Below are 230,686 nucleotides of genomic sequence, written 5' to 3'. Positions count from 1 at the left end.
AACCTCAAATCCGTTCAGCGCGAGCGGGGCCCGGTTGGCCACGCGCGTGGCGACGTGCCCTGCGACGTGCCCGCACGAAGTGGAGCTGATGTATGCGTGTCGCGTCCGTGCCGGGTTCGCACGTCTATGTCCGTCACCTGTCGCATCCGGCGGGTGCCGACACAGTGTCACGCCTCCCGGATCCGATTCCAGCCGACGGACACACGGTCCCGGGCGGCTGGTGGCCGCCGCTGATGCTGGATCCGTCCTGGATTGAGCAGCATCACCACGAATTCGACGTTTTCCACGTCCATTTCGGCTTCGACGCCATCAGCGGCGCGGTGCTTGCCGACGTGGTCCAGGCGTTGAAGAACCACGACAAACCCCTCGTCTACACGGTTCACGACCTTCGCAACCCGCACCACCACGATCCGGGTGCCCACGCCGAACAGCTGGACATTCTGATTCCCGCCGCGCAGGAGCTGATCACCTTGACCGCAGGTGCGGCCGGGGTCATCGAGCGCCGGTGGGGACGGCGACCGGCGGTCGCTCCCCATCCCCACGTCGTGGATCGCGCGCGCATCGAAGCGTCCCGCCCCCGGTCTGACCAGTTCGTGGTGGGGGTTCACGTCAAGAGCCTGCGCGCCAACATGGACCCCCTGCCCGTGCTCGACACCCTGGCGTCGACCATCGCGCAGTTGCCCGGAGCAAGGCTGCAGATCAATGTCCACGACGAGATCTTCGATGTCACGAATCACTGGTACGCGCCGCAGGCGGGCGCAGCCCTGCTGGCCTTCGACGCCTCCGAGCACATCGGCGTGCGCGTGCACCCCTACTTCTCCGAAGAGGAACTCTGGGAGTATCTCTCAGCGATCGACGTGTCGGTCCTGCCGTATCGGTTCGGCACACACTCCGGCTGGCTGGAGGCGTGCTTCGATCTGGGAACCGCGGTCGTGGCGCCCAGCTGTGGGTTCTACGACCAGCAGCATTCCTGTGGAGTTTTCGCCTTCACCGAAGACGACTTCGACGACGCCTCGCTGGACGCCGCGGTTCGTGCCGAGCATGCTCGCTGGTCAGGCGGTACTCCGCCGCCGCGCGCCGAGTGGAAAACCCGACACACTGAGCGGATCGGGCTTTCACAGGTTCATCGTGACATCTACCGGCGGGTGTCCTCGTGACACCACCGATGCGGATAGCGCTGATCGCTTCCAACCAGTTCCCGATCCGCCAGCCTTTCGCTGGTGGACTGGAAGCTCACGTGTGGCACCTCGCCCGCGACCTCACTGCCGCCGGGCACCGGGTGTCGCTGTTTGCGGCACCCGACTCTGACCCCGGCCTCGATTGTTCCCACCTGCAGGTGCGCACCCTTGAACTGAGCACTGCGGCCCTGGCGGATTCATCCACGCCAAGCGCGTCGTTCATGGCCGATCATCATGCGTACCTGACCTTGATGCTGCGGTTGGCGCGTAATGGGGGCGACGAGTTCGACGTGATCCACAACCACAGCCTTCATCACCTCCCCGTAGCCATGGCGCCCGCATTGAGCACACCAATGCTGTGCAGCCTGCACACCCCGCCCACTCCCTGGTTGGAATCGGCGATCTGTGCCACCGCTGGTTCGGGCGCCCGATTCGCTGCGGTCAGCGCCTACACCGCTTGCTCATGGCGGCATCTGTTGTCTGACATCACGGTCGTCCGCAACGGTGTCGACGGTCAGCGCTGGCCCTTGGGCCCCGGAGGAAGCGATCTTGTGTGGTTCGGTCGGATCACCCCCGAAAAGGCACCGCATCTGGCAATCGCGGCGGCCCGTCGCGCAGGTATGTCCCTCGTGATCGCAGGCCCCATCTCCGACGTCGACTACTTCGTCCGAGACGTGCAACCGTTCCTGGGGGCCGCCGTCCGCTACGCCGGGCATCTACCCCACCGTGAGCTGGCCGAGCTTGTGGGAAAGTCCGCCGCAGCGTTGGTCACCCCGACGTGGGACGAACCGTATGGACTTGTGGTCGCCGAGGCGATGATGTGCGGCACCCCCGTGGTGGCATTCGCCCGGGGCGGCATCCCCGAGATCGTTGATTCCCTTGGTGGCCGGCTGGTCCCGCCCGACGACGTCACCTCGCTGGCCGAGGCGATTCCTGAGGTATTGGCGCTGTCCCGTGCTGCGGTACGCACACAGGCAATACGACGGTGCTCGGCAGCCTCGATGGTGACCGACTATCTCGACATCTACCGCGACGTGATCGACGACCGAGGACGGATTGACGCAGATGATCGGCTACTACATCCATCACCATGGCACCGGACATCTCAGCCGGGCTCAGAGCATCTGCACACACCTCGATACCCCGGTCACCGCATTGACGTCGCTGAAGCTGGATGAGCCGCATCCGTTCCACGCCGTCGTCACGCTGCCCCGCGACGACAGCGCGGTACGAGCCGAAGATTCGACGGCACATGGGGTCCTGCATTGGGCTCCCCTCCACGACAGCGGATTTCGACGACGGATGGCTCTCATCACACAGTGGGTCGCCGACGCGTCTCCCGCCGCAGCGGTCGTCGATGTCTCGGTGGAGGTCACGACTCTGTTGCGGCTACTCGGTGTTCCGGTGATCGTCGTCGCGATGCCCGGTGACAGGGTTGATCCCCCGCACCGGATGGCCTACCAACTCGCTGACCACATCTTGGCGGCCTGGTCGCGGGACCTGTACGAACCGCCCTGGCTGAGCCCGCATTCGAACAAGGTTTCCTACGTCGGCGGCATCAGCCGATTCGACGGACGCCCGCAGGAATCGGCCGAGCGAGTCGAAGCCCCCACCGTGCTGGTCCTACAGGGCTCGGGCGGTTCGGACATCCGACTGGAGATGATCGACGTTTGCGCAGAAGCGCATCCGCAGTATCGCTGGCGCACCCTTGGCGTAGCGGGAGCACCGTGGGTCAATGACCCGTGGCCGGCGATCTGTGCCGCTGACGTCATCGTTGCCCATGCCGGACAGAACTGTATTGCCGACATCGCCGCCGCCGGGAAACCCGCGATCATCATCGGGCAGCCACGCCCTTTCGACGAACAACTAGCCACAGCGCGCGCTCTCTCGCGGGCGGGACTGGCTATCGTCCTCGAGGACTGGCCGGATCTCGGCGCCTGGCCGAGCCTCTTTGCGGCCGCCGGCGCGCTCGAAGCCGACGGATGGCGTCGTTGGCAGACGGCGGGTGCTGCGGCCCGCGCCGCAGACACCGTGGCAGCCATCGCCCAGGGCCACAGCTTGGGCGGTGGCGCGTGAACACCGCCGTGATCACGGTGGTGCACGGCCGCGCCAGCCACCTGGAGAACCAACTGAGAGGGCTTCAGCGAAGCCACCGGGTGCCTGACCAGCACGTCATCGTCGCGATCGAAGACCCCACGGTGCCCGAGACCGTCGCCGACTGCGGTGCGGTCGCCTCCGTAGTCCGGTGTGAGGCGACCGGCGCCCACCTCCCCGTCGCGAATGCCCGAAACATCGGCGCCCGCAACGCAATCAGCCGGGGCGCCGAACTGCTGGTGTTCCTCGACGTGGACTGCATCCCGGGAGCTGACCTCATCGGCCGATACCGAGAGGTCGCTGCTCAGCACGAGCATCGCAGGGCGGTGCTCTGCGGAACGGTCACCTACCTACCGCCGGCAGGCAGGGGCGGGTACGACATCGCGAGCCTCGACCGTCACCGCAGTCCTCATCCAGCACGGCCGGCACCTCCGGACGGAGCTGTTCTCAACAGCACTACCTACGAGCTGTTCTGGTCACTCTCATTCGCAGTCACGACATCGACGTGGCAACGCATCGGCGGATTCTGGTCCGGCTACCGCGGGTACGGAGCCGAGGACACCGACTTCGGCCAGCGCGCAGCAGCATTGGGCATTCCGATGCGCTGGATCGGCGGTGCACATGCCTTTCACCAACACCATCCAGTGTCCGATCCGCCGGTAGAGCATCTCGTCGATATCGTGCGCAACGCCACACTGTTCCATCAGCGCTGGGGGTGGTGGCCGATGACCGGATGGTTGGACCAATTCGAGAACCTCGCGCTGATCTACCGCGATCAACAGGGGCGGCCACACCTACGGTCCGATCCCACGCTTTCAGCCCCATGCACATCGCTCTCCACCACGCACGCCTGCTGCACATCGGGAGGTCACCCGGCATCACGTGGAAATCATTGCGATTCAGGATGTTCGGAGAGATTCCACGGAGGCAGAGAAGCACATGTCGAAATACCGGAAGGAACACTGATGCGGGAGATCAGCCGAGGAATGGGCCCGTTGTCCATCGATGACGACGTCGCCAAGGCACGGATGTTTCACCTGGCGCAAGGCGTCCTCGTCGGACTACGCCGATGCGCACCCGAAGTGGTCATCGGCGAACTCATCGACGCTGCGCAGGAGTTCGGTGTGTCGCCGTTTGTGTTGGCCCGAGCGCTGGTCACGGCCGCCGCCGGCGGAGCGACCACGGGCATCGACGCCGAAGCCGCGATGGCTGTGCGTCGACGGTGGGGTGACATGTTGAACTACGACGAGTCCAGGTGATCAGTAATCGTGACTCGGACCCGCGTTTGCCCACTGCGTACCGGAGGTATACGACTTCCGATGCATTGTGCAACGGGATCACCGGATGAGCGACTCCCCTCGGATTAACAGAGCTCCCGATGGGCAGTCTCTGAACGTGCCGGCGTCCGAACGTCGCATGACAGTTGGCGATGAGTTGTTCTCGGGCGTCGGAAGAATCTGCGACACCGCGGTCCGGCTGACGGGGGTGGACGGCGCCGCGGCAGCGGTCCTTTCCGGATCAGGGGGTATCCGCGAGCTGGTCTACGCCAGCGACGCGCTTGCGCAACAGATCGACGAAATGCAGTTCACGTTAGGCGAGGGGCCGTGCCTGGACGCTTATCGCAACGACGGCCCGGAACTGTGTGCACATCTGGACACCGCAACGTTCTTTCGCCGCTGGCCTGCGTTCACAGCAGAACTCGGCGTGTTGGGCGTGGGAGCGGTCTTCGCCTATCCGATTCCCGGACCGCTTCATCCCATGGGAACGCTGGAGCTTTACCGACGGAACGGCGGCGCCCTCGCCGAACGTGAGCAGGAGACCACCCGGAGGTGCGCGGCGGCTCTTCAGCGCACTCTGGAATCCAACTGGTGGAGCCAGGTGGGGAGCTCAGCCGAACAGACCCTCCTCGAGCAGGTGGCGATCGACCTCGAAGCCGACTCGGCGGCGGACCCACTCTCCCGCACCCACGTGCATGTGGCTGCTGGGATGGTCGCTGTGCAACTGAGCATCTCCATCAGCGATGCTCTCGGCCGGCTTCGGGCTCACGCATACGCCCACCAGCAGTCCGTCGTGGCGGTGGCGGCCGAGGTGATGGCCCGGCGGCTGGCCTTCAGCGATCTCGACGATCAGTCGCGCGACTAGGGCCAGTGCCCGACGGTGGCACCCCTCCAGGTGAGACGATGTGCTGATGGCGGACAAGTCCGAGCAGGTCGATATCCGATCGGCGATGGCCGAATTGGCGGCCAACTTCGGCTCGCCTGCCGACGTGGACGTCATCTTGGGCACAGTCACGTCGCAGGCCGTCTCACTGATGAGCGAAGTCCATATCGCTGACGTGTTGCTGATCGACGGGAAACGACACCAGTCGATGGCGGCCACCTCCGACATCGCCAACGAACTCGACACGCTGCAGATCGAGTTCGGCGAGGGGCCCTGTCTGGCCGCCGCGACCGCTGATGGCACTGTGTCGTGCACTGACCTCAGCGTTGACCCGCGGTGGCCGCGCTTCGCCAAGGCCGCAGTCGAGGCCGGCGTTCGAAGCGTGTTGTCGTTCCAGCTGTACTTTTATCCGGCGACTGCACTGAGCGCCGGCGGTCGAGGCGCGCTGAACTTGTTCAGCCACGACGCCTACGAATTCACCCTCGAACAGCAGGCGCTCGGAGCCATGCTCGCCACCCACGCAGCCAGCGCCTTGATCGCCGCCGACCGGCAGACGCAGTTCGAGTCCGCGTTGGGCAGCCGCGATCTGATCGGGCAGGCCAAAGGAATCTTGATGGAGCGGTTCAAAGTCGACGCGACCCGCGCCTTCGAACTCATGGTGCAGCTTTCCCAGGACACCAACAAACCGGTCCGCGTCCTGGCTCAACAGATCGTTGACACCGCGCAGGCCGAATAGGCCGCATGGGGTCGAAACGCACCCTGGTTGCTCAGCCGACCTGGGCGTAGTCGGGTTCCACTACTTGTTCGCGGATGCGGCGCAGCGCGCCGCTGAGCAGCCGCGATACGTGCATCTGGGAACAGCCGATTCGCTCCGCGATCTGCGTCTGAGTCAGATTGTCGAAGAAGCGCAGTCGGATCACCTCGCGCTCTCGATCCGGTAGCGCGGCGACCACCGGGCGAACCGTTTCGATGTCGAGCACCCGGTCCAGCCCCGGATCGAAGTGTCCCAGAGTGTCAGCCACGGCGACTTCGTCATCGCCGTGAGTCAGAGGCACGTCGAGCGATACCGTCGAATAGTTACCGGCGGCAATCGTCGCTTCTACGACAGTCTTTCGGTCAATCCCGAGATATTCGGCCGTCTCGGTGGCATTAGGTGCCCGTCCATATCGCTGAGAGAGTTCGGCGCGCGCTCTGTTCAGCTGTGGCTGAAGTTCTTTGATGCCGCGTGGGACTTTGACAGCCCACCCGCAATCACGGAAATGGCGACGGACTTCACCCATCATGGTGGGCACCGCGAAGGACAGAAAATCCGCACCGCGGTCGACGTCGTAGCGATTGATCGCATTGACCAGACCGACCCGCGCTGCCTGGACCAGATCGTCGTGACTTTCACCGCGGCCGCGGAATCGCTGAGCAACGTTGTCAGCAAGAGGTAGGCACAGTGCGGCAATCGCGTCCCGCTGGCGGCAGAACGCGGCCGACTCCGCATCAAGCGACTTCAAGCGCCGAAACATCTCATTCACCTCGGCGAATCCTGTATTCGGTTCAGACATGAGCGCACCACCCCGCTGCCGCCTCTGATGGGTTACCCGGCTCGGGTCTGAACCACCGAGTCGATACCCGCGGGAGACACACCCAAAACGTCTGAACTGCATCCGTTCACGGCGCCAATGTTCGCGCTCCCGGCCCTCGAAGCAGCGCCTTCACCGGCGAAGCGTTCCGTCCAGAACCACGGTGACCCGGAAACCGCACAGCACCAGGATGTGGACTAGGTAGAGCCACAGCGCCAGTGCGGACACCGCCCCGATGATGGGCAGATTTCCGAACGGAGCAGACCACTCGATGGGAATCGCGAGGAACAGAACGAACCCCTGCAGAAAGCCGGCGAGTATCGCACCGGTACCGAAAGCGCCCAGCACCAGTGCTTTCGGACGATACCGACCGGGCGCGATGAGTCCGTACACACCGAGCAGCGCAGTCGAGACCGCGATCCAGACGACGTGGAAACCGACGACGACGCCCCACACCAACGACCAGCCCTCACCCGCGTAGAGCGGTGCCACATAGGGCGCGGACCCGAGCACCGCCAGCACCAGGACCGGGGCAACGGCAGCGACGCCGAGGAGACCGGCCCGTCCCCGCCACCCGGTGAGCTTGTCTGGCTCCGAGGAGAATTGAACGAACGCCCGGCGCAGACCCTCGCCGTACAGACTCGCCGGGAACAACACCACCAGGGCCTGCCACCAGGACATCGACAACGCCACCGACGTCAGCGTGCGCAACGCCTCCGGGGTGCCGTGCCCGCTGGGCAACCCCCCGATCGCCGCCTCCATCGAGGAGGTCACCGCGGTGTGCCCGATGAGCAGACCGGCCGCCCACAGCGACACCAGTGCGAGCGGCACGAGCCCGATCACTCCGAAGTACGTCGCGCCGGCCGCCCAGAGAGCGAGATCCGTGCGCGGGAAGGTCGTGCTCAGCTGCGAGGCCAGCTTGCGTGCCCGGCTCACCGTGTTGCTCCCCTGCGTGACGCCAGGCCCTGGCAGGCTGGCGTGATGGCAGCGGAGCGACCAGTCGGCGACGACGCGGACGATGCGGGATGGTCGGCGTTGCACGGTGGCGTGCAGCCGTCGCGGGTCGTGCGGGGTTGGTTGACGATGGTGCGGATCCTCGCCTCCGGTCCGATCGCGAGGGTCCCGCCCGACGTGCTGTCGGCGTTCGGGGTGCTGGCGCTGGTCGGCGCGTGGGCCGCTGTAGCGGGACCGGGATGGCCCGCGCTGACCGTGCTGTTGGTGCTCGCCTCCGGGCTGCTGGACGGACTCGACGGTGCGGTCGCGCTACGGACCGGGAAAGCCCGCCCGCTCGGTGCGGTGATCGACTCGGTCGCAGATCGGCTCGGCGATCTCCTGCTAGGCGCCGTTCTGCTGGCGCTGGGCGCCCCGCCCGCGTGGGTGGTGGCAGCGCTGGCGCTCGTCCTGCTACTGGAGTACGTCCGCGCCCGCGCGCAAGCGGTCGGCATGCCGGGGGTCGGCGCGATCACGGTCGCCGAACGCCCGACGCGGCTGATCGTGGTCGGTGCGGCCGCCGCCGGCGCGGCGGTATCCCGAACCGGCGTCCCACTCGTGGGATGGAACTGGGGCACCACGCTGGCCGTCACGTGGACCGTCGTCGGGATCGTCGGAATGGCGCAGTTGCTGCACGGGGTGCGGCGCTCGATCCCGCCGGAGTTCCCGCCGGACCGATGAGTTCGGCGACGATCTCAGCCGACATCAGGACCAGCGGGATGCCGCCACCGGGGTGCGCGGAGCCGCCGACCAGATAGAGACCCGACAGCGGGCTGCGGTTCGCGGGTCGGCGGAGCGCGGCGCGCGGGCCGTGCGAGGCCGTGCCGTAGATGGCTCCACCCGGTGCGCCGGCACGCCGCTCCAGGTCCGCGGGGGTCACCGTCTCGGTGAACCGGATACGGTCGCGAACGTCGACGCCGCGGTCGGCCAGCACGTCGAGGATGTGCCGGGTGTAGCGCTCGCGCAGACCGGGTTCGTCCCAGTCGACGCCGTGCGCGGGGTCGTGCGCGGGCGCATTGACCAGCACGAACAGGCCCTCCGATTCGTCGTTGGGACGCAGCGCCGGATCGTCGGGTGCGTGTATGTACACGGTGGGATCGGCGACGGGCACTGGGCGGCGTCCGAAGATGGCGTCGAACTCGGCGTCGTAGTCGCGCGGGAAGTACACCCTGTGGGCCGGGCCCGGCTCTCGCCCGTCAAGCCCCAGCAGCACGACGAACCCCGCCATGGAACGCGGGCGCTTCCGCGCTCTGCGCTGTGCGATGCGCGCCGCACCGCGCGGCAGCAGCCGCCCGTAGAGGACTTCGGCGTCGGCGGCGCTCACCACGATGTCGGCGACGACGTCCCGGTCGTCGACCCGAACACCGGCAGCGCGGCCATCGGACACCAGGACCGACTCCACCGGCGAACTGGTGCGCACCTCGACACCGAGGTCACCGCATCGCTCGGCGAGCGCGTCCACGATGCGGCGCAGTCCGCCCGGCACGTACCAGGCGCCGAACTCCTGTTCCACGAACGACGTCACCGACAGGACCGCGGGGGTGCGCCGCGGATCCGATCCGGAGTAGGTCGCATAGCGGTTGAGCCACTTCCGCAGCCGGGCATCGGGCAGCATCCGCCGTCCGAGCCCGTCGAGGGTCAGCCACGGCGCCACCGCACGCAGATCCTTTGGCCGCGTGCTCATTCGGGCCAGCGCGGCGATCGAGACCGGTCGACGCAGCACGGGCTCACCGACCAGTTCCCACAATCGTCGCGAACGGGCGTGCAGCCTCTGCCACGAGGCGCCGGCACCCGCCCCGAGTGCGGCGTCGAGTGCCGCCGGCACCTTGGCCGCGTCGTGGGGAAGCACCAGCGTCGTGCCGTCACCGAAGACGTACGAGCACGCCGGATCGACTGCTGTCACGGACAGTTCAGTCGGGCCGCCGGTATCGGCGAACAACTGCTCCAGCACGGCGGGCAGGGTCAACAGCGACGGGCCGGTGTCGAACGTGAAACCGTCGCGCTCGAGGACGCCGAGCTTGCCACCGACGGTGGCGGCGCTCTCGAAGACGGTGACCTCGTGACCAGCGGCGGCCAGTCGGGCGGCGGCCGCCAGCCCGCCCAGACCCGCGCCGATCACCACCACCCGACTCATACGGCCCTGCCCTTCCACTGCAGCGAGCCCGTGGCCCGGCCGACCCATGAGGAGGCCAGCAGTCCCAGGAGTGCCAGCACCGAAAAGGGATGTGCCACAGCATCCGTCACCGCGCCCCGTCCGGACGGCGTGGCACACCAGCGCGCGGCCGATATCCGCCCGAGGACGGCTGCAGCGTAGCCGACGGCGCCGATCCGGGAGCCCGTCATTGCAGCGGCCGCGGGCAGGACGTACACGACGGCCAGGGCCACCCCGACCGCCACCGCGCCGAGTGGCGAGCCGAACGCCGCCCACAGCGACTTGCGGTAGCCGTCGCGCAACTCGCGCCCGTTCGTGTACATCCGGCAGGTGGCGATGCCGGAGCCGTCGGCGACGCCGGTGCGACCACCGGCGGTGCGGATCGCCCGCGCCAGTGCGATGTCGTCGAGCACGGCACCCGAGACCGACTCCCACCCGCCCGCTCGAGCGAGGGCGTCAGCCTCGACAACGAGGAACTGGCCGTTGGCCACGGCCATCGACGGTCGCGCGGACCTCTCGGCGACGCGCAGTGGCAGCGTGGTCAACCACGACCATGCGAGCAGCGGCTGGATGAGGCGACCGAACAACCCGGTGGTCACCTGCCGCGGCCACGGGCTGAGCAGGTCCAGCGGGGCGGGACCGCGCAGCACCGCGACCGCTGCGGCGACGGCGTCTGGCGAGAGCACCACATCGGCGTCGACGAACACCAGGATGGAGCCGCGCGCCGCATCGGCGAGTTGCGCGCATGCGTGCGGCTTGCCCAGGACTCCCGCCGGTGGAGCGGCACCGGTCAGCACCCGCAGTCGAGGATCGCCGGCGGCCACCGTGGTGACGACCTCGGCGGTGCCGTCGGTCGAACCGTCGTCGAGCACCAGGATGTCGGCCTCGGCCAGCCCCCGCTGTGCGAGCAACGAACGAATCGTCGGCTCGATCCGGTGGGCTTCGTCGCGGGCGGGCACCAGAAGAGACACCGCAGCGGTCACCGGCGGCGGGTTCGCCGGCGGGCGTCGCAGGAGCCGCAGGTTGACCAGCTGATGCGCCGCGCCGAGACACGCCAGTGACGAACCCGTGACGACTAGCGCAGAGAGCGGTTGGGCGAGTCGCGCTGAGGGCACCTGAAAACTCTACGGGCCGCGCAACGACTGCCACAGCGCGGCGACCCACGGCAAGAGGTTAGGCTGGCTGCTCTGACGGAGGTAGTACGCGTGGCGTTGGCCCTGCCCGTCCGGTCTATTCGGACGATTCAACCAGTCTGGGTCCTGGTGGCCGCAGCGATCGCAGTCCAGATCGTCTATCCACTGATTCCCGACGGCTCCCGCAACGGGATCACGATGGCCAGCGTGGTGGTCTTCTTCCTGGCCTCGGTAGCCGACGTCATCCGGGTGCACGGTGCGCGGGGAGCGGTCCTGCTGATTGCAGTTGCCGGCGGAGGCGGCCTGCTCGCCGAGTCGATCGGCGTGGCCACCGGGTGGCCGTTCGGTCCGTACACCTACGCGGACACCCTCGGCCCACAGATCCTCGGCGTGCCGGCGGTGATTCCGTTGGCCTGGGTGATGATGGCCTGGCCGGCGCTGGTCGTCGCCCGCACCCTCGCCACCCGCGGACCTGCGGTGATCGCGATCGGCGCCATCGCGCTGACCGCGTGGGATGTGTTCCTGGACCCGCAGATGGTCGCCGCCGGGCACTGGACTTGGGCGAACCCTTCCCCCAGCCTCCCGCTGGTGCCGGGCATTCCGCTGACCAACTACTTCGGGTGGCTGTTGTTCACCACTCTGATCATGGCGGCCCTCCACGCCGCACTGCCACGGCAAGTCAGTCCGTCGGCGCCGGCAGCGGCGCTGTACCTGTGGGTGTACTTCTCGTCGGTGATGGCGCACTTCGTCTTCTTCGGCCTGCCCGGCTCGGCAGTTGTCGGTGGATTGATCATGGGAACTGTCGCGATACCGTTCGCGATCACACTGCTGCGTCGGCGAACGGCCACGCCCCGTCAGGAGCGCACATGACCGACTCCCTCACCAGCCGGGCCGCACCGTTTCGGATGCACCCCCGCCGCCTGGTGACGCCCGACCCGCTGCTGCCGCGCGACGTCGCCCCCGGAACCGAAGCCGTCGTGGTCGGCGGCGGCATCGCCGGGGTCTCGGCTGCCATCGTGTTGGCCGAGCGTGGCGCCCGGGTCACCCTGCTCGAAGCGAACAATCACCTCGGCGGGCGGCTGGGCGCGTGGCCCGAGCGGCTACCCGACGGCAGCGAGCAGTACGTCGAACACGGATTTCACGCCTTCTTCCGGCACTACTACACGTGGCGCTCGATCCTGCGCCGTGCCGATCCCGCCCTGTCATTCCTCGAGCCGGTCGACAGCTACCCGGTGATCTCGGCGACCTGGCCGGCCGAGGACCTGTCGGGGCTACCCGCCGCACCGCCGCTGAACCTGTTGGCTCTGGTCCTGCGGTCGAAGAGCCTCAGTCGCCGCGAAATGACCAACGCAAACCCCGACACGGGTCGAGCGTTGCTGGCCTACGACCGTGCCACCACGGTCGCCGAACTCGACAACGTCGATGCCGCAACGTTCCTCGACGGCCTCGGCATGACCGAGCGCACCCGCAGCATGCTCTTCGAGGCCTTCGCCCGGTCCTTCTTCTGCAACCAGGGTGAACTCTCCGCCGCGGAACTCGTGGCGATGTTCCACTACTACTTCCTCGGCAACCCCGAGGGCATCGGCTTCGACGTGCCGAACACCGACCACGCAACAGCGATCTGGCATCCCCTGCAGCGGTACCTGGAGCAGCGCGGCGGCAGCATTCGCCTCGGCACCGCAGTCTCGGGCATCGCTCCGGACGGGCAGGGTTGGCAGGTCGACACCGGAGACGGCGCACTAACGACCCGGCACCTGGTCCTCGCCCTGGACCCGGGGGCGCTGCGTGCGCTCGTCATCGGTTCTTCGGCGACCGCCGCCTCCGCCCCTCTGCTCGCCGCTCAGTGCGAAAGTCTGCGCGTGGCGCCGCCGTTCGCCGTCAGCCGGATCTGGCTGGACCGGGACGTCACGCCCGAACGGGCGCCATTCAGTGCCGTGAGCGGACAACCGAACCTCGACTCGATCGCCGTGTACTCCCGACTGGAAGATCCCAGCATCCAGTGGGCCCGAGCCACGGGCGGATCGGTGATCGAACTGCACTCCTACTCCTGTCGCTTGGACAACGCCGCCGATGCCGCCCACGCCATGCGCGACGAGCTTGCCGTGCTCTGGCCCGAGACCGCCGATGCGGTTGTCCTGCACAGGCACGACAGGCTGGAAGCCACCGCGCCGGCGTTCCCGCCCGGGTCGTCAGGAACCCGCCCGGGCGTGCGCACCGATGCGCGCGGACTGCGACTTGCCGGGGATTACGTGGAACTGCCCTACCTTGCCGGGCTGATGGAGCGTTCGGCGATGTCGGGTGTGCTGGCCGCCAACGACATCCTCGCCGAACTCGGCGCCGCCGCCGAGCCGATCATGGGGGTGCCGCAGCGCGGTCTCCTCGCCGGTGTGCCCCAGATACCGCGACGCGGCCGCAAGAAGAACCAACACATCGCTCAGGCGTAACCGACCCAGCCGCGGAAGGTGAACGCCGAGTAGAACTCGGTGACGTCGGAGAATCCGGCCTCGGCCAGGATCGCCATGTCTTCATCGGGGGTCAGGAAGGGAACGTCGGAATTGACTGTGTTGCGCATCCTTTCGGCGTCCTCGCGGCTGATCCCCGAGTCGACTGCGTAGTCCGCGTAGCGGGACAACCACATAGCGCGCTGAGCCGTATCACGTTGCGGGAAACTCATGTGCGCGACCACGAAGGGCGCGCCCGGCGCCAGTCGCCGCCGCACCTCGGCGGCGGTGCGACGCCTCTCGTCCGGCGGCAGGAAGTGCAGTGTCAGCAGGGCGGTGGCCGCGTCGAAAGGTCCGGCCGGCGCGTCGTCGATGTAGCCCTCGTGCAGTCGGGCGCGCGCGATCAACGGTCCAAGGGTCTTGCTGGCCACAGCGAGCATGGGCGCCGCAGGGTCGACGCCGTCGAACGTCCACTCGGGCCGAGCCTCGGCGAGTGCTTTCATTTCCAGGCCGCCGCCTGCGCCGAGCACAAGCACGCCGGCGTTCGCCGGCGCGCGCTCGCTGATGAGTACGGCTGCCAGCCGGTGCATTTCACGATATCCCGGCATGAACCGCGGCGGATGATCGATGTAGTCGCTGGCGAACTGCGCGTCGTGGAACAGCTGGGTGTTTTGACTCATGGGGACAGTGTCGGCGCGGTGGTTCCTGAGCGGCAAGGCGATTTGCCTTTTAGGCAAATTGCCTTCTACGTCATCGTCATCGGTGCGGTCGCGCATCGATTCGGCCGACACGCCGGCCTGGCCCCGGGGGTGATCGATCGGGGGCTAGCAGGCGGTCGGTCCTCCTGCTGGCTGCAATGTCATCAACCTCGTCCGCAAATAGGCTCTGAATACGAGGGAACGGGCATCCGAGGGAAATCCGGCTCTTGTGGGACAACTTTCGCAACCAAGGAGATCGCTGATGACCCTGATTGGCATGGTGGGCGTAGGAGACATGGGCTCGGAGATGGTTCCCCATCTGGTTGCCGACGGACATCAGGTGTGGGCATTCGACCCCGACCCCGCGCGATTGAAGGCCGCCGTGGCGCATGGGGCGAGGGCCGCCGTATCGCCGGCTGATGCGGCCCGGCGTTCGGATGTGTTGTTGAGCATGGTCATGTCCGAAGACATCCCCGCCGCCCACTTCGGCGCGGACGGCGTCTTGGCGGGTCTGCGCCCCGACTCCGTTCTCGTCGTCTGTTCGACGACGACCCCGACTGTGCTGGATCAGGTCCGATCTCAGGCTGGCTCGACTAGACACGTGGTCGACGCACCGATCGTCGGCGGTGTGCGATACGCCAGGGAGAAGTCGGTGACGTTTCTCGTCGGGGGCGAGCCTGCGGCGGTAGCGCAGGCAGAGCGGGTGCTCGTCTCGCTGGGCAACGTGGAGCGAGTGGGTCCGGCCGGTGCGGGCGTGAAGTACAAGCTGATCACCAACGCCTTCGTCATGGCCGCCGAAGTAGGGCTGCGCGAAGCCCTCGACCTGACGGACATCCTCGGCGGAGACTACGACACTGCGCTGCGCCTATTCGGTGTAGGTCCAATGGCCGCAGTTGTGAAACGCGCCCTAGACGAATCCAACCCAAGGCCTTTGCGCGCCTCCGCGCAAGACTTTGATGCCCTGCTATCGGTGGTTGATAGCCCTGCGCTACTTCCCATTTCAGCCGCTGGTCGGGATCGCCTATGGGCGGCCGTCGATGCCGAGCCCGGCCACGAACCGATGTTCGTCGAACTCACCCGTAGGACTACCGCGCGCGAAAGGTACCGTTCAAGAGGCCAGCTACCACCCGTCGATGTAGGCCCCGGTCCATCGTGAAGAGCGTTTGCCAATCGCAGCGGCCCGACGATGGTGGTCGTCGATTTCGATGGCAAGTTCGTGGCGGTACTCGAAACTACCCGGTGACGGGTTGATGGAGCCGACGATGGCGCGTTTGTGAACTGCAAGATCACCTTGGCGCGCAGCTTGAGACGTTGAGTTGGTGAAGCTTGAACATTACGTCATCGAACGTCCGCAAGACGCCGACTCCCTCCAGCAGCTGACTGACTTTGGGGTGGTGCGAACAGGTCGTTGCCTGCGTGAAATCGTGGCGAATTCCGGGCATCGACAACGGAAGACAGCAATCCTCGTCGGCCGAGGACCAAAGTAGGCCAGTCTGATATTCAACCCCGCGGGGTTAACGAATGGAGTAACGAATGCGACGCTGTCGAAATGCCCTTCTCGGCGCGGTAGGCGTGACCATCACGCTGATCGTCGCGTCCACCGGCGTCGCCAACGCCTCCCCGGACCCTCATGACATGACGATGGTCAACGTGGTCAAGGTCGAGGGCATCCCCTGGTTCAACCGGATGGCCGTGGGTGTCGAGAATTTCGCGACACGCACCGGTGTTCAGACCAGCCAAGAGGGTGGAGATGACACCAGCCCGCAGAAGCAGGTTCAGCTCATCGCGGACCTGATCCCGCGCCACCCGACCGCCATCACCGTGGTGCCCAACTCGGTCGACGCCTTGGAGGACGTTCTCGGCCAAGCCAGGGCTCAAGGCATCACCGTCGTCTCCCACGAAGCAACCGGAATTCAGAACGCCGACATCGACATCGAGGCCTTCGACAACGCCGCATTCGGCAGGCAGACCATGCAAAGCCTCGCCCAGTGCATGGGCGGGCAGGGCGACTACGTCCAGTTCGTCGGTAGCGTGACCATGACGACGCACATGCAATGGGTGGACGCCGCACATGACGCGCAGCTGGCCGAGTTCCCCGGCATGACCCGCGTCGAACGCCCGGTCGAAACTGCCAACGACTTGCAGACCGCATTCGCGAGGGCCACCGAGCTACTGGCGAAGTACCCGAACCTCAAGGGCTTTCAGGGCGCGTCGAGCACCGATGTACCGGGAATCGCGCGTGCCGTACGAGAGGCGGGCTTACAGGACCGGACATGCGTGATGGGAACGGCGGTTCCCTCCGTGGCGGCGCCGTACTTCGCCGATGGCTCGATCGACACGATCTTCTTCTGGGATCCGGCGATGGCCGCGGAAGCGCAGCTGCAGATCGCACTGATGCTTACCCAAGGCGAGAACATCGAGAGTGGCACCAATCTCAACGTCCCCGGCTACAACTCGCTGACCAAACTCGACGGCTACCACAACGTCTTCGTCGGGAACTCCGCGCTGGAAGCCGACGCCAACACCGTCTCGCAGTACCACTTCTGATCCAGCGACCCGTACAGAAGCCGAATCGAGACCCTTCCCCGACGGAGATCACCCATTCAATCTGGTTGGGCGGTCTACTTTTTCACCCGTGGCGACTGCCCGGAACCGTGTCCGCTCCGTCCCCGACACGCGTCCCAGGGCTTCTCCTAAGAGTTGAAGTCTGGAAGCGGCGGCTGCTCAGACGGATTGCTCGCAGGTGCCGCTTCAGTGGCAGTTCCCGGAACATCGAGGGCCTCCTGCACCTCTACGGGGTGCGATCCTTCCGCACCAGGAGTGCCCGGAGCTAGCACTTCTTCGTCGCGTTCCCCGTCATCGGCGAGCTCGGCAGCGACTCCCTCATTCGGCCCTAACGCTCCCATGGTGCAACCTTCCCTGGCGTTGATTCCGCCGTTTGAATTTTCAGACGACCCACAACTACTGCACCGGTGTGCCCCCAAGGCTGCTCCTCCCACCCAACGGGAGGCATACGAAGAGACAGGAGGTGATTGGCCTCAAATGTCGACAGGATGAGGCAGCACTCCCGGGAGAGCTGTCGGGTGATCCGCAGGGCGTTAGTCAGTCGAGTCGAGTTCCGCCGCCCAGCCTGACGTTCACAACTCGCTCACACGCCACCCATGAAAACGGCCCCCGGAGTAATCTCCGGGGGCCGTTCTACCTAGTAGCGGGGACAGGATTCGAACCTGCGACCTCTGGGTTATGAGCCGGCCGGTTGCGGTCTCGCGCTTCTACCTACGTCGCTAACGTGCAGGTCGGCTGCGATTTGGCATCTCGCATGTCACACCGTGTCGATGCGGTCGCCTCTGTTGCGCAGGGTTTCGTTCACAAATCCGTTCACATCGACGGCGCGTCAGCCCGCCTGCAACCCGCTTTGTCGCTTGCCAGGGTGATGGGACCACCTGATTGCCAGGGGGATGGGACCACCGTGGCGCGTTATTGAGGATGCTCGTCGGGTTCGGCTGGGTCAAGCTGTCCGGGTCGGGTGCGTTGGCGGTAGGACGGTCCTTCGATGACCAGGGTGTGGGCTGCAGCGGTGAGTCGGTCGATGGCTGATTGGGCGAGCAGGGTGTCGGCGGTCATGGTCAACCATTCGGCGGGTTCGCGGTTGGATGTGACGATGGTGGTCTTGTTCTGGTGGCGTTCGACGACGATTTCGTAGAAGTCGCTGGTTTCGGTGGCACCGAGGGGCCGCAGCGCGAAGTCGTCGATGATGAGGACGTCGACGGCCGCCAGCCGGCGGATTTCAGCGTCGACGGTGTGGTCGAGTCGGGCGGCGCGTAGCCGGGTGAACAGTTTGTCGGATCGGGCAAACAGGACGCTGTGGCGGCGGCGAATGGCTATGTGCCCCAGTGCATTCGCTAGATGTGTTTTGCCTACGCCGACGGGTCCGAGGATGATTGCGGACTGTCCGGCGTCGAGGAATCGTAGCGAGGTCAGGTCGCCGAGCAGGGTGCGGTCGTAGCGCAGGTCCTGTTGCGCGGTCCAGGTGTCGAAACGCATCGTGGGGTCGAGGCCGGCCTTATTCGCCCGTAGGGCGGCTGATCGGGATTCGCGTCGAGATACCTCGTCGGCGAGCAGTGTTTCCAGGAATCCGATGTGGCTGAGTTTGTGCTGGCGGGCCAGGGCGGCCCGTTCGGGCAGGGTGTCGGCCAGGGCGCCGAGTTTGAGCGCCTTGAGCAGTCGGGTGAGGTCGGCGCCGACCGGGTCGGCAGGTGCGCGGTTGGTAGAGCTCATGTCAGCAGGCCCCCTCGGAGTCAGCGTTGGCGATGACGGTCAATGATGTTGAGGTGGTGTTGAATTCAGATGGATCACGCGAGAACCGGGTAGCGTTGTGGCCGACGGCCAGCGGCAGTACCGGGATCGTGTTCTCCGTGGCACGTTCGAGCATCGAGGCGATCTTGTTGACCGAGACGACCTCGAGGTCCAGCGAGAGCGAACATGCCTGCTCGACGCGACCGGCGCCGTAGCGGCGCACCAGGCCTTGGAGTCGGTAGACGGTGCGCATCCGGGTCCAGGGCAATGGATCATCGAGGATGCGTTCAGCGTAGATCCCGATGTTGGGGCCGTGTGCCGAGCAGGTGGCGATCAACGTCGTCAGGTCCCGCAATGCGTAGACGGCCTTGTGTTCGGGCAGATCGGCGCGGTCGGTGCTGCGGCCACCCGGAGGCTGGCGGGGATGGACTTTGACCAGCGTGCCGCGGTGATAGAACTTCACCAGCTCACTATCGGCGCGCACGTCCAACGCGGTGCCGATCCATTGCTCGGGCAGCGAGTACAGCGCTTTGGCGACTTCGGCGTGGAAGTCGCGGTGCACCTTTACGGTCTTGAACATCGGCACGTCGTAAGCGCCCGGCACCGGAAGCAGTAGGGCCTGTTCTTCGGTGGTGAACACCTCCACTGGCCGTGCACACGTGCTGCCGTGGATACGGGTTCCGGCAGTACGAAGACACCACGCGGTGACAGCCTGCTGTGCCTGCTCAATACTGGTGAATGTTTCACCGTCCCAGAAGCTTCGGCGGACGTACTGCACCGCGCGTTCCACCCGCGGTTTGTCTTTCGGGGAGCGCACCCGGGCCGGGTCGGTGAGGAACCCGACATGGCCGGCGTAGTCGAGCCAGCCCTGGGTGAATCGGGGATTGACCGCATCAGCGGCAGCGATCACCGGTTTGAGATTGTCTGGGATCAGCACCGTGAACACGCCGCCGAAGAACTCCCACGCCGCCTGGCATCCGGCGATCACCGCCGCCAGGGTCTGCGAGTAGGTCAGCCACACGAACATGTGTCGGGAGTAGACGGCGGTGAAGATCAACGCGTACACCTTGCGACGCCGCCCATCGTCGGCGTCGGTGAGCATCCCGAGGTAGCCGAAATCGATCTGGCATTCCACCCCGGGATCCCCGTCGGCGACCCGCACCGTGGTGTCCTTGCGCCCGAAACCGCAACGCTCACCGGCGAATCGGTTCAACGTTCGATACGGCACCACGCACCCCTGACGGGCCAGCAGGGTCTCGATCTTGGTGATCGTCAACGGACGCCGCTCACCATCACCGGCCACCCACGCGGTGATCTGGTCCTCAAACCCCAGCAGCTGTTCCCACGCTGCGCCGTGGCCATCGGGGCGTACCGGGCGCACCGCGTCGGCGACCGCCCCGATCAACCCGTCATCGACGGCCTCAACGCCGTCGCTGCGGTGCAGACCAGCCGCTTGCGCGGCCTCGACGTAGCGGCGCACCGTTTTGCGGTCCACGCCGCAATGCGCGGCGATCGTGCGGTAGCCCGGTGCCGGTAGCCCAGCGACCCCCAGCCACACCCGCAGCACTTCCCTGATCTCGTTCACACTGACCTCCCGAAAAGCCATGCCCGCCGCCTCCGTGACTTGGACCGTCACGGCGATCAAACGAACAGATGAAGGGACCACCGACGCGACGCGCCGGTGGTCCCATAACTGGCAATCCAGGTGGTCCCATCACCCTGGCAAAATCAGCTCACACTGGTCCCATCCTCCTGGCAGACGACACGCTTGACCCCAGGGAGGCAGGCGGCGTCAACGGGTGATGTCGGTGCTGCCGCACAACGAATGCTTTCTATGCCCACTCGCCCGGCGAGCGCCGTGGCCAGATGATCATGGGCTCCGTGGCCACGCGAAACCTGGTTAAAGGATCGCCTTGAATCCGGCTCTGACATTTGTCGGGGATGCTTATCGTCGATATCTACACTCGCTGCGGTCGTGCTGGTGTGCAATGTGCCTTACCCACTCAGGGTGGGTATTTGTCATAGCGCTCGGAGTCTTGTGTCGGGAGGCAGGAACACCGCCTCATTCTCGGCGCCGCGACGGCCGGTCAGCTTGGCTACCTCGTCTCGGCTCAGTCCGCCGTTGGTGATCAACGTCCCTCCGATGGTCTTCGCCAGTTCAGGCACTTCGTCGACGAGCTCGTCGGACCCAGGTTCAACTCGGCGCCAGCCCCGCGAGTTGAGCATCCGGTAGAACTTGGCACGGTCGGCGGGCGTGGCTTTTCCGATGCGGTACGCATGCTCGAATATCGCGGCCATCGATACTCCCCAAACCCTCTTCAAAGCAATCAACCTCGCCGGCGCCAGATCACGGAGATCCGATTCAATGACGTGACGCGGCATCAGGAACTCAGCCGCGAATTCATTCGCTTGATCCTCGACGTCGGGATCGATGTAGTTCGAATGCAGCACCAGGTGTCCGAGCTCATGGGCAAGAGTCCAACGTTTCCGGTCGGTTGGCAGGTCAGCATTCAGCATCACGACCGGGTAGTCGCTGGCCCACTGGGAAAGCCCGTCGATGCGCCTCGTACCGAGGTGTTCCTCAATGACCATCACGCCCGCAGATTCGATCCACCGAGTGAGGTTTCGGACCGGCCCAATGGGCATCCGCCATTGGGCTCGGACCATCCGTGCCGCATCACCGGGGCTGGTGTCGTCTGGATCGAACGTGGGGATGTGGTTCGTCGGGTTCATGGGCACCCGGCGCAGTAGAAAAGCCGTCCGCATCCGGTACAGATTGAGTTTCGACTCGGCCGTTTTCCAATCGGTGACCTTCGTCGTCTTTTGTCGACGCATGTGTGCGTCGGCCGCGATGGCGCCGGTCAGTTGGAAAGGATGAGTGAGGAACTCCGGTGATACGTCGAGAATTTGGCTGAGCCGCTCCACGATCTCATCGTCGGGCTCCCGCAGGTCGTTCTCGTAACGGGACAGAGCGGCTTGGGTGATCCCAAGCCGCGCTGCGAGCTCTTCCTGCGTGAGTCCGGCGGCGCGTCGGGCGGTGAGAATGACGTCGCCGATTCTTGTCATGAGTCGTCCGTTGTCCCTTCGTCGCCCTCTTCCTCAACGACATCGCTGAGGTCGAGCTGCGGCAGGTCCGGATCCATCGGCTCCCAGGTGATGCCGGTCGCCGCGTCACCATCGTCGTTGAGAGTCACCGACCAGATCGGATTGTCCTTGCCCTGACGGAACGACAGAATGGTGTCGCCGATCTCACCGAGCTCGGCGTCCCAGATGTAACCCAAGGCCAGCGAATACAACTCGAGGCCGGGAAGGGTGGCGTCATTCGTCCAGAACGCCGTGGCCCCGACGGTCGGAAAACTCTGAATCCTTAGTTTGCTGGAGTGCCGCTTGAACCGCAGCACGTAGTTGGCGCCGAAGTGAACCTGCCGAGTCGGCTCTTGATCGACGATGACCACCCCAGAATGGTCTGAGACCTGAGCCACCATGCTGGCCCACATGCGTTCGTGAATGAAGTTCGCGACGAATCGCTTGGAGAAATCGACGAACCACTGCGGCTTAAACTCCTGGAAATCGCCAAGATCGCCCCGAGCGGCATCGATGGCCTTGACGAAAGCCGACAGAAACTTGTCACCGAGGTCGTCGACGACCTGTTGCGGATCGAGGTATGGGGACATACCAGAAAATATACCGGCCGCCACCGACATACCCGTCATTTTGCGCCCAACGGCGCGGGCCGTGTCCAACCGATGGCGGACGTTGCAGGCGGCGCATCGTTGCTGTATGGCCGGGGAGCAAGTCAACGTGGCACCGCCGTCGTCGGACACAGCGGTGGGCGTCGTCGGAACTCTCCTCCGGCAGGCAGGCCCTCCTGGTGGTCCCCCGATCGCGGTGTTCTCCGGTGACGCATGGCTACTCTCGGCTGCGCCAAAGTCCCAGCTGAGCCCGTAGCTGACTCCACCCGAGCCGCCCGCGTGACCGTCAAGTCCTCACGGACTACATCCTGCCCGGACAGTGGGGGCAGGGGCGCTGCATGTCAGCGCACATCGGGCAGTTCTCCATCGGCATCATCATCATTGAGCCGTCGCAACACCAAATCAATTGCGTAGCAGTGCCATTGTCGTAAATCACAGCCATGGGCTCCAGGCCGACTGCATCGAAGTAGATCGCACCGCTGGAGGCCTGCCCCTGGCCGAGGGTGGCAGCCGGAAGTCCTTGCGGGCTGGCGATCTGCCACAACACGGGGTAACGCTGCCCATCTGCGGTGACCGCGTAAAGATTCGGAATTATCGGAGTCACCGCGCCGGTTACGGCTCTAACGGTGGCCGAAGCTTCCCACAGTTGCCCGGGAGCAGTAAATCCAGGCAGATCGGCCGAAGACTTCCGCAGATCCGAGATCACCCATTCTTGGATGACTGCGCCCCCCGCATCAGTGAGCTGTTGAGGCGAGCCGAACTGGTGTCCGCACGGCATCGCCGCTACAGCGGGCGGCGCGAAAGTAGAAGCGGCACCGAAAAGAATCACAGAGGCGAGTACCGCCATGACAACGCGAAGACGCATATCGAGTGTCCTTCCGTGCGACGTGAATGGACGGTCGCGAGCACGTGCGCAGCATAGCAACCATCTACGTAGCCAGACAGTAGATGAGTCCAGTGCACGGCGAATAACTACACGCGTAAGCGTCGTTCAAAAGGGGCTCCGAACAGGTGTCGAAACGCCTCCAGCAGGGCTCGACCAAGCGCGGAATAGGAGTGGTTGAGACTCAGCGGACTACAGGGCGGCACCGACGTAATCTACGTAGGAAGGCAGTAGTTGATGACGAATGAATCTCGGTCGGGTTGAGATGTGGCGTCATGCAACCGCTGTCGCGGATGGCGCTGTCATCCTGGTTGGGTGGCGCCGAGGACAGCGAAGAAAACCGACAGCCGGTTGGCGGCTCGGCTTGCCGCGCTCGCCTCGCTGGGCGCTGCGGTCATCCACTTCGCCGTCGTACCCACCCATTGGCAGGAGTGGATGCCCGCTGGCGTGTTCTTCGCATCGATCGCCCTCTTCCAACTGCTCTGGGCGCGGCTGGTTCTCGCTCGATCCACGACTCCTGTGCTTGCTGCGGGCATCATGCTCAACCTTGGAGCCATTGCTCTGTGGGCCCTGTCCAGGACCGCGGGAGCCCCATTCGGCCCCCACGCGGGAGAAGCAGAATTGGTCCAAGCCGCGGACCTTTGCGCACTGCTGCTTCAAATCTACGTCGTGATGGGCGCCAGCTGGGTGTGGTACCGCGGCTTGCAAGGAGAGCCGGTACCGGTGTTTGGCAGCGCATTGGTGCTCATGGGCGCAGTCGGTGTCGTGGCGCTGGCGTCCACGGTGGGCGTTGCTTCAGGTCTGCAGCACGGCCATGCGCCAGCGAGCGCAGACGGCGGTCACCACGGGACGACCCCCGAGGATGGGCATGGCGAGCACCATGGGACAACGCCCGAGGATGCGCAGAGCGATCACCACGGCGCTGGCACCGAGCCCGAGGAGGGCAATGACCATGGGACTACCGGCGAGCATGCCCACAGCCCTGAGAGCAACCACGAGCCGGCCGCCCCGCCGCCGGTGAACGAGCCTGCCGACGAGTCAGCGGCACCGGCGCCAGCCGAAGTTCCGGCGACAGCCGAAGTTCCGGCCCCACCCGCGGTGCCGCTGCATGACGACCACAGCGATCATGATCACGGCGAGTAGACAGCTGACCTCGGCGCCGGTGTGGGATTCGTAACGCTACGCAGGCGCCTCGTCGCTGTCGCCCGATCCACCAATCCTCGAAGTGCCGTGGCCGGATAGGGCGGCGCGTGCAAACGAACGCCGCCGGCCGTGTCAGCGATCGAGGACTGCGCGTGTGCTGACTTCAGGGCTCAGGTCGAGGCGGCGCAACACTCTCGCGTTGAGCGCCACGACGATCGTCGACAACGACATCAGGATCGCTCCGACTGACATCGGCAGCACAAACCCGATCGGTGCGAGCACACCGGCAGCCAACGGCACTGCAATGAGGTTGTATCCGGCGCCCCACCACAGGTTCTGCTTCATCTTTCGGTAACTGGCACGGGACAGTTCGATCACCGACAGCACAGAGCGCGGGTCGGAACTGGCCAGGATGACACCGGCAGAGGCGATAGCGACGTCGGTGCCGGCCCCGATCGCGATGCCAACGTCAGCCTGCGCCAACGCGGGGGCATCGTTGACCCCATCGCCAACCATCGCGACCTTCTTGCCCTCACGCTGCAGGGCAGCAACTTTCGACGCCTTGTCTTCCGGGCGCACTCCGGCGAACACCCGATCGATGCCGAGTTCGTGACCTACCGCCTGCGCGACCGCTTCGGCGTCACCGGTGATCATGACCACCTCGATGCCGAGCTTGTGCAAGGCATCGACGGCTTCGCGGGACTCGGGGCGGATCTCGTCGGCCAGGCGCAGCCCGCCGACCACAGCGCCGTCGCGGATGACGTGCAAGATGATCGCGCCCTCCTCACGCCACGAGGTCGCCGCATGAACTTCCTGTCCCCCGATCTCGTCGAGCAGGCGGGGGCCGCCCACTCGGATCTCCTGCCCCTCAACCGTCGCAGTCACACCGACGGCGGGAGAGGACGCGAAACCGCTGGCGCGCGGCACAGCGAGTCCGCGCTCCTCGGCGGCTTTCACGATTGCCCGCGCCAAAGGGTGTTCACTGTCGGCCTCGGCGGCGGCCGCCAGGGCGAGTACGGTGCCCTCGTCGAGGTCACCGCGGACCTCGATCGCGGTAGCAGTCGGTTCCCCCTTGGTCAGGGTGCCAGTCTTGTCGAACAACACAGCGTCGACGGTGCGCATGCCTTCCAAGGCGAGGCGATCCTTGATCAGCACGCCACCCCGCGCGGCGCGTTCGGTGGCGATCGACACGACCAGCGGTATCGCCAATCCCAGCGCATGGGGGCAGGCGATGACGAGCACTGTGATGGCTCGGACGACGGAGGCGTCAGGGTCTCCGACAATCGACCACGCCACGGCGGTGATGGCGGCGGTCCCTAGGGCAAACCAGAACAGCCAACCGGCTGCTCTATCGGCAAGGCGCTGGGCTCGGGAGGACGAGTTTTGCGCTTCGATAACCAGGCGCTGAATTCCCGCCAGGGCGGTGTCGTCACCGGTGGCGGTGACTTCCACCCGCAATCCGGAATCGGTGGCGACCGTTCCGGCTGTCACCGCTTCTCCGACGCCGCGGGCCACCGGCCGCGATTCACCGGTCACCATCGACTCGTCCATGTCGGCGCGCCCGTCGACGATCCTGCCGTCGGCGGGGACGCTGCCACCGGGTCGCACGACCACCAGATCTCCCACCTGCAGGTCGGCGGGCGAGACGGTGATGATGCGGTCGCCGTCGACCTTTTCGGCTTCGTCGGGAAGCAGGGCGGCCAGTGAGTCCAATGCGGAGGTGGTCTGAGCCAGCGAGCGCATTTCGACCCAGTGGCCGAGCAGCATGATGACGATCAGCAGCGCCAGTTCCCACCAGAATTCCAGTTCGTGGTGGAGCAGGCCCAGGCTCGCGCCCCAGGAGGCCAGGAAGGCGACGGTGATCGCCAGTCCGATCAGCAGCATCATTCCTGGTTTGCGGGAACGGATTTCGCTGACGGCGCCGGTAAGGAAGGGGCGACCGCCGACGACGTACATGACCGTGCCCAGCAGTGGCGCGATCCAACGGGCGCCGGGGAAGTCGGGGACGTCGTAGCCGAGCAGCATGGCGAACATGGTCGAGAACACGATGACCGGGATGGCGATGATCAGGTTGATCCAGAAGAGCTTCCGGAACTGAGCCACGTGATCGGCGCCGTGACCGGCATGACCGTCGTGACCGTCGTGGGCGGCGTTGGTTTGGCGATCGGGGTGTCCGCCATGTTCGCCCTGGTCGGCGTGCGGTGTCGCTTCTGCGTACTAGTCGTGGTTCGTCATGGTGCGCTCTCCTTGGGGAGTCTCACGTGTTCGTTCGCGCGGGTGTGCAACAGCGGGGATCGAGGCGACGGCGTCGGTGCACCGCCGTTGCGTCATGACCGCACGAGTCGGGCGATGGCTTCGGATGCTTCGGTGAGCTTGGCGTCGGCGGCCGGTCCCCCGGCGGCAGCAGCGTCTCGAACGCAGTGTCGGATATGGTCGTCGAGCAGCGCCAGCGAGACGCTTTGCAGGGCTTTGGTCAGTGCGTCAGCTTGGGTGAGGATGTCGATGCAATAGCGTTCCTCCTCGATCATCCGGCTGATGCCGCGGGCTTGGCCCTCAATGCGTTTCAAGCGTTTGAGGTATTTGTCCTTATCGGTGATGTAGCCGTGTTGGACCGAACCCGATGCCTGGCAATGGTCGGCGTCGTCGACGGGAGTCATGGCAGATCCTTCGTTCTCGGGTCCGGGAGGACGGTCACGCCGCGCTGGCGAACTTGTCGGGGTCACGGTCGAACCGTGGTCCACATCCATTGCAGCAGAACCAATACCGTCGACCGCGGTAGTCTCGGAACAGGCCCGCGGCTTCAGCGGCTGTCCTGTTTACCGGCGTGCCGGGCATTACCGGGCAGGTCGTCTCGTCCGTTGCGGGGTCCAGGAGGTTCGTGGCCCCAGGTTTGATGACCGTCGCGTCGAGGTCTTGTGTTGAGCCGCTGCAGCAGCAGCTCGACGTCAGGTTCGTGCTGTCGGACATGGGTTCTCCTTAGTGCAGTAGAGATTGGATGCAGCAGGGGTTTAGTGCGTAGGGGCAGAAGATGTGGATGTGAAGCCACGCAATCGGAGGCTGTTGCCCACGACGAAGACACTGGAGAACGCCATGGCCGCCCCGGCGAGCATCGGGTTGAGCATGCCTAGTGCCGCAACCGGTATGGCGGCGACGTTGTAGGCGAACGCCCAGAACAGGTTCGTCTTGATCGTCGACAGTGTTCTGCGGGACAGCCGGATCGCATCGACGGCGCTACGCAGGTCACCGCGCACCAGGGTGATGTCGGAGGCCTCGATAGCGACGTCAGTGCCGGTGCCCATGGCCAGACCGAGGTCTGCTTGGGCGAGGGCAGGCGCGTCGTTGACTCCGTCGCCGACCATGGCGACCGTTTTGCCCTCGGATTGCAGCCGGGCGATGACGTCGACTTTGTCCTTGGGCATCACCTCGGCGATCACCGTGTCGATGCCCACTTCGGCGGCGATCTGTCGAGCGACGGCTTCGTTGTCTCCGGTGAGCAGCACGGGCGTGAGGCCGAGGTCGCGCATCTGCGAAATTGCCTGCGCACTGGTCGGTTTTACCGTGTCGGCGACGACGAGTACGCCGCGAACCTGGCCGTCCCACCCGACCGCGACCACCGTCTTGCCCTGGGCTTCAGCGCTGGCCTTGGCGCGGGACAGGTCCGGGCTGAGGTGTTGCGCCCAGTCGGCCAGCAGTGATTCGCGCCCGACAACGACGGCGTGTCCGTCCACGACGCCCTGGACGCCTTTACCTTCGACATTCGCGAACTCCTCGGGGGTGGGCAGGGTTTGGACTTCCTCGACGGCCGCAGTGGCGATGGCGTGGGCGATGGGATGCTCGGAAGCGTTCTCCAGGGCGCCGGCCAGCCGAAGCAGCTCAGCACGTTCGGTTCCCGGCGCCGCAATGACGTCGATCAGTGCCATCTTGCCGGTGGTGACAGTGCCGGTCTTGTCCAGCACCACGGTGTCGACCTTGCGGGTCGATTCCAGCACCTCGGGGCCCTTGATCAACACGCCCATCTGTGCGCCGCGACCGGTGCCCACCAGAAGTGCCGTGGGCGTGGCCAACCCGAGGGCGCAGGGGCAGGCGATGACGAGGACCGCTACCGCTGCGGTGAACGCGGCGGTGACTGAGAACCCCGCGCCCAACCAGGCGCCGAGGGTGATCACCGCGATCGCGATGACGATGGGCACGAAGACACCGGAGATCCGATCGGCCAGGCGTTGAACCTCGGCCTTGCCGGTCTGGGCCCGTTCGACCAGCTCAGCCATCTGCGCCAGCTGGGTGTCCGAGCCGACACGACTGGCCCGCACCACCAGCCGGCCGCCGGCGTTGACGGTGGCACCGACCACAGTGTCACCGGCAGCCACTTCCACGGGTACCGATTCGCCGGTCAGCATCGACGCATCGACCGCCGAGCTGCCCGATGCCACCACTCCGTCGGTGGCGATCTTCTCCCCCGGGCGCACGACGAACTCGTCGCCGACCATCAGTTCTTCGATGGCGATCTTGGTTTCCACGCCGTCGCGCAGCACGGATACGTCTTTGGCGCCCAGATCGAGTAGGGCGCGCAGCGCGGCCCCGGCCTGCCGCTTCGACCGTTTCTCGAAGTACCGGCCAGCAAGAATGAATGTCGTTACCCCAGCGGCAACTTCGAGGTAGATGTTCGCGGCGCCGTGCGTCGGCGCCAGTGTCAGTTCGAACGGGTGCTTCATTCCTGGGGTACCAGCAGTCCCGAAGAACAGCGCATACAGCGACCACAGGAACGCTGAGACGGTGCCCAGGGAAATGAGGGTGTCCATCGTGGCGGTGCCGTGTCGCAGGTTGGCCCAGGCAGCCCGGTGGAACGGCCACGCCGCCCACACGATGACGGGGGCGGCCAGCGTGAGCGACGCCCACTGCCAGTAGGTGAACTGCAGCGCCGGGATCATCGCCATCGCGATGACCGGCACCGTCAGGACAGTCGAGGCCCTCAGGCGGTGCCGCAGCGACTCGAGTTCGGGGTCGTCGATACCGTCGGCGTTCGGGGTGTCGCCGGATGCGTCCGAAGGCGCCGGTGCGCGGGGTGTCGGAAGCGCGGCGGTGTAGCCCGTCTTTTCCACCTCGGCGATCAGCAGAGCCGGATCGTATCCGTCGGGCACCGTGACGGTGGCCTTCTCCGTCGCGTAGTTGACCGTCGCGGCCACGCCGTCGAGCTTGTTGAGCTTGCGCTCGATGCGGTTGGCGCAGGAGGCACACGTCATCCCCCCGATGCGCAGTTCAACGTTCGCACCGGACACCGGTGTTGATGTCGATGTCGTCATGAGTGCCATTGCCTTTCAGTTTCTGAGTCGGGCCCGAAGTCGTTCAGTGCCCGCCGGCATGGCCGGCGTCGCGCGGAGTTTCTGGCGCGGGCTGATTGCCGCCGCCGGGTGCAGCGTCGACGACGAAGCTGGCGGTGTGCACGGTGTCATCGACTTTGAAGTCGAGGTAAAGCAGGTAGCGGCCGGCGGTGGGTGCGGTCGCCGCGAACGACACCGCCGGGCCGCCGGTGCGGCCCGGTGCCGGCTCAGCACCCTCGGGGTGCACGTGCAGATATGCCAGGTCACCTTCACGCAGCGCGACGAGGTGCCCGTATGCCCCGAGGTAGGGCTGCAGTGTCGTCACCGGCTTGCCGTCGCGGGTGACCTTCGCTGCGACCTGCTTCGAGACGCCCGCGGTGAGCGAACCGTCGAGATCCACGGTGTACCCGGCAATCTCATCCGAGGTGCGTGTGGTCAATGGGGGCGACGGGGCCAACTCGCCGGCCACGTCGACCGTGCGGGTGAGTGTGAGTTTGGCGCTCCCTTCCTGGGCAGGCTGGAAATCCGCGAACACCCGGTAGGTCCCGGCGGCCTTCCACATCCAGGGCATCGACCATATGCCGGTTGCTTGATCCAGGACCGGGTGTACGTGCGCAAAATGCTGACCATCGGAGCGGACGAGGATGAGATGCAGCTGCTTGTCGTGCACCGTCGCGTAATCCAGCAGCGGCGTGCCGCTGGGACCCGCAATGGTGAAGCTCAACGTGGCCCGATCGTTGGGGGCGACGGGTGCCCGTACCGCGCTGAGCGCGTATCCGCCCTGGGCGAGCGACAACCCCGGCGGATCAGCGGACAGCGGTGATACCGGCACCGCCTGCTCGGTCGGCATGCTGTGGTCAGCGGCCGGCTCAGCGCCAACGTGCTGAGAAGGGGTCACCGCGACGTCGGGGACCACCGCGGCGCCAGTGACGTACGCAGCCGTGAACGCCACCGCCAGTCCCGCACCGAACGCGGCCAACCGTCCCGCGGCGTTCATACGACCCGCACCGCCGAATAGCCGGCCTCGTCGACCGCATGCAGGATCTGGGAGTCATCGACGAGACCGCTGGAGGTCACGATCAAAGTGCCGGTCGTGGCGCTGACCTCGACGTCTTCAACACCGGCGACCTCGCTGACTTCTTCCCGCACCGACAGCTCGCAGTGCCCGCAGGTCATTCCCGTGACGGCGTACGTGATCGTGCTCATGCCGAACTCCCATCTTCACCGTGAGCGATACCCCTACCGGGTATGCGTACGCCAATGTATACCCCCAGAGGGTATGTTGCAAGGATGGCTCGTCGGGGTCGAGGTATCCCCGACAAGGCAGACATAGGGAGAGGCAGTTGGTGATGCGAACGTTGCACGTCGGGGATGACGGCTGGCCGCTCATGGGCGAGGTCGTCGGCCGCGGCGAGCTGATCATCATGTTGCACGGCGGTGGGCCCGATCACCACAGCATGCGGCCGCTTGCCGACCGACTTGCCGGTCGTTATCGCGTTGCGCTGCCGGATATTCGAGGATATGGAGCATCGCGTTGTCCCGACCCGACGTTGCACCGCTGGGATCAGTACGTCACCGACACCCTCGCGGTCACCCACGCGCTCGACGCCACGTCCGCCCACCTTGTCGGCGCGGGCCTGGGCGGCACGATCGCCCTGCGGACATGCCTCCAACATCCCCAGATCGCCCGGTCAGCTGTCATCATCAGCGCTGAAGCTATCGAAGACGACGCCGACAAGGCCGCAGATGTAGAGCTGATGGACCGCTTCGCCGAGCGCGCCCGCTCCCGCGGCTTACAGGCCGCCTGGGAGCTGTTCATTCCTCACCTTGCGCCGCTCATAGCGAGCCTCGTCACCGAGGCCATTCCGCGCGCTGACGCCTACAGCGCCGCTGCCGCGGCGGCAATCGGTCACGACCGCGCCTTCGCGACAGTCGAGCAACTCCGGCGCATCGACACCCCGACGCTCATCATCGCCGGCGATGACGCACGTCACCCCACGCACCTCGCGCGAACCCTTGCCGACGTCCTTCCGCGCGGCACACTGGCCAAGGCCACCATGTCCAACCTGCTGGTCAACGCTGATGACATGGCGCGCGCCTTCGCCCCAGTGATCGGAGAGTTCTTCGCCACCGTGTCGGACCGCGATGCGCAGGACGATCTGCACTAGTGGCGCAGCTCCTCCGGGATTACCGGGGTGGAGCCAGAGGTCCGCGGCTATCAGCCGCAGCAGGATTTTCCCTTGTCGGCCTTGGCAGGTCGGTGCCCGCCGGCGATTTGGGCCATCACGCACAGGGCGAGGCACTTGGCGATCGCCCGGGTGGTTGAGCTCTCCACGAGCTGGCGGAATTTCTCTGATGCCGTCACGAGCGTTAAGCCTTCCCAAACAACGAGATGCCCCCGGGGTACCCCCGCAAGGTACCCCGCACAACGTTGGCCTCATCCGTTGTTACGCGCCAACGAGTGCTTTCAGCGTCTCGATCATCGAGAGCACGATCGGCGGGGCGAGTGCGCTGAAGACAGTGCGGGACGGGAACTGGTCAATCCATGACACGGGCCCATCGCCGCCGCTGGCAGGCCATGCCCGCCCGCGTCTGACCCATCGCCCTGTCATTGCTGGTAACCCGGCAAATACACCTATGGACGATCGTTAGCATCGTTTGGTGGCAATGAATCGGGCGGGCGGTGATACCACGGGCGCACCGCGCTGGGGCGGGGCCGCGCTGCTGCGCCCAGGGGTGTTGGCGTTCACCGGATCGATCGGTACCACTGATGTACACGCCCATCACGCCGTCCAAATCATGACGGCCACTACACCTTTCACGGTGCGCGACGAGCACGGCAACGGGCATCGCGGCACGAAGGTGATCGTGCCCGCCGATGCGCCGCACCGGATCGAGTTCGGCGCGCAGGAGGGCACGGTGGTGTTCTTGGAACCGGAGTCCGTGCCGGGGCAGTCGGCACATCTGCGCGCGGCCCGTTCCGGCTGGACTGTTGCTCCCGTGTTGACGCCGACGCGTCGACGCGCGCTGGCCGCCGTGGTGGACGAGCTGGTCGAGCACCTCGCACCCGTCTTGACCGGAGACGAAGCGAGCCCGCGCCATCCCGCCGTTGATGACGCGCTGCGCCGCCTGCCCAGTCTTGTGGCCGCAGGCCCTGTCAGCGGTACCGATCTCGCTGCCCAAGTAGGCCTGTCGGTGAGCCGACTAACGCATCTGTTCACTGATCAGGTCGGCATCCCGCTACGCCGCTACGTGCTGTGGTCGCGGTTGCGGCTCGCGGTCATGCGGGTGCAGGCCGGCGATGATCTGACCGGCGCCGCGCACGGTGCGGGGTTCGCCGATAGTGCTCATCTGACCCGCACAACCCGGGAGATGTTCGGCCTGCCGCCCTCGGTGCTGAGCCGGCACGTGTCCTGGGACCTCGAAGCCGTCCTTTAGCCGGATCATTCAAGCGCCGCCGCATCGGTAACCGCGACGATTCAATGCATGAGCGCGACCTCTCCGACATCGACCTCGGCTACCGCAGCACAGGCGGTGGCCCGCTACGGCTACGTGCCGTTCATGCTGATCGGCCTCAACGGCGCCGGCATCGCCATCACCGCCGGCGGCGCCCCAAAGTACTGGCTGCTGGTCATCCTGGCGGTCGCGATCGCGACGACGTTCCTGGTGGAGCGGATCATTCCGTATGACGCCGCGTGGAACCGTGACCGGGCCGACAGCACGCGCGACCGCATCCACGTCGCGGTCAACGAAACTCTCATCCTGGCCAGCGTGGCCGCCATCCCGCTGCTGGCCGAGATGGTGCCCACACCCCAGCTGTGGCCACACAGCTGGCCATTCATCGCACAGGTCCTCGCCGCGATCCTGGTCGCGGACCTCGGCATCACCGTCGTACATCTGGCCAGCCACAAGATCGGCGTGCTATGGCGTTTTCACGCAGTGCACCACAGCATCACCCGGTTCTACGGGCTCAACGGCTTAATGAAACACCCCCTGCACCAAACCGTTGAGATGGCCGCCGGTGTCGCACCGCTGATCCTGATCGGACTGCTCGTCGACGTGGCCTCCGTACTGGCGCTGGCGGTGGCAATCCAGCTGCTGCTGCAGCACTCCAACGCCGACTACCGCATCGGCCCCGCCAAGTACGTCTTGGCCCTCAACGAAGGCCACCGCTTCCACCACCTCAAATGGGCCGGCATCGGCGACGTCAACTTCGGCCTGTTCACCCTGGTATGGGACCACCTGATGCGCACCTACAACTACGACTCCACCCGGCGGTTCGACTCCACCCAGCTCGGCATGGCCGCCAAACCCGACTACCCCACCAGCTATCTGCGGCAGATGATCTACCCGTTCACCCACGCCGGAGGCTGCGCCCCCAAGACCGCGACCACGACGGCCGACGGCAACGCGCCGATACCGCCATCCGACCAAGTCTCAAACTGTCTGTAGCCGTCGGGCCCCACGCATTCAACGGTGCAGCGTCGCTCGACCTGGCGGCCGCCGTCCTCGCCGCGGTCCACCGCAACGACAGCCGGCCCCACCACTTCAGCTGGGACGCGCCCCCGAATCTCGCGGTTCCGCAAACGCTCGGAGCCAGCTCTTAGCGCCGCCTTTATCGAATCTTCATCGAAGGACTAACAAAGCCAAACGACTCATGACCACACTCGAAGGCATACCCGTGAACGGTGCACCGTCGCCCGCGACCGGCCCTCGCGACGCACCAGGCGGTGCCCCGCCCCGTCAGCCGATGACGACAACCCGATACGGAGAGCCCCACTCATGCCGCAGACAGGCTGCCCCCCAGCGTTTCGAGCGACGACGCACTGGCTGCGCACGACCGTCCTCGCGGTGGCGGTGCTGCTGATCGCGACCGCCTGCACCTCGTCCCCGACAGCGGCGCCCACTCCCGACGTCATCACCGACAAGGGCACGCCCTACGCAGACTTGCTCGTACCAAAACTCGAAGCGTCCGTAACTGATGGTGCCATCGGCGTCGCCGTCGATGCCCCCGTGACGGTCACCGCCGGCGACGGTGTCCTCGGCCAAGTGTCGCTTACCAACGAGGCGGGCAAACTTGTCGACGGGCAACTGAGCCCCGACGGCGTTACCTGGTCATCGGCGGAACCGCTGGGCTACAACAAGCAGTACACCCTGCAGGCCCACGCACAAGGGCTTGGCGGAACGACAAGCACCAGCGCAACATTCGAAACCCATTCCCCCGAAAACCTGACGATGCCCTACGTCTTGCCCAATGACGGCGAAACGGTGGGCGTGGGTCAACCCATTGCGATTCGCTTTGACGAGAACATCACGAACCGGGCTGCGGCGCAGCAGGCGATCACCGTGACCACGAAACCCCCGGTTGAGGGCGCCTTCTACTGGCTCAGCAACCGTGAAGTCCGCTGGCGCCCCGCCGAATACTGGGAGCCCGGCACCAGCGTGGAAGTTGCGGTCAAGGCTTACGGGGTCGACTTCGGCGACGGGCTCTTCGGCCAAGATGACGTCACCACGCGCTTCACCATCGGCGATCAAATCATCGCCACCGCCGACGACGCCACCAAGACGATGACCGTGCGGCGCAACGGCGACGTCGTCAAAACCATGCCCATCTCCATGGGCAAAGCCAAGACACCCACCGACAACGGCGCTTACATCATCGGCGACCGCTACTCATTCCTGGTGATGGATTCGTCCACCTACGGAGTCCCCGTCAACTCTCCCGACGGGTACCGCACCGAAGTCGAGTGGGCCACGCAAATGTCCTACAGCGGCATCTACGTGCACTCTGCCCCATGGTCGGTAGGTAGCCAAGGCATCGCCAACGTCAGCCACGGATGCCTCAACGTCAATCCAGCAAATGCCCGCTGGTTCTACGACAACACCCGACGCGGCGACATCGTAGAAGTTATCAACACGACCGGCCCCACCCTGTCAGGAACCGACGGCCTTGGCGACTGGAACATCCCCTGGGAGCAGTGGAAGGCCGGAAACGCCAACCTCTAAGCAGCGGAGGAGCTCGACATTCGAGCCGACATGGCGCCGGTGCCGGGTATCAGTGAAACCCCTTTCTCTGCAGCGCATCGGGGTCACTTGTTAGACGCTGCTGCCGTCCGGGCAGTTGCTGGCGTGGCTGGAGCCCATCGATCCCCGATGAATCATCGCGGCGCTACGCCGACGAGGGTTCATATGACCGCTCCAGGGCAGTTGCTGCTCGACGACGGCCCATAGAACTCTTTCTCCGAGACACGCGCATTTGCGCCAATCCGCACACCATTCACGCACGTCTTCCAGGCCGCGAAACGGTTTCCTGTCCAGCGCCTTCCGCGTTCAATGTGAACGGCCGCAGCGAATTTCACCGTTGTAATTATGTGGCTGCTGTTACTGGTGGGGCTTTTGTGAGTTACGCTTTCCTACGTAGGAGCTACGTATTTTGGTGCTGCGCCGTACGTATGCGTTTCAGCCCGCTATTGGTGCGCGTAGTAGGACACCGCGCGGCGCACCGAGGAGAAGACATGGAATCGAACATCCGGAGCAGGAGTGCGGCAATTGCCGGCGCTGACCGCTCTACTCGGGCAAACGGCGTAGCGGGACGCGTTCGACGCCTCCCCGGTGTCATCAGCATCGTCGTCTTGCTCTTTTTCGCGTGTGCACCGGTCGCGTCGGCCCAACCTGCTGCCGGTCCGTGGGACCCGCTGCTTCCCAAGGTGGCGAGCGCAGGCGCGCCCGGTGATCCGGTTGCCATCGCGAACGCCTCTCTTCAGGCAACGGCCATGGCGACGCAGACGGCCATGAGTATGGGTCGCAAATTTCTCAGCAGCCTGGGAATCGTCAGTCCCGCCGCGGATCCGTCGACGAGCGTGCGCGGAAACCGGGTCAATGGTGCGCAAGCGATCGAGTACGTAATTCGCAGGGCAGGAACACAAATCGGCGTTCCCTACTCATGGGGTGGCGGAAGCCTCACCGGTCCCAGCCGCGGCGTCGACCAGGGGGCAGGCACTGTGGGCTTTGACTGTTCGGGCCTGACACGGTTCGCGTTCGCCGGCGTCGGAGTGCTGCTCCCGCGATGGTCCGGTGACCAGTACAACGCCGGCCGCAAGGTGCCACCCTCCCAAGCGAAGCGGGGCGATCTCCTATTTTGGGGCCCGGGTGGGAGCCAGCACGAAGCTATCTATCTGGGCGGCGGGCAGATGCTCGAGGCGCAGCAGACCGGCGTGCCAATCAAGATCTCCCCAGTGCGCACGTCAGGGATGACGCCCTACGTCGTTCGCATCATCGAAAGCTAAGCCCTCGCCGGAATCTGTCACCAGCTGCATCACTGCGGCGCACCAGGCACTCGCTGCCCCCACTTAGCCGGTGAGACAGTAACCGGTCCCGCGCACCGTACGCAGATACCGCGGTGAGTGTGGGTCCTCACCCAGCTTGCGCCGAAGATTGCCCACGTGCACCCCCAGCGTGGACCGGCTACCGTCGGAGGCATCCCCCCACAGGCTCAGCTGCAGTTGACGACACGTCACCGGTTCACCCGGACTCTCTGCCAGCGTGCACAAGATCTCGAACTCCGTGCGGGTAAGTGGCAGCGCCTCGCCGCGCAGAGACACCCGGCGTGCGACCACATCGATAAGGAGATCTCCGAATTCCCAGCGATGCATCACGTCGCCGTAGTCGCCGCCGACACCGCAGCGCCTCAGCGCCAGCCGAATTCGCACGTTCAGCGCCGCGATGTCGCCCACACAGACGCCCCCGGTACTCGCGAGCAGCGGCGCAATATCGCCGTCGCTGAGAGCGACCACGCCGACCTGCGTTTCCTGACGAATGCGGTCAAGCAGGGCCGTGCCTCGGCCCTGCGCGCCCACGCACACCACAACCACATCGGGATCACCCTCGTACAGACCTATGCTCGCGGCACGCGGCGAGTAGGCCACCTCCACCGCGAAATCGTCGGCACGAAGGTGTCGCGCCACGGTGGCCGCATAGACGCGTCGCGGCTCAACGAGGAGCACACGGATGCGGCCGGCGGCCGCCACTGGCGGTACGGAACCAGCGACAACACGGTGCGACTCGATCGTCGTGGCATTCTCCTAGCCGTTCAAGAAAACAAACGTGCGCTCACGCATCCCTCACCGCGGCGCCCACCAGACAGCCTACCGCCATCTACGTAGTTACTACGTAGATGACGCGCCGAGTAGTAAGTTCAGCGCCGGGTCGCGTCATCAACGGCCTTCGGCGTTGATCCCAGTCGTCCTCGCTGATCCAGGCGGTACAGCGCAGCCGCCGACAGCAATCCGATGACTGTCAACAACACCCACAGGAGTTCGGGCTGCCCAAGCTCTCTGGCGAGCTGCATCAACGACCCTGTTGCCAGGTTGCCGACCAGGATGCCGACGCCGACGATCGTGTTGTAAAAGCCGTAATGCGTTCCGACGAGCCGATTATCGGCCAGGGACACGACGGTATCCATTTCGAACGGGAACACCGCAGCCGAGCCGACCGCCAGCACGGCCGTCGCGATCAGCAGCGCCGTGGCCGCAGCGACACGGCCGGCTCGCTCGTCATCGGGCAACACGATCAGCGGCAGGAACGACAACGCCAGGATCAGCATACCGATAGCCAGCGAGCGCCCCGAACCCCAACGCCGCCCGAACCAGCGTGTGATGCGCATCTGTCCAAGCACCGCCACCACTCCGGAGACCACGAAAATCATCGCTGTGACCACCGAGTCGTTCTGCGGAAACAGGTACCGCGCCTGCAGCGGCATCGCGAGGTATACCTGAAACGACAGCACATAGGACCCGATCATCGCCACGGCGAACAGCAGGAACGAACGATTGGCCGCAACCGCCCGCCAATCCTGCAGCACCGAAGTCTTTTCCGGTGTCGGCGCCACTGCGCGCTGCGGCAGTGCGAACAGCTGCGCCACCGTCAGCACCGCGAAGACCAGGGCCGCGGCAGCCGCAGTCATCTTGAAGTCGACAAACATCAACGCCAAGCCCACCAGCGGCCCGGCGAGGATGCCGGCCTGATAGAACACGTTGAACAGCGCGAACGCTTCCAGCCGTCGTGGACCCGCGTCGGCGGCCAAGTACGCACGCACAGCAGGGTTGAAGAGGGCACCGGCGAAACCCGTTGCCGCCGAGGCGACCAACACCGCCGGTAGCGAGTCGGCGAACACCAGAAGCCCGAATCCTGCCGTGCGCAGCACGCATCCACTCACGATGAGGGGCTTGAAGCCCAGGCGATCGGCCAACGTGCCGCCAATGATGAACATGCCCTGCTGGGAGAAGTTGCGCACCCCGAGAACGAGCCCGATAGCCCATGCCGCCAAACCCAGGGGCCCAGCCAGGTAGCCGGCCAGATACGGCATGAGCATGTAGAACCCGAGGTTGATCCCAAACTGGTTGATCATCAGCATGCGGCTCGGCCAGCCGAAACTGCCGAACCCGGACAGCAGTGTCATCGTGGCACCACCTGCGTGGGGTCGACGACTACGGGGCACCGCGTCCAGGCCGTAACCGCGTGTCGCAGCGGGTGGTCGATGGTGGCCGGTTCGTTCGGCGGCGCCTTATCCAAAAGACCGTGGGTGCGGCAGTAATCGTCGTTATAGATGGTGTCGAAATAGCGCTGTGGACCGTCGGGGAAGATCGCGGCGACCGTGGTGCCCGGGTCGCCGCAACGCGCAGCCCACCCCGCCACCACCGCGACCGCGCCGACGCTCCACCCTCCACTGGCATAGTGGGTGGCCGCCAAAGTTCGACAGGCCCATACCGCATCCGCCGGCGCGACCCAGTGCACCTCGTTGAAGGCCGCGTAGTCGACGTTGCCGGGGTAGATGCTTGAGCCGAGGCCGCGCATCAGCCGGGTCGTCGCGGGTTGCCCGAAGATGGTAGAGCCCACCGTGTCGACGCCGATCAACCGCAGGCCGGGATTATATTCCCGCAGGACCCGTGCCACCCCTGCCGAGTGTCCCCCGGTACCGACCGAACACACCAACACATCGACAGACCCGAGCTGCTCAATCAGTTCCATCGCCAACCCGCGGTAGGCCTCCACATTGTCCGGATTGTTGTACTGGTCGGGATGCCACGCCTGCGGATCAGTGCACACAATCTCATGAACGCGTTCGGTACGGGCCTGTTGCCAGCCGCCGCGCGGGTGAGGCTCAGTGACCAATTCGATCTGCGCGCCGAACGCGGCGAGCATGTGCTGGATGATCGGCTCCATGCCGGGGTCGGTGACCAAGGTGACGGGGTGACCGTACACAGTTCCAGCGAGCGCAAGTCCCAATCCTAGAGTGCCGCTGGTCGACTCGACGATACGGGCGCCCGGCACGAGCTTCCCTCGAGAGCGTGCACGTTCGACCATGTGCAGTGCGGGCCGGTCTTTCATGCCGCCAGGATTGAAGCCTTCGAGTTTGGCCCAGAAGCCGTGCTCTGCGGCGGTGAACGGCGCGCCGATCCTCAAGACGGGCGTCTGCCCGACCATCGTGGCCGGCCGCTCATAGCGGCCCAGCCGCAGTTGCTCGAATCGGTCTGTGTCCTGGGCATGGTGGATCGAAAGGGCGTAATTCATATCGTGGATGTCGCTTCTGTTTGACGGCGCGACTGGTCGCGCAGCTGCTAATCATGGGCAGCGGTCACCGGCCTCGGTTCACGACACGAGGCCTGACGCTGGCCTGTCAGCGACGCGCGATGCAGAGCCGGACGAGCACGTCTCGGCCGGTCTGTACGACGGGTGAGCGCGGTGGGCCGCGGATAGGTGTCAGCGGCGCGTAACGCCATAACGCCGGCAGCACAGCCAAGGCGCTGACTAAGGCCAAGGCGATCAGCGTGACCGTTCCTCGCGGCAGGACAGCCTCGGCGAAAGATTCCGGCGACGGCGCGATGCCACCCTGGGAGATGTGCGGATGATCAAGCTGGACGGCCACCGGCGCGCCCACCGCACTCGCAAGGGGGTGGGGTCCATGGGCCGGCGCAGCCTCGATTCCCGGCAGCGCCCATTCCGCAGCCACGATGACGATCCAGAACGCGAGCAATGCAGCGACGACTGCGCGTCGGCGCTGCGGGGAATTCGCGTCGATGTACCTCACGATGTTGCCGACTGTAGCAGCGGATCGCTGACCCTAGGGCCGTCGGTTGACTTGACGTCGTGTCGTGACCTGCCCGCGACCGCCATCTCCGGCGACCCGTGCGAAACGGCCAACGCACTCACCGCATTCGCCCGATAGCATTGCTGTACGGCTCATTTCGACGCCGTGCGTGCGATCAATCCATCTCGGCGAGCCATCTTTTGCACTGGTCATCTACGGTTTGACTCCGTAGATAATTTCCGCTCTGGACGTAGGCGCCAGGTAGTCAGACGAGCCTTTGCTGGATAGGCCAACAGCCGACACCGAAACGTCCCTCGTCCTGTGGAATGCGCCTCGGCGGCGACGGCCCGGAAGCTGGGTAGCGCCTAGTGGTGGCAGAGCACCTGGATGAATGCCGGAGTGGCGAGCATGGTGGCGATGGCGACAGAAAGGAGAGCGCGGTGACGCCACCGCACGTGCCGACGCGTCGGGGTGACCAGCCGCTCGGCTCGGGTGATGACCGCCGTTGCCGCCGCGGCCAAACCTTCGGCGACAGGAGGTCGGTGACCGGCGAGTGCAAGCAACCCGGTGAGTAAAGGACGAGTGCCGACGCGACGAGCAGCGGTGTCGTCAGCGCACATCTCTAGTAGTTCCGCCACAGCCTGATGCGCGCCCGCGAACAGGGGAAGGTGGGGCAAGGTGGCTGCGAGGGCACGCAACACCATCAGAATGTGGTGATGATGCCCCGATAGGTGCGCATGCTCATGCGCCAGAACCGCTTTCAATTGCGCTCGGTCCAACGATTTCACGGCCGCCGAGGTGACGACGATGGCGTGGGGGCGGCCGATGACACAGTAGGCGGCGGGAAGGTCCGCCTCGACGACAACGACGTGGGGATGGTCAGTAGGCCGACCAACGATCCGCGCGGCGTGTGCGTGCTCATGACTTCGCGTGCGCAGTCTGGCCAAGCAGCGTCCCAGTCGCAGCGCCACCACCGCCGAGGTCAGTAACCCCCCGCCGATGAGAGCGATAGACCCGAGGCGTCCCGCCAGCGGCGTGTGATCAGAGAACCCGAACAATTCCAGACAGAGGGTCACAACCGAGCCATTAAGGACGCTGCTCGACGTCGCGTCGACCACCAGCACCACTGCCGCCAGCCACGCCACAAGCACGGCGGCCACCGTGGCCAACCACGCGGCCACACCCATGGACGGGCTCACCCCACCACCAGTAAGGCGCCGCAGTACCGGCGGAGCAAGCCAGGCCAACACCGCGCCGTAGAGGACCAGCCACAACGCAGTCGTCATGATCGCCGACCCTTTCGCAACGCCGCCTTCAGCTGCGCCGACTGCTCTGTACTCATCTGCTCGACAAAAAAAGCCAGCACAGTATTGGTGTCGCCGCCGGAGTCGAATGCAGCTTTCATCAGACGCGCTGACCGCTCCTCACGACTCATCGCCGCCCGGTACACATAGGCTTTGCCGTTGCGCTGCCGTGTGAGCCACCGCTTGCGATACAGGTTGTCCATGGTCGACAACACGGTGGTGTACGCGATGGGTCGCTGCTGGGACAAGTCCTCGAATACGTCACGCACGGTGATCGGCTCCTGGTGATCCCACACCCAGTCCATGATCACCGCTTCGAGATCGCCGAATCCTCGCTGTTCCATCCGCCGCAACTCCTGCTCGCTCTGACGAGGTGGCCGGTGCGCACAGCGCGGCACCCTGCAGCCTCCCAATGTAGCCGCCAACAGCCCAAATGCAGGGGACCTCACCGCGGCTGCGCCACCGATGTTGATTCGCGAAGGCGCGCGCCCATGAAATCCGGTCCAAGGCAGCGGCCCCTCGGGCCCACGAGCACATGCTGCCGTCCGGTCAGGTGTTACCGAGTTGAGACTGTGACAGGCGTTTCTCCTGATGCTGCAGTGATGTACGTTCCAACTACGTACTAAGCGACTACGTAGTTACAGCGCTCATAGGCCGTTGCACATGACACCTCGGCGCACTGCCCCCGACCGACTCGCGGTCACCGGCAGCCACCCCACAGGAGAATTGATGCGGCGCCTCACTTCACTTCTCACCATCGGGGTGATTTTTGCGGTGCTGGTGCTTCACACCTCGGGCATCGCAACGGCCGGTCACGGAAGCGAACCTGACGGTGAGAGCGAAACGGTCGCAGGACTTGTCGCTGCCGTTGCCGAAGCCAACCAGCAGGTCGCCGATATCGGCGCGGACATCCAACACAAGCAGGAGAGCGTCAATCGGGCCCTGGTTGAGCTTGCCACCGCCCGCGAGGCGGTCGCCGAGGCGCACCGCACACTCGGCGACAGCGAGAAAGCGCTGGCCGACAGCCAGACCGCCATCGACGCCACGCAGCAGCGGTTCGACGATTTCGCCGCCTCGACCTACATGAACGGTCCCTCTCGCGCGCTGCCGCTGGCAAGCAGCCCTGAAGACATCCTCTCGGCAGCCTCGACGCAGCAGACCTATCTCCTTGCCTTCGGCAGGGTCAAAGACGATCTCCGCCGAAGCCAGACTGAACGCGCCAACCGACTCTCGGCCGCCAAGCAGGCCCGCCTGGACGCCGACGCAGCAGCGGCCGAGGCGCAACGTCGCCAGGACTCCGCAGTCACCGAACTCGTTGGCGCGCAACGCGCATTCGCCGATCAACAGTCCGACCTGACCCGGTTGGCCACCGAACGCGACTCCGCACAAACCCGACTCACTGCTGCCCGACCGGTTACAGCTACCACGCACCAGCCCACGGCCGCGCAACCCGGCGCCGCAGTGCCGCCGAGCGGCCAATGGGACCGCTCCAGCACGGCACCGGCAGACAGCTCGGGCGCCGGCCAGTGGGACACCACACTGCCGATGGTGCCCAGCGCCAATGTGGCCGGCGACCCGATAGCCATCATCAACGCCGTCCTCAAAATCATGGCGACCTCGCTGCAACTCACCGCCGACATGGGCCGAAACTTCCTCGTCAAACTGGGCATCCTCTCCCCGGCGACCGCCGCCGCAGATCCCGGCATCACCAACGGACGCATCCCCCGCCTGTACGGTCGCCAGGCCTCTGAATTCGTGATCCGACGAGCCATGTCGCAACTCGGTGTTCCTTACTCGTGGGGCGGTGGCAACGCCAACGGGCCCGCTCGGGGAATCGATCAGGGAGCCAACACCGTCGGCTTCGACTGTTCCGGCCTCATGCTCTACGCCTTCGCCGGCGTGGGCATCAAACTCGACCACTATTCCGGCTCTCAGTACAACGCCGGCCGCAAAGTTCCGTCATCGCAGATGCAGCGCGGTGATCTCATCTTCTACGGCCCCAACGCCAGCCAGCACGAAGCCATGTACCTCGGCGACGGCATGATGCTCGAAGCCCCCTACACCGGGTCAGTGGTCAAAATCTCCCCCGTACGCAGCTCCGGCATGACGCCCTACGTCACGCGCTTGATCGAATACTGACACCTCGCGGCGAGCGCTACCTCGGCCGCATCGCAGACCAGTCAGTCCGCTCCGGTGTGGCCGCTGCGCATAGGCTCCTGCAGTGCCTCCCGCCGCCCGCTGCGGCACGGCCGCCCAGAAGCGTGAAACAGGGCCGTCGCGCCCGCGATGGCGGCGGCCCACAGCACGACGATGACGGCGCACAAGATCAGCCACGTTTGCCACCCGAGACTGTTCGGGCAGACGTCCATCAGCAAGCGCATGTCAGGCCCTCCTTCGTACTGAGCGTCTCCCGGCCGCAGGACGCAATCGGTATGAGTCTCGTAAAGATCTGCTGAAGATCGCGCCGCTCCGGCAGTCGCGCGCCGCCGCGGCCGCATCAACGGGCACCATGTGGGATATGGATAACCACCCGGGTACACCGCCTGAGCAGGCGAAGGGATACCGCGCGCTGGTCGTCGACGACGAGCTGCCCCTGGCTGAAGTGGTGGCCAGCTACCTGGAACGCGAGCAGTTCGAGGTGGTCGTGGCCGGTAACGGTGTCGACGCGATTGCCGTCGCGCGCGACCTCGATCCCGATGTCGTCATCCTGGACATCGGTCTGCCCGGCATCGATGGATTGGAAGTCTGCAGGCAGTTGCGCACGTTCTCCGACGCCTACGTCGTCATGCTCACCGCTCGCGATACCGAGATCGACACAGTCCTGGGTCTCACTGTCGGCGCCGACGACTACATCACCAAACCTTTCAGTCCGCGCGAGCTGGTGGCCCGCATTCGGGCCATGTTGCGTCGGCCCCGCGTCTTGCAATCAGCTACCGCACCCGCCGAAATCGCCGCGGCCCCACCGCGTCGCTTCGGCGCGTTGAGCATTGACGTCGCCGCCCGTGAGGTACGCATCGACGGCGAAAAGATTCTGTTGACCCGCACGGAGTTCGACATTCTCGAAGCTCTCTCTGGCCGGCCAGGCAATGTGCTGAGCCGCCGTCAACTACTTGAAATCGTGCGCGACGGACCCTGGGTCGGCAACGAGCATCTCGTCGACGTCCACATCGGCCATCTGCGGCGCAAACTGGGCGACGACGCAGCCTCTCCGCGCTACATCGCCACGGTGCGAGGTGTCGGATACCGAATGGGATCAGGACAGTGACTCCCGTGCCGGCTGCCACAGCTCGTCGACGTCGACGGCGGGGTCGCCCCGGTATCGGCATGCGGCTGCTGGCAGCCCAAGCCATTGTGTTGATCGCTGGGGCCGCGACCACCGCGGTGGTGGCCGCCGTCGTCGGCCCTCCCCTGTTCCGTGAGCATCTGCACCTCGCAGGGGTGCCGATGGACTCACCAGAGGAAGTGCATGCCGAAGAGGCCTACGGCTACGCGACAGTGATGTCCATCGGAGGCGCCCTGGCAGTGTCGGCGCTTGCCGCGCTTGCCGTCAGCTTCTACGTCAGTCGGCGGCTCCAACGGTCCATCACCGAGGTTGCCTCCGCTGCCACCGATGTCGCCCAAGGGAACTACGAGATACGGGTGTCACCGCCGGGCCTCGGCGACGACTTCGATGCGCTCTCCACCGCCTTCAATCAGATGGCTTCCCGGCTCCAAGCCGTCGACTCGACACGGCAGCGACTATTCGGAGACTTGGCGCATGAGATCCGCACACCGGTCGCGGTGCTGGAGGCCTATATCGAGGCACTCGAGGACGGGGTGCGCACTTTGACGCCGCAGACGGCGGCGATGCTGCGCGACCAAACCCGGCGGCTGGTGCGGTTCTCCGATGATGTCGCCGCCCTCGCCAAAGCCGAGGAAAGCTCAGTGTCCATGTCCTACACCACCATTGACGTCGACCGCTTGACGCGCCAATGCGTCGTCGCCACGCAGGAACGCTACGACATCAAAGGTGTTGCACTACGGTTACGCCTCCAGAAGGCGCTGCCGCCGCTATGGGCCGACGAGCAACGACTCTCCCAAGTCCTGGGCAATCTGCTACAAAATGCGCTGCGGCACACACCTTCCGGCGGCTCGGTGGAAGTCAGCTGTATCCGCGACGGCGACCGGTTGAGGATCACCGTCGCCGACACCGGTGAAGGGATCGCCCCGGAGCACCTCACCCGGGTGTTCGAGCGATTCTATCGGGCCGACAGCGCCCGCGATCGCGAGCACGGCGGCGCCGGTTTAGGGCTCGCCATCGCCAAAGCACTGGTCGAGGCCCACAGCGGAACCATTTCCGTAGCGAGTTCAGGACCCGGTGCCGGCGCAACATTCACCATCGACTTACCCACCGCTCCGATACGCGCCGACGAGTTCCCTCTTACGGCTGCCTCAACGCGGACCTAACCATCGCGCCTCCGACCTGTTACTTGTCCAGCATTCCCTGCATCGTGTCGATCTCCGCTTGCTGAGAGGACACAATGGCTCGCGCCATCTCCACCGCCGCCGGGAACTGGCCAATCTCAATCTCCTCCTGCGCCATCATGATTGCACCCTTGTGATGGGCAATCATCTGCGTCAAGAAAAGTCGGCTCGCCTCCGCGCCCTGCGCGTTCTGCAGCGCAGCCATGTCGGCTTCCGACATCATGCCGTGGCCGCCGCCCATGCCAGGCATGTCGCCCATGTCACCGCTGGGCATCTGGTGGCCGGGCATGTTGTGACCAGGCATTGCGGTGCTGGTCGGCGCAGGTGCAGGCGAGGACGACGCTCCCCACTCCTGGAGCCAGCCCTGCATCTTCTCTATCTCAGGGCCTTGTGCGTTCTTGATTTCGTTCGCTAGTGAGATGACCTCGGGATCGATGCCTTGCTTGCCGAGAAGCATGTCGCTCATCTCGATCGCCTGCTGGTGATGAGGAATCATGCCTTGAGCGAACTTCACATCTGCGTCGTTGTGGGTAGCGTCGCTGCTGGCAGCACTCGGCGACGCCGATGCTGCCGCCGAGGTGCTGCTGGTCGATGACTGAGAGTCCGACGCATTCGAACAGGCACTGATGAACAGGGCCGACGCCGCTAACGCCGCAAGACCAATTCCGTATCGCTTGTGCTGCATCGCACATCCTTTCTCATACATCCTCGTGACACCACGCGTCCACGCGGCGAGCGTTCTCGCCGCCTCGGTCCAGCCTCACGAATCCGCGTATGGGGCGGTTCGTGTTCCGATGAAGATTTGATGAAGACGCCTCACGGACCCGTCGGTACGCGCCGCGCCACGCTGGCGACACCAGCGTCGCGCCGTTGCCCTGTGCCGCCCATCTACTATTGCACTACGTAGATTGTCCGAGACCGGAAGGCGCCAGTGTGCAGCTCCGTAGATTCATCGCCGCAATTCTGATCGGAGCCCTGGCCGCGGCGTGTTCGTCGAACGCCCCCGACAGCGCTCCGCCCGCGATTGTGCCGGGCATGGTGCACATCCACGGTCTGGGCATCAATCCGTCCGATGAAACTCTCTATGTGGCAACTCATTACGGCCTCTACACGGTAGATCCCGATCAGGCGCCACAGCGAGTCGGCGATCTCGTCCAGGACTTCATGGGCTTCACCGTCACCGGCCCCGACGAATTCTTGGCCAGCGGCCACCCCGATCCGGCCGACCGTCAACAACCCCCACATCTGGGCCTTATCAAGAGCAGCGACGCCGGCCAATCCTGGGAATCCCTGTCACTGCACGGCAGCGCCGATTTCCATGCGCTCGAGTACCGCCACGGACGGGTCTACGGTCACGACAGCCAGTCGGGCACTGTGATGGTCAGCCTCGATGAGAAGTCCTGGCAGCGGCGAGCCGAAATCCCTGCCTCTGACCTCGCAGTATCACCAGTGGATGCCGATGAGATCCTCGCGACCACACGCCAAGGACTCCTCCGAAGCACCGACGGGGCGATGACGTTCAGCGCAGCCAGCGGCGCACCGGCACTGGTACTCGTCAGCTGGCCCGAGCGCGGTCCCCTGCTCGGAGCCGACCTCGAAGGACGCCTCTACACGAGCATGGACAATGGTCGAACTTGGCAGCCGCGACACACCCTGGATGACAGACCTCAGGCCCTTCTCGCCGCTGGCGACGGTCAGCTCTACATCGCCACCGATACCGCGATCTATATATCCACCGACGACGGCGCCACCGTCGATGTGCTGACCGCTGTCGAATAGGCGGCCGGTACCGAGGAACAGACGGCACCGTGAAAACGCCTTGTCCCGCTGAAACATCCGCAATGCCGGATGATAACCATGGGACCACTGACGGCGCGCCACCATCGCCTACCAGCGCAGTAGTCCGCCCACCAGTGTGCCGGTCGGTATGGGCACGGCATGGTGATGAGCCCACAGACCGGTACGCGGCCTGGGCATCTGCGACATCGACAGCTATCCCCGACGGCCCATTACTGCCGATCTTCGCGACTACCCGCAAGCTTCGCTGACTAGATCCCCGACTCGACCCTGCCCCTCGCTCACACTATCGACGAGATCCGCGGGTGGACGGCCCTCACCGCCAGGTTTTCCGCAGTTCACGCAGCGCCACCTAGTACCGCCGCACGTTATGAATCGGTGCGGAGGAGATCGGCGCGACCTTCACTGGCGTTCCAAACGTCGACGCGTGAACCATCATCCCATCACCAATGTAGATACCCGCATGAGAGACATCGGCATAAAACGTCACGATGTCGCCGGGCTGCAGGTCAGTGACGGCGACCGGTTGGCCCCCTTCTGCCAACGCCTGGCTTGAACGCGGCAAGGACTTGCCATTCTGCAGAAACGCCCATTTGATGAGTCCCGAGCAGTCGAAGGCATTCGGGCCCGTCGCGCCCCACGAGTACGGCGCCCCCACCCGCGTCAACGCTGCCTGCACCACCGTGGCGCCCTCGCCGCTGGATGGATACGGCGCCTCACCCGCCGCCGGCAGATCGGGCATCGCGACGATCGCGGGGTCGTCGGGATTCGGCGCGCCAGGAACGGGTGGTGGCGGCCCGGGGTCAGCGAGTATCGCGCGCTGATCCGGTGTTAACACCGCGAACTGGGCCTGGACTGCCGTTATCTGGACGCGCAAATCGCTTCGCTTGGCTTGCAACTCAGCGCGGACCTTCGTTGCCTGATCAGCGGCTAGGCGAGCCTGGGCGGCGGAATCTGCGGATCTCTCCGCGGCTTGGGCAGCCCGTTGGCTAGCCGACTTGAAGGCCGCCATGTCTGCGGCCATTTGCGTTGACATCGTTTTCTGGATCGACAATTGGTCGATCAAGTCCTGGGGTGAGGACGCAATGAGAGCCGCCGTGAGCTCGTCAGTGGTGCCCCCCATGTATGCGGCCACCGCCACCTTGTCTACCGCTGCCTGGTACTTCACCAGTTCGGCATTGGCCACCTCAACGGCCGACCTGTCGATGGCGTTCTTTTTTTCCGCATCCGCCAGCAAGGCGAGTTTGGCGTCCAAGTCGATCTGTGCGGTGTGCATCGCCTCGGTCGTCTGCTCCGCCTGGCGGGACAGTTCGCTCATGCGGGCCAGCGCGTCCGATGCCGGGTCGGCGTTGACGTCGCTGACGACCGCGACACACAGCAAGGTCGCAACAGCGACGGCGCCGACAAGCGACCGTACCAGTGAACGGAAGATCCGCCGGATCGGCTCAGGGACCACGACGTCGGATCTCCTTATCGTTGCGCAGGAACCAAGTACGGTCTCGGTACGTAGATAACGGTTAGGTTACGGACGCACGCGGCCGTTGTCCACACGGAGCGATTGTCGCGCCGCAGGTACGCCGAATCGATCGATCTACGGCCTACGTACGTAGATAGTAGATTGAACGTACTCGTCGTGATTCTCAGGTTGCGCGGCGGAAGGATTTAGGTCAGGAGACGGTTATGGATCGGCGGCAACTGCGCAAACTGGGAGCGATGCTGGCCGCGACTGGCCTTGCCGGCGCACTGCTGAGCATGGGCCCCGCCACGGCGGAGCCGATCCCCGGACCGCCAGCGCCGATCGATCCGATGTCGATGCCAGAGCCGCCGCCAGAACCGTTCGCCCTCCCCCCCGGCCCGATCCAGGTTCCGCTAGGCGATCCTGCACAGCCCGCGCCGTCCTCCGGGCCCACACCGCCTGGGCAGAACGCTGCACCCTACGTGGGTCAACCGGTGTTCGCGCCCCCGACGTTCAATCCCATCAATGGCTCGATGGTTGGGGTGGCCAAGCCGATCATCATCAACTTCCGACGGCCGATCGCCGACCGCGCCATGGCGGAGCAAGCGGTTCACATCTCCTCCAACCCGCCGGTACCCGGCAAGTTCTACTGGATGGGTGACACCCAGCTTCGGTGGCGACCCATCGACTTCTGGCCTGCCAACGCAACGGTGAACATTGATGCCGGCGGGACCAAGTCGAGCTTCCGGACCGGCGATGCGCTCGTCGCAACCATCGATGACAGCACCCACCAGATGGAGATCATGCGTAACGGCAAGCTGGAGAAGACCTTTCCCGTCTCTCTCGGCAAGGAGGGTTACGAAACCCCCAACGGTACCTATTACGTGTTGGAGAAGTTCGCAGATATCGTCATGGACTCCTCAACGTACGGTGTCCCCATCGATTCGGCGGAAGGCTACAAGCTGAAGGTGCAGGACGCAGTTCGTATCGACAACAGCGGCATATTCGTTCACAGCGCACCCTGGTCGGTCAGTGATCAAGGCAAGCGCAACGTCAGCCATGGGTGTCCAAATCTGAGTCCGGCCAACGCGCAATGGTTCTATGACAACTTCGGCAGTGGAGATCCCGTGGTCGTCAAGAACTCGGTCGGCACCTACAACCAGAACGACGGGGCCCAAGACTGGCAGATCTGACGAAGGCACCCCCGTAGGTGGTTGCAACATCTAGCGAGCCGCTCCCACCCGCCCGAGCGGGTTTGGGCCCGCCATAGAGCCTTTGGTCGAATCAAACGGGGCCTTTTGTTCTACGTAGCAAGTACGTAGTTCCATGGACATCGCCAGCGCGGAAGCGCAAGCTTGAGGGCAGCCCGAACGGAAGGACTCGCGATGAAAACTCAGTACCTACCCTGGTACGCCTTAGCCTTGGCCGCCGTTGCCGTAGCTGCGCTCGCCATCGGTGTTCCGCTGTCGACGCTGGCGCTGTTGCTCTTTGCGCTGGCGTGCCCACTGATGATGATGTTTATGATGCGCGGAATGGGAGGCGGGGGCGGTAACGACACTAACCATGACTCGACCGATACGCCGGAGCATCGCGATGCTGCGGGACGGTCATAGGACTCCGCATTACCGATCAGGAGGAGCAGGGCTTGGCCGAGCAAGCCTGCTTATGGCTACTGGAGGAGCGGGCATGAATCACACCGCCGGCGCCGAAAGTGCCGCTGGTCGAGCCCGCCGCGGCGGCAATGTTAACGGCGGAGGGTATCGAGAAGTCATCTCGCCCGCAGCATCTGGGCGCTCTCGCCCCTGGGTTCACCTGCTGGGTGGGCCGTTGGTGGTGGAATCACTCGTCCTCGCCCGCGGCAAGTCAGCCTGATGATCGCCGCGGCATGGATGTTCGGCGTCGGTGGCGCGATCCTGGTCGGGATTGGGGGGTTCTTTCTGTTGGCCCGGCCCGCCCTACTGCCCGAGGACTTGCGCTATCTCCGCCACACCGCCGGCGAGATCGACGCTGCCGTACCGAACCTGCGTGGGTGGCTACGTCTGGTGTTCATCGTCCTGGGCGGATACGCAGTGGCTACCGGGACACTCACCGTCTACCTGGCAGCCACCGACATTGCCAACGCCGAGTCGTCGGCAGTGGCGGTGCTGGCGGTCGCCGGCGCATCGTCAATTGGGGTCATGGCCGTAGTGAACTTCTTGCTGCACTCCACATTTCGGTGGCCCCTCTCCGCCGCGGCGGCATTATGGATCGCGGCTACCTTGGTGGCGGTGGTGTCTTGACCTGTGTTCGGGGGCGGTCCTGGCAGGTGCCTGCTCCGTGTACGCACCCCGGCGTCCACGCCGTAGGCCCGTTCCAACGGTTCCCGAAACACATGTGTCGGACGGCGCACATTCACGCTGAGCTTCGTCGGCCACCGAGCCGCCCGACGTCATCATGAACGACCGCCCCGTGACTTTCGAGCTGGTTCTCGACCATCTACGGAAGCAAACGTTTGCGGTGCTTTCGACGACCGACGAAGAGGGCAAACCTTACTCAGCGGGAGTCAACTACGGCGTATCCGAGCGGGGTAGCGCCATCTCTATCTTCGTCATGACCCGCCGGCACCTAAAGAAGGCGCGCAATGTCGCGCAGAATTCGCGGGTCTCGCTCGTGGTTCCGCTGACGAGGCGGCTCCTGTGGTTCCTCCCACCAGCAACCCTCCAGCTAAGCGGGCAAGCGACGATCCTGGACTGGAGTGACGATGAAGGGCGGAATACCTTCCGCAAGTTCTGGATCGGCCGCCGAATCCTCAAGGCCTACGAAGAGTCTTACGGTAACGGCGAAACGCGAATCTGCTTCCTGAAGATCACACCGGATCCTGTAATCAACACCTACATGGTCGACTCCAACATTTGGCAGCTCCGGAACCACATGGAATCAGGCGCGGCTCAAGTGATCCGCCCACGCGGGAACCCATGAGCAACGGGGCGGATCGGCTTGATGATCCTGCGCCAGGCTGAATGCGCCGCACACGGAAGCAAGTCGACGCTCCGAATTGCGCACCGTCGACGCCACATCGGGCCGACCCGATTATGCAGCTGAGGTATCCGACGCACTTCTCGTGACTTTGGTCCCTTGACAGCAAGATACCCCTTGGGGGTATATTAGGCCTGTACCCCCCGGGGGTATTGCGGAGGAGGAGTCATGGATACGACAACACCGGGGTATGCAGACTCGAAGGACGCACATCTCAAACGACTGCGCAGAATCGAGGGGCAGGTCCGCGGTCTTGCGCGCATGGTCGACGAGGACGCCTACTGCATCGATGTGCTCACCCAGATCTCTGCGGCGACCAAAGCGCTGGAGTCGGTGGCGTTGATGCTTCTCGATGAACATCTGTCCCATTGCGTCCGCGACGCAGTCCACCAGGGCGGCGACATGGCCGAGCAGAAGATCGATGAGGCCTCGGCGGCAATCGCGCGTCTCGTCCGCTCCTGAGCACAATCCGAAACCACCCATCCCGCAAGCGAAAGTAGCCAAACATGACCCGACAGCTCACCAACCTGCCCCTGATTCCATCCACCTCCTCGGGCTGCAGTTGCTGCGCACCGAGACCCTCCGACACACACCCACCGGCAACGCTCAAGGAGAACGCCATGAGCACGACCACCAACTCCTACGCCGTCACCGGCATGACCTGCAGCCACTGCGTCGCCGCGGTGAGCGCAGAATTCGGCGCCCTCGCCGGTGTCACCGACGTTCATGTCGACCTGGTTGCCGGAGGCATATCCACCGTGACGGTTTTCAGCGACACACCACTGACCACGGAGCAGGTCACCACCGCACTCGATGAGGCCGGCGACTACCGCCTATCCACCGATCAACCTCGCTAGCGCCTCGACTTTGCGATAACCCTTACCCAAAGGAACAAACATGAGCCTGCCGAATCAGGTCGTCGGTGTCGATCAACCCCACAGCATCGAGTTGTCGATCGGTGGGATGACCTGCGCATCGTGTGCCGCCCGGATCGAAAAGAAACTGAACAAGATCGATGGGGTCGAGGCCAGCGTCAACTACGCGACCGAAAAAGCCAAGGTGGCCTACCCGAACTCCGTTGATCCGGCGGTGTTGATCGCCGCGGTGGAAGCGACCGGCTACACCGCAACCGCCCCCGCGGCGCTGAACGACGCCGCCCAAGCCGCGGATTCCGGCCCGGTAGCGGGCGAGGCCGACGCCTTGCGGAGCCGATTGCTGATCTCCCTGGTTCTGACGGTGCCCGTGATCGCGATGTCGATGATCCCCGCAGTGCAATTCACCAACTGGCAATGGCTTGCGTTGACCTTGGCGTCTCCCGTCGTGGTGTGGGGTGCGCTGCCGTTTCACCGTGCAGCCTGGGCCAACGCCCGCCACCGCGCAGCCACGATGGACACCTTGATCTCGCTGGGCGTCAGCGCTGCATACCTGTGGTCATTGTGGGCGTTGTTCATCGGGCACGCCGGCATGCCGGGGATGCGGATGTCCTTCAGTCTGCTGCCCGACGCGGAATCCGCGACTGAGCACATCTACCTGGAAGTCGCCGCCGCAGTCACGGTGTTCATCCTGGCCGGCCGATACTTCGAGGCGCGGGCCAAGACACGATCCGGCGCCGCCCTGCGAGCCCTGCTCGACATGGGCGCCAAAGATGTCGCCGTCGTTCGCGACGGGACCGAAATTCGCATCCCAACAGTCGAACTCAGCGTTGGAGACGTATTTGTAGTGCGCCCGGGTGAGAAGATCGCCACCGACGGGGTCGTGACCGAGGGCGCATCGGCGGTCGACGCGTCGATGCTCACCGGGGAGTCGGTGCCCGTCGAGGTCCGCCCGGGAGACCGCGTCACCGGTGCCACCATCAACGCCGGTGGGCGATTACTGGTCCGCGCCAACCGAATCGGGGCCGACACCCAGCTCGCGCAGATGGCGCGCCTGGTGGAAGAAGCCCAGAACGGCAAGGCATCGGTACAGCGCCTGGCCGACCGGGTCTCGGCGGTCTTCGTACCCATCGTTCTGGCGCTGTCGGTGGCCACGCTGGCTGTCTGGCTGCTCACTGGACATTCGGCGACGGTCGCGTTCACCGCAGCAGTCGCCGTGCTGATCATCGCCTGCCCCTGCGCGCTCGGGTTGGCCACCCCCACAGCCCTTATGGTGGGCACCGGCCGCGGCGCCCAACTGGGCATCCTGATCAAAGGGCCGCAGGTGCTCGAGTCCACCCGCCGGGTCGACACCATCGTGCTCGACAAAACCGGCACCGTCACCACCGGCCGGATGAGCCTGATCGGGGTGCACCCCGGCGCAGGCCAGAACTCCGATGAGGTCCTCAAGTTCGCGGGGGCCTTGGAGAGCGCATCTCAACACCCAATCGCGGAGGCGATCGCCGCTTCGGCCTCCGCCGCAGGCGCCTTGCCGTCAGTCGAAGACTTCTCGAACCACAACGGCTACGGCGTCAGCGGCGTCGTCGCCGGCCATGCGGTCCTGGTTGGACGGGTCAGCTGGCTAGCCGACGACTGGTCGCTGACAGCCCCCCACGACCTCACCTCCGCCGCCGACCACGCTGAGTCTCAGGGCCACACTCCGGTATGGGTGGCCTGGGACGGGGCGGTGCGCGGCGTGATCGTCGTGGCCGACACGGTGAAGGGCACCTCCGCGGACGCCATCGGCCAGTTCCGCCGACTTGGGCTACGTCCCTTTCTGCTGACCGGCGATAATCGGCGCGCCGCACTCGCCGTCGCCGCAGAGGTCGGCATCGACCCCGACGACGTCATCGCCGAGGTCCTACCCGCCGACAAGGTCGCCACCATCAAGACCTTGCAAGCGCAGGGGCAGACCGTCGCCATGGTCGGTGACGGCGTCAACGATGCCGCCGCACTGGTACAGGCCGATCTGGGCCTGGCGATGGGCACCGGCTCCGACGTCGCCATCGAAGCATCTGACCTGACGCTGGTACGCGGTGATTTGCGCGCGGCTGCAGACGCCATTCGATTGGCCCGGTCAACGCTGAAAACCATCAAGGGAAACCTGTTCTGGGCCTTCGCCTACAACGTCGCCGCACTTCCCTTGGCGGCACTGGGCCTGCTCAATCCGCTCATCGCCGGTGCCGCAATGGCATTCAGCTCGGTCTTCGTGGTAAGCAACAGCTTGCGCCTACGCCGGTTCGAAGGCAGCGTCTCTCACGGGCAGACAGAAGACGTCCACGGTGCGATAGTGCCGCCAGCCGGCGACAAGTACCGCAGCGCCCACACCGCACCCTGACCTCAGGCTGGGCACCTCACGCTTTGCGGGTATGCCCGCGGTGCAGACTTCTCCGCCGCGGGTTTGGTGCTGGTGTCGGTTAGCGGCGAATAGCCTCACCCAGTACCGCCAACCGTTAACGGTACTGCGTTTCGTCGATCTCGCCACCTGCAAATCTCGCTGAGAGCAGCTGTTCGGCTGCGGGCCCGTCACCGCGTGACGCTTGTGGGCTGCCCGTGGTGAATCTGATCAGGGCGACGATGCCGACGATGATCAAAGCCCAGAACAACACCATCCCGACGCCCATCCCCGCGTATCCCCACCAACCCATGTCCTGGTCGTACCAAAACATCATCACCGCTCCTCCTAACACACCCGTGGCCGATTGGCCACAGTCTTGCGGTCTGCGAATCGTCCCGACAGTGAGTCGAGAGCACTGCGCTTCCAAGGCTTTTGGGCTCGCTGTGGAAATCACGCCGCCTTTCCGTTGACCATGGGATGGCGCGGCGACGCACTAGGGCGCGTAGGTCAAGGTTGTCATCATGCCGGCTTCCTGGTGATAGGTGTTGTGGCAGTGCATCATCCAGACGCCGGGGTTGTCGGCGATGAGCGCCACAGTAAGCTTTTGCATCGGCAGGACGATGATGGTGTCCTTGCGCGGGCCCGGAGTCCCGTCCGGCTTGATCACCTGAAAGGTGTGGCCATGCAGGTGCATGGGGTGCCACATCATCGTGGTGTTGCTGAACGTCAACGTCGCCTTCTGGCCCTGCCTGACAGTCAGTGGAACCGTGTCGTCGAACGGTCTGCCATTGATCATCCAGGCGTAGGACGCCATGGAACCGGAAAGCCGGGCCGACAACGCGGCCTCGGCCGTGGTGACATCCAAGACCGCCTCGGGCGCGGCAGTGAACACGTCGACGGTGCCTACCCGGCGCTGCAGCTCGGCTGGCATGAATGCCGAATCGGGTGCGGCACCCACACCGGTGGACAGTAGTGCCCGCGCGAGCGCGTTCTTTCCTTCGGCCGAGGCGACCAAAGGGAACACGCCATCACCGGCGGTGATGAGCACGTCATAGCGCTCCCCCATGCCCAGCAGCAGCGCGTCCACATCGGTTGGCGTTACAGGGAAGCCATCAGTGTGGGTGACGGTCATCCGATGCCCGGCCAGCGCGACCCGGAATGCTGTATCGGATGCGGCGTTGATGATTCTCATCCGTATCCGCTGTCCAGGGCGTGCGGTGAAGGTGGTTGGCGCCGCCGGAATACGACCGTTCGCCAAGTAGTAGGGGTAGCTGACGTCACCCGCGTCACCTCCGAGAAGTGCGCTCGTTCCCACACCTCCGACACCTGGAACTCCTGGCATTCCAGGTGTTCCGCTCATGCCCGGCATCCCTGGCATCCCGCCCGAGTGACCACCGGCCCCCCGCAGCCCTTCATAGAGCTGCTGCGGACTGGAGCTGATTCCGTCGGTCCAGTCATCGAGCACCACGATCCACTCGGCATCGTAGCGTCCCGGCTCGTCCGGATCGTCGATGATGACCGGCACATAAAGCCCGCAATCGGCGTCGAGGCCGGTGTGCGGATGGGCCCAGTAGGTACCGGGATGAGGCGCAGAGAACCGGTAGGTAAAAGTCGATGACGGGTCGATGTTCGGGGTCGCCGGCGCTGCGCCATCCATGTCGTTGCGCAGCGCGAGGCCGTGCCAGTGCACCGAAGACGGGTGGGCCAGACCGTTGGTGACGCTGATCGCCAGTTCGTCGCCGACGTTGGCGCGGATCAACGGTCCGGGAACGCTGTTGTTGTACGCAAGCGTGCGGGCGACGGGTCCGCCCAGGTCAATGTCCGCCAGCCCAGGCCTCAACACTGCGGCGACGGTGCGCCCAGTGTGGGGCCGCGCGGCTTCTGCGGCGCCGATCGGATCCGTAGCCGGGCTGGCGCTCATCGGCTTCCCGCACGCGGCCATGGCAGCGGTACCGGCAGCGAGGGTCGCCGCAAGGAAGGTGCGTCGCGTCAAAGTCGTCGAGCCAACGCTTTGACCGTTCATGGGCGTCGCCTGGATTTCGTCGTTGAGGCGCAATCTGCGGCGCTGAGGCCGCGCACCTGAGCGTCGCATTGGGCTTCGACGTCCCGGCGGCGCTGCGGTCTTTTCGACCCGACCAGTGCCGCCAGCGCGGCGATCACGGCTCCCCAGAACGCGAGCAGCATGATGATGGCCAGCAGGCAACTAGACCACCCCCAGTAGGTGCCGGCTTCGTTCCACCACGTCATCGGGGTCGCCTCCTTCACGTTCCACACTCGCGCGGTCGAGTAGCGAATAGACGGTGGTTCTATGAAGATTCGCTCAAGACCCGGGTCGCGGGCTCCTGAACCCCCTCGGGCGACACGATGAAAGCATGGACAATCCTGCGCCCACCCCCTCTGCGGGCTATCGAGCGTTGGTGGTCGCCCAGACAGGACAAGAACGCGAGACGCGGAGCCTCACAACTTGGCGACCGTCTCCGCTGACACCGGTACGGGGAGTTTCAATCTCTTCAGCATCAACGCATTGACGGCCACGATGAAGCTGGAGCCAGACATCGACAGAGCAGCAATCTCGGGGCGCAGCACCAAGCCGAGCGACGGTACGAAAACCCCCGCCGCAATGGGCAACGCGATCACGTTGTAACCGACCGCCCACGCAAGGTTCTGCCGCATCTTTCTTAGCGTGCCCCGTCCGATCCGCAGCGCGATCGCGACGTCGAGCGGGTCTGATCGCATCAACACCAGATCAGCGGTTTCGATGGCGACGTCGGTGCCTGCACCAATCGCCACGCCGAGATCAGCTTGGGCCAGCGCCGGTGCGTCGTTGACGCCGTCACCGACCATGGCGACTGTTTTGCGCTGTCGCTGTAATTCAGCGATCTTGGCTGCCTTGTCACCGGGCAGCACCTCGGCGATGACCGTGTCGATTCCGAGTTGCGCGGCGATCCGATCGGCGGTGGCTTGGTTGTCGCCGCTGAGCATGACCACCTCGACACCGAGGTCGTGCAGCGCGGACACCGCTTCGGCGGAGGTCTCGCGCACGGCGTCCGCCAGGGCGATGACACCGACTCCCCGTCCATCGACGCCCACCAAGACCGCCGTGCGTCCGCTTGCGGCCAGTTCGTCGCGACGTTGCATCAACGCACCGAACTCGACGTCCTCCTCGACCATCAGCTTGCGATTACCGACCGCAACGCGACGCCCCGCAGCCGTCGCGACCGCACCGTGCCCAGGCACGCTCCGGAAACCAGTCAGTGACGCCGCTGCGATGCCACGCGCGGCCGCGTAACGCACGATCGCACCCGCCAGCGGGTGCTCGGACTCGATTTCGACCGCTGCCACCATCGCGAGCAGTTGATCCTCTGCGATGCCGTCAACAACGACGTCGGTCACTTCCGGCTCGCCTTTGGTCAACGTGCCGGTCTTGTCCATGACAACGGTGTCGATGCGTGCCGACGTCTCCAACGCGGTCGCATTCTTGAACAACACTCCCCGTTTGGCACCCAACCCGGTGCCGACCATGATGGCGGTCGGAGTTGCGAGCCCCAACGCATCGGGACAGGTGATGACCACGACGGTGATCGCGAACAACAACGCGGCCTGAACACCGGCACCGACCGCCCACCACACCAGGAAGGTGGCAGTGCCGCCAATTAGCGCCACCAGCACCAACCAGAACGCTGCCCGGTCAGCGAAGCGCTGCCCGGGAGCTTTGGAATTCTGCGCTTCCTGAACCATCGCGACGATCTGTGCCAGCGCCGTGTCGGAGCCGACCTTCGTTGCCACGACCCGCAACGTGCCGGTGGTGTTGATCGAGGCGCCAATCACCTTCGCGTCCGGCGCCTTTGCCACCGGCAGGCTTTCCCCGGTGACCATCGACTCGTCGACGTCTGACGTCCCCTCGGCCACCGTGCCGTCGACGGGAATCTTGGCCCCTGGGCGGATGAGTAGGAGGTCACCCACCACCACCTCGGCGGTGGGAATCTCCACCGGCTCACCGTCGCGCAGCACAACTGCCGTCGGGGGCGCCAGCTCGAGCAGGGTGCGAATTGCATCGTTCGCGCCCCCGCGAGCTCGCATCTCAAACCAGTGGCCCAACAGAACAAACGCCGTCAGCACCGAAGCGGCCTCGTAGAACACCTCACCGCCGCCGGTCAACGTCACCCCGAGGCTGTAAAGCCACCCGGCGCCGACTGCGACGGCAACAAGCACCATCATGTCCAGGGTCCGGGCCCGTAGCGCTCGCCAGGCACCGTCGAAGAAGATCCACGCCGAGTAGAAGACCACCGGCAGGCTCAGCAACAGTGTGAACACGTCATCGCGAAGCCCGAACGGCGCTGGCACGGTGAACCCGAACATATCGCGGCCCATCGGCGACCACAGCATGATCGGGATCGACAATGCCAGCGCTACTAAAAATCGGTTGCGCATATCGCGGACCATTTGATCCATCGACATGCCGGCATGTCCGCCGCCGTGACCCATCGTTTCTTGCGGGGTTCGTGCTGGCGCCGCCTCGTGCGCATGCACCTCCCCGGCAGTCGGCGAGGGAGCCGACGCTGGCCGCCTGTGCAGGGTGGCCGCTGGTTCGGTATGGGGCTCGGACATCGGATCGCAGACGTGATCTGGCACCGACCGTCCCGCGCAGTGGAAGCCGCAATCACGTATCCACCCGGCCAGTTCAGTGACCGAAGTGGACGACGGGTCGTAAACGACTGTCGCCGTTTGATTTACCGCATTCGCTTCGACCGACTTCACGCCCGGACGCCTAAGCAGAGCGGCTTCCACCACCGCCGTCGAACTTGCCCAGTTCAATCCGTGCACGTCGAGAATCGTCGACTCAGTCATGGTGTCTTTCGTTCAGAGTTGCCGGAGCGGCTCCCTGCAGGGTGCGGCGTACTCTCGATCTCGCATCCGTCAGGCTAGGCGCCTCAACCGCCCACCCTTCCAATGATCGATATGCCTGCAGTGCTGGTTCGACAAAGATTCGATGAAGATTGCGCATATCACGCCCGCAGTGCGGTGATGACGGCCACGGGCAAAGTTGCCGTCCTCGTGGGCGGCGAAATTTGTTGTGGTCTAGACGAAAGCCGGCCCCTACACGGTCGTCGCTGCCGACGCGCTGGTGCTCAAAGTCCGTGAAGCCAGGCGTGTGGTCAACGTGCACGCCCTGATCGCGGTCGGAGTCAACGCCGAGGGCTACCGGAAGATCCTCGGCGTCGACGTCAGCACCGCCGAAGACGGAGCGGGCTGGCTCACCTTCTGGGTTCGCTGACCGGCCGCGGGATCTCCGGGGTACGACTGGTCACCTCCGACGCCGACGCCGGTTTGGTGGCCGCGATCGGCGCCACCCCGCCCGGCGCGGCCTGGCAGCACTGCCGCACCCACTGCACAACCAATTCGATGGCGATCACCCGAAGGCGTCGTGGCCGTGGGTACGCACCCTGTTGCATTCGGTGTTCAATCAGCCCGACAAGGAATCGGTTGCCGCGCAATACGGTCGGATCATCGACGCGCTGCTGACAAGCTCCCCACGGTTGCCGACCACCTCGAAGCCGCCGTGCGGATCTGCTGACGTTCACCGCGTTTCCCAAGCAGATCTGGCGCCAGATCTGCTCGAACAATCCCCAGGAGCGGCTCAATAAGGAGATCCGGCGTCGCACCGACGTGCACTGACCGCCTGAACCATCAACTCCAAGCATCACAGGGACGACGTCGTACACCACGTCCCTGGACTTGACTCGCTATCTTTGCGCGTCGGGTCCAAACGACCGGAACCGAGAGTGTCTAGGGTACGCACCGCGACAGTCCATAGCGAGGTTAATGGTCGTGGTCGAACACGACGAGGGTGTCGACCAGATCGCCGTCGACAAAATACGCACGGCACGTGAAAGGGTCATGCAGCGTGGCGCCCATTTCGTTCGGCGCCACGACAACGCCCTCTACGCTCTGCACGCTGATGCGGGAGTGGTCGACGCCGTTGAGGGGCCCGCCGCTTAACAACGAGAACAAGTCCATTACTTCCGTGTCCAGTTGCGCGCTCGTCACTGTGACGTCGGTGAGTTTCGCTGTCGACGGCGCCACCAGCCGCGCTACGACGTCACGTTCACACCGCTGCTGGGCCGCACGCTCGCGCGGGTCTACGGATCCCGAGTCGATGAGCCCGAAACCACGCGTAATTATGGCGATGGCAGCTAACAGCGCACCGCACATCGCCGCGGCTGCCAGAAGCAGCGCACGTTTCCCCTTTCGAGCTCCCATGTACGCCCGCTCCGTCTATCGCGAGGACAGGTTCGACTTCCCGCGTCGATTCTGCCTTCACGGCATCCACTCCGGCCTCGGACATCATGCCCGTCCCAGGCGTCCGCTCATTCCTGACATCCACCACCCGCTGCGCATCATAGAGTTGCTTGGCAAGCTGGCGGGAGCTGGCACATGCCGTGACGGCGCAACCACGACTTGAGCGATGGTCGTAGTTGCATCCGGCCACTCGAGTGCCCGACGTTATGGTCGCCGGAGTGAGTTTCGCAGGGTAGCGATAGACCGTGGCCCGAGACACGCCCATCATCTTGGCGATGTCGGCGGAGGCGATGCCCTTGCCTCTCAAGCTGCGCGCCTTGGCGGCGGCAGCGTCGTCGACCTTCCGTGGCCGACCCCGCTTGCGCCCGTTGGCGGCCACGCCGCGACGCATCCATCCGCTCCATGTTGTCGCCCGGGGAGCCAGAAACGGCGTGTTGTTGAACGTGTATCTCGGCCGCGATCGTCACGCACGTCGGGTTGTCGCACTCATGCAAACCCGACACCCCCGCTTCCGCCGCGTCGCCAACGCGTAGCAATGCGGACGCACACAGGAACCCCGCCGTCGCGCGTGAGGCTAGACCGGAGCCATCGGCGGCGATCGCCCGGTCCAGACGTTGCAGTCCGAAGCAGTTGGCCCGCAGACGACGTGACAATCGAAGCGCGCGATTTTCCGCGCATGCCGACGCCGATCAACGATCAACTGTCCCGCCCTTCTCATGTCGGCAAACCCTAAAGCCGAACACCGAGAGTCAGCGCGGCCACCCCGACTCGAGGTGACACCACTGGCCGAACCGTAACGCCTACGAGGCGACGACGGCTACGTCCGCGCCGTCGCCGCACCAGGAACGCCGGCGGCCCCGTCGCCGGGACTCACTGCTGGATCGGCGCTGCCATCGCCGTCTAGTGAATGCGAACCGTTTCTCGCCGCGCGCTCCTCGATCTTCGGTGCGTGCCGCAGCATAGCCCTGACTTCGCCGATGCCGTCGCCGGTCAGCTCGGCAATCGTCGTCAGCGTCTCACCACTTTTCTGCAGCAGCCTGATTGCCGCGCCGGCCTCGGCCCGAGTGCCGGCACGCCGCTTGTTGGCGTCGGCGCGCACCTGTTCGCTCACCGCGGCCAACCGCTCGGTCTCCCAGGCGTCGATGTCGGCCAGTCTGGCCTTGGCCACGATGTAGTTCGCCGCGTTCTCGATGTTCGCCTTCTCCCGCGCGGCGCGGGCCTCGTTGGCCCGCCTGGTCGCTTCGCGCGCCCGCCGCCGGGCCTCCACCTTTGACGTACCTGCAGCTGTCATGATCCGCACATTAGAAGCGACCGGGCGGTACAGGCCACCACCACAGCCACATTCGCTGTCCACCAATTTTTGCCGACGCGCCTACCGCACCAACGCCCACCACTCACCGGACCTCAACCCTCCGCCTCACCACCACCCCGCTGCCGCACCCCAGGTGCCCCGCCGTCACCCCTGCTTCTGGGCCCCCTTAAAGCCAGCACACCTCTTGCATACAGGTCACGGTTTGGTAACGGCGGTTGGGAATGTTGGCTCTGGTGGTGGTTTTTTCCGCGCTCCGCTCCGTACCTTTCGGCGCATGCGGGCCAAGGGGTGCATGCGGCGGTGATGTCCATGCACAAGCTGACCGCCGGGGACGGATACCTGTACCTGGTGCGGCAAGTCGCGGCCGCCGATAGCACCGAGCGTGGCCGCTCGCCCCTGGCCGACTACTACTCCGCCAAGGGGGAATCGCCGGGCCGCTGGATGGGCCGCGGCCTGGCCGCCCTGGCCGACACCGGAGCCCGTGAGGTCAGCGACGCTGTGCACCAACAGGTGTGGAGCGTCGAAGAGGGTTCGACGGTCACCGAAGCTCAGATGAAGGCACTGTTCGGGCTAGGTTTGCACCCCAACGCCGACAAGATTTCGGAGCACGTTTCCGGGCATCTGGGCGTTCAGCCTTCAATCGCGGCAGCCCAGTTGGGCCGCCAGTTCGCCGTGCGCGAGGAGTCTTCGGAGTTCGTGCGTCGGGTCGGAAAGGCGTTCCGGGCTCACAACATCGCCGCCGGGCTGCCGGGCACTGCGACCATCGATGACGATGTGCGCGCGGGCATCCGGACGCGGGTGGCCATCGAGCTGTTTGGCGAGCAATTTGGCCGCGATCCTGCCGATGAGCGGGAGCTGTCGGGGTTCATCGCGCGGGCCACGCGGGCGCGCACCACGGCGGTGGCCGGCTATGACTTGACGTTCTCTCCGGTGAAGTCGATTTCAGCGCTGTGGGCGATTGCCCCACCAGAGATTGCCGAGCAGATCGAGGCCGCGCATTACGAGGCGGTGGCCGACGTGCTGGAGTGGCTGCAAGACAACGCCGCCCTCACCCGAACCGGCACCAACGGTGTCGCCCAAGTCGACACCGAAGGGCTCATCGCCCCGGCGTTCACCCACCGCGATTCCCGCGCCGGAGATCCTGACCTGCACACCCACCTGCCGGTCTCTAACAAGGTGTCCCATGTCGATGCCAACGGCGTGCGCCGCTGGCTCGCACTGGACGGCCAACCGCTGCATCGGAACGCCGTGACGCTTTCGGAGATGTACAACACCCGCATGGAAGTCCGCTTGATTCCACGCGTGAGTGTGGACTTCGCCGAGATGCCCGCCGAACGCGGGAAACGACCCGTGCGCGAGATCGTCGGCATGGCACCAGAGTTGATGACCCGCTGGTCGAGCCGCGCCATCGCGATCAAGGCCCGCACCGCCGAGCTGGCCAAGCAGTTTCAGCACGATCACGGCCGCGAACCCACCACCGTCGAGACCCACGCGCTGGCCGATCAAGCGACCCTGGAAACGCGCGAAGCTAAGCACGAACCGCGCTCGTTCGCAGAGCAGCGCGCCACCTGGCGCAACCAAGCTACCGAGGTCCTCGGCCACGAGGGATTGAACCGCATGCTGGCCACAGTTCTGTCCCCGCGTCGCGCCCAGAAGACACCGGAAATCACCGCGGAATGGGTGGCGTCGCGTGCTGTCGCAATCGTCGCCACCGTCGCCGAAACACGCGCGACGTGGCAGGCCCACCACGTGCGCGCCGAAGCCCTCCGGGTCGTGCGGAACGAGGGTGTCGCACACGTGTCGGGGCTTGTCGAACGGCTCACCGACACCGCACTTTCCGAAGCGTTCTCGGTGCCCCACGCACGCGTCGCCGATGGCGAGTTGGGTGAGCCTGTCGCATTGCGTCGCCGCGACGGTTCCAGCGTCTACAGCCGCCACGGTGTCGCGAAATTCACCAGCCGCGACGTGCTCGCTGCCGAGGCCCGAATTTTGGCCGCGGCGCACCAACTCGATGGACGTGTCGCGGCCACCGAGGACGTGCGTTTGGCACTCGACGAGGCCGACGCACGCGGCAAACCGCTCAACGAGGGCCAAGCCGCCCTTGTGGCCCAGATGGCACTCGGCGGACGCCGCGTAGGACTTGCCTTGGCGCCGGCCGGGGCGGGCAAGACCACGGCCATGGCCGCACTGGCGCATGCGTGGCGCAGCTCGGGCGGACATGTCCTCGGGTTGGCCCCGACCGCGGCCGCGGCGATCGTGCTCGGGGAGGACCTGGGCGCGACCACCGACACCCTCGACAAGTACGTCCACTGCACCAGTCCGGACAACGCCGCGACGTTCGGAACACCACAGTGGTTCGCCGACATCGGACCCGACACGTTGATCATCGTCGATGAGGCCGGCATGGCATCGACCGCGGGTCTGGACGCGATGATCGCTGACGCGCAGCGCAAGGGCGCGAGTGTGCGGCTGGTTGCTGATGACTGCCAGTTGGCGTCGATTTCGGCTGGCGGGGTGTTGCGCGACATCGCCACCGACACCGAGGCGCTGACGCTTTCGGAAGTCGTGCGGTTTCACTCCCGCGCCGAGGCCGCGGCGTCGCTGGCGCTGCGCGGCGGCGATCCGGCCGGGATCGGTTTCTACATCGACTCCGGGCGCATTCACGTCGGCGCCGAACAGACCGCGGCGGATGCCGCGTTTTCGGCGTGGCTGGCCGACCGCAACGCCGGGCGTGACAGCCTGCTGTTGGGACCCACCAACGCGATCGTCGACGACCTCAACGCCCGCGCCCGCACTGCCCGTCTGGCCGCTCTCGTCGAGGCTGATCCGAACTGGCGGCCGGGTCGTGAAATCGTGCTTGCCGATCAACTCCGGGCCAGTGTCGGTGATGTCATCCGCACCCGCCGCAACGCCCGCTGGCTGCCCCTGTCGGGCACTGACTACGTCCGCAATGGCTACACCTTCGACGTCCTCGATGTCGCTCGCGACGGGGCGCTGCGGGCTCGCCATCGCGGCACGGGCCGTGAGATCACCCTGCCGGCCGATTACGTCACCGAACACGTCACCCTCGGCTATGCCGCCACCATCAACGGTGCCCAGGGCTCCACCGCCGGGCACAGCTGCCATGTGGTGGGTGCTGAGCACCTGACCCGCCAACAGCTCTACGTCGCCTTAACTCGCGGCCGCGCGGAAAACCACCTGTACCTCTCGACCGCCGAAACCGACCCGCACCGCGTCCTGGCCCCCAAGGCCACCCACCCCGACACCGCCGTGGACGTCCTGTCCCGGATCGTGGCTCGCGACGGCGGCCAGGTCTCGGCCACCACCGCCGCCCGCCAGGCCGCCGACCCGACCCGCAGACTGTCCGCGGCCGCCGACATGTTCACCGACGCCGTCGGCGCTGCAGCCGAGCACAAGCTCGGCGCGGGCGCCCGCGACCGTCTCGACGCCCTCGCTGAATCAGTACATACCGATCTCAGTACCTGCCCGGCGTGGCCGCTGCTGCGTCGTCGCCTGGCCATCCGGGCGCTCTCCGGTGCCGATCCCGGCGAGCTGTTAGCCGCCGCCCACGCTCGAGGCGGCCTCGACGATGCCGCCGATGCGGCCGCGGTGCTGGACCACCGCATCGACCTCACCGGTTCCGCCGGCCGCGACTGCGGGCCGCTGCGCTGGCTGCCCGCCATCCCCGACCCTCTGGCCGGCGACCCGCAATGGGGCGACTACCTGCGCCGCCGCGAGGAACTGGTCGCCGAGCTCGCCGCGCAGATCCGCGAACAGGCCCACGCTTGGACCCCCGACACCGCGCCGAGCTGGGCGCAGCCCCTGGTCGCGGCCAACCCTGTCCTGGCCGCAGAAATCGCCGTGTTCCGGGCCGCCACCGGGGTCGAGGACGCCGACACCCGCCTCACCGGCCCGCCCCAGTACCCGGTGGCCACCCGCGCAATCCAAGACCGGCTGCAACGCCACGGCACCGACGCCATCGAACGCGACAGCGCCGACCCCACCCGTTTCAACGACCTCCTCGACCAGATCGACCCCCGCATTCGTACCGATGCCTACTGGCCCACACTGGCCGCCCACCTCACAGAAGCCGCCCGCGGCAACGACATTCGCGATGCGATCACCGCGGCGGCCCAGCGAGGACCGCTGCCCGATGAGATGCCCGCCGCGGCGCTGTGGTGGCGGCTGGCCGACACGCTGTCCCGCACCGCGGCCCTCCCCGATCGGCACGTCGTCGACCGCGCCACCACCCAGGACAAAGGCGTGCACGCAAGCGCGAATGCCACTGAGCGTGCGCTCGTCGAGGTCCTGGCCGCCGCCTGGCGCAACGCCGACCCGCTGACCCTCCCGCGGCCACGCACCGACCCCGCCGCGGCCGCGCTCTTGGTGCCCTACGTCGTGGCCACCGTGGCGGCCGAGCGCTACACCCCCGACCTCGCCGAAGCGATCCACACAGCGGCCACCAACGCCCACCGCCACCACGTCCGCGTCACCGCGACACCACAGCCCGACCGGCTCAGCCTCAACCACCTCGCCGAGCAGATCACCAACCACCCACCAGATCAGCGCGGACCCATCATCGTCGTCGAGGACGCCGCGGCCGCCGACCCCGACGCCCTCGCAGCGGTGGCCACCGCCCTGGTCCCCGCCCACGGCCGCCTCCTACTCATCGACAACGGACAGCCCGGCAGCGCCCGACAACTCCTCGACGGACTCACCCTCCCCTGGGCTGAAAACACCCGCCCCGCAACGGACATCGACGATCCCAGACACGCCGCCGAAGCCGACGAACACCGCGCCATCGCCGCACGCAGCTGGCGAACCCTCACCACCGGACCCACATGCGACCGAGGCAGAGAACGAGACCGCGGACACGGCCTCGACATCGACTGACGGGCACACCCACCGCACCTGGTATTTATATCGTTGACGGTATATACCGGAATCGATATAGTAGGGGTGTGGGTGATGAGTGGCGGATCATGCTCAGCGGCGAAGTGGAACGCTGGTATGCCGGTCTGTCTGAAAGCGAACTCGCCCAGGCCGATCAGGCCCTCGACCGGCTCACCGCCGAGGGCATCGCACTCGGCATGCCGCACAACCGCTACCTCTCAGAGAAACTGTGGGAGTTGCGGTTTCGCTGCGGACAGGTCAACCAACGCATCACCTACACCGCCGACCCCGACCGCCAGCTGGTCACCCTGACCACCTTCCGCAAACAACGCCAAAACGAACGCAACGAAATCATCCGCGCGCGCAAAGCGCTACGACGCCACCAGACCAAGAAGGGATAACCCGCCATGACCGTCAAAACCGCCAAGAAGACTGCTGCCCCGAAGAAGGCCGCTAAGAAAGCCCCCGCCGCTGCGAAGAAGGTCGCCACCTCCAGCGGTGGGGTCGATTACCGAACCGCCCGCGCCCAGCGCCAGGCCGCCCTCACCGACGCCCAACGCCAGACCTACGAACAGGCCTACCAGGATGCCGGCCGAGCGATGGACCTCGCCGAGCTGGTCTACGCCGCCCGCACCGAGGCCGGTCTCACCCAAACCCAGCTCGCCGCCGCCATGGGCACCAGCCAATCCGCCGTCGCCGCCTGGGAGAACGGTGCACGCACCCCCGGTATCGACGCCCTGGAACGGCTCGCCGCAGCGTGCGGGAAACGCCTCCACATTGCCATCACTGCCGCATAACCCCAGCGGTCAGGCTGTCTCCCGCAGCCAGGTTGTAAGAGTCGCGCGGCAAATGACGACGGCCTGAGAATCGATCACCTCGATATCGCGGAGCACGGCTTCGCACTCCTCGGCCGAACAGCCGAACTGAATAAGCTCTGTCATCCACATCATCAGAGGTCGGGCACTTTCACCGGTTGTGGGCCACGTGGCCCATATCCGGCCGTAGGTGGCGGCCACGCTGTTACGGAAGGCAGCACGCACCGTGTCATGGGCGATGTCGAACAGCCCTTGAGCCTGCTCCGCGTAGGTAGCGAGCTGCGGTATCCCGAACTCGCGTTCCAGCACCGACGGAGCGGCGAACGCGAGTGCAGTGCGCCAATGCTGTTGCGCAGTAACGCTATCGGAATCAGGGGCGCTTGGCCTGATGTGCAGGAGATACTGGCCGCCCTCGATGCAGTGGGCCTCTCTCCAATCGGGGTCGCGCCCAGGTATCCCGTTCTTCGGCGGTGCTTGAAGCGTGGTGCGATCCCAACTCAAGACCGGCGGGTCAAGAGAGGCGTTCGCGCACACCATCTTCAGCGTCGCACCGATCTGTTCCAGCCGGTGGGCGTACCCGAGCAGCGGATAGCTCGGCGGTGCCGAGGTATCACCCCAGCGACCGTCCCCGGTGGACACATGAAACTCCCGTGCCCACAGAGATGCTTGGTCGATGGTATTGGCCAGCTCGGCATGCCAGCGCTCCAGCTCGACTCTCCAGGCCGCGCCGTCCGCACCCTCTGGAGTCGTCATCGAGGAGCCTCGTATTGGAGGTCCTCTTCAACGCTGACAAGGGCCTTGACGATCATGTCGCGCAGGTCAGGATCGCCGGTAGCGGCTGCGGCGTAGCACATGTCGGGTAGCGGCAGCGGGCGCCTGGACCACCCGCCGATGTGCTCGGCAGTACGCGCAACCATCCAGTGCGCCCGGTAGTCGGCCAGCTCTTCGGTGGTGTCGCTGGGATCGGCGACCGCACCGGTATTGGTGGCGAAAGCCGGTCGGCGCATCGCGGTCATGACGTTGAGGGCTTTGGCCGCCTTGTCGTAGTCCGCCCACTGCTGCACGGTTGGCTCGCGGTCACTACCGCGGATCGCCCAGACCAGGCGTAACGCTTCGTCAATACCGCCATCGATGACTTGGGCCTGGGTCGTTGCTGCGTTGATCATCGCCGCGGTCACCGCCGAGACGATCCGGTCTTGAAAAATTGGGTCGGCGTCCATGATGCGTAGCAACCGCGGATACACCTCGGGCCATAGCACCGCCAGCCGGTGCACGTGCATGTCGTCGAGCACTGGGGCGGGCACCTCGACGCCCTGTTGTAGCAGCGGGTTGGTGTCTCCCGAGCACGACGGCGGATGCTCCACCCCGGCATCGCGCAAGACGTTGACTCCCGCCGTGGTGGCTGCTGCGACCAGCTTCCAGCCCCACTGTGCGCGCAGTTGGGCGTACTCGACGAGGACCCGTGCGGGATCGCCCCAGCCGAACCACCTCTGCCGAAAAGAACCGTTCAGCAACGGATCTGTGGCCAACACCCGCACGGAGCGCGGAACGAACACCCCCGCCGGGATGTAGCTGGACCCGTCATTGGAGGTGATGACCGTCTCGGTGCCGCTCGGAGACCGGAACACCCCGACGGCCCACCCCGCCGCGGGATTGCGCGCCATGTACGCGGCGTGCTGCAGCTTCCAGACCAACTCCTTGGCCGCCGCTGCGTCTGCGGACTCGCGGCGCTCCCGGGCGGCTGCGGTCTGGCCCGCAGCGACCACACTGGCCGGAATCAGAGTCGGGCCCGCAGCCGCACTCGCTGCGGACGGGGCGGGCGCTGCCGGGGCATTGGTTGAGCTGAGGGAGCCCGCCGGCACGGTTGGTGCCGGGGGTGGCGCACCTGCTGGGGGACCCATCGAACCCGGTGGCAGCATCATCGGCGCACCACCGCCGCCGGTCCCCGCGCCGGTAGGCGCGGCAGCCGCCGGGGCGGCTGGAGACACCATGCCCGGCTGCGCCGCGGCCGGCGAGACGCCCCCGCCGGGTGCCGCCGACACGGGGGATGCCGCATGCCCACCACCGGCCGATAGGGCCGGTGACGGATTCGCTGGAGCTGGAGGTGGTGCAGACGGTATTCCGCCGCCCATCCCCGCCGTAGTCGCCATTCCCTGGTTGAACGCCGACGACAACGGCGGCGCGCTCCCCGCACCTGACACAGCTCCTGCGTTCGGCAAACCACTTGCTGCGCCGGGCATCTGACCGACACCGCCACTCAGCGGATTGGACCCCATCCCCGGCATGCCGCCACTGCCCAGACCGCCGGGCATCTTCGGAACCCCACCGGAACCCACCCCGCCACCACCCATGCCACCCATGCCACCCATGGACGGCATACCGCCGCCGCCGAGCGCTGATGCCGCGGGTGAAGAAGTCACGCCAGGCGTCGGCTGCGTTACTGGTCCGGTCGCGGCCTTGATCCCCTCGTCACCTGCGGCCGACTTGCTGCCGGGACCAACTCCAGGCTGAGTGGTTGACGTACCTGCCGGATCTGTCGGCGCGTCGTCCACAGGCTTAGGTGCATCAGCCCCGGCTTCCCGCTTTTCGGTGTAGCGGTAGGGGTTTTCATCCTGTTCGATTCCCGGCGACGTGTGGTCGACCGGTTGCGCGGGAGGAGTTGCGGGAACATCGCCCCACTTCGTCAAAAGATCTAGCGCCCTTGTGTTTTCGGTGCTCGCCTTGAAAGCGGTGTGGGAGGCCATTGCGGCGGTTACTCCCGCCTCGGTCTGGTACCGGGCTATGCCGTGGTACTGGGTCACCAGGGCTTCGGCTTCGCCTGGGAGCTTCGCACTGGAGATCTTGGCGTCTGCCTCGCGGACGAGCTGCTCCTGACCGGCGCGTGTATCGCGCAGCACCGTGGCGATATCGACGCACTTGTTGGCGCACTTGTCGTGCCACTCAGCGATCGTCTTGGCCTCCTCGGCCAACACCGCGTTCACCCGGTGAACCTCGTCGAAGCCCTGCGAATCGGCCGCATCGCGAAATCTTGCGCTGTCAGCCACGATCTGCTGGTGGATCCCGTCCCACGACGCCGCACCAGCCCGGTAGGTCTGCTCCTGAGTGTCCCAGTGCGTAGCGTCGGGCGGCTCCATGTCCGGCGTAACGATCAGCCGCCCATACGATCCGGCAGACCCTCCGACAGCAGGCATCAGCGCAACCCGCACTCGGACGTGATGACATCGATCAGAGCGTTACCGCGTTTTAGTTCACGAGCGGCCTCGTCCCACTGCCGCATGTTCAGCGCGTGCAACATGTCGATGTTGGCCGCCATCCAGCCGTGCAGCGGTATTGCTGTCGAAGCCGGTGTGGCGTCAGACAGTTGCGTACGCAGGTACGAAACCGCGGCCACACCGGTACGTTTCTCCGTGGCCAACGCGGCGAGGCTCTCCGGGCTTGTCCAGCTCTGCTCCAGCGCCTCGGCGCTGGACCTGCTGGCCAACGCCGTCGACCGCGCCGCTCGATCCCACGCGGCGCATGCGTCAGTCCTCGCGGTTTGCGTTTCGCTGCTGCTGTACCTGGGTGGCGGCGCGGGAACCATGTTCACCGTGTGCTGACTCGGTTCGATGGGATGGGCGAGGGCCAGGCCGCTGCTCACCACGGCACCGACTGCGACCACGAACGCCGCCGCGGCAGCGGTGATCCCGGTGCTGTGACGCCGCCGGTCCCTCATGGTCATGACACGACGGTATCCCGAGCGAGTGACACCCGGCCACCGCCGCAGGCACATTCGTGATGGCGACTTTCCGCAGCTCTGTTGCCTATAGATAACACCTAGCAAATCAGTGCAGGTACAGAGGATGTGTGTCTAAAATAACCCGGGACCAGAATTGAGAGATCGTGATTCGCAAGCTAACCCAGGGGATCAAGGCAGCGCTGCGAAGGCGTGCTGGCCGCGTGATTTCCAAAGCGGGATTGGCTGGCGACGACGTTCCCATGTCGGTGATGTTGGCCGCCGACGCCGGACATGACATCGACTTCGAGCCTGAACCTCTGGGCCTGGCTGCCCGTACCCCCAAACTGTGAGATCGAGCGCGGACGCGCCAGCCTCCCACGGCGCTGTCCCAAAAACGACGGTTTTTCAGACACCAAGATCAGCTGGTCGACGATGGATGGTTCACGGTCGCGACGTCTAATCGACGGTGCACCATCGACAGCGTGGTCACCAGTTCCAACAGCTGGATGTCGGTCACCGTTCGTACTACGCGGGGATCGTGAGCTACCGGGTTTCTGAACATGCCGGCCAGGCCCTTGATGAGATTGGCGAAACCTGTTTGTTCATCTCGGTCGGTCTGCGATGCCAGGTCGTTGATAGCGATGATCGGCGTACCCGACTTGCCGAGAGACAGTGCTGCGTCGATCAGCGCGGCACCATCGCCGCTAAGGCCCGACAACTGGCGAACTCGCCCGAACACGCTCTTCGTTGCCTCCAAAGAGGCGTGAAAGTTGTTCTTCTTGAGCAGCTCAACGGTGCAGTAGCGGAGTACTTCATCGTGGGTGCCTCTCCTGCGCAGCTCTGCTCGCAATGAGGTTGCGTTGCGAGATGCCTCGTCGAGAGTGGATGAGCGGGCACCGGGCCGCACCACACCTTTCTCGTCGATCCGGAGACTGACGAAGGTGAGAACCTCATTCAGTTGGTCTTGACGCAGTGTGAATAGCTCGGGCCTGTTGACGTAGTTGGCCGGTTCCATGGCGTGCTGAATGAAGGTGATGATCCGCTGGGGATGACCATCGTTGTTATGTCGGCGTATGAATGCTTCCTCCAGCCGCTTCCACTTCGTGACTCCGGCCGCGGGGTCTTCCATGTGAAGGCGTCCCAGTAGCTGACCGATCTGGGTTCCGGTTAGGCCGTCCTGGGTATCTGCGAGCACTTGAGCAACTCCGGTCAAGATGCCCAGTTTCCATGCTGGCTCAGGCATTTGGGTGCGTCTCTCCTTGATTGGCGAGATATCGGTATGCGGTTGCGCGGCCGATCCCAAATGCGGCGGCAAGCTCGGTGACCGGCTCACCTGTCGCTGCCAGACGCCGAAGTTGATCCTGCCGTTCAGGGCTGAGCTTGGGTGGCTTGGTAGCCGGTAGTTGCCGGGAACGGCGGGAGTGTCGAGATGCGGCGCGCCGCTCCCTACCTAGTTCGAGTTCGGCGAGGGTCGCCATGATGGCTGCTACCGCGCGGCCAGTGGGAGTGGCCGTGTCGACTCCCTCCCGCAGGGTGCGCAGCATGATTTGACGTTCACCGAGGTCGGCAATGGTGCGGGTGACTTCGGCGACCGAACGTCCAAGTCGGTCGATGGCGGCTACAACGGCGGTGTCACCGGCTCGTGCGTAATCGAGCATTGCTGCAAGTCCTGGGCGCTTCGTCTTGGCTGAGCCAGAGAGTTTGTCGGTGAAGATCCGGCCCGTCTCGACGCCAGCTGCGGTCAAGGCGGCGCGCTGGGCGTCGAGTTCTTGACCCATGGTGCTGACGCGGGCGTACCCGAGAGTCGTAGTCACAGCCAACACCGTCTCATTGGCCTCCGACAACGCGGATCTGAGACACGCGGTGTGAGACAAGAAACGAGACACCGCGACCTGGCGCTATGTGACCGCAATGTGGTCGCGTAGCGCTGTCTCTATTTCTCTACAACCGAGAAAACAAGCAGGAATCGTGCGGACACGATCCGCATGGAGGAATCTGAAGCCTTTGCCGACTCTTCACGTGTTGCACACTCAGTCAGATGAGAGTGGAGGTTGTTTATTTCGACGGGTGCCCGAATTGGCAGGAAGCCGGTACCCGTGCGGCAGCAGCAGCAGCAGGATTTGCCGACGTCGAGATCGCGTATCGGCGGGTCACTACCGACGAAGAGGCGGCGGCCTTGCCGTTCGCAGGCTCTCCAACCATCCTCATCGACGGCACAGACGCCTTTGACGATGCGGTGCCGGCGAGAGTGTTGGCGTGCCGGGTGTACCAGACCGATGGCGGCCTGAGTGGATTGCCGACAGTCACCCAGCTGACCAATGCGTTCCGGCGACGACAGTCGCGCAGCTAACCGACGCCTGCCGCTGACGTGAGACAAGAACCGGATCGCCGCGTTTGTCTAGAAAAGAGACACTGCCGCTGGTCGGATAGGTGCGACGCCCACGTTGTCGCCGATCCCACCGCCGCAGTTCATGGCCGCCTAGTTCTCAAAGGCCAGGCCGCTGACCAAAATGAAGATGCCCAGGGCGATCAGGACGACCGGGAACAGGACGTGTTCCCAGCGTTCGAGGACTTCGGCAATCGGCCGGCGGGTGGCGACGAATCGGGCGGCGATGACGAGGACCGCGACGAGCACGAGGAACACGACGCAGTAGGCCACCACGGCCGCCGGTCCCACGCTCAAGAAGACCGGAACGTAGACCCCGATGTTGTCCCCGCCGTTGGCGAAGGTGACTGCGGCGACGGTCCAGACACCGACGTTCTTGCCGGCAACCTTGCCGTCATCGTCATCGTCGTCGTTGCCACGCCAGGCCCGCCATGCCGCCCACAGTCCCAGGGCCAGGGGGATGAGCCCGAAGTACGGGATGACGTGCGGGGGAAGGAACGCTCCGGCGCCCAGCGTCACCAACACGGCCGCGCCGAGGATTCCCGCAAATCCCAGGTATTGACCTGCGGTGATCCGGGCCGTCGTCCCGCGTTGTCCCGCGCCGCGGGCGAAGAACAACGAGAGCACGATGATGTCGTCGATGTTGGTGACGATGAACAGGCCAATGGCGGGCAGAACAGACGACAGGATCATGTGCGTGCGCAGGTGTCTGCGGTGTCGCTGGCCCGCCGACTAGCCACCACGCCGGTGTGGCCGGCGGTCACGACGGCGCGCCCACCGGCGCCACGCGGCCATGGCTGACTGCCGGATCGACCGGCGCGGCGGACAGCGGTGTGGTGCGCCCGGCCCGCACACCGTTGGCGATGACCACGATCTCGGCGAGTTCGTGAACCAGCACCACCGCGGCCAGCCCGAGCACCCCGAACAGCGCCAGCGGCACCAACGCGATGATCAGGCCCAGGGACAGGCCGACGTTTTGCAGCATGATCCGCCGCGCCCGCCGCGCATGGCGGAACGTTTGGGGCAGATGGCGCAGGTCTTCGCCCATCAACGCCACATCGGCGGTTTCGATGGCCACGTCGGTGCCCATCGCGCCCATCGCAATACCTATGTCGGCGGTGGCCAGCGCAGGAGCGTCGTTGACGCCATCGCCGACCATCGCGGTGGGCCGCTGGGCGCGGAGCTGTTCGATCAGGCGCGCCTTGTCTTCGGGGCGCAGCTCGGCGTGCACGTCCTCGATCCCGACGTCGCGGGCCAGCGCGGCGGCGGTGGCGTGGTTGTCGCCGGTGAGCATCGCCACGTGGTAGCCGTCGCGGCGCAATTGGGCGACCACCTCGGCGGCCTCGGGGCGCAGCTCGTCGCGCACGGCGATGGCACCGATGACCTGGCCGTTGTGTTCGACGAGGACCGCGGTGGCCCCGGCTTGCTGCATCCGGGTGACATCACCGGCGAGTGGGCCGGGGTCTAGCCAGCCGGGGCGGCCGAGGCGAAGCGTGTGCCCGTCGCGGTGGCCGGTGAGTCCGGCACCGGTGACGGCTTCGACGTCGGTGGCAGGGATGACGTCATCATTTGCGGCGAGGATCGCCGCGGCCAGCGGGTGCTCGCTGCGCGATTCCAGGGCCGCCGCCACATCGAGCACCTGCTCGCGAGTGGCACCGTTGGCGGTGGCCACGTCGATGACGGCGGGCCGGTTCGCGGTGAGCGTGCCGGTCTTGTCCAAGGCGACGCTGCGGATTCTGCCCAGCCCTTCCAGTGCCGCGCCGCCCTTGACCAGGGCACCGAGCTTGCTGGCGGCGCCGATAGCGGCCACCACGGTGACCGGCACCGAGATCGCCAACGCGCACGGTGAGGCGGCGACCAGCACCACCAGGGCACGTTCGATCCAGGTGGCCGAGTCCCCGAGCAGGCTGCCGATCACCGCGATCAGTGCGGCGGCGATCATGATCCCGGGCACCAGGGGTTTGGCGATGCGGTCGGCCAAGCGTTGGGAGGCGCCCTTGCGGGATTGTTCGGCCTCCACGATGCGCACGATGCGGGCCAGTGAGTTGTCCTCGGCGGTGGTGCTGACCTCCACCTCGAGTGCCCCGGTGCCGTTGATCGACCCGGCGAACACCTCATCACCGGGCCCGGCTTCCACGGGGACTGACTCGCCGGTGATGGCGGAGACATCGAGCGCGGTGCGGCCGTGGCGGATGATCCCGTCGGTCGCGACACGCTCACCGGGCTTGACCAGCATCCGGTCGCCGATCTGGAGATCGGTTGGCGCAACGGTCTTTTCGGTCCCATCGCGCAGCACGGTGGCCTCGTCGGGCACCAGCGACAAGAGCGCGCGCAGACCGCGGCGGGTGCGGGCCAGCGAGTACTCTTCGAGTCCCTCGCTGATGGAGAACAGGAAGGCCAGCATCGCGGCCTCACCCACCTCGCCGAGGATCACCGCGCCCACCGCGGCGATGGTCATCAGCGTGCCGACCCCGATCTTGCCCTTCGCCAGCCGCTTCAGGGTGGACGGTACGAAGGTGTAGGCGCCGGCCACAAGCGCCACCGCTTCGAGTGCTAGGACGACCGGCTCGGCGGCGTCGAGGACTCCGGCGATTAGGGCTGCCAGCAGGAACACCCCGGAGATGGCGGCGAACTGCAGTTCCCCGATCTGCCACAGCTTCTCGGGCTCACCATCGTGGTCGTCGTCGCCGCGGGGTTCGTCGTTGCCGCAGCCGCATGCTTCGCTCATCGGTGAGCCTCCTGTGCACCCGTGGTCGTGTCGGTGCCGGAGCGGGTTCCGTAGGTGGGGCACAGCGCGACGGCGTTGCCGGTGGCGGCCAACAGTGTCTCGGCCGAGGCCAGCAGGTCGAGCAGCTCCGGGCGGGTCAGCGAGTAGAACACCTGCCGGCCCTCGGGGCGACCGGTGACCAGGCCGCAGTCCCGCAGGCACGCCACATGGGCCGACACGGTGGACTGCGCCAACCCCAGTTCCCCGATCAGGTCCACCACACGGGCCTCCCCATCGGCCAGGCGGCGCACGATCGCCAACCGCGCAGAATCGGACAGACTGTGAAACAGCGCCACCGCGGCATCCAGATTTGAACTTCCCGATGTAGTTCCGGCGAGGCAGCCATCCGCGTTATTCATCGTCATATGACGATGATAGCCGGTCGTCAGCGATATTTCGACGCCGGGCCGGGTGCCGGTAAGTCTGGGGTTTGGTTCGCCGCGCCGTGGTGGGCTTCAGAGCGCCCAAGACAGGAACTGAGACGTCCACATTCTTTAAAAATGAGACAACGCGGTGTCAGGTCGTTTAGGCCGGATGGGTCGACACTGCGGCGGCGATGCGGTCTAGAGATTCGGCGTTAACGCGGTAGTAGGCCCACTTGCCGCGTTGGTCGCGACTGACCAGGCCGCTGTCGACGAGCAGCTTCATGTGGTGAGACACCGTGGGCTGGCTCAGTCCGAGGGGTTCGGTGAGGTCGCAGATGCACGCTTCACCACCGTCGGATGCGGCGATGAGCGACACCAACTTGACCCGTGCCGGATCGGCAAGCGCTTTGAACACCGACGCGAGGCGTTCGGCGGCGGGTGTGTCCAGCACGCCGCCGGTCAGTGGTGAGCAGCAGGCAGCCGCGTCGCTGGAGGTCAGTGGGACGGTCGCGGTGGCCATGTCGTCCATGATGACACACGCATTGACAAACGTCGATGGATCACGCACGATCAATTCATCGAAGAACGTCGATGAGAGGAGTCGAGGATGTCGGAGCTGCCCGTCGTAGTGATCGGAGCCGGACCGTTGGGTCTGGCGGCGGCCGCGCACCTGCTGAAGCGTGGACTCACCCCGTTGGTGCTGGAGGCCGGCACGAGTTTTGCTGCGGCCGTTGAGCAGTGGGAGCACGTCCGCACCTTCTCCCCCTGGCCCGAACTGGTCGACCCCGCTGCCGCCCAACTGCTCGAACTCACCGGCTGGGCCGCCCCCGAGTCGGGATTCCCCACCGGCAGAGAGTGGATCGACAGCTACCTGGCACCGCTAGCGGGCACCTTGGGTACGCGGGTGCAGTACGGCGCGCGAGTCGTGGCGGTGTCCCGGCTGGGTCGGGACCGCCTCGTGAGCCCAGGCCGCGCCGAGGCGCCGTTCGTCGTGCACGTGAGCAACGCTGACGGCACGGAGTGTCGGGTGCAGTCCCAGGCCGTCATTGATGCCTCGGGCACCTGGGGTCAGCCCAATCCCGCTGGCGCTGACGGTGTTCCCGCAATCGGGGAACGCGCGGCGGCAGCCTCCGGGGTGCTGACTTATGTCCCACCGACGCTGGCGCAGGCTTCGGCATTGGTGGGCAAGCATGTGGTGGTGGTCGGCAGCGGGCATTCGGCGATGACCGCGGTGATCCAGCTCGGCGAGGTGGTGCGCAAGGATCCGTCGACGACGGTGACGTGGGTGCTGCGCCGCGGGGTGTCCGAGGACACCTTCGGCGGAGGCGCCGCCGATGAACTGCCCCAGCGCGGTGCGCTGGGTGTGCGATCCAAGGAAGCGGTCGAGGCGGGACGGGTGTCGCTGTCGACCGGGTTCCGCACTGAGCGCATCGACCTGGTGGACGGCCGCGCCGTGCTGACCGCGGAGGACGGACGTTCCTTGCCGTCGGCCGATCACGTGGTGGTCTTGACCGGGTTCCGTCCGGATCTGTCGTTTCTGTCGGAGATGCGCATCGAGCTGGACCCGATTTTGCAGGCCCCGGTCAACCTGGCCGGCTCGATCGATCCGAACATGCACTCCTGTGGCAGCGTGTTGCCGCACGGCGCCGCCGAGTTGGCCCACCCGGAACCGAATCTGTACATCGTGGGCATGAAGTCCTATGGGCGCGCACCGACGTTCCTGGCGATGACCGGCTACGAGCAGGTCCGCAGCATCGCCGCCGAACTGGCCGGCGACCACGAGGCTGCCCGCCGGGTGGAGTTGACGCTGCCCGATACCGGGGTGTGCAACGGGGCGGGCTTGTTCGACGACCCGCAGGGTGAGAACGCCGGCGGTGGCTGCTGCGGCCCCGCACCGTCGGCACCGCAACCGTTGTCGTTGTCGCTCAATCCCGTTGGCGGATGACCGAAGCGGATTCTTCTACGGCACCCAGCGCAGCTCGGCACGGGTTGCGCTGGGTGCTGTTGACGTTGTGTGTCACCGAGATCACCAGCTGGGGTGTGCTCTATTACGCCTTCACGGTGCTTTCGGAGCGGATCAGCACCGACACTGGCTGGTCAGCCCCCGCGGTGACCGCAGCGTTCTCTGCCGGGCTGGTGACCGCAGCTCTGGTGGGCATCCCGGTCGGGCGGTGGTTGGACCGCGTCGGTCCGCGCTGGATCATGACCGCCGGCTCCATCCTCGGTGTGCTCTCAGTGGTGGCGGTCGTGACGGCGCCGAACTACGGCTGGTTCGTCGCGGCCTGGGTGCTGGCTGGGGTGGCGATGAGCGCGGTGTTCTATGCGCCCGCGTTCGCGGCGCTGACTCGGTTCTTCGGCGCCGACGCGGTACGCGCCCTGACAGTGCTGACGCTGGTGGCCGGGTTCGCCAGCACCGTGTTCGCGCCCCTGACCGCCGCACTGTCCGCTCAGATGAGTTGGCGCCACACCTATCTCGTCCTGGCAGCGGTCATGGCGGTGATCACGATCCCGGCGCATTTCTTCGGCCTGCGACGCCAGTGGCCGGCGGTAACCACTCAGCATCACCACGTCGAGGCACCGACCCGCACCGCGCGCAGCGGGCCCTTTCTGGCGTTGATCGCAGCGTTCGCGCTGGCCGGACTCGCCTCGTACGCGGTGATCGCCAATCTGGTGCCGTTGATGAGTCAACGCGGCATCAGCACTGGTGCCGCCGCCGTCGCGCTCGGCCTGGGCGGCGCAGGCCAGGTGCTCGGACGCCTGGGCTATCAGATCCTGGTGCGTCGCGTCGGCGTCGTGCCTCGGACGGTGATCATCATGGCCGGCGTCGCCGCCACCACCGCGCTGCTCGGGCTGTTCAGCAGTTTCGCTGCGCTGGTCGTGGTGGCGATCGGGGCGGGGGTGATGCGCGGCATCATGACGCTGCTGCAAGCCACCGCGGTCACCGAGCGTTGGGGTTCTACCCATTACGGTCATCTCAGCGGTCTCCTGTCCGCGCCGATCATGATCGCTACCGCGGTCGGACCGTTCGTCGGTGCGGCGCTGGCCAGCCTGCTCGGGGGGTACGACGCGATGTTCGTCGCCCTCGGTGCGATCGCCGCGGCGGGGGCACTGATGGCGGTGGCTACCAGGCCGCGAGTCGCGACCCCCGTGCCGATCGTCCGGGTCTAGCCGCCTTCGGCTCGCGATCCGATCCAGTACTGCCCGGGGTCAGCTGAATACCATCGCCCGGAGGTGGCGCGTCCAGGTCTGGGTGGCCATTTGGGTGGCGTCCCAGGGTGATCCCAGTGGCGGGGTGTAGGACAGATCCAGCTCGGAGAAGCCCTCGACGGTCATGTCGTGGAACAGGGCGGCGGCGTAGGTGTCGACCCGCTTGGACACCTCCGCGCTGCGGTGCCCGACCAGCTGCGCACCCAGCAGGCGGCCGGTGCGTTCGTCGCCGGTGATCCGGATGTGGATCGGGGTGGCGCCCGGGTAGTAGGCCTTGCGGTCATCCGGGGAAGCCGTGGTGGTGACCGGTGCCCACCCGCGATCGGCGGCGAGCACCTCATGGTCGCGCAGGCCGGTGCGGGCGGCCACCAGGTTGAAGACCTTGACCACCTGGGTGCCGAGGCTGCCGGCGAACCGCGCTGAGCCGCCGAGGGCGTTCTCTCCGGCGACGCGGCCCTGCTTGTGGGCGGTGGTGCCCAGCGGCAACCACGTCAGACCAAGCATCCGGTGGTGGGTGTGGACACAATCCCCGGCAGCGAACACATCCGCCAAGGTGGTGCGCATCGCCTCGTCCACGGCGATCGCACCCTTGATGGCGAGTTCGGCGCCGGCGTCGGCGGCCAGCTCCACGTCGGGGCGGACACCGACCACGACGGGCACGAAATCGACTGTCGTTTCGAGTGTTTCGCCGTCGTGGTGGGCGGTCACGGTGAGGGCGCCGGTGTCGGTGCGGGTGACCGCGGAGACGGTGGTGTGGGTGAGGACCTGGACGCCGTGGCGTTCCAGTTCGTCGTGGACGAGGGCGCCCAGTTCGGGGTCGACGGTCGGCAGCACTTCGGGGAGCGCTTCGAATTGGGTGACGGCGATCCCGCGGGTGGTGAGCCCTTCGGCCATTTCCAGGCCGATGTAGCCGGCGCCGATGATGACCGCGGTCTTGGGGTCGCGCTGCTGCAAGGAGTCCATGACGGCGAAGGTGTCGCCCATCGAATGCAGCAGGTGCACCCCATCTTTGGGTCCGAGGGCGTCGGGTCCGGTGAGGCCGTCGATGGGTGGGCGGGCGCTGACGGCGCCGGTGCCCACGATCAGGGCGTCATAGGACAGTTCGGTGGGTTGTCCGGTGGGGTCGAGGACATCGAGGGTGTGGTCGGCGACGTTGATTCGGGTGGCGCGGGTGTCGGTGAGCACGCGCATGCCGGTGGCGGCCAGGTCGTCGGCGGTGCGATGCGCCAGGTTGCTCCAGTGCGTGACCTCGCCGGAGACGTAGTACGGGATGCCGCAGATGGAGAAGTTGGGGTAGGCGTCGGCGACGACGACGGTCACCTCGGTGCTGGGGTCGAGTTCGCGGATGCGCAGCGCGGCGCTGATTCCGGCGTTGCTGCCGCCGATGGCGACGATATGGCGTGCGGGCATGACGAAGTCTCCTCGGGAGAATCGAGTGGTTTGGGGAGGGTGCTGGGTTGCAGCGTGAGAGCGGGGGTGGGTGTCAGGCGTTGGTGAGGGTGGTGTGCAGTCGCTGTACGCGGGCGGTGATGTCGTCGCGGACCAGGCGCATGCGTTCGAGGCCGTCGATGCCGCGGTCGGAAGGTTCGTCGGTGTCCCAGTTCTCTACTCGGGTGCCCGGCAGCGGATCCAGCTTGGCTTCCCGGCCGAGGGTGACCACCAGGTCCACGTCGCGGGCCAGCTCGTAGTCCACCGGTGTGGGCTGCTCGGTGGTGATGTCGACGCCCACCTCCAGAAGGGCTTGCGCGGACAGATCGTTGACCGCGCCACCGGGTTTCGTCCCGGCCGAGTGCACGGTCACGGTGTCACCGGCGAGTTGGCGCATCAGGCCGGCGGCCATCTGGGATTTGCCGCCGTTCTTGACGCAGACGAACAGCACCGACGGTGTGGAGGTGTCAGTCATCGCCGGTCAGCCCTGGCCGACGGTGACGTCGAGGTCTGCCAGCAGCCGCCGGACGCGGTCTTCGATGTCGTCGCGGATGGGGCGGACCGCCTCGAGGCCTTGGCCGGCCGGGTCGGGCAGCTCCCAGTTCACGTACCGCTTGCCGGGGAAGACGGGGCAGGCGTCTCCGCAGCCCATGGTGATCACCACGTCGGCGGCCTGGACGATCTCGTCGGTCCACGGCTTGGGGAACTCACCGGTGATGTCGATCCCGACCTCGGCCATCGCCGTGACCGCTGACGGGTTGATGGCATCACCGGGTTCGGAGCCACCGGACCAGGCCACCGCGTCGTCACCGGCGAAGTGGCAGAAGAAGCCCAGCGCCATCTGAGAACGACCAGCGTTGTGGGTGCACAGGAACAGCACCGTAGGCTTTCCGTCGCTGATCTTGCCCTCCACCCGGGCCAAGGCGTGCAGGCGTTGACGGGCAAATCGTTCGGCTAGCAGGGGCAGGAAGTTCGGGACGGTGGCGCGGCCGGCGAACTGGTCATAGGAGGTGTGCAGGAACCGTTCGATGGTCTCGACGTTGAAGCTGTCGCCGAAGTCGCGTTCCAACCGGGTGGCCGCGGTGGTGAGCGCGTGCCGTTGGTCGATGGACAGGTCGCGGTGCGGGCGCAGGGCGGCTGGGCTCTCGGACATGGTGTCAGGACTCCTGTGTCGTCGACGACGGCGAAACGGTGGTGGACGTGGTCGTGTCGCCGTCGCGGAAGCGTCGGCGTAGCGCCAGCGACACGTACACCAACGCGACCAGGACCGGGACCTCGATGAGCGGGCCGACGACCCCGGCGAGGGCTTGCCCGGAGGTGGCGCCATAGGTGGCGATCGCGACGGCGATGGCCAACTCGAAGTTGTTGCCCGCCGCGGTGAACGCCAAAGTGGTGGTGCGTTGATAGCCCAGGCCAATCGCGGCACCCAGCAGGTATCCGCCGCCCCACATGATCGCGAAGTACGCCAGCAACGGAAGAGCTATGCGCACCACGTCGAGAGGCCGGCTGGTGATCTGTTCACCCTGCAGCGCAAAGAGAATGACGATGGTGAACAGCAGCCCGTAGAGCGCCCACGGACCGATCCGCGGCAGGAATTTCGATTCGTACCAGTCGCGGCCCTTGGTCTTCTCCCCGAGCCGGCGCGACAGATAGCCCGCCAGCAGCGGGATGCCCAAGAAGATGAGCACCGATTTGGCGATCTGCCACGGCGAGGTGCTGATGGTGGTCTGCTCCAGGCCCAGCCAGCCGGGCAGGACTGACAGGTAGAACCAGCCCAGGACGGCGAACATGATGACCTGGAAGATCGAGTTCAGCGCGACTAGCACGGCGGCGGCTTCCCGGTCACCGCAGGCCAGGTCGTTCCAGATGATCACCATGGCGATGCAGCGGGCCAGGCCCACGATGATCAGCCCGGTCCGGTACTCGGGCAGGTCGGGCAGCATCAGCCAGGCCAGGGCGAACATCAACGCCGGACCGAACACCCAGTTCAAGAACAGGGAACTCAGCAGAAGCTTGCGGTCGCCGGTCACGGTGTCGAGGCGGTCATAGCGGACCTTCGCCAGCACCGGGTACATCATGATCAGCAGGCCCAGGGCGATCGGCAACGAGATGCCGTCGACCTGAACGCCGTCCAGCGCGTTATCGAGTCCGGGAATCCAGCGGCCCAGCAGCAACCCCGCGAGCATCGCGACACCGATCCACACCGGCAGGAACCGGTCGAGGGTGGACAGCTTGCCCACCACCGGCGCTGAAGGATTTGCCACCGTGTCGGTCATGCCGTTGCTCCTGTCAGTGCTGCGGTGTGGAGATCCAGCAGCGCCGCTATCTCGCGCAGCGCCTCCGGAACCACCGCGTAGTACACCCACGACGCCCGACGCTCCGAGGTCAGCAAACCAGCGGCACGCAGCACCTTGAGGTGATGCGACACCGTGGGCTGCGAAACGTCGATGCCACCCGAGACGTCACACACGCACGCCTCACCACCGGAATGACTGGCGATCGCACTGAACAGCCGCAGCCGCACCGGATCCGCCAGCGCCTTCAACTTCTTGGCCATCTCGGCAGCCGCAGGCTCCGTCAGTGGCTCACGCAGCAGGGGCGGCGTGACGCAACACGCATCGACCGCCACGGCCTCTTGATTCGACATACATCGATATTGACCGATATCGAAACAAGGCGCAAGCCAACGACAGGTGAACGCTGCCAAGTGGGCCGTTTGGTTGCGCGTGGCCACCGGCCGAGTTGCCATCAATTCCCCGAAGGATCGCCGCGGAGGCCGCTCTGCGTCATCCATGTAATGGTGGATGACAATGTTACGATGATCGTCATACACGACATACATCAACATGAAGGGAGGCGGCATGGCCGTCTTGAACATCCGAGTAGACGACCAGGTCCGCGATCAGCTCAAGGACATGGCCGACGAAGAGGGGATCACCGTCAGTGAATACGTCCGCAACCTGGTCATGGCGGCAATCGTCCCCGGGTACGAGCCAGAAGAAGACGAAGACCAAGGCGACCTACCGGCACCAACGACCATGCGCATCGCCGACCGACAGGTGCTCTCGCTACTCCACCGGATCCTCGCGCACGTGGTGCCCGAAGACGACAGCGAGATCGACCCGCGTTCCCACCTGAAGAGTGCACGGGTCATTGAGTCGGGCTTCACCACGGAATATTGGCGGGAGGTCGCCGGCTTCCGCACCGAGCTGTCCAAGCGCGACTGCGAGCGCGTACTGGACATCCTCGACATGTTCCGCATGATCACGTTCAGCATCAAAGAGCTGGAAAAAGAGGGGACTCCCGTCAGCGAGGAGCTGAGTCACGAGCTGGAGTTCGAGGGCTTCGACGGCAACCACAGGCTCGAAAGCCGCATGGCCAGCTACGTCGAGTTCCTGATGGGCGACGGCAAGTGGCCCGAACTACGGCCGCAACTCGACCGCAACGATGGCGGAAATTCGCACTCCCCGGTGCTAGACGAGTACACGCGGATGCTCGCCGAGCACCGCCGCATCAAGGCCAACCGCGACCGCGGGTACCACCGAAAGGCCTACCTGCTGTCCCTGGAAGAGCTGGAGCAGATCGCCGCGGCTCGGGTCCACCCGTCACGCCGCGGGTAGCTCGGGGGCCGGCCCCCCGGCCGCGCAGAAGTCGGCCTAACGACCTATTGAGCGACAGGGTGAACACGGGTTCTGCGACTGGGCAGAAATGTCAGTCGGGTGTCCCAGAATTGTGTCTCAGACCGTGGGGAACGGGGACACATTTTAGAACACAGATGGCTGCCGCCCGGCCGCAAGCGTCCCGGTTGGGTCTGAATCCCCCGTGCCCCACTGACGAGGGAGGACCTGCCGGTGACGCTGCTGGGATATGCGCGAGTCCCGACGCTGCACCAGTCCCCCGGACATGCAGATAAAGGCGCTGACGGAGGCTGGGGCCGAGCGAATTTGGTCTGAGCGCATATCCGGTGCTCGTGACGATCGCCCCGAGCTGGCCGCGCTCCTGAACTATGCCCGACGCGGGGACGTGCTCATGGTGTGGCGGCTGGACCGCCTCGGCCGATCGCTCCCGCACCTGCTCGCTGTGGCCAGCGACCTCCAGGACCGCGGCGTCGAGCTCCGCTCGCTCACCGAGGTCGTCGAGGTCATCGAGGTCATCGACACCTCTACCCCCGGCGGTCGCCTGATTTTTCAAGTTTTCGGGGCCGTCGCCGAGTTCGAGCGAGCCATCGCCGCCGAGCACCGCCGCTGGTGTCGCAGCAGCCCGTGCGAACGGCCGCCATCCTGGGCGTCCGGGACTTACGGCCGACACCATCGTCGCCGCCCAGGCCCTCGACCAGGCCGGCACCTCCCGCGCCCAGATCGCCCGCACCCTCGGCATCTCTCGATCCAGCGTCTATCGCAGCCTCGGTGGCGCGCCAGCACTGGTCAAGGGCGGCGAGGACTTCACCATCACCGCGGCGGCAACCCACAGCCTGGCGCCCCGGCCAGCAATTCCGACGCAGGACGGCCCAGATGCCGGCACGTTGCCTGAGCGAATGTGCTTCGAGGAAAGGCACTAACTCGCGCTACCTCAGGAGTTGTTGCGGCGCAGCGTGTCAGCTCGTCGAGGAGCTGCAGATAGCGCTGGATGAGCAATTGGCTGTCGGGCCGTTTGCTGACCTATAGTATTCACTACTATAGTGGGCATGAGTGATCGTAGCGGCGTCCTGCGGACGGTGATGCACGAAACGGGCACCACTCAGTCTGAGTTGTCCCGGTTCAGCGGCGTACATCAGCCAAGCATCAGCCAGTTCCTCTCCGGCAAAGTTGAACTCAGCGATGAGCAACTCGACCGGCTGCTGTCCTGCATGGGCTATCGCCTCGAAATCACCCGCCAACCAATTAGTCCCGAGTTGACGCGTTCAGAACGCCGGTCGTGGATGCTTCACCGCGAGCTGGCTAAACACCTCACACGTTCCGCCCTCACACAACAACAACTCTCGATCGAACGGAACCTACGACGATTACGGTCCAACGTCACCGGTGAGCCTCACATGCGTCACCTCGACCGCTGGCAGTCCCTACTGAGCGACGGCGATATACCCAGTATTCGTCGTGTCTTGACTGGCCTCAGCCGTGACTGCATCGAGATGCGCGAAGTCTCACCGATGGGTGGACTCCTTTCCGATGAGCAGCGCATCCGCGTGTTGCGCTCGGTCAGCTGATGCGGCGCGATTCGCAGCTTCGAAAATTATCTGCCTGGCAATGGAACGAATCGGCACGGCAGTGTCGTGAGATAGGTATGACCACCATGTCTGACGACACCACCACCGACTCTAGCGACGGCGACGACGACCCTCGCCGGGACGTCCTTCTCAACTCCAGTGAGGATCTGGCCGGCCCAGATCGCTATCCGCGCATGTGGAACATGTCTGCAGGGCTGGCGTTCTTCCAGGCGGTCATCAGGCCCGATACCCCGGATCGCCCGGAATACGTCAGCGTCCCCATGCCGAGCAGCACCACCACCGACCTCGAAACCCGTGGGGCCAGGATCTTCGCGGTGGCTCGGTGGAATGCGTTGTGGGAGGCCGCCCAGTTTCGGCGCCGCTTCTTTCACGACGACACCGACGCTGACACCGACGACTATGCGAAATTGCCTCCCGACCTGGCCCGCATCGCCGATCTCGGTGACAACAACATCGTGTTCATCCCCCGCACGCAGACCCGCTATTACGACTACGCACCCCTGTTTCACCTGCTCCCTCGCGCCACGTTGGACCGGTACGGCCTGCCGATGCTCACTGGTGGCCAATGGCCCTTCTGGACGGAACTGACCAACCCGGACCCCTACCTGCCCGCGGACTTCAGTCAGCGGCTGTCGCGGGCCTGGGAGGCCGCGATCTGGCGTCACCTCATGCCCGGATCACCCCAGATGGCCTTCACTAAGGACGACCCGATCCGCATCCTGGCGCACAACCTCGACTTCTGGGTTCCCGCGGTCACCGAGGCCATGGAAGACGAGATGCGGACCTGGCCGATTATCGACACCGATGGCCCTGTTGGCCCGCTAAGGCTGAGCAACGGCGAGATTCTCGAAGGCGTCACCGCCGGCGGCCCCCGAGTGGGTTCTGACCTGTGGGCCGGGGAAGAGGAAGCCGCTGAGTTCGTCGAGCGCACCGTCGACGCCGCCGACAAGACCGGCCGGCTGCGCGACATTCTCGACGCCGTGCGGTCCCACCGGGTCCACGACGACTTTTCCGACCGGTGGTCACACGCCAAGGAAGACTTCGACCGGACGCTCAACCATAAGCGCTCTAAGGTCACCGTCACCTTCGTCGAAGTCGATCACACCACCCCAGTTCACGGACCCGAAACCGAAGTCGTCGGCCAGCTTGCATGCAGCGACTTCCTGACTCTGCTCAACCCCCGCGACCGCGAAGTGGTGGTCGTCCTACGCAGCGGAGTCACCTCCCTCACCGACGTCGGCAAGATCCTCGGCTACAGCAGTCACAGCGCCGTATCGAAGCGGCTCGCGCGCATTCGCGACCAAGCCGCTAGCTTCTTCGACGAGACCTGACGCCGAAACAAGAAAGTGGGCTATCACCCGGCCGCCCCACCAGCAAGGTGCCCTGGTCGTGATGGTAAACAACAGGGGCAACCGGCAAGTGGCTACGGTGATCCGACGTGTGATGCGACATGTGCTTCACTTACCCTTCAAATGTGACGAACGAGGGCGGTGACACCGCGTCGAAGCTGCCGCCTCCCACTCCCCCGCGCCGTTTCGGTCAACTGCCCGACCTGGCCATCCCAGATGACTTCGATGCGCCCCTGCCCGAGACTGAAGCTGGGGTCTGGGAAGCGCCCGACCCGCCCTCCCAGGACGATAGCGGCGCACTCGACCAAGAAGAAGTCGACGACTGGCCCATCGATGAGGCGGACCTTCGCGAGGCGCTGCTGGAGTCAGAAGCCGATATCGCAGCCGGCCCCACTTTAAGCGAGGAAGAGATCGGCGCTCGCTACGGCTTGCCTCGCTCTGACACAGGCGGGCAACCTCCGCCTTGACGCGAGTCAGCGACTCTTTGCAACTCGCTCACTCCCTGAACTCTGGCGTCGGATATCACGGTCGCTACCTCTCGATCGGCCCCAACACGTCGGGCTCACTACGCCCAGCGAAAGCGCAATCAGCTTGCGGGACTGTAATACTGACAAGACAGGCCGCTCACTGATTATCTCTTTCATGGTTTCCGTGTTCAGCCGGATCTACGGTTGCCATTGCGTTGTGGGCGCTGGCCCGGTTGATAAGGTCCTGCACAGCCGGGGCAAGGAGGTCGGCGACTGTGACATGCAAGTTCTTGGCGTATGCGACCACCAGGTCGTGATCCTCTTGACTAACGCGCTTCGCTAAGAGCTTTGTGCTCATCCGCTTTTCGCGATATCGCCAGTTGCGACGTCGACCATCAGCACCTTCGGACATTGGACTCCGTCCCCACAATGTCCGCGAGAATAAGTCCGATCATCCGTCGTGCAGCCATGCACTTCTGCGTTGGAGGCAATAGGACACCGCGTGGGGCGATGCCACTTCCAGGTCACGCAGTTCCGAGACGCACTCCTCGAAGCTGAACCCTACGTCAACCAGAGCCTTCATCCATGCGATGAGTGCGCGACCCTCGTTGGCGTGAGAAGCACGGGCCCAAATCCGCCCGTAGGTCGCCGCAACGGCATGTGCGTACGCGTCACGCACCACAGCCGAAGCGTCATCAAAGAGCGCTTGTGAGATCGAGGCATACCGTTCCAGTTCGTCCGTACAAATACCAGAGACGCTGAGATACAGTGATGCGCTCGTCACTTCGTTGCGCCAAAAGTCCTGCAAAGTAGAGCGATACGCGCTTCTTGATTGGAGGACGTGCACGAAGTCTGCGCCGCTCAAGTATGTAGTTATTCGAATCGCGCCTTCGGCCCTGGGCGGCGGCGCAACTGACGCACTTCGTGCGCTCATGCCGTCCTCGAAAGAAGATGCAAGGTCGACGCACGCGCCTCCAAGGCGATTCCAAAGCTCCACCAGGCATTCAGCATGCTGTGCGAGCGGGTATGTCACGAACACTGATCCATCAGGTAGGACCTCGGCGGTTGAAAGCCCGAAAGAGCGTGCCCAGAGCGCTGCTTGCCCAATGACATCCGCAAGCGCGGCATGTCTCCTGCCGAGTTCGAATCCGCGGTTATTTGCTTGACTCAGTTCATCGTTCACAACATGCCTCCGTGACCTCAGAGACGCCTCTTCGACCCGGTGTCACAGTTGCCACATCGACGAGGGACGCGCGTTCGGCGGGGCCATCTGGCCATCGCCAAGAGCCCGTAGCCAACGTTGTGCAGTACACACCCCCAGGATAACTGTTGCGCGGGCTCATTGACCACCAATCTAAAGGTGTTGCATAAGAACAGCACTGATCGCTGTGTCTGATTTTCTGAAAAACAGATGTTCATGGAACTAACGAATGCTTCACCAGTGCACAGCTAATAGCCAACCAATGGCCAACTAGTGATCAACTCTGTTGCTGCATGCCCATTTCGGGACTTCCGGGTACACGCACGTAGACGAGGACGCATATCTGCGGTCTTTGTAAAGACTATTCGGACGCCCCCGCTGCGCAACGATATGGCGGGGCACCGTGAAGCGTCCGCGCCGCTCCAAAATTCGCATGCTGTCCGGGCAGGATGACGACAAGCATTGAAATCTGACTAAGTCGCCCAACGTGGTGGACGCCGTTTCATCCGTTCAACTACGTTCCAGTTCACCGAGATTGCTATCGCTTGTGGCAGCCGGAGTAAGCCAGCACGGCGACCGTCCGAGCGATCGCCTGTGTCCGTTCGAGAGAAGTTTGGAAGCCGAATGACTAACGAAACACCGTTGGCAAGTGGGGGCGATAGATGAGCTGGAAAGCACTCAACTGGGCAATAAGTATCGAGGTCTCGACTCCGATCGAGCGTCTTATCCTCGTGCTGCTAGCGAACCGCGCAGACGAGAGCCTCTCCTGCTACCCGTCCCTCGGTACGCTCGTGTCGGAATCTCGTGCTGCGCGAAGCACGGTCCTAAAGGCGCTCAGCAAGCTGGAAGAGGCCGGGCTCGTAGTACGAGTTGCCCAGTACCACAAATCCGGAGCCAGACGCCCAAGTCATTACAATCTCAACCTTCCGGATGCGACGCACTCCCGCCCCAGTCTTGATGTCGGACTCCCACAGTCCGCCAACGCGACGGGGCCCGTCCAATCTCCAGACCGGGAAGGTTCACCTCCCGGACCGCCGGAGGTCCAATTCACGGACCCCTTGAACCCTTCAAGAGAACCACCATCCGAACCATCATCGGCCTCCGTGCTGGAGTCTCTTCCCACGCCGTGGCGAATTAGCAGCAGCGAAGCGAGAAGACTGTCACCGGCAATTGAGGAGGCATTTGCGGCGGGCTGGACGTCGCAAACCCTGTTGGCCCACCTTTCATCACGGCCTAAGGGAGTCCGTAATCCGGCTGCCGTTCTCGCGTCGCGTCTATCCGAGCTGCCAGCTCCACCGACCTTTTCCATACGGCGAAAGACTCCGTGGTGCGGCGAGTGCGAAGACCCCTCGTCGCGCACGATCACAGTCACACAGTCGGACGGCACAGAAGCAGCGGAGTTCTGCCCGCGATGCAGCCCTCAGAAACTGTCAGTGTCTACCGACAATTCGACCACGGGCGAGGGGAGGTGAAATCAAGTGGAGTCAAACGTATTTGATCATCTGCCGCTGCTCCTCGCAGTACCCCGCGCAGCCAGCATTCTGGGAATTAGCCGCGCTGCTGCTTACCGGCTTGCTGCTTCTGGCGAGCTTCCAGTGCGCAGGCTGGGAGGACGCGTCTACATCGTCACTGCCGAGCTGCGTGAGTTGATCGCCTCGTGAAGGGAGCCGTCTATCAGCGTGGGCGGACATGGACATACCGTTTCCGAGCGCCTGAAAGAGATTCGTCCACCGGCGAATATCCCACGATCTCGAAGGGCGGATTTCCGACTGAGAAGGAAGCATGGAAGGCGTGTCGCGATGCCATGCGGGATGCCGATCAGGGTCGCGTGGTCCGACCCTCTACCCGCACGGTTGCTCAATTCTTCGCGGAATGGTTCGTCGCCGTTGAGGCATCAATGGATGCCACAACGTGGCAGAACTGGAAGGACTACGCCAAGAGCTACGTTGTGCCGCACATCGGGGCAGAAAAGCTCCAGCAGCTCGATGAGCCACAACTGCTGAAGCTGTATGCCAAGCTTCTTGCCGAAGGTCGGATCAAGCAAGACCGAAACTACGAGATGTATCGCTATTGGCTAAGCCATCTGATCGACGGAGAGTCGCCGGCGCCCCGTGAAGTCGCTAACGCTTGTGGCACAACGATCCACGCCGCTCGTGCCGCTGTCCGCCGGTACAAAGCAGGAATCGTACCGGGAAGGGTGAATCCCGGGCTAGCACCGAAGACCGTTCGAAACATTCACGCCATGATCCACCGTGCGTTGGTCGATGCCGTCGCGTGGAAGTACAAGGCTCACAATCCAGCAGCGAACGTGAGGCCGCCGAAACGTTCCCGGGCTCGCCGCACCGTATGGAACCCGGAGCACATTCAGAAGTTTCTGCGGGCGGTAAGTCACGACCGCTTCGCCGCGCTGTTTCTTCTGGAACTCACCACCGGAATACGTCGTGGCCAGATCTGTGGCCTCAGGTGGCACGACGTCGACCTAGACGCTCGCGAAATCACGGTGCACGACAATCGAGTGGTCGTTGGTGGGCATGCGCGAGATAAGGCTGGCGGCAAGACGCGCAACGCAGATCAAACCATCGCGATTGATCGAACTACCGCTGCGGCACTTGACAAGTGGCGTGAGTTCCAGAACGAAGAACGGGCATTCTTCGGGACGGACTATCACCCCGGGAACTACGTCTTTACGTTCCAGGACGGCCGACCACCGCACCCCGATTCCATCCGACAACGGTTCGACCGCCTGGCGGCTGCTGCCGGCCTTGAGCGCATCACCTTTCACGATCTTCGGCACTCATACGCGACCGCTGCGCTGAAGGCTGGCGTCAGTCCCAAGATTGTGAGCGAGCGCATCGGGCACGCAGACGTCGGGTTCTTCCTGCAGACCTATGCCCATGTGCTCAAGAACGACGACAGAGAGGCTGCTGAGCAGGCCGCGGCGTTCTTGATTGGTGAGGGATACGGCTCTTAGCTGAATGTTGGCGCCTGGCTTCGATGAACACTTGGACGAAGCCGGCGGGGCCGCCGCAGCTCAGGATCAGTGCAAGCGGCACGGACTTCTGGGGCGAAGTTGACGTGTTCGTCTTCACTCATTCAGCGGGAACACGCCAGATCAGGCCACCCGCGGTGCTCCAGGCAAGCCCCAACCGACGGTCACCGATGCGTATGGCGGGTCGCTCGCCAGCCACTGGCGGATTTGGCATCGACGTCGATCGGGTCCTGTTGATTCGCAAACTTTACCTACCGATCCGCAATCCTGCTGTGTGCACGGTTCGGGTTGTGACGTCCTTTGCAGGTTTCTATCCAGTGACGATGAGGCGTCGAGTGGAGAACCGCGCGCGCGTACACGCAACATACAACTGCCGATGCTTCTCGTTGGCGCTTGTCAGACCTCCGGCAAGTGCCGCCACTTCTGAGTCGGTGAACCTGCACGCAACGTTATCCCACTCTCGCCCCTTGGCTTGGTGGATTGTCATGCCAGGAACGACATTACCTTCAGACCGCAACCGTGGCTGTAGGAGTTTCAGGCGCGCGAGATAATTCGCGTGCACCTTAGGAAAACCCACCGAGCAAACCCCGCCGAGCACTCCCACCATCGCGTCGTAGGCATCACGCCAGTGATTCTTTCCCTCCGCGGCCTCCACTAGTTCAAGAACGCCGGTCAAGCCTGGCTCAAGGGGTTTGAGAATGGTGTCGTCAACACCAAGCGTCGACAGAGCATCATTCAGGTAAGTCGCCTTCGTTGCGAAAAGCACTGTCGTGCACTGGTTTAACAAAACAGTAGTTGCGGCCTCGACAATATTGCCTTTGGCCGAGCCCCAAGCTATCGGTAGCACCGTCGTTGCTGCTGACCAAAGTTGATCCCACAGAGGAGCCAGCACAACATCAGTCGGCAGATCGATCAGCTCCGTCGCCGTGATAGTTCCAAGTTCAACCGGGCTGCCCGATCTCAAAGTTTCCGCCAACTCACGTTGTTTCTCGGTACGCCAGCGGAAAGACTTCGTCAGTTTCAGTGTCCGAAAATCGGCCTTTTGCAGTACGCCAGGGACTAGATCTGGGCGCGCGCCCCGAAAGCCATAAAGTGCTTGCCACGGATCACCGATGAGGGTCACATCGACCCCCGCCCCCGTGGCCAATTCGATTACAGCGATGTCGAGTTCGTTGGCGTCGAACACCTCGTCAACGATCAAAGCCCTGATGGTGTTCGCAACGTGATCCCTCAGGGCAGACCATATTTCCGGCCGCTTTAGCGCAAAGTCGAGCACTCGACGCACATCGTCATGGGTACAGAGCCCAAGTGCAATGGCGTCCTCGAACGCTGACACGACCGGACGCATACCCGACTCGTCGTAGGTCGTGCGGACCGACACTTTTCCTTCGAATAGATACACCTGCGCGACGGAGCGGGTCCATTCATGCTCGACGAGAACTTTCCACGTGTCGTGAACCGTGAGGGCGGTGTGGCCGCCGGGCCATGCGATCAAACCCGAACCGAGGAGGCTGCGCACCAACTCATAGATCAAGGCATCCAATGTCGTTATGCGATGCGGCCAAGGGAGATCGCTAGTGCCCCACGTAGTTCGCACCCTTGCTCGAAGCTCACGCGTGGCCGACCGCGTGAAGCTGACGGCAATGACCGCTCGACCATCGAATGTGCGTGAGGGCGTACGTGAAATGCGGTAGCGGCGCACCCCGAAACGGTTGGCTGCGACGGTAGTTTTGCCTGAGCCCGGCGCGGCCTCAAGGAATACCCTTGGGTTGTCGCTCCCAGCCGCGATCATCTGCTCATCAGTGAGTCGCTCTATGGGATTTGAATGGTCGAGTTCTCGGGTCATAGTTGCGACGGCTCATCGTCTTCAGTCAAACTTTCTGGTGGGCCGTCGACCCCAAACAAGTAGTCGAACATCTTTCTTAGATGAGCGGGAAGTACAACGGTGCTTCGTTCGTCTCGCGCACGGACTAGGCGCTCTGCAAATGCAAGCGCGAACTCGCCCTTCTTCTTAGCGCCCGGTCCGGCGGGCGTGGCCTCACGGGTCTGGGTCGCCTTGCGAGCACCTCGAAAAGCTGTGTGAACCGTTGCAGCATCGACGTTCTCGAGCTCAATGCCCACTGCGATCAGGGCGTCCGATACTAGGGTCTCGTTGCCGAAGGTGACGGCAGGCTCTAACGTCGGGTGGCTTTGGAATAGTCGAACGTGTCTCGAATCGTGTTCTGCTAACCACGCCGGTTCAGACAGCTCTTCGCCGAACTCTTTATCGCTATCGCGCAGGACGGCCATCCGAGTACACAGTTCGTGTCCTTGCGTACAGAGAAGTTCGACTGCCCACGAGCCCACCTTGGTCCCCATTGGGACAATGCTGAGCGCATCGACAAAAGCTCGCTTGTCAAAATCAGTTGATGCCCACACCCACCCGAACTCCCGTACTACTGCGGCATCGGTGACTCCTTCTACAAGAACTAGAGTTTCGGCGAACAACGCCGAGGATCGGCTCGCGTCGAGATGCAGACGCGCCTTGCGAATGACACTGTCTCGGTTAGCTAAAGGAATGTGGGCGACGGCCGAAGCTCGGCGTTCTCCATCTGCAAGCTGGCGTAGGACGACAATCTCATCGGGATCGCACGAGGTTATTACATCTGTAGCGTGACTAGACAAGATAACTTGTAGCTCGGGTCGGGTGGCCACCGTACGTTTGAGGTGCCGAACGAGGGAATGCTGCAACTGCGGATGTAGATGTGCCTCGGGCTCCTCGATCACGACGGTGGTGTGGAACGGCCCCGAGCCGAAGAAAGAGTCTTCGAGCGATTCGGCTTCCTCTTGGGCTTGGATCAGTGCCTGTCGTGCTGCCTCAACATCGTTAGATCCTTCGCCGTTGTCTTCGCCACTCGGCGGCTCTGCTCCGTCAGCCGCGACTGCGTTTTCGCTCTCGGGAGGATTCGTGTCCGGAATGGCTGCAAGCGTGACCGCGATGTGCAGCAAGTTCACGTATCCAAGAGCCGAGACGTCGAGGGGCCGCGCGAAGTCACGCCCCTCAAGCACCGCAAGCATTAACTCAAGAACGCGGGCCAAATAAGCGTCATCAACCACCTGCCCTCGGACGTAGGGCCACTGGCGGCGAACACCGGCAGTCAAGTTTGTTAGCGACTCGTTGATACGGGCCTCGACTGCGCTTATAAGACCATCGTTGGTGAGCGCCTCAAGAAAACCCCAAGCACGCTGGCGGAGTCCCATGAGGCTGCGAGATCCCGAAACGCGTTGCTGCTGGGCGCGAAGCAACTCGACCAGCACCCTGACTTCCCGGCGTGCTAGCTCTTCGGTCGGGTTTCGCCAGGCTGGCAGGTAGACCAAGCTGACAGCATCACTGAGTTCCGTCTCACCCGTCCCAGCGTTCTGCGCACGCACGACGCCCAAGCTGCGAGATAGTTGGCGCTCCCAGCGCAAAGCCGGAGCATCTGCAACGCTGACACCGGCCTGAGCTTGCATCATTTGGCCAAGCGGTCCCTCTGTCTTGGACTCCTTCTCATACCAATACTCGACGTCGATGGACCGGTCGCCGGAACCGAGGGATGCTGAATTGATGGGTGGCACCCTTGGAAAGGTCTGTCGGTGACCCAGGTAAAGAGCTTCGGCTATGGTCGTCTTACCTGCGCCATTGCCGCCAATGAGGACACTGAACCGTCCTGGGAATTGAACTTGGATCTCGCCTGCGCCACTTGCGCGAAATCCCTTGACTGTCAGCGTATGTAAGTACACGATCCCCCTCGCGCTTGCCGACGCGCCCCGCCATCCAGCCCTCTGCCGCAATACGTCCACGTCGGTAGCTGGTTGTCTCAGCCGCTTGCACCTTACGGTGACGTCGAGGCAGTAGTAGTCAGCCACTCCGCAACACCGCAAGTCCGTCCGATCCCTGCTCGCTGAGAAGGCCGGTTAAAGCTCGGAGAACCGCAGGTGTTACGTCATCGTGCATGACACCGGCAAGATGTCGGCGGAACGACGGATGCGTTGCGACACATACCAACTAGGAGATCAGATGCCACAGGATCCAGATTCCGTCCAGCGCAAACATGTGGACTGGTTGTGGCTCTACCACATCGGCGTACACCAAGGCGCCGTCGGTCACCGACCCGAGCTTTCCGAACTAGGACTCGCAGAAGTTCGACGAATCTGTGGTCGGATGTGGGTATATAGTCGCGCAAATTCTGATCCGGATTTTCAGCCGAACGTGCGAGCAGCCAGTGGCGTGAGACGTGCGCACTTGGTGGGAGCATCGCTGAAACCCTGATGTTGAGCGCTGCAACCTACCTCGAATGCATCTCGCATAGCCGCGCCATAGTTGCCGGGACCAAATCGGCCGGCATGGCCATTGCCCAACGGTATCTCGCCGATGCCGCCGTGGAGGCCTCTATCGGCATCGGGCATCGACTCATCAACTTTGTGGCCAGGTTTCCCGCGTGATTTGGCGTTGACCAACACTCGGGACCAGGCAAGGACCTCTATGACTACGAACGAAAACACACTGGGGTGGCGTTTAGCGCGCCGTCGCGCCCCCACTGCGGGTGCGGGTCTAACGGAGCGGACAAGTGATATCGCAGGCGACATAGCTCAAGCCGTCGCCGCCACGGTCGAGGCGGTGCTCGGTGACACGCTCGCCGCGCTGCCACAGATTACGCAAACTCGATTCGTGTTCGAGATCGCACGCGACGGCAAGAACCGCAGGATCTGGCCACTCGGCCGACCTGCAAGCGCCGAACCTGCCACCGTGCCCAGCGCATGACCAGCGCAACGTCTAACCAGCAGCTCATTGCACGGCAGAAGGCTCCGGCTGGCTGATCCGCGAAGTCGCTGAATCATTGGACGTTCACAAATCCGTTCACAAACGCAATGAAAACGGCCCCCGGAGAGATCTCCGAGGGCCGTTTTACCTGGTAGCGGGGACAGGATTCGAACCTGCGACCTCTGGGTTATGAGCCCAGCGAGCTACCGAGCTGCTCCACCCCGCGATGGTGAACGCAAGGTTACCCATGCGGGCGCAGCCCTTCCAAATCGCCTGTTCAGGCACCCTCGCGGGCCGCGAGCGCACGCGTTTGCACACGATTTACGGCGTGTCGACGGGCAGACACGCGCGCTCGCGGGGCATCAGCGGGATCAACGTGTGGTGCGGATCACCTGACCCGTCGCCAGCACGCCGGCCGGGTCGTAGCGGTCGGCCAGGGCTGCCAGCCAGTGGCGGGTGTCGTCGCTGTACACCCGCGCGGGCCGTGCCGGGTCGTAAGACGCTGCGAAGTTCGCCATCTGCCCGCCTGTGGACCACGGGGCGACGGCCCGGACGACCTCACCGGCGTGACCAACCACGTACTCGGCGATCTCCGGCATCAGCGCACCGATGACCGCAACCGAGAACAGGGCGTTGCGCTGACAGAACGCGCTGCGATGCCGCGGCTCCCGCGCCAGCGCTCCCCCGAGCAGCCGAAGCTCGACGATCGCCTGCGGCGAGCCCGAACCCGGGCCTGCGACCGCAAGCAACGCGTCCACAGCCTCGGCGGGCAGCGCCGACAGCAGCGCCTGCTCCTCGTTGATCGGCATTGGGTCGACCGGGTCGGCGTGCACCGCGCCGATCGCCGCGTATGGCAGCACACCGACGGTGTCCATCACCGGGGTGGCGACGGCCCGCATCGGCGCCAGCAGCCGTTCGGCATCGTCGAAGTCTCCGACTGCCGTGTAGCGCACAGCGACCGTCATCCGACCGGCCAGCACCTCGGGCACCCCCGGAAGCGGCGGCAGCTGCTGGACTGCGAGCGACGTGTTGACCGTCTCCGGCAGACCCACACTCCACGACGCCCACGCGTGCAGCACCGCTTCGGCGTCAGCACCATCGAAATACACTGCGCCGCCGTAGAACCGAGCGATCGGCAGCAGATCGATCTCCACCGCGGTGACGATCCCTAGCGTCGCCTTCCCGCCGCGCAGACCCCAGAAGAGGTCGGCGTTCTCGTCGGGGGTGGCGCGCAGCAGCGTGCCTTCGCCGGTCACCACGTCGAACGCGCGCACGTGATCCGACGACAGCCCCACCGTCCGGACCAGCGGCCCTATCCCACCGCCGGTGAGGTAGCCGACCACGCCGACTCCGGGCGCCGAACCACACAGCGGCGCCAGGCCGTGCGGGGTGGCGATGTCGATCACGTCCTGCCAGCGGGCCCCCGCCTCCACCCGCGCCGTTCGATTCACCGCATCCACAGGGCAGTGCTTCATCGCCGAGGTCTGCACCAGGATCGTGCTCGCGCCGACCCCGACTGCACCGTGCCCGGTGGCCTGCACCGTGACCGTGTAGCCGTGCGCGGCGGCGAACCTGACGGTGCCGGCGATGTCCTCCGGCGTCGTCGCCAGCACCACCGCCGCCGGCGTCACAGGGGCCGCCACGTTCCACGGCGTACACCGCTCGTAGCCGGGCTCCCCCGGCAGAGCCACGTGGGTGGCGACGTGGTCGCGCAACGTGTGGAGCGCCTCGGTAGGAGTGAGGTCGGTAGGAGTGAGGTCAGTAGGAGTGAGGTCGGTACGGGTGAGGTCGGTCGGTGCTGTCATCGAAGTGCCTTTCCAGGTCCTGGTGTCGGCACACAGCATCACCGACCGGACTTGGCAGGCACTTGAAGCCGCGATCCAAGAAAAATCCAAGCGGCGGCCTGTGGGGTCAGGCCATCTCGGGGACCCGTAGATGCGCCAGCACCAGGTCGAACTCACCTTCATCGATGATCTCGGCGCCGGCGTCGCGGACGGTGGCGGCCTTCATCGCGTCGGTCGCCCCTCGGCTGCGCCGCATCGCCTCGCCGCTGTCGAAGGTCACCGACGCTACGCCGAAGCCGGATTCGCGATCGGCCAGCAGGCTGGCGCTGCAGAAGCCGTCGAGTTCGGCCAGAGCGGGAATGGTGGCCAGCCGGTAACCATCGATCGCGCGGTCGGCCAGCTCCGGTTCGACCCGGGCCCACGTCACCCGCACACACGCCCCCGGGGCCGAACGATGGTCGCGATGCACCGCCGCGATCTCCCAGTCGTCGACGGTGGGGCTGCCGCCGAGGATCTCCGCGGTCCGGTCCCGCAGTTCGGCGGTGGCCTCGCGGCTGGCCTTCAGCGCCTGCTCTGACTGCCACGCCGTGGTCGCGATGCATCGCCCGTTGAGGCGGTCCACCAGCAACGACAACCCGACGTAGCCGTCGAGACCGGTCAGCGCGGGCCACACCGTGTCGTGGATGTAGGCAATGCCGGCGTCGATCGTCGAGGGCCGCGCGTGGATGGTGAAACTGCGTGCGTACATGTTCTGCCTCCATGGTCCGCGGCAGCGTCACAGCGGCGCCGCCGGACCACCTCATCGTCCTCCGCTGCGCGGCTCAGAGCAATGGCCAACAACGGCGAACCAGCAGCTCAGATCAGGGCTTCTGCGGCCTGACCCACCCCCGACATGCCCGCCTGGGCCGCATCCGCCGCCAGCGCACGCGCCAAACCCGAACGCTCCGAATCGGATTCGGTCATCTCGCATTCCAGCAGCCGGCACCGCAACAGCGTGGGCACACCGCCGCTGCGCTCGGCGATGCCGCGCGCCAGCGCCACATCCTCGAGCGCTCGGGATCGCTCGCCGCGCAACGCATGCAGCCGGGCGGTCGCCAGAGCGACCGGTCCCGCGATACCCACCTGGCCGAGCACCGCGATGCGGTCCCGAAACGGGCCGAGCGCCTGCAGGAGTGGTTCGGTGAACTCCGATAATCTGTGGTCGGCGCTCAGGTGCGCCAGCAGCGTCAGATGCCCGAGCGTGGTCCAGATGTGGCCGCGGCCGGTGTCGTGGACACAGGCACGCAGCGTGGCGGCGGCATCGGCGCGAGCCTGCGGGCCGGTGGCCAGCGTGAGCAGCGCGGTGCGCACCACTCCGACCATGCCCTGGCCTCCCGTCTCCTGGCTGGCGTGCAGGTTGTTCCAGCTCGGGTCGAGCGGTCCGCCCCGCTCGCGCAGCAGGGACGCCGCCGCCAACAGCCCGCTGCCCGCTTCGTAGAGTTCGGTCTGCTCGTGTACGTGCACAGCGATCCCGTGGTGGCGCTCGGCTTCGGCGAAGTCACCGGCCCACATCGCCAATACGGCCTCCATCCACCGCAATTGGGCACGCAGCACCGGAAGCTTCAGATCCTCGCTACCGGCAATGCCTGCCCGCAGGTGGCGACGAGCTCCCGCCACGTCGCCGAGGTTCATCGCCGCCATCGTCGCCACCGAGTGCGCGATCACCGCATCCTGACGTGACCTGTTGTGCCGCAGCGAATCCAGCCGCTGCACCCAGGACAGAGTCTGCTTGCTGTAGGTGGCCACGCCGGAGTAGGTGATGAGTCGGCCCACCAGCACGTCGGCGAGGACATCGGGATCCCCGGTGGCGTCGGCGACGCGTTCGGCCCGATCCAGCAGCTCGGCGGCGATGTCGGGATCCGGGTGGTAGCAGTGCCCGACGGCCAGCGCGGGCAGCACCCTGGCCGCCGAAGCCGGTTCGCTGTCGGACAGGCCGGCAGCGCGCGACAACAGCGAAAGCAGTTCTCCCGGATCCTGTCCCGGCGCCAGCCAGGGCCATCCCCCGCTGGCCCGCAGCAGTGCGCTGGACACCCGACCCGCACTGGCGACACGGCCGGAGCGCAGGGCCTCGCCGAGGTACCGCTGCACGCTGTCGAGCACCAGCTGACCCCGTCCCGCCCGGGAGTGCGCCTCGAGCAACTCGACGGTGAGCGCGTCGCGCTCGCCATCGTCGCGGGCCGACACCGGAAGCCGGTCGTAGGCGTCCAATGCGGCCTGCCACCAGCCGGCCGCGATGTCCGAACTCCACTGTGCAGTCGCCTGTTCGGCGGCAAGACGGCAGGCCGCCACCACGGTGGCCGGTTCGACCAGCGGCTGCGCCCCGACAAGATGTTGGGCGCGCCGTGTCGCGGCGTCCGGCGCGGCGCTCTCGGACAGCACGTCTGCGACCTTGGCGTGCAGACGTTGTCGGCGCAGCGCGGGGATGCCGGACAGCAACTGCTCCCGCAGCAGCCCGTGGGCGAATTCGTACCCGTCACCGTCGTGGGCGGCGACGATGATCCGCTCGTCGGCTGCTTCGTCGAGGTAGTCGGCGAGGGTGTCGAGGTCCAGCCGGGTGGCCTGCGCCAGTACCGGGGCCGCGGCGGCGTCGATCGTGTCACCGATCACCGCGGCGGTGCGCAGCATCTGCACGACCACCGGGTCCAACGCGGCCAGTCGCCGGTCCAGCACCAACCGCACTGCCCGCGGGATCTCGTTACCCGCACGCTCGGCCCGCGGTAGCCGCGCGTACTCCGAGACGAAAAACGGGTTGCCCCCGGTGCGGTCGGCCAGTTCGGCCGCTTCGGCGGGCGTCACGATCTCTTCGGCGACGTCGTTGGCCAACGTGGCGACGTCGGCCGACGACAGCGCAGGCACCTCGACGTGCCGGTTCCCCTTCCCGCGCGCCACGGTGCTGAGCAGACGAGCCACTTCGGGAGCATGTTCCCCGTCGCGCACGGTCACGATGAGCAGGACGCCGCGGTCGCGGAGCGCTCCGGCGAGGTAGGCCAGACAACTCGCGGAGGTGCTGTCCGCCCACTGGACGTCGTCGACGATCACCGTCAGCACGCCGGGGACGGACTCCAGTAGCGACTGGATCCGTTCGTAGACAAGGAATCTGGCGGTGTCGGGGTCAGCGTGCCGGGGCACCTCGAGCACCTCGTCGGCGTCCGCGCCGAGTGCCCGCACCAGTTGGCGCATCGGCCACCAGGGCGGCGTGGCGCGTTCGTCGGGGCAATTGACCCAGACTGCCTCACCGCCGTCGGCGGCCGCCAGGCCCGCCACCTCCTCGGCCAGCCGGGTCTTGCCGATCCCGGGAGGACCCGACAGCACCAGCCATCTCGTGGCGCCCGCCCGCACCTGCGTCAGAACGTCTGCTGCGGTTGCCAGTTCGCGTTCCCGCCCCACCATGGGTGCACGCTGGGGGCCGTCGTCAACCGTGTCGACGACCGCGGTTGCGACCTCCGGTTCGGGGAGCGCCGCGGCACCGGTCCATTCCGGCGGGCGTGGCCACCCCGACAGTTCGGGCGCCTGACGCAGCACCGCCGTCTGGAGGTCCCGCAGTTGCGGTCCGGGCTCGAGACCGAGTTCCCTGTCGAGCAGCCGAGCGTGCCGGGAGTAGACGTCCAGCGCCTCGGCGGCGCGACCGGCGCGGTACAGCGCCAGCATCTGCAGTCGGCACCCGCGATCGGCCAGCGGATCGCGCTCACGCAGTCGGGAGATCTCCGTCAACGCAGCCGGCAACCGTCCCAGGGCGAGCAACGCAATCACCTTGTTGGCCAGACAATCCGAGAGCATCTCCGCCGTGCGGGTTGCATCTTCGCGCACCCATTCCGCGTCGGCCAGGTCTTCGAGCAACTCGCCCTGCACCAGTGCCAGCGTGGCCTCCGCCTCGGCCAACGCGTCGGCCCACCGCTCGGCTTCGACCGCTGCCGCGGCGCGCGTGCACCCTGCCACGAAGTCCGTCAGGTCGACGTCGTCGGTGCCGACGTCGAGGTAGTAGCCCGGAGGTCGCCGCACGATCGGCTGCGCCACCGAGGAAGCCATCAGCGATTCCCCGGATCCCCCGCGCAGTGCCCGCCGCAGATTGGAGATGTAGGCCTGCAGGCTCGCCGTGGCGCTGGCCGGGACGTCATCTCCCCAGACGACGTCCGTCAGCCGGTCCACCGACACCACGCGGCCCTGCGCCAGAAGAAGCGCCGCCAGCACCGCCCGCTGTTTGGGCGGGCCGATGTCCAGCGGCGCATCTCCCTGGACCACCTGGAGCGGTCCGAGCAACCGATATCGCATCGGCGGAGGTTACTACTCCGTCGACTGGTATTCGTTCACCGCGTCGTCGAGGCGTTGCAACGCTTCGCCGTACTGCGCGAAGTCACCGTTACGCTGCGCCTCCTGGATCGCGTCGAGCGCCGTGTTGACCTCTTCCAGCGCAGCCGCTTTCGCGCCTGACAACTGGGTCGGCCCACTGGGCACCGCCGCGGCGGGCGCCGGTGTGGCGGGGGGCGCCTGCGGGCTCTGACCGGGCCGCTGCGCCGGCGGCGTCACCGACGCCTGCTGGTCGGCCTGGGGTTGAGCCTCAGGTTGCTGACCGGCCGGTGCGTTGGTGGGTTCCGGCCCGGTGGCGGTCGCGTCGGCACCCGGACCGAACAGGTCGATCAAGGCGTCCCGAACGGTCGGCCCGTAGCCGATCTGGTCGTTGTACATCATCGCCACGCGGATCAGGCGTGGGTACGACGACGCCGCATCGGTGTTGCCCGGTGAGGCGTAGACCGGCGCCACGTAGAGCAGGCCGCCCTCCCCGATCGGCAACGTCAGCAGGTTGCCCCAGCGAATCCGGTTCTGATTGTCCCGGCCGATCACACCGAGGTCCTGGCTGACCGCGGTGTCGGTGCTGATCGCGTTGAACGCCAGCTTCGGACCGTTGACCTGACCCGGGATCGTCAGCACAGTGAGCCTGCCGTACGAATCGGGATCCGAACTGGCACTGATGTAGGCCGCCAGGAAGTCCCGTCGGAACCGGTTCATCGCACTCGTCAGCTGGAACGACGACGAACTGTTGTTCTCGGCCAGGTTCTTGGCAACGATGTAGTACGGCGGCTGGTAGCTGCTGGCCGTGGGGTTCGGATCCAGCGGAACGTCCCAGAAGTCCGACGTCGAGAAGAACGTCACCGGGTCGTCGACGTGGTACTTGGCCAGCAGCGCGCGCTGCACCTTGAACAGATCCTCCGGGTAGCGCAGGTGCTCCTGCAACTCGGGCGAGATCGCGCTCTTGGGCTGGATGGTGTCGGGGAAGACCTTCATCCAGGCCTGCAGCACCGGGTCCTGCTCGTCCTGCGCGTACAGCGTCACGGTGCCGTCGTAGGCGTCGACGGTCGCCTTGACCGAGTTGCGGATGTAGGACACCTGCTTGTCCGGCTGCAGTCGGTTCAGCGCCACTTCGTTCGAGTCGATCGTGGCGCTCGACAGCGTCGTCAACTCCGAGTACGGATAGTTGTCCAGCGTTGTGTAACCGTCGACGATCCAGACGATGCGCTCGTTGACGATCGCCGGGTACATCGCGGTGTCGGTGGTCAGCCACGGCGCCACGGCCTCCACCCGGTCGGCGGGGTCGCGGTTGAACAGGATCTTGCTGTTCTCGCCGATGACGTTGGAGAACAGGAAGTTGCGTTCTGCGTACTTGGCGGCGAACACGCTGCGCGACAGCCAGTTACCGATCGGCACACCACCGGAGCCGGTGTAGGTGTAGTTCCTGGTGTCGGTGTTGGTTTCGTAGTCGTACTCGCGCGGGGCACCGTTCTCGCCGACGATCGCGTAGTCGGCCGGGGTGTTGGCGATGACCGGGCCGTAGTAGATGCGGGGCTGGGCCAGCGGTGCCGGACCCGGTGAGACCACCTCGCCGTTCTCGCCCACGACGCTGGACAGGAACTCCGGATAGCCACCGTTCTGGTTGGGATCGTTGGCCACCCCGCGCACCGTGTTGGCCGGCGAGGCGATGAAGCCGTTGCCGTGGGTGAACACGGTGTGCCGGTTGATCCAGTCGCGCTGGTTGTCGATCAGACGATCCGGGTTCAGCTCGCGGGCGGCGACCACGTAGTCGCGCAGATTGCCGTCGTCGTCGGCGTAGCGGTCCATGTTCAGTTGATCGGGGAAGAAGTAGAAGTTCTTGCCCTGCTGGAACTGGGTGAACGCCGGGCTGACGATGTTCGGGTCGAGCACGCGGATGTTCGAGGTGGTGGCACGGTCGGCGGCCACCTGTTGCGCCGTGGCGGACGTGTTGCCCGGGTAGCTGCGGTAGGTCACCGTTTCGTCGGTGATCCCGTAGGCCTGCCGGGTCGCGGTGATACTTCGGCCGATGTATTCGCTTTCCTTCTGAGCGGCGTTGGGCCGCACGCTGATCTGCTCGACCACCAGCGGCCAGCCGGCGCCGATGACCAGCGACGAGAGCAGCAGCAGCACCACGCCGATCGCGGGGATCCGCAGATCGCGCAGGAAGATCGCCGAGAACACCGCTACCGCACAGATGACCGCGATGGCCATCAGTATCAGCTTCGCCGGCAGTACCGCGTTGATGTCGGTGTAGCCGGCACCGGTGAACGGCTTGCCGCCGCGGGTGTTGCTGAGCAGTTCGTAGCGGTCGAACCAGTAGGCGACGGCCTTGAGCAGCATCAGGATGCCGAGCATGGTGATCAGCTGGATGCGGGCCGCGCGACTCAGTGCACCTGCGCGTCCAGTCAGCCGGATCCCGCCGAACAGGTAGTGGCCCAGCAGGTTCGCGATGAAGGCCAGGAAGCCGGCGACGAACAGCGAGGTCAGCACCAGCCGGTAGAACGGCAGATCGAACGCGTAGAAGCCCAGGTCGAGGCCGAACTGGGGATCGGAGACACCGAAGCTGCCGCCGTGCAGGAACAGCTGCACCCGGTCCCAATAGCTCTGCGCCACAAAACCCGACATCACACCGATGAAGGCCGGCACGCCGATGCCCACGAGGCGCAGCCGCGACATGACCGCGGTGCGATAACGCGCGATCGGATCGTTGGGGCCTGCGGTGGGCACGAACACCGGCCGGGTCCGATAGGCGAGCGCCATCGCGGCGAACACCACGCCACCCATCAGGATGGCCACGACGAAGAAGATGACAACACGCGTCACGATCTGGGTGGTCCACACCGAGCGGTATCCCAGTTCGCCGAACCACAGCCAGTTCACGTAGGTGTCGATGAAACGGGGACCGATCAACAACAGCACCACGGCGACCAGGGCGACCCCGATCAGTACCCGGTTTCGTCGCGTCAGCGTCGGCATTTTCGCCGAGGGCCGCATACCCACTCGATCACTCCAGTCTCGAACATTCCCAGCAGTTGTTCAGGTGCCATAACTCTACGCACCCGCCCGGCCGCATCGCGTCAGCAGCTAGGGGGTTCGCCACCAGCGGAAAGCGTCCGCAACGAGCCGATCGCCTCCTCGAGCGTCTCCACCCTGAGCAGTTCGATGCCGTCTTCGTCGGCGCTCTTGGCCTCGTCGCAGTTGTCGGCAGGCACCAGGAAGACGGTGGCGCCGGCCTCGCGTGCTGCGACGATCTTGTGGGTGATCCCGCCGATCGAGCCGACCTCGCCGTCGCCGGTGATGGTCCCGGTACCGGCGACGAACTTGGACCCGTTGACGTCGCCGGTGGTCAGCTTGTCGACCACCGCGAGGCTGAACATCAGACCCGCCGACGGCCCCCCGATGTTGGCGAGGTTGAAGTCGATGGTGAACGGCGCCCACGGCGCATCGAGCACGCCGACCCCGAGCAGACCCTGGTCGCGGTCGGGGTGCTTACCGAGCGTGATCTCGGCGATCCCCGCCGGGGCGTTCTTGCGCCGGTAGTCGACGACGATCCGGTCACCCGGTTTGGTGCCCGCGAGGATCTCCTGGAACTGCTCGAGGGTGGCGACGGGTTGGTTGTTGACCGCGTCGATGGCGTCGCCGGCCTGCAACTTGTCGTTCGACGGGCCCTCGGAATCGACGTTCTCCACGGTGACGGCCATCGGGTACTCCAGGTAGTGCAGAGCGGCGTACTCCGCGCTGTCCTCCGATTGCCGGAAGTCGGTGCTGTTCGCCTCGTCGATCTCTTCTTTCGTGCGGTCCGGCGGGTACACCAGATCGCGCGGGATCAACTGGTCACGACCCGAAGCCCAGAACACCAGCGCCTGCCCCAGCGTCAGTCCGTCGCGCTGCGACACCGTCGTCATGTTGAGGTGACCGGACGTGGGGTGGAGGTCGGCGCCCTCGATGTCGACGACCTGCTTGCCGTCGACCTCCCCGAGCGTGTCGAACGTCGGGCCGGGCCCGAGCGCGACATACGGCACCGTCACCAACGTCATCAGAATGCCGAACGCCAGGATCGGCACCAGCGCGACGATCAGGGTCGAGATCCGCCTGTTCACGCCGCCCACAGTAGAGGTTCACCCGGTTGGTTCACTGAGAGCGTGACCCGCATCGCCGCACGACCGCGGTGCGGTGAGTACGGTTGGACCTATGGCTGACCCGCCCTTCGGCTTCTCCGCCGGGGATGACCCTGAGCGTGACAAACCCAAGAAAGACCCCGGCTCCGGTGGCGATCCCTTCGGGGGTGCGTTCCCGGGCGGCGGCGAGTTCGACATGTCGCAACTCGGCCAGATCTTCAGCAAGCTCGGCGAGATGTTCAGTGGCGCGGGGACGATGACTCCCGGCGGATCGGGTGCCGGACCGGTCAACTACGACCTGGCCCGCCAACTCGCCTCGAACTCCATCGGATTCGTCGCGCCCGTGCCTGAGCAGACCGCGACCGCCATCGCCGATGCGGTCCGGTTGGCCGAGACCTGGCTGGACGGGGCGACCCCGTTGCCGGCCGGCACCACCAGGGCGGTGGCGTGGACCCCGACCGACTGGCTCGACAACACCCTCGACACCTGGAAGCGGCTGTGTGACCCGGTCGCCGAGCAACTCTCCACGGTGTGGGCGTCGGCGCTGCCCGAGGAAGCGAAGGCCATGGCCGGTCCGCTGCTGTCGATGATGTCGCAGATGGGTGGCATGGCGTTCGGCTCGCAGCTGGGCCAGGCGTTGGGCAAGCTCTCCCGAGAAGTGTTGACCTCCACCGACATCGGGCTGCCGCTGGGACCCAAGGGGGTCGCGGCCCTGATGCCCGAAGCGGTCGAGGCACTCGCCGACGGCCTCGAGCAACCGCGCAGCGAGATCGTCACGTTCCTGGCCGCGCGCGAAGCCGCCCACCACAGGTTGTTCAGCCACGTGCCGTGGCTTGCCACGCAGCTCCTGAGCACCGTCGAGGCGTTCGCCAAGGGCACCAAGATCGACATGAGCGGCATCGAGGAGTTCGCCCGCGACTTCAACCCCGCCTCGCTGACCGACCCGTCCCAGATGGAGCAGCTGCTCAATCAGGGCATCTTCGAGCCGAAGGCCACCCCGGAGCAGACCGCTGCGCTGGAACGGCTGGAGACGCTTCTGGCGCTGATCGAGGGCTGGGTGCAGACCGTGGTCATCGACGCTCTGGGCGAACGGATCCCCGGCACTCCGGCGCTGAGCGAGACGCTGCGACGGCGCCGCGCCACCGGCGGACCGGCCGAGCAGACGTTCGCCACCCTGGTCGGTCTCGAACTGCGGCCACGCAAGATGCGTGAAGCCGCGGCGCTGTGGGAGAGGCTGACCCAGGCAGTCGGCTCCGACGCCCGCGACGCTGTCTGGCAGCACCCCGACCTGCTGCCGAGCGCATCCGACCTGGACGAGCCCGCCGGATTCATCGACCGCATCATCGGCGGCGACACCAGCGACCTAGACAGCGCCATCGAACAGGCGCTGACCGAAGCCGACGATGCCAAGCGCGACGACGACGGGACCGACCGCCCGCGCGAGTGAGAGCGACGGCCCCTGTGGATAACCCGGCTCGGGGCCGCCGGCGCATGTCAGTGTCGTTGCATGACGCGATATGCGCTCAGCACGGCCACTCCGGTGCTGGCCCGCCCCGACGACACGGTCCAGGTGGGCTGGGATCCGCGGCGCGCGGTCGTGGTGCATCCGCCGCCCGGGCTGTCTGCGAACGTCCTGGCTGAACTGCTGCGCGGGCTGCAATCCGCCGCGACGATTGCCGAGTTGCAGTCCCTGGCAGCCACCCGCGGCGCCGAGGCGTCGGTGGTCACCACGCTGGTCAGCCATCTCGTCGACGCCGGCGTGGTCAGCGAAGTCTCGCGGCGCCGAACCCGCGCGGCCTCGGTCCGCATCCACGGCAGCGGCCCGCTGACCGACCAGCTCACGGCGTCACTGCGCAGCTCGGGCATCCGGATGAGCCAGAGCAGCAGAACCCACGCCTCCACGGGATCGGCGGACCTCGTCGTGCTGACCGACTACCTGGTCGCCGACCCGCGGGTGGTCCGCGAACTGCACGACGCCGGTGTGCCCCATCTGGCCGTGCGGGTCCGCGACGGCGTCGGTTTGGTCGGTCCGCTGGTGATTCCCGGCGTCACCAGCTGCCTGCGCTGTGCTGACCTGCACCGCAGTGACCGGGACCCGGCCTGGCCCGCCGTCGCGGCGCAGCTGTGCCATACCGTGGGTACCGCCAACCGGGCCACGGTGCTGGCGACCGCCGCCCTGGCGCTCAACGAGATCGACCATGTCGTCCGCGCGGTGAGCTGTGAAGATGCGCCGGGCCAAGCGGCGGCCGCACCGTCCACGCTGGACACCACGCTGGAATTCGACGTCGCCACAGGCTCGATCGTGGCCCGCAGATGGTCGCGGCACGCAATGTGTTCATGCTGACATCGATCGTTTCCAACTAGTTGGTGGAAGTTCTTCGCAGTCGTGGATGATGGAGTCGTGAGTGACATCAAGCGAGGGCGTGCCGCGCGCAACGCGAAGCTGGCGTCGCTGCCCGTAGGCATGGCCGGCCGGGCCGCACTGGGCTTCGGCAAGCGCCTGACCGGCAAGTCCAGGGACGACGTCAACGCCGAATTGATGGACAAGGCTGCGCAGCAGTTGTTCACCGTGCTCGGTGAACTCAAGGGCGGCGCGATGAAGGTCGGCCAGGCGCTCTCGGTCATGGAAGCCGCGATCCCCGAGCAGTACGGCAAGCCCTACCGCGAAGCGCTGACCAAGCTGCAGCGCGAGGCGCCGCCGTTGCCCGCGGCCAAGGTGCACCGGGTGCTCGACGCCCAGTTGGGCACCAAGTGGCGGGACCGCTTCCAGTCATTCGACGACAAGTCCATCGCATCGGCCAGCATCGGCCAGGTGCACAAGGCGGTGTGGGGCGACGGCCGCGTCGTCGCGGTCAAGATCCAGTACCCCGGCGCCGACGAAGCACTGCGTGCCGACCTGAAGACGATGCAGCGGATGGTGAGTGTGCTCAAGCAACTCTCCCCCGGCGCCGATGTGCAGGGTGTGGTCAACGAGCTGATCGAGCGCACCGAGATGGAGCTGGACTACCGGCTCGAAGCCGACAATCAGCGGGCGTTCGCCAAGGCCTACGACGGCCACCCGCAGTTCATCGTTCCGCACGTGGTGGCCAGCGCGCCCAAGGTCGTCATCCAGGAGTGGATCGAAGGCATCCCGCTGTCGCAGATCATCCGCGAGGGAACCCAGGAGCAGCGCGACCTGATGGCCACGCGGCTGTTCGTGTTCTGCAACGACGCGCCGGGCCGGCTGGAAAAGGTTCACGGCGACGCCCACCCCGGCAACTTCATGCTGATGCCCGACGGAAAGATGGGTGTCATCGACTTCGGCGCGGTCGCCCCGATGCCCGGGGGCTGGCCCATCGAACTGGGCCAGACGCTGCGGTACGCCGTCGACAAGAACTACGACAAGCTGTTGCCGACGATGCAGAAGGCCGGCTTCATCCAGAAGGGCCAGCAGCCGTCCACGTCCGACATCGACGACATGCTCAAGCAGTACGTCGACCCGCTCGAGGTGCCGGTGTTCCACTACACCCGCAAGTGGCTGCAGCGGATGACCACCCTCGAACTCGACAAGGCTGCCGGGCAGATCAAGGCCGCCCGCCAGATGGACATCCCGCCGAAGATGGCGATCCCGATGCGGGTGATCGCGTCGATCGTGGCCATCTCGTGTCAGCTCGACGCGCATGTACCGACACGGAGCATCGCCGAGGAGACCGTGCCGGGATTTGCCGACCCCGACGCGGTGTAGCGCGCCGGGGCCGGCGTTGAATCACGCGGCCACAGGCTCTTTCGTGTCCTTGCGGGGCCGCCCACGCGGACGCTTGCGGGCGATCACCGAACCCCGGTCCAGAATCTCACCGCCCCACACACCCCACGGCTCCTGACGTTCGAGTGCGGCATTGAGGCACTCGCGGCGTATCGGGCAGTCCGTACACAGCGCCTTGGCCTGTTCGAGATCGCGCGGGTCCTCAGCGAACCACAGATCGGGATTCTCGTGGCACGGCACCGCCAGCTTCGTTCGCTCACATGTCAGGGAAGACATGTCCGGTCCTCTTCTTCCTGGTCGTTGATTCTCATCGGTGACGGATCTGCGACCAGGCTTCGAAAGGGTTCCGAAACGAATCTGGCCACGGATCCGGTGATTGCGGGTCCGTGGCCTTCAGGCGTTTCGTGGGTTCCTGCTAGATGGAGCCCCGATTCACGGACGCGGCAGTCGTGCCGGCGGCGGCGCGGCGCTTGCGCGGCGCCGCAATGGCGGCGGCGGCAATAGCGGCGGCGGGATGCGCGGGGTGCGCCCAGACGGGGGCATGGAAGGTCCGCGATATGCCGGCAACGCGTACGCCGGTGAACAGTTGATTGCTGATCATTGTCGTGACACCCTCCTCTCGCACATGGCCTTCGTCTGTGTGTTCTGAGGCTAGACGGTACCAGCCGAAACCGACAAGCGATTTTCTGACCAGCAGGTTTGGCACGATCTTTACGGAGTTTGGCGGCCTTTGACCATCGCGATCACGTCGGCACCGAACTGCTCCAGCTTGCGGGCACCGATACCCGGGATGGCGACCAGCGCGGCGTCGTCGGCCGGCAGGGCCTCAGCGATCGCGATCAGCGTGTTGTCGGTGAACACCACGTAGGCGGGCACGCTCATCTCTTTCGAGATGCGTAGCCGCCAGTCCTTGAGTTCGGCGAGCAGTTGTTCGTCGAGGTCGGACGGACACGTCTCACACCGCCGCAGCATGATCGCCGGGGGTGAGGTCAGCGCGGAGTTGCACACCCGACAGCGCGGCGCCGGGCCGCGGGGCTTACGCGACCGACTCGGGCCGTCATCGCGCTGAGACTGCGGCGCGATGCCGTTGAGGAAGCGCGACGGGCGCCTGCCCTGCCGTCCGCCCGGGGCCCGCGCCAATGCCCAGCTGAGCGCCAGATGCACTCGCGCCCTGGTGACTCCGACGTAGAGCAGCCGCCGCTCCTCTTCCACCGGCTCACTGTCGGGGCCGTGGGACAACGCGTGCGAGATCGGCAGTGTGCCGTCGGCGAGCCCGACCAGGAACACCGCGTCCCACTCCAGCCCTTTGGCGGCGTGCAGCGAGGCCAGCGTGACGCCCTGCACCACCGGCGGGTGGCGGGAGTCCGCCCGCTGGCGCAACTCGGCGACCAGGGCGCGGAGGTCGAGCTGTGGACGCTGCGCCACTTCCTCGTCGACCAGCTCGGCCAGCGCGACCAACGCCTCCCAGCGCTCCCGAGCGCGGGTACCCGGCGGCGGCTCGGCGGTCAGACCCAGCGGCTCCAGGGTCGCCCGGACCATCTCCGGCAGCGGGCGCTCGGACTCCGCCGGATCCCGTTCGGCGGCGCGCTGTAGCGCCAGCAGCGACTGCCGGATCTCCTGCCGGCTGAAGAACCCCTCACCGCCGCGGACCTGGAACGGCACGCCGACCTCGGTGAGCGCCTCTTCGTAGACCTCCGACTGCGCGTTGATGCGGTAGAGCACCGCGATTTCCGAAGCGGCAGTGCCGGATTCGAGCAGTTTCTTGACCTTGCGGGCCACCGCCGCCGCCTCGGCGACCTCGTCGGGGTACTCGCTGAACGTCGGCTCCGGACCCGGCGGACGCTGACCGATCAGGTGCAGCCTGCTGCCTGCCATCCGGCCGCGCGCGGCGGCGATCACCCTGTTGGCCAGCGACACCACCTGCGGCGTGGAGCGGTAATCGCGCTCCAGCCGGATCACCGCGGCCTCGGGGAACCGCCGCGAGAAGTCGAGCAGATAGCGAGGTGAGGCGCCGGTGAACGAGTAGATGGTCTGGTTGGCGTCACCGACGACGGTCAGGTCGTCACGGCTGCCGAGCCAGGCGTCGAGCACACGCTGCTGCAACGGGGTGACGTCCTGATACTCGTCGACGACGAAGCAGCGGTAGCGGTCGCGGAACTCCTGGGCCGCCGCGGCGTCGGTCTCGATCGCGGCCGCGGTGTGCAGCAGCAGGTCATCAAAATCCAGCAACGCCCTGCCTTCGTGGCGGGCTTTGAGCGCCTCGTAGGCGGTGTACACCGCCGCGACCTTGGCTGCGTCGAACGGGATGTCGCGGCCCGCCTCGGCGACGGTCGACGGGTAGTCCTCGGGGCTGACCAAAGACCCCTTGGCCCATTCGATTTCGCCGGCGAGGTCGCGGACGTCGTCGGTGCTGGTGGGCAGGCCGCTGCGGTTGGCGGCCTGGGCGACGATCGAGAACTTCGTGTCGAGGAGTTGCCATTCGGTGTTGCCCACCACCCGGGGCCAGAAGTACGCCAGTTGGCGGCGCGCGGCGGCGTGGAACGTCATCGCCTGCACCCCACCGGTACCCGTGCCGTCGTCCAACGCCCGCAGCCGACCGCGCATCTCCCCTGCCGCACGCTGGGTGAACGTCACCGCGAGCACCTGGGCCGGGGCGACATGGCCGGCCGTCACGAGGTGGGCGATGCGGCGGGTGATGGTGCGCGTCTTGCCGGTCCCGGCGCCGGCCAGCACGCACACCGGCCCGCGCGCGGCGAGCACGGCTTCGCGCTGCTCCTCGTCGAGGTCGCCAAGCAGCCGGTCACGCGAGGCCGTTGGGGACATGCCGCCCATCATGTCAGCGCGGCCCGACAAACGCGGGCACGGCTCCGGGCATGTTGGCGGCGTCGACTACGTTGAGTGCCTTATGAGCGCTGATCAAAACGTTGTGACCATGTACACCACGTCGTGGTGCGGCTACTGCGTCCGCCTGAAGAAGGTCCTCAAGAACGAGGGCATCGCCTTCACCGAGGTCGACATCGAGGCCGACCCGGCCGCCGCGGAGTTCGTGGCGACGGCGAACGGGGGAAATCAGACCGTGCCGACGCTGAAGTTCGCCGACGGCTCGACCCTGACGAATCCGACTGGAGCGCAGGTCAAAGCCAAGCTCGCCGGATAGTTCGGTTCGACCGAGCTCTCTTCACTCCTCGCATCGAGATTGACATCACGGTTGCTGATTCCCGGCCCTTTGAGGGATCTCACAGCCCAGGTGTCGATCTCGCCATGAGGCGGCGTACCGAACGATCCCGGAACTGAGCGCCTGGGCTCAATCCAGCGCAGCCCAGGATTCGATGATCTCCCTGGCGATCGAAATGGATCCGGGCAGCAGCAGTCGGGACTGACTCGTCGAACCCCAGTCGCCCTGCTCCAGGGCCTCGCGGATCTCGGTGCGGGTGAACCACGCCGCTTCGGCGATCTCGCCGTCGTTGAACGCGAACTCCTGCTCGGGATCGCCGAGAGCGTGAAAGCCGATCATCAGCGACCTGGGGAACGGCCACGGCTGGCTGCCCAGATACTCCACATCGGTGACGGTCAGCCCGATCTCCTCGGAGATCTCGCGAACCACGCAGGTTTCGAACGACTCACCGGCCTCGACGAATCCGGCGAGGATCGAGAAAAGCCGGTCCGGCCACAGCGTCTGGCGGGCCAACACGGCGCGGTCGTGGCCGTCGTGCACCAGGCAGATGACCGCAGGGTCGATGCGCGGGAACTCCTCGCGGCCAGTGACCGGGTTGACCCGTGACCACCCGGATTTGGCGGGCACCGTCGGTGACCCGTCCAGAGGGCTGAACCGGGCGCTGTCATGCCAGTTCAACAGCGCGGTGGCGGTCGCCACCAACTGGGCGCTCACATCGTCGAACACCTGGCCGGCACGGCGGAGGTCGAGCACCTCGGTCGGCGCCCCGGGATCGTCCGGGGGTTGCAGTTCCGCGCGGATCGCCCAGGCATGCCGACCGTCTCGCAGTCGGCCCAGGAACACCGCGTCCTCCGGCGGCGCGTCACCGAGCGTGCCTGCCTGGCCGAGAACCGCTCTGCCTTCGGAGATCAGCACCTGGTTGCGCCGATCCACGCGCAGCAGCAGCGCCTCTGACCATCCGGCGACAGCTGCGTCGACGTCGGTGCGTAACGTGTCCGCGCGGTCTGCTCCCACCCGGGACAGCAGCGGAATGTTGCGCAGCCGGAACCCCGAAGGATTCATCGCTGCCTTCTGCTCTTCGCGCAGGCGCTCATCGATCGGAGTCCGCGCTGCGGATGTAGAGCAACCTGTCGCCGAGTTCGAGCGAGTCGACCTCCGGATCGTCGACGCGGATCAACTTCTTGTTGCGTACGACGCCGAGGACGATGTCGCTCTGGTGCCGCGGCGAGCTGCCCGCTTCCTTGGGGGTGACCTCGCGCTCGGCGATCGCAAAGCCTGCATCGGGGGTCAGCAGGTCCTCCATCATCTCCACCACGCTGGGCGTCTGCACGGCGATGCCGAGCAGACGGCCCGCAGTCTCGGACGTCACGACCGTGGAGTCCGCGCCGGACTGTTCGAGCAGATGCTGGTTTTCGGCCTCGCGGACCGCGGCGATGATCTTGGCGTTGGGTGCGAGTTCGCGCGCCGTCAACGTGACGAGCACAGCGGTGTCGTCACGATTGGTCGCGACGATGATGGACTTGGCGTGTTGGGCGCTGGCCAGTCGCAGCACCTCGGAGTCCGTGGCACTGCCCCGCACGGTGACCAGACCGGCGCTCTTGGCTCGCTCGAGGGCTGCGGCGTCCTCGTCGACGACGACGATGTCAGCGGGCGCGACCTCGTCGCCGACCATGGCGGCGGCCGCAGTCCGGCCCTTGGTGCCGTAGCCGACGATGATGATGTGGTTACGCAATCTGCTCCTCCATCGCTGGATCTGGTAGACCTGCCGCGACTGCGTGGTGAGGGTCTCGACGGTGGTTCCGATGAGGACGACCAGGAATGCGACCCGCAGCGGCGTGATCACCAGAACGTTGATGAGCCGTGCTGAGGGCGTGACCGGGGTGATGTCGCCGTACCCCGTGGTCGACAGCGTGACCGTCGCGTAGTAGATGCAGTCGAGCAGCGACAGCGGGTTGTTGTCGTTGGGCGCCGAGTCGATGTCGCGGTAGCCGTGCCGGTCGAGATAGACGATCAGGACCGTGACACACAAGGCGCCGATCGCGTAGATGATGCGGGTGGTGATGCGGCGCGCCGGGCTGACGGGCGTGGTCGGGATCTGCACCCGGTCGGTGAGCGCATGGACCGGCAGATCGGCCAACGACTGATCGAACCGACGTAACCGTCGGCGCAGACTGCCCTTAGCCACAGGGGTCAGTCACGGGGTGAGGCTGCCGCACCCGCACAATGTAACCATGACCTCGTCCCCATCCGTACTGCAGCAGATCACCAAATCGTCGCGTGGCGCCAAGACCGGTGTCTGGCTGATCGGCATGGGGGTCCTGCACTTCGCCGCGCCCAAGCCCTTCGACACCATCGTCCCGACGGAGCTCCCCGGCAGTCCGCGCGCCTACACCTACGGTTCGGGTGTCGCCGAGATCGCCGTCGGCGGCCTGCTGGTGGCTCCGAAGACCCGGCGCGTGGGGGCGCTGGCCGCGATCGCGCTGTACCTCGGAGTGTTGCCGGCGAACGTGAACATGGTCCGGCTGTGGAAGGACAAGCCGCTGCCGATGCGTGCTGCCGCGGTCGCCCGGCTGCCACTGCAGATCCCGATGATCACCCAGGCGTTGAAGATCTACCGCGAAAGCTGAGCCCAGACGGCTCACGCGGCCGCCGCGTTCATCAACTCGGCCACCTCCTGTTCGCTGAGCAGCATGTCGGGACGAACGGTCCGCCCGGATCGCACGTAGTGGAACGCGGCGCGTACCGACGAGCTCGGACAGCCCTGCAGCCGCGCCCACGCGAGCCGATAGATTGCGAGCTGAACAGCGTTGCGCTGCAGATCTTCTGGCGTCGACGGCGGCGCTCCGGTCTTCCAGTCGACCACCGTCACCCCGCCGTCCTCGTCGGCGAAGACCGCGTCGATGCGGCCACGCACCACACGACCCGCGATGACCATGTCGAACGGGATCTCCACCTCGACCGGCGTGCGCGCCGCCCATTCCGACACCGCGAACGCGGCCTGAAGTTCCTCGAGCTCTCCGCGGTCCTGCCGGTCGGCATCCACGGCGCCGGGTAGGTCGTCGAGATCGAACAGCTTCTCCGCCTGGAAGTACCGCTGCACCCATTCGTGAAACGCCGTGCCCAGCAACGCCTGTGAGTCGGGCTGGCGCGGCAGTCGCCGATGCAATCGCCGTGCGACCGCGTCAGGGTCGCGGCCGAGCTCGACCAGCGTGCTCACCGACAGCTGCGTGGGCAACTCCGGGGTGGGCCGGTATGCCGATCGTTCCCGTTCGGCGAGCAGCGCATCAACATCGGCGGCCCAGCCGTGCGGGTCGCTCGGCACGTCGGCCTGCAGGTCTGCCGACATGGCCCGCACCACCAGTCTGGCGCCTCGGTCGGTGTCCTCACGGCGGCCGGACACCGGGCCGACCGGCCACATCGCCTCGACGACACGATCGCGGACCGGGTTGGGCTCGCCATCGGCCGGGGCGTCGGCCCACACCTCGACCGACCCGCACGGCGTTCCCGCGGCGACGGATTCGTCGATGACGTCTTTGAGCTCACAGAGGAATGTCGACGGTCCTCGAGGCTTGGACTCGGTGGCTCCCCAGTGATGGCCCGACACGAGCAGGGTGCGTTCGGCGCGGGTGATCGCCACGTAGAGAAGTCGGCGTTCCTCGTCGGTTCGTCGCTGGTCGAGGCTGCGCTTGTGGTCAGAGATGCTGTCCGACAGAGCTTTCCGGTCGTTGACGGTGGAGGTGTCGAGCACCGGGACGCCATGATCGGAGACCGTGGCGCAATCACCGCGCAGCAGCGGAGGCAGATCGGCCGCATCGGTCAGCCAGGTGCGAGGGGACGCCGTCGACGGGAAAACCCGGCCGCTGAGGTGCGGCACGGCGACGACCTGCCATTCCAGGCCCTTGGCCGCGTGCACGGTCAAGATCTGCACGCGATCCGCGGCCACCGTGATCTCGGCGGGCGCCAAACCGTTCTCGACCTGCTCGGCGGCGTCGAGGAACGCCAGCAGGGTCGACACCGTGGTTCCCGGCCTGGACGAGAAATCGGCGACCACGTCTCCGAACGCATCCAGGTGCTCGGTCCCCGACCATCCTGCCGACACCGGTTGCGCCGCTCTGACTTCGGCGTCGACCCCCAGCAGTCGGCGAATCTCGGCGACCAGATCGGGCAGCGGGCTGTCGAGATGAGCCCGCAGCGCGGTCAGTTCCCGCCCCAACGCCACGATCCTGGTGTGACCGTCCGGCGAGTACGCGCCGGCGAGTCCGGGATCGCAGATCGCGTCGGCCAGGCACGCCGCGTCTGCGTCCGGGGCGACCTGCGCGATGATCTTCTCGGTCGCGCCGCTCTGCGCCGCCGCACCGACGTCGTCGAGCTGCACGGCGCGTCGCCACAGCGCCGCGATGTCCCGGGCGCCCAGTCGCCAACGGGGACCGGTGAGCACGCGCATCGCGGCAGCCCCGGCGGTGGGGTCGGCCGTCAGCCTCAGCATCGCGACCACGTCGGCGACCTCGGGCACCGACAGCAGCCCGGCCAAGCCGACCACCTCGACCGCAACTCCACGACGGGTGAGCGCTTCGGCCATCGGTGCCGCGTCGGCGTTGCGGCGCACCAGAACCGCCACCGTCGGCGGCGCACCGGACATGCTGACGCCTTCGTGGTACCGACGGGCCACGTTCTCGGCCACCCATTCACGTTCGGCCACCACGTCGTTCAGCAATGCACACCGCACGTCGCCCTGGCTCGCGTCGGGCCGTGGTCGCAGCGACTGCACCGCCACCGAACGGCGCCGCGCATCCGTGGACACCGCGTTGGCCAGGTGCAGCACCTCGGGCGGGTTGCGCCAGCTGGTGCGGAGTTCCAGGCTCGGAGCCGGTGAGCCATCAGACCGGGGAAAGTCGGTGGTGAACCTCGGCAGGTTGGTCGCCGACGCACCACGCCATCCGTAGATCGACTGGATGGGATCCCCGACGGCGGTGAGTGCGAGACCGTCATCGACACCGCCACCGAACAGCGACGAGAGCGCGACCCGCTGCGCGTGCCCGGTGTCCTGGTACTCGTCGAGCAGCACGACCCGGTAGCGCTGTCGCAGCTGCTCCCCCACCTGGGGGAACCGGGACGCCAGCCGCGCCGCGGCAGACATCTGCATACCGAAGTCGACGACCCGGTCTTCCCGCATCCGTTGGTGCAGCGCGTCGATCAGAGGGACCAACGCGGTGCGCTCGGTCTGGGTGCCCAGCATGCGCAGCAGCCACTGGCTCGGACCTTTGTCGCGCTGATACCGGCCTGCCGGCAGCGTGTGCACCAGCCGCTCGAGCTCCACGTGGGTGTCGCGCAGCTGCTCGGTGTCGACAAGATGCTCGGAGAGCTGTCCGGCGAGCCTGAGCACCATCGCGGTGATCGAGGCAGGTGACTTCTCGGTGTCCAACGCGTCGGGATGCTCGCACACCACCCGAAAGGCCAACTGCCACAACTCGGTCTCACCGAGCAGCCGGGTCTCAGGCTCCATCGGCAACAGCAGGCCGTACTCGCGCAGCAGGTTTCCCGCGAACGCGTGGTAGGTGCTGATCGTCACCGGGTCGTCGCCGACGTCGGCGGTCCTGGGATCGCCGGGCGTCATCAGTCCCGCACCCGCGAGGCGGGCGAGCCGGGACCGCACCCGGCGCAACAGCTGTCCCGCGGCTTTTCGCGTGAACGTCAGACCCAACACCTCTCCGGGATGCGCATACCCGTTGGCGACCAGCCACACCACCCTGGCAGCCATCGTCTCGGTCTTCCCGGCGCCGGCGCCGGCGATCACCACCAGCGGGCCGGGCGGCGCCGCGATGACCGCTGCCTGCTCGTCGGTCGGGGCAAAAAGGCCCAGCGCGCTGGACAGTTCGGCAGGGCTGAACCGCGGGGTCATTGATCGCTCCTGGTGTTCTGGGCCGGGCACATCGCCTGTACCGGGCAGTGCGCGCAGCTGTCGTTGATCCTCGCGAGGAACTGTGGACCCTGGGTCGCCGCGGCTGCCTGGTGCACCAACGTGCGCCATTCGGCATGGCTCTCCGGGGTGAGCGGGGCCTGATCGCGCTCGGCCGCACCACCACCGCTGGTCTTGCCGACATAAACCAAGCGGCCACCGCCGGGCTCGTCGCCCTCGGCGATCAGGCCTTCGGCGACTGCCAGCTGATACATCGCCAGCTGAGCGTGGCTCTGAGCGTCGTCCTTGCTCACCGGGCTCTTTCCGGTCTTGATGTCGACCACGACGAGCCTGCCCTCACTGTCGCGTTCGAGGCGGTCGAGGCGACCCCGCACCCGCACCGCGGGGACCTCGCCATCGGGCCGGGTCACCTGCCCCTCGACATCGACCTCGGTACCGACCTCGGTGAGCTCATGGCGGGTGTCGGAGCGCCAGCGCAGGAACGTCGACAGCATCTCCAGATGGCGGACCAGTTCGTTGTCCGCATACCACTGAGCGTCAAAAGGTATTTGCTTCCATACCTTTTCGAGATCACTGAGCATCTGCGACTCGGTCCTGCCGGGTTCGGAGACCACCGCATGGACCAGTGACCCCAGCGCTGACCGCACGTCCCGTCCCGGGGCGCCACCGTGGCGTTCCAGCAACCAGCGCAGCGGACAGTCCGAGAGCATCTGCAGCGTGGACGGCGACAACGTCACCACATGATCGTCGCCGTCCCAGAGCGGCTCGGCTGAGGAAAGGTTCCGCAGATCGTACCACGTTTCGGGGTTGGTGCCGTGCACTCCCGCCTCCGCCAGGCGCGCCAACTGCGCTGCGGCACAGATGCGTTCGTCCTCGTCGATGGTGCCCGCCGGGGAGCACACCACCGAGCGCAGTCGCCCGACCAGAGCAGCCGGGGCCAGTACCCGCGGAGCCCTGATCGGAGCAGAATCCTCGGCGACCGGTTCGGTCGCCAGGGCGGCAAGCTCACGACAGAACGACGACGGCAGCATGGCGTCGTCGCCGTCGCTGTCGACAGCGGTCACCAGGAGCCGATGGCGGGCCCGGCCCATCGCGGTGATCAGCAGTCGACGCTCCTCGGCGAGCAGAGGGGCCCGGCTCGACAACCCCCGCTGCCCGGCGTCGGCATCGATCACATCGACCAGTTCCTGGGTCGCCAGCACACCTCCCCGTGGAGAGACATTGGGCCACAACCCTTCCTGCACCCCGGCGATCACCACAAGATCCCACTCCCGCCCCAGAGCCGAGTGCGCGCTGAGCACTGCGACCGCATCGGGCTGCGGGCTTTCGTCGCGGCGTACCGGAGGCAGTGTCAGGGCCGTGATGTGGTCGACCAACCCCCGCAGCGATGCACCCGCAGTCCGCTCGACGTACTGCTCTGCCACGTCGAACATCGCGGTGACGGCATCGAGGTCGCGGTCGGCCTGTGCTCCGGCCGGGCCGCCACGTTCACTGGCGGTCAGCCACCGCCGCTGCAGACCCGAGCGGTGCCACGCCTGCCACAACGTGTGTCGCGGGTCCCGGCCGTCGTCGGTGCAGCGTTGTGCGGCCGCCAGCACGGTACGCACCCGTCGCAGAGCGCGCCCGTGGTCGTCGGAGAGCGTGCCGGATCCGTGGTGCAGGGCGTCGACGAGCAGATCCCCGAAACCGCCCGGTGATCCCGGTGCGCCCCGGCGCAACGCTCGCCGCAACTGGCGCAGCGACACTGGGTCGACGCGGCCGATCGGGCCGGTCAACAGCGCCAGTGCCCGCTCCCCGTCGACGCCGTCCGCAGTGGCCTCCAGCACCGTCAGCAATGCACGCACCGCGGGCTGATCCGCCAGCGCCGCGTCGCTGTGGGGTACGTCCACCGGAACGCCCGCGGCGGACAGTGCGCGACCCAGCGCCGCCCCCATCCGCGGCACCGACCGCACGATCACTGCCATCTGCGTCCACGGCACGCCGTCGACGAGGTGTGCGCGTCGCAGTGCGTCGGCGATCAGCGCTGCCTCGGCGTGCGCCGACGCGGCGATCCGGACCGCCAAGCCGGAGGGAACCTCAGGCGTGTCGATACCGGTGAACGGCCGGCTACCGTCGCGGCCGGGAAGCCGGCCTGCGACCGCGCCGATGGCATCGGCCAACGGGGTTGCGCAACGGTGTGACTCGGTGAGCGTGAGCGTGGGCCCCTCACCACGCAGCAGCGCGGGGTCGGCACCCCGGTAGCCGAACACGGTCTGATGCGGATCACCGGCGATGACGGTGAGTTCCGTTCCCGCCGCGAGCACCTCCACCAGCCGGGCCGCCTGCGGGTCGAGGTGTTGGGCGTCGTCGACCAGGAGCAGCTTGACCCGCGCACGCTCGGCGGCCAGCAGATCGGCGTCCATCGCGAAGGCCTCCAGCGCGGCACCGACGAGTTCGGCGGCACCCAGTGCAGGGACAGTGGCCTGGGGCGCAGCCATTCCGACCGCCGAGCGCAGCAGCATGACCTGCTCGTAGGTCTGCGCGAAACGGCCCGCCGCCTGCCACTCCGGCCGGCCTGCCAGTCGCCCGATGCGTTGCAGCGCAGCGGGATCGACTCCACGCTCGCTGCAGCGCGCCAGCAGGTCGCGAAGTTCGGCGGCAAAACCCACGGTGCTGAGCGCCGATCGAAGCCGCGCCGGCCAACGAACCGGCGAATCGTCACCGTCCTCGACGTCACCGGCGAGCAACTCGCGGATGATGCCGTCCTGCTCGGCGCTGGTGATCAACCTCGGCGGTGGGGTCCCGTTGCGCTGCGCGGCGAGCCGCAACACCGCGAACGCGTACGAATGCACCGTGCGCACCAGCGGCTCGCGCACCACCGTGCGTTCACCGGAGCCGAGCAGTGTCGCTGTGATCGCGGCCTTGGCCTGGGTGCCCAGACGCGCCGAACCCGTCAGCAGCAGAACCGATTCCGGATCGCGTCCCGCGCGCAGATGTTCGGCCGCCGTGTCCACCAGCAGCCTGCTCTTCCCGGTTCCGGCCCCACCGAGCACTCGCACGGTACCGCGCATCTCGCGGCGACCCAGTGCGGCCGGTGTGAGCTCGATGTGTGGCGCAGACATGAGGGAATGACACCACGGGGGTCCGACAAGTTGCGCTGTCCTGCGGCGGGGACCGACCCACCCGTTCGCGTACGGGTTCGTCGGCTGGCAGCATCAAGCGGGTGACCGACGCGCTGCACACCTACCGATTCGGGCCGTCCGGGCCGGCCCGGGTACTGGCCATCCACGGCCTGACGGGACACGGCCGCCGCTGGGAGACGCTGTTCGACGGCCACCTACCCGACGTTGCCGTCGTCGCTCCCGATCTGCTGGGTCACGGCCGGTCGTCCTGGGATGCGCCGTGGACGATCGACGCCAATGTCGCCGGACTCGCCGCGTTGGTCGAAGCCGAGGCCGCGGGACCGGTGGTCGCCGTCGGACACTCGTTCGGCGGGGCGATCGCCCTGAGCCTCGCGGCGGCGCGCCCGGACCTGATCAGCGGGCTGGTACTGCTTGATCCGGCGGTGGCGTTGAACGGGCGGCGGATGCGCGAGATCGCCGACAGCATGTACGACTCACCGGACTACACCGACCGTGAGGAAGCGAGGGCCGAGAAGGCGGACGGTTCCTGGGGCGATGTGGCCCCCGATGAACTGGAACGCGAACTCAACGAACATCTCGTCTCCTTGCCGAACGGCCGGGTGGGCTGGCGGATCAGCGTCCCCGCGATGCTGTCCTACTGGAGTGAACTCACCCGACCCGTCGCGTTGCCCCGTCGCGGCACGCCGACCACGCTTATACGCGCCACCCGCACCGACCCGCCGTATGCCCACGACCAACTGATCACCACCCTCGACGCCGGGTTGGGGGCGAGTTTTGCTCTGCTGGAATGGGATTGTGACCACATGGTGCCGCTGGCCAAACCCGCCGAGACGGCGGCGGTGATCCGCGACCGGCTGGCCTGACATGGCGGCGATCACCGACGAGCAGGTGGAGACGGTTCGTGCACTCGTCGCGTCCATCCCGACGGGCGCGGTCGCCACCTACGGTGACATCGCCGATGCAGCGGGGCTTTCCAGCGCCCGCATCGTCGGCTGGATCATGCGCACCGATTCATCGGACCTGCCGTGGCACCGGGTGATCACGGCGTCCGGCAAGCCTGCACCGCACCTGGCGACGCGCCAGTTGGAGCTGCTGCGGTCCGAGGGCGTGCTCGCCGCAGACGGCCGAATTGTGCTGCGGGAGTACCGCCACAGCTTCTGAGTGTGAAGCCAGGGCTGTTGATCGAGGCCTGATTACAGCCAGGAATGCTATTCCGCGGCACACACAGCTAGAGGACGAGGCGAACCAACGCCGCCGTGCGGGCCAGCCCCGGGAACGCCGCAGCCGTCGACCTCGGATGCAACGCGTGCACGGCGAGCCGGAACATCAACGCGCGCAACAGCATCTGCGACCATTCCGGCAGCGGATTCCATCGCTCGATCAGTCCGTCGTCGGCCTCACCCCACGACAGCGCATCCACCACCACCACGCCCGCGGCCCACGCGGGCGGTCGCCAGTAGGGCGTGATGTCGGTGATGCCGGGTGCTGCGGTGCCGGCAAAAAGCACCGTGCCGTAGAGGTCGCCGTGCACCAGCTGGCTCGTGCTCTTGGTGGGCCTGCGCAGCGCCGCGAGCTGATTGATCAGGTCGACGGACTTCTGCCCGTCCGAGGTCCCCGGCGCCACCCTGGCCCCGGGCGGCAGGGAGTGCAGCGGGCGTTCCTCCCATGCCGCGCGGTCGGCGGCGATGAACACGTCGACATCGGCCCACGGCGCCACCGGCGGCTGGGTCAGGAACCGGGGCCGCTCGAGCTTGCCGGTGGCTTCGTGCAGGCGCACCGCTGCCGAAACCACCTCGTCATGGCGGGGTTCGGGGGTGCCGGCGACGTAGGTGTCCGCTCGCCAGCCCGCGACGACGTAGCGGCCGTCGGTGGATCGCACAGGCCGGGCCAGGCGCACCCCGTCGACGAACAGCGTCTCGCGCACCTTGGCCGACCAGGCGGCGCGGGCATGATCGGCCACCATCGACAGGACGACCTCGCCACAGCGCCAGCCGCCCTCCCAGCTGGATCCCAACGGCACCGGCTGCACCCCGGACAGCCCGAACGCCGCAAGCACATGATCTGGCGGGCGCTCGGCGGTCACCGCCACAGCCTAAGCGGAACGGGGGCCAACCCCGCGTTAGTACATCACCATGTCGGGTTCGAGTTGCTTGGCCCAGGCCACGATGCCGCCCTGCAGATGCATCGCGTCGGAGAACCCGGCCTTCTTGATCACCGCCAGCGCCTCGGCCGACCGGATACCGGTCTTGCAGTAGAGCACCGGCACCCGATCGTGCGGCAGTTTCGCCAGGCCATCGCCGGATTCGATCGTCGACTTCGGGATGAGCTCAGCACCCTCGATGTGGTTGATGTCCCACTCGACGGGCTCGCGGACGTCGATCAGCGCGAACTTGTGGCTGGAGTCGAGCATCTCCCGCAGCTCCCGCGGGGTGACGGTGGCGTCCGCCGCGGCTTGGGCCGCGTCCTCGGACACCACGCCGCAGAACGCCTCGTAGTCGATGAGCTCGGTGATCTTCGGGGTGGCGGGATCCTTGCGGATCTTGATCGTCCGGTAGCTCATGTCCAGAGCGTCGTAGACCATCAACCGGCCGAGCAGCGGATCGCCGATTCCGGTGAGCAGCTTGATCGCCTCGGTACCCATCACCGAGGCGATGGATGCGCAGAGGATGCCCAGGACGCCGCCCTCGGCACACGACGGAACCATCCCCGGCGGCGGCGGCTCCGGGTAGAGGTCGCGGTAGTTGAGGCCGAGACCGTCGGGGGCGTCCTCCCAGAACACCGAGACCTGGCCTTCGAAGCGGTAGATCGAACCCCACACGTAGGGCTTGCCCGCCAGCACCGCGGCGTCGTTGACCAGGTAGCGGGTGGCGAAGTTGTCGGTGCCGTCGAGGATGAGGTCGTACTGCTCGAACAGCTCGACGGCGTTGTCCCGTTCCAGGCGGACCTCGTGCAGTCGGACGTCGACGAGCGGGTTGATCTCCTTGATGGAGTCGCGCGCACTCTGGGCCTTCGACCGGCCGATGTCGGACTGGCCGTGGATGATCTGACGCTGCAGGTTGGACTCGTCGACGACGTCGAATTCGACGATCCCGATGGTCCCCACGCCGGCGGCGGCGAGGTAGAGCAGCGCCGGCGAGCCCAGGCCTCCGGCGCCGATGACCAGGACGCGGGCGTTCTTCAACCGCTTCTGCCCGTCCAGGCCGAGGTCGGGAATGATGAGGTGGCGGCTGTAGCGCGCCACCTCCTCGCGAGTGAGCTCAGCCGCTGGCTCTACCAGCGGCGGCAACGGTGTCGACACCGAGTTCTCCTTGGTTGGCTGTGGGAACCATCTCAACAGGTACACCCAGTCAACAGCAACGAGGGCCGGACACTTCCCGCCTGCTCGGCGGCGGCGAGCGTGCTCATTTGCACGCGACACGCCGAGCGAAGACGCACAGACACGCGCGCTCGCGAAACGTGGGGATCAGGCGATCGGATAGGGCCAGGGGTTGAACCGGCAGGTCTTGCCATCGGCGACGACGGTCCCCGGGTCGAATCGCGCCGCGTCGTCGTTGCTGGTCGAGAACGTCTGCTGCATCATGATCGGCGCCAGCTCACCGTTCTCCGCGCACTGCTCGTGACGCTGGTAGCCGATGGCGTGGCCCACCTCGTGGTTGATCAGGTACTGCCGGTAGGAACCGACGTCCCCCTGGAAGGGCACGGCGCCACGAACCCAGCGCGCCTCGTTGATGAACACCCGTGGCTGACCCTCGTAGGCCGGGTTGTAGCAGGACGCCTCGAGCGGGATGTCGTAGCCGCAGCCGCCACGGACCGTCATCGGGGACGTCAGCGACACCCGGAAGTCGGGCTGGATACCGGATGCGGCGTCGATCCGGGTGAACGCGAACTGCGGGTTGTGCGTCCAACTCTTGGGGTTGGCCAGCGTCTCGCTGACCATGCGCGCGAAGCCGTCGTCGCCGCCGAACGTCGTGGTGTCCACGCCGTCCTCCACCTCGACGGTGTAGGTGAAGACCTTGGTGGTGCCCTGGCCGACCTGCGGGGTGGCACCGGGCACGACGTGCCACGTCCGGGCCCCGGCCTCGGTGAAGGGTCCGCCGTCGGGCAGGATCCCGGTGGGCAGGTTGGCGTCGAACTCCGTCAGGCCCCTGGGCGGCGCACCGACGATCGCGGTGCTGGCGACGCCGATCGTCGGCGGCCCCTGCACCGGGCCTTCCTCGTCGGTCACCTGCGGCACGCTGGTGCCGGTGATCGTCTGGTAGAGCACCACCACCGTGAGCGCGACCAGCACAGGCAGGGCGTAGGCACGCCAGCCGTAGGTGGAGACGAAGCGGCCGAGCCAGGTCTGCTTGCGCCAGCGCTTGTGGTCGTCGCGATTGGACCTGGGCCGTCCTGACTGCTCGGCCAACGGGTCACGCTGCGCGCGAAGTGGCTCTCGCCAGTCGTCGCGCAGCACAGGAGCGCGACCGCTGCTCCCGCGACGCCCCGGGTCGTAGGTCACCGACACAGGATGACACAGGTCAGAGGTCTTGCACTTTCGGCGCGCCACCACCCGCCGCGCCCAACCGGCCGCCGCTCCTCACGCCTGTGGCCCGCGAACGGTAGTAGTGTCAATGCGGAGCGAATCAAACACGCCGGTCGCGCCGGCTGTAGAGCTAGAGGTTCTGATGAGCGATCTCGCCAAGACGGCGCAGCGGCGGGGGGGACAACCGGCCAACGGAGGCGGGATGCCCGCGAGCGCGGCCCGGCGCGGTAACCGGTTACCCCGTGACGAACGCCGGGGTCAGTTGTTGATCGCCGCCAGTGAGGTGTTCGTCGACCGTGGCTACCACGCTGCGGGCATGGACGAGATCGCCGATCGCGCCGGTGTCAGCAAACCCGTGCTGTACCAACACTTTTCGTCAAAGGTCGAGCTCTATCTGGCCGTGCTGCAACGGCACGTCGACAACTTGGTGTCCGGGGTGCGTCAGGCGCTGCGGACCACCACCGACAACCGCCAGCGGGTGCGCGCCGCGGTGGAGGCCTTCTTCGACTTCATCGAGCACGACGGTCAGGGCTATCGGCTGATCTTCGAGAACGACTACGTGACCGAACCCCAAGTGGCAGCGCAGGTGAAGGTCGCTACCGAATCGTGCACCGATGCGGTGTTCGACCTGATCAGTCACGACTCGGGCCTGGAACCCCATCGCGCCAGGATGATCGCGGTCGGCTTGGTGAGCATCAGCGTCGACTCCGCACGCTACTGGCTCAACAACGAGCGCCCGATCGAGAAGGACGACGCCGTCGAGGGCACCGTGCAGTTCATCTGGGGCGGGCTGTCACACGTGCCACTGACGCGGTCCTGACCTCCGCCGAGACTGCATTCCGCGCGGTTTTCACAAGGGATTTCGCGCGCGGAATACAGTCTCGGCGAAAAACTAGCCCGCGGTGTTCGCGGTCTTGGTGACTTCCGCGCCCACCGCACCCACGCCGAATCCCACTCTGCGCGAATCGGCGGCACCGATCTCGACGTAGGCGATCTTCGCGGACTGCACGAGGAAGCGCCTGCCCTTCTCGTCGGTGAGGCTCAGTACGCCGGTCTCGGCGCTCAGTGCGTCGGTGACCAACTTCTCCACTTCAGCCGGCGTCTGCGCGCTGCTGAGAATCAGCTCGCGCGGGCTGTCGGTGACACCGATCTTGACCTCCACGGTGAGAAACCCTTCTGTTCGTCTAGCTCGTCGTCTCAACAGGAGGCTAATGGACGCCGGCGCCCCGGGGCGTCGCAGGACGTACGCGGTCAGCGAAACGGCGCCCGGAGACGCCGAAACGTGAGGGCGACCGAACCGAGTCCCGACCGTGACCGGGGAGCGCGCGAGTTGACCTCATCTGTCACTTCTGTCTCGCTAGCATCAGGTCGAACCGTACGGAAACGACTGGGACAGTTGGATGAACAGGCCATATACCGCGCAATCACCGTATTCGCTGACACCGACCGAGCGCATCCGCAGCCCCCGCGAGGGCAGGCGCTACGGCGGCGGTCACGACACCGCCCATGACGGCGATCTGGATACCGACGCCCTCCCGCCCTACGACGGCTACGACGGCTACGACGGCTACGACGGCTACGACGACGGCTACGACGGATACGGCCCGGTCGAGGACTACGACGACTACGACATCGACGAAGCACGTGTCGACCGCCGCTGGATGTGGATCGCCGGGGTGGCGGGCGCAGTCCTGTTCGTCGCCGTCATCGCCGCGAGCCTGATCCTGGGCGGCGGCGACAGCGGTTCGGTCTCGGCGACCGTCGCGTCCGACACGTCCACGGCGCCGACGGCCAGCGCTGCGCCGGAACCCACCTCCGCACCGCGCGTCGCGGCGCCGTCGCTGCCCGCCGAGACCGTCACCACAGTCACCCCGACGCCCAGTGCGACCGCCGAGGCGCCCACTCCGGCGCCGGCGCCGGTGCTGCCACCGGCCCAGGCCGCACCGCCGGCTCCTGCGGCGGCCCCCGGCACCGTCACCTATCGGGTCACCGGCGACCGCAATCTCATCGACCTGGTGACCGTCATCTACACAGACCAGCAGGGCGCTCTGGTGACCGACGTGAACGTTTCGCTGCCGTGGTCCAAGACAGTGGTGCTCAACCCCGGTGTGACGCTCAGTTCGGTGACCGCGACCAGCGTCGCCGGTCGCCTCAACTGCAGCATCGCCGACGCAAACGGCGCGTTGATCGCCGTGCAGAACAGCAACTCGATGATCACCAACTGCACGCGGTAACCGAACCGGTCAGGCCAGTCCCAACTCCTGCATCCGGGTGTTGTGCGTGTGTTGCAGGTGATCGAAGAAGTCGGTCATCTGCGACAGGCCGCCGCCCGACATCACCAGGTCGACGAGTTCGTCGTGCTCGGCGAGCACGTACTGCGCCTGGGTGATGGCCTCGCCCAGCAGCCGCCTCGACCACAGCGCCAACCGGTGGCGCTGACGCTGACTGGCCGTCACGGCGGCCCGGACCTCGGCCACCACGAACTGCGAGTGACCTGTCTCGGAGAGCACGGAGCGCACCACGCCGGCGACCTCGTCGGGCATCGAGCCGGCCGTCTCGAGATAGAAGTCGGCCGCCAGGGCGTCGCCCACATAGGTCTTGACCAGGGCCTCGAGCCACGTGCTGGGCGTCGTGAGGCGGTGGTAGTTCTCCAGCGCCGACGCGTACTTCGTCATGGCGGGCACGACGTCGACGCCTCGGCGTTCCATCGCGTCGCGCAGCACTTCGTAGTGGTTCATCTCGGCGGCGGCCATGGTGGCCATGTTGATGCGGCCCCGCAGATTGGGCGCCATCCGCGCCTCCTCGGTGAGGCGGTAGAACGCCGCGACCTCGCCGTAGGCCAGCAATGCGAAGAGTTCGGTGATGCCCGGATGGTCGGACGAGATGGTGGAGACACCCGACGCGGCAGGTCCGCTCCGCTCCGCCGCGGGAGCAGGACCAGCGGCCGCAGACGGCGTCGAATTCATGGTCTCAACTGTAGAGCGCCCGGGGGCCTCCGACGAGTGCGGTAACGCTACGGCGACCCCACCGGCTACCATGGGCGACGGTGTCGGCGCGAATGTCGACAGATCGATCCAGGTCACGTCGGTTGGTTATCGCCGCAGGCACCTCGACAATGTGCGTGCACGCAGGCGGCCCGCCTCCTCATCGCAGGGCCCGACGGAGTTCTCTTCACAACTCGTGCGCGCGTGAACGCCACGAGGAATCAGTGAAAGGCTCCTTTCCGTATGACACCTGTAGTCCCCCACACCAGTCCGTCGTTCGCCCAGCTCGGAGTGCGCGAGGAGATCGTGCGCGCCCTGGCCGAATCCGGCATCGAACATCCCTTCGCCATTCAGGAACAGACCCTGCCGCTGGCCCTGGCCGGCGACGACCTGATCGGTCAGGCCCGCACCGGCATGGGCAAGACCTACGCATTCGGCGTGCCGCTGCTGCACCGGCTCACCACCGACACCGAGCGCCCGCTGAGCGGCATCCCGCGCGCGCTGATCGTCGTTCCCACCCGTGAGCTGTGCATCCAGGTCTTCGGTGACCTGACCGAGGCGTCGAAATACCTCAAAGCCGACCATGATGGCGCGAGCCGGCCGCTGTCGGTCGTGGCGATCTACGGCGGGCGCCCGTACGAGCCGCAGGTCGAGGCGTTGCAGAAGGGCGCGGACGTCGTCGTCGGCACCCCCGGCCGCCTGCTCGACCTGGCACAGCAGGGCCACCTGCAGCTCGGGGGCCTGTCGACGCTGGTTCTCGACGAGGCCGACGAGATGCTCGACCTGGGCTTCCTGCCCGACATCGAGCGGATCCTCAAGCAGATCCCCGCCAAGCGCCAGGCGATGCTGTTCTCGGCGACCATGCCGGACCCGATCATCACGCTGGCCCGCACGTTCATGAACCAGCCGACGCACATCCGCGCCGAGGGTGTTCAGGGTTCGGCCACCCACGAATCCACCGAGCAGTTCGCCTACCGCGCGCACGCCCTCGACAAGGTCGAGATGGTGAGCCGGATCCTGCAGGCCGAGGGCCGCGGCGCGACGATGATCTTCACCCGCACCAAGCGCACCGCCCAGAAGGTCTGCGACGAACTCGCCGAACGCGGCTTCAAGGTCGACGCCGTCCACGGCGATCTCGGCCAGGGCGCCCGCGAGAAGGCACTGAAGTCCTTCCGCAGCGGCGACGTCGACGTGCTCGTCGCGACGGATGTCGCCGCCCGCGGTATCGACATCGACGACATCACCCACGTCATCAACTACCAGATCCCCGAAGACGAGCAGGCTTACGTGCACCGCATCGGGCGCACCGGGCGTGCGGGCAAGACCGGCATCGCCGTCACCCTCGTCGACTGGGACGAGCTGCCCCGCTGGACGATGATCGACAAGGCGCTGGGACTGGACACCCCCGATCCCGCCGAGACCTACTCCAGCTCACCGCACTTCTTCGAAGAGATGAACATCCCGACCGATGTCACCGGCACGGTCGGCCGGAGTCGTGCGTCGGCGAGCACCCGGAAAGCACCGCGGCAGGAGACCGGCAGGCGCAGTGCCGGCGAGAGTGGCGGCGAGGACAAGCCCGCCCGCCGCAGCAGCCGGACGCGCCAGCGCACCCGGGGCGGCCAGACCCCCAGCAGCAGCCATCCCGAAGCCACCGAACAGGGTTCGCCGACGGAGACCGACGGCACCGCCGCCGAGGGTTCTGACGCGGCACGATCGGGACGACGTCGTCGCCGGCGTCGGCCCAACAAGGCCGCGGCCACAGGCACCAACTGACCGACACCACATCCGCGATGGTCAAACCCGAACGACGGACTCGGGCGGATCTGGTGGCGGCGGCCGCAATCGCAGGCGTCGTCGCGCTCGTGGCGGCGGTCGTCTGGTGGACCAGCGACGCGCGAGCCACCATCAGCCGGCCCGCCGCCGCCCCGGTCCCCAGCCTCAAACCCGCGACGGCGTTGCCCGACTCGCTCGAGCAACGGTGGACCGCGTCCAGTCCCGCGACCAGCCGACCGCTGGTGGTCGCGGGCGCGGCGGTGACCGGCGCCGGACGCGGCATGCAAGGCCGGGATCCGGCGACCGGTGACACCCTTTGGAGCTTCTCGCGGGATCTTGATCTGTGCGGGGTCACCTGGGTCTACAACTACGCCGTCGCGGTGTACCCCGACGTGCGCGGCTGCGGGCAGGTCAGCACCGTGGACGCTCAGACCGGGATGCGCGGCCCGACCCGTACCAGCTACTCCGACCGGCAGGTCACGCTGTCCGGCGATGGCACGACGGTGCTGTCGGCCGGAGACACCAGGCTGGAGTTGTGGCGCTCGGACATGGTGCGGATGCTGAGTTACGGCGCGCTCGACGCGCCGATCAAGGCAGGCACGCCGACGACCCCGCTGTGCCGCCTGGTCTCGGCCGCGGCGAGTTCGGTTGCGGTGTCGGTGCTGGAGGCGTGCGACGGCCAGGCCGATCTGCGCCTGACGCTGCTGCGCCCGTCCGATGAGGAGGACACGCCCGAGCTGAAGTATGTGCAGCAGACTGGCGTCAGCGACGGCAGCGGCGCGCGCGTGCTGGCGGTGACGGATACCACGACCGCGGTGTACATTCCCACGCCGAAGCCCCGGGTGGACGTTGTCGACGAGACCGGCGCGGTGATCGCGAGCACCGTGGTGCCCGTACCGCCGTCCCCCGACGCCACCGTGTCACGGCCGGGTGACCTGATCACCTGGTGGACAGGCAACAGCGTGATGGTGTTCTCCGCCAACAACTTTCAATACAAATACACCGTCGCAGCCGCGGGAGGTGACGCGCCTGTGGGGCCGGCGACGATGATGGCAGGGCGCCTGATGGTGCCCGTCAGCAGCGGCTACGACGTCTTCGATCCGGCGACCGGAGCGGGCGATCGCCACATTCCGTTGCAACGCCCGCCGGTGGCGGGACCGGTGGTGCCCGCCGTGGCCGGGGACATGGTGTTGGAGCAGAGGGGCGACGAAGTGGTGGGGCTCGGTTAGACGACGATCACACGTCGGGGGTGAACGTCGGCAGCGCTTTGCCGTTCTTCCAGTGCTTGAGCAGCGAACCCGCGAATTCCCGATAGGCCATCGCGCCCTTGTTCTTACGGCCCTTGAGCACCGATGCGCCCGAGGCGCTTGCCTCGGCGAACCGCACGGTCCGCGGGATCGGCGGCGACAGCACCGGAAGGTTGTAGCGGTCGGCTACGTCGAGCAGCACGTCGCGGCTGTGGGTGGTTCGCGAGTCGTACAGCGTGGGCAGTGCGCCGAGCAGTGCCAGGTCGGCGTTGGTGATCTGCTGGACGTCGGTGATGGTCCGCAGGAACTGACCGACCCCGCGGTGGGCCAGCGTCTCGCACTGCAGCGGCACGATCACGGCGTCCGCCGCGGTCAGCCCGTTGAGGGTGAGCACTCCCAGCGATGGTGGGCAGTCGATGATCACCACGTCGAAGCCGTCGGAGACCTTGGCCAGCGCGCGTTTGAGGGCGTACTCCCTACCGGCGCGCATCAGCAGCATCGCCTCGGCGCCGGCCAGGTCGATGTTGGCGGGCATCAACGTCATTCCCTCCGACGTCTCGACCAGCGCCGTATCGGGCTCCACGTCACCGAGCAGCACCTCGTGCACCGAGACGGCCAGCTTGTCGGGATCCTGCCCGAGCGAAAACGTCAGGCAACCCTGGGGATCCAGATCGACGAGCAGCACCCGCTTACCCAGCTCGACCATCGCCGCACCCAGCGACGCCACCGTCGTCGTTTTGGCGACCCCGCCCTTTTGATTGGCGACCGCAAGTACCCGCGTCACAGAACCATCCTGTCATGTGCGCGGAAGTGGTGACGCGCCGTGCGGCACAATCGGGGGTGTGGGCCTACTGCAGCACCGGCTGATCCTGCTCCGTCACGGCGAAACGGAGTGGTCGAAGTCAGGTCAGCACACCAGCCGCACCGAACTCGAGCTCACACCCCGCGGCCGCGAACAGGCGACGGCGGCGGCGGAGACGATCCAACAGCTGCGCCTGGACAACCCGTACGTGATCAGCAGCCCCCGGCAGCGCGCGAGGACCACCGCCGAGCTGGCGGGCCTGAGCGTCGACGACGTCGATCCGCTGATCAGCGAATGGGATTACGGCGACTACGAGGGGACCACCACCGTCGAGATCCGCCAGACCGTGCCGAACTGGCTGGTGTGGACCCACGGGTGTCCCGGCGGTGAGACCTCCGCGCAGGTCTGCGAGCGGGCCGACCGGGCGATCGACCTGGCATTGCAACACATGGCGTCCCGCGACGTGGTCTTCGTCGGGCACGGCCATTTCTCCCGCGCGCTGATCACCCGCTGGATCGAGCAACCCGTCTACGAAGGCATCCGGGTGTCGATGCCGGCCGCGTCGATCGCGATCTGCAGCTTCGAGCACGGCGTACGCCAACTCAGTGCGCTGGCGCTGACGGGTCATCCCGATCCGGCCGCACCGGCGTGACCCGCGAACCGACGTTCGTTCTCACCGGCCCGGACGGTGTCATCGTCGCCGACGGCGTGCACACGGCGTTCCCGCGGATCGCCGACGCGCGGGCCGCACTGGCCTCCCACAGTGCGCCGATCATTGTGGGCGCCTTGCCTTTTGACATCTCACGACCGGCGGCGTTGATCCGGCCGCAGACAGTCGGTTTCACCGATGCCCTGCCCGCCTGGCCGACGCGCGAATTGGCCGGCGCGCGGATCGCCGAGACGATCCCGCCCGCCGACGAGCACCGGGCCCGGGTCGCCACGGCCCTACAGCGCCTTCGCGACCCGAACGGTGATCTGCGCAAGGTGGTGCTGGCCCGTGCGCTGCGGGTGATCGCCGACGGACCGCTGGACGCCCGAAGCGTGTTGCAGCGACTGGTCGCCAACGACGCACAGGCCAGTGCCTACCTGGTGGACCTGTCAGCTGCCGGTGACGGGTACTCCGGCGCCGCGCTGATCGGTGCCAGCCCCGAACTGCTGGTCGCCCGTCGCGGACAGCAGGTGCTGTGCCGCCCGTTCGCCGGTTCCGCACCGCGGCTACCCGATGCAGAGGCCGACGAGGCCAGTGGCGCCGCACTCGCCGAATCGGCCAAGAACCGCCATGAGCATCAACTCGTCGTCGACGCTCTGCGGGCCGCGCTCGAACCCCTGTGCACCGACTTGGACATCGCCGAGCAACCTCAGCTCACCAAGACCGCCGCGGTCTGGCACCTCTACACGCCGATCTCGGGGGTTCTGCGCGAAAGATCAACGACTGCTTTGGATCTGGCGATTGCCCTGCATCCCACCCCGGCTGTCGGCGGCTCCCCCACCGCACAGGCCACCGCGCTCATCGACGAGATCGAGGGCGACCGAGGCTTCTACGCCGGGGCGGTGGGCTGGTGCGATCAGCGCGGCGACGGCCGGTGGGTGGTCTCCATCCGGGGCGCGCAGCTGTCGGCCGACCGCCGCACCGCCGACGCGCACTCCGGCGGCGGGATCGTCGCCGAATCCGATCCCGACGACGAGGTCGAGGAAACCACCACCAAGTTCAAAACCATCCTGGCGGCGTTGGGAGTGCAACCGTGAGCGAGACCATCCGCGCGGTGCGCGCGGGAGACGAAGCCGAACTGACCGCGATGATCCACGAACTCGCCGAGTTCGAGCAGGCCGCGGCCGAGTGCACGGTGACCGAGACACAGTTGAGGGACGCACTTTTCGGCGAGCGTCCGATCGTGCACGGCCACCTCGTCGAGGTCGACGGCGCGGCGGCGGCAGCAGCGCTGTGGTTTCTCAACTTCTCGACCTGGGACGGCGTGGCCGGGATCTATCTCGAGGATCTGTTCGTGCGTCCGCAATTCCGCAGGCGGGGCCTGGCCCGCAAGTTGCTCGCCACCCTGGCCCGCGAATGCGTGGACAAAGGCTACAGCCGGCTGAGTTGGGCGGTGCTGGACTGGAACGTCAACGCGATCGCCCTCTACGACAATGTCGGCGGCCGGCCGCAGAGCGAGTGGATCACCTACCGGGTGGCCGGACCACAACTCGCGGAGTTGGCGGGCGAGTCCTGAGGTCGGTGCGCGCGCCCCTCAGCGCTCGTCGTCGGCCGACGACTGCGTCAGCCAGTTCACCGTCGAGGAGTTGAACAGCAGCGCGAGCACGGCCACCGACACCACGGCGACCAGCACCGCGTACCCCAGTTGCCCCGAGGTGAAGACGTAGAACGCGACGCCCAGCAGCAGCAGGTTGACGAACACCGCGATGCCGCGGCCCCACTGCCGACCGGTCCACAGCGCCCAGCCTGCGGCCAGCACGCCCGCTCCCATGATCACGAACCAAGCCGCGGTGCCGTAACCGCTGATCCCGGCCTCCCGGTGACCCGAGGCCTCCCGGAACGTCAGCACGACGGCTGTGACCAGGGCCAGGCCCCCCTGCAGGGCGACGATGGTGCCGGCGACGCGCACCGCACGGGGCATCGGAGTCACTGCGAGAGCCTGCCGGCCAGGTACTGCACCGCCATCTCATAGCCCAGCGGTCCGGCACCGGCCACCACCATGTCGGCGACGGCGGACACGTACGAGTGGTGACGGAACTCTTCGCGGGCGTGGATGTTGCTCAGATGCACCTCGGCGACCGGTAGCTCCACCGAGCGCAGCGCATCGGCGATCGCCACCGAGGTGTGGCTGTAGGCGGCGGGGTTGATCACGATGCCCGCGCAGTCGGTGCGCGCGTCGTGGATCGCGTCGATGAGCACACCTTCGTGATTGCTCTGCACGGCCCGAATGTCCAGGCCCGACGCGGCGGCCAGCTCCGCCACCCTCGCCTCGATCTGCGCCAGTGTGGTGGATCCGTACACCTCGGGTTGCCGGGTGCCGAGCAGGTTCAGGTTCGGCCCGTTGACGAGCAGCAGTCGACGTTCGGTCACGGCCGTAACCTACCGGCTGTGACCGGCGCGACCGCGCTGGGCGGCCAACCGCACCGGGGCGTTGTCGACGCCATATCCGTCGTAGTGTCCGAAACGCTGGACGAACTCGAAGAACACCGAGCCGACAGTGCGGGTGTAGAAATGCACAAAATAGTCGCCCGGACTTCCGGGGACGCGGTCGTAGAGCAGGTTGAGTTCGCGGAGTTCGGCCAGTTGGTCGCCGTCGAGGCCGAAGCGACCGTGCAGGTAGTCGTAGTAGTTGTCCGGAACCGGCAGGAACCGCAGTCCGTTCGCGGCCGCACGGCGGGCCAGTGCGACGACGTCCGCACAGCCGAACGCGATGTGCTGGGCCAGACCCGCGCCGTCCAGAACATGGGGCGCCACATTGAGCGGCAGCCGAATCGAGCCGTCGGCGGTGCGCATGACCTGGCTGCGGACCAGCCCGGTCGGCCCCGGCACCTCGGCGGGGGCGTCCGGAGTCAGCCCGAACACGCTGGTGAGAAACAGAACCGCATCCTCGGCGGTCTGCCACGGTTGGGTCAGGTTGACGTGATCGATCGCGCGGACCGGCTGGGAGTCGGACACCGAATCCGGCAGTCCGGCCTCGAACTCGGCGACCCATGCCGGGGCGCCGTGGGTTTCGGTGATCCAGAAGAACTCCGTGCCGTCCGGGGCCACGGCCGCTCCGAAGGGCTGTTCGGAGGCGTAGGTGCGCCGGTAGGCGAGCGGAGCCATCAGCTCCGCGGCGCGCGAGGAGGTGGCGTCGGCGTCGGGCACCTGCAGTCCGACCGCCGCCACGTGCGGCACCCGATCGCGGGCCTGCTGCTCGTTGAGCACGACGCGCGCCGCGCCTGCCGACCACAGCGACACCGGCTTGGTGCGATGCCGTCCCCGCATGGCGAACCCGAGTTGCCCGAGCAGCACCTCGACTTCGCTGGTGTCCTCGGCCTTGAGTTCGACGAAGTCGAAGGCGACCGGGGGCTTGGCGGCGGGCAGCGTGGTCAGCGCCGGACGCCATCCCTCGGGGTTGGCGGCCGCGACCTTGTCCTGCAGCCACAACAGCGAGCGCAGGGCGTGCACGGCGGTGTGTCCGGGATCGGTCTGGCGGAAGGTGTCGTTGAAGACCTCGAGCGACAGCGGGCCGTCGTAGCCGGCGGCCAGCACGCAGGTGACGAAGCGGGTCAGGTCGAAGCTGCCCTCGCCCGGGAACAGCCGATGGTGGCGGCTCCACGACAGCACGTCCATCGACAGAGCGGGCGCGTCGGCGAGCTGGAGGTAGAAGATCTTCTCCGAGGGGATGTCGGCGATCGCCGACGGGTCGTGGCCGCGAGAGAGCACGTGGAAGCTGTCCAGGCACACCCCGACCGCCGGGTGGTCGGCGAGCTCGACCACCCGCCAGGCGCGCCGGTAGTCGTTGATGAAACGACCCCACGCCAGCGCCTCGAACGCGATCCGGACGCCGCGGCTCTGCGCGAGCTCGCCGATACGGCGCAGCTGATCGGCGGACACCTGATCGGAGTCGACGGTCGCGGTGGCGACGTTGCTGCACACCAGGACGGTGGTGATCCCGAGACGTTCTGCGGTGGCGAAGGTGGCCGCGGCGCGGCGGAGGTTGTCAGCGAAGGTGATGTCGTCGACGCCCTCGAGATCGCGCAGTGGTTGATAGAGGTCCAGGGAGAGGCCGAGGCGACGCGCCAGGGCACGGATCTCCTCCGGAGAGTGGTCTCCGGCGATCAGATCGGGCTCGAAGATCTCGACGCCGTCGAAGCCGGCGGCGGCGCAAGCATGCAGCTTCTCGACCAGTGATCCGGACAGTGACACCGTCGCAATCGAGGTCTTCATCACAGCAATGTACCAATTAGTTCATTGATCCGGAAGGGTGCGGCCCCGCAAGGCGCACAAACAGTAAGCTCAGCGGTCGTGGCCGCCAAGCCGAAAGCCGATCTGCAGCGGGACGCCGAGCGCACCCGCGCCGAGTTGCTCGCGGTGGCCACCGAGGTGTTCGCCGAGTCGGGCTACTCCGGCGCCCGCGTGGACGAGATCGCCGAGCGCACCCGCACCACCAAACGGATGATCTACTACTACTTCGGCGGCAAGGAACAGCTCTACCTGGCTGTTCTGGAGAACGCGTACCGCGGCATCCGCGAGGCCGAACAGAAGTTGCGGGTCAATCACACCAATCCCGTCGAGGCGATCCGACGACTTGCCGAATTGACCTTCGACCACCACATCGCACACGACGCGTTCATCAGGCTCGTCTCGATCGAGAACATCCATCGCGGCGAGTTCATCGCCCGGCTGAGCTCGCTGCGCGACCTGTCGACGCCGGCGACCTCGCTTCTCGACGAGATCCTGCACGACGGCCACTCGGCCGGAGTGTTCCGTGACGACGTCGACGCCCTCGACGTGCACCTGGTGATCAGCTCGTACTGCGTGTTCCAGGTCGCCAACCGATACACCTTCGGGTTTCTGTTCGACATCGACCTCACCGAGACGTCGCGGCGCGCGCATCTGCGCCGGATGATCGGCGACGTGGTCGTCGGCTGGCTGACCAGCACGACCTGACCGCCGCAGCGGTCACCTCCGGCCCCTGGCTATGGGCCCGATCACATTCACCCCTTGACGGGACGCGCACCACAATGCTCTACTTTCGTGAACGTACCAGTTAGTACATTACGGAGAGCGCAACCATGGACCGTCGATCACCACACCCCTACCTCGTGGGCCTCGTCGGCACCGGCGTCGGCCCGTCGCTGACCCCCGCTCTGCACATGGCCGAGGCGCGCGCTCAAGGCCTGGACTACGTCTACCGCACCATCGACCTCGATGACCTCCGCGTCGCCCCCACCCGGATCGGGGAAGTGTTGGCCTGGGCCCGCGCCATGGGCTACGACGCCCTCAACATCACCCATCCCTGCAAGCAGTTGGTGCTCGAGCACCTCGACGAGGTCGATCCGGTGGCAGCCACCCTCGGAGCGGTCAACACCGTCGTCTTCGACCGCGAGACCGGCCGCAGGTCCGGCTTCAACACCGACACCACAGGCTTCGCGCACGGCTTCCGGGAGGGACTGCCCGGCGCCGCCGTCGACTCCGTGGTTCTGGTCGGCGCGGGCGGGGCCGGAACGGCCGTGGCCGACGCGCTGCTGCGGCTGGGCACCGGCCACCTCACGATCGTCGATCTCGACGTCGAACGGGCCGGCGCCCTGGCTCGCGACCTCGCCGCCCGGCACCCGCTGGCCCAGCTCGACGCGTCGTCGTTCGACAAGCTCTCGGTGCTGCTGCCCGACAGCGACGGCGTCGTGCATGCGACGCCCACCGGGATGGCCGCTCATCCCGGGCTGCCGTTCCCGGCCGACCTCCTCGGCCCCCGGCTCTGGGTTGCCGACATCGTCTACCGGCCGCTGGACACCGCGCTGCTGAAGGCGGCCCGGGCCGCCGGATGCCGCACCCTCGACGGCGGTCACATGGCGGTGTACCAGGCCACCGACGCGTTCGCGCTCATCACCGGCATCACCCCTGACGCCCGGCGAATGTCGACGCACTTCCGCTCACTGGTCGCCGAACGTCCAGAACAACCCTGAAATATCCATCCATCCGGCACAATTCGCCAAAGGAGTCACTGATGTCCACCACCCACGATCCGGGAGCCCTCCCGGAGAAGACGCCGAAGAAGGCGGCACTGGCCAGCTTCATGGGCAGTGCCGTCGAGTACTACGACTTCTTCCTGTTCGGCTCCGCCGCCGCCCTGATCTTCCCGCACGTGTTCTTCCCGTCGGACAACGAAGCGGCACTGGTGATGTCGTTCGCCACCTTCGGCTTCGCCTACATCGCGCGGCCGATCGGCGCGGTCATCCTGGGCCACTTCGGTGACCGGATCGGACGTCAGCGGGTCCTGATGTTCACCCTTGTGCTGATGGGTATCTCGACGTTCATCATCGGCTGCCTGCCGAGCTTCGCCACCATCGGGTGGGCGGCGCCGGCGCTGCTGGTGCTCTGCCGTCTGCTGCAGGGGCTGTCGGCGGCCGGCGAGCAGGCCGGGGCGAGTTCGCTGACCCTCGAACACTCCCCCGACAACCAACGCGCCTTCTTCACCTCGTGGACGCTGACCGGGACGCAGGGCGGTCTGATCCTCGCGTCGCTGGTGATGATCCCGTTCATGGCGCTGCCCGACGAGGCGAAGTACAGCTGGGGCTGGCGGGTCCCGTTCTGGTTGTCCGCGATCGTGGTCGTCGTGGCGTACTTCATCCGCCGACAGCTGCACGAGACCCCGCAGTTCACCGAGGCCAAGAACGCCGGCACGCTCGCCCGGATGCCGCTGCTCCCGCTGATGCGCAACCACTGGCGCGATGTCGTGCGCGTCATCCTGTGCGCGTTCATCGCCGCGGTGTCAACGGTTTTCGCCAACCTCGCACTGGCCTACGGCAAGGAGGTCGGGCTCGAAGCCGACCTCACGTTGTGGCTCGTCGTGGTCGCCAACATCGGCGCCCTGTTCACCCAGCCGCTCTTCGGCCGGCTCGCTGACCGACTCGGGCGCAAGCCGGTGTTCATCTACGGAGCCGTGTCGTCGGCGGTCCTGATGCCCTTCTACATGCTCTCGATGAGCCAGGACAACCACCTGCTGACCTTCGCGCTGGCCATCGCGACCTTCTCGTTCGGCTACGCCGCGGCCAACGCCGTCTGGCCGTCCTTCTACGGGGAGATGTTCTCCACCCAGGTCCGGTTCTCCGGTCTGGCGATCGGCACCCAACTCGGCTTCCTGATGGCGGGCTTCGCGCCCTCGATCGTGACCGCGCTGGGTGGTGTGCGGGAAGGCGGCTGGGTGGTCATCAGCGTCTTCACCGCGGTGATCTGCCTGATCTCGGCCGGTGCCGCGCTGACGGCCCGCGAGACCAGGGACGTCCCGACCAAGCTGTTGGGCCGACCCGCCTCCGAGCCCCGCAAGGACCTGGTCAGCCACTGACCAACCGTTCGCCGGAATTGCATTCCAGCAGTTTGCTTCTCGAACTTCGGCTGCTGGAATGCAACTCCGGCGCTGGAGGTCAGAGGAGTCGGCCGATGCCCCGGGCAGCGACCTGGAGGGCACCGATCAGCCGCTGGCGGTCGCGTTTGAGGGTGGGCACCACCACCCCGATCGCGGCCGCCACTCTGTTGTCCGAGGACTGGACGACCGGGACCGCCAGCGAACATGCGCCGATCGACATCTCCTCGGCTGTCAGCGCAACGCCGTCCCGCCTGATTCGCTCCAGTTGAGTGTCCAGGATCTGGCGCGACGTGATGGTCCGAGCCGTCACCCGTGGCAAATTCTGCAGGACCCGCTCGCGAACCTCTTCAGGAGCATGCGCGAGCAACACCTTTCCCACGCCGGTGCAGTGCATGGGCAGTCGACTGCCGACGGTCGACACGATCGGCACCGAGGCGCGCCCGGCGAGCCGCTGCAGATACAGCACCTGGGTGTCGTCGCGCACGGCCAGATGCACCGTGGCCAGGGTCGCGGCGTACACATCGCTGAGAAAAGGCTCGGCTACCTCGGTCAGGCGTCCCTGCACCGGGGCCAGCAGCCCCACCTCCCAGAGCAACCGACCGATGACGTAGCGACCGTCGTCGCGGCGCTCGAGCGCGCCTCCGGACACCAGATCGCCGATCAGCCGATGCGCGGTGGGTACCGCGAGGCCGGCGCGTCGGGCGAGGTCGGTCAGCGCGAGCGAGCGGTGCCGGTCGTCGAACGCGCCGACGATCGCCAGCAAACGTTGTGTCACGGTGACCCCGGGGGTGGAAGCGTGTCCCGCCAATATGCCATTCCTTCCGCTGAACGGAAGTCTAGCCTTCCCTCTGCCACCGCCGGCGTCTTACGGTGTTCTCCATGACAGCAATGGTCGACACAGACCCGGACAGCGCGACCGCGAGCCAGGCAGAGATCAATGCCGAGATGGCCGCAATCGAGTCGGACTACGTACGGGCGGGCGTCGAGGAGACCCAGCCGCGGCTGGACTACTCGCCCTACCGCAGCAGCCTGCTGCGCCACCCCACCAAGGCGCTGCACCATGCCGATCCCGAGGGCGTCGAGCTGTGGACACCCGCCTTCGGCGATCGCGACGTACACCCGCTCGAATCCGATCTGACCGCTCAGCACCACGGCGAGCCGATCGGCGAGCGGATGGTCGTCACCGGGCGCATCGTCGACGGCGACGGCCGGCCGGTGCGCCGACAGTTGGTCGAGATCTGGCAGGCCAACGCCGCAGGCCGCTATGTGCACAAGCGCGATCAACATGCCGCTCCCCTGGATCCCAACTTCACCGGGGTCGGTCGCTGCCTGACCGACAACGACGGCAACTACTCGTTCACCACCATCAAGCCCGGGCCTTATCCGTGGAAGAACCACCGCAACGCGTGGCGCCCCGCGCACATCCACTTCTCGTTGTTCGGAACCGATTTCACTCAGCGGATGATCACGCAGATGTACTTTCCGGGTGATCCGCTGTTCAAGCTGGATCCCATTTTCCAGTCCATCACCGATCAGAAGGCCCGCGAACGGCTGATCGCCACCTACGACCACAGTGTCTCGACCCATGAATGGTGCACCGGCTACCGCTGGGACATCGTGCTGACCGGGTCGCAGGGCACACCACTGGGAGACCCTGAGGAGGACCACCGGTGAGCACCTTGCTTGTCGCCACCCCCGGCCAGACCATCGGTCCGTTCTACGGCTACGCGCTGCCGTATGAGCAAGGCGCCGAACTGGTTCCGCCGCAGGCAGCCGGAGCTGTCCACTTCCACGGCACCGTCACCGACGGTGACGGTCAGCCGGTGCGGGACGTGATGCTGGAGATCTGGCAGGCCGACCGCGACGGCCATGTGCCGCGCTCGGCGGGATCGTTGCATCGCGACGGCTGGACGTTCACCGGCTGGGGCCGGGCCGCCACCGATGACGACGGCCACTACAGCTTCTCGACCGTCGAACCCGGCCCCACCGAGCCGGGCCGGGCCGCGTTCATCATGGTGACCGTGTTCGGCCGCGGACTGCTCAACCGGCTGTTCACCCGCGCCTACGTCCCGGGACCCGCGCTGGAGAACGACCCGCTGCTGTCGTCACTGCCCGAGGAGCGCCGCAGCTCCCTGATCGCCGAGCGCGACGCCACCGGACTGCGCTTCGATGTGTCACTCCAGGGCCCCGGCGAGACGGTCTTCCTGCGCTACCCGGGACATTGAGCGTGACGGATCTGTTCTGGCCGGGCGATCACCGCGCCGCCACGCTGATGAGCGGACGTGCATTCTTCGATGCTCTTGTCGCAGTCGAGAATGCCTGGCTGGCAGCACTTGTCGAACACGACGTCGCGCCTGAGTCGGCGGCAGTAGATCTGACCTCTCTGGTGCGCGCCGGTGACGAGCAGACCGTCGCCGAAGGGGCCGAGCAGGACGGCAATCCCGTCACCGGCGTGGTGGCGATGCTGCGATCGCGTGCTCCCGACGATGCCGGACGGTGGCTACACCGTGGCCTGACCAGTCAGGATGTCGTCGACTCGGCGCTGATGCTGTGTACGCGCGATGCGCTCGCCGCCGTCGCCCACCACCTGGCCACACAGGTGCGCGTCCTGGCCGGTCAGGCCGAAAACCACCGCAGCACAGCGCTTCTCACCCGCACGCTGACTCAGCCGGCACTGCCCGGGACGGCGGGTCTGAAGTTCGCGGTGTGGCTGAACTCGGTTCTCGACAGCGCCGAGAACCTGGCCGCGCTGCCCACACTGCCCGTCCAGGTCGGCGGCGCGGCGGGAACGCTGGCGGCGGCCACCGAGCTGACCGGATCCCCACGGCGGGCATTCGACCTGGCCGAGGCACTCGCCGATCGCCTCGGCCTCCGTGCCGCGTACCCCTGGCACACCAATCGATCCACCCTCACCCGTACCGCCGATGCGATGGTCACCTGCTGCGACGCCTGGGGTCGCATCGCCAACGAGGTGGCCACCGCGAGCCGGCCCGAGATCGGTGAGCTCATCGAGGCGTCCGGCGGCGGCTCGTCGACGATGCCGCACAAGAGCAATCCGGTACTCGCGGTGCTGCTGCGCAGAGCGGCGCTGACCGCGCCCCAGTTGGGGGCGATCCTGCATGCTGCGTCGGCCGCGCAGGTAGACGAACGGGCCGACGGCGCATGGCATGCCGAATGGGACGCGCTGCGCACGCTGACCCGCCACACCGTGGTCGCCGCATCGCAGGCCACCGACCTGCTCACCGCACTGCGGGTGAACGCGTCGAATGCCGCGGCCAACTTGACTGCTGCGCAAGGTATTTATTCAGAGCAGCAGACGATGAGCACCCTCGTCGGACGCGCCCCCGCTTCGACGTACCTCGGCGCCGGTGATGAACTGATCGACGCCGCCCTGCTGCGCGCCAGCCACTACCTCGAGGAGTCACAGTGACCGATGGTTATGACGATCCCTACTACCCCGGCCTGGCCGTGCGCCGCGAGGTCCTCGGTGATGCGCACGTCGACCGCGCCGGCGCGGCCACCACAGACTTCACCGCCGACTTCCAGCAACTGATCACCCGCTATGCGTGGGGAGAGATCTGGACGCGTCCCGGGCTCGACCGCCGCAGCAGGTCGATGATCACGCTGACCGCGCTGGTTGCCCGTGGCCATCATGAGGAACTGGCCCTGCACCTCCGGGCCGCTCGACGGAACGGGCTGACCGTCGCCGAGATCAAAGAGGTGTTGCTGCAGACCGCAATCTACTGCGGCGTGCCGGATGCGAACACCGCGTTCCGGATCGCCGCCGGCGTCCTCGCCGAGGATGCTCCGCACTGACCCGACGAGTCGACTTTCCCGCCCGATAGGCTCAGCCCTCGTGCGCGCCGTGCTGATCGTCAACCCGAATGCGACCTCGACGACGCCTGCCGGTCGTGACCTGCTGGCGCACGCACTGGAGAGCCGCGTGAAACTCAGCGTGGTGCACACCGACCATCGAGGCCACGCCATCGAGATCGCGCAACAAGCCACCCGCGCCGGTGTGGACGTGCTGATCGTGCACGGTGGCGACGGCACCGTGAACGAGGTGGTCAACGGCATCCTCGGCGAAGTGGGACCGGGCGACGCGGGCCCCGCCGTCGGCGTGGTGCCCGGCGGATCGGCCAATGTGTTCGCCCGCGCACTCGGAATCAGCCCGGACCCCGTCGACGCCACCAATCAGCTCGTCGACCTGCTCGGCGCCTACCGCCGCGACCACACCTGGCGGCGGATCGGCCTGATGGACTGCAAGGAGCGCTGGGGGGTGTTCACCTCGGGCATGGGGGTCGACGGGGACGTCGTCGCCGCTGTGGAGGCGCAGCGGGCGAAGGGCCGCAAGGTCACCGCATCGCGCTATATCCGGGTCGCGATCCGCGAGATGCTCGCCAACGCGCGCAAGGAGCCGACGATGACCGTGCGCCTGCCCGGCCGCGAACCGGTCGGCGGCGTGCACTTCGCGTTCGTGTCGAACTCGAGCCCGTGGACCTATGCCAACAAGCGTCCGGTGTGGACGAACCCCGACACGACCTTCGAGACAGGTCTGGGGGTGTTCGCGATCACCAGCATGAACGTGTGGTCCAACCTGGGCGTGGTGCGCCAGATGCTGTCGCGCGCCCCGCGCCTCGATGCCAAGCACCTGATCCGCGACGACGACCTGGCCTGGCTGAGGGTGACCAGCGACACCCCGGTCGCATGTCAGATCGACGGGGACTACGTCGGATTGCGCGAGGCGATGGAGTTCACGGCGGTGCCCGACGCTCTCGGCGTGGTTGCTCCGCTGCCGGAACTGACTGATTAATTGCCTTGACCAGCGGGAACTAATTTTGGAAGCTAGTTCACAGCGCGAATTTAGGGCGCAGGTGTGTTGAGCGTAGTACAACGGAGTTAGAGACCCGGTAACGGACCTCGGTAGTGAGATAGACCACGTGTTAACGAACTGCTATTGACATCTGTTCAGCCTGTGAAAGCATCTTATGCAACAGCGCAGAAACATTTGGTGCGCTCGCGTTAACAGCCGAAGTAAAGTTCGTGCGCTCTGCTGCGCACATGAAAAGGAGTTAGAGCAATGGATTGGCGCCACAAGGCGGTCTGTCGCGACGAGGATCCGGAACTGTTCTTCCCGGTGGGAAACAGTGGACCGGCCCTTGCCCAGATCGCTGACGCGAAGCTCGTGTGCAACCGCTGCCCGGTGACCGCCGAGTGCTTGAGCTGGGCGTTGGAGTCCGGTCAGGATGCAGGCGTCTGGGGCGGCATGAGCGAGGACGAGCGTCGTGCGCTCAAGCGTCGCAATGCTCGTACCAAGGCACGCAGCAGCGTCTAGCCGACACCGCACTTTTCAGTTACGGCCCCGACAAATGTCGGGGCCGTAACTATGTAAATACAATTCGCGCGAATTCCGACACATGACGCCATTTGTTGGTGACGGTCAATATTGGCTTGTTCGCCCGCGTCTGCCGATCGGCACCCGCAGCGTCACGTCGGTGCCCCCGGTGGCCACCCCGTGCATGCCCAGCGACCCGTCGAGTTCTGCCGAGACGAGCGTCCGCACGATCTGCAGACCGAGCCGGTCGGACTTCTCGAGGCTGAACCCGTCCGGGAGCCCGCGTCCGTCGTCGTGAACGACGACATCGAGCCAGCGTGCCGACCGTTCGGACCGGATCGTGACGCAGCCCTGCGAGGTGGTGGTGTCGAAGGCGTGCTCGATCGCGTTCTGCACGAGTTCGGTGATCACCATGATCAGGGCGGTGGCCCGGTCGGCGTCCAGCACACCCAGCTCACCCGTTCGGTTGATCCGGATCGGCGAGTCCACTGTCGCAACGTCGTTCATGATCGGCAGGATCCGGTCGATCACCTCGTCGAGGTTGACCTCTTCGTCCACCGACATCGACAGGGCGTCGTGCACCAGCGCGATCGACGACACCCGACGCACCGACTCGATGAGCGCCTCACGGCCCTCGGCGTTGTTCGTCCGGCGCGCCTGAAGCCGCAGCAGTGCGGCGACCGTCTGCAGGTTGTTCTTGACGCGGTGGTGGATCTCCCGGATGGTGGCGTCCTTGGACAGCAGCGCCCGGTCGCGGCGCTTGACCTCGGTGACGTCACGGATCAGCACCGCGGCGCCCACGGCCGCGCCGTGCACCACCAGCGGCAGGGTGCGCAGCAGGACCGCCGCGCCGCCGGCGTCGACCTCCATCCGCATGCTGGACCCACCCGCCAGAGAATCCCGAACGTGGTCGGCCAGTTCCTGGGCTTCGAAGGGATCTGAGATCAGGGGCCGGGTCACGCCGACCAGATTGTGGCCCTCGAGTTCGGCCGCGAGCCCCATCCGGTGATACGCCGAGATGGCGTTCGGGCTCGCATAGATCACCAGGCCGGTGTCGTCGAGTCGGATGAAACCGTCGCCGACGCGGGGGCTCGATCGGGACATCGCGAGATCGCCGACATTGGGGAAGGTGCCCTCGGACAGCATCAGCAGCATGTCGCCCGCACAGTCCACGTACGCGGTTTCCAGCGGGCTCGCCTGCCGGGGCGCCGCCGATGTCTGATGTGTGAGCACGGCGACGACGGCGTTCCCGTGCCGGACCGGCACGGCCTCCACGTTCAGGTCGGGCGAGCCGTTTCGCCCCTCGACAGTGGCGCGGCCGATGACACCGGACTCGAAGGCCGCGGCCACGATCGGGATGTCCTCGGTTTCGCCGAGCGTGCCCACGGCGTCAGCCAGCAGCACCGTCGGCGCGGTGTTGGGACGTACCTGGGCGACGCACACGACGCGTCCGTCGTCGCGGCCCACCCACATCAGATAGTCGGCGAACGAGAGGTCGGCGAGAAGCTGCCATTCCCCCACCACGGCGTGCAGGTGATCGACTGCGCTGCCGGGCAGGATGGTGTGCTCGGCGAGCAGGTCACCGAGGGTGGACATGGCCTACTGCCTCCGGAGCGTGTGGGTCAGTCGGACCGGCGGGCGCTAGCTGATGACTGCGATGAGATCGCCGGCCTGGATGACGTCGCCGACGGACACACTGACCTTGCTGACGGTCCCGGCGACCTCGGCGAGCACGGGGATCTCCATCTTCATCGACTCGAGCAGCACCACAGTGTCGCCTTCACCGATCTGATCGCCTTCGTGGACCACGACCTCGAGCACACTGGCCACGATTTCCGCGCGAACGTCCTCGGCCATCTTCACCCCACTCCACTCAGCACTGGCGCTGTCGTGTCCTATCGAACCACAACGAGGGCCCGCAGCGAGGAATGGCAGGGTGATCGTGACAGAGTCACCGCCCCGGACCTCGGGCCGCGATGAATTCGGTGTCGGAGAAGCATGCGACAATGGGTCAACGCTCCGCCGCGCGCGGGCTGGATAACCCACTGACTACCCGGAGGTACATCATGGCCAAGCGTGGCCGTAAGAAGCGCGACCGCAAGCACTCGAAGGCCAATCACGGCAAGCGACCCAACTGCGGCTCGAAAGCAGTGCGCTAGCACTTCCCTTGGTCGCTAGCAGCAAAAACGACCCCCGGAGAGCTCTTCGGGGGTCTGTTTTTGCCCTTCTCACGTCTCACCCCACCCAGCGGCGGAGCGCTACCTAGCTGTGACGGATGATCGTGGTCCGGCTGATCTCGATGCGCAGCCGCTCACGCAGACTGTCCGGAGCCCGCTCGCCGCTGCATTTGGTGGCGATCAGCCGCTTGATCTTCTCCTCGACCCCGTAGTGCCGGAGGCACGTCGGGCACTCTTCGAGGTGAAGGCGCAGCTTGTCTCTGGTCTCCACGGTGCATTCACCGTCCAGCAACGTCCAGACCTCGGCGATCACCGCAGCACACTCGGGGTGCTCCGGGTCCACGGGGCCGATCGGCGGGGTCCATCGCTCGTCGGACGAGCCGCTGGTCGAATCGGTGCCGCTCATGACGAAACCTCCTCCTGCGCGTCGATCTGCTCCCCGCGCATGAAACCACGCTCGCGGGCCACATCGGCCAACAACTCGCGCAGCTGACGTCTGCCGCGGTGCAAACGCGACATCACCGTGCCAATCGGGGTATCCATGATCTCGGCGATCTCCTTGTACGGGAAGCCCTCGACGTCGGCGTAGTACACCGCCATCCGAAAATCCTCGGGCAGCGACTGCAGGGCTTCCTTGATCTCGCTGTCCGGCATCAACTCCAGCGCCTCGACCTCCGCGGACCGCAGACCTGTCGAGGTGTGTTCGGCATTCGCCGCGAGCTGCCAGTCGGTGATCTCCTCGGTCGGATACTCCGCCGGCTGGCGCTGCTTCTTGCGGTAGCTGTTGATGTAGGTGTTGGTCAGGATGCGGTACAGCCACGCTTTGAGGTTTGTGCCCTCGCGGAACGAACGAAAGCCCGAATAGGCCTTGACCATCGTTTCCTGAAGCAGATCCTCCGCATCGGCAGGATTGCGCGTCATCCGCATCGCGCCGCCGTAGAGCTGATCGAGCATCGGGATTGCGTCCCGCTCGAACCTCGCGGTCAGCTCGGCATCGGTTTCGGCAGGTTTTTCCGGCTCAGAGTCGAGCTCGCTCACAACCGAGTCTGTCTTGCGGGTCGCGTCGGGACCCGATCCATCGGTGTCGGTCATCGTGGGGAACACCGTCCCTTCTGTAGCGGGGCCGCCAATCACGTCCAGCACTATCGCCGAACGCGTCGGGGCCTGCATGGCCAGCGTCAGCACCATAAATCCCCTTCCGCGATCCTAGAGGTTCCGGCCGACTGGTTCTTCCGGCCGGCTGTTCACCTGCTACAGCTGTGGTCAACAACAGTGCCGATGGCGGTCCTTGTTCCCCGCAGTGATGATCGCCGGCTTTAGGCTGTGCCGGTGGCACGGGCGGCAACACCGGCGATCGCGGCGCTGCTCGCCGCGGGTGTTCCGCATACCGTCGTGCAGTACCGGCACGACCCTCGCAGCGACTCGTTCGGCGAGGAGGCGGTCAACGAGCTGGCGCAGGCCGGCGGCCTCGCTCCCGAGCAGATCTTCAAGACCCTGGTCATCGCACTCCCCAAAGGACTTGGTGTCGCCGTGCTGCCGGTGCCGTCCAAGTTGTCGCTGAAGGCCGCCGCGGCCGCGCTGTCCGTTCCGAAGGCCACGATGGCCGACCCCGCTGCCGCCCAACGTTCGACCGGGTACGTGGTCGGCGGCATCTCCCCCCTCGGACAGCGCACCCAGCTGGCCACTGTCGTCGACTCGTCGGCGCTGCAGTGGGACCGGGTGCTGTGCAGCGCAGGCAAGCGTGGCTGGGACGTGTCGCTGGCGCCCGAGGATCTGGTCACCCTCACCAAGGCGGTGACCGCGGACATCCGGGCGCAATAAGGTGAGCCCATGTCACTCGCGGGAAAGACCATGTTCATCTCCGGCGCCAGCCGCGGAATCGGGTTGGCGATCGCCAAACGTGCCGCCGCCGACGGCGCCAACATCGCGCTGGTCGCCAAGACCGCCGAACCCCACCCGAAGCTGCCGGGGACGGTGTACACCGCGGCCAAGGAGATCGAGGAGGTCGGCGGGCAGGCGCTGCCGATCGTCGGTGACGTACGCGACGGCGATTCGGTGGCCGCCGCCGTCGCCGCCGCCGTGGAGCAGTTCGGTGGCATCGACATCTGCGTGAACAACGCCTCGGCGATCAACCTGGGCTCCATCGAAGACGTGCCGCTCAAGCGCTTCGACCTGATGAACGGCATCCAGGTGCGCGGCACCTACGCGGTGTCGCAGGCCTGCCTGCCCCACATGAAGGGCCGCGACAACCCCCACATCCTGACGCTGTCGCCACCGATCCTGCTGGAGTCCAAGTGGCTCAAACCCACTCCGTACATGATGGCCAAGTTCGGAATGACCCTGTGCGCGTTGGGAATCGCCGAAGAGATGCGCGAGCAGGGCATCGCCTCCAACACCTTGTGGCCGCGCACCATGGTCGCGACCGCGGCGGTGCAGAACCTGCTCGGCGGTGACGAGTCGATGGCGCGGTCCCGCAAGCCCGAGGTGTACTCCGACGCCGCCTACGTCGTGTTGAACAAGCCCTCCAGCTACACCGGCCACACGCTGCTGTGCGAGGACGTGCTGCTGGAGTCCGGCGTCACCGATCTGTCGGTGTACGACTGCATCCCGGGATCGGACCTGGGCGTCGACTTCTGGGTCGAGGGCGCCAACCCGCCGGGCTACACCCAGCCCTGAACCGCCCGCGGAATAGCATTCCTGGCTGCTCGGAGACCCCTGAGCACGACCAGGAACGCTATTCCGCGGCGCTTGAGACCCCTAGTTCCGCGGCGTGAGACCCAGGCGACGCAGCCCGCGTCCCGCGGCCGCGCGGATGACACCGGTGAACAGTCGCGTCTTGGCGCGCGAGTACGGGTACCAGTTCACCTCACGCGATTGCGTGGGCATCCGCGGAGCCGTGATCGCTTGCGCGCGACAGTATTTCAGGATTCCGTCCGGTCCCCCGTTTCGGGACCCGATGCCGGAGTTCTTCCAGCCGGGCATCGGCAGCGAGAAGCTGAACCCGTTGGCCAGCACGTCGTTGATGTTCACCGCACCCGCCTCGAGTCGGCGTGCGATGCGCTCCCCTCGCTCGACATCAGCGGTCCACACGCTGGCGGACAGACCGTAGGCCGAGTCGTTGGCGAGTCGGATCGCCTCGGCTTCGTCGGCGACCTTGACCACCGGGAGGGTGGGCCCGAAGGTCTCCTCGCTGATGCAGCTCATCGACTGGTCGACGTTGGCGAGCACTGTCGGCTCGAAGAAGGTACCTACCCCGGTCGGTCGCCCGCCGGTGGTCACTCGCGCTCCCGCGGCGACCGCCTCGTCGACGTGGCGCGCCACGATGTCCCGCTGCGCCGCTGTGGCCATCGCGCCCACATCGAACCGGTAGCGGTCGTCGTCCTGGCCCTGCCGCAGTGCGGTCACCGCAGCGGTGAGCTTCGCGACGAACTCGTCGTGCACCGGCGCCTCGACGTACACGCGCTCGACCGAGACGCACACCTGCCCGGAGTTGAACATCCCGCCCCACGCGATACCGGCGGCCGCACGATCGAGGTCGGCATCGGCCAGCACGATCGCCGGATCCTTGCCGCCGAGTTCCAGGCTGCACGGGATCAGTCGCTCGGCGCACGCCACCGCGACCTTGCGGCCGGTGGCCGTGGACCCGGTGAAGTGCACGCAGTCGGAATTGTTGATCACCGCGGCGCCGGTCTCGGCGTATCCGGTGGTCAGCGACAGCACCGGCGGTGCGCCGATTTCGGTCCAGCCTCGGGCGAACTCGGCAGCGCTCAGCGGCGTCACCTCCGACGGCTTGAGCAGCACGGCGGCACCGGCAGCCAGCGGCGCGACGCCGTCGAGCGCGACGTTGAGAAGCGGGAAGTTCCACGGAATGATCAGTCCGACAACCGGATACGGGCGATGGACGGTGGTCAGCCGCTTCACCTTCCCCAGCGGGCTGTGGGCGGCCGGATGCCGGTCGGCCAGGAACTTCTCGGCGTTGCCTCCCCAGTACTTCAGCAGGTCGGCGCACAGCGGTGCTTCCATCGCCGCCTCGGTGCGCGGCTTGCCGGTCTCGGACTGCAGGACATCGGTCAGGTGCTCGGCGTTGTCCAGGATCCAGTCCTGCAGCTTCAGCAGCCAGACCTTGCGCGCCTTGGCGCCCATCGACTCCCACTCGGGTTGGGCCAGGCGCAGGTCACGCGCTTTCGCCGCAACCGTCTCGGCGCCGTCGACGGGCAGCGATCCGGCCACAGATCCGTCGGCTGGGTTGTACACGGTGATCGTGGTGGTGGCAGGACTGGCCTGCAGGTCCTTCATCTCAGCAGTATCAACCCGGGCGGTGGCCCTCAAACGTGGATTCGCCCAGCTGCTTTCAGAGGACCCGTGCCGGTCTGCCGAAACGGGTGTGCACCCCCGGTGAGAACAGCGCCCGCAGCCGCGGGCCTGCAACGGCGACGCCTGCGGCGGCCACCAGCTCGTCGTCGAGTTCGACGATCTCCGCCGAGTGCAGGGGCCAGGTGGTGTGCTCGTTGGGCAGCCACCACGTGCGGCCGGCCTTGCGGGTGTGGGCACCCCATCGCGCGGTCAGCCAGACCTCGAGCGCCGTCGGCTCGACAGGCGCGCCGACGGTCACCGTGACCCGGCTGGTCAACCCGCTGTGCGGCCAGCGTCGCGTGCCGGCGTAGGAGATGCGGTCCGGTGTTCGCGTGACGCGCATCTTCGCCCAGGTGTAAGGCACTCCCAGCGTGCTGCGGACCGCGGGCACGACCGCCAGCCGCTGGGTCTCCAGTGATCGGAACAGCACGCCGTGTCTGCCCGCGTCGTCGACCGAATAGAGCCTGACGTTCGTCTCGGCGAACGTCCCGAAGTACGGCAGCGGCAGTGCGGTGCCCAGCCGGGTGTGCTGCATGACAAACGGCACCAGCGCGACGTAGGTCAGTCCGTCGGCGAAGACGTCCGGGCGGGTGCCCGGCGGGAAGAGATGGGCGATGGCCCCGGGGTCGACGGGCCAGTGGACGAACGTCAGATCCGCCCAGAACTGGTCGAAGATGACGGGTCGGACCAGCTGTGGTGCCAGCGGGCTGACACCGCATGGACCGAGCTCACCGTTCACCTCGTCATCGTGGCACGCTGGAGCCGTGTCATCACCGACGATCTGGTCCGCCGGGAGCTACGAAGCCGTCGGCCGACGTATCGCACACATCGCAGACGACGTGCTCGACGCCGTCGAGCGGCGACGGCCGCTGCGTGACGCCTCGCTCGTCGACCTCGCCTGCGGCACCGGTAACGCCGCGTTGTCGGCAGTGGGCCGCGGCGCACGGGTGACCGCCGTCGACCTCACCCCGGCGCTGCTCGAGATCGGATCGGCCAAGGACGGCGGTCGTGCGGTGACCTGGATGGCCGCCGACGCATCCGACACCGGGCTGCCCGACGAGGCGTTCGACGTCGTCGTCTCCAACATGGGCGTCGTGTTCGTGGAACCGACCGGCCAGGTCCGCGAGATCAGCCGGTTGCTGGGTTCCGGCGGTGTCGTGGCGTTCTCCTCCTGGGTGCGCAGCGGCGACAACCCGCTCTTCGACCCGGTCGTCGCGGTGCTGGGCGCGCCGCCGAACCCCGGTCACACCCCGGACCAGTGGGGTGATCCCGACATCGCCGCGGCCAGGCTGGCCGCCGACTTCGTCGAGGTCACGATCGAATCCGGCGCCCACACGTGGGAGTTCGACACGCATGCCGATGCGATGCGGTTCGTGACCGAGGAGTCGCCGATGCACCTCACTGTCCTCGGCAACGTCTCCGGTTCGCAGCGCGACGCGCTGGTCACGGCGTTCGACGAGGCGATGCGCGCGCACCTCGACCGGGGCAGGGTCCGGTTCGTCTCGCCCTATTCGGTGGTGGCGGCCACCCGTCGCTGACTCACAGCAGCGTGGCTTGTTCGGGCTCGGGTTCGGCGGGCTCGATGAGTTCCGGCCCGTTGTTGCGGACACTGTTCACCAGCCGCGACACCTCGCGGATTTCGACGCGGTCCAGATCGCCGTGGCCGCGCAGCAGACCCTCGTCGACCGGCGCGTCGGGATCCAGCCACCGGTCCCAGTCACGTTCGCTGATCGTCAGCGGCATCCGGTCGTGGATGTCGGCGATTGCGCCCGCCGCGTCGGTGGTGATGATCGTGCAGCTCAGCAGCGGTGCAGCATCGGACGGGGCGTCCTTCGGCCGCCACGTCGACCACAGCCCGGCCATGAACAGCGGTTCCCCGTCACCGGCGTACATGTAAAACGGCGTCTTCGCACCTTTCTGCCCGCGCCACTCGTACCAGCCGTCCATCGGAACCAGGCAGCGCTTGCTCTTGATCGAGGTGCGGAACGCCGGCGAGGTGGTCACCTTGTCGGATCGGGCGTTGATCAGCAGCGGGCCCTTGGTGTCCGGGCCGCCGCCGTCGGCGGTCTTGGCCCACATCGGGATCAGACCCCACCGCATCAACCGCACCCGCCGCGTCGACTCGTCGTCGGGCTCGGTGTGGCGTTTGACCACGGTGGCGATGGTCGTGGTGGGCGCGACGTTGTAGTTCGGCGCCGGCGAGTCCTTGGCGGTGGCTGCTGTGGCCTCGTCGAGTGCCTGGATCTTCTCGGCCAGCAGCGCTGGATCGGTGGTGACCGCGAATCTCCCGCACATGATCTCCATGGTGGCAGACACCGCGAATCGGGCGCAGAACGCGGGCGCCACGGTGCTTGTGCGCGCCGGATTCACCGGGAGATCGGCGACAGGCAAGAATAGGAACCCGTGAGCACCTGGCCGGCACCGACGACCGCAACTCCCGTGCACGCGACCGTGACGGTGCCCGGGTCGAAGTCGCAGACCAACCGGGCATTGGTGCTCGCTGCGCTCGCGGTCGCGCAGGGTCCGTCGACGGTCAGCGGGGCGCTGCGCAGCCGCGACACCGACCTGATGATCGCCGCACTGCAGGCGCTCGGCGTCAGCATCGAGGCCTCCGATACCGACCCCACCGAACTCACCGTCAGCGGCACGCTGGATCCGCAGCCCGGCGTTCGCATCGACTGCGGCCTGGCCGGCACCGTGCTGCGGTTCCTGCCGCCGGTGGCCGCCCTGGGCACCGCGACGGTGACCTTCGACGGTGACGAGCAGGCCCGGGCGCGCCCGATCGCACCGCTGCTCGACGGGCTGCGCGGGCTCGGTGTGGGCGTCGAGGGCGACAGCCTGCCGTTCGACGTCCGGGGCGACGGGGCGGTGCGCGGTGGCACGGTCGAGATCGACGCGTCCGGGTCTTCCCAGTTCGTGTCGGGCATGCTGCTCTCGGGGGCATTGTTCACCGAGGGGCTGACGGTCGTGCACACCGGCGAACCCGTGCCCTCGGCGCCGCACGTGGCCATGACGGTGTCGATGCTGCGCGACGCCGGCGTCGAGGTCGACGACTCCCAACCCGACCGGTGGCAGGTCTCCCCCGGCCGGATCACCCCACGCCACTGGGTCATCGAGCCCGACCTGTCCAATGCGGTGCCGTTTCTGGCCGCCGCCGTGGCCAGCGGTGGCGCGGTCCGGATCATGGGGTGGCCCGCGGTGAGCACCCAGCCCGCCGACACCATCCTGAAGATTCTGAAGAAGCTCGGTTCGGTTGTTCGGCAGGGTGATTCATATCTCGAAGTGCAGGGCTCGACAGCCTACGAAGGCATCGACGTCGACCTTCGTGATGTCGGGGAGCTGACACCGTCGGTGGCCGCGCTGGCCGCTCTCGCCACGCCGGGATCGGTGTCGCGGCTGCGCGGCATCGCCCATCTGCGTGGCCACGAGACCGATCGACTGGCCGCGTTGCGCACCGAACTCAACCGCCTCGGCGGCGAGTGCGAGGAGACGCCGGACGGGTTGACCATCACCGCGCAACCGATGCGCGCGGGCGTGTGGCGGTCCTACGCCGATCACCGGATGGCGACTGCGGGGGCGATCGTCGGGCTGCGGGTCCCCGGGGTGGAGGTCGAGGACATCGGCACCACGGCCAAGACGATGCCCGACTTCCCGCACCTGTGGGCCGACATGCTTGCCGGTCAGACCGACGACCTGACGGTCCGCGATTGAGTCCTCGCGAGTACGACGAGACCGATGTCCGGGTGCGTCCCGGCCGGACCTCGCGGCCGCGGACCAAGACCCGCCCCGAGCACGCCGACGCCGAAGAGGCCATGGTGGTCGCCGTGGACCGGGGCCGGTGGGGCTGTGTGCTCGGGCGTGACCCGGGCCGCCGGGTGACCGCGATGCGGGCCCGGGAGTTGGGCCGCACCCCGATCGTGGTCGGTGACGATGTCGACATCGTCGGCGATCTCTCCGGCCGCACCGACACCCTGGCCCGCATCGTCCGCCGCGGCGAACGCCGAACAGTGTTGCGGCGCACCGCCGATGACACCGACCCGTCCGAGCGGGTCTTCGTCGCCAACGCCGACCAGCTGCTGATCGTGGTGGCGCTGGCCGATCCCCCGCCGCGGTCCGGCCTGGTGGAACGCGCGCTGATCGCCGCCTACGCCGGCGGGCTGGTTCCGATTCTGTGCCTGACCAAAACCGATCTCGCATCGGCGACGTCGTTCACCGCTCAGTTCGCCGACCTCGATCTGACGATCGTCACGGCCGGGCGCGGCGACGAACTCGACGAGGTGGTGGCGGTGCTGACCGGCAAGGTCACCGCCATGCTGGGGCATTCCGGGGTGGGTAAGTCCACGCTGGTCAATCGCCTTGTCCCCGAGGCGGAGCGGGCGATCGGCGCGGTGACCGACATCGGCAGGGGCAGGCACACCTCGACCCAGTCGGTGGCGCTGCCGCTGAGCTTCGGCGGCTGGGTGATCGACACACCGGGAATCCGGTCGTTCGGTCTGGCGCACATCGCTCCCGACGATGTGATGTTGGCGTTCTCCGACCTGGCCGAAGCGATCGCCGACTGCCCGCGGGGGTGCGGCCACATGGGGCCGCCGGCAGACCCGGAATGTGCGCTCGACGCATTGACGGGGCCGGCCGCCGGACGGGTCGGCGCCGCCCGGCGGCTGTTGGTGGCGATGCGCGAAGGGTGAACAGAACGGCGTGGTTTGCAGCGACTGCCCACCGGGCACGCTCACGGCGAAGGACACGGAAAGGTGAACTGGTATGACCCATATCCCCATGATCGATCTGAACGACGGCACGCAGATTCCCCAGCTGGGTTTCGGTGTGTTCCAGATCCCGCCGGAGGAGACCGCGTCTGCGGTGAAGACGGCACTCGACATCGGCTACCGCCACATCGACACCGCGGAGATGTACCAGAACGAGAAGGGTGTCGGCGACGGCATCCGGGACTCCGGTGTCGACCGGAGCGAGGTGTACGTCACCAGCAAGCTGAACAACGGTTTCCACAAGCCGGACGACGCCCGACGGGCCTTCGACCAGACGCTGTCGGCGCTGGGATTCGACGGTGACGATTCGTATGTCGACCTGTTCCTGATCCACTGGCCGCTGCCCACGCTCTACGACGGTGACTTCGTCTCGACGTGGAAGACGTTGGAGGAGTTCAAGAAAGACGGTCGCGCACGCAGCATCGGGGTGTCGAACTTCCAGGTCGCCCATCTGCAGCGGCTCGCCGAGGAAACCGGCACGGTCCCCGCGGTGAACCAGATCGAGGTGCATCCGTACTTCGCGAACAACGCGGTTCGTGAGTACGGTCAGCAGCACAGAATCGCGACTGAGGCGTGGTCGCCGATCGCACAGGGCAAGGTGCTCGACGATCCCGCCGTCGCCCGGATCGCCGAGGCGACCGGAAAGTCACCGGCGCAGGTGGTGTTGCGGTGGCATATCGAGCGCGGCGACATCGTGTTCCCGAAATCGGTGACGCTGCAACGCATCAAGGACAACTTCGCCCTGTTCGACTTCGAGCTCGGCGCCGAGGACTTCGACGCGATCAACGCTCTGGACAAGGGTGAGGACGGCCGCATCGGACCCAACCCGGACACGTTCGACTACGTGCCCGACTGAGCATCGATACTGCGCTGAGGGCGGGGAACTACGAGTAGTCCCCGCCCTCAGCGCAGTTTCAACGAAAGGCAGCTACGCGGCCAGGTCGTCGCGCTTGGCCGTAGCCTTCTGAACCGCTTTGGCGCGGCGTCGTGCCCGCACCGCGGCGATGGCCGACTTCAGACCACGCCGCTCGCCCGAATCCAGTTCGGCGAACATCCGCTCGCTGCGCGTCTCGGGTGCATCGTCGGCGGTGTCGCGCAGGAACCGGTCGGGCAGAGACAGTTTGGCGATGGTCCGCCACGACTTGCCGTACTGCACCAGGAAGGATCCCGTGGTGTAGGGCAGGTCGTACTTGTCGCAGATCTCCTTGACCCGGAACGAGATCTCGTGCAGCCGGTTGCTGGGCAGGTCCGGGTACAGGTGATGCTCGATCTGGTAGCAGAGGTTGCCGCTCATGAAGCGCAGTGCCGGCCCGTTCTCGAAGTTCGCGCTTCCGAGCATCTGCCGCAGGTACCACTGCCCCCGCGACTCGCCGATCATGTCGGTCTTGGTGAATTTCTCTGCGCCGTCGGGGAAGTGACCGCAGAAGATCACGGCGTTGGCCCACACGTTGCGGATGACGTTGGCCACCGCGTTGGCCTTCAGTGTGGAGGTGAACGTCGCGCCCGGTGACAGCGAGGTCAGTGCGGGGTAGACGACGTAGTCCTTGGCCACCTGATGGCCGGCCTTGACGCCGAACTCCTTGACGCGCTCGAGCGTGGCCTTCCGGTCGTCGCGGCCCTGGAATATCTTGCCGAGCTCCAGGTGCTGCAGTCCGACGCCCCATTCGAAGCCGATCGCCAGCAGCGTGTTGAACAGGAGGTTGCCGTAGAGATTGGCCGGCTTCCACCTCTGGTCGCGCGTCACCCGGATGACCCCGTAGCCGACGTCGTCGTCCATGCCGAGGATGTTGGTGTACTTGTGGTGCATGAAGTTGTGAGTGAACCGCCAATGCTTGGACGCGCCGCTCATGTCCCATTCCCACGTGGAGGAATGGATCTCCGGGTCGTTCATCCAGTCCCACTGGCCGTGCATGACGTTGTGGCCGATCTCCATGTTCTCGATGATCTTGGCCACGCCCAGTGTTGCGGTGCCGGCCCACCAGTACGAGCGCTTGGAGCTGCCCGCCAGCATCAACCGGCCTGCCACCTCCAGCGCGCGCTGGAAACCGATGGTGCGGCGGATGTAGCGCGCGTCGCGCGCGCCGCGGGAGTCTTCGATGTCTTGGCGGATCGCATCCAGTTCGTGCGCCAGGTTGTCGATGTCCGCGTCCGTCAGGTGGACGAATTCGGGTACGTCGGTGATTGCCATGGTCAGCCTCCTCTCGAGGTACCTACGCTACCGTAACCTACGTAATCGTAGGTTACTACCCAGTAAATGTTATGCGTCGAGCACACAGTCGCCCGATGCGGCAGAGATGCAGGTCTGCACGCGGGTGCCGGGTTCGTGTTCGACCCCGGTGCGCAGGTCGCGCACGTGCCCCTTGAGCAGGCCCACCACGCACGACTGGCAGATTCCCATTCGGCAGCCGAACGGCATCTGCACGCCGGCCGCTTCGCCGGCATCCATCAACGATGTCGCTGCGTCCACGGTGGTCGTCTTGCCCGCGCGTGCGAACTCGACCGTGCCGCCGCTTCCGTGTACCGCGGTGCGCGCGGCGGCAAACCTCTCCAGATGCAGGTTGTCGGCGATGCCGGCCGCCACCCAGGTCCGCTCCGCGGAGCCGAGCATCGCCTCCGGTCCACACGCCCAGGTCTGACGCTCCCGCCAATCGGGAACCACCTCGGCGAGGCGGGCGAGATCAAGCCGGCCTTCGGTGCGGGTGGCGCGAACCGTCAGCTTATAACCGTCGTGCCGATTCGTCAGCTGTGAAAGCTCCTCGGCGAACAGCACGTCGGATTCCGTCGGCGCCGAATGCACATGCACGACGTCGCCGAGCTGGCCGCGGCGGGCCAATGTGCGCAGCATCGAGATCACCGGCGTGATGCCCGAACCTGCGGTGAGGAACAACACCGACGCCGGCGCCGGGTCCGGCATCACGAAATTGCCTTGCGGCGCAGCGAGTCTCACGATCGTGCCGGGTTCGACCCCGCCGACCAGGTGGGTCGACAGAAAACCCTCGGGCATGGCCTTGACGGTGATCGTGATGGTGCGCGAGCCCCTGCTGCGGGCCAGGCGCTCTTCCGGAACACTGGTCAGTGAATACGACCGCCAGCGCCAGCGTCCATCGACCAGCAGGCCGATGCCGACGTACTGACCCGCCTGGTAGTCGAACGAGAACCCCCAGCCGGGCTTGATGACCAGGGTGGCCGAGTCGACGGTTTCCCGGCGCACCTCGACCACCTTGCCGCGCAACTCGCGGGCGGACCACAGCGGGTTTGCGAGCTTGAGATAGTCGTCGGGCAGCAGCGGCGTGGTGATTCGGCCGGCGATGGTGCGCAGCATGTGCCAGCCCGGGTGATGGGTGGCACCGGCGACGGTGGGCCGGACGGTGTCGGCGACCTTGGCCGTGGTCTTGATGGTGTTCTTGGCCATGACGGCTCCTGCCCGGAATGAGTGCCTACGGGTTCCGTAAACGCCTACCTACGGTACCGTAAGTTACGGAGTCGTATCCAGCCCCTCACAGCAGGTCCAGCAGAAATGGCAGCTCCTGTGGCGCATACCACGCCAAGTCGTGGTCCTGGGCGTCACCGACCGTCAGCTCGGCGTCCTCGTCCCCCAGATCCGCGGCGTCGACCACCTCGACGGCGGCCAGCACCGCAGGCTCGGCAGCGGCGGTGTCGACGTAGGCGGCGATCACCGTGCCGAGTGCCACCACCCCGGCCAGCCGCACCACGGCGTCGTCCAGATCGGGCCGCAGGGTGACGTCGTCGTCGTCGACGTCGGCTTCGAACACCGCGCGTCGTGACGGGAGTCCGCCGTCGGGGTTGGTGTCGCCGAGCAGTCGCAGGGACGCCAGGGCCGCCTCCCGCAACGCCACGTCGGCCAGTTCGTCCTCGTCACCGTCGGAATACGCCTCGCGCAGCGTCGGGGTCAGTGCGAACGCGGTGCCGTTGACCGGGCGCAGCGATCCGTCGGCGACCAGCTGCTGGAGCATGGCCAGGGTTGCGGGGACGTAGATGCGCACGGGACGAGACTAGCGAGTGTCGATCCACCGCGGCCGCGCCGAAGCAGCAGGGCCGCACGAGTTCGTCCGCAGGACGAGGCACGATGGGACAAATGGACGTGCTGGTGGTCGGGGGCGGACCCGCAGGGATGGCGTTGGCGGGGTCGTGTGCGCGACTCGGGCTGGCCACCGGCCTGCTCGACCCGTCTCCGGATCAGCCGTGGACGGCGACGTACGGGATGTGGAGCCGGGAACTTCCCGCGGATCTGCCGGCGTCGGTGGTCGCGGCCCGCACCCCCGGTCGGGCGATCGCCCTGACCGAACACCAGCTGGGCTGGGACTACGCCGTCATGGATGTGCCCGCCCTGCGTGCGCACCTCGCTGACCGGTTGACCGGGGTGCAGATCCACACCGGGCGTGCGGTCGGGTCGCCGCAGGCCGGCGTCGTTGCGTTGAGCGATGGTTCGCACCTGCGGGCCTCGGTTGTCGTCGACGCCGGAGGCCGGGCACGACCTCTGGACCCGACCCCGTCGGGCCGGACGCCTGCCAGCCAGACCGCCTACGGCTTGATCGTCGACGAAGCAGCGGCGGCTCCGTTGATGGACTCCGCCGGGGCGCTGTTCATGGACTGGCGCACCGACCACGGCGAGACCGGTTGGCCGACGTTCCTCTATGCCGTGCCACTCGGCGGCGGCCAGGTGCTGCTCGAGGAAACCTCGCTGGCACGCCGGCCGGGGCTGCCGCTTCCGACGCTGCGCCGACGGTTGCACGCACGGCTGGCCCATCACGGTGTCCGACCTCCCGCAGACGCGCGCTCGGAGAAGGTGTCGTTCCGGGTGGATCATCCGCGCCACGGCGGGCCGGGTGTGCTGGGGTTCGGTGCGGCCGCGCCGTTGATCCACCCGGCGACCGGGTTCAGTCTGGCCGCGTCCCTGCAGCTTGCGCCGCAGGTGGCCGCCGCGCTGGCCACACACCTGTCGGACGGCCCGGAAAAGGCCCTGGCCGTAGCCCGCAACACCGTCTGGCCGCTCGACGCGCGAGTGATCCACCGCTTTCGGCGGATCGGCCTGGAGGCACTGCTGCGGATGCCCCCGGATGAGGTTCCGGGCTTCTTCGAGCGCTTCTTCGCATTGCCCGAGCCCCACCGGTGGACCTACCTGACCGCCCGCGACGATGTCCGCGGCACCGCCGCCGCAATGACGTGCCTATTCCGGCAGGCGAACGGCCGGCTGCGTGGTCAGCTCGTCTCGTCGGCCTTCCTGCCTGCGGTGAAGACCAACGAGGTGGGGACATGACATCGAGAGCGCTTGAGTAGGACGCGACGTCACGGGTTGGACTGAGGGATGACCGAACCCTCACCGTAAGGATCCACCATGACCGCCCCGCCGACGTTGATCGCTGTCGACGAGCTTTTTGGACTCCCCACCCGGAGCCGAGCCCTCCTGTCCCCCGATGGGACCAAGGTCGCCTACCTCGCCCCATGGCGCGGTCGACTGAACGTGTTCATCCGTGCTGTGGACTCGGACTGGTCCGTCTCAGACGACGCGAAAGACGTTGACGCCCAGCGCATCACCTCCGAAACCCGGCGCAACATCGAGGCCTTCTTCTGGTCCACCGCGGGCGGTTACCTACTGTTCCAACAGGACACCGATGGCGACGAGAATTGGCATCTCCATCGCGCCGACCCGCACCACCCGGACGAGCCCACGGTCGATCTGACTCCCTTTGACGGCGTGCGGTTGTTGGGGGTGCAACTCCCGCCGGACCGACCCGGGACGGCTTTTGTGCAGCTCAACAAGCGCCGCCGTGACGTCGCCGACCTGTACGAACTCGACCTCGCGACCGGCCGGCTGACCCTGATCGCGGAGAACCCCGGTGACGTGCAGTCCTGGCTGCGCACCCCGGACCGGCTGCTGGTCTTCACCATGGAGGACGGCGGTGACCATGCGCTCTCGGAGTGGATCAGGGGCCACCGGCTCCCGATCAGCCGGTTCGCCGGCGCCGACGCCATGTTCGGCGTGAATCCGGCCGCGCTGACCCCCGACGGGAACGGACTGTGGATCGGCTCGTCACGCGGTTCGGACCGCACCCGTCTGGTCCGGGTCGACCTGACCACGGGCGAGCAGATCGGGGTGGACAGCCACCCGGTGTTCGACCTGGACACACCGCGCCCCGAGGCCGATCCGCGTTTTCCGTCGTCGCTGATCCTGCACCCGGGCACCGGGGAACTACTCGGCGCCCGATACCTCGGAGCGCGTCAGGAGATCCACACGCTCGACCCCCACTTCGCCGCGGTGCTGCCGCGGCTCGAGGAGTTGTCCGACGGCGATCTGGCGCACGTGTCCTGCGATGCCACGGCGCAGCGATGGGTGGTGGACTTCACCCACGACCGCGATCCCGGTGTCACATGGTTCTACGACCACGCCACGGGCCACGCGCGGCGACTCTTCAGGCCGTTCGCTCACCTCGACCCGCAACAGCTGGCCCCGGTGACCCCGATCAGCCTGACCGCGCGCGACGGGCTGACCCTGCCCTGCCACATCACGCTGCCGGTCGGACTCGAACCACACGACCTCCCGACCGTGCTGCTGGTGCACGGCGGTCCGTGGTACCGCGACAGCTGGTGCTTCGACCCGGAGGTCCAGCTTCTGGCCAACCGCGGATACGCGGTGCTGCAGGTCAACTTTCGGGGTTCGACCGGCTACGGCAAGGCCCACACCCAGGCCGCGATCGGGCAGTTCGCCGGACGGATGCACGACGACCTCATCGACGCCCTCGACTGGGCCATCGGGCGCGGCTACACCGACCCGGACCGGGTCGCGATCTACGGCTGCTCTTACGGCGGTTACGCCGCGCTCGTCGGGGCCGCGTTCACCCCCGACCGGTTCGCCGCGGCGATCAGTTACACCGGGATGTCCGACCTCGTCGACCTGGTCGAGTCTGTTGTTCCCTTCGCCAAGCGCAGTGTCGAGAACAGCTACCTGCGCTACATCGGTGACCCGGACGATCCCCGCCAGGCGGCCGACATGGGTGCCCGGTCCCCCGTCAGCCGGGTCGACGACATCACGGCACCGGTGCTGCTGATCCACGGTGCCAATGATGTTCGTGTCGACCGCCGCCACTCCGACCGCATCGTCGAGGCGCTCCGCTCCCGCGGCGCGCAGGTCGAGTACCTGCTGAACAAGACCGAGGGGCACTGGTTCATCAATCCGGACAGCAACATCGAGCTGTACAGCACTCTCGAGCGTTTCCTCGCCCGACATCTGGGTGGGCGATCGGCATCTGCCTGTGGATAAGCGGGTCTCGGCATAATGGGCATAATGGGCTGGACGGGTTTGTTGAACGCGGCTATGCCAGGGGAGCACCTGACGGTGATCAGTCGCACGAGCACCGGATCGACGCGGCGCCGTCGCCTGCTCCTGACCGTCGGCGTCCCGCTCACAGTGCTGGCGTCGCTCTATGCGGCCGACCTGATGGCCACCTCGTCGAAGCTACCCAGAGGTGTCACCGCGGCCGGTGTGGCGATTGGCGGCCTGACTCCCGATGAGGCCGAACAGCGCATCCGGGAGGAGCTCGGGTCGCGGGTGGGACAGCCGGTCGACGTGACGATCGGTGCGGTTCGCGCCGACGTGGACCCCGGCGTTGTCGGGCTGAACGTCGATTCGCGTGCCACCGTCGACCAGGCGGGCGCGCAACCGTGGAACCCGATCACCCGACTCACGTCGTTCTTCGTGGAGACCCCGGTCGGCGTGGTCTCCACGGTGGACGAACAGGCCCTGACCGCTGCGCTCGAAGAGCTCGGAGACACCGTCGCCGAGGACCCGGTCGAGGGCTCGGTGACGTTTGTCGACGGCGAACCCGTGTCGTCGCCTCCCCGAACCGGCCAACGGCTCGACATCACCGCCGCCGCCGATCTGATCGCCCGCGAATGGGCTGCGGAAGAGACCCTCGACCTGCCGGTGGTCGAACTGCAGCCGCGCACCACTCGCGCCGACGTCGCCATCGCGCTCAGCAGCGTCGCCACCCCTGCCGTATCCGGACCGGTCACCGTCAGAGGCGACAACAACACCGAGGCGGTGATCACCGAGGAGCTCATCGCAGCAGCCCTGACGTTCCGGCCCGGCAACGGGCGGCTCTCTCCGGAGATCGACGAGGAACAGATCGTCAACGCCCTACGCCCCCAGCTTGATTCGTCGGAGACCCCACGGCGCGACGCCGACATCGACTTCACCGCCACCCCGCCGCTCATGATGCCCGCGCAGGACGGCCGCAGAGTCGACTACGACGCCACCCTGACCGATCTGCTCTCGGTGCTCACCAGCACCGACAACCGGGAGATCACCGCGGAGTACGTGGACGACAAGGCCACGTTCACCCTCGCCGATGTTGCCGAACTCGGCCCCGTCGAGATCATCGGCGAGTTCCAGACGAGCGGGTTCTCGAGCGACTCGGGCAGGAACATCCGGCGCGCTGCCGAACAGATCGACGGGATCGTGGTCGGGCCCGGAGAAACGTTCAGCCTCAACGCAGCAACCAATCCGCGCAACGCCGCAGCCGGCTACGTCGAGGCCGGAATCATCGAGAACGGCAGGCCCGCCCGCGGTGTCGGTGGCGGCGTCTCGCAGATGGCGACCACTCTGTTCAACGCCGCGTACTTCGCCGGGATGGAGGACATCGAGCACCACGAGCACAGCTACTACATCAGTCGCTACCCGCCCGCCCGGGAAGCGACGGTGTTCGGCGACGTCCTCGACGTCAAGTTCCGCAACGACGGTCCGACATCGGTTCAGATTCAGACCGAGTGGACGTCGAGTTCGATCACCGCCCGGCTGATCGGCATCAAACGCTACGAGGTCACGTCGTCGACGAGTTCGCGCAGCCGCCCGACGAGCCCGCAGACCGTCACGATCCCCGCCGGGGAGGCCTGCAGCGCCAGCGGCGGCGGGCCTGGGTTCACCGTCACCGACACCCGCACCCTGCGCGAGATCGCCAGCGGACGCACCAGGACCGAGACCCACACCGTCACCTATGACCCGATTCCCAGGGTGGTGTGCGGCTGATCCCACCCGGCGAGGCGTCGAGTGTGAGATTCATGCCAAATTTTGCGGCGCATCTGGCCGCGGCGATAGGTGCCGGCGTCGGAGTACCAGGGCAGAATACAAGCGCCGCCCAGAGTGACGCCCGACAGAATCCACATCGCTGCGGCAACGGCCTGAGGGAAAGGATCAGCAGTGAGTTACAACGCCGCAGACATCACCGAACTCGACGATGTCCAGCACACGCGCCTGCGGCCCGCGGTGAACCTGGGCCTCGACGTGCTCAACACCGCACTTCGCGAACTGGTGGACAACGCCATCGAAGAGGTCGCCGATCCCGCTCACGGCGGTTCCACGGTGACGATCACCCTGCACGCCGACGGGTCGGTCAGCGTGGCCGACGACGGCCGCGGTCTGCCCGTCGACTCCGACCCGGTGAACGGCAAGAACGGCATCGTCAAGACGCTGGGTACGGCGCGTGCCGGCGGCAAGTTCTCGGTGCACGCCGACGCGGCCAGCACCGGCGCGGGCCTCAACGGGATCGGTGCCGCCGCAGCGGTGTTCATCTCCGCGCGCACCGACGTCACGGTTCGCCGGGCGGGCAAGACCTACCTGCAGAGTTTCGGCGGCGGCTACCCCGGTGTGTTCGAGGGCAAGGACTTCGACCCGGAGGCCCCGTTCACCCGCGCCGACACCCAGAAACTGCGCGGCACCGGCAACCGCAAGCCCGATGCGCACGGCACGACGGTACGCATCCTGTTCGACGTGGCCGTGGTGCCGGATTCGGCCGTCGACATCAACGAGGTGCTGCTCCGGGCGCACGCCGCGTCGCGGATGTCGCCGGGTGTGCACCTGATCGTGGTGAACGACGGCTGGCCCGGCGAGGAGCTGCGGCCGGAGTTGCTCGAGCCGTTCAGCGGCCCGTGGGGAACTGACACGCTGCTGGACCTGATGTGCACCGCCGCCGGAACACCGACACCGGGTGTCCGGGCCGCGGTGGAGGGCCGCGGCGAGTACACCACCGGCCGCGGCCCGACCCCGTTCCGTTGGTCGTTGACCGCCGGGCCTGCCGAACCGGCCACCGTCGCCGCGTTCTGCAACACCGTGCGCACCCCCGGCGGCGGATCACACCTGACGGCCGCGATCAAAGGACTGTCGGAGGCGTTGGCCGACCGCGCTTCCCGCATCCGCGATCTGGGGCTGGCCAAGGGCGAAGACGGCCCGGAGCCACAGGATTTTGCCGCGGTCACCGCGCTGGCCGTCGACACCCGCGCCCCCGACGTGTCCTGGGATTCCCAGGCCAAGACCGCGGTGTCGTCGCGGTCGCTGAACGTGGCGATGGCACCGGATGTGGCACGCGGAGTCACCATCTGGGCGGCCAACCCCGCCAACGCCGACACGGTGTCGTTGTGGACCAAGCTGGCGCTGGAGGCCGCCCGCGCGCGGCGCAGCGCCGAAGGCGCCAAGGCGCGGTCCCGGGCCGCCTCCAAGGCCAAGGGCCTGGGCACGAATCTGTCACTGCCGCCGAAGCTGCTGCCCAGTCGGGAGACCGGCCGCGGGTCGGGTGCCGAGCTGTTCCTGTGTGAGGGCGATTCGGCGCTGGGCACCATCAAGGCGGCGCGCGACGCCACCTTCCAGGCAGCCTTCCCGTTGAAAGGCAAGCCCCCCAACGTTTATGGGTTCACCCTGAGCAAGGCGCGGGTCAAGGACGAGTTCGACTCGATCGAGCGCATCCTGGGCTGCGGGGTCCGTGAGCAGTGCGACCCGGAACTGTGCCGGTATGACCGGGTGCTGTTCGCCTCCGACGCCGACCCCGACGGCGGCAACATCAACTCCAGCCTGATCTCGATGTTCCTGGACTTCTACCGGCCGCTCGTCGAAGCCGGGATGGTCTACGTGACACTGCCGCCGCTGTTCGTGGTCAAGGACGGCACGGAGCGGATCTACTGCCAGGACGAGTCCGAGCGTGACGCCGCGGTGGCCCAACTGCGCGCCACTTCCAAACGCAAGGTCGAAGTGCAGCGCAACAAGGGACTCGGCGAGATGGATGCCGACGACTTCTGGAACACCGTGCTGGATCCGCAGCGCCGCACGGTCATTCGGGTGCACCTCGACGACGGTGAATCCAAGCTGCACCACACTTTGTTCGGCGGGCCACCGGAGGGCAGGCGCACGTGGATGGCGGATATCGCCGCCCGCGTCGACACCTCTGCGCTGGACCTGACGTAGGAGAATCGCCGTGACCGCCACCCTGGAAGTCCCTGAGCAGAACCCCGACCTGGTGCTCGACCAGAGCGCCGACGACTACTGGAACCACTACCAACTGACGTTCGCGCTCTACAGCGTCAGCGACCGCGCCATCCCGTCCGCGTTCGACGGGCTCAAGCCCGGCCAGCGGCGTCTGCTCTACCAGATGCACGACTCGCGGCTGCTGCCCGGCAACAAACCCCAGAAGTCCTCGAAGGTCTGCTCGGCGGTCACCGGCAACCTGCACCCGCACGGCGGGGCGTCGATGTACGGCGCGGCGGCACTGATGGCCGCCGAGTTCCAGCGCGTCAAAGTCATTGACGGACAGGGCGCTTTCCCCCGCATCCAGGGCGACATCCCCGCGGCCGACCGCTACACCGAGATGCGGTTGTCGGCGCCCGGTGCGGCACTGACCGCCGAACTCGACGATCACGCGGTGCCGATGGTCGACACGTTCGACGGTGAATGGACCGAGCCGACAGTGCTTCCGGCGCGGTGGCCGGTGCTGCTGTGCAATGGTGCGGTCGGGATCGCCGAGGGCTGGGCCACCAAGGTGCCCGCCCACAATCCGCGCGAGATCATGGCCGCGTGCCGGGCACTGCTGGCCCGGCCGAACACGACCGACGACACGTTGATGAAGCTCATTCCCGGCCCCGACTGGGGATGCGGGGCCAGCGTGGTCGGCACCGCCGGGCTGCGGGAGTACATCACCACCGGGCGCGGGCAGTTCACCGTCCGCGGCACGGTGACCGTCGACGGCAAGAACGTCATCGTCACCGAACTGCCGCCCGGCGTCGCGAGTAACACTGTGCAGGAGAGAATCCGGGCGCTGGTCGAATCCGGGGAGATGTCCGGTGTGGCCGACATGTCCGATCTCACCGACCGGCGCAACGGGCTACGCATCGTGGTCACCGCCAAACGCGGCCACAGCGCCGACACGATCCGCGACCAACTGCTCGCCCTCACCCCGCTGGAATCGACGTTCGCGGCCAGCCTGGTCGCGCTCGACGAGGACCGGGTGCCGCGGTGGTGGACGGTGCGCGACCTGATCGGCGCGTTCCTGCACCTGCGCGATTCGGTTGTGTTGCGGCGCAGTGAGTATCGGCTGGAGAAGGTCACGGCACGGCGTCACCTCGTGGCCGGCCTGATGCGGATCCATCTCGACATCGACGCCGCCGTCGCGGTGATCCGAGGCTCCGACACCGTCGATGACGCCCGACAGGGACTGCAGGAGCGGTTCGACATCGACGAAGAGCAGGCCAATTACGTGCTGGCGCTGCAGCTGCGCCGGCTGACCAAGCTCGACGTGATCGAACTGCAGGCCGAAGCAGACAAGTTGGACGCCGAGTTCGCGGAGCTGACCGAATTGGTGTCGAACCCCGACGCGCGCCGCACAGTGATCGACCAGGAGTTGGTGGAGACCGCGAAGCTCTTCAAAGGCGCCGAGTTCGACCGCCGGACCGTGCTCGACGCGGCGGCCACCCCGGTGGCTGCCGGCGCCGACGAGGACGGCGCCCGCGAGCGAAAGGTCAACGCCTCCTGGCGCTTGGACGACCGCGGCGTGTTCTCCGACAGCCACGGCGAACTGCTCACCGCGGGTCTGGGGTGGGCGGTGTGGACCGACGGGCGCATCAAGTTCACCACCGGTGGTGGTCTGCCCTACAAGACCCGCGACATCCCGGTCGCCCCGGATATCACCGGACTGCTGCGCTCGGGTGTGCTCGCACCCGGTTCCCACCTGGCGCTGGTGACCCGACGAGGCAAGGTGTTGCGCATCGATCCCGAGGCGGTGAATCCGCAGGGCGCGGCCGGTAACGGTGTGGCCGGCGTGAAACTGGCCGGCGACGGTGACGAGGTCATCGCCGCGCTGCCGGTCACTTGCGCAAACGGTGAGGCAATCCTGTCCCGCTCGGAGAAGGGCTGGAAGGTGACCGAGGTCGCGGACATCCCGGTGAAGGGCCGCGGCGGCGCGGGCGTCGGATTCCACCCGTTTGTCGCGGGCGAGGACGCTCTGATGTCGGTGTCGATCTCGGCGACCGGGTTCGTGCGCAGCGGCAGGTCGGTGCGCGCCGAGAAACGCGCGAAGGCGTCGGTCAAGGGTTCCGGCGGGGACATCACGCCTGCTCAGTAGGCATGTCACGCAAGAACATCGACAAGTCACACACCAAGCCCTGTTCGGAGAGGATAATCACACCCGCTCGGCAAACGTCAAGGTGTTCGCGAGGGCAGGGCAATGGTGGGACTATCACCGAAACGCGGAGAAGGGGCGACCCTCGCTGCGCTTCGTCGTTCGACCGCCGCTGATCACGAGTCGGTTGATGCATTGATCGCGCCGGGCCGTCTGGTTGAGGTCGGCTACTACGTCGCAGTCGTGCGGGCGCTGATCGAATGTGCCGAGATCGTCGAAGTGACCTTGCCCCGGATCCCACGCGGATTGTGCCGTCAAGGATTGTCTGCCTCCGATGTCTCCAAGCGCGTGGCGATCGACGCCGAGTCGTCGTTCCTGGACGAACTCGCCGCACCCCGGCCTGTTCGACGTCCACCCGGTGGAGTCGACGATCTGCTGGCCCCAGGTCCACCCGCACAGGCAACGATGGTGGGGCTTCTCTACGTCTATGTCGGCTCTGCCCTGGGCGGTCTGCACCTACTTCGTGTGGCCCGGACCGCGCCATGGTGGCGACACGAACGCGAGCATCTGCTGTTCCGGCCGTACGGCTGTCATTTCGCCGATCGTTGGCGGGCTGTGCTGGACGCCCTCGAGCGCCTGGATCCCGAAGAGACGAACGCCGCAGTAGGGGCCGCGAAAGCCGGTTTCGACCTGCACCGCCGGTCCCTCACCGATCATCTATCGGCCGGGCCTCACAGATGAGCGAAGGCTCCGACGCGTTGTGGAATTCCGAAGCACTGTGGAAGGTGGTCGGCCACGAGGGCTGCGACACCGAACCGATCCATACGCCGAACGCCATCCAGGCGAACGGCTGGCTTCTCGCAGTCGACCTCGTGGGTCGGCGCGTAACACACGTGTCGTCGAACCTGGCCGCGCCAATCGCTGAAATGCTCGGCACACCAAGGGTTTTGGGGTCGCCGCTTGACGAAGTCTCACATGCACTCGGACTCCCCGATGATTTTCGGCGATGTGCCGACAACCAAGGTTGGCGAGCCGAGATTCCCTGGCTGGACACGGCTCCAATGATGATCACGGCGCACGCAACGAGTGATCACTACATCGTCGAGATCGAGCGCGAGATTCCCTCGGTGGCGACGGATCCGACATCGATGATCGCCACACTGCTGGAGGCCGCGAGCTGGCAGGCGTTCTCGGAGCAGACGGTCGTGGCCCTCGGACAGATGTTCGGCTACGCGCGCACCATGGCCTACACGTTTCATCCCGACCATCACGGTGAGGTGATCGCCGAGCACCTCAACGAGCCTGACCTGGAGCCTTTCCTGGGGCTGCACTATCCCGCCGCCGACATCCCACCTCAAGCGCGTCGGTTGTACGTCCTTCAACTCGAGCGGGTCATCGAGGACGTCGCCGGGCCGACTGTCCATCTCCTCGGGTCGGCTTCAGATGGCGAGCCGGCAACAACACTCGATCTCAGTTTCGCTCGTCGACGCGCGGTCTCACCGGTGCACCTGGAGTACATGCGCAACATGGGTGTGGCCGCCACAGCAACGATTTCGGTGGTCCAATTGGGACAGCTGACGGGCATGTTCGTCATGCACCACAACGAGCCTCGATCGCTCAGCCTGAGTGATCGTCGAGCGCTCGCTACCGTCAGTCGCATTGCCTCTTTTGTCGCAGCGACAATGGACGAGCAGTCCTTCCGCACCCGGCGCGCACACATCGCAGCGCTCGCCGAAGAACTCCGACGACACCTCTCGGCGGGCGACAACACTCTGCGAAGCATCGAAGCCATCAGTGACGATGCCCTGACTGTGGTCGAGGCCGATGGACTGGTTGCCCGCGTGGGTCGCGAGGTGTTCCGCCTGGGCGATGTGCCGGAACAGGACGCGATCGATCAGCGGGTGCGCCAATTGAGTTCGGCCGGGCCGAGTCTCGTACACGTCACGGACTGCCTCTCAGCCGATATGCCCGAACTCGCAAGGCCCGATAGCTGTGCAGGGGCGATAGTGGCCCAGCTGACCGGCTCCCCGGACATCTACCTGGCCTGGTTCCGGCGGCCAGTCCTCAGCGCCGTCCGCTGGGGCGGCGATTCGACTTCGACGGTCCGCCAGGACGAGTTCGGTCGGCTTCATCCGCGGGGTTCTTTCAAGGAGTTCGTCGAGAACGTCACCGACCGCAGCCGCATGTGGTCCGATCACGATCGGATTGCAGCGGACAGTCTCTATCGCGCCGTGCAATCCGGGTTGAACGAATGGGTGTACCGGCAGCTGGCGGTCCACGCGGCGGTCGACCCACTGACGGGTCTCGGAAATCGTCGCGCGCTCTCCCACGCGATCGACGGCGCCATGCGTTCCAGCTCGGCGTTGCACCATTGCGGGTTGCTGTTCCTCGACCTGGATCGCTTCAAGCAGATCAACGACGCATTCGGACACCACCAGGGCGACCTCGTCCTGAAAGCCACCGCCGACCGGCTTGAACGGGTGACGTTCTATCTGGCCGGTCGGTCCAGCAGCGTGTTCCGTCTCGGCGGCGACGAGTTCGTCGTGTTGATCCGCGATGCCACCCCTGAATTGCTCTCGCACCTGGCCGACGGGATCCTCGCTGCGTTCCGGGATCCGGTCACCGTCGAAGGTGCGACGAATGTGGTGAACGTCAGCATCGGGGCCGTCGCTGATGTGGACGGCGTCGGCGACGCGGCTGAACTGCTCCGGCGCGGAGATCTGGCCATGTACTCGGCAAAACGTGCAGGTGGGTCCCGTGTGGCGTTCTACCGGGAAGACTTCTCCCGCCAGGCGGTCCGTCGTTCGTTGCTCGAGCAACAGCTGTATCAAGCGCTCGAGACCGACGAACTGATGCCGTCGTTCCAACCCATCGTCTCGATGCGAACCGGTCAGATCGTCGGAGCAGAGGCGCTGGCCCGCTGGCGCCAACCGGCGGGCGGTTTGATCCTGCCTGTCGAATTCATCGCCCTCGCCGAGGAGACAGGTCAGATCCGCCTTCTGGATCGACGGATCACCGAGTGCGCAGTAGCGGAGTGTCTGGAGCTGTTGCGGAACCCGTCGCAGGCGTTTCACCTCGCCATCAACGCCAGCGCGAAAACGGTGGACACCGAGTACGTCGACTACGTCGCCGAACTGATCGCTCACCACGGATTCTCACCCGAACGGTTGACCATCGAACTGACGGAATCGGCGATGGTTCAGGAGTCGGGACGTCTACGGCGGGTACTGGGCGATATTCGCTCGCTCGGCGTAAAGGTGGCCATCGACGACTTCGGGACCGGCTACTCCTCCCTCGCCTACCTGCAGAATCTGCCGGTCGACGTGGTCAAGTTGGATCGCACGTTCATCGCGGGGGCGGGCGCCGCCGGTGAGGCGGTGGTCGCCCGCTGGGCGATACAGATGGTGTCGGACCTCGGAATGCGACTGATCGCCGAGGGCGTCGAGACCAGGGAGCAGGAAGAGACACTCCTGTCACTCGGCTACGACTGGGCGCAGGGCTATCGATACGGCGTGCCCACGATCGCATGCCCGCTGAACGGTCACTTCAGGAGCGTCGACGAACCCCCGCGGGGGTGATCGCGAGTAAGGGGCCCGGATCCTGCTTCCAGTGAGTCCACATGTTCGACCGCGCGCCGTACCCGCCGACGTGGAGCCTGGCGATACCCTGCTGTCATTGCGCAGAGAACCCTTGCCTGCCAACTTGGTCGGCGTAACAGTGAGGCATCGAAGTGGCATCGGCCCCTGAGGTCATCTCAACCCCATCCCCCACATTGGTAACATCGCTCGGTGCCAGTATCCCGGCGTGACGCACTGCGCTATGCCGCCGCGGCGTCGGCGCTGGCCGGTTTTGGTGCCGCCGCGGGCGGTGCCGCCAGTCCGACCGCCTCGGCCGCCGGTCCCACTCTGATCGACTTCGCGATGCGCCAGATTCCCGCCCAGGACATCCGGGCCGCCGGGCACGCCGGGGTGATCAACTACGTATCGACCTCAAGGCCGGGCTCGTCCTTCGGCGCCAAGCCGATCACGCTGCCCTACGCCAAGTCGCTGACGGCCGCCGGGCTGGTGATCGTCAGCAACTTCCAGTACGGAAAGCCCGGCGGGACAGCACCTTCGGATTTCACTCGGGGGTTCGCCGGCGGCGTCGCCGACGCCCGAACCGCCTGGCAGCTGCACACCGCCGCAGGTGGCGGCGGGAGCGCACCGATCTTCTTCAGCGTCGACGACGACATCGACCGCAACACCTGGAACGCCCTTGCCCTGCCGTGGTTTCGCGGGATCAACTCGATGATCGGCGAGATGCGCACCGGGATCTACGCCGGTATCAACCCGTGTCAGTGGGCTCTCGAGGACGGTGTCATCGGCAGGTCGGGCTCGGCCGGCAAGGCGTGGATCTGGCAGACCCGGTCGTGGTCGAAGGGGCAGATCCATCCCGCCGCAGTTCTCTACCAGCGCATCATCGACACCGCATCCAGCCCGGGACCGATCGTCGGAGGGATCCGCGTCGACGTCAACGACGTGCTGGCCCAGGACTGCGGCCAGTGGAACATGCACCCGTGAGCGCGAAGATCAGCGGCGCATCACCGTGATGTGCACATGGTCGAAGTGGCCGTATCCCGATCCTCGTGGGCCGGCCGGCGTGTAATAGGTGCCCCGCCAGATCACGTCCTGCACCCCGAACCGAACCGCGTTGTTCATCGCGAACGCCATGATCTGATCTCCGAGCGCGATGCCCTCAGGGCTGCCCGAGTTGGGGATCATGATGTCGATCGCCAGCCCGCTGGGATGCCAGGGCTTCGAGTCCGGCCGAACCCCGCCGATCTCGGAGATCTGAGGGAACTGCGCGCTGACGGCCCGGGCCGCCAGGATCGCGTTGGGCTGCAACCCGGCCTCCGGCGCGACGCCGACGGGCAGTGCCTGGATGTCCACGACGGCGGCCGCGAGAGAGGGCGGGGCGGGCATCGCGACGATCCCCGGGTCCGTCGGTGCGGGCACATTCGGCGGCGGAGGAGGTGGCACGGCGCTGTCGAACACCGCTTGTTGTTGCGGTGTCAGCGCCGCGTACTGCTTCTCAGCCGCGGCGATCTGGCGCAGTAGTTCACTCCACTTGGCTTGCAGGTCCGCGCGTACCGCGGCGGCCTGCTCGGCCGCGGTGCGGGCCTCGGCGGCCGATCGCTCCGAGGCCTGAGCAGCGGTGACGGCCCGCTCGCTTGCCGATCGGAAGGCCTTCAGCTGAGCGGTTGTCTCGGCGGCGACCGTCCGCTGCAGCGACAGTTGGTCGATCAGGTGTTGCGGGGAACCTGCCGTCAGCACCGCCGCCATCTGACCGCTGCGGCCGCTCATGTAATCCATCGCCGCTATCCGGTCGACAGCGGCCTGACGCGGCTGCAACTCGGCGTTGGCGACCGCGAGTGCCTGCTGGTCGGCTCGATGGCGGTCCTCGGCCGCTGTCTGGTCGGCCAGCCGGGCGTCAGCGTCGCGTTGGGCAGCGGTGACGGCCTCGCGGGTCTGCACCGCCTGCTGGGACAACTCGTTGAGCTTGGCCAGCGCGTCAGCCGCAGGGTCGGCGTTCCCGATGCCCATCGACATCACCAGGACCAGGACCACAGCCGCTGAACCGCTCACCATTCGCCGAAGAGAATGGCGCACCCGGGTCATTCGGATTGTCACGATCCTTCGCTGTAGGGACCGATCGGCCCGGCCATCAGTTCTCGGACAGGCTACGAACTGCGATCGAGGATGTCCACTCCTCCGCGAGTCAGTCCAGGTGCCGGTCGACGTCCATCCGCTGGTGGAGGATTCGCACCACGTCGATCATGTCGACGCCGGTGATCCGGTAGTACAGCGTGTGCGTCCCAACGGCGTGCTTGCGGTAGCCGGGACGAATGTCGTCACAGGCCCGCCCGATCTGCGGGCTGTCCGCAACTCTGTCGATTGCCCGCTGGATCTCCCGCACATACGTCTCGGCCTGCTTGTCGCCCCAGCGGTCGCAGGTGTAGTCCCAGATCTGTTCCACGTCGGCCCGGGCGGCGGGCGACAGGACATACCGACTCACTGTTAATGCGATTCCGCACGTTTGCGCGCGATGAACTCGTCGAAGTCGAACGGAGTCGACTCACCGCTGCCTTCGCCGGCGACGAGGGATTGACGCAGTGCGCGCAGACGCGTCTCGCGGTCCTCGAGCAACCGCAGTGCGGTGCGGACCACGTCGCTGGCCGAGCGGTACCGGCCCGAAGCGACCTCGTCGTCGATGAACGCGCTGTAGTGATCGTCGAGGCTGAACGATGTGTTCTTACCCATGAACCCGAGGCTACCAACTATTGGTATACGACGGCCGCGCTCGTGAAGCAACGCGCCCCATGCCGACCTAAGCCGCAAGCAAACTCGCCAGCCCCGCGAGTGCCACGTCGACGACGTCGTCCAGCTTCGCCTGCTGCACTCCTGCGGCGGCATGCACTGCGATCCCCTGTCCGATCGTCACGGCATACCCCGCCAGGGCTGCGGCGTTGAGGCCCCCCGCGGGCCCGGACGCATCCGTCGTCTTGGCCAGAGCCTTCGCCACCGCGTCTTCGAGGCCCTGGCGATAGTCGGCGAGCAGTCGCGGGATGTGCGCGTTGTTCGGTGCGCAGGCAAGCCCGCCCTGGATGGACAGACAACCCCGGGGCACGTCGCCCGCACGCGTCGCGGCCGTCACGGTGGAGCGCAGATAGGACTCGATGACCTCGTAGGCGGTGGACCGCGCCAGCACCGTATCCAGGTGTTCGTGGTACGCGAGGCCGTATCGCTCCAGGGCGCGGACGAAGAGTTCTTCTTTGCTGCCGAACACGGCGTACAGGCTCGGTTTGTTGATGCCCATCGCCTGGGTGAGTTCCGTCAGCGAGGCACCCTCATACCCGAGGCGCCAGAACACGTCGATCGCACGATCGAGCGCCTGGTCCTCGTCGAAGGCGCGTGGTCGGCCTCCGGCGGTCCGTCGCTCTGCGTCCATGAACGCGATCCTAGCCCGGTGAACGCTAGTTTCTACCGAACGGTACAAAACTGATACGCTCGACCTGCAACCGATCGGTACAAAACTGGAGGAACACGTGACATCTCTGACAGGCAAGACCGCACTCGTCACCGGAGCAACGTCCGGAATCGGACTCGCCACGGCGCGGGCTCTCGCGCAGGAGGGTGCCTACGTTTTCCTCGTGGGTCGCCGCGAAGACGCCCTCGAAGAGGCTGTCGCCGGCATCGGGGCCGGTCAGTCCAGCTTCATCCGAGCCGACGTGGCGCAGCAGTCCGACCTCGACCGCGTCGCATCAACGATCGAGGCCACCGGACGCACGCTCGACATCCTCTTCGCCAATGCAGGGGTCGCCGAGGTCGCGATGCTCGGGGATCTCACCTGGGAGCACTACGCCGCGACGTTCAACACCAACGTCGGCGGCATCATCTTCACCGTGCAGACCGTCCTTCCGCTTCTCAGCGAAGGCGCATCGGTGATTCTGTGTGGCTCCAGCGGCGATGTGAAGGCGTCTCCCGGAACGAGCGTTTATGCCGCATCCAAGACCGCGATCCGGTCCCTGGCCCGCAGTTGGGCCGCAGAACTCCTCGACCGGAAGATTCGGGTCAACGTCGTCGCCCCCGGACTCACCGAGACGCCGGGCCTGATCGATCTCATGTCCGGCTCCGACGAGGCCCTCGCAGACCTGACCTCCACAGTGCCGATGAAGCGCCGCGCCCGCCCGGAGGAGATCGCGAGCGTGGTCGCCTTCCTGGCCTCCGACGGCAGCACCTTCATGACCGGGTCAGAGGTCTACGTCGACGGTGGAGCCAGTCAGTTCTGATCAGAGCTACTCGGGGCCGCCCGTCAGAGTTGCGACGTAGTCGTCGACGTAGGTCGACAATTCCCGTGGCGGCCGCCGGTAGTCACCGCTGAGCACCGGCTTCTTCGGCAGTGCCACCTTCGGCGGGTCGACGTCGTAGTAGTCGATGGTGGACAACAGGTGCGCGATCATGTTCAGCCGCGCGTGCTTCTTGATGTCGGATTCGACGATGTACCAAGGGCTCAACGGTGTGTCGGTGTGCACCATCATCTGGTCCTTGGCCCGTGAGTAGTCCTCCCAGCGGTAGACCGACTCCAGGTCCATCGGGCTGAGTTTCCACTGCCGCATCGGGTCCTTGAGTCGGGACCGGAACCGTCGAAGCTGTTCGTCGTCGGACACCGAGAACCAGTATTTGCGTAGCAGCACACCGTCTTCGATCAGCATCTGCTCGAAAATCGGTGTCTGGCGCAGGAACAGCGTGTGCTCGGCGGGGGTGCAGAAGCCCATCACCTTCTCCACGCCGGCGCGGTTGTACCAGGACCGGTCGAACAACACGATCTCGCCCCTGGCGGGCAGGTGGGGCGATGTAGCGCTGGTAGTACCACTCCCCCCGTTCGCGGTCCGACGGCGCCGGAAGCGCCGCGATCCGGGCGATGCGTGGGCTGAGATACTCGGTGATCCGTTTGATCGTCCCGCCCTTGCCTGCGGCGTCGCGACCCTCGAAGACGATGACGACTCGAGTACCGGTGTCTCGGACCCACTCCTGCAGCTTCACCAATTCCGTTTGGAGACGGAATAGTTCGGCCTCGTAGACGTCTTTGGCGATCTTGTTCCCGCCCGATTTCTTCTTACCCACCGGGCAATCCTAGGGCTGTTTCGACGACGGTTCCTGTCCGTCGCAGTTGGGGTCCTTCTCGACGGAGATGACGAAGTCGTCGCCGTGCTGGGTGACCCCGGTGATGACCGCGCTGTTGACCGCCTCGGCGGCATATTCGCGCCGGACCACCTTCGGGTCACGCCGCAGATCCTTCACCAGTGCCACCGCCATGGCCACCATCACGAGCAGGAACGGCAGCGCCGCGATGATGGTGATCGTCTGCAGGCCGGTCAACGCGTCCGAACCGCCGACCAGGAGCATCACCGCAGCGACCGCTCCGGTGGCCACGCCCCAGAAGACGACCGTGCCGCGACTGGGGTGGATGGTGCCGCGTTGGGACAGCGATCCCATGACGATCGAGGCCGCGTCCGCGCCGGAGACGAAGAAGATGGCGACCAGGAGCATCACCACCACGCTGGCGACGGTCGCGATGGGGTACTGGTCGAGGAGCGTGAACAACTGCTGTTCGACCCCACCCTCACCGGCCAGATCGGTGCCCCCCTGTTGGACATTGATCGCCGCGCCACCGAACACCGCGAACCACACCAGCGACACCAGGCTCGGCACCAGCAACACACCGGCGACGAACTGACGGATGGTGCGCCCCCGCGAGATCCGGGCGATGAACATGCCGACGAACGGCGTCCACGACACCCACCAGGCCCAGTAGAAGATCGTCCAGGACTGCAGCCAGGCGTTGACGTCGGCGCCCTCGGCACCGGTGCGCGCCGACATCATGTTCAGATCGGCGAAGTAGCTCCCCAACGCGGTCGGCAGCAGGTTGAGGATGAAAACCGTTGGACCGACCACGAATACGAACAGCGCGAGCGTCAGGGCCAGCACCATGTTGATGTTGGACAGCCACTGGATGCCGCGGGCGATCCCGGACACGGCGGACAGCACAAAAGCCACCGTGAGGACCGCGATGATGACGACCAGGATCGTGTTGCCGGTCTCGCCGATGCCGCCGACGATCTGCAGGCCGCTGCGGATCTGCAGCGCACCCAGCCCGAGCGAGGCCGCCGAGCCGAACAGCGTGGCGAAGATCGCCAGCATGTCGATGACCTTGCCCCACGGCCCGTTCGCCCGGTCGCCCAGCAGCGGCTCGAACGCTGCGCTGATCAACTGGCGACGGCCTTTGCGGTATACGCCGTAGGCGATCGACAGGCCGACGACGCAGTAGATCGCCCACGGGTGCAGCGTCCAGTGGAACAGCGTGGTGGCCATCGCATTCTGCACGGCCTCGGTATTGCCTGCGGCACCGGTGCCCGGCGGCGGCGTGGTGAAGTGTGACAGCGGCTCGGCGACCCCGAAGAACATCAGACCGATGCCCATGCCGGCGCTGAACATCATCGCGACCCACGAGATCCCGTTGAACTCGGGGGCCTCGTCGTCGCGGCCCAGTGGAATGGTGCCGTAGCGGCCGAGCGCCAGGTACAGCACGAAGACGACGAACCCGGTGCCGGTGAGCACGAACAGCCAGCCGGTCTGGTTCATCACCCAGGTCAGGGCGCCGCCCGAGGCCGTCGCCAGCGTGTCGGTGCTGACGAATCCCCAGACCAGGAAGCCGATCGCGAAGACTGCGGTGACACCGAAAACCACCCAGTCGATGCCGCGGGACCGGGTGATCGAGTCTTCTTCGACGGGGATGTCGAGCACCGGGTGCGGGGGCGGCCCGACAGCGGTCTGGTCGGTTCCGGCGTCCGGAATCGCGGTCACCTTGCGCTCTGATATGTCAGCCATCCAGGACATTCGACCCCGGCGGCGGTCACCCGTCAATTCCAGTAGCGCTACGAACGTGTCACTTCGCGGCTTCCAACAGTTCATCCAGCGATTCGCGCAGCAGGCTCGGGAGCATGTCGACATCGCTCATCGCGTCGCGGTCGGCGTTGATGCCGAAGTACAGCATGCCGTTGTAGGAGGTGATCCCGATCGCCAGCACCTGGTTGTGCAGCAGCGGCGGCACGGCGTAGGTCTCCAGCAGCTTGGTCCCGGCGATGTACATCTGCTTCTGGGCGCCGGGGACGTTGGTGATCAGCAGGTTGAACTGGCGGGCCGAGAAACTGGTCGCGACACGGATGCCCATGGCGTGCAGCGTGGGCGGACCGAAGCCGGTCAGCGTGACGATCGTCCGGGCGTCGACCAGACTGCCCGCGGTGGGGTGCGATTCGGTGGCATGGGCGATCTGCGACAGCCGCACCACCGGGTTGGCTTCCCCGACAGGCAGATCCACCAGGAACGGCGACACCTCGCTGATCGCCTGACCGGGGCCGGTCGAATCGAGTTCGGCCTCCGGGTACACCGACATCGGAGCCATCGCGCGCACAGTCGTCGTCGCGCCCACCGGTTCACCCCGCGACAGCAGCCAGTTGCGCAGGGCCCCGGCGATCACCGCGAGCACCACGTCGTTGACGTCGCAGTCGTAGCGGGCCCGCACGAGGCGGAAGTCCTCGAGGCTGCCCGAGGACACCGAGAATCGCCGGTTGCGCGACACGGTGGTGTTCAGCGGACTGCTCGGGGCGGTGCCACGCGCGACGGTGCGGGCCACCTCGGCGGCCCGGCGCCCCAGGTCCATCAGTTGATCGGTGTTGGTCACGGCTTCGGTGACCGCGATGCGCGCCGCAGTGGCCTGCGCGGTGGGCCGGGTGACCCATTCCCCGAGCGCGCCGAGGAGCAGTTGGCGATCGTTGGGTTCACGGCCGGGAATCCAGATGTCCTCGCCGAACTCGGGCGGTTTCTGGGTCCGGTCGGCGATCACATGGCCGATCTCCAGCGCGGTCATCCCGTTGACCAGCGCCTGATGCGTTTTGGTGTAGATCGCGAGCCGGTTCTTGGCCAGACCCTCGACCAGGTACATCTCCCACAGCGGCCGAGACTTGTCCAGCGGCCGGGAACCCAGCCGGGCGACGAGGTCGTGCAACTGGGTGTCACTGCCCGGGGACGGCAGCGCCGAGCGCCGGACGTGGTAGGTGATGTCGAAGTCGCGGTCGTCGACCCAGACCGGCCTGGCCAGACCGAACGGCACCTCCTGCACCTTCTGCCGGTAGCGCGGAATCTGCGGCAGCCGCCGTTCCACGGTGTTGAGCAGGGTTTCGTAGCTCAGCCCGTTGCGGGGCTTGCGCAGGATGGACAGCGACCCGACGTACATCGGGGTGGCCGAGTTCTCCAACCGGAAGAAAGAGGCATCCGACGCCGACAACCTCGTCACCACGCGGCGCCGCCCTCCGTTCGATCACCCGACAGAAACACTGTCACGTTATCTACAGAATCTGTGACCGCGCTCAACGGGTGCTCCGAGGGCCCTCACGCACGTGGGATCATGGACCCGTCTGCGACTCTCCAGCAGATGCCTTTTGTGTTGTGCCCGATCGCTGGAGAGCCCCATGACCGCATCGCTGATCCCGTCGGACCCGTCGCCGCAGTGGGCGACCTCGCGGATCGTCGACTACGAACCCACACCCGAGGCACTCGGGCGGTGGCCGGAGCCGATCTGCCCGGCGCCGACAACCGAAGCGCTGCATCGCCGCTCGCCGCGTCCGCCGCCACGGCGGACCCCGTTGCACCTGTGCGAGCCGCCGCCTCCGAAATCGGCGGTGGTGTTCGCCGAGACCGCGCTGCGCCAGGTGATCGAGGTCATCGACCGGCGCAGGCCGGTCGCCCAGTTGCGTCCGCTGCTCGCGCCGACGCTGATCGACAGCGTCATCGCCCAGGTCGGCGTGACGCGGCGGGGCAGCGCGACGGTGAAGCGCATCCGGGTGCGCGCGGTGGCCGCGGGTGTCGACGACGACGGACGGCCGGCCGAGGTCTGCGCAGCCGAGGTGTTCGCGACGTTCGCCCGGTCCGGGCGGGTGCACGCCGTCGCGGCCCGCATCGAACGGCACAAGGACCGCTGGCGACTGGTTGCGCTCCAGATCGGCTGAGCCCCTGGTGCATTCAGACTGCACCCACGGCGGCGTTCACTCGTGCTTGTGCGCCGCTGGTGCAGTCTCGATGCGCAGAGGGGTCAGCTTCGGCGGCTGCCCTTGGCGTGCTTGCCGCTCTGGCGGGCCGCCTCGCGGCGCTCCCGACGGGTTCCGCCGCCGTTGGGCTTCGGGGCACCGGAGCGGGTCACCTCCACCGAACCGTCCTCCGACGGTCCGGAGTAGATCAGGGGCTGCTCCTGATCGTCGATTCCCTTGGCGCGCAACCCAGCCGGGGCCGGAGGGCGCTGCTTGGTCGCGACGCCACCCTTGTTCGATTCCGCCGCCGCGGCCGCTGCCGCTGCGAACTCGGCGAGCCCGGGGGGCGCTGCCACCGGCGAAACCGCCGGTGCGGGTGCGGCTTCGACGCTGACGTTGAACAGGAAGCCGACCGACTCCTCCTTCATGCCCTCGAGCATGCCGGTGAACATGTCGTAGCCCTCGCGTGCGTACTCGACCTCGGGGCGCTGCTGGGCCAGCCCGCGCAGGCCGATGCCCTCACGCAGGTAGTCCATCTCGTAGAGGTGTTCACGCCATTTGCGGTCCAGGACGTTGAGCAGCACGTTGCGTTCCAGCTGACGCATCGCGCCGTCGCCGGCGATCCCGTTGATCTCGGCCTCCCGCTCCGCGTAGGCACGTTCGGCATCGGCGATCAACGCGTCGAGCAGTTCCTGGCGGGTCAGCTCGCCGGGCTCGCCGACCGCGTCGGTGTCGATCAGGTCGTGGTGGTCGATGCCGACCGGGTAGAGCGCCTTGAGCCCGTCCCACAGCTTCTCCAGATCCCAGTCCTCCGAGTAGCCCTCGGCGGTGGCGCCGTCGACGTAGGCGGTGACGACGTGGATGAGCATCTTGTGTGCCTGATCGGCGAGGTTCTCCCCTTCGAGGATGCGGCGGCGCTCGGCGTAGATGACCTTGCGCTGCTGGTTCATCACCTCGTCGTACTTGAGGACTTCCTTGCGGATGTCGAAGTTCTGCTGCTCGACCTGGGTCTGGGCGCTCTTGATGGCGCGGGAGACCATCTTGGCCTCGATCGGCACATCGTCGGGCAGGTTCAGCCGGGTCAGCAGCGTCTCCAGCGTCGCGCCGTTGAAGCGGCGCATCAGCTCATCGGCCAGCGACAGGTAGAAGCGGGACTCACCCGGGTCGCCCTGGCGGCCCGAGCGGCCGCGCAGCTGGTTGTCGATGCGCCTGGATTCGTGGCGTTCGGTGCCGAGCACGTACAGCCCGCCCGCGGCGACGACGTCCTTGGCCTCCGCGGCGACCTCCGCCTTGACGTGCGGGAGGTCCTCGTGCCAGGCCTCCTCGTACTCGTCGGGGGTCGCGATGGGGTCGAGGTTGCGCTGGCGCAGCCGCCGGTCGAGCAGGAACTCGACGTTGCCGCCGAGCACCACGTCGGTACCGCGGCCGGCCATGTTCGTGGCCACGGTGATCGCACCCAGCCGGCCCGCCTCGGCGATGATGCCGGCTTCCTGCTCGTGGTACTTCGCGTTGAGGACGTTGTGCGGGATGCGGCGCTTCTGGAACTGGCGCGACAGGAACTCCGAGCGCTCCACGCTCGTGGTGCCGATCAGCACCGGTTGACCCTTCTCATAACGTTCGACGACGTCGTCGACGACCGCGATGAACTTGGCCTCCTCGGTCTTGTAGATCAGGTCGGACTGGTCGGTCCGGATCATCGGCTTGTTGGTGGGGATGGTCACCACGCCGAGCTTGTAGATCTCGTGCAGCTCGGCGGCCTCGGTCTCGGCGGTGCCGGTCATGCCGGCGAGCTTCTCGTAGAGGCGGAAGTAGTTCTGCAGGGTGATCGTGGCGACCGTCTGGTTCTCGGCCTTGATCTCGACCTGCTCTTTGGCCTCGATGGCCTGGTGCAGCCCCTCGTTGTAGCGCCGCCCGATCAGCACGCGACCGGTGAAGTCGTCGACGATCAGGACCTCGCCGTTGCGGACGATGTAGTGCTTGTCGCGCTCGAACAGCTCCTTGGCCTTGATGGAGTTGTTCAGATAGCTGATCAGCGGCGAGTTCGCGGCCTCGTAGAGGTTCTCGATGCCCAGCTGGTCCTCGACGAACTCGACGCCGAGCTCGTGCACGCCCACGGTGCGCTTCTTGATGTCGATCTCGTAGTGGAGGTCCTTCTCCATCAGCGGCGCGAGCCGGGCGAACTCGGTGTACCAGTTCGATCCACCGTCGGCGGGCCCGGAGATGATCAGCGGGGTGCGGGCCTCGTCGATCAGGATCGAGTCGACCTCGTCGACGATGGCGAAGACGTGGCCGCGCTGGACGCAGTCCTCGAGGCGCAGGGCCATGTTGTCGCGCAGGTAGTCGAACCCGAACTCGTTGTTGGTGCCGTAGGTGATGTCGGCGTTGTAGGCGGCCCGACGCTCGTCGGGGGTCATCTGCGACAGGATCACGCCGACGTCCAGGCCGAGGAAGCGGTGCACGCGGCCCATCTGCTCGGCGTCGCGCTTGGCGAGGTAGTCGTTGACGGTGATGATGTGCATGCCCTTGCCGGCGAGCGCGTTCAGATAGGCAGGCAGGACGGCGGTCAGCGTCTTACCCTCACCGGTCTTCATCTCGGCGACGTTGCCGAAGTGCAGCGCGGCGCCGCCCATCACCTGGACGTCGAAGTGGCGCTGATTGAGCACCCGCCAGGCAGCCTCACGGGCGACGGCGAACGCCTCGGGCAGGATGTCGTCGAGATCCTCGCCGTTGGCGAGGCGATCCTTGAACTCGTCGGTCTTACCGCGGAGTTCGGCGTCGGACAGCTTCTCGGTGTCATCGGACAGGGTGTTGACGTAGTCAGCCACCCCCTTGAGGCGCTTGACCATGCGGCCTTCGCCGAGACGGAGCAACTTTCCCAGCACGCTGTTTTACCTTTTTCCTCGTTGCGATGATGACCATTCGTCACGCGTTAGACGGACACCATCGTAGGCGACGCACCAAAATCGCTGGTCGAGCATGTCAGGCGCGCCGCACTTCGGGTGGATCCGGCGCGCGAGGCGACCGTGACGGTCCCTGCGCGCGCCGGATCGACCTCAGGTGGAACTGGTCAGGCCAGCGTGATCAGGCCAGCTTGATCAGGCCGTAGTCGTAGGCGTGCCGGCGATACACCACGCATGGTCGGTCGCTGTCCTTGTCGTGGAACAGGAAGAAGTCGTGGCCGACGAGCTCCATCTCGTAGAGCGCGTCGTCGACGGTCATCGGGGTCGCGGTGTGCTCCTTGGTGCGCACGATCCGCCCGGGCTCATGGTCGTCGACGGCCGGATCGCTGTCGACGGGCTCTGTCGACCGCGCGAACGCCGCGTCGAGATGGTCGAGCGAGGTGGCTTCGTGCAGTGAGACCGGGGTCTTGTCGCCGTAGTGGATCTTGCGACGGTCCTTGCTCTTTCGCAGCCGCCGCTCAAGTTTGCTGGCGGCCGACTCCAAGGCGGCGTAGAAGCTGTCGGCGCAGGCCTCGCCCCGCACGACCGGCCCGCGACCCTTAGCCGTGATCTCCACATGCTGACAGTTCTTACGTTGCCGCCGATTCTTCTCGTGGTAGAGCTCGACGTCGAAGAGATAGATGGTGCGGTCGAATCGTTCCAGGCGGGACAGCTTCTCCGCGACGTAGTTGCGGAAGTGGTCGGGAACTTCGACGTTTCGACCCGTGACCACCACCTCGGCGTTGGGACTTGAGTCGGGGGATCCCTCGGCGTTCGGATCCATCACCATCGTGCTGTCTGATTCCACGGAATGACTTGACATACTTGGCAACTCGATTCTCCTTCGCGTTCGCACGCATACGCGTGCCCGGGCCATCAAAGAAATCGCGCCGACGGAGCAGAACCTGTACGCGCCACTCGCCGGCGCAAGGTGTCGACTACTCACCTCCTACCGCTGGGCGCGATAACCGGCGCCTGGGGTTCTCGACGCCGCCGTGAAGTGTTCACGGATGGTTGATGCCGACGGTAGTCCGTGTTCACCCTGTCGTGCCACTAATTCGGCAGACGTGTTTTCAAGTCTTCACACGCGATTGATCTGCGAGTAATCCTCACGCATGCGCCAGCGCGAGCACCGCCACGACCTCGGCACCGCACGTTTGCAGGACGCGGACCGACTCCGTCGCGGTGGCGCCCGTGGTCACCACGTCGTCGACGAGGACGACCGGCCCGGGCACCGGCGCCGTGGCCCGTACCCGCCCGGCGATGTTGCGCTGCCGGTCGGCACTCGAGAGCCCGACCGAGTCGCGGGTGAACGCCTTGAGGCGCAGCGCAGGCATGACAGTCAGGCCAGGGAGGCCACCGATGGCACGCCGGGCCATCCGGGTGACGGGGTCGCCGCCGCGACGCCTGGCCGCCGACCGCCGCGTCGGTGCGGGCACCAGGGTGAGCGGGGTGTCGAGGACTCCCCAGGTGAGCAGGTTTTCCAGCGCGACGTGCAGCGCTGCGGCGAGCGGGTCGATCAGGTCGGCGCGACCTCGCTCCTTGACCGCGACGACGGCTCGACGGCGGGGTCCTGCGTAGCGACCCAGCGACAGCACCGGCACGCCGGGATCCAGTCGCGGGGTCACCAGGTGTGGCTCGTCGGGCTTGACGGTCAGGTCTGCGTCGCACACCGCGCACCACGGTGTGGCGGGTGCGCCGCAGCCGCCGCACTGCAGCGGGATGACCAGATCGAGCACGCGGTCAGTCTGCGGCCGCGGTCCGACATGTGCGGTCCCGGCTCCGCGGAATAGCGTTCCCGGCTGCGAATTCGCCGCAATTCACAGCCGTGGCTTCACTCTCGCGGGACGCGGGCCCCACGCGACGGGCGGGACGCGACGGACGGGACGCGACGGGCGGGACGCGGGCCCCACGGGACGGGACCAGCAGGCCAGACGCTCAGCCCAGGACGATCGACTCCCCCTGCACGGTGATCGGTTCCGCGGTCAGCGGTCGTGTGGCCGGGCCGTTGACCACCTCACCGTCGAGGCTGAACTTGCTGCCGTGGCACGGACAGTTCAGCGTCCCGTCGGCGACCGAATCGATCAGGCACCCGCTGTGCGTGCACACCGCCGAGAACGCCTTGTAGTCGCCGGCCACGGGCTGGGTCACCACCACCTCGCCGACGACCACGCCGGACCCGACGGGCACCTCGGCGGTGGTGGTCAGCGCTTCGGGTTCAGCCGGCGACTCGGAGGCGGTGGCCTGCTCACCGCCGGAGGCCCCGCCACTGGAACAGGCGGCCAGCGCGGCGGCCGCCAGGCCGATTCCCGCGCCGGCGAGCACCGTTTTACGGGGCACCCGCATCTCGTCGATCTTCATCCACTGACCTCTTCTGTAGGGCTGGCTGCCGGAGGGCTGTCCGGCAACACGTCCGGGTGTCAGCCCGGCAGCACTGGCAGCGCACCCGCCGCCATCAACGGCCGGACCTCGGTCCACCCCGGCTCGCCTTCGGCGGACGACGCGGAGAGTTGGACGACCCCGCGGCCGTCGGCGACGTAGACCGCCGACGGGTTGGCCGCCACCGTCGTCGCCGGCATCAGCAGATTGCGGCTCGGGCCGTCGGAGTTCACGCCGTCGATGTTGATGTAGGCCACCGGGTTCCGGGCATCGGTGCGGGTGACGACGAGGTCGTCACCGGTGCGCCACGACAGCGACACCACGGTGTCGCGCAACCCGTATCCCAGGCGCCGCGGATAGGTCAGCGCGTAGCCGCCACCTTCGGTCTGTTCGACGCCTGCGACGATCACCCGCCCCTCGATCACCATCGCCGCGCGGGTGCCGTCCCGGGAGAGTTGCAGATCGGCGATCGGGCCCGGGTAGCGGGTCGACACCGCGGTGGAGTCGACGGGGATCCGGGCGGGCTGCCCCGACGCGTCCTGGATGACACGCACCACGTTGATGCCGTCGACGACGACCCAGATCGCGTCGTCCAATGACCAGCTCGGCCGGCTGAGGCTGCGGCCGTCCATCGCCTGGGAAGCACTGCCGCCCAACGGTCCGACCCACAGCGACGACGCCATGTCGGGAGCGCCGGGGCGCACGGTGACGATCGACGCGGCCAGCTGGCCGCCGCGGGACAGCGCGGCGGCCGTCTGCCCCGGCATCTGCCCGAACGAACCCGCCACCCGCGGCGCCCGCTGACCGTCCAATCGCACCATCGACCCGCCGACGAGTGCGTGCAGTCCCGCCGCGGCGCCGTCGACGGCACCGGGATCGGTCGCGGCGACATCAGCGGTGTCCCAGCCGTCGGCGAACCGGTCGTCGAGCGCGGCGCCGTCGGCATTGATCACATACGGCCCGTTGACGCCGGCCCGGGAAAGCGTCCAGATGATCTGCGCCGCAAGGAGTTGCCGGCTCTGCGGATCGGTGGTGGACAGGTTCTCCAGGTCGATGCGGGCACCGCCGTAACCGCGCCCCACCCCGGCCCGGCCGCCGTCGGCGCGCGTCACCGGTCCACGCAGCGTCAACGGCGGGGCCAGCAGATTGCGCACCGTTTTGTCCATCTCCGGTCGCGGACCCGCGATCAGCTTGGTGACCAGTTCGGTGGCCAGCTGGTCGGGATCGGACACCGCGACGTAGCGCGGATCGGGCACCACGGTCTTGCCCGTCGGATCGGCGAAATAGAGGGTGCTGCGTTTGTAGGTCGCCTGGAACTGCTGCCAGTCGAGGAAGACCCCGTTGGGCAGCCGGTCGATGCGCCAGCCGTCGGTGGTTTTCACCAGCTCGATGGGGCCGGGGTCGGGCAGCGCGCCCTCCCCTGTCTCGAACACCCCCATGTCCGACAGCGAGCCCAGGATGTCGGCGCGCATGGTCACCGAAACCCGTTCGGTGGTGCGGGTTTCGACAAAGACCACGTTGTCGATCAGCAGGGCGCTACCGGCGTCGTCCCAGGTGCTGGAGGCCGACTCGGTGAGGAACTGGCGGGCGGGCAGATGCCGGTTGGACGGGTCGGCGGTCGCCTTGAGGAACTCGCGCAGCAGCACGTCGGGATCCATGCCCGGTGTGGGTTTGGGCAGGCTCGGCGGCGGGGGCCGTTCGACGGTCCCGATTGCCTGGGGTGATGACGAGCTGGGCACCCCGGCGCAACCGGCGACGGCGAGCACGACGACGGACAGCCAGAGGGCAACCCAGAGACGCATCACACGCTCTCCCCGGCGGGTTCGCGGTCGCGCGTCGGCCGTCGGGTCGGCGCACCGGCGGCACTCTCGATGGGCTTGACGGGCAGCGGGCTGCTGGTCACTTTGTGCCCGCGGACCAGCGGCAGCGTCAACCGGAAGCAGGCGCCCTTGCCGGGCTCGCCCCACGCCTCGAGCCGGCCCTGGTGCAGCCGGGCGTCCTCGATGCTGATCGCCAGTCCCAGACCGGTGCCGCCGGAGCGACGCACCCGCGACGGGTCGGCCCGCCAGAACCGGCTGAACACCAGCTTCTCCTCGCCGGGCCGCAGCCCGACGCCGTGGTCGCGGACGGTGACCGCGACGGTGTCCTCGTCGGCGGCCATCCGGATGCGCACCGGTTTGCGCTCGGCGTGATCGATGGCGTTGGCGATCAGGTTGCGCAGGATCCGCTCGACCCGGCGCGGATCCACCTCGGCGATGACGTCGTCGGTGGGGAGGTCGAAGATCAGCTCGACGTGGGCGTCCTCGGCGAGGTGACCGACGTTGTTGAGGGCGCTCTTGACGATGCCCCGGAGGTCGACGGCCTCGACGGCCAGTTCGGCGACGCCGGCGTCGTGGCGCGAGATCTCCAGCAGGTCGTTGAGCAGCGATTCGAATCGGTCCAGTTCGTTGACCATCAGCTCGGTGGAGCGCCGCAGCGCGGGGTCGAGCTCGTCGGCGTGGTCGTGGATCAGGTCGGCGGCCATCCGCACCGTGGTCAGCGGGGTGCGCAGTTCGTGGCTCACGTCGGAGGTGAAGCGCCGCTGCAGATTGCCGAACTCTTCGAGCTGCGTGATCTGGCGTTGCAGGCTTTCGGCCATGTCGTTGAACGACACCGCCAGCCGGGCCATGTCGTCCTCGCCGCGCACCGGCATCCGCTCGGCCAGGTGACCTTCGGCGAACCGCTCGGCGATCCGCGACGCCGAACGCACCGGCAGCACGATCTGGCGGGCCACCAGCAGCGCGATCGCCGCCAGCAGCCCGAGCAGCACCACCGCGCCGGTCACCAGGGTCCCGCGGACCAGCGTGATCGTGGATTCCTCGCTGTTCAGCGGGAAGATCAGGTAGAGCTCGAGGTTGGCCGCCGGCGACGATGTCGGGCTGCCGACGATCAGGGCCGGTCCGGAGAAGCCGTCGGTGTGCACCGTCGAGTACTGGTAGCTGACCTGGCCGGCGTTGACGAAGTCGCGCAGCGCGTTGGGGATCTGGTCGACCGGGCCCGCGGCGGTGGCCGCCCGCGGACCGTCGCCGGGGACGATGAGCACCGCATCGAAGGTGCCCGCCAGTCCGGTACCCTCGTCGGCCTTGCGGTCGATCAGGGTGTTGCGGGCCAGCTGCAGGCTGCTGTCCAGTGAGCGGGTTTCCTCGCCGCCGACGATGCCGCTGACGGTGGTGCGGGCGCGTTCGATCTCCTCGGTCGCGGCGCGCACCTTGGTCTCGAGAATCCGGTCGGTGATCTGGCTGGTCAGCACGAAGCCGAGCACCATGATGACGGCGAGCGACAGGCCCAGCGTCAGCGTGACCACGCGCAGCTGCAGCGAACGTCGCCATGCCAACCCGAGCGCTCGACCCAGCGCGCCCAGTCCGCGGACCAGTGGTGCGGACCGCCGATGGATACGCCGTCTGGAGCTGAAGATCACGGCCACCGCCGAGCGACAACGGCTGAGCCGTGAGAGGTCACGACCACGGCTGAGCCGTGAAAAATCACGGAGGTCCGGCCTTGTATCCCACTCCTCGAACGGTGAGCACCACCTGCGGGTTCTCCGGGTCCTTTTCGACCTTGGCCCGCAGACGCTGGACATGGACGTTCACCAAACGGGTGTCGGCGGGGTGCCGGTAACCCCACACCTGTTCGAGCAGCACATCTCGAGTAAACACCTGACGGGGTTTGCGTGCCAGCGCCACCAACAGGTCGAACTCCAGCGGGGTCAGCGAGATCTGCTCACCCTGGCGGGTGACCTTGTGAGCCGGCACGTCGATCTCGACGTCGGCGATGGAGAGCATCTCGGCGGGCTCGTCCTCGTTGCGACGCAACCGGGCGCGCACGCGGGCGACGAGTTCCTTGGGCTTGAACGGCTTCATCACGTAGTCGTCGGCGCCCGATTCCAGGCCCAGCACCACGTCGACGGTGTCGGTCTTGGCGGTCAGCATGACGATCGGGACGCCGGAGTCCGCGCGCAGCACCCGGCAGACGTCGATGCCGTTCATGCCGGGCAGCATGAGATCCAGCAGCACCAGATCGGGCCGCAGTTCACGCACGGCCGTCAAGGCCTGGGTGCCGTCACCGATGACGGCGGTGTCGAAGCCCTCACCGCGCAGCACGATGGTCAGCATCTCGGCGAGCGAAGGGTCGTCATCAACGACCAGGATCCTTTGCCTCATGGTGTCCATGGTGTCACCAGAATGCGATAAAGCTCGGATACCACACCGAACGATTTGCGTGTTGACCGGCACCGAGGCCTGGATTGCGGCGCGGGGACGGCATTCCGGCCGGGGAACGCCGTTTCGGGACAGGCCGGTCAGTCGATGCGGTCGAGGATCCGCGCCGTCATTTCCGAGGCGATCTGCTCGGCGTCGGGCAGCACGGTCACCGACACGTCGACCACGACCGAGGATCTGACCGCCGATACCAGCGCCCACTCGTCATGGACGTAGGCGACCGTGGTCGGATCAGGTTGCGAGACGACTCCGTCCATGAAGTCGAGTCTCAGCGCGGCGCAGTCGGTCATGTTCTCCAGGCGGCGGTCGAACGCGTCCCGCGCGCGGTCTCTGTCGGCATACGTCACGACGGTCTGGATGGCCGAGGTGATCAGCGGCGCCGGGTTCCCCGCGTCCAGATCGCCCTCGTCCTCGACGGTGCGGATGTCGACGCGGTTGTCACCGAAGGCCACCCCCTGGTCGAACAGCGCACGGCACGGGCCCTCCGGGGTGGCGGTGTCGGGGACGATCCGGTCGTCGTCGGCCACGCGGGCGAACCCGTCGAATCCGCTGATCTCCCTGACGTCCTGCACGGTGAGCGGCAGCGACTCGAAACCGGCGGCGGGTGCCGAGGCGCCGTCGACCGAGCGCTGGCAACCGGCCACCACCAGAGAGGCGCAGCAGGCCAGGATCAGTGTTCGGCGCGTCACGTGGCGAATCCTGCCAGCGGCGACGACCGCCCGCCTCAGGCGGCGAGGGTGCCCTCGATGATGTCGCGCTGCTGACGGATCGTCTGGAGCGTCTCGTAGCCGATCTGTCGGATGCTGGCCATCACCGGGTTCGACTCGAGAGCTGTTGACGCCCAGACTTTCTGGCCGGACACGACCCACCGCAGCGATCGGCTGGAATGCAGGGTCTCGCAGGCTGCCGCCGTCTCGGCGTCGTCGGCGGTGTCACATCCGTAGCGCGCCAGCGCGAGTACGAGTTGCTTGCGGGAGAACACCATCCCGTCGTAGTCCTTCACCACCGGGTTGGTCCACCAGTGGTCGAACGAGATTCGTGATCCCCGCTCGATGCTCCCGCCGTCCCTGGTGCGTATCGGCGCAGGCGGGTACATCCCGAGCTTCGGAACGTACTCGGCATGGCGGCGCGCTCCGCTGCACACTTTCATCAGCGTCAGGCAGGCGGACGACGACGTGGTCTTGGGATTCGGAACACCGGCGGTGTCGACCCAGGTGAGCTGCCCCTGCAGGCCGAGCTGATCGATCAACGCATCCGACTCGTCGCACTGATGGACCAGTTTGCGGATGTGGGTGGCGAGCGTGGTCGCCTCGACGAGCCGACCCTGGTCGAACTGCTCGCTCGCCGACTTCATGTCGTGAACGAGTTCGTCCAGCATCGTCAGCAGGTCGGCGTACGAATGAATGCGAACAGCCATTGATCCCCCCGGAACGTTGTACTTCCCCCAGGTAGGACAGTAGTGCCGTCGAGGCGTTTCGTCCTGCTTACGACGCAGGCGCCGTCAATTTCCTCGCGAGCGCCCCGGCGTCGACGTCGGGGGGCACCACCACCCACGGCCCGCCCCAGCCCGCCGCCGCCAACTCGCCGTACACCGCGGAGGTGCGTTGCTGCAGGCCGTCGTCCCTTTCGTACGCATCGCGCGCCCGGTCGGAATCCTGAGCCGCCCGATCGACCGCCCGCTGCGCCGCCAGTTCCGTCGGGACGTCCAGCAGCACCTGCCAGTCCGGGACGGGTAGCTGCAGCCGCCCGTATTCGAGGTCGCGCACCCACGCCACCGCATCACCGTCGGCGCCCTGGTGCAGACGGGCGGCGCTGTACGCCGCGTTCGACGCGACATAGCGGTCCAGGATGACCACCGAGTTCTGCGCCGTGAGCCGCGCGATCTCGTCGCGCGCGCCGGCGCGGTCCATCGCGAACAGCACTGCCATCGCGTACACCGACTCGGCCAGGTCGCCGTGCGCGCCGTGGAGGGCTTCGGCTGCCAGATCGGCGTGCACCGACACCGCGTACCGCGGAAACGCCATGCTGGCCACAGAACGGCCGTCGGCTTCGAATGCGGCGCGTAACCCGTTGGTCAGCGTCCGCTTTCCGGCGCCGTCGACCCCTTCGATGACCATGAGCACTCGGCGAGCCTAAACGAGCCGACGCGGCGCCCTCGGAACCGGAACGGCCGCGCGGTTGCCAAATGCCGGTCCTACCGTTGATAGTTCTGCTCATGCGGGGTAACGGTGGGGCGGTCACGGTCGCTGAATTCGCGGTCACGGTCGGTGTGGGAGCGGCGGTGTACATGGGTGTGGGCTGTGCAGTCGCGTCGGCCGACGACACTGCTTCGGAGTCCGGTTCGACGAGTGTCAGCGACGCCGGCCCGAGGGCAGGCCGCGACGACGACCCGCGCGACCGGGTTCGCGAGGTCAAACGCGACAAGGAGACCGACGACGCTGATTCAGACGACGACGCTGCTTCAGACGACGCTGCTTCAGACGATGACACTCCCGCAACCGACGCTCCCGCAGACGATGCCGAACCCGAGGACGCAGCTGAAGAGGATGCGGCCGGGGACGACCGCACCACGGCGGTCGTCGACGTCGGCGGTGACGAGCCCGCTGCGCGCACTGAGGTCAGCCCAACCGAGCACCCCGAGCCGCTGCCGGCACCCGCCGTCGCACCCGCGCTGCTGACCGTGCCGGGCGCGCCGCGACGTGAGGCCGAGGTCGCCACGACTGGGCCGCAGGAGCCCGCGGAGGCGTCGACAACTAGCGCGCTGCTCTCCACCGTCGCGCCCACACCCGTCGTCTACACGGCAGCACCGACCTTCTCCGACCAGATCACCGTGTTCGGACTGCGTGTGCTGCAGGGTTTTTCCAGGTTCGTTGGGATCGACCTCTACGGGCAGCTCGGAAAGCTGTTGGAGAGCAGCCGACCACCGTGGTACGTGAAGTACGGGTTGCAGACGCGCGAGACCGAATTCGCAGTGGCCGAGGGCAACGTCTGGACGGTGTGGGAATTCCACCCGCCCAACCCGACCGGCAAGACGGTGATCGCCGTCCACGGTGGCGGATTCGTCTCGAAACCCACCCTGATGCACTGGGTCGACTACACGAGCATGGCGCGGGAAACCGGCGCGACGGTCGTCGTGCCGATGTACCCGCTGGCGACGACCGAGGCGGGCACAGCACGCAAGGTCGTTCCGGCGATGGCGCAGTTCATCTCTGAGCAGATCGACACCTACGGCGCCGAAAACGTCAGCCTGTACGGCGATTCGGCGGGCGCCACGTTGGCCCCTGCAGCGGTGCGCGAGCTGATCCTGGCCGGCAAACCCGTTCCGGCTAGCATGGTCCTGCTGTCGATCACACCCGATCAGTCGCTGTCCAATCCGGATCTTCGAACCATCGAGGACCCCATCTTCGACATCGAGGGCTACGTCCCCGATAATCACTGGGCTGACGGACTCGACCCCGGAGACCCGTTGATCAGCCCACTGTTCTTCGAGGACGACGTGTTCGCCGCCCTCCCTCCGACGACGATCTACCAAGGGTCGCTGGAGTTCTCGCTGCCCGACGCTCTGCTGCTGCACACGAAGTGGTCGGCCGCCGGCGGCGCGATCTCCACGGTGGTCGGCCAGGGACAGATCCACGACTGGGCGCTGGGTGGCCTGCCGCTGAACTCGCAGGCGCCGCAGGTCCGTCCCGACATCTACCGCCGACTCGGACTCGACAGTGTCGCCGCCGGCCCCAGAACGATCGTCACGGCGCCACCGTCGTTCGGGGACCAACTGGTCGTCGGGGCCCTGCGCACGCTGCGCTGGTTCTCCGAAGTCACCGGCATCAAACTGTTCACCGGGATCGTGGGCACGGTCACCAGCACCGCCCCGCCGCCGGGCACCGTGGCGGACCTGGTCGTCACCGAGCGCACCTACAACGGTTGGACCGTATGGGAACTCGCACCGTCGCGCCCGTCGGGCGAGTTCGTCGTGGCCCTGCACGGCGGCGGATTCGAGTCCGAAGCCAACATCATCCACTGGTCGGACTACGCGTCGATGGCCCGCGACACCGGCGCCACCGTGCTGGTGCCGATCTATCCGCTGGCCCCGCCGCGCGACAACGGCACGGCCACCACGCTGGTGCCGCCGATGGCGGACTACCTGTCGATGCTCATCGACGAGCACGGGGTGGACAACGTCAGCCTGTACGGGGATTCCGCCGGCGGGTCCTATGCGATGCTCGCCGTGCAGGAGATGTTGCGCCGCTGCCGATCTGACGTGCAGTGCGTCACCTCCGAGGCGACCCCGTCGCGGATGGTGCTCGTCTCCCCCGCCCTTCACCTGACGTTGACTGGGCCGGAGGTCGACGCCATCGACGACCCCATCCTGCCCAGCCGCCCGGCAGGAGAAGGCCCGCAGTTCAACGGTGAGCTCGATATGGATGATCCACGGGTGAACCCGATCTCGAGCGCCGACCTGACCGGGCTGCCTCCGACCGCGGTGTACATCGGGACGTTGGAGAAGCTCTATCCGGGCGCGGTGGCGTTCCGCGACAAGCTGTTGTCTCAGGACCCCGACGCCGACTTCACGTTTGTCATCGGCGACGCTCAGATGCACGGCTGGGCGCTGGGCGGGCTCTTCATCAACTCGCAGGCACCGGTGTGGCGCCCGAATGTGTACCGCCAGCTCGGCCTGCTGGACTCCGGCGATCGGGCGCGATATGTGACGCTGACGGTCGCCTAGCCCGCAATGCTGGACTGCAGCACCACCATGTCGCGTGGTGGGTCGAGGAACACCCGGGTGCTCCTGCGCTCCGCACCGAAGGTCATGTTCAGCTCGACCCCGGTGAGGAACGGCCCCGGCGGCAGGTCCGGCTCCAAGACCTTCTGCACCGCGGGCTGCTGCCCGGACTCTTCCGCATCATGTTCTGCCACAAGCGAATCCATCGCCTCGGGGGCGATCTGGACGACGGCGTCGAGCCACTCCAACTTCAGCCTGGAGGACTCGTCGTTGTTGCGCCAGGAGATCCAGGACGCCGCCACCGGGGCGCCCAACGCCGGGAAGGTCTGGGCCAGCGGGGCGACGTCGTGGCGCACCACCGGTGGTGGCGGCGCGGTGCCGACGGGCTCCGCCGCGGGCTGCTGTGCCTGACACCCGGCCAGCGCCGACATCACCAGCAGCGCAACGGAGAATCGGGCGCGCCCACCGACCATCACGGTAGGTGTGCGCGCCCGATTCGTCCTGGTCACGTCAGTAGCGGTAGTGCTCCGGCTTGTACGGGCCGTCGACGTCGACGCCGATGTACTCGGCCTGCTCCTTGGTGAGCTTGGTCAGCGAGCCACCGAGCGCTTCGACGTGGATCTTGGCGACCTTCTCGTCGAGGTGCTTGGCCAGGCGGTAGACCTCGTTGTCGTACTCGTCGTTCTTGGTCCACAGCTCGATCTGCGCGATGACCTGGTTGGAGAAGCTGTTGCTCATCACGAACGACGGGTGGCCGGTCGCGTTGCCGAGGTTCAGCAGGCGGCCTTCGCTCAGCACGATGATCGAATGGCCGTCTTCGAAGATGAACTCGTCGACCTGCGGCTTGATGTTGATGCGGCGGACCTTCTGGTCACGCTCGAGGCGGGCCATCTCGATCTCGTCGTCGAAGTGACCGATGTTGCCGAGGATCGCCTGGTGCTTCATCGACCGCATGTGCTCGAGGGTGATGATGCCCTGGTTGCCCGTGGCGGTGATGATGATGTCCGCCCAGCCGACGGCCTCCTCGACGGTCTTGACCTCGAAGCCGTCCATCAGTGCCTGCAGCGCGTTGATCGGGTCGATCTCGGTGACCGCGACGCGGGCGCCTTGGGCCTTGAGCGCCTCGGCGCAGCCCTTGCCGACGTCGCCGTAACCGCAGACCAGCGCGGCCTTACCGCCGATCAGCACGTCGGTGCCGCGGTTGATGCCGTCGATCAGCGAGTGCCGGGTGCCGTACTTGTTGTCGAACTTGCTCTTGGTCACCGAGTCGTTGACGTTGATGGCCGGGAAGGACAGCTCACCGGCGGCGGCGAACTGGTACAGCCGCAGCACACCGGTGGTGGTCTCCTCGGTGACGCCCTTGACGGACTCGGCGACCTTGGTCCACTTGGATTTGTCCGCCTCGATCGAGCGGCGCAGCAGGTTCAGGAACACCTTGTACTCGTCGGAGTGCTCGTCGTCCTCGGGCGGAACCACGCCCGCCTTCTCGAACTCGGCGCCGCGCAGCACCAGCATGGTGGCGTCGCCGCCGTCGTCGAGGATCATGTTCGCGGGCTCGCCCGGCCAGGTGAGCATCTGCTCGGCGGCCCACCAGTACTCCTCCAGCGTCTCGCCCTTCCACGCGAACACCGGCACGCCCTTGGGCGCCTCGACGGTTCCGTTGGGGCCGACGACCGTCGCGGCGGCGGCGTGGTCCTGGGTGGAGAAGATGTTGCACGACGCCCAGCGCACTTCGGCGCCGAGCGCGACCAGCGTCTCGATCAGCACGGCAGTCTGGACGGTCATGTGCAGCGATCCGGAGACGCGTGCGCCCTTGAGCGGCAGCACGTCGGCGTACTCGCGGCGCAGCGCCATCAGACCCGGCATCTCGTGCTCGGCGAGCCGGATCTCTTTGCGGCCGAACTCGGCAAGTTCGAGGTCAGCGACCTTGTAGTCGATGCCATTGCGGGCATCGGCGGTCAGTGATGCAGTCATGTAGAGCCCCTTATTCGGTAGACAATTGCCTGTGCGCGCACGGGTGTGCAGCGGCGACATCCATGCAAGACACCCAAAGCCTGCGGGCTCGCGGGACAGGCGCTCAGGCGCTCTGCCGGCTAAGGAGTATCTATAACACCGTAGCGTTCGGCGAAGGGAGACATCAATCTGGCCAGGTCTCGGGCCACATCGTGGTCGGCTTCCGGGGGCATGGACACGTAGCTCATCGCCAGCCGGACGATGGCCCTGGCCAGCACTCCGGCGTCCTCGTCGCTGGCCCGGACCCAGCTGGACATGAACGTTTCGGTCAGCCGCGTCGAGCACCGGCTGATGATCGGTGCGCTGTCGGTGGTGATGATCTGCAGCAGGTCGGGCTTCGAGGTCCCAGTCAGCAGTGAGATCACCAGCGGGTCGGCAGACGACTCGGTGAAGAAGTCGCGGAACCCCTGAAGGAAGGCGGCGTAGACGTCGCCGACGTTGTCGTTGATGGCGCCGTGGATCTGGTCGACGAGCCGGTCCGCCAGACGCAGGGCGTATCCCTGGGCCAGACCGTGCCGCGAGCCGAACTCGTTGTAGATGGTCTGGCGGCTGATGCCGGCCGCCCGGGCGACATCGGACAGCGTGATCGAGGACCAGTCGCGGGCCAGCAACATCTCGCGCATGCCGTCGAGGATCGAGTCGCGCAGCAGCACTCGCGATGCCTCGGCGTAGGAGATGCGCTTGTCGTTGGGGCGGCCCACACGCGCGACACTATCGCCTCGGGCCGTCGTGCCCGCCCAGGCCGTTGTCACGCCCCGAGCCCTGCCCCGCGGCCCGCCCCGCGCCCTGCCCCGCGAGCGCGCGTGTTTGCACGTCGCCGTTCGGCGAGTCGCGTACATCTGCGCGCGCTCACGGGCGACGACTGAGCGCTCATCCCCGCGCGACCTCGACCATCTCGAAATCGGACTTCGCTGCACCACAGTCCGGGCAGCTCCAGTCCTCGGGGATGTCGTCCCAGCGGGTGCCGGGCGCGATGCCGTCCTCGGGCCATCCCTTGGCCTCGTCGTACTCGAACCCGCACTGCACACAGACGAACAGCTTGTAGGCGTCGCTCACTTCATTGCTCCAATCCTTTGGCGTTGAGGCTGCACTCACGGCGGGGTTCACTCGCACTTTCCCGCCCTGAACGCAGCATCAACATGGGTTTACGCGACTTCGAAATCGACCTTCTCGCGCACCGCACAGTCGGGGCAGCACCAGTCGTCCGGGACGTGGTCCCACTGGGTTCCGGGCGGAAAGCCCTCGCGCGGAGCGCCTTTGGCCTCGTCATAGACGTAGTCACATCCGGGGCAGCGGTAGGCGCTCATGCTCACACCTCCTGCGCTTCGCGCGAGCGCTCATCGTCGGCTCCGTATTTGGCCAGCACCTTGTCGCGGACGCGCGGGTGGACGTTGACCTTGGTGATGTCACCGTCGTAGTGCTCCATGACGCGGTGGTCCATCACCTTGCGCCACAGCGGCGGGAAGTAGGTGAGGCCGATCATCGACGCGTACCCGCTGGGCAGGTTCGGTGCGCCGTTCATGCTGCGCAGCGTCTGGTAGCGACGTGTCGGGTTGGCGTGGTGATCGCTGTGTCGCTGCAGGTGGTACAGGAACAGGTTGGTCACCAGATGGTCGGAGTTCCAGCTGTGTTCGGGGGCGCAGCGCACGTAGCGGCCGCTCTCGGTCTTCTGCCGCAGCAGCCCGTAGTGCTCGAGGTAGTTGACCGTCTCCAGCAGCGTGAAGCCGAAGACCGCCGAGATGACGACGTACGGGATGAGCGCCACACCGAAGATCGCGATCAGCGTGCCGTACAGCGCCACCGACATCGCCCAAGCGTTGAGCACGTCGTTGGACCAGTGCCACTTGCTCTTGCCGGCGCGGTCCAGCCGCTGCGCCTCGAGCTCCCACGACGACTTCAGGCTGCCCCACACGCTGCGCGGCAGGAACTCCCAGAACGTCTCGCCGAAGCGCGCCGACGCGGGATCTTCCGGCGTGGCGACCCGGACGTGGTGTCCGCGGTTGTGCTCGATGAAGAAGTGCCCGTAGCAGGTCTGGGCCAGCGTGATCTTGCTCAGCCAACGCTCGAGGGTGTCCTTCTTGTGGCCGAGTTCGTGCGCGGTGTTGATGCCGACGCCGCCCATCATGCCGACCGAGAGGGCCAGGCCGATCTTCGCCGGCCAGCCCAGAGAACCGTCGAATCCGAGCCAGCTCAGGTCCGAGGCCGTGAACAGGTAGGCGCCCAGCACCACGGTGAGGTACTGGAACGGGATGAAGCTGTAGGTGCAGTAGCGGTAGTACTTGTCGTTCTCCAGCCGCTCCACTGCCTCGTCGGGCGGGTTCTCGCCGTCGGGGCCGTAGCGCCAGTCCAGCAGCGGCAACACCAGGTAGACCAGGATCGGCCCGATCCAGAACGGGACCTGTGCGGCTGCGTGCCATCCAAGCTGGTTGAACGCCCAGATCAACGGCAGCATCACGAGTACGGCCGTGGGCACGATCAATCCCATCAGCCATAGGTAGCGCTTCTTGTCCCGCCACTGCTGGACGTCGATCTCTGAAATTTCGGTGGACACCCGATGCCTCCTCGCTGTGAGTGCGATCACTGACTGAGGTTGACTATAGAAGTCTATTTGTCGCTTGTCTAGACACAAAGACATGTTTTGTACAAAGCGCCATGTTCCGCGAGCGCGCGTGTTTGCACGCCCTCACGCGGCGTGTTGCGTACGGGAGCGCGCGCTCGTCCGTGGCGAGCGCGCGCAAAATGCCGCTAGGTGCGGCGTGTCGGCGTGCAGACGCGCGCCCTCGCGGAACTAGCGCGCCCTCGCGGAACTAGGAGGAGGCCGAATCCGCCGACGAAGACGAAGACGAAGCGGCGGCGGCGCGGCGGCCGACCATCGAGTGCCGGCGGCCGTAGACGAAGTAGACGACCACGCCGATGGCCATCCAGATGCCGAACCGCATCCAGGTCAGCCCGGTGAGGTTCAGCATCAGCCACACGCACGCGATGATCGCCAGGATCGGCAGCACCGGCACGAACGGCGTCCGGAAGCCACGCTTGAGGTCGGGCCGGGTCCGCCGCAGCACGATGACACCGGCCGACACCATCACGAAGGCGAACAGCGTGCCGATGTTCACCATCTCCTCGAGGTTGCCGATCGGGAAGATCGTGGCCGTCACCGCCACCACGAACCCGACGAGCAAGGTGATCCGCACCGGGGTTCCGCGCTTGCCTGTCTTGGCCATCTGACGGGGCAGCAGACCGTCGCGCGACATCGCGAACAACACCCGCGTCTGCCCGAGCACCAGCACGATCACGACGGTCGTCAGCCCCGCCAGCGCCCCGATCGAGATCACCTTCGCCGCCCAGTCGACGCCGTTGAGCGCGAACGCGGTCGCGAGGTTGGGCGATTCGGAGTCGCGCAACTCGGTGTAATTGACCATGCCCGAGAGCACCACGGCGACCGCGACGTAGAGGACGGTGACGATGCCCAGCGAGGCCAGGATGCCGCGGGGGATGTCGCGCTGCGGGTTCTTGGTCTCCTCCGCGGTGGTGGCGACGATGTCGAATCCGATGAACGCGAAGAACACGATCGAGGCGCCGGCCAGCAACCCGTACCAGCCGTAGTTGCTGCCTTCGGCGCCGGTGATCAGCGAGAACAGCGACTGCTCAGCCCCGCTGGCCCCGTCGCCGCCGGCTTCGGCGGGCGGGATGAACGGCGAATAGTTCTCCGCCTTGATGTAGAACGCGCCCACCGACACCACCAGCAGCACCACCGCGACCTTGAGGGTGGTGACGGCCAGGCTCACCCCCGCGGACAGCTTGGTTCCGTACGCCAGGATCGCCGTGACGAACGTGATGATCAGCAGGGCGCCCCAGTCGAGTTCCAACCCGCCCACGTCGGCGATGCCGCCGCCGAAGCCGAAGACCGTGCCGAGGTAGCTCGACCAGCCCTTGGCGACGACGGCCGCCGCGACCGCGAACTCGAGGATCAGGTCCCAGCCGATGATCCACGCCACGAACTCCCCGAACGTCGCGTAGGAGAACGTGTACGCACTGCCCGCGACCGGCACGGTCGAGGCGAACTCGGCGTAGCACAGCGCGGCCAGCCCGCAGGCGATGGCGGCGAAGATGAAGGAGATCGAGATCGCGGGGCCGGTGATGTTGCCGGCCGTGGAGGCGGTGATCGTGAAGATGCCCGCGCCGATCACCACGGAGACCCCAAAAACAGTCAGGTCCCACCAGTTCAGGTCCTTGCGCAGCCGGGTGCCGGGCTCGTCGGTGTCGGAGATCGACTGCTCCACCGATTTCGTCCGCCACCTGCTGGTCGACTGCGCGATCGGGTCCTGAGCCACCGGCCGTCCTCTTTTCGTCATGTTTTCAGCGGAATGTACCGGCTAACGTAAAGGCCCGATGGGTCATCAGAGTGATAAACACGCGATCGTGATCGGTGCCAGCCTCGCGGGGCTGTGCGCTGCCCGGGTGCTGTCGGATTTCTACGACCGGGTCACGGTCTACGAGCGCGACGAACTGCCCGACGTGCCGGCGAATCGCACCGCGGTTCCACAGGGCCGGCATGTGCACCTGCTGATGGCGCGCGGCGCCCAGGAGTTCGAAGGTCTCTTTCCCGGACTGCTCGACGACATGGTCGCCGCGGGTGTGCCGATTCTGGAGAACCGGCCCGACTGCATCTCCTTCGGCGCGGCCGGGCACCTGCTGGGGACCCAGCACACGCTGCAGGACGAGTTCACCGCCTACGTGCCGAGTCGCCCGCACCTGGAATGGCAGATCCGGCAGCGGGCCTTGGCGATCGACAACGTGACGCTGGTCCGGGAGGCCGTCGACGAGCCGGTGTTCGACGGCCACCGGGTCACCGGGGTCAGGACCGCCGACGGCCAGACCGTCGACGCCGACCTCGTCGTGGATGCCGCCGGCCGGGGCACTCGTCTCCCGGTGTGGTTGGCCCAGTGGGGCTTCGACCGTCCTCGCGAGGACACCGTCGACGTGGGGATCGATTACGCCACCCACCAGGTGCACATCCCCGAGGGACTGCTCAGGGAGAAGGTTGTGGTCGCAGGCGCGTCCCGGGAGCACCCGGTCGGGTTGGGGATGCTCTTCTACGAGGACGGCAACTGGGGTGTGACGACCTTCGGCACGGGAAAGGTCGCTCCGCCGGCGAATTTCGACGAGATGTGCGCGTTGGCCGACGAGATTCTTCCCGAACACGTCAGCAGCGCGTTGCGCCAGGGTGAGCCCCTCGGGCCGATCGCGGTGCACAAGTACCCGACCAGCAGGTGGCGCCGCTACGACCAGATGGAGCGTTTCCCCGAGGGGATCGTCCCGTTCGGCGACGCGGTGGTGAGCTTCAATCCGACCTACGGCCAGGGCATGACGATGACGTCGATCCAGGCCGGCCACCTGCGGAGCGCGCTGCAGACACCGAACGACGACCTGTTCCGGACCTTGAGCAAGGCCACCGCCAAGACCACCTATCCGGTGTGGACGATGAACGCGGTCGGCGATCTGACGTTGCACGGCGCGACCGGTCCGATGCCGCGCTGGTACCGGCCGGTCGGTTCGCTGTTCGACCAGTTCCTCGGCGCCGCGGAGACCGATCCCGTTCTGGCGGAATGGTTTCTGCGTCGATTCAGTCTGCTGGACAGCCTGTGGATGGTGCCGTCGGCCAAGCTGGTCGGCCGCACGGTGCGGCACAACATGCGGTTGTGGGCCGCTGAGAAACGGTCTAGATCCCGACGGTCACGCGAAACAGTCGCGTCGTCTGCCGGGCGTCCAACCTGATCGGACCGTCGTCGGCGCCCACCCACGCCGCCGCGCCGCGTTCGAGGACCACCGCACTCGTCTTGGCGTGCACCGTCGCCGCGCCTTCGGTGCACAGCAGGATCTGCGGGCCGTCGTGGCGGGTGGGTGCGTCGATCTCGTGGCCGAGAAGCTCCCCGTCGATCTGGAGCACCGACACCTCGAATTCCGGTGCGGGCGTGTCGTACACGAGTTCAGCTCCGTCCCTAAAGGATTCGGGCCGGACGACGACGTCGTGAGCCGGACGGAAATCGAGCACCCGCAGCAGTTCGGGAACGTCGACGTGCTTGGGCGTCAGCCCACCCCGTAAAACGTTGTCGGAGTTGGCCATCACCTCGATGCCGACCCCCTGCAGGTAGGCGTGCAGATTCCCGGCGGGCAGATAGATGCCTTCGCCTGGAGCCAGCGTCACCCTGTTCAGCAGCAGCGAGCACAGGACGCCGGCGTCACCGGGGTACCGCTCGCCGAGCTCGAGCACCGTCCTTGCTTCGGCGTCGAACTCGTGGGCGCCGGAGCGCACGTAGGTGATGGCGCCATCGAGCACCGCGGGCACCAGCTTGTCGAGATCGGGCTGCGGGCAGGTGATCCAGGTGGTGAACAGGGCCCGCAACCCGTCGGCGTCGGACTGGCCGGACAGCAGGTGGATGAACGGCTGCAGCACCCCGGGGGCGATCGCCTGCATCAGCTCCACGGTTCGTGCGGCGGGGCGGAACCCGGCGAGCGCCTCGAACGGCCCGAGCGCCACCAGCAGTTCGGGTTTGTGGCTGCGGTCGCGGTAGTTGCGGATGGGCGCCGAAACGGGGATGCCTTGGCGGTCCTCGCGCGCGAAGCCCTCGACCGCCTGCTCGGTGCTCGGGTGTGCCTGCAACGACAACGGCTCGTCGGCGGCCAGCACCTTCAGCAGGAACGGCAGGGTGTCGCCGAATCTCCCCCGCAGCACCGGGCCCAGTTCACCGTCGGGGTCGGTGCGCAAAGCCTCGAGCAGGGAGTGCTCACCGTCGTCGGTCTGCAGCCACGCCGGGTCATGTGGGTGCGCGCCGAACCACAGTTCGGCCTCGGGGTGCGGGGTCGGGCTGGGCGCTCCGGTGAACTCGGCGATCGCGGTCCGCGAACCCCAGGCATAGGTACGCACCGCTCCCCTCAGCAGATGCACGTGCTCAACCTCGCACCAGCCGCTGGTATACCGCCGCCATCTCGATGCGGACCGCCAGCAGCGCCAATTGTTGTTCGGGACGCCCGATTCCGGGCCTAGGTGCTGAACCCCGCACGATTTGATCCTCCCGCGTACCCGCCACGTCCGCGCCGTCCGGCACGTCGTTGGAGTTGACCACATATACGTCGTCGAAACCCATCAGCCTCGAGGTGACTGCGGGCCGGTCGGCGTCGGTGGTCAGCACGATGGTGCGGGTCCGCTGCGGCAGCGGTCCGTCGAGTTCCTCGTCGTGGAAGATCGACCCGCCGCCGGAGTCGCGGCCCCAGCCCGTTCCGATCGCCACCAGCGCGTCCGCCAGGCCGACAGAGGCCACCGTCTGGTGGGCGACGCGGAGCATCACGGTGCTGGCGTGCCGGGCCAGCGCCACGAACGCCGGGGTGTCACCGGCGAACACGACGTCGCGGCCCGACATCCGTTCGGCCAGGCTCTTCGCCGGGTTGGTGAACACCTCGTGGCCCGCACTGTTTCGGAACGCTTCGGCGTCGAGTTCGTCGGCCAGCGCCGCGAGGTCCACCGGGTTGCCGGGGAAGATCGCCTGCAACGCCGCCAGCCCGGCGGCCAGGTAGCGGACCATGGTGAAGTCCTCGGGCACCGGCAGGCGCGGTGGCAGCGCCACCGAACGGCCGGCGGTGGCGTCACGCAGCGGTCCCTCGTAGGGGGCCACCACGATGACGCGTGCGCCGCGACGCACACCCATCGCGGCAGCGGAGACCAGAGCGGGATCGCCGGCGTCGTCACCTGCGACGATCAGCACGTCGAGGGCGCCGATCCACGGTGGCGCCTCGTAGGCGACGACGAGCGGCGCGCCGATCGATCCGCCGAGCGCGGCGGCGAGCATCGCCCCGGCGTTCTCGGCGTTGCCCCGGCCGGCCACCCACACCACCGTGCGTGGCGGTGAGTCCGACCGGACCGCTTCGAGTTCCCCCTCCTCGACTGCGGCCGCGATGGCCCGCACCTGAGCGCCGGCCATCGAGGCCGCACGCAGCAAACCCATCCGATCGGCTTCCAGAAGTCCCGCGGCGTCGTCGATGTCCACAGCCGAGGCCGATATCGGGCCGGCGCTCACGTCAATTCCTTTGCGCCCGCGGACACATGGCCGGCGACTTCGTCGACGATCGCGGCGACCGCTTCGGGGGTGCGTGCCTCGACATTGAGCCTCAGCAAAGGCTCGGTGTTGGACATGCGCAGGTTGAACCAGGTCCCGTCGCCGAGGTCGACGGTCACTCCGTCGAGGTGATCGATCGCGTGCACCCGACTGCTGAATCCCTGCAGCACGGCGTCCACGATGGCCGGCGCGTCGGCAACGGTGTAGTTGATCTCCCCGGACGCCTCGTAGCGCTGGTAGTCGGCCATCAGATCCGACAGCGGGCGGTCCTGCTCACCCAGGGCGGCGAGGACGTGCAGTGCGGCGAGCATGCCGGAGTCGGCACCCCAGAAGTCGCGGAAGTAGTAGTGCGCGGAGTGCTCGCCGCCGAAGATCGCTCCGGTCTCGGCCATCAACCCCTTGATGTAGGAGTGCCCGACGCGGGCGCGCACGGCGGTGCCGCCACGCTCGGCGACCAGTTCGGGTACCGCGCGTGAGGTGATCAGGTTGTGGATGATCGTCGCACCGATCTCACGCTGCAGTTCCCGTGCGGCGACCAACGCAGTCACCGCCGATGGCGAGACCGCCCGGCCCTTCTCGTCGACGACGAAGCACCGGTCGGCGTCGCCGTCGAACGCCAACCCTATGTCCGCACCGGTCTCCAGCACGAAGGCCTGCAGGTCGACGAGGTTGGCCGGTTCCAGCGGATTGGCCTCGTGGTTGGGGAACGTGCCGTCGAGTTCGAAGAACAGCGGCGACAGCGTGATCGACGAGATCGGGCCGAGCACCGCCGGGGCGGTGTGGCCGGCCATGCCGTTGCCGGCGTCGACGGCGACCTTCAGCGTTCGCTGGGCGCCGATGTCGACCAGGGTCCGCAGGAAATCGCCGTAGTCGGCCAGTACGTCGCGCTCGGAGATGGCGCCGCGCGGGCCGTCGTAGTCGGGGACGCCCGCGATGACCTCGTCGCTGATCGTGGTCAGACCGGTGTCCTTGCCGACCGGTTTGGCGCCGGCGCGGCACAGCTTGATGCCGTTGTAGGCCGAGGGGTTGTGGCTGGCGGTGAACATCGCGCCGGGGCAGTCCATCAGGCCGGAGGCGAAGTAGAGCTGATCGGTGGATGCCAGCCCGATGTGCACCACGTCGAGTCCCTGGGCCACCACGCCCTCGGCGAAGGCATTGGCCAGCGACGGCGAACTCTCCCGCATGTCGTGCCCGATGACCACCTGCCGGGCGCCGTCGCCGACCAGCCTGGCAAACGCCGACCCGACTTCGGAGACGAATTGCTCGTCGATTTCCTCGCCCACGAGTCCGCGCACGTCGTAAGCCTTGATGACGCGCTGTACCGCCGCGGCGGGCCTGGACATAGGGCTCCTTGAACACAGATGGACTGTTGCCGTAAGCCTAGCCGTCAGCCCCGACCTCCACGGCGCTCACTTCCCGCCGAAACGGTATTCCACGCGCGAAATCCCGAGCGAACAGCGCGTGGAATACCGTTTCGGCGAAAATGAAGTCAGTCGGTGGGGTCGGGCAGCACCCGCAGATGCCCGCGGCGGCGACCGTTGGTCTCGGGTCGGTGGGCCGGCGGCGCCATCAGTGCCCCGCCGTGGGCGCCGGTCACCGGATCGGTGAAGCCGTTGGTGAACCGGGGCGCGGTCGACCCTCCGACCGTGGCGCCGTCCCGGCCCTCGCGCACGGCGTCGGCAAGCGCGACGAGGTCGTCATCGTCGGGATGCGACGGCAGCGGGCCGGCGTGGCGAACGAGCTCCCAGCCGCGCGGCGCGGTGATCCGGCCGGCATGCAGAACACACAGATCCCACGAGTGCGGCTCGGACACGGTGGCCAGCGGCCCCACTACGGCCGTCGAGTCGGAATAGACGAACGTCAACGTCGCGACCGCATAGTGAGGGCACCCAGGCCTGCAGCAGCGACGGGGAACATTCACAGCGAGAGGTTAGCGTGCAGAATCGTCCGGATGCCGCCGGACACGCGCAGCCACAGGACCGCCGAATCCCAACCGTTACGATCTTTTCTGTGACCGGGCTCAACCACCGGGGCTCGCGGCGGGGCCGTGAGATGCGCGGCCCGCTGCTCCCACCGACCGTGCCGGGCTGGCGCAGCCGCGCGGAGCGTTTCGACATGGCGGTCCTGGAGGCCTACGAACCGATCGAGCGACGCTGGCACGAGCGGGTGTCGACGCTGGACGTCGCCGTCGACGAGATCCCCCGCATCTCGCCGAAGGACCCCGAGAGTGTGCAGTGGCCACCCGAGGTGGTCGCCGACGGCCCGATCGCGCTGGCGAGGCTCATCCCCGCGGGGGTCGACGTCCGCGGCAACTCCACGCGGGCACGAATTGTGTTGTTCCGCAAGCCGATCGAACGACGGGCTAAGGACACCATCGAGATGATCGAGCTGCTGCACGAACTGCTGGTGGCGCAGGTCGCCACCTATCTGGGCGTCGAACCGTCCGTGATCGACCCGACGCTGGACGAGGATTAGAGGTCTCGCTGCGGAGACCTGTCAGATGATGCCGCGCTTGATGCGCCGGCGCTCCCGCTCGGACAATCCGCCCCAGATGCCGAAGCGCTCGTCGTGGGCGAGCGCGTAGTCGAGGCACTCGTCACGCACTTCGCAGCCCATGCAGATCCGCTTGGCCTCGCGAGTCGAACCGCCCTTCTCGGGAAAGAACGCCTCAGGGTCGGTCTGAGCGCACAGCGCGCGCTCCTGCCATTGGTCTTCCAGAGTTTCCTGGTCGCCCTCGATCTGATCGGGCATACCGGGCACCAGGCTCAACTGTGGACGCCCTCCCCCTGCGATGGGTGCCGGCCCGGTCTGGATGTGCGGTGCACTTCCTACCGAGCCGAGGAGCCTGCTGTCGAACTGGATGGAATTGCCGAAATCCGCCTGCTCGTAAATCATTTTCCCCTCCTCACTGAACTCGTAGATCCGTGTATGCCGGCCCCACTTTTGCGAGTGTTGCCTTCTCAATTCGAACAAGTGATCGAATCTCGGTCTGCGACACTGCAACCGGCCGGCCAACCGCGAAATGACACTGGTGTGATTACACACGCGTTAGCTGCATCGGTCAAGCGCTAGAACAGGAATTCATACCATTCCGTAACCGGATTTCGGCGCGTCGCGCTGTGGCGTGTCTATCACCTTCAAGATCAACCTCGCGCCCCGCCGAACTTCGACGGCCCCCAGGCCCATTAGTCTCGGTCGGTGTGAAGGTCACGGTACTGGTCGGCGGCGTCGGCGGCGCGCGCTTCCTGTTGGGGGTGCAGCATCTGTTGGGGCTGGGCCAGTTCGGCACTGCCGATACTGATGATCATGAAGTGACGGCTGTGGTCAACGTCGGCGATGACGCCTGGATGTTCGGCGTGCGTATCTGTCCGGACCTCGACACCTGCATGTACACCCTCGGCGGCGGCATCGACCCGGAGCGCGGTTGGGGGCACAAGAATGAAACCTGGCACGCGAAGGAGGAACTCGCGGCCTATGGCGTCCAACCGGATTGGTTCGGTCTCGGGGACCGCGATCTGGCCACCCATCTGGTGCGCAGCCAGATGCTGCGGGCGGGCTATCCGTTGTCGGCGGTGACCGAGGCGCTGTGCAAACGCTGGTCCCCCGGCGCGCGACTGCTTCCGGCCAGTGACGACCGCAGCGAGACCCATGTGGTGATCACCGACCCGGACGACGGCGAGAAGCGGGCGATCCACTTCCAGGAGTGGTGGGTGCGGCATCGCGCCAAAGTGCCTACGGACAGTTTCGCGTTCGTGGGCGCCGACGCCGCGACGGCCGCCCCGGGTGTCACCGAGGCGATCGAAGGGGCCGACGTCGTGTTGATCGCGCCGTCGAACCCGGTGGTGAGCATCGGTGCGATCCTGGCGATCGGCGGCGTCCGGGGCGCGTTACGCACCACGTCGGCGCCGGTGATCGGCTACTCCCCCATCATCGCGGGAAAGCCGTTGCGTGGCATGGCCGACGAATGCCTGTCCGTGATCGGGGTGCCCAGCACCTCCGAGGGAGTGGGCGCACACTACGGCGCCCGGTCGGCGACCGGCATCCTCGACGGCTGGTTGATCAGCGACGGCGATCACGCCGAGATCGACGGTGTCTCGGTGCGTTCGGCGCCGCTGTTGATGACCGGACCTGCCGCGACCGCTGAAATGGTGCGAGCGGGAATGGAACTGGGCGGGGTGTCTCCGTGAGCGATCACGGCACGTCGGCACCCGTGGAGTTGCTGCCCGTCCCCGGGCTGCCGGAGTTCCGGCCGGGCGACGATCTGGCCGCAGCCATCGCCGGGGCCGCACCGTGGTTGCGCGACGACGACGTCGTCGTGGTGACGTCGAAAGTCCTGTCCAAGTGCGAGGGCCGAATGGTCGACGCACCGTCGGATCCCGAGTTGAGAGATACGCTGCGGCGCAGGCTGATCGACAACGAGGCGGTGCGCGTGCTGGCACGCAAGGGCCGCACGCTGATCACCGAGAACGCCTTGGGCCTGGTGCAGGCTGCCGCGGGGGTGGACGGTTCGAACGTCGACTCCAATGAGCTCGCGCTGCTGCCGGTCGACCCCGACGGCAGTGCCGCGGCATTGGTCTCGGCGCTGCGGGAGCGGCTCGGCGTCACCGTCGGCGTTGTCGTCACCGACACGATGGGACGGGCGTGGCGCACCGGGCAGACCGACGTCGCGATCGGTGCGGCCGGGCTCAGCGTGCTGCACGGCTACGCGGGCGAGCACGACGAGCACGGCAATGAACTGATCGTCACCGAGATCGCGGTGGCCGACGAGATCGCCGCTGCCGCAGATCTGGTGAAGGGAAAGCTCACCGCGGTGCCGGTGGCGGTGGTGCGGGGTCTGACGCTGCGCGACGACGGATCCAATGCCCGGACGCTGGTGCGTGCCGGTGAAGAGGACCTGTTCTGGCTGGGCACCGAGGAGGCGATCACGCTGGGCCGCTCGCAGGCCCAACTGCTGCGACGCTCGGTGCGCAGCTTCAACTCCGATCCCGTCGACGGTCACCTGATCGAGGCGGCCGTCGCCGAGGCTCTGACCGCGCCCGCTCCGCACCACACCCGGCCGGTGCGGTTCGTCTGGGTGCAGGACCACGATGATCGCGTGGGCCTGCTCGACGCGATGAAGGATCGGTGGCGGGCAGACCTGCTCAGCGACGGGCGCGATCCCGACGCCGTCGAACGCCGGGTGGGCCGCGGCCAGATTCTCTACGACGCACCCGAACTGATCATTCCGTTCATGGTGCCCGACGGTGCGCACAGTTATCCCGATGCGCAGAGGACCGCCGCCGAGCACACCATGTTCACCGTTGCGGTGGGCGCCGCCGTGCAGGCGCTGCTGGTCGCGCTGGCCGTGCGCGGTGTGGGCAGCTGCTGGATCGGGTCGACGATCTTCGCCCCCGACCTGGTGCGTGCGTCCCTGTCGCTACCCGATGACTGGGAACCGTTGGGGGCCATCGCGATCGGGTATCCGCTGTCGCCATCCGGCCCACGCGACCCGGTGCAGACGGACGGGCTGCTGGTGCGGAAGTGAGCCTGCACTCCTCCGCGGTGGATGTGCTCAGCGATTGGCGCCCAGCCGATCCCGCGCAGGACACGCTGCGGCATGCGGTGCTGGCGTTCCTCGACACCCGCCCGGATGCGTGCCTGCGCGAGTGCGCACCGGGGCACATCACCGCCTCGGCTTTGGTGCTCGACCACACCGGCCGCCACGCGGTTCTCACCCTGCACCCGCGGGTGGGCCGCTGGCTGCAACTCGGCGGTCACTGCGAGCCCGACGACGAGAGCGTGGTCGCGGCGGCCCTGCGCGAGGCGACCGAGGAGTCCGGCATCTCAGGGCTGACGATCGACCCGTATCCGGCGGCGCTGCATGTGCATCCGCTGACCTGTTCGCTGGGGGTGCCGACCCGTCACCTCGATGTGCAGTTCGTCGTGCACGCTCCGAAGGGCGCCGAGATCGCGATCAGCGACGAGTCGCTGGACCTGAGGTGGTGGCCGCTGGACGGATTGCCCGCCGGAAGCGACTTCGGCCTCACGCAACTCGCCGCCGCCGCGGCCGCCGCCCCCGCCTCCGCCGCGGAATAGCATTCCTGGCTGCAAATTCCGGGTTATCCACAGCCCTGGCTTCACACTCACCACCACGGTCGCTACAGACGGCACGCTGATCGCATGGTTGAAGTCATCGTCGGCTCGGACGCAGTCACGGCAGGGATCCTCACGCGAGGGCAGTTGCGTTGGAACTACAAATCCGTCTACCCGGACATCTACGTGCCCAAGTCCACGGAGCCCACGCTGGCACATCGCACCCGGGCGGCCTGGCTGTGGACCAATCGACGCGGCGTGATCACCGGTCGCGCGGCGTCAGCGCTACACGGCTCGAAGTGGATCGCGAAAGAGGCTCCCGTGGAAATTCTGGCCCGAAACAATCGGCCGCCCCGAGGCATCATCACTCGTCGAGAACGGATTGCGCCTGGCGAAATCACCTGGATCAACGGCATGGCTGTTGCCACCCCGGCGCGGGCCGCTCTTGACCTGGGCCGTCACCTGCCGCGTGGTGAAGCTGTCGCTCATCTTGACGCGCTGGGCGCAGCCACCGGAGTCACAGCATCCGAGATTCTCGAACTCACGCACCGCTACAAGGGCACCAACGGAGTACGCCTGTGCCGTGAGGCTGTGGACTTGATGGACGCCGGCTCTCAGTCACCGAAGGAATCGTGGCTACGACTGGTGCTCATCGACGCCGGCTTTCCAAGACCCGAAACCCAGATACCCGTGCTCGACAACTACGGATACCCCTTCGCCTACCTCGACATGGGTTGGCGCGACGTGAAGATCGCCGTCGAATACGACGGTGAGCAGCACCGCACCGACACGGTTCGGTACCGACGGGATGCCAAACGCCTGCGCGGTATTGCCGCCAGAGGCTGGATACACATCAGGGTGATCACAGGTGATCGATCGAAAGAGGTCGAGGCGTGGGTGAAAAGGGCAAGGGGGCAGCGCGAAAGTGAAGGCATGGCTGTGAAACTGCCCGCTTGAGCAACCAGGAATGCTATTCCGCGGCCAACCGCGGCAGCCGGCCGCGGCCTTCCGCGGCCAACCGCGGCCGCGGCCCAGCGACCTAGACGTCGGTCGAGAAGCGCAGGCCGCCGTCGGGCAGCACCACACCCGGCCACACCCGCGCGCCACGCAGCAACTCGCAGCGTGCCCCGATGTTGGCACCGTCACCGATCACCCCGTCGCGGATCAACGCCCGCGGGCCGATCCGGGCGCCGAAGCCGATGATCGATCGCTCGATGACCGCCCCGGCCTCCACGCGCACGCCGTCGAAGATCACCGCTCCGTCGAGCCTTGCGCCGCCGGAGATCTCCGCGCCGCGACCGATCACGGTGCCACCGATCAGCAGCGCGCCGGGTGCCACGGAAGCCCCGTCGTGCACCAGCGATTCACCGCGTTGGCCTTTCAGCGCCGGCGACGGCGCGATGCCGCGCACCAGATCGGCTGAGCCGCGGACGAAGTCCTCGGGCGTGCCCATGTCACGCCAGTAGCTGGAGTCGACATAGCCGCAGACCCGCAGGCCGTCGGTCAGCAGGCCGGGGAACACCTCGCGTTCCACCGACAGCGCACGACCCGTCGGGATCCGTTCGATCACCGAGCCTTTGAACACATAACAGCCCGCGTTGATCTGGTCGGTCGGCGGGTCCTGCGTCTTCTCCAGGAAGGCGGTCACCACGCCGTCGGAATCTGTTGGCACACAACCGAATGCACGCGGGTCACCGACGCGCACCAGATGGAGTGTGACGTCGGCGTCGCGGGCCGAGTGCGAATCGAGCAGCGCGCGGAGGTCGCAGCCGGAGAGCACGTCGCCGTTGAATACGACTGCGGTGTCGTGCCGCAACCTCGACGCGACGTTGGCGATGCCGCCACCGGTGCCCATCGGTTCGTCTTCGACGACGTAGTCGATCTGCAGTCCGAGCTTGGAGCCGTCGCCGAACTCTGACTCGAACACCGCGGCCTTGTACGACGTGCCGAGGACGACGTGCTCGATGCCGGCGTCGGCGATCCGCGACAGCAGATGCGTCAGGAACGGCAGCCCCGCCGTCGGCAGCATCGGCTTGGGCGCCGACAGGGTGAGTGGGCGCAGGCGGGTGCCCATCCCTCCGACCAGAACGACCGCATCAACCTCTGCTGGATTGACCATCAGCCCCGACCTTTCGCCTGCTTGCGACGCGAGCTCCGGACGACCAGACGCGATCTCGCCCCCAACGCTCCCCGAAATGCCCACCGTAACGGCGCCTGCCACCACTTCGGGTAGCGATCCGCCAGAAAAGTGTAAGTGCTGACGTGGTGGGCGGCGAGGTTGCGGGCGGGGTCTCGGCCGGTGGAGTGACCCTTGTCATGCAACACCTCCGCCGAGGGCACGTAGACGTTCTGCCAGCCTGCCCGTCCCAGCCGGTCTCCCAGGTCGACGTCCTCCATGTACATGAAGTAGCGCTGGTCGAACCCGGACACCTGGGTGAACGCCGCGGTGCGCAGCAGCAGGCACGATCCGGACAGCCACCCGACGGCGCGTTCGCTGGGGTCGGTGCGCTCCTGGCGGTAGATCGCCGTCCACGGGTTCGACGGCCACACCGGCCCGACCACGGCATGCATTCCGCCCCGGATGATGGAGGGCAGGTGCCGCGCCGACGGGTACACCGAGCCGTCGGGATCCCGGATCAGCGGTCCCAGCGCCCCGGCACGCGGCCACCGCTCGGCCGCTTCGAGCATCAGGTCGATGCTGCGTGGCCCCCATTGCACGTCGGGGTTGGCCACGATGAAAAATTCGGGGCGTGACGCCAATACCGACGTGGAGAAGGCGCGGTTGACGGCGCTGCCGTAGCCGACGTTCGCGCCGGTACGCAGCAGATTCACGTTCGGATACCGGGAGACGGCCTCTTCGGGTGCGCCGTCGGTGGAGCCGTTGTCGGCCATCACGACGGTCACCGGGCGGTCGGTGGCGTGGGCCAGCGAGGCGAGGAATCGATCGAGGTGCGGGCCCGGTGAGTACGTCACCGTCACGACAAAGAGTTCGTCGCTCACCCGAGCGCTGTCCATCTCACGGCGTAGAGGGTAGCGGCCCGGCGGCTGCGATTGCCTCGGCCAGCGCCTCCCGCCACGGCCGCAGCGGCGTCAGACCGGCCGCGGCGGACTTGACTTCCGACAACGCCGAATACGAGGGGCGTCGTGCCGGCCGGGGATGACGGTCGCTGTCGACCGGCCGGACGCGGTCCACGTCGGCCCCCAATTCGGAGAAGATCGCCTGCGCCTGCTCGAATCTGCTCGCCGCGCCGAAGTTGGCGGCGTGCAGCACGGGTTCACTGATCGTGTCGTCGGCGATCTGCAGCAGGGCTCCCACCAGGTCGACGACGTAGGTGGGCGAGCCGATCTGGTCGGCGACCACATCGACCGTTCCCGAACCCGCAGCGGCCCTGCGGATGCACGCGGCGAAGTCGGAGCCGTCGCCGCCTTCGTAGATCCACGCGGTGCGCACGATGTGGGCGTCGGGCTTGGCGGACAGCACCGCGAACTCACCTTCGAGCTTGGTCCGGCCGTACACCGACAGCGGCCCGGTCTCGTCGTCGATGTCGTACGGCCGGGGCTCGTCGGGAAACGACCCGCTGAACACGTAGTCGGTGGACAGGTGGATGAACGACGCGCCGGCCCGCGCACATGCCTGGGCGACGTTCTCGGCACCGGTGACGTTGACCAGGTACGCGCGGTCGGGGTCGCCTTCGGCGTCGTCGACCTTCGTGAAGGCGGCGCAGTTGACGACGACGTCGTCGGCGGAGATGAAACGCTCGGCCGCCGAGGCGTCGGTGATGTCCCACTCCGACGACGTCAGCGCAAGCACCTCACGGCCCTGCTGACGGGCCTGACCTGCCAACACCCGGCCGACCAGGCCACCGGCTCCGGAGATCACGATGCGAGACGACACCCGACGAGTTTGGCACGCCGACGTCGGCTACCGGGCAGGAGGCCCGCTCGCCAGTAGCCTGGACAAATGCCTGCAGCCCCCCTGATGCGTGTCATTTCCATGACCGCGGCACTGGCGATCGTCCTGGGCACCGGGCTCGCGTGGGGCAAGATCCGGTCGTTCGAGTCCGGCATCAACCACATCAGCCCGATCGCTCTCGGTGAGGGCGGCGAGGACGGCGCGATCGACATCCTGCTGGTCGGCAACGACAGCCGCACCGACGCGCACGGCAATCCGCTGAGCGAGGAAGAGCTCGCGATCCTGCGGGCCGGCGACGACGTCTCCACCAACACCGACACCATCATCTTGATCCGCATCCCGAACAACGGGCGGTCGGCGACGGCGATCTCCATCCCCCGCGACTCCTATGTAGAGGCCCCCGGCATCGGGAAGATGAAGATCAACGGCGTCTACGGCTCGGTGCACCTGGAGAAGATGATCGAGCTCGTCGAGCAGCAGGGCGTGGATCCGCTGGTCGCCGAACCCGAAGCCAAGGACGCCGGCCGCGAGGAGCTGATCAAGACCGTCGCCAACCTCACCGGCGTCACCGTCGACCACTACGCCGAGATCGGCCTGCTCGGTTTCGCGTTGATCACCGATGCCCTCGGCGGGGTCAACGTCTGCCTCAACGCGCCTGTCTACGAACAACTCTCGGGTGCGGACTTCCCCGCCGGATGGCAGAAGCTCGACGGCGCGCAGGCGCTCAGCTTCGTCCGGCAGCGCCATGACCTGCCCCGCGGCGACCTCGACCGGGTGGTGCGCCAGCAGGCGGTGATGGCGTCGTTGGCGCACGAGGTGATCTCCAGCAAGACGTTGTCGAGCCCGGGAACGCTGGGCCGGCTCGAGGCCGCGGTGCAGCGGTCGGTGGTGCTGTCCGACGACTGGGACATCATGGAGTTCGTCGACCAGTTGCAGCAGCTCGCCGCAGGCAATGTCGCTTTCGCCACCATCCCCATCCTCGAGGAGGCGGGCTGGAGCGACGACGGCATGCAGAGCGTGGTGCGGGTGGATCCGGGCGAGGTCAAGGACTGGGTCGGCGGGCTGCTGCACGACCAGGAAGAGGGCAAGACCGAAGAGCTGACCTACAGCCCGGACAAGACCACCGTCGAGGTCGTCAACGACACCGACATCAACGGCTTGGCCGCAGCGGTCGCGCATGTCTTGACGGGCAAGGGGTTCACGCCCGGAAAGGTCGGCAACAACGAGGGCGCCAAGACGACGAGCAGCCAGATCCTCGCCGACAAGATCGACGACCTCGGAGCTCAGGCGGTCGCCCAGGAGCTCGGTGGTTTGCCGGTGGTCGCGGACCCCGCTGTGCCGCCTGGTTCGGTGCGGGTGGTGCTGGCCGACGACTACACCGGACCCGGCTCGGGACTGGACGGCACGGACGTCACGCTGTCGGCTCCGCTGAACACCGCATCGGGCGGCGAGGCACTTCCGGCACCGTCGCCGATCATCACCGCCGGGTCCAACGATCCTGCGTGCGTCAACTGACGTGACGACTGTCAGCGGGGCCATCCTCGACCCACTCATGGCCACCAATCCCGCCGGCCCGCGGATCACCTACTACGACGACGCGACCGGCGAGCGCATCGAACTGTCCACCGCCACCCTGGCGAACTGGGCCGCCAAGACCGCGAACCTGCTGCGCGACGAGATTGGTGCCGGGCCGGGAAGTCGGGTCGCGGTGCTGCTGCCGGCGCACTGGCAGACCGCGGCGGTGCTGTTCGGGATCTGGTGGATCGGCAGTGAGGTCGTCCTGGGCGGATCGGAGGCGGAGTTCGCGCTGTGCACTGTCGACCGCCTCGATGAGGCCGACGCCACCGGTGCCGACGAGATCGCGGTCCTTTCGCTGGACCCCTTCGGCAAATCGGTGCCCGACCTGCCTCTGGGCGTCACCGACTACGCGACGGCGGTACGGGTTCACGGCGATCAGATCGTGCCGGAGCGCGCTGCCGGAGCGGCACTCGACGGCCGCTCGGTTACCGAGGTTCTTGCTGCGGCGCAGGTCTCTGCCACATCGCAGGGGTTGACCGCAGCGGACCGGATCATGTCGACCGCTGAGTGGGATACCGCCGAGGACGTCATCGATCATCTGCTGGCGGTGTATGTGGTTGGTGCCTCACTGGTGAAAGTGGCGAACCCGGATCCCTCTTTGCTGGACCGTCGGCGTCAAACAGAAAAATTGACGCGCACGTAGCCGTGACCTTATTGTTTCCGAAGTTACACATTGCTCACAGGCTGTAGGTTCATACTGATCTACGCCGCGGGGTTACGAGTTTGGCAAAGACGGGGGCATCCGCAAGGAGGCACGACGATGGAGTCGACCATCGCTGCGATCGCACTTGTTGTCGCGCTGTCCGCGTGGCACGCCCGCAACCGCCGTCACCCCGGGTGGCGAGCCAGCGCCCACGGCCGCTTCAACATCCTCTGCGGGTACGCCCTGGGAACCTTCGCCGTCTACTGGCTGGTGTCGGCGCCGACCGCCACCGGCTGGGAATGGGCACTCGGCAACCTCTGGGCGCTGGCAGCGATGCTGGCGTTCGTGACCGGCTTCGGTGCGCTCAATCAGGTCACGGCCGATCACGCCGAGCACTCGCAGCTGTTCGAGTCGCTCGAACCGGCGACACAGAGCTGATCCGGCCCGCGGCCACCGCTTCAACTACCGGCGGTATCATTCCGGTATCATCGCGCCCATGGGTATGACTCTGCGTACCAGTGACGAGCAGACCGAGGCATTGCGCCGGCAGGCCGCGGCCGAAGGCCGTTCGATGCAAGCGGTCGCACTCTCGGCTATCGACGAGTACATCTCCCGGCGGGAACACAAAACCCGGGTGACCACCGCGGCGCAGCGCGTGGTGCGCGAAGAGGCAGCGGTTCTGGAGCGACTCAAAGACGCGTGATCGAGTACCTGGACCTCGAGGACCTGCTCGACATCGCGCGCGTAGCCGTCGGTGAGGACGTCGACGTCGCGGACTATGGCCTGCTGGAATCGGCTCTGGCGCGGCCCCGGGCATCGGTGTTCGGAGAGGACGCCTACCCGGATCTGCACCTCAAGGCCGCGGCGCTGATGCACTCTCTGGCGCGAAATCACGCGTTGGTCGACGGAAACGAGCCACTCGCGTGGACAGCGTGCAGAACGTTCCTGGCCGTCAACGGTGAATGGATCAGCGCGCCCGAGGACGACCGGTTCGATTTCGTGATTCGGGTTGCGACGGGGGCAGCGTCCGATTTGGCCGACATCGCTGAGGTTCTCCTCAGCTGGAGCTACCAGGAGGGCTGAGCCACCTCGCCTGCTCGGCGCACTACCCTCGAACGTTGTGGATCGCTCCCCTCTCGACGCCGACGTCCTGCGCGGGGTTCTGCGCGCCACCGACTTCCGCCTCTACGACGTGGTCGAGGAGACCGGGTCGACGAACGCCGACCTGATCGCGCGGGCGGCCGCCGGTGAGCCGATCGCGGGGGCGGTGCTGCTGGCCGAACATCAGACTGCAGGCAGGGGGCGGCATGGACGCAGCTGGTCAGCGCCGCCGCGTTCGCAGATCTCTATGTCGGTCGCCGTGCACGCCACCGGCGTGCCGCCGCAAGCGTGGGGTTGGCTACCGCTGCTGACCGGTCTGGCTGTTGCGCAGACGGTCCGGGAACTCGACGTCGACGCGGGCCTCAAGTGGCCCAACGACGTTCTGGTCGGCGGCGCCAAGTTGGCCGGGATCCTGGCCGAGGTGTCAGGTGCGGTGATCGTCGTCGGACTCGGACTGAATGTCAGCCTGACCGCCGACGAACTGCCGGACCCGAATGCGGTGTCGCTGAGCATGCTCGGTCACGACGACGTCGACCGCACCGCGTTGGCGGTCTTGGTGCTGGGTGCCATGAGCGAGCGGGTGGCGCAATGGCGCGATGGCGACAGCGCCGCGCTGGCCGCCGACTACCGCGCGATGAGCACCACGATCGGCACGCGGGTGCGGGCGATCCTGCCCGGTGATGCCGAAATCGTCGGCATCGCAACAGGTATCGACGACAGCGGTCGGCTGCTGATCGATGACGCGGGGACCGAGGTGACGGTGGCGGCGGGCGACATCACGCACCTGCGGCCCGCGTCGGACTGAAGACTCAGCTGCGCCCGCGATCGTCGATCAGGTCGATGAGCGCAAGTATTCGCTGCTGCGAAGCAGCAATGGCCTCGCAGGCGTCCCGGATTCCACCCAGGTGCTGATCCAGACGATCCGAGAAGTCATCGGGCTCATCACACGAATGCGGTTCCACCGCTGCCAACCACAGATCCTCGCTACTTGTCGTTGTGGCGATCCTTGAGGACCGCGTCGAGCAGTTGGGCCACCTGTTCCAGGCCTGCCGCAGTTCCGTCGAACCGTCCGCGCATCTCGGTGAAACCTCTGTCGACGTGTTCGCGCAGGTCGACGAAGTCCTGCCGCATCGCATTAAAGCCGGCGGTCGTGGCGCTGCGGAAGTCGCGGATCTCGCCGCGAAGCTCACCGACGTCACGGTCTGCGGCACCCGCGAGCACCCGGGCAGCGGCTGCGTCCTGTTCGGTTCTGCGCACTCGGCCGCTCAGGTCTCGCACCTGATTCTCCAAAGCCTCCACGCGAGGCTCGAGATCGCCGGATTCCATGTCGCTGAGCCTACAAGCGATACGCCCGCGGCGAGAACACCAATTTGCCCCGACGAACGTGCAAGCTACCCGCGAGCGTGAAGACAGGGTTGTGCGTTAGCCGGAAATAACAGCCCGGAGTGCTATTCCGCGAGAAGGACCGCTACTTCAGCAGTGCGCGCGACATCACCACGCGCTGAATCTGATTGGTGCCCTCGTAGATCTGCGTGATCTTGGCGTCGCGCATCATCCGCTCCACCGGGAAGTCGACGGTGTAGCCCGCGCCGCCGAACAACTGCACGGCGTCGGTGGTCACCTCCATGGCGACGTCGGAGGCCAAGCACTTCGACGCCGCAGAGATGAACCCCAGGTTGCCCTCGCCGCGCTCGGCGCGTGCGGCCGCGGTGTAGACCATCAACCGCGCGGCTTCGACCTTCATCGCCATGTCGGCGATCATGAACTGCACCGCCTGGAAATCGGCGATCGACTTGCCGAACTGCTTGCGGTCCTTGGTGTATTCGATCGACGCGTCCAGCGCACCCTGGGCGATACCGACGGCCTGCGCGCCGATGGTCGGGCGGGTGTGATCCAGCGTGGCCAGCGCCGTCTTGAAGCCAGTACCGGGGTCGCCGATGATCCGATCGCCCGGAACCCGGCAGTTCTCGAAGTACAACTCGGTGGTCGGTGAACCCTTGATGCCGAGCTTGCGCTCCTTGGGCCCGACGGAGAAACCCTCGTCGTCCTTGTGCACCATGAACGCCGAGATGCCGTTGGCGCCCTTGTCCGGGTCGGTCACCGCCATCACGGTGTACCAGCTGGACTTGCCACCATTGGTGATCCAGCACTTGGTGCCGTTGAGGATCCAGTCGTCACCGTCGGCCTTTCCGCGGGTGCGCATCGCGGCGGCGTCGCTGCCGGCTTCGCGCTCGGACAGCGCGTAGGAAGCCATGGCCTCACCGTCGGCGATCGACGGCAGCACCTGCTTCTTGAGCTCGTCGGAGCCACGCAGAATCAGACCCATGGTGCCCAGCTTGTTGACCGCCGGGATCAGCGATGCCGACGCATCAACCCGCGCGACCTCTTCGATGACGATGCAGGCCGCTACCGAGTCCGCGCCCTGGCCGCCGAACTCCTCGGGCACGTGCACGGCGTTGAATCCCGACGCCACCAGCGCATCGAGTGCCTCCTGCGGGAAGCGCGCGTTCTCGTCGACCTCGGCGGCGTGCGGAGCGATTTCCTTCTCCGACAACGCCCGGATCGCGGTGCGCAGCTCCTGGTGCTCCTCCGGCAACTGAAACAGATCGAACGACGGATCTCCGGCCCAACTAGCCATCATCTTCTCCCTTGCTACTCGCCAGTAACTTTAGCGCGCTCGCGGTGCTGCGCGAAGTCGGGGCGGCCGCACTCTCTCAGGAAAGGCTCAGCCGCAGCGTGGTTGGCTCTCATCCTCGTTGGGTACTTTTTCTTCTATGCAGGTGTTCATCGAGGGTCGAGCCTTCCATCGCACAGCACAATGCGAGTGTGGCTGGAACGCTACTCCGCGCTGGTTACGAGCATCCGCGGTTGTCGACGCAGGGATGCATGCGGCAGAAACTGGTCACATTCAGATGGCCGCGCCGGTGCGCAGCGCCGAGCCTGTCGTCGTCCTCCGCGCGTCCTAAGCCCCGTCGCACATGTCCGCCCTTATCCGTCGTTGAGACTGCACCCACGGCGGGGTCTACTCGCACCTTCCCGCCAAGAGCGCAGTCTCAACGTGGCCCCCAATTGAGGCTGCACCCACGGCGGGGTCTACTCGCACTTTCCCGCCAAGAGCGCAGTCTCAACGGAACGGTGCAGTCTCGGCGAAAGAGCTACTCCCCCAGTAGCTGCTGGCGCAGCGCTTCGTCCTTCTCCAGCACCATCTGCTCCAGTGACGCCTGGTAAGCCACCATCCGTGACCGCAGCGCCGCATCCGACGAGCCCAGGATCCGCACGGCCAACAGCCCGGCGTTGCGTGCCCCGCCGATCGACACCGTCGCCACCGGAACCCCGGCCGGCATCTGCACGATCGACAGCAGCGAGTCCAGTCCGTCGAGTCGCGCCAACGGCACCGGCACCCCGATGACCGGCAGCGGCGTCGCGGACGCCACCATGCCGGGCAGATGTGCGGCCCCGCCGGCGCCGGCGATGATCACCTCGAGACCGCGGTCGGCGGCGCTCTGCGCATAGGACAGCATCCGCCCCGGCGTGCGATGCGCAGACACCACGCCGACCTCGAACGGCACGTCGAATTCGGCCAGTGCCTCGGCGGCGTCGGCCATCACGGGCCAGTCGCTGTCGCTGCCCATGATCAGGCCCACCCGAGCGCTCATGCGTGAGAATCCCATCCGTCGGTCCACTGCGCGTGCGACAACCAGTGTGCCGCCCGCTCGGCACGCTCCCGCAGCACCTCTGCGTCGGAGCCGATGACGTTGACGTGTCCGATCTTGCGGCCCGGCCGCTCTTCCTTGCCGTAGAGGTGCACTTTCGCGTCGGGCATCCGCGCGAACAGGTGATGCACCCGTTCATCCATCGACATGGCCGGCGTTTCAGCAGCGCCGAGCACATTGCCCATCACCGTGAACGGCGCCAGAGGAGAGGTGTCCCCCAGCGGATAGTCGAGTACCGCACGCAGATGCTGCTCGAATTGCGACGTGCGGGCGCCGTCCATGGTCCAGTGACCGGAGTTGTGCGGCCGCATCGCGAGCTCGTTCACCATCAACTCGCCAGAGACGGTCTCGAACAGCTCGACGGCCAGCACCCCGACCACTCCCAGCTCGGCAGCCAGTCGCAGAGCTAATTCCGAAGCGGCAGAACCGAGTCCGTCAGACAGGCCGGGCGCGGGGGCGAGCACTGTCACGCAGATCCCGTCGCGCTGCACCGTCTCCACCACCGGCCACGCCGCGCCCTGACCGAACGGCGATCGGGCCACCAGTGCGGCCAGTTCCCGTTTCATCGCGACTCGCTCCTCGGCCATGACCTCCACGCCGTCGGCCAGGTAGCGCGCCACCACCTCGCGGGCCTCGTCGGCAGAGGACGCCATCACCACGCCGCGGCCGTCGTATCCGCCGCGCACGGTCTTGATCACCACCGGCCCGCCGGTCCGCGCGGCGAAGGCCTCGACGTCGGCCACCGAGGAGATGGCTGTGTAGCGCGGCACCGGCGCGCCGAGGGCCTCCAGACGCCGCCGCATCACCAACTTGTCCTGCGCGTGGATCAGCGCCTCGGGCGGCGGCGCAACGTTGACGCCGTCGGCGACGAGCTTCTCCAGATGCTCGGTCGGGACGTGCTCGTGGTCGAAGGTGAGCACTGTCACACCGTCGGCCGCGCGACGCAGGGCGTCGAGGTCGGTGTGGGACCCCAGAACGATGTCCGGGGAGACCTGCGCGGCGGGTTCGTCGCTGCGGGTGGCGAGCACGCGCAGCGTCTGGCCCAGCGCAATCGCTGCCTGGTGGGTCATTCTGGCGAGTTGTCCGCCCCCGATCATGGCGACGACGGGCGGTGTCGGAGATGTTCTCGGCACGGCACCTATCGTGTCATGACCTGGGCCACGTAATTGACCTGCGGGTACGCGACGATGGGGAAGTTCTAAGGGTCGTTACGTAGACTTTGACCTTGTGTCTTTTGCCGATGCGACGATCAAGCGCCTTCCGGGGCCGATCCGTCCCTACGCCGAACAGCACCACGAGCTGATCAAATTTGCCATCGTCGGTGCCACCACGTTCGTCATCGACGCCACGATCTTCTTCACGCTCAAGCTGACGATCCTCGAGCCCAAGCCGGTGACGGCCAAGATCATCGCAGGCATCGTCGCGGTCATCGCGTCCTACATCCTCAACCGGGAATGGAGCTTCCGCGACCGGGGCGGCCGGGAGCGCCATCACGAGGCCCTGCTGTTCTTCGGAGTCAGTGGAGTGGGCGTGCTGCTGAGCATGGCTCCGCTGTGGATCTCCAGCTATGTGCTGATGCTGCGGGTGCCGATGGTGTCGCTGGCGACCGAGAACATCGCGGACTTCCTCTCTGCCTACATCGTGGGCAACCTGCTGCAGATGGCGTTCCGCTTCTGGGCGTTCCGCCGCT

The 230,686-nt window shown here is 66.6% G+C and carries 211 protein-coding genes, 1 tRNA gene and 5 pseudogenes (1 of these 217 cut by a window edge); 98 read left to right on the top strand and 119 right to left on the bottom strand.

Translation table 11 applies throughout. The annotated features are described in order from the left end of the window. The first annotated feature begins 92 nt into the window (after positions 1–92). The 6 genes and pseudogenes from ABDC78_RS08575 to ABDC78_RS08550 all read left to right on the top strand — a co-directional run bounded on the left by ABDC78_RS08575 (position 93) and on the right by ABDC78_RS08550 (position 6,168). A complete protein-coding gene (locus ABDC78_RS08575) occupies positions 93–1,157 on the top strand; it encodes a glycosyltransferase family 1 protein (RefSeq protein WP_178360777.1) in 1,065 nt (354 codons plus the stop codon). An 8-nt stretch (positions 1,158–1,165) separates the two neighbouring features. Next, positions 1,166–2,356 (top strand): glycosyltransferase family 4 protein, encoded by a 1,191-nt coding sequence (locus tag ABDC78_RS08570; RefSeq protein ID WP_218621207.1) that lies wholly within the window; start codon positions 1,166–1,168, stop codon positions 2,354–2,356. Continuing rightward, a complete protein-coding gene (locus tag ABDC78_RS08565) occupies positions 2,244–3,254 on the top strand; it encodes a glycosyltransferase (RefSeq protein WP_178360778.1) in 1,011 nt (336 codons plus the stop codon). Before ABDC78_RS08570 ends, ABDC78_RS08565 begins: the two co-directional genes overlap by 113 nt. After that, positions 3,251–4,063, top strand: a pseudogene (locus ABDC78_RS08560) (galactosyltransferase-related protein); the annotation flags it as partial. The gene ABDC78_RS08565 and the pseudogene ABDC78_RS08560, both read left to right, overlap by 4 nt. A 625-nt stretch (positions 4,064–4,688) precedes the next feature. Continuing rightward, complete coding sequence (locus tag ABDC78_RS08555; RefSeq protein WP_178360780.1) at positions 4,689–5,414, top strand: GAF domain-containing protein; 726 nt, start codon at positions 4,689–4,691, stop codon at positions 5,412–5,414. Positions 5,415–5,460: 46 nt separating this feature from the next. Beyond that, positions 5,461–6,168 (top strand): GAF and ANTAR domain-containing protein, encoded by a 708-nt coding sequence (locus ABDC78_RS08550; RefSeq protein WP_256736288.1) that lies wholly within the window; start codon positions 5,461–5,463, stop codon positions 6,166–6,168. A gap of 31 nt (positions 6,169–6,199) precedes the next feature. Here ABDC78_RS08550 and ABDC78_RS08545 read toward each other — a convergent pair whose 3' ends face one another. Beyond that, entirely contained in the window at positions 6,200–6,985 is a 786-nt protein-coding gene (locus ABDC78_RS08545; protein ID WP_178361069.1) for a SigB/SigF/SigG family RNA polymerase sigma factor, read from the bottom strand. Positions 6,986–7,135: 150 nt separating this feature from the next. Then, complete coding sequence (locus ABDC78_RS08540; RefSeq protein ID WP_178360781.1) at positions 7,136–7,939, bottom strand: YhjD/YihY/BrkB family envelope integrity protein; 804 nt, start codon at positions 7,937–7,939, stop codon at positions 7,136–7,138. A gap of 45 nt (positions 7,940–7,984) precedes the next feature. Here ABDC78_RS08540 and ABDC78_RS08535 point away from each other — a divergent pair, with 45 nt between their 5' ends. Continuing rightward, positions 7,985–8,674: a CDP-alcohol phosphatidyltransferase family protein gene (locus tag ABDC78_RS08535; protein WP_178360782.1), complete on the top strand. Its 690-nt coding sequence runs from the start codon at positions 7,985–7,987 to the stop codon at positions 8,672–8,674. Here the strand turns inward: ABDC78_RS08535 and crtI are convergent. Both crtI and ABDC78_RS08525 read right to left on the bottom strand, forming a co-directional pair. Continuing rightward, positions 8,583–10,127, bottom strand: a complete 1,545-nt coding sequence (crtI, locus tag ABDC78_RS08530; RefSeq protein ID WP_178360783.1) for a phytoene desaturase family protein — start codon at positions 10,125–10,127, stop codon at positions 8,583–8,585. The two genes, ABDC78_RS08535 and crtI, sit on opposite strands and share 92 nt — an antisense overlap. Then, a complete protein-coding gene (locus ABDC78_RS08525) occupies positions 10,124–11,260 on the bottom strand; it encodes a glycosyltransferase (protein ID WP_178360784.1) in 1,137 nt (378 codons plus the stop codon). The genes crtI and ABDC78_RS08525 overlap by 4 nt, the downstream gene beginning before the upstream one ends. 147 nt (positions 11,261–11,407) lie before the next feature. Between ABDC78_RS08525 and ABDC78_RS08520 the strand changes: the two genes are divergently transcribed. Together ABDC78_RS08520 and ABDC78_RS08515 are read left to right on the top strand one after the other, a co-directional pair. Further along, complete coding sequence (locus ABDC78_RS08520; RefSeq protein ID WP_347133390.1) at positions 11,408–12,148, top strand: carotenoid biosynthesis protein; 741 nt, start codon at positions 11,408–11,410, stop codon at positions 12,146–12,148. Continuing rightward, positions 12,145–13,722: an FAD-dependent oxidoreductase gene (locus tag ABDC78_RS08515; RefSeq protein ID WP_178360785.1), complete on the top strand. Its 1,578-nt coding sequence runs from the start codon at positions 12,145–12,147 to the stop codon at positions 13,720–13,722. The genes ABDC78_RS08520 and ABDC78_RS08515 overlap by 4 nt, the downstream gene beginning before the upstream one ends. Here the strand turns inward: ABDC78_RS08515 and ABDC78_RS08510 are convergent. Next, positions 13,713–14,399, bottom strand: a complete 687-nt coding sequence (locus ABDC78_RS08510; protein WP_178360786.1) for a class I SAM-dependent methyltransferase — start codon at positions 14,397–14,399, stop codon at positions 13,713–13,715. The two genes, ABDC78_RS08515 and ABDC78_RS08510, sit on opposite strands and share 10 nt — an antisense overlap. A 280-nt stretch (positions 14,400–14,679) precedes the next feature. On the opposite strand from ABDC78_RS08510, the gene ABDC78_RS08505 reads away from it, so the two are divergent. Beyond that, positions 14,680–15,573 carry an NAD(P)-binding domain-containing protein gene (locus tag ABDC78_RS08505; RefSeq protein WP_178360787.1) on the top strand — a complete coding sequence of 298 codons (894 nt, stop codon included), beginning with the start codon at positions 14,680–14,682 and terminating at the stop codon, positions 15,571–15,573. A 416-nt stretch (positions 15,574–15,989) separates the two neighbouring features. Then, on the top strand, positions 15,990–16,964 hold the full coding sequence (locus ABDC78_RS08500; protein ID WP_347133388.1) for a substrate-binding domain-containing protein: 975 nt from the start codon (positions 15,990–15,992) through the stop codon (positions 16,962–16,964). A 930-nt stretch (positions 16,965–17,894) separates the two neighbouring features. Here the strand turns inward: ABDC78_RS08500 and istB are convergent. The 5 genes from istB to ABDC78_RS08475 form a co-directional block, all read right to left on the bottom strand. Continuing rightward, the gene (gene istB, locus ABDC78_RS08495) at positions 17,895–18,695 is read right to left on the bottom strand and encodes an IS21-like element helper ATPase IstB (RefSeq protein WP_032668091.1); all 801 of its coding nucleotides are present in this window, start codon (positions 18,693–18,695) and stop codon (positions 17,895–17,897) included. A gap of 1 nt (position 18,696) precedes the next feature. Beyond that, positions 18,697–20,319 carry an IS21 family transposase gene (istA, locus tag ABDC78_RS08490; RefSeq protein WP_088305993.1) on the bottom strand — a complete coding sequence of 541 codons (1,623 nt, stop codon included), beginning with the start codon at positions 20,317–20,319 and terminating at the stop codon, positions 18,697–18,699. A gap of 413 nt (positions 20,320–20,732) precedes the next feature. After that, a complete protein-coding gene (locus ABDC78_RS08485; RefSeq protein WP_178360789.1) occupies positions 20,733–21,779 on the bottom strand; it encodes an XRE family transcriptional regulator in 1,047 nt (348 codons plus the stop codon). Beyond that, positions 21,776–22,417 carry a hypothetical protein gene (locus ABDC78_RS08480; protein WP_178360790.1) on the bottom strand — a complete coding sequence of 214 codons (642 nt, stop codon included), beginning with the start codon at positions 22,415–22,417 and terminating at the stop codon, positions 21,776–21,778. The genes ABDC78_RS08485 and ABDC78_RS08480 overlap by 4 nt, the downstream gene beginning before the upstream one ends. A 289-nt stretch (positions 22,418–22,706) precedes the next feature. Continuing rightward, positions 22,707–23,270: a DUF1942 domain-containing protein gene (locus ABDC78_RS08475; protein WP_256736289.1), complete on the bottom strand. Its 564-nt coding sequence runs from the start codon at positions 23,268–23,270 to the stop codon at positions 22,707–22,709. A gap of 285 nt (positions 23,271–23,555) precedes the next feature. On the opposite strand from ABDC78_RS08475, the gene ABDC78_RS08470 reads away from it, so the two are divergent. Next, a complete protein-coding gene (locus tag ABDC78_RS08470) occupies positions 23,556–24,431 on the top strand; it encodes a hypothetical protein (RefSeq protein ID WP_178360791.1) in 876 nt (291 codons plus the stop codon). A 132-nt stretch (positions 24,432–24,563) separates the two neighbouring features. Here ABDC78_RS08470 and ABDC78_RS08465 read toward each other — a convergent pair whose 3' ends face one another. The 6 genes from ABDC78_RS08465 to ABDC78_RS08440 form a co-directional block, all read right to left on the bottom strand. Further along, positions 24,564–26,534, bottom strand: a complete 1,971-nt coding sequence (locus ABDC78_RS08465) for a heavy metal translocating P-type ATPase (RefSeq protein WP_347133385.1) — start codon at positions 26,532–26,534, stop codon at positions 24,564–24,566. Between the two features lie 224 nt (positions 26,535–26,758). Next, a complete protein-coding gene (locus tag ABDC78_RS08460) occupies positions 26,759–27,088 on the bottom strand; it encodes a metal-sensitive transcriptional regulator (protein ID WP_178360792.1) in 330 nt (109 codons plus the stop codon). 34 nt (positions 27,089–27,122) lie between these two features. Next, complete coding sequence (locus ABDC78_RS08455; protein ID WP_178360793.1) at positions 27,123–27,398, bottom strand: YHS domain-containing protein; 276 nt, start codon at positions 27,396–27,398, stop codon at positions 27,123–27,125. 41 nt (positions 27,399–27,439) lie between these two features. Then, positions 27,440–29,740, bottom strand: a complete 2,301-nt coding sequence (locus ABDC78_RS08450; RefSeq protein ID WP_178360794.1) for a heavy metal translocating P-type ATPase — start codon at positions 29,738–29,740, stop codon at positions 27,440–27,442. Between the two features lie 34 nt (positions 29,741–29,774). Further along, on the bottom strand, positions 29,775–30,746 hold the full coding sequence (locus ABDC78_RS08445; RefSeq protein WP_178360795.1) for a heavy-metal-associated domain-containing protein: 972 nt from the start codon (positions 30,744–30,746) through the stop codon (positions 29,775–29,777). Beyond that, positions 30,743–30,955, bottom strand: a complete 213-nt coding sequence (locus tag ABDC78_RS08440) for a heavy metal-associated domain-containing protein (protein ID WP_178360796.1) — start codon at positions 30,953–30,955, stop codon at positions 30,743–30,745. Before ABDC78_RS08440 ends, ABDC78_RS08445 begins: the two co-directional genes overlap by 4 nt. A gap of 137 nt (positions 30,956–31,092) precedes the next feature. Here ABDC78_RS08440 and ABDC78_RS08435 point away from each other — a divergent pair, with 137 nt between their 5' ends. The 5 genes from ABDC78_RS08435 (at position 31,093) to ripB (ending at position 37,035) form a co-directional block, all read left to right on the top strand. Further along, complete coding sequence (locus ABDC78_RS08435; RefSeq protein WP_178360797.1) at positions 31,093–31,917, top strand: alpha/beta hydrolase; 825 nt, start codon at positions 31,093–31,095, stop codon at positions 31,915–31,917. A gap of 499 nt (positions 31,918–32,416) precedes the next feature. Then, complete coding sequence (locus ABDC78_RS08430) at positions 32,417–33,187, top strand: AraC family transcriptional regulator (RefSeq protein ID WP_178361072.1); 771 nt, start codon at positions 32,417–32,419, stop codon at positions 33,185–33,187. Between the two features lie 48 nt (positions 33,188–33,235). After that, a complete protein-coding gene (locus ABDC78_RS08425) occupies positions 33,236–34,201 on the top strand; it encodes a sterol desaturase family protein (protein ID WP_178360798.1) in 966 nt (321 codons plus the stop codon). Positions 34,202–34,531: 330 nt separating this feature from the next. Then, the gene (locus ABDC78_RS08420; RefSeq protein ID WP_178360799.1) at positions 34,532–35,755 is read left to right on the top strand and encodes an Ig-like domain-containing protein; all 1,224 of its coding nucleotides are present in this window, start codon (positions 34,532–34,534) and stop codon (positions 35,753–35,755) included. Between the two features lie 509 nt (positions 35,756–36,264). Beyond that, on the top strand, positions 36,265–37,035 hold the full coding sequence (ripB, locus tag ABDC78_RS08415) for an NlpC/P60 family peptidoglycan endopeptidase RipB (RefSeq protein ID WP_178360800.1): 771 nt from the start codon (positions 36,265–36,267) through the stop codon (positions 37,033–37,035). A gap of 63 nt (positions 37,036–37,098) precedes the next feature. On the opposite strand, the gene ABDC78_RS08410 is transcribed toward ripB, so the two are convergent. The 6 genes from ABDC78_RS08410 to ABDC78_RS08385 all read right to left on the bottom strand — a co-directional run bounded on the left by ABDC78_RS08410 (position 37,099) and on the right by ABDC78_RS08385 (position 42,483). Continuing rightward, a complete protein-coding gene (locus tag ABDC78_RS08410; protein WP_178360801.1) occupies positions 37,099–37,776 on the bottom strand; it encodes a response regulator transcription factor in 678 nt (225 codons plus the stop codon). Positions 37,777–37,943: 167 nt separating this feature from the next. Beyond that, positions 37,944–39,206, bottom strand: a complete 1,263-nt coding sequence (locus ABDC78_RS08405) for an MFS transporter (protein WP_178360802.1) — start codon at positions 39,204–39,206, stop codon at positions 37,944–37,946. Further along, the gene (locus ABDC78_RS08400; RefSeq protein WP_178360803.1) at positions 39,203–40,318 is read right to left on the bottom strand and encodes a PLP-dependent cysteine synthase family protein; all 1,116 of its coding nucleotides are present in this window, start codon (positions 40,316–40,318) and stop codon (positions 39,203–39,205) included. Before ABDC78_RS08400 ends, ABDC78_RS08405 begins: the two co-directional genes overlap by 4 nt. A gap of 106 nt (positions 40,319–40,424) precedes the next feature. Beyond that, on the bottom strand, positions 40,425–40,835 hold the full coding sequence (locus ABDC78_RS08395) for a hypothetical protein (protein ID WP_178360804.1): 411 nt from the start codon (positions 40,833–40,835) through the stop codon (positions 40,425–40,427). A gap of 365 nt (positions 40,836–41,200) precedes the next feature. After that, complete coding sequence (locus ABDC78_RS08390) at positions 41,201–42,121, bottom strand: M56 family metallopeptidase (RefSeq protein ID WP_178360805.1); 921 nt, start codon at positions 42,119–42,121, stop codon at positions 41,201–41,203. Beyond that, entirely contained in the window at positions 42,118–42,483 is a 366-nt protein-coding gene (locus ABDC78_RS08385; RefSeq protein ID WP_178360806.1) for a BlaI/MecI/CopY family transcriptional regulator, read from the bottom strand. The genes ABDC78_RS08390 and ABDC78_RS08385 overlap by 4 nt, the downstream gene beginning before the upstream one ends. Before the next feature lie 385 nt (positions 42,484–42,868). On the opposite strand from ABDC78_RS08385, the gene ripA reads away from it, so the two are divergent. Continuing rightward, positions 42,869–44,278: an NlpC/P60 family peptidoglycan endopeptidase RipA gene (ripA, locus tag ABDC78_RS08380; protein WP_178360807.1), complete on the top strand. Its 1,410-nt coding sequence runs from the start codon at positions 42,869–42,871 to the stop codon at positions 44,276–44,278. A 41-nt stretch (positions 44,279–44,319) separates the two neighbouring features. Here the strand turns inward: ripA and ABDC78_RS08375 are convergent, their stop codons facing one another. Next, complete coding sequence (locus tag ABDC78_RS08375) at positions 44,320–44,520, bottom strand: hypothetical protein (protein ID WP_178360808.1); 201 nt, start codon at positions 44,518–44,520, stop codon at positions 44,320–44,322. A gap of 128 nt (positions 44,521–44,648) precedes the next feature. Here ABDC78_RS08375 and ABDC78_RS08370 point away from each other — a divergent pair, with 128 nt between their 5' ends. Beyond that, the gene (locus ABDC78_RS08370) at positions 44,649–45,404 is read left to right on the top strand and encodes a response regulator transcription factor (protein ID WP_178360809.1); all 756 of its coding nucleotides are present in this window, start codon (positions 44,649–44,651) and stop codon (positions 45,402–45,404) included. Further along, positions 45,401–46,585: an ATP-binding protein gene (locus ABDC78_RS08365; protein ID WP_178360810.1), complete on the top strand. Its 1,185-nt coding sequence runs from the start codon at positions 45,401–45,403 to the stop codon at positions 46,583–46,585. Before ABDC78_RS08370 ends, ABDC78_RS08365 begins: the two co-directional genes overlap by 4 nt. A 19-nt stretch (positions 46,586–46,604) precedes the next feature. On the opposite strand, the gene ABDC78_RS08360 is transcribed toward ABDC78_RS08365, so the two are convergent. Next, a complete protein-coding gene (locus tag ABDC78_RS08360) occupies positions 46,605–47,288 on the bottom strand; it encodes a DUF305 domain-containing protein (protein WP_178360811.1) in 684 nt (227 codons plus the stop codon). Between the two features lie 248 nt (positions 47,289–47,536). Here ABDC78_RS08360 and ABDC78_RS08355 point away from each other — a divergent pair, with 248 nt between their 5' ends. Next, positions 47,537–48,382, top strand: a complete 846-nt coding sequence (locus ABDC78_RS08355; RefSeq protein ID WP_178360812.1) for a F510_1955 family glycosylhydrolase — start codon at positions 47,537–47,539, stop codon at positions 48,380–48,382. Positions 48,383–48,752: 370 nt separating this feature from the next. Here the strand turns inward: ABDC78_RS08355 and ripC are convergent, their stop codons facing one another. Beyond that, positions 48,753–49,856: a peptidoglycan hydrolase RipC gene (gene ripC / locus ABDC78_RS08350; RefSeq protein WP_347133382.1), complete on the bottom strand. Its 1,104-nt coding sequence runs from the start codon at positions 49,854–49,856 to the stop codon at positions 48,753–48,755. Between the two features lie 224 nt (positions 49,857–50,080). On the opposite strand from ripC, the gene ABDC78_RS08345 reads away from it, so the two are divergent. The 7 genes from ABDC78_RS08345 (at position 50,081) to ABDC78_RS08315 (ending at position 56,120) form a co-directional block, all read left to right on the top strand. Continuing rightward, complete coding sequence (locus ABDC78_RS08345; RefSeq protein WP_178360813.1) at positions 50,081–51,049, top strand: L,D-transpeptidase; 969 nt, start codon at positions 50,081–50,083, stop codon at positions 51,047–51,049. 192 nt (positions 51,050–51,241) lie between these two features. Continuing rightward, complete coding sequence (locus ABDC78_RS08340; protein ID WP_178360814.1) at positions 51,242–51,469, top strand: DUF2933 domain-containing protein; 228 nt, start codon at positions 51,242–51,244, stop codon at positions 51,467–51,469. Positions 51,470–51,727: 258 nt separating this feature from the next. Then, positions 51,728–52,135 carry a hypothetical protein gene (locus tag ABDC78_RS08335; protein ID WP_178360815.1) on the top strand — a complete coding sequence of 136 codons (408 nt, stop codon included), beginning with the start codon at positions 51,728–51,730 and terminating at the stop codon, positions 52,133–52,135. Positions 52,136–52,304: 169 nt separating this feature from the next. Next, positions 52,305–52,814 carry a pyridoxamine 5'-phosphate oxidase family protein gene (locus ABDC78_RS08330; protein WP_347133381.1) on the top strand — a complete coding sequence of 170 codons (510 nt, stop codon included), beginning with the start codon at positions 52,305–52,307 and terminating at the stop codon, positions 52,812–52,814. 225 nt (positions 52,815–53,039) lie between these two features. Further along, positions 53,040–53,333: a metal-sensitive transcriptional regulator gene (locus tag ABDC78_RS08325; RefSeq protein WP_178360816.1), complete on the top strand. Its 294-nt coding sequence runs from the start codon at positions 53,040–53,042 to the stop codon at positions 53,331–53,333. A gap of 158 nt (positions 53,334–53,491) precedes the next feature. Further along, on the top strand, positions 53,492–53,728 hold the full coding sequence (locus ABDC78_RS08320) for a cation transporter (protein WP_178360817.1): 237 nt from the start codon (positions 53,492–53,494) through the stop codon (positions 53,726–53,728). Between the two features lie 40 nt (positions 53,729–53,768). Next, entirely contained in the window at positions 53,769–56,120 is a 2,352-nt protein-coding gene (locus tag ABDC78_RS08315; RefSeq protein ID WP_178360818.1) for a heavy metal translocating P-type ATPase, read from the top strand. 115 nt (positions 56,121–56,235) lie between these two features. Here ABDC78_RS08315 and ABDC78_RS08310 read toward each other — a convergent pair whose 3' ends face one another. The 4 genes from ABDC78_RS08310 to ABDC78_RS08295 form a co-directional block, all read right to left on the bottom strand. After that, positions 56,236–56,454, bottom strand: coding sequence for an SHOCT domain-containing protein (locus tag ABDC78_RS08310; protein ID WP_178360819.1), 219 nt, complete (start codon positions 56,452–56,454; stop codon positions 56,236–56,238). A 159-nt stretch (positions 56,455–56,613) separates the two neighbouring features. After that, positions 56,614–58,143 (bottom strand): multicopper oxidase family protein, encoded by a 1,530-nt coding sequence (locus ABDC78_RS08305; protein WP_178360820.1) that lies wholly within the window; start codon positions 58,141–58,143, stop codon positions 56,614–56,616. After that, positions 58,140–58,367 carry a hypothetical protein gene (locus ABDC78_RS08300; RefSeq protein ID WP_178360821.1) on the bottom strand — a complete coding sequence of 76 codons (228 nt, stop codon included), beginning with the start codon at positions 58,365–58,367 and terminating at the stop codon, positions 58,140–58,142. The genes ABDC78_RS08305 and ABDC78_RS08300 overlap by 4 nt, the downstream gene beginning before the upstream one ends. 210 nt (positions 58,368–58,577) lie before the next feature. Next, complete coding sequence (locus tag ABDC78_RS08295) at positions 58,578–60,968, bottom strand: heavy metal translocating P-type ATPase (protein WP_178360822.1); 2,391 nt, start codon at positions 60,966–60,968, stop codon at positions 58,578–58,580. Positions 60,969–61,209: 241 nt separating this feature from the next. On the opposite strand from ABDC78_RS08295, the pseudogene ABDC78_RS08290 reads away from it, so the two are divergent. Continuing rightward, positions 61,210–61,790: pseudogene (locus ABDC78_RS08290) on the top strand (transposase); the annotation flags it as partial. Between the two features lie 150 nt (positions 61,791–61,940). Here ABDC78_RS08290 and ABDC78_RS08285 read toward each other — a convergent pair. The 3 genes from ABDC78_RS08285 to ABDC78_RS08275 form a co-directional block, all read right to left on the bottom strand. Next, positions 61,941–62,333 (bottom strand): hypothetical protein, encoded by a 393-nt coding sequence (locus ABDC78_RS08285; protein WP_256736293.1) that lies wholly within the window; start codon positions 62,331–62,333, stop codon positions 61,941–61,943. Next, a complete protein-coding gene (locus ABDC78_RS08280; RefSeq protein ID WP_256736294.1) occupies positions 62,227–62,811 on the bottom strand; it encodes a helix-turn-helix domain-containing protein in 585 nt (194 codons plus the stop codon). The genes ABDC78_RS08285 and ABDC78_RS08280 overlap by 107 nt, the downstream gene beginning before the upstream one ends. A 426-nt stretch (positions 62,812–63,237) precedes the next feature. After that, positions 63,238–63,711 (bottom strand): hypothetical protein, encoded by a 474-nt coding sequence (locus ABDC78_RS08275; RefSeq protein ID WP_256736295.1) that lies wholly within the window; start codon positions 63,709–63,711, stop codon positions 63,238–63,240. A 324-nt stretch (positions 63,712–64,035) separates the two neighbouring features. Here ABDC78_RS08275 and mobF point away from each other — a divergent pair, with 324 nt between their 5' ends. The 3 genes from mobF (at position 64,036) to ABDC78_RS08260 (ending at position 69,422) form a co-directional block, all read left to right on the top strand. Beyond that, a complete protein-coding gene (mobF, locus tag ABDC78_RS08270; protein WP_178360825.1) occupies positions 64,036–68,625 on the top strand; it encodes a MobF family relaxase in 4,590 nt (1,529 codons plus the stop codon). Between the two features lie 68 nt (positions 68,626–68,693). Beyond that, positions 68,694–69,026, top strand: a complete 333-nt coding sequence (locus tag ABDC78_RS08265; RefSeq protein ID WP_347133380.1) for a type II toxin-antitoxin system RelE/ParE family toxin — start codon at positions 68,694–68,696, stop codon at positions 69,024–69,026. A gap of 6 nt (positions 69,027–69,032) precedes the next feature. Beyond that, positions 69,033–69,422, top strand: a complete 390-nt coding sequence (locus ABDC78_RS08260; RefSeq protein WP_178360826.1) for a helix-turn-helix transcriptional regulator — start codon at positions 69,033–69,035, stop codon at positions 69,420–69,422. 9 nt (positions 69,423–69,431) lie between these two features. On the opposite strand, the gene ABDC78_RS08255 is transcribed toward ABDC78_RS08260, so the two are convergent. The 3 genes from ABDC78_RS08255 to ABDC78_RS08245 are packed head-to-tail and all read right to left on the bottom strand — an operon-like array spanning position 69,432 to position 73,158. After that, complete coding sequence (locus tag ABDC78_RS08255) at positions 69,432–70,193, bottom strand: hypothetical protein (protein ID WP_178360827.1); 762 nt, start codon at positions 70,191–70,193, stop codon at positions 69,432–69,434. Continuing rightward, positions 70,190–72,631 carry a hypothetical protein gene (locus ABDC78_RS08250; RefSeq protein WP_178360828.1) on the bottom strand — a complete coding sequence of 814 codons (2,442 nt, stop codon included), beginning with the start codon at positions 72,629–72,631 and terminating at the stop codon, positions 70,190–70,192. The genes ABDC78_RS08255 and ABDC78_RS08250 overlap by 4 nt, the downstream gene beginning before the upstream one ends. After that, positions 72,631–73,158: a hypothetical protein gene (locus ABDC78_RS08245; RefSeq protein WP_178360829.1), complete on the bottom strand. Its 528-nt coding sequence runs from the start codon at positions 73,156–73,158 to the stop codon at positions 72,631–72,633. The genes ABDC78_RS08250 and ABDC78_RS08245 overlap by 1 nt, the downstream gene beginning before the upstream one ends. Before the next feature lie 161 nt (positions 73,159–73,319). Here ABDC78_RS08245 and ABDC78_RS08240 point away from each other — a divergent pair, with 161 nt between their 5' ends. Continuing rightward, positions 73,320–73,505 (top strand): antitoxin, encoded by a 186-nt coding sequence (locus ABDC78_RS08240; protein WP_178360830.1) that lies wholly within the window; start codon positions 73,320–73,322, stop codon positions 73,503–73,505. A gap of 68 nt (positions 73,506–73,573) precedes the next feature. On the opposite strand, the gene ABDC78_RS08235 is transcribed toward ABDC78_RS08240, so the two are convergent. Together ABDC78_RS08235 and ABDC78_RS08230 are read right to left on the bottom strand one after the other, a co-directional pair. Then, complete coding sequence (locus ABDC78_RS08235) at positions 73,574–74,398, bottom strand: TIGR02391 family protein (protein ID WP_178360831.1); 825 nt, start codon at positions 74,396–74,398, stop codon at positions 73,574–73,576. Continuing rightward, complete coding sequence (locus ABDC78_RS08230) at positions 74,391–74,969, bottom strand: recombinase family protein (protein WP_178360832.1); 579 nt, start codon at positions 74,967–74,969, stop codon at positions 74,391–74,393. Before ABDC78_RS08230 ends, ABDC78_RS08235 begins: the two co-directional genes overlap by 8 nt. A gap of 224 nt (positions 74,970–75,193) precedes the next feature. On the opposite strand from ABDC78_RS08230, the gene ABDC78_RS08225 reads away from it, so the two are divergent. Beyond that, complete coding sequence (locus tag ABDC78_RS08225; RefSeq protein WP_178360833.1) at positions 75,194–75,505, top strand: alkylmercury lyase; 312 nt, start codon at positions 75,194–75,196, stop codon at positions 75,503–75,505. Positions 75,506–75,634: 129 nt separating this feature from the next. On the opposite strand, the gene ABDC78_RS08220 is transcribed toward ABDC78_RS08225, so the two are convergent. From ABDC78_RS08220 to ABDC78_RS08205, 4 genes are all read right to left on the bottom strand, one after another. Further along, complete coding sequence (locus ABDC78_RS08220) at positions 75,635–76,234, bottom strand: cadmium resistance transporter (RefSeq protein WP_178360834.1); 600 nt, start codon at positions 76,232–76,234, stop codon at positions 75,635–75,637. 67 nt (positions 76,235–76,301) lie between these two features. Next, positions 76,302–78,269 carry a cation-translocating P-type ATPase gene (locus tag ABDC78_RS08215; protein WP_178360835.1) on the bottom strand — a complete coding sequence of 656 codons (1,968 nt, stop codon included), beginning with the start codon at positions 78,267–78,269 and terminating at the stop codon, positions 76,302–76,304. Then, a complete protein-coding gene (locus tag ABDC78_RS08210) occupies positions 78,266–78,673 on the bottom strand; it encodes a metalloregulator ArsR/SmtB family transcription factor (protein WP_178360836.1) in 408 nt (135 codons plus the stop codon). Before ABDC78_RS08210 ends, ABDC78_RS08215 begins: the two co-directional genes overlap by 4 nt. A 160-nt stretch (positions 78,674–78,833) precedes the next feature. Continuing rightward, on the bottom strand, positions 78,834–79,193 hold the full coding sequence (locus ABDC78_RS08205) for a metalloregulator ArsR/SmtB family transcription factor (RefSeq protein WP_178361076.1): 360 nt from the start codon (positions 79,191–79,193) through the stop codon (positions 78,834–78,836). Positions 79,194–79,280: 87 nt separating this feature from the next. Here ABDC78_RS08205 and ABDC78_RS08200 point away from each other — a divergent pair, with 87 nt between their 5' ends. Both ABDC78_RS08200 and ABDC78_RS08195 read left to right on the top strand, forming a co-directional pair. Beyond that, complete coding sequence (locus ABDC78_RS08200; RefSeq protein ID WP_178360837.1) at positions 79,281–80,618, top strand: NAD(P)-binding domain-containing protein; 1,338 nt, start codon at positions 79,281–79,283, stop codon at positions 80,616–80,618. Then, on the top strand, positions 80,615–81,841 hold the full coding sequence (locus ABDC78_RS08195; RefSeq protein ID WP_178360838.1) for an MFS transporter: 1,227 nt from the start codon (positions 80,615–80,617) through the stop codon (positions 81,839–81,841). The genes ABDC78_RS08200 and ABDC78_RS08195 overlap by 4 nt, the downstream gene beginning before the upstream one ends. A 39-nt stretch (positions 81,842–81,880) precedes the next feature. Here the strand turns inward: ABDC78_RS08195 and ABDC78_RS08190 are convergent, their stop codons facing one another. From ABDC78_RS08190 to ABDC78_RS08170, 5 genes and pseudogenes are all read right to left on the bottom strand, one after another. Beyond that, positions 81,881–83,290, bottom strand: a complete 1,410-nt coding sequence (locus ABDC78_RS08190; RefSeq protein WP_178360839.1) for an FAD-dependent oxidoreductase — start codon at positions 83,288–83,290, stop codon at positions 81,881–81,883. Between the two features lie 73 nt (positions 83,291–83,363). Beyond that, positions 83,364–83,783, bottom strand: a complete 420-nt coding sequence (locus ABDC78_RS08185; protein WP_178360840.1) for a low molecular weight phosphatase family protein — start codon at positions 83,781–83,783, stop codon at positions 83,364–83,366. A 6-nt stretch (positions 83,784–83,789) separates the two neighbouring features. Then, positions 83,790–84,461: an arsenate reductase ArsC gene (locus ABDC78_RS08180; protein WP_178360841.1), complete on the bottom strand. Its 672-nt coding sequence runs from the start codon at positions 84,459–84,461 to the stop codon at positions 83,790–83,792. A gap of 76 nt (positions 84,462–84,537) precedes the next feature. Beyond that, a pseudogene (gene arsB, locus ABDC78_RS08175) lies at positions 84,538–85,584 on the bottom strand (ACR3 family arsenite efflux transporter); the annotation flags it as partial. Further along, complete coding sequence (locus ABDC78_RS08170; protein WP_178360843.1) at positions 85,581–85,955, bottom strand: metalloregulator ArsR/SmtB family transcription factor; 375 nt, start codon at positions 85,953–85,955, stop codon at positions 85,581–85,583. The pseudogene arsB and the gene ABDC78_RS08170, both read right to left, overlap by 4 nt. A 214-nt stretch (positions 85,956–86,169) precedes the next feature. Between ABDC78_RS08170 and ABDC78_RS08165 the strand changes: the two genes are divergently transcribed. The 6 genes and pseudogenes from ABDC78_RS08165 (at position 86,170) to ABDC78_RS08140 (ending at position 90,348) form a co-directional block, all read left to right on the top strand. After that, on the top strand, positions 86,170–86,928 hold the full coding sequence (locus tag ABDC78_RS08165) for a YfbU family protein (protein ID WP_178360844.1): 759 nt from the start codon (positions 86,170–86,172) through the stop codon (positions 86,926–86,928). Between the two features lie 247 nt (positions 86,929–87,175). Further along, positions 87,176–87,493, top strand: a pseudogene (locus tag ABDC78_RS08160) (recombinase family protein); the annotation flags it as partial. Between the two features lie 124 nt (positions 87,494–87,617). Then, positions 87,618–87,866 (top strand): helix-turn-helix domain-containing protein, encoded by a 249-nt coding sequence (locus ABDC78_RS08155; protein WP_347133485.1) that lies wholly within the window; start codon positions 87,618–87,620, stop codon positions 87,864–87,866. A 126-nt stretch (positions 87,867–87,992) separates the two neighbouring features. Beyond that, the gene (locus ABDC78_RS08150; RefSeq protein WP_218621181.1) at positions 87,993–88,511 is read left to right on the top strand and encodes a helix-turn-helix transcriptional regulator; all 519 of its coding nucleotides are present in this window, start codon (positions 87,993–87,995) and stop codon (positions 88,509–88,511) included. A gap of 77 nt (positions 88,512–88,588) precedes the next feature. Beyond that, positions 88,589–89,863 (top strand): sigma-70 family RNA polymerase sigma factor, encoded by a 1,275-nt coding sequence (locus ABDC78_RS08145; RefSeq protein ID WP_178360845.1) that lies wholly within the window; start codon positions 88,589–88,591, stop codon positions 89,861–89,863. Between the two features lie 143 nt (positions 89,864–90,006). Next, positions 90,007–90,348 (top strand): hypothetical protein, encoded by a 342-nt coding sequence (locus ABDC78_RS08140; protein WP_178360696.1) that lies wholly within the window; start codon positions 90,007–90,009, stop codon positions 90,346–90,348. A 451-nt stretch (positions 90,349–90,799) separates the two neighbouring features. Here ABDC78_RS08140 and ABDC78_RS08135 read toward each other — a convergent pair whose 3' ends face one another. Then, complete coding sequence (locus ABDC78_RS08135; RefSeq protein ID WP_178360846.1) at positions 90,800–91,531, bottom strand: hypothetical protein; 732 nt, start codon at positions 91,529–91,531, stop codon at positions 90,800–90,802. Between the two features lie 680 nt (positions 91,532–92,211). On the opposite strand from ABDC78_RS08135, the gene ABDC78_RS08130 reads away from it, so the two are divergent. The 3 genes from ABDC78_RS08130 to ABDC78_RS08120 are packed head-to-tail and all read left to right on the top strand — an operon-like array spanning position 92,212 to position 94,520. Further along, positions 92,212–93,021: a helix-turn-helix domain-containing protein gene (locus ABDC78_RS08130; RefSeq protein ID WP_178360847.1), complete on the top strand. Its 810-nt coding sequence runs from the start codon at positions 92,212–92,214 to the stop codon at positions 93,019–93,021. 6 nt (positions 93,022–93,027) lie between these two features. Beyond that, positions 93,028–93,210, top strand: coding sequence for a helix-turn-helix domain-containing protein (locus ABDC78_RS08125; RefSeq protein WP_081650107.1), 183 nt, complete (start codon positions 93,028–93,030; stop codon positions 93,208–93,210). Then, positions 93,207–94,520 (top strand): site-specific integrase, encoded by a 1,314-nt coding sequence (locus ABDC78_RS08120; protein WP_178360848.1) that lies wholly within the window; start codon positions 93,207–93,209, stop codon positions 94,518–94,520. The genes ABDC78_RS08125 and ABDC78_RS08120 overlap by 4 nt, the downstream gene beginning before the upstream one ends. A 328-nt stretch (positions 94,521–94,848) precedes the next feature. Here ABDC78_RS08120 and ABDC78_RS08115 read toward each other — a convergent pair whose 3' ends face one another. From ABDC78_RS08115 to ABDC78_RS08080, 8 genes are all read right to left on the bottom strand, one after another. Continuing rightward, positions 94,849–96,330 carry a UvrD-helicase domain-containing protein gene (locus ABDC78_RS08115; RefSeq protein ID WP_347133484.1) on the bottom strand — a complete coding sequence of 494 codons (1,482 nt, stop codon included), beginning with the start codon at positions 96,328–96,330 and terminating at the stop codon, positions 94,849–94,851. A 50-nt stretch (positions 96,331–96,380) separates the two neighbouring features. After that, on the bottom strand, positions 96,381–98,300 hold the full coding sequence (locus ABDC78_RS08110) for an AAA family ATPase (RefSeq protein ID WP_178360850.1): 1,920 nt from the start codon (positions 98,298–98,300) through the stop codon (positions 96,381–96,383). 1,170 nt (positions 98,301–99,470) lie between these two features. Further along, positions 99,471–99,547 (bottom strand) — tRNA-Met (locus ABDC78_RS08105). Positions 99,548–99,692: 145 nt separating this feature from the next. Then, positions 99,693–101,126, bottom strand: coding sequence for an FAD-binding oxidoreductase (locus ABDC78_RS08100; protein WP_178360851.1), 1,434 nt, complete (start codon positions 101,124–101,126; stop codon positions 99,693–99,695). A gap of 106 nt (positions 101,127–101,232) precedes the next feature. Beyond that, entirely contained in the window at positions 101,233–101,853 is a 621-nt protein-coding gene (locus ABDC78_RS08095) for a hypothetical protein (RefSeq protein WP_178360852.1), read from the bottom strand. 107 nt (positions 101,854–101,960) lie between these two features. After that, entirely contained in the window at positions 101,961–105,413 is a 3,453-nt protein-coding gene (locus ABDC78_RS08090) for a BTAD domain-containing putative transcriptional regulator (RefSeq protein ID WP_178360853.1), read from the bottom strand. Positions 105,414–105,425: 12 nt separating this feature from the next. Continuing rightward, positions 105,426–108,449 carry a UPF0182 family protein gene (locus ABDC78_RS08085; protein ID WP_178360854.1) on the bottom strand — a complete coding sequence of 1,008 codons (3,024 nt, stop codon included), beginning with the start codon at positions 108,447–108,449 and terminating at the stop codon, positions 105,426–105,428. 77 nt (positions 108,450–108,526) lie between these two features. Beyond that, on the bottom strand, positions 108,527–109,549 hold the full coding sequence (locus ABDC78_RS08080) for a PDZ domain-containing protein (RefSeq protein WP_178360855.1): 1,023 nt from the start codon (positions 109,547–109,549) through the stop codon (positions 108,527–108,529). Between the two features lie 73 nt (positions 109,550–109,622). Between ABDC78_RS08080 and ABDC78_RS08075 the strand changes: the two genes are divergently transcribed. Genes ABDC78_RS08075 through ABDC78_RS08065 form a run of 3 tightly spaced genes read left to right on the top strand, consistent with a single transcriptional unit; the run spans position 109,623 to position 113,291 of the window. Then, entirely contained in the window at positions 109,623–111,014 is a 1,392-nt protein-coding gene (locus ABDC78_RS08075) for a zinc-dependent metalloprotease (RefSeq protein WP_347133377.1), read from the top strand. A 60-nt stretch (positions 111,015–111,074) separates the two neighbouring features. Next, a complete protein-coding gene (locus ABDC78_RS08070) occupies positions 111,075–111,911 on the top strand; it encodes a cyclodehydratase (protein ID WP_178360857.1) in 837 nt (278 codons plus the stop codon). A 42-nt stretch (positions 111,912–111,953) separates the two neighbouring features. Continuing rightward, positions 111,954–113,291: an AarF/UbiB family protein gene (locus ABDC78_RS08065; protein WP_178360858.1), complete on the top strand. Its 1,338-nt coding sequence runs from the start codon at positions 111,954–111,956 to the stop codon at positions 113,289–113,291. Between the two features lie 21 nt (positions 113,292–113,312). Here the strand turns inward: ABDC78_RS08065 and ABDC78_RS08060 are convergent, their stop codons facing one another. The 3 genes from ABDC78_RS08060 to ABDC78_RS08050 form a co-directional block, all read right to left on the bottom strand. Then, on the bottom strand, positions 113,313–113,585 hold the full coding sequence (locus tag ABDC78_RS08060; protein ID WP_178360859.1) for a WhiB family transcriptional regulator: 273 nt from the start codon (positions 113,583–113,585) through the stop codon (positions 113,313–113,315). A gap of 139 nt (positions 113,586–113,724) precedes the next feature. After that, positions 113,725–113,910 (bottom strand): hypothetical protein, encoded by a 186-nt coding sequence (locus ABDC78_RS08055; protein WP_178360860.1) that lies wholly within the window; start codon positions 113,908–113,910, stop codon positions 113,725–113,727. 110 nt (positions 113,911–114,020) lie between these two features. Then, positions 114,021–116,132: an ATP-dependent DNA helicase UvrD2 gene (locus ABDC78_RS08050; protein WP_347133375.1), complete on the bottom strand. Its 2,112-nt coding sequence runs from the start codon at positions 116,130–116,132 to the stop codon at positions 114,021–114,023. Between the two features lie 82 nt (positions 116,133–116,214). On the opposite strand from ABDC78_RS08050, the gene ABDC78_RS08045 reads away from it, so the two are divergent. Continuing rightward, complete coding sequence (locus tag ABDC78_RS08045; RefSeq protein WP_178360862.1) at positions 116,215–116,466, top strand: mycoredoxin; 252 nt, start codon at positions 116,215–116,217, stop codon at positions 116,464–116,466. Between the two features lie 147 nt (positions 116,467–116,613). On the opposite strand, the gene nudC is transcribed toward ABDC78_RS08045, so the two are convergent. Both nudC and ABDC78_RS08035 read right to left on the bottom strand, forming a co-directional pair. Then, entirely contained in the window at positions 116,614–117,546 is a 933-nt protein-coding gene (nudC, locus tag ABDC78_RS08040) for an NAD(+) diphosphatase (RefSeq protein ID WP_178360863.1), read from the bottom strand. A 28-nt stretch (positions 117,547–117,574) separates the two neighbouring features. Further along, complete coding sequence (locus ABDC78_RS08035) at positions 117,575–118,669, bottom strand: potassium channel family protein (protein WP_178360864.1); 1,095 nt, start codon at positions 118,667–118,669, stop codon at positions 117,575–117,577. 46 nt (positions 118,670–118,715) lie between these two features. Here ABDC78_RS08035 and ABDC78_RS08030 point away from each other — a divergent pair, with 46 nt between their 5' ends. Next, positions 118,716–119,111 (top strand): hypothetical protein, encoded by a 396-nt coding sequence (locus ABDC78_RS08030; protein WP_178360865.1) that lies wholly within the window; start codon positions 118,716–118,718, stop codon positions 119,109–119,111. A gap of 11 nt (positions 119,112–119,122) precedes the next feature. Here ABDC78_RS08030 and ABDC78_RS08025 read toward each other — a convergent pair whose 3' ends face one another. After that, on the bottom strand, positions 119,123–122,383 hold the full coding sequence (locus ABDC78_RS08025) for an ATP-dependent DNA helicase (RefSeq protein WP_178360866.1): 3,261 nt from the start codon (positions 122,381–122,383) through the stop codon (positions 119,123–119,125). Beyond that, positions 122,380–125,502, bottom strand: a complete 3,123-nt coding sequence (locus ABDC78_RS08020; protein ID WP_178360867.1) for an ATP-dependent DNA helicase — start codon at positions 125,500–125,502, stop codon at positions 122,380–122,382. The genes ABDC78_RS08025 and ABDC78_RS08020 overlap by 4 nt, the downstream gene beginning before the upstream one ends. Positions 125,503–125,603: 101 nt before the next feature. On the opposite strand from ABDC78_RS08020, the gene ABDC78_RS08015 reads away from it, so the two are divergent. Continuing rightward, positions 125,604–126,386, top strand: a complete 783-nt coding sequence (locus ABDC78_RS08015; RefSeq protein WP_178360868.1) for an alpha/beta hydrolase — start codon at positions 125,604–125,606, stop codon at positions 126,384–126,386. Between the two features lies 1 nt (position 126,387). Beyond that, positions 126,388–126,684 carry an MGMT family protein gene (locus tag ABDC78_RS08010; RefSeq protein WP_178360869.1) on the top strand — a complete coding sequence of 99 codons (297 nt, stop codon included), beginning with the start codon at positions 126,388–126,390 and terminating at the stop codon, positions 126,682–126,684. Between the two features lie 67 nt (positions 126,685–126,751). On the opposite strand, the gene ABDC78_RS08005 is transcribed toward ABDC78_RS08010, so the two are convergent. From ABDC78_RS08005 to ABDC78_RS07995, 3 genes are all read right to left on the bottom strand, one after another. Further along, on the bottom strand, positions 126,752–127,606 hold the full coding sequence (locus ABDC78_RS08005) for a TIGR02569 family protein (RefSeq protein ID WP_178360870.1): 855 nt from the start codon (positions 127,604–127,606) through the stop codon (positions 126,752–126,754). Positions 127,607–127,642: 36 nt separating this feature from the next. After that, the gene (gene moeZ, locus ABDC78_RS08000; RefSeq protein WP_347133373.1) at positions 127,643–128,821 is read right to left on the bottom strand and encodes an adenylyltransferase/sulfurtransferase MoeZ; all 1,179 of its coding nucleotides are present in this window, start codon (positions 128,819–128,821) and stop codon (positions 127,643–127,645) included. A gap of 165 nt (positions 128,822–128,986) precedes the next feature. Continuing rightward, positions 128,987–130,021 (bottom strand): DUF3152 domain-containing protein, encoded by a 1,035-nt coding sequence (locus tag ABDC78_RS07995; protein WP_178360871.1) that lies wholly within the window; start codon positions 130,019–130,021, stop codon positions 128,987–128,989. A gap of 166 nt (positions 130,022–130,187) precedes the next feature. Between ABDC78_RS07995 and ABDC78_RS07990 the strand changes: the two genes are divergently transcribed. After that, positions 130,188–130,865, top strand: coding sequence for a TetR/AcrR family transcriptional regulator (locus tag ABDC78_RS07990; RefSeq protein ID WP_178360872.1), 678 nt, complete (start codon positions 130,188–130,190; stop codon positions 130,863–130,865). Between the two features lie 72 nt (positions 130,866–130,937). On the opposite strand, the gene ABDC78_RS07985 is transcribed toward ABDC78_RS07990, so the two are convergent. Beyond that, complete coding sequence (locus ABDC78_RS07985; RefSeq protein ID WP_178360873.1) at positions 130,938–131,207, bottom strand: DUF3107 domain-containing protein; 270 nt, start codon at positions 131,205–131,207, stop codon at positions 130,938–130,940. 238 nt (positions 131,208–131,445) lie between these two features. Here ABDC78_RS07985 and ABDC78_RS07980 point away from each other — a divergent pair, with 238 nt between their 5' ends. Beyond that, positions 131,446–132,279 carry a hypothetical protein gene (locus tag ABDC78_RS07980; RefSeq protein ID WP_178360874.1) on the top strand — a complete coding sequence of 278 codons (834 nt, stop codon included), beginning with the start codon at positions 131,446–131,448 and terminating at the stop codon, positions 132,277–132,279. Positions 132,280–132,288: 9 nt separating this feature from the next. On the opposite strand, the gene ABDC78_RS07975 is transcribed toward ABDC78_RS07980, so the two are convergent. After that, on the bottom strand, positions 132,289–133,011 hold the full coding sequence (locus ABDC78_RS07975) for a ferritin-like fold-containing protein (RefSeq protein WP_178360875.1): 723 nt from the start codon (positions 133,009–133,011) through the stop codon (positions 132,289–132,291). 261 nt (positions 133,012–133,272) lie between these two features. Here ABDC78_RS07975 and ABDC78_RS07970 point away from each other — a divergent pair, with 261 nt between their 5' ends. Continuing rightward, complete coding sequence (locus tag ABDC78_RS07970) at positions 133,273–134,802, top strand: DEAD/DEAH box helicase (RefSeq protein ID WP_178360876.1); 1,530 nt, start codon at positions 133,273–133,275, stop codon at positions 134,800–134,802. 17 nt (positions 134,803–134,819) lie between these two features. Continuing rightward, positions 134,820–136,031 carry a hypothetical protein gene (locus ABDC78_RS07965; RefSeq protein WP_178360877.1) on the top strand — a complete coding sequence of 404 codons (1,212 nt, stop codon included), beginning with the start codon at positions 134,820–134,822 and terminating at the stop codon, positions 136,029–136,031. Positions 136,032–136,038: 7 nt separating this feature from the next. On the opposite strand, the gene ABDC78_RS07960 is transcribed toward ABDC78_RS07965, so the two are convergent. Then, positions 136,039–136,833, bottom strand: a complete 795-nt coding sequence (locus tag ABDC78_RS07960) for an AAA family ATPase (RefSeq protein WP_178360878.1) — start codon at positions 136,831–136,833, stop codon at positions 136,039–136,041. 58 nt (positions 136,834–136,891) lie between these two features. Between ABDC78_RS07960 and ABDC78_RS07955 the strand changes: the two genes are divergently transcribed. Genes ABDC78_RS07955 through ABDC78_RS07945 form a run of 3 tightly spaced genes read left to right on the top strand, consistent with a single transcriptional unit; the run spans position 136,892 to position 139,076 of the window. After that, positions 136,892–137,503, top strand: coding sequence for an acid phosphatase (locus tag ABDC78_RS07955; RefSeq protein WP_178360879.1), 612 nt, complete (start codon positions 136,892–136,894; stop codon positions 137,501–137,503). Next, the gene (locus tag ABDC78_RS07950; protein WP_178360880.1) at positions 137,500–138,597 is read left to right on the top strand and encodes an isochorismate synthase; all 1,098 of its coding nucleotides are present in this window, start codon (positions 137,500–137,502) and stop codon (positions 138,595–138,597) included. The genes ABDC78_RS07955 and ABDC78_RS07950 overlap by 4 nt, the downstream gene beginning before the upstream one ends. After that, a complete protein-coding gene (locus ABDC78_RS07945; RefSeq protein ID WP_178360881.1) occupies positions 138,594–139,076 on the top strand; it encodes a GNAT family N-acetyltransferase in 483 nt (160 codons plus the stop codon). The genes ABDC78_RS07950 and ABDC78_RS07945 overlap by 4 nt, the downstream gene beginning before the upstream one ends. Before the next feature lie 18 nt (positions 139,077–139,094). On the opposite strand, the gene ABDC78_RS07940 is transcribed toward ABDC78_RS07945, so the two are convergent. From ABDC78_RS07940 to ABDC78_RS07930, 3 genes are read right to left on the bottom strand one after another with little or no spacing between them, the layout of a single operon-like run. Beyond that, complete coding sequence (locus ABDC78_RS07940; RefSeq protein WP_178361079.1) at positions 139,095–139,481, bottom strand: hypothetical protein; 387 nt, start codon at positions 139,479–139,481, stop codon at positions 139,095–139,097. Positions 139,482–139,486: 5 nt separating this feature from the next. Beyond that, entirely contained in the window at positions 139,487–139,930 is a 444-nt protein-coding gene (gene aroQ, locus ABDC78_RS07935; RefSeq protein WP_178360882.1) for a type II 3-dehydroquinate dehydratase, read from the bottom strand. Between the two features lie 9 nt (positions 139,931–139,939). Then, positions 139,940–141,772 carry a sugar phosphate isomerase/epimerase and 4-hydroxyphenylpyruvate domain-containing protein gene (locus ABDC78_RS07930; protein WP_178360883.1) on the bottom strand — a complete coding sequence of 611 codons (1,833 nt, stop codon included), beginning with the start codon at positions 141,770–141,772 and terminating at the stop codon, positions 139,940–139,942. Positions 141,773–141,850: 78 nt separating this feature from the next. On the opposite strand from ABDC78_RS07930, the gene ABDC78_RS07925 reads away from it, so the two are divergent. The 3 genes from ABDC78_RS07925 (at position 141,851) to ABDC78_RS07915 (ending at position 144,890) form a co-directional block, all read left to right on the top strand. Further along, positions 141,851–142,495, top strand: coding sequence for a TetR family transcriptional regulator (locus ABDC78_RS07925; protein WP_178360884.1), 645 nt, complete (start codon positions 141,851–141,853; stop codon positions 142,493–142,495). Positions 142,496–142,620: 125 nt separating this feature from the next. Next, positions 142,621–143,511 carry a shikimate dehydrogenase gene (locus ABDC78_RS07920; RefSeq protein ID WP_178360885.1) on the top strand — a complete coding sequence of 297 codons (891 nt, stop codon included), beginning with the start codon at positions 142,621–142,623 and terminating at the stop codon, positions 143,509–143,511. A gap of 41 nt (positions 143,512–143,552) precedes the next feature. Continuing rightward, complete coding sequence (locus ABDC78_RS07915; RefSeq protein ID WP_178360886.1) at positions 143,553–144,890, top strand: MFS transporter; 1,338 nt, start codon at positions 143,553–143,555, stop codon at positions 144,888–144,890. Positions 144,891–144,969: 79 nt separating this feature from the next. On the opposite strand, the gene ABDC78_RS07910 is transcribed toward ABDC78_RS07915, so the two are convergent. Next, positions 144,970–145,719 (bottom strand): IclR family transcriptional regulator, encoded by a 750-nt coding sequence (locus ABDC78_RS07910; RefSeq protein ID WP_178360887.1) that lies wholly within the window; start codon positions 145,717–145,719, stop codon positions 144,970–144,972. Positions 145,720–145,790: 71 nt separating this feature from the next. On the opposite strand from ABDC78_RS07910, the gene pcaH reads away from it, so the two are divergent. From pcaH to ABDC78_RS07880, 6 genes are all read left to right on the top strand, one after another. Next, positions 145,791–146,585, top strand: a complete 795-nt coding sequence (pcaH, locus tag ABDC78_RS07905) for a protocatechuate 3,4-dioxygenase subunit beta (RefSeq protein WP_178360888.1) — start codon at positions 145,791–145,793, stop codon at positions 146,583–146,585. Next, positions 146,582–147,136, top strand: coding sequence for a protocatechuate 3,4-dioxygenase subunit alpha (pcaG, locus tag ABDC78_RS07900; protein ID WP_178360889.1), 555 nt, complete (start codon positions 146,582–146,584; stop codon positions 147,134–147,136). The genes pcaH and pcaG overlap by 4 nt, the downstream gene beginning before the upstream one ends. Before the next feature lie 2 nt (positions 147,137–147,138). Continuing rightward, positions 147,139–148,341 (top strand): lyase family protein, encoded by a 1,203-nt coding sequence (locus ABDC78_RS07895; RefSeq protein WP_178360890.1) that lies wholly within the window; start codon positions 147,139–147,141, stop codon positions 148,339–148,341. Further along, positions 148,338–148,727 (top strand): 4-carboxymuconolactone decarboxylase, encoded by a 390-nt coding sequence (gene pcaC / locus ABDC78_RS07890; RefSeq protein ID WP_178360891.1) that lies wholly within the window; start codon positions 148,338–148,340, stop codon positions 148,725–148,727. Before ABDC78_RS07895 ends, pcaC begins: the two co-directional genes overlap by 4 nt. A 40-nt stretch (positions 148,728–148,767) precedes the next feature. Then, a complete protein-coding gene (locus ABDC78_RS07885) occupies positions 148,768–149,724 on the top strand; it encodes a diacylglycerol kinase family protein (protein WP_178360892.1) in 957 nt (318 codons plus the stop codon). Between the two features lie 267 nt (positions 149,725–149,991). After that, a complete protein-coding gene (locus ABDC78_RS07880) occupies positions 149,992–150,246 on the top strand; it encodes a WhiB family transcriptional regulator (protein ID WP_159233235.1) in 255 nt (84 codons plus the stop codon). Positions 150,247–150,351: 105 nt separating this feature from the next. On the opposite strand, the gene ABDC78_RS07875 is transcribed toward ABDC78_RS07880, so the two are convergent. The 4 genes from ABDC78_RS07875 to ABDC78_RS07860 form a co-directional block, all read right to left on the bottom strand. Next, positions 150,352–151,842, bottom strand: a complete 1,491-nt coding sequence (locus tag ABDC78_RS07875) for a sensor histidine kinase (protein ID WP_178360893.1) — start codon at positions 151,840–151,842, stop codon at positions 150,352–150,354. Between the two features lie 45 nt (positions 151,843–151,887). Next, positions 151,888–152,103, bottom strand: a complete 216-nt coding sequence (locus ABDC78_RS07870; protein WP_083740725.1) for a biotin/lipoyl-binding carrier protein — start codon at positions 152,101–152,103, stop codon at positions 151,888–151,890. Between the two features lie 405 nt (positions 152,104–152,508). After that, the gene (gene rsrA, locus ABDC78_RS07865) at positions 152,509–152,829 is read right to left on the bottom strand and encodes a mycothiol system anti-sigma-R factor (protein WP_178360894.1); all 321 of its coding nucleotides are present in this window, start codon (positions 152,827–152,829) and stop codon (positions 152,509–152,511) included. Next, positions 152,826–153,461, bottom strand: coding sequence for a sigma-70 family RNA polymerase sigma factor (locus ABDC78_RS07860; protein WP_178361080.1), 636 nt, complete (start codon positions 153,459–153,461; stop codon positions 152,826–152,828). The genes rsrA and ABDC78_RS07860 overlap by 4 nt, the downstream gene beginning before the upstream one ends. Before the next feature lie 291 nt (positions 153,462–153,752). On the opposite strand from ABDC78_RS07860, the gene ABDC78_RS07855 reads away from it, so the two are divergent. Further along, a complete protein-coding gene (locus tag ABDC78_RS07855; RefSeq protein WP_178360895.1) occupies positions 153,753–154,244 on the top strand; it encodes an aminoacyl-tRNA deacylase in 492 nt (163 codons plus the stop codon). A 9-nt stretch (positions 154,245–154,253) separates the two neighbouring features. Then, complete coding sequence (locus tag ABDC78_RS07850) at positions 154,254–155,099, top strand: NAD(P)-dependent oxidoreductase (protein ID WP_178360896.1); 846 nt, start codon at positions 154,254–154,256, stop codon at positions 155,097–155,099. An 81-nt stretch (positions 155,100–155,180) separates the two neighbouring features. Here ABDC78_RS07850 and ABDC78_RS07845 read toward each other — a convergent pair whose 3' ends face one another. Both ABDC78_RS07845 and ABDC78_RS07840 read right to left on the bottom strand, forming a co-directional pair. Beyond that, entirely contained in the window at positions 155,181–156,719 is a 1,539-nt protein-coding gene (locus tag ABDC78_RS07845) for an aldehyde dehydrogenase family protein (RefSeq protein WP_178360897.1), read from the bottom strand. Positions 156,720–156,774: 55 nt separating this feature from the next. Further along, positions 156,775–157,515, bottom strand: a complete 741-nt coding sequence (locus ABDC78_RS07840) for a DUF2071 domain-containing protein (protein WP_178360898.1) — start codon at positions 157,513–157,515, stop codon at positions 156,775–156,777. A gap of 25 nt (positions 157,516–157,540) precedes the next feature. On the opposite strand from ABDC78_RS07840, the gene ABDC78_RS07835 reads away from it, so the two are divergent. Beyond that, the gene (locus tag ABDC78_RS07835) at positions 157,541–158,314 is read left to right on the top strand and encodes a class I SAM-dependent methyltransferase (protein WP_347133371.1); all 774 of its coding nucleotides are present in this window, start codon (positions 157,541–157,543) and stop codon (positions 158,312–158,314) included. Between the two features lies 1 nt (position 158,315). Here ABDC78_RS07835 and ABDC78_RS07830 read toward each other — a convergent pair whose 3' ends face one another. Next, positions 158,316–159,071: an SOS response-associated peptidase gene (locus ABDC78_RS07830; protein ID WP_218621231.1), complete on the bottom strand. Its 756-nt coding sequence runs from the start codon at positions 159,069–159,071 to the stop codon at positions 158,316–158,318. Positions 159,072–159,179: 108 nt separating this feature from the next. Between ABDC78_RS07830 and aroA the strand changes: the two genes are divergently transcribed. From aroA to ABDC78_RS07815, 3 genes are all read left to right on the top strand, one after another. Continuing rightward, positions 159,180–160,487, top strand: coding sequence for a 3-phosphoshikimate 1-carboxyvinyltransferase (aroA, locus tag ABDC78_RS07825; RefSeq protein ID WP_178360900.1), 1,308 nt, complete (start codon positions 159,180–159,182; stop codon positions 160,485–160,487). Further along, positions 160,484–161,464, top strand: coding sequence for a ribosome small subunit-dependent GTPase A (gene rsgA, locus ABDC78_RS07820; RefSeq protein ID WP_178360901.1), 981 nt, complete (start codon positions 160,484–160,486; stop codon positions 161,462–161,464). The genes aroA and rsgA overlap by 4 nt, the downstream gene beginning before the upstream one ends. 73 nt (positions 161,465–161,537) lie before the next feature. Then, positions 161,538–162,398 (top strand): aldo/keto reductase, encoded by an 861-nt coding sequence (locus tag ABDC78_RS07815; protein WP_178360902.1) that lies wholly within the window; start codon positions 161,538–161,540, stop codon positions 162,396–162,398. Between the two features lie 72 nt (positions 162,399–162,470). Here the strand turns inward: ABDC78_RS07815 and ABDC78_RS07810 are convergent, their stop codons facing one another. From ABDC78_RS07810 to ABDC78_RS07800, 3 genes are all read right to left on the bottom strand, one after another. Then, complete coding sequence (locus ABDC78_RS07810) at positions 162,471–163,730, bottom strand: fatty acid desaturase (RefSeq protein ID WP_178360903.1); 1,260 nt, start codon at positions 163,728–163,730, stop codon at positions 162,471–162,473. Between the two features lie 69 nt (positions 163,731–163,799). Then, a complete protein-coding gene (locus tag ABDC78_RS07805) occupies positions 163,800–164,954 on the bottom strand; it encodes a ferredoxin reductase (protein ID WP_178360904.1) in 1,155 nt (384 codons plus the stop codon). Between the two features lie 85 nt (positions 164,955–165,039). Further along, entirely contained in the window at positions 165,040–165,516 is a 477-nt protein-coding gene (locus ABDC78_RS07800; protein WP_178361082.1) for a hypothetical protein, read from the bottom strand. A gap of 122 nt (positions 165,517–165,638) precedes the next feature. Between ABDC78_RS07800 and ABDC78_RS07795 the strand changes: the two genes are divergently transcribed. The 8 genes from ABDC78_RS07795 to ABDC78_RS07760 all read left to right on the top strand — a co-directional run bounded on the left by ABDC78_RS07795 (position 165,639) and on the right by ABDC78_RS07760 (position 179,495). Next, a complete protein-coding gene (locus ABDC78_RS07795; RefSeq protein WP_347133369.1) occupies positions 165,639–166,820 on the top strand; it encodes a lycopene cyclase family protein in 1,182 nt (393 codons plus the stop codon). Positions 166,821–166,898: 78 nt separating this feature from the next. After that, complete coding sequence (locus ABDC78_RS07790) at positions 166,899–168,821, top strand: S9 family peptidase (RefSeq protein ID WP_178360906.1); 1,923 nt, start codon at positions 166,899–166,901, stop codon at positions 168,819–168,821. 75 nt (positions 168,822–168,896) lie between these two features. Then, positions 168,897–170,585: a VanW family protein gene (locus tag ABDC78_RS07785; RefSeq protein WP_347133368.1), complete on the top strand. Its 1,689-nt coding sequence runs from the start codon at positions 168,897–168,899 to the stop codon at positions 170,583–170,585. 171 nt (positions 170,586–170,756) lie between these two features. Then, on the top strand, positions 170,757–172,790 hold the full coding sequence (locus tag ABDC78_RS07780) for a toprim domain-containing protein (RefSeq protein WP_178360907.1): 2,034 nt from the start codon (positions 170,757–170,759) through the stop codon (positions 172,788–172,790). A gap of 10 nt (positions 172,791–172,800) precedes the next feature. Then, positions 172,801–174,939, top strand: a complete 2,139-nt coding sequence (locus ABDC78_RS07775) for a DNA gyrase subunit A (protein WP_178360908.1) — start codon at positions 172,801–172,803, stop codon at positions 174,937–174,939. Positions 174,940–175,044: 105 nt separating this feature from the next. Next, complete coding sequence (locus tag ABDC78_RS07770) at positions 175,045–175,677, top strand: hypothetical protein (protein WP_178360909.1); 633 nt, start codon at positions 175,045–175,047, stop codon at positions 175,675–175,677. 320 nt (positions 175,678–175,997) lie between these two features. Continuing rightward, positions 175,998–178,514 (top strand): EAL domain-containing protein, encoded by a 2,517-nt coding sequence (locus tag ABDC78_RS07765; RefSeq protein WP_256736303.1) that lies wholly within the window; start codon positions 175,998–176,000, stop codon positions 178,512–178,514. A 210-nt stretch (positions 178,515–178,724) separates the two neighbouring features. Beyond that, positions 178,725–179,495, top strand: a complete 771-nt coding sequence (locus ABDC78_RS07760) for a DUF1906 domain-containing protein (protein WP_178360911.1) — start codon at positions 178,725–178,727, stop codon at positions 179,493–179,495. A gap of 9 nt (positions 179,496–179,504) precedes the next feature. Here ABDC78_RS07760 and ABDC78_RS07755 read toward each other — a convergent pair whose 3' ends face one another. From ABDC78_RS07755 to ABDC78_RS07740, 4 genes are all read right to left on the bottom strand, one after another. Beyond that, complete coding sequence (locus ABDC78_RS07755; RefSeq protein ID WP_178361084.1) at positions 179,505–180,593, bottom strand: glycoside hydrolase; 1,089 nt, start codon at positions 180,591–180,593, stop codon at positions 179,505–179,507. 100 nt (positions 180,594–180,693) lie between these two features. After that, on the bottom strand, positions 180,694–180,990 hold the full coding sequence (locus ABDC78_RS07750) for a type II toxin-antitoxin system RelE/ParE family toxin (RefSeq protein WP_178360912.1): 297 nt from the start codon (positions 180,988–180,990) through the stop codon (positions 180,694–180,696). Positions 180,991–180,992: 2 nt separating this feature from the next. Then, positions 180,993–181,235 (bottom strand): type II toxin-antitoxin system ParD family antitoxin, encoded by a 243-nt coding sequence (locus ABDC78_RS07745; RefSeq protein WP_178360913.1) that lies wholly within the window; start codon positions 181,233–181,235, stop codon positions 180,993–180,995. Positions 181,236–181,302: 67 nt separating this feature from the next. Continuing rightward, positions 181,303–181,923, bottom strand: coding sequence for a TetR/AcrR family transcriptional regulator (locus ABDC78_RS07740; protein WP_178360914.1), 621 nt, complete (start codon positions 181,921–181,923; stop codon positions 181,303–181,305). Positions 181,924–182,020: 97 nt separating this feature from the next. Here ABDC78_RS07740 and ABDC78_RS07735 point away from each other — a divergent pair, with 97 nt between their 5' ends. Continuing rightward, positions 182,021–182,764 carry an SDR family oxidoreductase gene (locus tag ABDC78_RS07735; RefSeq protein WP_178360915.1) on the top strand — a complete coding sequence of 248 codons (744 nt, stop codon included), beginning with the start codon at positions 182,021–182,023 and terminating at the stop codon, positions 182,762–182,764. A gap of 6 nt (positions 182,765–182,770) precedes the next feature. Here the strand turns inward: ABDC78_RS07735 and ppk2 are convergent. The 3 genes and pseudogenes from ppk2 to ABDC78_RS07720 all read right to left on the bottom strand — a co-directional run bounded on the left by ppk2 (position 182,771) and on the right by ABDC78_RS07720 (position 186,831). Then, positions 182,771–183,599, bottom strand: a pseudogene (gene ppk2, locus ABDC78_RS07730) (polyphosphate kinase 2). A 9-nt stretch (positions 183,600–183,608) separates the two neighbouring features. After that, the gene (locus ABDC78_RS07725) at positions 183,609–185,363 is read right to left on the bottom strand and encodes a BCCT family transporter (protein ID WP_178360916.1); all 1,755 of its coding nucleotides are present in this window, start codon (positions 185,361–185,363) and stop codon (positions 183,609–183,611) included. 58 nt (positions 185,364–185,421) lie between these two features. Next, positions 185,422–186,831 (bottom strand): wax ester/triacylglycerol synthase family O-acyltransferase, encoded by a 1,410-nt coding sequence (locus ABDC78_RS07720; protein WP_178360917.1) that lies wholly within the window; start codon positions 186,829–186,831, stop codon positions 185,422–185,424. Positions 186,832–187,003: 172 nt separating this feature from the next. Between ABDC78_RS07720 and ABDC78_RS07715 the strand changes: the two genes are divergently transcribed. After that, positions 187,004–187,540 carry an Rv3235 family protein gene (locus ABDC78_RS07715; RefSeq protein WP_178360918.1) on the top strand — a complete coding sequence of 179 codons (537 nt, stop codon included), beginning with the start codon at positions 187,004–187,006 and terminating at the stop codon, positions 187,538–187,540. Positions 187,541–187,623: 83 nt separating this feature from the next. Here the strand turns inward: ABDC78_RS07715 and secA are convergent, their stop codons facing one another. The 10 genes from secA to ABDC78_RS07665 form a co-directional block, all read right to left on the bottom strand. After that, positions 187,624–190,440, bottom strand: coding sequence for a preprotein translocase subunit SecA (gene secA / locus ABDC78_RS07710; protein ID WP_178360919.1), 2,817 nt, complete (start codon positions 190,438–190,440; stop codon positions 187,624–187,626). 199 nt (positions 190,441–190,639) lie between these two features. Further along, on the bottom strand, positions 190,640–191,281 hold the full coding sequence (gene raiA, locus ABDC78_RS07705; RefSeq protein WP_347133483.1) for a ribosome-associated translation inhibitor RaiA: 642 nt from the start codon (positions 191,279–191,281) through the stop codon (positions 190,640–190,642). Positions 191,282–191,606: 325 nt separating this feature from the next. Next, the gene (locus tag ABDC78_RS07700; RefSeq protein ID WP_178360921.1) at positions 191,607–192,236 is read right to left on the bottom strand and encodes a ComF family protein; all 630 of its coding nucleotides are present in this window, start codon (positions 192,234–192,236) and stop codon (positions 191,607–191,609) included. A 199-nt stretch (positions 192,237–192,435) separates the two neighbouring features. Beyond that, a complete protein-coding gene (locus ABDC78_RS07695) occupies positions 192,436–192,858 on the bottom strand; it encodes a Rieske (2Fe-2S) protein (RefSeq protein ID WP_256736304.1) in 423 nt (140 codons plus the stop codon). 59 nt (positions 192,859–192,917) lie between these two features. Then, positions 192,918–194,678 (bottom strand): MtrAB system accessory lipoprotein LpqB, encoded by a 1,761-nt coding sequence (gene lpqB, locus ABDC78_RS07690; RefSeq protein ID WP_178360922.1) that lies wholly within the window; start codon positions 194,676–194,678, stop codon positions 192,918–192,920. Next, positions 194,678–196,333: an MtrAB system histidine kinase MtrB gene (gene mtrB, locus ABDC78_RS07685; protein ID WP_178360923.1), complete on the bottom strand. Its 1,656-nt coding sequence runs from the start codon at positions 196,331–196,333 to the stop codon at positions 194,678–194,680. Before mtrB ends, lpqB begins: the two co-directional genes overlap by 1 nt. Positions 196,334–196,397: 64 nt before the next feature. Continuing rightward, complete coding sequence (gene mtrA / locus ABDC78_RS07680; RefSeq protein WP_178360924.1) at positions 196,398–197,084, bottom strand: two-component system response regulator MtrA; 687 nt, start codon at positions 197,082–197,084, stop codon at positions 196,398–196,400. Between the two features lie 128 nt (positions 197,085–197,212). Beyond that, positions 197,213–197,821, bottom strand: coding sequence for a sensor domain-containing protein (locus ABDC78_RS07675; RefSeq protein ID WP_178360925.1), 609 nt, complete (start codon positions 197,819–197,821; stop codon positions 197,213–197,215). Between the two features lie 35 nt (positions 197,822–197,856). Further along, positions 197,857–198,549, bottom strand: a complete 693-nt coding sequence (locus ABDC78_RS07670) for a hypothetical protein (RefSeq protein WP_256736305.1) — start codon at positions 198,547–198,549, stop codon at positions 197,857–197,859. A 67-nt stretch (positions 198,550–198,616) separates the two neighbouring features. Further along, the gene (locus tag ABDC78_RS07665) at positions 198,617–199,255 is read right to left on the bottom strand and encodes a dTMP kinase (protein WP_178360926.1); all 639 of its coding nucleotides are present in this window, start codon (positions 199,253–199,255) and stop codon (positions 198,617–198,619) included. Positions 199,256–199,347: 92 nt separating this feature from the next. Between ABDC78_RS07665 and ABDC78_RS07660 the strand changes: the two genes are divergently transcribed. Beyond that, on the top strand, positions 199,348–201,855 hold the full coding sequence (locus tag ABDC78_RS07660; RefSeq protein WP_256736306.1) for an alpha/beta hydrolase: 2,508 nt from the start codon (positions 199,348–199,350) through the stop codon (positions 201,853–201,855). Here the strand turns inward: ABDC78_RS07660 and ABDC78_RS07655 are convergent. The 7 genes from ABDC78_RS07655 to ABDC78_RS07625 form a co-directional block, all read right to left on the bottom strand. Beyond that, on the bottom strand, positions 201,852–202,361 hold the full coding sequence (locus tag ABDC78_RS07655) for a hypothetical protein (RefSeq protein ID WP_347133366.1): 510 nt from the start codon (positions 202,359–202,361) through the stop codon (positions 201,852–201,854). The genes ABDC78_RS07660 and ABDC78_RS07655 overlap by 4 nt on opposite strands. Position 202,362: 1 nt before the next feature. After that, a complete protein-coding gene (gene ahcY / locus ABDC78_RS07650; RefSeq protein ID WP_178360927.1) occupies positions 202,363–203,826 on the bottom strand; it encodes an adenosylhomocysteinase in 1,464 nt (487 codons plus the stop codon). A 119-nt stretch (positions 203,827–203,945) separates the two neighbouring features. Next, the gene (locus ABDC78_RS07645; RefSeq protein ID WP_347133365.1) at positions 203,946–204,566 is read right to left on the bottom strand and encodes a TetR family transcriptional regulator; all 621 of its coding nucleotides are present in this window, start codon (positions 204,564–204,566) and stop codon (positions 203,946–203,948) included. Positions 204,567–204,735: 169 nt separating this feature from the next. Then, positions 204,736–204,921: a rubredoxin gene (locus tag ABDC78_RS07640; RefSeq protein WP_178360929.1), complete on the bottom strand. Its 186-nt coding sequence runs from the start codon at positions 204,919–204,921 to the stop codon at positions 204,736–204,738. Between the two features lie 89 nt (positions 204,922–205,010). Next, positions 205,011–205,172 (bottom strand): rubredoxin, encoded by a 162-nt coding sequence (locus ABDC78_RS07635; RefSeq protein WP_178360930.1) that lies wholly within the window; start codon positions 205,170–205,172, stop codon positions 205,011–205,013. Between the two features lie 2 nt (positions 205,173–205,174). Further along, positions 205,175–206,350: an alkane 1-monooxygenase gene (locus tag ABDC78_RS07630; protein ID WP_256736332.1), complete on the bottom strand. Its 1,176-nt coding sequence runs from the start codon at positions 206,348–206,350 to the stop codon at positions 205,175–205,177. 322 nt (positions 206,351–206,672) lie between these two features. Further along, the gene (locus tag ABDC78_RS07625; protein WP_178360932.1) at positions 206,673–208,217 is read right to left on the bottom strand and encodes an amino acid permease; all 1,545 of its coding nucleotides are present in this window, start codon (positions 208,215–208,217) and stop codon (positions 206,673–206,675) included. A gap of 37 nt (positions 208,218–208,254) precedes the next feature. Between ABDC78_RS07625 and ABDC78_RS07620 the strand changes: the two genes are divergently transcribed. Continuing rightward, a complete protein-coding gene (locus ABDC78_RS07620) occupies positions 208,255–209,640 on the top strand; it encodes an oxidoreductase (RefSeq protein ID WP_178360933.1) in 1,386 nt (461 codons plus the stop codon). Here ABDC78_RS07620 and manA read toward each other — a convergent pair. The 4 genes from manA to ABDC78_RS07600 form a co-directional block, all read right to left on the bottom strand. After that, complete coding sequence (manA, locus tag ABDC78_RS07615; protein ID WP_178360934.1) at positions 209,585–210,811, bottom strand: mannose-6-phosphate isomerase, class I; 1,227 nt, start codon at positions 210,809–210,811, stop codon at positions 209,585–209,587. The two genes, ABDC78_RS07620 and manA, sit on opposite strands and share 56 nt — an antisense overlap. A gap of 4 nt (positions 210,812–210,815) precedes the next feature. Then, positions 210,816–211,865: a TobH protein gene (locus ABDC78_RS07610; RefSeq protein WP_256736333.1), complete on the bottom strand. Its 1,050-nt coding sequence runs from the start codon at positions 211,863–211,865 to the stop codon at positions 210,816–210,818. A 68-nt stretch (positions 211,866–211,933) separates the two neighbouring features. After that, the gene (locus ABDC78_RS07605; RefSeq protein ID WP_178360936.1) at positions 211,934–213,319 is read right to left on the bottom strand and encodes a phosphomannomutase/phosphoglucomutase; all 1,386 of its coding nucleotides are present in this window, start codon (positions 213,317–213,319) and stop codon (positions 211,934–211,936) included. Between the two features lie 146 nt (positions 213,320–213,465). After that, the gene (locus ABDC78_RS07600; RefSeq protein ID WP_178360937.1) at positions 213,466–213,897 is read right to left on the bottom strand and encodes a DUF3499 domain-containing protein; all 432 of its coding nucleotides are present in this window, start codon (positions 213,895–213,897) and stop codon (positions 213,466–213,468) included. A 131-nt stretch (positions 213,898–214,028) separates the two neighbouring features. Between ABDC78_RS07600 and ABDC78_RS07595 the strand changes: the two genes are divergently transcribed. Continuing rightward, positions 214,029–214,451: a metallopeptidase family protein gene (locus ABDC78_RS07595; protein WP_178361089.1), complete on the top strand. Its 423-nt coding sequence runs from the start codon at positions 214,029–214,031 to the stop codon at positions 214,449–214,451. A 21-nt stretch (positions 214,452–214,472) separates the two neighbouring features. Here the strand turns inward: ABDC78_RS07595 and ABDC78_RS07590 are convergent, their stop codons facing one another. Continuing rightward, entirely contained in the window at positions 214,473–214,727 is a 255-nt protein-coding gene (locus tag ABDC78_RS07590; RefSeq protein WP_178361090.1) for a WhiB family transcriptional regulator, read from the bottom strand. Positions 214,728–215,176: 449 nt separating this feature from the next. Here ABDC78_RS07590 and cofD point away from each other — a divergent pair, with 449 nt between their 5' ends. From cofD to ABDC78_RS07570, 4 genes are all read left to right on the top strand, one after another. Next, complete coding sequence (gene cofD, locus ABDC78_RS07585) at positions 215,177–216,163, top strand: 2-phospho-L-lactate transferase (protein WP_178360938.1); 987 nt, start codon at positions 215,177–215,179, stop codon at positions 216,161–216,163. Beyond that, the gene (locus tag ABDC78_RS07580; RefSeq protein WP_178360939.1) at positions 216,160–217,500 is read left to right on the top strand and encodes a coenzyme F420-0:L-glutamate ligase; all 1,341 of its coding nucleotides are present in this window, start codon (positions 216,160–216,162) and stop codon (positions 217,498–217,500) included. The genes cofD and ABDC78_RS07580 overlap by 4 nt, the downstream gene beginning before the upstream one ends. Next, positions 217,497–218,051: an NUDIX domain-containing protein gene (locus ABDC78_RS07575; protein ID WP_178360940.1), complete on the top strand. Its 555-nt coding sequence runs from the start codon at positions 217,497–217,499 to the stop codon at positions 218,049–218,051. The genes ABDC78_RS07580 and ABDC78_RS07575 overlap by 4 nt, the downstream gene beginning before the upstream one ends. 84 nt (positions 218,052–218,135) lie before the next feature. Continuing rightward, the gene (locus tag ABDC78_RS07570) at positions 218,136–219,005 is read left to right on the top strand and encodes a hypothetical protein (protein ID WP_178360941.1); all 870 of its coding nucleotides are present in this window, start codon (positions 218,136–218,138) and stop codon (positions 219,003–219,005) included. Positions 219,006–219,087: 82 nt separating this feature from the next. On the opposite strand, the gene ABDC78_RS07565 is transcribed toward ABDC78_RS07570, so the two are convergent. The 3 genes from ABDC78_RS07565 to rfbD are packed head-to-tail and all read right to left on the bottom strand — an operon-like array spanning position 219,088 to position 221,943. Continuing rightward, the gene (locus ABDC78_RS07565; RefSeq protein WP_178360942.1) at positions 219,088–220,167 is read right to left on the bottom strand and encodes an NDP-sugar synthase; all 1,080 of its coding nucleotides are present in this window, start codon (positions 220,165–220,167) and stop codon (positions 219,088–219,090) included. Continuing rightward, a complete protein-coding gene (locus ABDC78_RS07560; RefSeq protein WP_178360943.1) occupies positions 220,167–221,048 on the bottom strand; it encodes a glycosyltransferase family 2 protein in 882 nt (293 codons plus the stop codon). The genes ABDC78_RS07565 and ABDC78_RS07560 overlap by 1 nt, the downstream gene beginning before the upstream one ends. Before the next feature lie 16 nt (positions 221,049–221,064). Next, positions 221,065–221,943 carry a dTDP-4-dehydrorhamnose reductase gene (gene rfbD / locus ABDC78_RS07555; protein ID WP_178360944.1) on the bottom strand — a complete coding sequence of 293 codons (879 nt, stop codon included), beginning with the start codon at positions 221,941–221,943 and terminating at the stop codon, positions 221,065–221,067. Positions 221,944–222,009: 66 nt separating this feature from the next. Between rfbD and ABDC78_RS07550 the strand changes: the two genes are divergently transcribed. The 6 genes from ABDC78_RS07550 to ABDC78_RS07525 all read left to right on the top strand — a co-directional run bounded on the left by ABDC78_RS07550 (position 222,010) and on the right by ABDC78_RS07525 (position 226,088). Next, positions 222,010–223,476 (top strand): LCP family protein, encoded by a 1,467-nt coding sequence (locus ABDC78_RS07550; RefSeq protein WP_178360945.1) that lies wholly within the window; start codon positions 222,010–222,012, stop codon positions 223,474–223,476. Position 223,477: 1 nt separating this feature from the next. Next, positions 223,478–224,182 (top strand): TIGR03089 family protein, encoded by a 705-nt coding sequence (locus ABDC78_RS07545; protein WP_347133363.1) that lies wholly within the window; start codon positions 223,478–223,480, stop codon positions 224,180–224,182. A 117-nt stretch (positions 224,183–224,299) separates the two neighbouring features. Then, complete coding sequence (locus tag ABDC78_RS07540) at positions 224,300–224,620, top strand: hypothetical protein (protein ID WP_178360946.1); 321 nt, start codon at positions 224,300–224,302, stop codon at positions 224,618–224,620. Positions 224,621–224,678: 58 nt separating this feature from the next. Beyond that, on the top strand, positions 224,679–224,885 hold the full coding sequence (locus tag ABDC78_RS07535; protein WP_178360947.1) for a CopG family transcriptional regulator: 207 nt from the start codon (positions 224,679–224,681) through the stop codon (positions 224,883–224,885). Continuing rightward, the gene (locus ABDC78_RS07530) at positions 224,882–225,265 is read left to right on the top strand and encodes a Fic family protein (RefSeq protein ID WP_178360948.1); all 384 of its coding nucleotides are present in this window, start codon (positions 224,882–224,884) and stop codon (positions 225,263–225,265) included. The genes ABDC78_RS07535 and ABDC78_RS07530 overlap by 4 nt, the downstream gene beginning before the upstream one ends. A gap of 37 nt (positions 225,266–225,302) precedes the next feature. After that, on the top strand, positions 225,303–226,088 hold the full coding sequence (locus tag ABDC78_RS07525) for a biotin--[acetyl-CoA-carboxylase] ligase (protein WP_178360949.1): 786 nt from the start codon (positions 225,303–225,305) through the stop codon (positions 226,086–226,088). 4 nt (positions 226,089–226,092) lie between these two features. On the opposite strand, the gene ABDC78_RS07520 is transcribed toward ABDC78_RS07525, so the two are convergent. The 5 genes from ABDC78_RS07520 to ABDC78_RS07500 form a co-directional block, all read right to left on the bottom strand. After that, a complete protein-coding gene (locus ABDC78_RS07520) occupies positions 226,093–226,254 on the bottom strand; it encodes a hypothetical protein (protein ID WP_178360950.1) in 162 nt (53 codons plus the stop codon). Positions 226,255–226,267: 13 nt separating this feature from the next. Continuing rightward, positions 226,268–226,609, bottom strand: a complete 342-nt coding sequence (locus ABDC78_RS07515; RefSeq protein WP_178360951.1) for a hypothetical protein — start codon at positions 226,607–226,609, stop codon at positions 226,268–226,270. A gap of 142 nt (positions 226,610–226,751) precedes the next feature. Next, the gene (locus ABDC78_RS07510; RefSeq protein WP_178360952.1) at positions 226,752–227,921 is read right to left on the bottom strand and encodes an acyl-CoA dehydrogenase; all 1,170 of its coding nucleotides are present in this window, start codon (positions 227,919–227,921) and stop codon (positions 226,752–226,754) included. A gap of 517 nt (positions 227,922–228,438) precedes the next feature. Beyond that, the gene (purE, locus tag ABDC78_RS07505) at positions 228,439–228,939 is read right to left on the bottom strand and encodes a 5-(carboxyamino)imidazole ribonucleotide mutase (protein WP_178360953.1); all 501 of its coding nucleotides are present in this window, start codon (positions 228,937–228,939) and stop codon (positions 228,439–228,441) included. Further along, positions 228,936–230,093 (bottom strand): 5-(carboxyamino)imidazole ribonucleotide synthase, encoded by a 1,158-nt coding sequence (locus ABDC78_RS07500; protein ID WP_218621252.1) that lies wholly within the window; start codon positions 230,091–230,093, stop codon positions 228,936–228,938. The genes purE and ABDC78_RS07500 overlap by 4 nt, the downstream gene beginning before the upstream one ends. A gap of 130 nt (positions 230,094–230,223) precedes the next feature. Here ABDC78_RS07500 and ABDC78_RS07495 point away from each other — a divergent pair, with 130 nt between their 5' ends. Next, on the top strand, positions 230,224–230,686 hold the 5' portion of the coding sequence (locus ABDC78_RS07495) for a GtrA family protein (RefSeq protein ID WP_178360954.1). 215 nt of this gene lie beyond the right edge of the window; the window shows 463 of its 678 coding nt (coding positions 1–463); the start codon lies at positions 230,224–230,226; its stop codon lies off the right edge, out of view.

It is taken from the genome of Mycobacterium sp. DL (assembly GCF_039729195.1).
GTDB classification, from domain to species: Bacteria; Actinomycetota; Actinomycetes; order Mycobacteriales; family Mycobacteriaceae; genus Mycobacterium; species Mycobacterium hippocampi_A.
Note: the sequence above shows the minus strand (reverse complement) of the source record. Positions and strands in the feature narration are given on the sequence as shown.

Bases quoted from the DNA above. Each gene is read 5' to 3' on its own strand.
- rsrA (WP_178360894.1), bottom strand. From the start codon at position 152,829: ATGAGCGGCACCGATTCGACCAGCGGCTCGTCCGACGAGCGATGGACC.
- ABDC78_RS08150 (WP_218621181.1), top strand. From the start codon at position 87,993: ATGAGTGATCGTAGCGGCGTCCTGCGGACGGTGATGCACGAAACGGGC.
- ABDC78_RS08180 (WP_178360841.1), bottom strand. From the start codon at position 84,461: ATGTCCGAGAGCCCAGCCGCCCTGCGCCCGCACCGCGACCTGTCCATC.
- ABDC78_RS08515 (WP_178360785.1), top strand. From the start codon at position 12,145: ATGACCGACTCCCTCACCAGCCGGGCCGCACCGTTTCGGATGCACCCC.
- istA (WP_088305993.1), bottom strand. From the start codon at position 20,319: ATGGCTTTTCGGGAGGTCAGTGTGAACGAGATCAGGGAAGTGCTGCGG.
- ABDC78_RS08170 (WP_178360843.1), bottom strand. From the start codon at position 85,955: ATGTCGAATCAAGAGGCCGTGGCGGTCGATGCGTGTTGCGTCACGCCG.
- ABDC78_RS07635 (WP_178360930.1), bottom strand. From the start codon at position 205,172: ATGAGCGCCTACCGCTGCCCCGGATGTGACTACGTCTATGACGAGGCC.
- ABDC78_RS07975 (WP_178360875.1), bottom strand. From the start codon at position 133,011: ATGAATTCGACGCCGTCTGCGGCCGCTGGTCCTGCTCCCGCGGCGGAG.
- ABDC78_RS08425 (WP_178360798.1), top strand. From the start codon at position 33,236: ATGAGCGCGACCTCTCCGACATCGACCTCGGCTACCGCAGCACAGGCG.
- ABDC78_RS08020 (WP_178360867.1), bottom strand. From the start codon at position 125,502: ATGTCTGCGCCACACATCGAGCTCACACCGGCCGCACTGGGTCGCCGC.
- ABDC78_RS08485 (WP_178360789.1), bottom strand. From the start codon at position 21,779: ATGACAAGAATCGGCGACGTCATTCTCACCGCCCGACGCGCCGCCGGA.
- raiA (WP_347133483.1), bottom strand. From the start codon at position 191,281: ATGGATCCGAACGCCGAGGGATCCCCCGACTCAAGTCCCAACGCCGAG.
- nudC (WP_178360863.1), bottom strand. From the start codon at position 117,546: ATGAATCCTTCGGGGTTCCGGCTGCGCAACATTCCGCTGCTGTCCCGG.
- ABDC78_RS07790 (WP_178360906.1), top strand. From the start codon at position 166,899: ATGACCGCCCCGCCGACGTTGATCGCTGTCGACGAGCTTTTTGGACTC.
- ABDC78_RS08335 (WP_178360815.1), top strand. From the start codon at position 51,728: ATGATCGCCGCGGCATGGATGTTCGGCGTCGGTGGCGCGATCCTGGTC.
- ABDC78_RS08090 (WP_178360853.1), bottom strand. From the start codon at position 105,413: ATGCGATATCGGTTGCTCGGACCGCTCCAGGTGGTCCAGGGAGATGCG.
- ABDC78_RS08030 (WP_178360865.1), top strand. From the start codon at position 118,716: ATGACCTCGTCCCCATCCGTACTGCAGCAGATCACCAAATCGTCGCGT.
- ABDC78_RS07540 (WP_178360946.1), top strand. From the start codon at position 224,300: ATGGAGTCGACCATCGCTGCGATCGCACTTGTTGTCGCGCTGTCCGCG.
- ABDC78_RS08145 (WP_178360845.1), top strand. From the start codon at position 88,589: ATGACCACCATGTCTGACGACACCACCACCGACTCTAGCGACGGCGAC.
- ABDC78_RS07875 (WP_178360893.1), bottom strand. From the start codon at position 151,842: ATGTCCACCCTCGGTGACCTGCTCGCCGAGCACACCATCCTGCCCGGC.
- ABDC78_RS08245 (WP_178360829.1), bottom strand. From the start codon at position 73,158: ATGACCATGAGGGACCGGCGGCGTCACAGCACCGGGATCACCGCTGCC.
- crtI (WP_178360783.1), bottom strand. From the start codon at position 10,127: ATGAGTCGGGTGGTGGTGATCGGCGCGGGTCTGGGCGGGCTGGCGGCC.
- ABDC78_RS08575 (WP_178360777.1), top strand. From the start codon at position 93: ATGCGTGTCGCGTCCGTGCCGGGTTCGCACGTCTATGTCCGTCACCTG.
- ABDC78_RS07930 (WP_178360883.1), bottom strand. From the start codon at position 141,772: ATGAAGACCTCGATTGCGACGGTGTCACTGTCCGGATCACTGGTCGAG.
- ABDC78_RS08360 (WP_178360811.1), bottom strand. From the start codon at position 47,288: ATGCAGCACAAGCGATACGGAATTGGTCTTGCGGCGTTAGCGGCGTCG.
- ABDC78_RS08275 (WP_256736295.1), bottom strand. From the start codon at position 63,711: ATGACAGCTGCAGGTACGTCAAAGGTGGAGGCCCGGCGGCGGGCGCGC.
- purE (WP_178360953.1), bottom strand. From the start codon at position 228,939: ATGAGCGCTCGGGTGGGCCTGATCATGGGCAGCGACAGCGACTGGCCC.
- ABDC78_RS08455 (WP_178360793.1), bottom strand. From the start codon at position 27,398: ATGTCCGACAGCACGAACCTGACGTCGAGCTGCTGCTGCAGCGGCTCA.
- ABDC78_RS08130 (WP_178360847.1), top strand. From the start codon at position 92,212: ATGAGCTGGAAAGCACTCAACTGGGCAATAAGTATCGAGGTCTCGACT.
- ABDC78_RS07625 (WP_178360932.1), bottom strand. From the start codon at position 208,217: ATGACGAAAAGAGGACGGCCGGTGGCTCAGGACCCGATCGCGCAGTCG.
- ABDC78_RS08210 (WP_178360836.1), bottom strand. From the start codon at position 78,673: ATGACGATGAATAACGCGGATGGCTGCCTCGCCGGAACTACATCGGGA.
- ABDC78_RS07620 (WP_178360933.1), top strand. From the start codon at position 208,255: ATGGGTCATCAGAGTGATAAACACGCGATCGTGATCGGTGCCAGCCTC.
- ABDC78_RS08390 (WP_178360805.1), bottom strand. From the start codon at position 42,121: ATGACGACTGCGTTGTGGCTGGTCCTCTACGGCGCGGTGTTGGCCTGG.
- ABDC78_RS08345 (WP_178360813.1), top strand. From the start codon at position 50,081: ATGGATCGGCGGCAACTGCGCAAACTGGGAGCGATGCTGGCCGCGACT.
- ABDC78_RS08535 (WP_178360782.1), top strand. From the start codon at position 7,985: ATGGCAGCGGAGCGACCAGTCGGCGACGACGCGGACGATGCGGGATGG.
- ABDC78_RS08195 (WP_178360838.1), top strand. From the start codon at position 80,615: ATGACCGAAGCGGATTCTTCTACGGCACCCAGCGCAGCTCGGCACGGG.
- ABDC78_RS07970 (WP_178360876.1), top strand. From the start codon at position 133,273: ATGACACCTGTAGTCCCCCACACCAGTCCGTCGTTCGCCCAGCTCGGA.
- ABDC78_RS08300 (WP_178360821.1), bottom strand. From the start codon at position 58,367: ATGACGTGGTGGAACGAAGCCGGCACCTACTGGGGGTGGTCTAGTTGC.
- ABDC78_RS08025 (WP_178360866.1), bottom strand. From the start codon at position 122,383: ATGACCCCGCGGTTCAGCCCTGCCGAACTGTCCAGCGCGCTGGGCCTT.
- ABDC78_RS07795 (WP_347133369.1), top strand. From the start codon at position 165,639: ATGGACGTGCTGGTGGTCGGGGGCGGACCCGCAGGGATGGCGTTGGCG.
- ABDC78_RS07570 (WP_178360941.1), top strand. From the start codon at position 218,136: ATGGTTGAAGTCATCGTCGGCTCGGACGCAGTCACGGCAGGGATCCTC.
- ABDC78_RS07980 (WP_178360874.1), top strand. From the start codon at position 131,446: ATGAACAGGCCATATACCGCGCAATCACCGTATTCGCTGACACCGACC.
- ABDC78_RS08100 (WP_178360851.1), bottom strand. From the start codon at position 101,126: ATGACAGCACCGACCGACCTCACCCGTACCGACCTCACTCCTACTGAC.
- ABDC78_RS08400 (WP_178360803.1), bottom strand. From the start codon at position 40,318: ATGAATTACGCCCTTTCGATCCACCATGCCCAGGACACAGACCGATTC.
- ABDC78_RS08305 (WP_178360820.1), bottom strand. From the start codon at position 58,143: ATGAACGGTCAAAGCGTTGGCTCGACGACTTTGACGCGACGCACCTTC.
- ABDC78_RS08050 (WP_347133375.1), bottom strand. From the start codon at position 116,132: ATGTCCCCAACGGCCTCGCGTGACCGGCTGCTTGGCGACCTCGACGAG.
- ABDC78_RS08095 (WP_178360852.1), bottom strand. From the start codon at position 101,853: ATGTACGCACGCAGTTTCACCATCCACGCGCGGCCCTCGACGATCGAC.
- ABDC78_RS08115 (WP_347133484.1), bottom strand. From the start codon at position 96,330: ATGATCGCGGCTGGGAGCGACAACCCAAGGGTATTCCTTGAGGCCGCG.
- ripA (WP_178360807.1), top strand. From the start codon at position 42,869: ATGCGGCGCCTCACTTCACTTCTCACCATCGGGGTGATTTTTGCGGTG.
- ABDC78_RS08250 (WP_178360828.1), bottom strand. From the start codon at position 72,631: ATGCCTGCTGTCGGAGGGTCTGCCGGATCGTATGGGCGGCTGATCGTT.
- ABDC78_RS07765 (WP_256736303.1), top strand. From the start codon at position 175,998: ATGATGATCACGGCGCACGCAACGAGTGATCACTACATCGTCGAGATC.
- ABDC78_RS08310 (WP_178360819.1), bottom strand. From the start codon at position 56,454: ATGATGTTTTGGTACGACCAGGACATGGGTTGGTGGGGATACGCGGGG.
- ABDC78_RS07880 (WP_159233235.1), top strand. From the start codon at position 149,992: ATGGATTGGCGCCACAAGGCGGTCTGTCGCGACGAGGATCCGGAACTG.
- ABDC78_RS08225 (WP_178360833.1), top strand. From the start codon at position 75,194: ATGAGAGTGGAGGTTGTTTATTTCGACGGGTGCCCGAATTGGCAGGAA.
- ABDC78_RS08340 (WP_178360814.1), top strand. From the start codon at position 51,242: ATGAAAACTCAGTACCTACCCTGGTACGCCTTAGCCTTGGCCGCCGTT.
- ABDC78_RS08235 (WP_178360831.1), bottom strand. From the start codon at position 74,398: ATGCCTGAGCCAGCATGGAAACTGGGCATCTTGACCGGAGTTGCTCAA.
- mtrA (WP_178360924.1), bottom strand. From the start codon at position 197,084: ATGGACACCATGAGGCAAAGGATCCTGGTCGTTGATGACGACCCTTCG.
- ABDC78_RS08460 (WP_178360792.1), bottom strand. From the start codon at position 27,088: ATGACTCCCGTCGACGACGCCGACCATTGCCAGGCATCGGGTTCGGTC.
- ABDC78_RS08565 (WP_178360778.1), top strand. From the start codon at position 2,244: ATGATCGGCTACTACATCCATCACCATGGCACCGGACATCTCAGCCGG.
- ABDC78_RS07800 (WP_178361082.1), bottom strand. From the start codon at position 165,516: ATGCTCCAGCAGCTGGTCGCCGACGGATCGCTGCGCCCGGTCAACGGC.
- ABDC78_RS08070 (WP_178360857.1), top strand. From the start codon at position 111,075: ATGACGCGATATGCGCTCAGCACGGCCACTCCGGTGCTGGCCCGCCCC.
- ABDC78_RS07845 (WP_178360897.1), bottom strand. From the start codon at position 156,719: ATGAAGGACCTGCAGGCCAGTCCTGCCACCACCACGATCACCGTGTAC.
- istB (WP_032668091.1), bottom strand. From the start codon at position 18,695: ATGAGCTCTACCAACCGCGCACCTGCCGACCCGGTCGGCGCCGACCTC.
- ABDC78_RS08405 (WP_178360802.1), bottom strand. From the start codon at position 39,206: ATGACACTGCTGTCCGGGTTCGGCAGTTTCGGCTGGCCGAGCCGCATG.
- ABDC78_RS07940 (WP_178361079.1), bottom strand. From the start codon at position 139,481: ATGCCCCGTGCGGTGCGCGTCGCCGGCACCATCGTCGCCCTGCAGGGG.
- ABDC78_RS08385 (WP_178360806.1), bottom strand. From the start codon at position 42,483: ATGGAACAGCGAGGATTCGGCGATCTCGAAGCGGTGATCATGGACTGG.
- ABDC78_RS07595 (WP_178361089.1), top strand. From the start codon at position 214,029: ATGCGCGGCCCGCTGCTCCCACCGACCGTGCCGGGCTGGCGCAGCCGC.
- ABDC78_RS08570 (WP_218621207.1), top strand. From the start codon at position 1,166: ATGCGGATAGCGCTGATCGCTTCCAACCAGTTCCCGATCCGCCAGCCT.
- ABDC78_RS08165 (WP_178360844.1), top strand. From the start codon at position 86,170: ATGGCCGTCTTGAACATCCGAGTAGACGACCAGGTCCGCGATCAGCTC.
- mobF (WP_178360825.1), top strand. From the start codon at position 64,036: ATGTCCATGCACAAGCTGACCGCCGGGGACGGATACCTGTACCTGGTG.
- ABDC78_RS08260 (WP_178360826.1), top strand. From the start codon at position 69,033: ATGACCGTCAAAACCGCCAAGAAGACTGCTGCCCCGAAGAAGGCCGCT.
- ABDC78_RS08315 (WP_178360818.1), top strand. From the start codon at position 53,769: ATGAGCCTGCCGAATCAGGTCGTCGGTGTCGATCAACCCCACAGCATC.
- ABDC78_RS08445 (WP_178360795.1), bottom strand. From the start codon at position 30,746: ATGAACGCCGCGGGACGGTTGGCCGCGTTCGGTGCGGGACTGGCGGTG.
- ABDC78_RS07920 (WP_178360885.1), top strand. From the start codon at position 142,621: ATGGACCGTCGATCACCACACCCCTACCTCGTGGGCCTCGTCGGCACC.
- ABDC78_RS07870 (WP_083740725.1), bottom strand. From the start codon at position 152,103: ATGGCCGAGGACGTTCGCGCGGAAATCGTGGCCAGTGTGCTCGAGGTC.
- ABDC78_RS08475 (WP_256736289.1), bottom strand. From the start codon at position 23,270: ATGCGTCTTCGCGTTGTCATGGCGGTACTCGCCTCTGTGATTCTTTTC.
- ABDC78_RS07510 (WP_178360952.1), bottom strand. From the start codon at position 227,921: ATGGCTAGTTGGGCCGGAGATCCGTCGTTCGATCTGTTTCAGTTGCCG.
- ABDC78_RS08055 (WP_178360860.1), bottom strand. From the start codon at position 113,910: ATGATCAGCAATCAACTGTTCACCGGCGTACGCGTTGCCGGCATATCG.
- ABDC78_RS08255 (WP_178360827.1), bottom strand. From the start codon at position 70,193: ATGACGACTCCAGAGGGTGCGGACGGCGCGGCCTGGAGAGTCGAGCTG.
- ABDC78_RS08440 (WP_178360796.1), bottom strand. From the start codon at position 30,955: ATGAGCACGATCACGTACGCCGTCACGGGAATGACCTGCGGGCACTGC.
- ABDC78_RS07565 (WP_178360942.1), bottom strand. From the start codon at position 220,167: ATGGTCAATCCAGCAGAGGTTGATGCGGTCGTTCTGGTCGGAGGGATG.
- ABDC78_RS08295 (WP_178360822.1), bottom strand. From the start codon at position 60,968: ATGACTGAGTCGACGATTCTCGACGTGCACGGATTGAACTGGGCAAGT.
- ABDC78_RS08550 (WP_256736288.1), top strand. From the start codon at position 5,461: ATGGCGGACAAGTCCGAGCAGGTCGATATCCGATCGGCGATGGCCGAA.
- ABDC78_RS07965 (WP_178360877.1), top strand. From the start codon at position 134,820: ATGGTCAAACCCGAACGACGGACTCGGGCGGATCTGGTGGCGGCGGCC.
- ABDC78_RS07660 (WP_256736306.1), top strand. From the start codon at position 199,348: ATGCGGGGTAACGGTGGGGCGGTCACGGTCGCTGAATTCGCGGTCACG.
- ABDC78_RS07630 (WP_256736332.1), bottom strand. From the start codon at position 206,350: ATGGGATTGATCGTGCCCACGGCCGTACTCGTGATGCTGCCGTTGATC.
- ABDC78_RS07500 (WP_218621252.1), bottom strand. From the start codon at position 230,093: ATGATCGGGGGCGGACAACTCGCCAGAATGACCCACCAGGCAGCGATT.
- ABDC78_RS08285 (WP_256736293.1), bottom strand. From the start codon at position 62,333: ATGTGCGGTGCGCTGTTAGCTGCCATCGCCATAATTACGCGTGGTTTC.
- ABDC78_RS08370 (WP_178360809.1), top strand. From the start codon at position 44,649: ATGTGGGATATGGATAACCACCCGGGTACACCGCCTGAGCAGGCGAAG.
- ABDC78_RS08280 (WP_256736294.1), bottom strand. From the start codon at position 62,811: ATGCGTCGCGGCGTGGCCGCCAACGGGCGCAAGCGGGGTCGGCCACGG.
- ABDC78_RS08325 (WP_178360816.1), top strand. From the start codon at position 53,040: ATGGATACGACAACACCGGGGTATGCAGACTCGAAGGACGCACATCTC.
- ABDC78_RS08190 (WP_178360839.1), bottom strand. From the start codon at position 83,290: ATGCCCGCACGCCATATCGTCGCCATCGGCGGCAGCAACGCCGGAATC.
- pcaH (WP_178360888.1), top strand. From the start codon at position 145,791: ATGACAGCAATGGTCGACACAGACCCGGACAGCGCGACCGCGAGCCAG.
- ABDC78_RS08060 (WP_178360859.1), bottom strand. From the start codon at position 113,585: ATGTCTTCCCTGACATGTGAGCGAACGAAGCTGGCGGTGCCGTGCCAC.
- ABDC78_RS07810 (WP_178360903.1), bottom strand. From the start codon at position 163,730: ATGGCAATCACCGACGTACCCGAATTCGTCCACCTGACGGACGCGGAC.
- ABDC78_RS07830 (WP_218621231.1), bottom strand. From the start codon at position 159,071: ATGTGCGGGAGATTCGCGGTCACCACCGATCCAGCGCTGCTGGCCGAG.
- ABDC78_RS07550 (WP_178360945.1), top strand. From the start codon at position 222,010: ATGCCTGCAGCCCCCCTGATGCGTGTCATTTCCATGACCGCGGCACTG.
- ripB (WP_178360800.1), top strand. From the start codon at position 36,265: ATGGAATCGAACATCCGGAGCAGGAGTGCGGCAATTGCCGGCGCTGAC.
- ABDC78_RS08220 (WP_178360834.1), bottom strand. From the start codon at position 76,234: ATGATCCTGTCGTCTGTTCTGCCCGCCATTGGCCTGTTCATCGTCACC.
- ABDC78_RS08010 (WP_178360869.1), top strand. From the start codon at position 126,388: ATGGCGGCGATCACCGACGAGCAGGTGGAGACGGTTCGTGCACTCGTC.
- ahcY (WP_178360927.1), bottom strand. From the start codon at position 203,826: ATGACTGCATCACTGACCGCCGATGCCCGCAATGGCATCGACTACAAG.
- ABDC78_RS08320 (WP_178360817.1), top strand. From the start codon at position 53,492: ATGAGCACGACCACCAACTCCTACGCCGTCACCGGCATGACCTGCAGC.
- ABDC78_RS07590 (WP_178361090.1), bottom strand. From the start codon at position 214,727: ATGCCCGATCAGATCGAGGGCGACCAGGAAACTCTGGAAGACCAATGG.
- ABDC78_RS07805 (WP_178360904.1), bottom strand. From the start codon at position 164,954: ATGGCCAAGAACACCATCAAGACCACGGCCAAGGTCGCCGACACCGTC.
- ABDC78_RS08205 (WP_178361076.1), bottom strand. From the start codon at position 79,193: ATGGCCACCGCGACCGTCCCACTGACCTCCAGCGACGCGGCTGCCTGC.
- ABDC78_RS07605 (WP_178360936.1), bottom strand. From the start codon at position 213,319: ATGTCCAGGCCCGCCGCGGCGGTACAGCGCGTCATCAAGGCTTACGAC.
- ABDC78_RS08420 (WP_178360799.1), top strand. From the start codon at position 34,532: ATGCCGCAGACAGGCTGCCCCCCAGCGTTTCGAGCGACGACGCACTGG.
- ABDC78_RS08215 (WP_178360835.1), bottom strand. From the start codon at position 78,269: ATGAGCGAAGCATGCGGCTGCGGCAACGACGAACCCCGCGGCGACGAC.
- ABDC78_RS07740 (WP_178360914.1), bottom strand. From the start codon at position 181,923: ATGGACGCAGAGCGACGGACCGCCGGAGGCCGACCACGCGCCTTCGAC.
- ABDC78_RS08200 (WP_178360837.1), top strand. From the start codon at position 79,281: ATGTCGGAGCTGCCCGTCGTAGTGATCGGAGCCGGACCGTTGGGTCTG.
- ABDC78_RS08045 (WP_178360862.1), top strand. From the start codon at position 116,215: ATGAGCGCTGATCAAAACGTTGTGACCATGTACACCACGTCGTGGTGC.
- ABDC78_RS07670 (WP_256736305.1), bottom strand. From the start codon at position 198,549: ATGGCTGTTCGCATTCATTCGTACGCCGACCTGCTGACGATGCTGGAC.
- ABDC78_RS08480 (WP_178360790.1), bottom strand. From the start codon at position 22,417: ATGTCGGTGGCGGCCGGTATATTTTCTGGTATGTCCCCATACCTCGAT.
- ABDC78_RS07745 (WP_178360913.1), bottom strand. From the start codon at position 181,235: ATGGGTAAGAACACATCGTTCAGCCTCGACGATCACTACAGCGCGTTC.
- ABDC78_RS08430 (WP_178361072.1), top strand. From the start codon at position 32,417: ATGAATCGGGCGGGCGGTGATACCACGGGCGCACCGCGCTGGGGCGGG.
- ABDC78_RS08555 (WP_178360780.1), top strand. From the start codon at position 4,689: ATGACAGTTGGCGATGAGTTGTTCTCGGGCGTCGGAAGAATCTGCGAC.
- ABDC78_RS07850 (WP_178360896.1), top strand. From the start codon at position 154,254: ATGTCACTCGCGGGAAAGACCATGTTCATCTCCGGCGCCAGCCGCGGA.
- ABDC78_RS07915 (WP_178360886.1), top strand. From the start codon at position 143,553: ATGTCCACCACCCACGATCCGGGAGCCCTCCCGGAGAAGACGCCGAAG.
- ABDC78_RS08450 (WP_178360794.1), bottom strand. From the start codon at position 29,740: ATGGCACTCATGACGACATCGACATCAACACCGGTGTCCGGTGCGAAC.
- ABDC78_RS07610 (WP_256736333.1), bottom strand. From the start codon at position 211,865: ATGGGTTTGCTGCGTGCGGCCTCGATGGCCGGCGCTCAGGTGCGGGCC.
- ABDC78_RS07815 (WP_178360902.1), top strand. From the start codon at position 161,538: ATGACCCATATCCCCATGATCGATCTGAACGACGGCACGCAGATTCCC.
- ABDC78_RS07535 (WP_178360947.1), top strand. From the start codon at position 224,679: ATGGGTATGACTCTGCGTACCAGTGACGAGCAGACCGAGGCATTGCGC.
- ABDC78_RS08510 (WP_178360786.1), bottom strand. From the start codon at position 14,399: ATGAGTCAAAACACCCAGCTGTTCCACGACGCGCAGTTCGCCAGCGAC.
- ABDC78_RS07695 (WP_256736304.1), bottom strand. From the start codon at position 192,858: ATGAAGATCGACGAGATGCGGGTGCCCCGTAAAACGGTGCTCGCCGGC.
- ABDC78_RS07990 (WP_178360872.1), top strand. From the start codon at position 130,188: ATGAGCGATCTCGCCAAGACGGCGCAGCGGCGGGGGGGACAACCGGCC.
- ABDC78_RS08375 (WP_178360808.1), bottom strand. From the start codon at position 44,520: ATGCGCTTGCTGATGGACGTCTGCCCGAACAGTCTCGGGTGGCAAACG.
- lpqB (WP_178360922.1), bottom strand. From the start codon at position 194,678: ATGCGTCTCTGGGTTGCCCTCTGGCTGTCCGTCGTCGTGCTCGCCGTC.
- ABDC78_RS08185 (WP_178360840.1), bottom strand. From the start codon at position 83,783: ATGACTGACACCTCCACACCGTCGGTGCTGTTCGTCTGCGTCAAGAAC.
- ABDC78_RS07515 (WP_178360951.1), bottom strand. From the start codon at position 226,609: ATGGAATCCGGCGATCTCGAGCCTCGCGTGGAGGCTTTGGAGAATCAG.
- ABDC78_RS08505 (WP_178360787.1), top strand. From the start codon at position 14,680: ATGACCCTGATTGGCATGGTGGGCGTAGGAGACATGGGCTCGGAGATG.
- ABDC78_RS08545 (WP_178361069.1), bottom strand. From the start codon at position 6,985: ATGTCTGAACCGAATACAGGATTCGCCGAGGTGAATGAGATGTTTCGG.
- ABDC78_RS07715 (WP_178360918.1), top strand. From the start codon at position 187,004: ATGACCGCATCGCTGATCCCGTCGGACCCGTCGCCGCAGTGGGCGACC.
- ABDC78_RS07725 (WP_178360916.1), bottom strand. From the start codon at position 185,363: ATGGCTGACATATCAGAGCGCAAGGTGACCGCGATTCCGGACGCCGGA.
- ABDC78_RS07755 (WP_178361084.1), bottom strand. From the start codon at position 180,593: ATGACCCGGGTGCGCCATTCTCTTCGGCGAATGGTGAGCGGTTCAGCG.